The sequence below is a fragment of the Massilia sp. LXY-5 genome, from assembly GCF_059801075.1.
In genome coordinates this window covers 173,015-401,464 of sequence record NZ_JBNNEH010000002.1, presented here as the reverse complement: position 1 = coordinate 401,464, position 228,450 = coordinate 173,015, and the positions used below count along the sequence as shown (strand labels likewise).

The window sequence follows — 228,450 nt, the reverse complement described above, 5'->3', positions numbered from 1 at the left end:
ACACACTACCGATGCGTCTTCCTATACTGGAACCGTGCGGAGGCGCGCATGATGGCAGGATAGTCAGCGTCGGCAGGCACCTGTCTGACGCGCCAGGCCAGCAAAATTTGAAAGGAAAAGACATGGATGCGAATCAACGCAGCGAAATGAACAACCAGACGAATAACGGCGGCAACGAGAAGTGGAACAAGAATGCCAAGGGCAAGACCGCGCCCGACGCGCCGCTCGACCATACCTACCCGCAAGGCGCCGCGCAGCAGCAGGGGCGCCAGGGCGTCGACCAGATGAGCACCCAGCAAAGCGGCATGGGTCCGGGACAATTTGCTGAAGACAGCAGCCGCTGGGATTTGCCGGGCGGCTCGATGCAAACCCAGCAGAGCGGCGGCAGCGGCCCGCAGCAGGGCATCACCGACAGCCACCAGCGCCAGATGGAACAGCACTCCGCCGCCTGGGGCGAACTGGAGCAGCCGGTGGGACGCCGTCCGCTTGATTCCGGCACCTCCCTCCTCCATCACGAAGGCCAGCATGCGGGCAACACCCAGGCAGCCGCACGCATGAATCCGCAGGATCCGCGCCAGCCCGAACTGCAGGGCGGCTCGCTCGGCCACCATCATGGCGTGGGGCAATCGATGCAATCGAGCGGGGGCGGACAGAACAGCCAGCGCGCCTCGGGACAATCCGGCTCGCAGGGAGCACAGCAAAGCACCGACCGCGCCGGCTCGCAAACCGGCGAAAACGGTCGTGAGGCGGGCACCGAAGATCCCACCGGAACGCACCAGTCGAACGACACCATCGGCGGTCTCCCGCGCAGCCCTGGCAACTCGGGGCCGACGAGCGAAAACCCGGGCTGGAAGCCGGGCGGCAGCATGAATCAGGACCCGAACGGCGTGCACGAATCGAACGACGCCGCCGGCGGCTATCCGAAGAGCCCGGCCGGTGCAAACCGCCTGGCGGGCGACCGCAAGATGGACGACGACACCGGTTTCTCGCGCGGCTGAGCGCTTTTGTCGGACTAGTCGAAGCAGTCCCGGCGGTGCGCCACGACCGCCGGGCATTCGCACGCCTGCGCCATGCAGGCATTTTTTTGGGCCGCCCGGCCTGCCGACAGCATCTTCGCCGCCAAGTCGGCTATAAGACCATTCCTACACATACTGAGCAATACTTTGCAACGTTTTCCGGCCGGCGGGAGGACCTGCGTCCTGCCCTCTCATCCTTGGCAGACCGGGGCCACGCCGGGTTCCCAAAAATAACGCGACCGTATTTGACCCATCACAGCAATCCCGCCTGACCCGAATCCTGCCACGCCGGTCCAACACCGGAGGTCTTCGGGGACTGGACGATGGAAGCTGTGGACGACACGACAAGTCAGACGCGAATCGGCGCCGAGCTGTGGCAGGTGCTTGCCCGCCATCGCTGGCGCATCGTCGCCGCCGTCGTCCTGCTGCTGGTGGCCAAGCTGGCCACCGTGGCCGTGCCGCTACTGCTCAAGCGCATCATCGACGCCTTCTCGGGCAGCACCCTGCCGGCGCGCCTGCCGCTTTACCTTCTCATTGGCTACGCCCTGCTGCGCTTTTCCTCGACCCTGTTCAACGAATGGCGCGACCTGCTGTTCGTGCGGGTCACCCTGACGGCGGTCTCGGCCTATGCGCAAAAGACCTTTGCCCATCTGCATGCGCTCGGGCCGCGTTTTCACGCCCAACGAAAACTCGGCAGCCTGTTGCCCGACATCGACCGCGGCACCAGCGGCATCGCCTTCCTGCTGGGGGTCGGCCTGTTCACCATCGTGCCGACCATGGTCGAGATCGGCCTGGTGCTGGCCATCATGCTCAACCGCTACGAGGTGGGGTTTGCCGCCATCATCCTGGTGACCTTCCTCGTCTACGCCGGCTTTACCCTGGTGTTCACCGCGCGTCGCGTGGTCTACCAGCGCCGCGTCAACAAGCTCGACTCGCGCGCCAAGGGCCAGCTGGCCGACAGCCTGATCAACTACGACACCGTCAAGTACTTCACCAACGAAGCCTTCGAGGCGCACCGCTTCTCCATCATCATGGACGACTGGCGCGCGGCCGGCGCGGCCAACCAGCGCGCGCTGTTCACGCTGCACGTCGGCCAGAGCGCCCTCATCGCACTGGGCGTGGCCGCCATCATGGTGTTGGCCGGCCAGGCCGTCATGGCGCGCCGCATGAGCGTGGGCGACCTGGTGCTGATCAATGCCTATGCCCTGCAGGTCTGCCTGCCCCTGAACGCCCTCGGCTTCGTTTACCGCGAGGCGCGCGACGCCTGGGTCAATGCCGAGCGCCTGTTCGCGCTGCTGCGCGAGCGTCCCGAAATCCGCGATCCGCCCGATGCGCCGGCGCTGCGCGTCGGCGCGGGCGACATCGTGTTCGAGCATGTCCACTTCCATTACGACCCCGGGCGGCCGGTGCTCGTCGACGTCAACCTGCATATCGCCGCCGGGACCACGGTGGCCGTGGTCGGGCGCAGCGGCTCGGGCAAGTCGACCCTGGCGCACCTGCTGCTGCGCTATTACGACCCGGGAAGCGGGCGCATCCTCATCGACGGCCAGGATATCGGCCAAGTAGCCGCTGCCAGCGTGCGCGCGGCGATCGGCGTCGTGCCGCAGGACACTGCCCTGTTCAACGACACGATCGGCAGCAATATCGCCTACGGCCGGCTCGGCAGTACCCATGGCGAGGTGGTCGCCGCCTGCCGCGCCGCCCAGCTGCACGAACTGATCGCGGCCCTGCCGCTGAAGTACGAGACGCCGGTGGGCGAACGGGGCGTGAACATCTCCGGCGGCGAGAAGCAGCGCATCGCGATCGCGCGCGCCATCCTCAAGGCTCCGCCGATCCTGATTTTCGACGAAGCAACGTCGGCCCTTGATTCAGATTCAGAGCACGCCATCACGCAGGAACTCGACCGTTTGTCGCGCAATCGAACCACTCTCATCATCGCGCACCGCCTCTCGACGGTCGTCAACGCCCACCTGATCGTGGTCATGGACCGGGGCCGCATCGTCGAGCAGGGCAGCCACGCGGAGCTGTTGCGGCGGCGGGGCATGTATGCGCGGCTGTGGCTGTTGCAGCAGCGGATGGACAAGGAAACGCCTCATTAATATTGGAACCGAGACTGGAACCGAGCGGAACTGAGCGGAGCGGATCATGCCAGGAAGGGAGTCAACGACAGCCAGCAGCGCGATCCTCATCTCGGTCGTGGTGCCCACCTGCGGGCGCATGGACTTGCTCGACCGCTGCCTCGACGCGCTCACCCGCCAGAGCCTGCCCGGCAGCGCCTTCGAGGTCATCGTCGTCGACGACGAGCCCAGCCACAATACCCTGCACCTGGTGGCCGGCTGGCGCGCACGCACCCTCGAGCGCGGCCCGCGGCTGGTCTACCTGCCCAATTCCAACACGCACGGCCCGGCCGCCGCACGCAATCTCGGCTGGCGCAGCGCCCGGGCGCCGATCATCGCCTTTACCGGCGAGGACACCGTACCCTCGTGCTCCTGGCTGGCGCAGGGCCTGGCCGCCTTCGGCGACGAGGTCGACGTGCTGTGCGGCCGGCTGGACTTTTCCCCACGTGCGCCCCTGCCCGGGCGCGAGACCGAGGCCCAGCGCGCCGCGCGCCACGCCGCCATCGACGCCTTCTGCGTCGCCAACTGCTTTTGCCGCAAACAGCTGCTCGAGTCGCTCGACGGCTTCGACGAACGCTTCGAGCAGGCCGGCCATTGCGGCGCCGACCTCCACTTCCGCCTGCTGGCGCTGGGCGCGCGCATCGTCAGCGTGCCCGAGGCGCTGGTGGTGCAGCCGGTGCTCCAGGCGCCCTGGGGCGCCAGCCTGGGCCGCACACGCGAGGCCGTGTTCGACGCCCTGCTCTACAAGAAGCACCCGCGGCTGTACCGCGAACGCATCGCCGCCGCGCCGCCCTGGGACCATTATTTCGCCGTGGCCGCGCTCGTCGTCGCGTTCGGCGCCCTGCTCGCCGGCGCGGGCACCCTCGCACTCCTTGCCGGCCTGGCCTGGCTGGCGCTCACGACGCGGCTGTGCCTGCAGCGCCTGCGCGGCACGGCCCACACCGCGTCGCACATCGCCGACGTCGTCCTCACCTCGGCCCTGATACCGCCCTTGTCCGTGTTCTGGCGCCTGGCCGGGGCCATCCGCTACCGCGTCCGTTTCACCTGAGGCTCACATGCGCCGACTCAAGATCCTGACCTGGCATACCCACGGCAGCTACCTGTACTACCTGTCGCAGGTGCCGCACGACTTCTTCGTCCTCTCCAAGCCCGGCCGCCCGCCCGGCTATGGCGGGCGGGCCGGCCACTTTCCCTGGGGCGACAACGTGCACGACCTGCCGGTCGAGGCGGCGCACGCGCAGGAATTCGACTGCATCCTGTTCCAGGACGACCATCAATGGGAAGAAGACCAGTTCCTCTTCCTCACGGCCGCCCAGCGCGCCCTGCCGCGCATCTACCTCGAGCACGATCCGCCGCGCGCCCACCCCACCGATACGCCCCACCTGGTCGACGATCCGAACGTGCTGCTGGTGCACGTCACGCCCTTCAACGCGCTGATGTGGGACAACCGACGCACGCCCACGCGCGTGATCGAGCACGGCGTGCTGGTCCCCGAGTCGGTGCGCTACCTCGGCGCCCTCGAACGCGGCCTGGTCATCAGCAACCACCTCGGCCGGCGCGGCCGGCGCATGGGGCCCGACCTGTTCCTGCAGGCGCGCAGCCAGCTGCCGCTCGACCTGGTCGGCATGGCGGCCGAAGAGCTGGACGGCATCGGCGAAGTGCAGCATGCGCGGCTACCGGGATTTGCCGCGCGCTACCGCTTCCTGTTCAGTCCGATCCGTTACTCCAGCCTGGGCCTCGCCGTCATCGAAGCGATGATGGTCGGCATGTCGGTGGTGGCGCTCTCCACGGCCGAGATGGCAACCGTGATCGACGATGGCGCCAACGGTTTCATCGACACCCGCGTCGAGCGCCTGTTCGACTGCATGCGCGAGCTGCTGCGCAGCCCCTCGCTGGCGCGCGACCTGGGCCAGGCCGCGCGGCGCCGTGCCCAGGAGCGCTTTTCGATCGAGCGCTTCAGCGCCGACTGGGACGCCGCCTTCCGCCACGTTACCGGTACCGCGGGCGGCGGGAGCGTCCCATGAAGTTGAACGAACAGCCCGCAGGCACAAACGTCAGCACCCCGGCCGGCCCCCCGCCGGGACGCATCGCCCTCATCAGCGAGCACGCTTCGCCGCTCGCCGCGCCGGGCAGCGTCGACTGCGGCGGCCAGAACGTCTATGTGGCCAATCTGGCGCGCGAACTGGCGCTGGCAGGCGCCCGCGTCGACGTGTTCACGCGGCGCGACGCGCCCGGCCAGAGTCAGGCGGTGGCACTGTGCGACAAGGTCCGCGTCATCCACGTGCCGGCCGGTCCCGCGCACTATGTGCCGAAGGAGCAGCTGCTGCGCTACATGCCCCATTTCGCCCGCTTCGTGACCCGCTTCGCGCGGCGCCAACCGCAAGCCTACGACATCGCCCACGCGAACTTTTTCATGTCGGGCATGGTCGCCCAGCAGCTCAAGCTGGCGCTCGGCATTCCGTATGTGATCACCTTCCATGCGCTGGGACAGGTGCGCCGCCTGGCCCAGGGCGCGCTCGATGCCTTCCCGCCCGAGCGTACCCGGATCGAGACGGCCCTGATGCGCCAGGCCGACCGCATCATTGCCGAATGCGCACAGGACCGGCTCGACATGGAACAGCTCTACGGGGCCGCGCCCGGCCGGATCACGGTCGCGCCCTGCGGCTTCGATCCCGGCGAGCTGTGGCGGATCCCGCGCGCGGCGGCACGGGCACGCCTTGACCTGGCACCAGGGCGGTTCATCGTGCTCCAGCTCGGGCGCATGGTGCCGCGCAAAGGCGTCGACACCGTGATCCAGGGCCTCGCATTGCTGCGCGAACGGCATGCGGTCGATGCCGAATTGCTCGTCGTCGGCGGCGGCCAGGCGGGCCCCGAGGGCGGCGAAGACCCGGAGCTTGGCCGGCTGCGTGCGCTTGCGCACCAGCTCGGCGTCAGGGACCACGTGCGCTTCGTCGGCCAGCAGCCGCGCGCGGCCCTGCGCCTGTGGTACGGCGCCGCCGACGTCTTCGTCACCACCCCCTGGTATGAGCCCTTCGGCATCACCCCGGTCGAAGCAATGGCCTGCACCCGTCCCGTGATCGGTTCCGAAGTGGGCGGCATCAAGAGCACCGTGGTCGACGGCCTGACCGGCTTCCTGGTTCCCTCGCGCGACCCGCGGGCGCTGGCCGAGCGCCTGGCCATGCTGCACGCCGATCCGGAACGGGCGACGCGCATGGGCGAGGCGGGCCTGCAGCGTGCGTATCGCCACTACACCTGGCGCGCCGTCGCGCAGCAGGCCGCCGCCGTGTATGCGGCAGTACTCGACGAAGTCCGGAGCAACACCGCGTCCGGCATCACCTCTCTCCAGGAGCGAACATGAACCCGTCGCACGATCCACAGCAGAAGGCGCAGCAGAAGGCTCAGCAAGAAGCACAGCAGGCGCAGGGAGCGCCGCAGGTGCGGACAGCGCAGGACGGCAGCACCGGCCTGCGCGGCAAGACCGTCTTCATCACGGGCGCCGCCAGCGGGCTCGGTGCCGCGCTGGCCGAGGTGCTCGCACATGCCGGGGCCGACATCGTCGCCACCGACATCCGCACGGGCGCGCTCGAACCGGCCGCCGCGCGGCTGCGCGCCGGCGGTACGCGCGTGCACACCATCGGCTTCGACGTCGCCGATCCGGATCAGGCGCGGCATGCCGTCGCCGAGGCGGTCGAGGCCATGGGCCGGCTCGATGTCCTGATCAACAACGCCGGTACCGACGTCACCGCGCCGATCGACGAGCTGCGCGAGGAAGACTGGCTGCGCGTCATCGGCACCAACCTGAACGGCCCCTTCCTGCTGTCCAGGCAGGCGGCCGCGCACATGCGCCAGGCGGGCGGCGGCCACATCGTGAACGTGACCTCGACAGCGGCCAAGCGCGCCTGGCCGAACGCGGCGGCCTACCACGCCAGCAAATGGGGCCTGCTCGGCCTGTCGCATGCGCTGCATGCGGAACTGCGCGCGCACGGCATCCGGGTCACCGCCGTGGTGGCCGGCGGCATGCGCACGCCCTTCCTGCTCGACCGTTTTCCCGAACTCGATCCGTCCGCCCTGCAGGACCCGCTGACCGTGGCCGAGGCCATCCGCTCGGTGCTGCTCATGCCGCGCGAGACCGTCATCGCCGAACTGACCGTGCTGCCGATGCGCGAAACGTCCTGGCCCTGACATGAAAGCGATCTTTCTCGACAAGGACGGCACGCTGGTCGACAACGTGCCCTACAACGTGGAACCGCGCCGCATCCGGCTCAGCAGCGGAGCCGGCCCTGCCCTGCGCCTGCTCGCCCGGCTCGACTATCGCTTTTTCGTCGTCAGCAACCAGGGAGGCATTGCCCTGGGGCGCTTCCCGGAAGACGCAATGGGTCTGGTGTCCGACCGCCTGGCCGACCTGCTGTTTCGCGAAAACCTCAGCCTCGACGGCTTTTATTACTGCCCACACGATCCGCGCGGCACGGTCGCGCCCTATTCCATCGCCTGCCATTGCCGCAAGCCCCTCCCCGGCCTGCTGCTCAAGGCGGCCGCCGAGCACGGCATCGACCTGCGCGCTTCCTGGATGATCGGCGACATCCTGCACGATGTCGAGGCGGGCAACCGCGCCGGCTGCCGCACCGTCCTGCTCGACAACGGCAACGAAACCGAATGGCCGCTCGGACCGCGCCGCATCCCCACCCGCATGGCACTCGACCTGTACGCGGCCGCCGTCCTGATCGCCGGCCACGACGACCATGCTTAGGTCCAACACTAAACATTGGAACGACGCGGCCCACCTGCTGTGCGTGCGGCTCGATTCGCTCGGCGACGTGCTGATGTGCACGCCGGCGATGCGCGCCCTGCGCGCGCAATGCCCCGAGCGGCGGCTGACCCTGCTGACTTCGCCGGCCGGTGCCGCGCTTGGCCCGCACCTGCCGGACGTCGACGCCGTGCTCGCCTATGAAGCGCCTTGGATGAAGAGCAGCGCGGCCGATCCGCCGGCGCTGCACCTCGACTGGATCGCCCGGCTGGCCGCGCACCGCTTCGACGGCGCCGTCATTTTTACCTGCTACAGCCAGAGCGCCCTGCCCGCGGCCCTGCTGTGCCAGCTGGCCGGGATTCCCCTGCGCGCGGCCTATTGCCGCGAAAAGCCCTACCAGCTGCTGACCGACTGGATCGCCGACCCCGAACCGGGCGCCATGATGCGCCATGAGGTGCAGCGCCAGCTCGACCTGGTGCGCCACCTCGGCGCCGAGATCGCGGACGAACGGCTGTCCTTCCTTCCCACTGCGCAGGACACGGCTGCCGTGCGTGAGCGCCTGCGCCTGGCCGGCATCGATCCGGGAGAGCGCTGGCTGGCGCTGCATCCCGGCGCCAGCGCCCCGGCAAGGCGCTATCCGCAGCGTCACTGGAAGACCCTGATCCAGAACTTAAGCGAGCGCATCGGCTGTCCGCTGGTGCTGACCGGCGGCGCCCATGAAATGGCGCTGATCGACGCCATCGGCGTCCCGCCCGGCGCCCGCGTCCTGTCGCTGGCGGGCCAGCTCGGCATCGGCGAACTGGGCGCCCTGCTGGCGCAGGCTTCGCTCGTGGTCAGCAACAACACGGGCCCTGCTCACATCGCGGCCGCGGTCGGCACGCCGGTGGTCGACCTGTATGCGCTGACCAATTTGCAGCACACACCCTGGCGCGTGCCCAGCCGCGTGCTGAACCACGACGTCGCCTGCCGCAACTGCCACCGCAGCGTCTGTCCCGAAGGGCATCACGATTGCATGGAAAAACTGGCGCCGAGCGAGGTGGCCGATGCGGTCTGCAGCCTGCTCAGGCAGACCGAGAAATACAGGAACAGGGAGCTGGCGCCAGGGTAACCAAAACGAAAAAGGCCAGTCCGAAGACTGGCCTTTCCGATTGATTCTCTTGGTCGGGGCGAGAGGATTCGAACCTCCGACCCCGTGCACCCCATGCACGTACGCTACCAGGCTGCGCTACGCCCCGACTTAGCCCGCAATTATACCCGAGCCAGAAATTTTGTCAGGTTTTTGTGATGCCAATAGCAAGTTTCCGGCCTGCGCAGGATCCGGATCAAATGGTCCCTATTTCCACTCCCCGCGCAGCACCCGGACCTGCTCGTACAGGTATTCCGGCGTCGCTTCCTGCGGCGCCACCGGCACGCCGACAGCCAGGGCCAGTTTCGAACGCCAGCCGCGCGCGAAGGAGCGCTCGAACAGGTTGCCCGGATCGCGGGTGAACACGCTGCCCCAGAGTCCGCGCAGGGCCATCGGAATCACCGGCACCTTGCTGCGCTCGACGATTTTCGCGACGCCGCCGCGGAATTCGTTGATCTCGCCGGTCGAGGTCAGCTTACCTTCGGGGAAGATGCAGACCAGGTCGCCCTGGTGCAGGGCCTCGGCGATGTCGATGAAGGCGCGCTCCATCAGGAAGGGATCTTCCTTGGCCGGGGCAATCGGGATCGCCTTCGCGGTACGGAAGATCCAGCCCAGCAGCGGCATGTTAAAGATGCGGTGGTCCATCACGAAGCGGATCGGGCGCGGGCTGGCGGCGCCGATGACGATGGCGTCGACATAGCTGACATGGTTGCAGACCAGCACCGCCGGCCCCTCGTCGGGGATGCGCTCGACGTCGACGGTGGCCACGCGGTGGATCGTGTGGATCAGGAGCCAGGCCAGGAAGCGCATCAGGAATTCAGGCACCAGCGAGAAGATGTAGATGGCGACCAGCGCGTTCAGCAGGGCCGTGACGAGGAACATTTGCGGAATCGAGAAGCCCTGCCCCAGCAGGACGATCGCCACCCCGGCGGCCGCGACCATGAACAGCGCGTTCAGGATGTTCATGCCGGCAATCGTGCGCGAAACGTGTTTCGGGTCGCAGCGGGTCTGGATCAGCGCAAACAGCGGCACGATGAAAAAGCCGCCGAACACGCCGATCAGCACCAGGTCGGCCAGGATGCGCAGGCTGCCGGGCAGCGCCAGCAGCGCAAAGGCGTCGACCGTCGCCGTATTCGTGTAGGCCAGGCTGGCGAAATACAGGTCGATGCCGAACAGCGACAGGCCGATCGAACCGAAGGGCACGAGGCCGATCTCGACCTTGCGTCCGGAGAGCTTTTCGCACAGCAGCGAACCGATGCCGATGCCCAGCGAAAACACGGTCAGCAGCAGCACGAAGACGCTGTGGTCGCCGTGCAGGTAATCCTTGGCATACACGGGAAACTGCGACAGCACCAGGGCGCCGTAGAACCAGAACCAGGAATTGCCGAGCATCGACAGGAATACCGTGCGGTTCTGGCTCGAGAAGCGCAGGTTGCGCACCGATTCGGTAAGGAAATTATGGTTGATCTTCAGTTCCGGCGCGGGCGCCTGGGACGCCGGGATGCGCCAGCTGGCCGCCAGGCCCAGCAGCGCCATCAGCAGGCTGGCGCCCGCGACAAGTTCGATGCCGAAGGGTTTGTGGGCGACCAGCAGGGCGCCGGCCACCTCTCCCAGCAGGATGCCCACGAACGTACCCATCTCGATCACGCCATTGCCGCCGACCAGTTCCTCCGGTTTCAGGTGCTGCGGCAGGTAGGCGTATTTCACCGGCCCGAACAGGGTCGAATGCACGCCCATGCCGACCACGGCCGCGATCAGCAGCCACAGGGTATGCGTCATCCAGCCGAGGCAGGCGACCAGCATGATGCCGACCTCGAGCAGCTTGACGAAGCGCGCCAGTTTCCCCTTCTCGACCTTGTCTGCGATCTGGCCGGCGGTGGCGGAAAACAGCACATAGGGCAGGATGAACAGGCCGGGAATCAGGTTGTTCAGCAGGCCCGGAGCAATGGTGGTCCAGGACAGCGCGTCATAGGTCAGGGCCACCAGCAAGGCGGTCTTGAACAGGTTGTCGTTGAAGGCGCCGAGGAACTGGGTCCAGAAAAAAGGCGCGAACCGGCGTTGCGACAACAGGGAAAATTGGCTCGATTGGCTCATGCAAGGTCTCGTTAAGCAGGCGGTGGTGCCAGGCGGTATGTAATCTACAACACCCGGCCGGGCTTGGATATAGCTATTTACCGAGAAGCAATACAGTAGCGATACTAGCCTTCCAGGTATCGCCAGGCGATGCCGTCAGGCCAGCGTATCGATTCTTTTTGATGTCGAGCAAGTGCTTAGCGCAGGCGGTCAAACAGGCGGAACAAGGGCCCGATCGCCAGCACCACCGTCACCATGCGCGTGACGTGGAAGGCGGTAACGATCGGCACGCCCAGGTGCAGCACGCGCGCGGTAAGCGACATCTCGGCGATCCCGCCCGGGGAAGACGCGAGGATGGCGGTACCGGGATGGATGCCGGCCATCTGTGCCAGCGCCAGCGCGAAGCCCGCCGCCAGCAGCAGCATGACGACGGTACAGGCGGCGACGCTGGCCAGGTAGCGCGGCGCGGTGTGGACGAAGGTCCGGGTGAAGCGGGTGCCGAGCGACACGCCGATCAGCAGCTGGCCGCCACGGACCATCCATTCGGGAAGGCGCGACAACTGGATGCCGGAGGCGGTCAACATCATCGCCAGCATCAACGGGCCGATCACCCAGGCGTTCGGTATGCCGAGGCGTTTCAGCAGCAGCGCGCCGATGCTGGTCAGCAGCACCAGCACGGCCAGCCCAGGATAGCTGACCACACTCGCAAGGGGCACGAACAGGTCGTGGCCAGGAGCGTTGCCATGAGTGCTCCACCAGCGCAGCGCGAAGGGAATGGTAACGACCACCATCATGATGCGCAGGCTGTGCGCGGCGGCGACGCGGTCGACCAGTGCGCCGTGGCGTTCGCCCTGCACCGCCATTTCGGACGCGCCGCCGACGGCCATCGCGAAGAAGGCCGTGGTGCCGTCGGTGCCGGAGAGGCGCCGCAGCATCCAGCCGCCGGCCACGCCGAGCAGGATGGCAAAGGCCACGGCGAGCACGATCCAGCCCGCGTAACGGGCCAGCACCGCCAGCACCGGCGCGCTGAAATACAGGCCGAGCGTGGTGCCGATCGCCCACTGCCCGGCTTCGCGCGCCTGCACCGGGGCACCGAGGCGCGCGCCGAGCATGCAGGCACAAGCTGTCGAGAGCAGCGGCCCGATCATCCACGGCAGCGGCGTGTCGAGCCAGAGGCACAACTGCGCAGCCGCCAGCGCCAGCAGCAATGCCGGGCCGAAGCTGCGCCACACCTTCAAGGTCAGAATACCCAGAGCTTCTCCGGCGGCATCTCGAGCCAGTAGGCACCCGGATCGACGCGCTGGCGCGAGTAGGCGCGCACGCTGGTGTCGCCGGCCTTGAACAGGCATTCCCAGCGGTCGCCCAGGTACATGCTCGTCACCAGCGGCAGCTGCACGCCGTTGCCGACGCGCTCGCGGCTGATCTTGACGTCTTCCACCCGGATCAGGGTCGACACGTCGGTGCTCACGTTGGCGCCGCGCGCGCTGCCGTGCAGGTCGATGCCCTCGATCTTGAGCTCCACGCTCCCGCCGTTGCGCTTGATGACCTTGGCCGGCAGGCGGTTGTTACTGCCCATGAATTCGGCGGTGAACAGGGTGTCCGGCGTTTCGTACATGCTCTGCGGCGTGCCTTCCTGCTCGATCCTGCCGTTATTCAGAAGCAGGATGCGGTCGGCAATCGCCATCGCCTCGTTCTGGTCGTGGGTCACCATCAGCGCCGACAGGTTCAGGCGCAGGATCAGCTCGCGCAGGAAGACGCGCGCTTCCTCGCGCAGCTTGGCGTCCAGGTTCGAGAGCGGCTCGTCGAGCAGGATCACCGGCGGGTTGTAGACCAGGGCCCTGGCGATCGCCACGCGCTGCTGCTGGCCGCCCGACAGTTCGTGCGGATAGCGCTTGCCGAGGTGGCCGAGGCCGAGCTGGGTCAGCACTTCGTTCACCTTGGCCTCGATCTCGGCCTTGCCGGTCTTGCGCAGCTTGAGGCCGTAGGCGACGTTGTCGAACACGGTCTTGTGCGGCCACAGCGCATAGGACTGGAACACCAGGCCCAGGTTGCGCTCTTCGGCCGGCTGCTCGTGGTTGCGGGCACCGTCGAACACGCGCCGTTCGCCGATGTCGATCGTGCCCTGGCGCGGGCTTTCCAGGCCGGCGACGGCGCGCAGCAGCGTGGTCTTGCCGCTGCCCGAAGGGCCCAGCAGGGCCACCACTTCGCCGCGTTTCAGGTGCATCGACACCCCCTTCAGGATCGGGTTCGCGCTGGCGCCGCTGCCGTAGTCGAGGTGCAGGTCGTTGACGGTCAAAACGTTCATGGTCATGTCTCGTATATAGTTAATTTTACAACTTAATTGTGCAGCTTGACGCCGAAGCGCAGCGCAATGCCCAGGCCGATCGCGACCAGCGTGATGTTGATGAACGAGAGCGCCGCCACCAGGTCGGTCGAACCGCCGGCCCACAGCGACACCAGCATCGCGCCGATCACTTCGGTGCCCGGCGAGAGCAGGTACACGCCAGTCGAGTATTCGCGTTCGAAGATCAGGAACACCATCAGCCAGCCGCCCAGCACGCCGTACTTGATCAGCGGGAGCGTGACGTCGCGGGTGACGCGGCCGCGGCTGGCGCCGACGGCGCGCGCCGCTTCTTCCAGTTCCGGTCCGACCTGCAGCAGCGCGGTCGAGATCAGGCGCATGCCGTAGGCCAGCCAGACCACCGAGTAGGCCAGCCACAGCGCGAAGATCGTCGAGCGCAATGCGCGCAGTTGCGGAATCAGGTGTTCCGACAGCCAGGCGGCCACCGGGTTGTCCATCATGTGCAGCAGGCCGTCGAGCCAGCTCGGCACGAACAGGAAGACCCACAGGAAGGAGAGGCCGGCCAGCAGGCCCGGAATCGCACGCGGCACCAGCACGCTGTAGTCGAGCAGGCGGGTGATGCCGTCGGGCTTCCTGTGCATGGCCAGCGCGATGGCGGTGTAGCAGACCACGGCCAGCGCGCCGCCGATCACGCCGATCAGCACCGTATTCAGGATGCCGCGCATCAGCGAAGGCTGTTCCCAGATGTCGCGGAAGTGCTGCAGGGTCAGCACATCGGCCAGGTGCACGCCCTCGCCCCAGTACTGGACAAACGAGCGCAGCACGATGCCGGTCAGCGGCAGCACGACCGTGATCGCCACCCAGCTGGCCAGCAGCGCCAGCGCCAGCCACTTCCAGCGGCCCAGGGCCATCGGCTTCTGGCGTGCGCCCTTGCCCTTGATCGAGACGTATTTGTTGGCGGATTTGAGCAGGCGGCGCTGCAGCATCACCAGCGGCATCGTCACCGCCACCAGGCAGACGGCGACGGCGGCCATCAGGTGGTAGGAAGGCGTACCGAGTTTGTTGGTCAGCTTGTACAGGTAGGTCGGCAGCACCAGGTGGCCTTCCGGATCGCCCAGCACCAGCACCAGGCCGAATACTTCGAAGCCGAGGAAGAACACCAGCACGCCGGCATAGGCCAGGGCCGGCATGATCATCGGCAGCGAGACGTTGATCATCACCTGCAGCGGCGAGGCGCCCGAGACGCGCGCCGCTTCCTCGACGTCGGAACCCAGGCTCTTCAGGGCCGAGGAGGCGTAGAGATACACATGCGGCACGTGGGTCAGGCCGGCGATGACGACGATGCTGGCGAAGGAATACACGTTCCAGGGCACGAAGCCGATGAGGTTTTTCATCCAGACCGAATAGAAGCCCACCGGTCCCATCGAGACCACGTAGCCGAAGCCCATCACCATCGGCGAGACGAAGATCGGCACCAGCAGCACGGGCGCGATCCAGCCGCGGCCCGGCAGGTCGGTGCGCACCATCAGGAAGGCGAGGATGCCGCCGAGGGGAACCGCGATCGCGGCCAGGCCGGCAGCCAGGATCAGGCCGTTGCGGAAGGCGACGACGAAGTCGGGATCGTCGAAGATGAAGCGGAACGCGTCCAGGCCCAGCGCTTTATCCGGCATGAAGAAAGGCGCGGTCAGGACGCTCTGGTAGAAAATGAGGAACAGCGGGACGAAGACGGCGATGACGGTCAGCGCGACGACCAGGCCGCGCGGCCAGTTCAGGCGCTTGCCGCGCGCGGCCGGCAATGCGGCGGCGCCGTCCGGGGTCGCTTGGGCGCCGGGCAGGGAGACAGTAGACATGGGAAGATCCGATCAGAGAAGAAACAGGCAAAGCAGAGAATCGGGGAGAAGACGGGCCTCGCGGCCCGCCCTCCCCTTGTATCACTTCTTGCCGGCGGTGTCCTTCCAGTTCTTCAGGAAGGCCATGCGCTTGGCAGGCTCCAGGTATTGCAACACCTGTGGACCGACCGGGATCGGCTTGATGTTCTTCTCGCCAACCTGTTCGATCAGTTCGGTCGAGGTGGTCTCGCCCTTGACGTCGCTGCGGATCGCGAACAGTTTCGAGTCGTTGGCGATGATGGTCTGGCCGCGCTGCGACAGCAGGTAATCCATCCACAGCTTGGCGGCGTTGACGTTCTTCGCGGTCTTGTTGATGAACTGGACGCGCGACATGATCAGCGTGTAGTCCTTCGGCAGCACCACGCCCAGCGACGGGTCGGTCTTGGCGCGCACCAGGGCGTAGGAGCCGAGCACGTTGTAGCCGATCAGGTTTTCACCCGACGAGATCCGCTCGAGCATGGTGCCGGTCGAGGACTGCACGCGCAGTTTCGCGGTGCCGAAGGCCTGCTGCAGGGCCGCGAAGTCCTTGTAGTCCTGTGCGTCCTGGGTCATGAACATGAAGCCGACGCCCGACTTCTCGATGTCGTAGCTGGTGACCTTGTCCTGGAACTTCGGCTGCACGATCAGCTTGGCGAATTCGGCGTGCGTCTTCGGCACTTCAGCCTCGCTCACCAGGCGCTTGTTGTAGACGATCGCGGCCGGCTCGAAGGTGGTGCCGTAGGCCATGTCCTTCCACACCGCCCAGCCCGGGATCTTGCCTGCTTCGACCGAGTGGTAAGGCAGCGCATAGCCGCCGGCGGCCAGCTTGATCTGCAGGTCCATCGCCGAGGACCACAGGACGTCGGCGGTACCGCCGCCGGCCGCCACTTCCGAGATGAAGCGGTTGTAGACTTCGGTCGAGTTCATGTCGTTGTACTCGACGGTGATGCCCGGGTACAGCGCGTTGAAGTCCTTGATCAGGGGCTGCGCAGCCTTGCTGTCGGTCGCGCCGTAGATCACCAGCTTGCCTTCTTTCTTGGCCGCGTCGACGATCTGCTTGTAGGCCGCCGGGTAGCCGGCCGGCATCTGGGCCAGCGCCGGGATGGCGAAGCTGACGGTGGTTGCGGCGATGGCGGCGGCGATCAGGGTTTTCGTGGTTTTCATGTGTGTCTCCTTGGTGGTCTGGTCCGGCTAGCGCACGAGGTGGAATTGCTCGGCTTGCCGGTTATAGTCGGTTACTGCCTGTTTGATGTGTCGTGTCAGGGCGTCGCCGGTCATCGAGAACGGATACAGGCCAGCCTCGGCCCGCAGGCGCGCAAAATCGGGCGCGGCTTCCATGCGTTCGAAAGCGGCCACCCAGCGGCGGTAGTCGGCGTCCGATACGGCCGGCCCCATCCATACGCCGCGGATCAGGGGCCAGACGACGTCGATGCCCTGCTCGCGCGCGGTCGGCACGTCCTTCAGTACGCCGGGCAGGCGCTTCTCGGCCAGCACCGCGAGGATGCGCACGTTCCCGCCTGCGTACAGCCCGGCCTCGGAGGCGTCGCCCGAGACCACCTGCACGAAGCCCGCGCCCATGGCGGTGAAGCTTTCGCCGCCGCCCTCGAGGGCCACGAAGCGCAGCCGCTTCGGGTCGATACCGGCATGCTGCGCCAGCAGCGCCATCTTGACCCAGTCCTGGCTGCCGATGGTGCCCGAAACGGCGATCACCACTTTCTGCGGATCGCTCCGGATGGCGTCGAACAGTTCGCGCAGGGTGTGGTACGGCGAGTCGGCGCGCACGGCGATCATGCCGTAGTCGGCGCCGATGGCGGCGACCCAGCGCACGTCGCCCGCCTTGGCCTTGCCGAACTTGCCCTGCGCGAGATTGAGCAGCGAGCCGCCGGAAAAGGCGACCAGCGTGTCCGGCTCCGCGCGCCGCTGCGACACCAGCGTGTGCCAGGCGACGGCGCCGATTCCGCCCGGCATGTAGCTCAGCCTGACGCGCGGGCCGCCCGCCGTGGCGAGGGCCTTTTGCGCCAGCTTGCAGGTCAGGTCCATCGCCCCGCCCGGTTTCGACGGAACGATGCACTCGGCCTCGAACGCCTGCACCGGGAGGGCACAGGCGGCAAGGATCAGCGTCACGAACGTACGCATCATGGCTGCCTCGGGGCGGCTGGAGGTTTAGAAGCGGTGCTGGATGCCTGCGGTGACGCCGGTCTGCGAGGTGCCGAAACCGGCGTCGTCGCGCGACAGGCCCACCAGCTGGTTGTGCTTGCCGTTCACGTGGGCCGCCGCCAGGTACAGGTCGGTACGCTTGGACAGCGCATACATGCCGCGGGCGACATACATGGTCGGATCGGCGTCGGCATTGGCCGCCACGTTCTTGACGTTGACGTGGTAGACGGCGCCGGTCAGGGTGACCTTGCCGATGGTGTCGACGATGCCGCCCCAGTAGGTGTCGGCGCGCACGTCCGCGGTCGCTGCGCGGCCGGCTTCCAGCTTGTAGCCGCGCATGGCGGCGAAGTACTGGAAGTTGCCTGCCTTGTAGGTGCCGGCGACGTGGAAGACGCGGTTTTCGTCGCGGCGGCCGGTGGCGGCGACCGTGGTGCCGTTGACCTGCTCGAAGGCAGCCATCAGGCCCAGTCCACCGTGGTTCCAGGCCGTTGCGACGGCATATTTGCGCGCGTCGGCGCTGCTGCCCGGCTGTTCGCCCAGGCCGATGGTGGCGCCGTAGCTGAATTCGCCGGTGGTGCCGGAGTATTTGATGAGGTTATCGAAGGCGGTGGTCATGCCGTATTTCGACGGGCCGGTGGCGGCGCCCGAGGTGGCCCACGAGTAGTTCGGTGCAAAGCCCATCGGGTCGTACTTGATGACGAAGTCGTAGACCGTGGTGAACGAACGGCCGATGACGGCGCGGCCGTAGGCGCCTTCGAGGCCGACATAGGCCTGGCGCTTGAACAGCGCGCCGTCGGCGGCGCCGGTGTCCATCAGGATGCCGCCTTCGAGGCCGAAGACGGCCTTGGTGCCGTTACCCAGGTCTTCGCTGCCGCGGAATCCCCAGCGCGAGGTGTTCTTCCCGCCCGAGACCACTTTCACGACGCTGTCGCCGGCGGCGTTGGCGTGGTTCAGGTACTCGACGCCCGCGTCGATCAGGCCATAGACCTGGACGCTGGTTTGGGCGTGGGCGGTGCCACCGAGGGAAAGCGCTGCCAGGACGGCGAGCGAAAGCGCGGATTTTTTCATGCTATCTCCAAGATTGTCGTTATGTTTTTGACCTGCATGTTCACTATATGTGCGCTTTCCTTTCATTTCGCTTTCAACCGGCACCAGCCTGGTGCAATGCGTGGTGCATGTGCGGCGGGATGAGCGAGATGCTGGCCGCCGCGCGCGCTTTGCGCTTACACTTGGCGCCATGCGAATACTGTTAGTTGAAGACCATGTCGAGCTGTCGCACTGGGTATCGAAAGCCCTGCGCGACGCCAACCTCACCGTCGAATGCGCCGCCAACGGCGCCGATGCCGACGCCCTCCTGCACACCCAGGACTATGCGCTGGTGATCCTCGACCTGACCCTGCCGAAGATGGACGGGCTGGACGTGCTGCGCCGCCTGCGCGCACGCGGCGGCGCGCGCGGCAAGACGCCGGTGCTGATCCTGACCGCGCGCGGCGGGCTGGAGGAAAAGGTGCAGGGACTGAACCTGGGCGCGGACGACTACCTGCCCAAGCCCTTCGAACTGGCTGAGCTGGAAGCGCGCGTCAAGGCGCTGCTGCGGCGCAGCGTCGGCAACGAGGCGCTGGTGCACCAGTGCGGTGCGCTCAGCTTCGACACGGTGACGCGCATGTTCACCTATTGCGGCGAGCCGCTGGCGCTGACGCCGCGCGAACACGCGGTGCTGGAAACCCTGATCGCACGCCAGGGTCGCGCGGTGTCGAAGGAAAAGCTGTTCGACGAGGTGTTCGCGCTCGACGACGACGCCAACATCGACGCCATCGAGCTCTACATCCACCGGGTGCGCAAGAAGCTCGACAAGCGGCCGGAGGGCGGCGCCGCGATCGCCACGCTGCGCGGCATCGGCTACCTGCTGCAGCCGAAGAACGCGTCCTGACCCGATGCCGGCGTTCGCGGGTTTGAAACGCTTCGCCGGCGGCCACGCGCCGCTCGGCAGCCTGCGCGGCCAGCTGCTGCGCTGGCTGCTGGTGCCGCTGCTGGCGCTGGTCGCGGTCAACTCGGTCTCGCTCTACCGCGATGCGCTGGAGGCGGCCGACATCGCCTACGACCGCTCACTGCTGGCGTCCACGCGCGCGCTTGCCGAGCGGGTCTCGGTCCGCGACGGCAAGGTGGTGGCCGACGTGCCGTATGTGGCGCTCGACAGCTTCGAGACCGACACCCTGGGCCGCATCTTCTACCGCGTGACGGGCCTGCGCGGCGAGACCGTGTCGGGCTATGCCGATTTGCCGCCGGTGCCGGCGAATGTTCCCCGCTCCGAGCTGTATCCGGCGCTGGTGCGCTTCTACCAGGCCGATTACAACGGCGAGCCGGTGCGCATCGCCGCCCTGCTGCAGCCGGTCTACGACGATTCGATGCGCGGCATCGCGCTGATCCAGGTCGGCGAGACGCTCGACGCGCGGCGCGCGCTGTCGCGCCGCATCCTGCTGAACACCCTGGCGCGCCAGGCGGTGCTGGTGCTGGCGGTGGCGACCCTGGTCTGGTTTGCCGTGCGCCTGGTGCTGCAGCCGCTGATGCGCCTGAAGAACGAGGTCGAGACGCGGCCGCTGTCGGACCTGTCGAACGTCGACCAGGCGCTGGTGCACCGCGAGGTGCGGCCCCTGGTGGACGCGATGAACGGCGCGATGGGACGGCTGCAGCAGCTGATCGCCGGCCAGCGCCGCTTCATCGCCGACGCCTCGCACCAGCTGCGCACCCCGCTCACCGTCCTGAAAACCCAGGCCGAACTGGCGCTGCGCGAGAACGACCCGGTGGCGATGCGCGAGATCGTGCGCTCGATCGCCGCCACCACCGACTCCACCGTGCACCTGGCGAACCGCCTCCTGAGCGTGGCGCGCATCGAGCACGGCGGCGACAGCGCGGCGATGATGCCGGTCGCGCTGCCCGACGTGGTGCGCCAGGTCGGGCTGGAACTGGCCCTGCCGGCGGTGCAGAAATCGATCGACCTCTCGCTCGACGCGCCCGACGAGGCCTGGGTCAAGGGCCAGGCGCTGCTGCTGCACGAACTGGTGAGCAACCTGGTCGACAACGCGATCCGCTACACGCCGGTCGGCGGCACGGTGCTGCTGCGGGTGGCGCCGCAGGAGGATCAGGTGGTGCTGGAAGTGGCCGACAGCGGCCCCGGGGTCCCGGAGGCCGAGCGCGACAAGGTGTTCGCGCCCTTCTACCGCGCTGCGGCGGCGCTGGAAATCAATCCCGGCGGCACCGGACTGGGGCTGGCGATCGTGCGCGACATCGTGGCCCTGCACCGGGGCACGGTCAGCCTGGAGACGGCGGACGGTGGCGGCCTGAAAGTGCTGGTGGCGCTGCCGGCGGCACGTCCCTCGGCGGCCTGAGACGAGCCAGTGTAGCCCGTGAAAAAACTTTTACTCGTCGCCTGCGTAAGTCATTGATTCGTTAAGATTTGGAATCGGGGAAGCCGCTCCTAGTCGCACGAATTCAGGTCCCGGGTCGCGATGGCCAGATGCGTGGCGTCGATAAACTGGACCCCGGAAACCCAGTTCCCTGGCATTCCCTTACTTGGCTTGACGAGGGCTACATACGCGGCCTTCGATTTGAACAGCGCCGTCAGTTCCTGATGGACCGGCATCTTGGCGAAACGGCCGGGGTAATCGGCGGGCGCGATCTCCTCGTAGTCCTTGCGCAGCAGTGCCAACAGGCGGGCATGCGACTCGGGCGTATAGTCCAGCAAATACAGGGCGCTGATCAGGTGATCGTCCGCCGCCAGGGCCTGAAAGCCGAGGGCGGCCGCAGGCAGCTCTCCGGCAAACAGGCACAGCGGGGCGCTCAGCGCGACATGACTGATTGCCTTGGGCTTGCAGCTGTCTTCCTTCGTCTGTTCGAGGACCAGGGGCTGAAAGGACTTGATCAAGGCCAGGGTAGCCGCCCCGTTTTGAAGCTGAAGCAGGTCCTGCGGACAGCTTGGCGCAGCATGGGCACACAGGGCGAATGAAGAGATACTCAAGGTGAGCAGGAAGTGGCGCATCGAACTAGTTTCCTCGTGGAAAGTGACGAGTGTATAGCACCACTTATGCTGCGTCTATTGCAGGATAGCAACGCCATTACGCTACCGGATCAGCTTGACATAGGATCTGCTCCTCTATGGACCGGAAACCTTGCCGATCATCACGGTTGAGACACCGCAAGCGGCCTTGACGCCACACTCCTTGTGCGGCGCAGCGTGAGTAGAATGCCCGGATGAATTCGCCCAAGCTCTCCTCCATCCTGCGCGGCGCACCCGATGCGCTCTACGACGACGTCGAGCACGAGCTGCTCGCCCTCACCACCGCTTCGCTCGACGACGAGGACCGCGTGCCGCCCACCGTCGACGAATTCGCCACCGACTTCCTGCTCGAATGCAGGCAGCCGCCCTGTGCGGGCGGCCCTACCGTTTAACTCAGGGTCTCGAGCCTGATCCGGATCACCTTCCCGACCACCGAAGACAGTGCTTCGATGCGCTCGATGGCCGCATCGACCTTCTTCTCGCGCGTCTGGTGGGTGATCATGATGATGTCGGTGCGTTCGTCGCCGCGGTTACCCTTTTGCAGCACGGCATCGATCGAGATGCCGGCGTCGGCCAGGATGCGGGTCAGGTCGGCCATCACGCCGAGCTGGTCGTTCACATACACGCGCAGGTAGTAGCTGGTCGTGATGTCGGCCATCGGCAGGATGGACACGTCGGTCATCTCGTTCGGCTGGAAGGCCAGGTGCGGCACGCGGCAGTAGGGGTCGACCGTGGCCAGGCGGGTGACGTCGACCAGGTCGGCGATCACCGCGGATGCGGTCGGCTCGGAACCGGCGCCCTTGCCATAGTAGAGGGTCGAGCCGACGGCGTCGGCTTCGACCAGCACCGCGTTCATCGCGCCTTCGACGTTGGCGATCAGGCGGCTGGTCGGAATCAGGGTCGGGTGCACGCGCAGTTCGATGCCTTCGACGCCGTCGACCGTCGAGCGGCGCGTGATGCCGAGCAGCTTGATGCGGTAGCCGAGCTCCTCGGCGTAGCGGATGTCGTCGGCCTGCAGCGCGCTGATCCCCTCGACGTACGCCTTGTCGAACTGCACCGGGATGCCGAAGGCAATCGCCGACATGATCATGAGTTTATGCGCCGCATCCACGCCTTCGATGTCGAAGGTCGGGTCGGCCTCGGCGTAACCGAGTTCCTGCGCCTTTTTCAGCACCTCGGCGAAACCGAGGCCCTTGTCGCGCATCTCGGACAGGATGAAATTGGTGGTGCCGTTGATGATGCCGGCCACCGACTCGATGCGGTTCGCGGTCAGTCCTTCGCGCAGCGCCTTGATGATCGGGACGCCGCCGGCGACGGCCGCCTCGAAGGCCACCATCACGCCCTTGTCCTGGGCGGCGGCGAAAATCTCGTTGCCGTGCAGGGCCAGCAAGGCCTTGTTGGCCGTGACCACGTGCTTGCCGTTGGCAATCGCGCGCAGCACCAGTTCGCGCGGCAAGTCATAGCCGCCGATGAGTTCGACGACGATGTCGACATCCGGGCTGTCGACGACCAGGAAGGGATCGTCGACGATCTGGCAGGCGCCGTTGGTCACACGCGCCGCACGTTCAACGTTGCGGGCGGCAACCATGGTGATTTCGATGCCGCGGCCGGCGCGGCGCCGAATGTCTTCCTGGTTGCGTTGCAGCACGTTGAAGGTGCCGGCACCAACGGTGCCGATGCCGAGGAGGCCAACTTTGATGGGTTTCATGGTCAATCGATGTAAAGGGTTGTCAGCGCGCGTGGCGTCGTCGGTAACCGTCGAGGAAGCGGGCGATACGGCCACAGGCGTCCGTCAGGTCGTCGGAATTGGGCAGGAACACCAGCCGGAAGTGATCCGGCGAATGCCAGTTAAAGCCGGTGCCCTGCACCAGCAAAACCTTTTCCTCGCCCAGCAGTTCGCAAATGAACTGCTGGTCGTCGGCGATCGGATACATCGCCGGGTCCAGGCGCGGGAACATGTACAGCGCCGCTTTTGGCTTGACGCAGGACACCCCCGGAATATCGGTGAGCAGTTTATACGCGAGGTCGCGTTGTTTGAGCAGGCGCCCGCCCGGCCGCACCAGGTCGTCGATGCTCTGGTAGCCGCCGAGCGCGGTCTGGATCGCGAACTGGCCGGGGGCGTTCGCGCACAGGCGCATCGAGGCCAGCATGTTCAGGCCCTCGATATAGTCCTTCGCATGGCGCTTCTCGCCCGAGATCACCATCCAGCCGGCACGGTAGCCGCAGGAACGGTAGTTCTTCGACAGGCCGTTCAGGGTCACGAACAAAACATCATCAGCCAGCGCGGCGATCGAATCGTGCTGGTGGCCGTCGTACAGCACCTTGTCGTAGATTTCGTCGGCGTAGATGATCAGGCTGTGCTGGCGCGCCAGCTCGACGATCTCGAGCAGGATCTCGCGCGGGTACAGGGCGCCGGTCGGGTTGTTCGGGTTGATGACGACGATCGCGCGCGTGTTCGGCGTGATCTTCCTGCGCATGTCGGCGATGTCGGGCATCCAGTCGGCCTGCTCGTCGCAGACGTAGTGCACGGGCGCGCCGCCGGCCAGGCTGACGGCCGCCGTCCACAGCGGATAGTCAGGCGCCGGCACCAGCACTTCGTCGCCATTGTTCAGCAGGCCCTGCATCGCCATCACGATCAGTTCCGAGGCGCCGTTGCCGAGATAGATGTCGTCGATCTTGACGCCGGCAATCTTCTTCTGCTGGGTGTAGTGCATGACCGCCTTGCGCGGCGCGAACATGCCCTTCGAATCGGTATAGCCGGCCGCGCCGTGCATGTTGCGGATCATGTCCTGCATGATCTCGTCCGGCGGATCGAAACCGAACACGGCGAGGTTGCCGATGTTGAGCTTGATGATCTTGTGGCCGTCGTCTTCCATCTGGCGCGCCTGTTCCAGCGCCGGGCCGCGGATTTCGTAGCAGACGTCGTCGAGCTTGTTCGATTTCAGAATCGGTCGCAAATTGTCACCTTTTTTTCAACTACGTTTGCCCGCATGTTGCAGTGCGAAAAATACCATTCTGCCGAAAGCCACCGATTTAAGCAACCTTGGGGCCGCCCGGCAGGCCCTGAGCGCGCGCTCTACTGAATACCGGACGAAAAGCTTACAATGGCAAGCCGTCCCGCCAACAGTCACCGAACGATGAAACTCCATTCCGACAGCACCCAACAATACCAGACCGTCACCGGCTACGATGCCTCGGGCGTGGAAATCAATGCCCAGCGCTTCAACTACAGCCTGCTGGTGATGCCGGAGACCCCGCCCCGCCCGTGGGAAGTCACCCGTTTCGAGGACCTGCAGGCGGCCCATTTCGAGCAGATTGCTGCGGATGCACCGGACGTCGTCATCCTCGGCACCGGCGAGCGCCAGCGCTTCGTGCATCCGCGCCTGATCGCGGCCCTGTCCGCGCGCCACATCGGCGTCGAGTCGATGGACAGCCAGGCCGCCTGCCGCACCTATAACGTGCTGATGGGCGAAGGCCGCAAGGTCACGCTGGCCCTGATCATCGAAGGCGGCACCGCCGCATAATTTCCAAGCGGAAAAGTTTGCTCTATTGAATGGTTGCCTTTCGGCCCCATATTGGTGCAACTATTAACATATCGGCATGGCAGGGTGGCATCCGCCTCGATGGCCGATTATGATGAGAGAGTTGCAGGATGGTGAGTCCGATCCTGCCCTTACCTGTCCAGGAGAATCCCGTGGCCGTCAGCCCCAGCGCAGCAACTGTAGAGAACTTTTCCGCCGCTATGACCGGCGGCCAGACCTTCCAGCTCGGCGGGCGTCCGGCCAGATATACGGTGCTGTATTTCTACCCGAAGGACAATACGCCGGGCTGCACCACCGAGAGCATGGCCTTTCGCGACCATCACGATGCATTCCTGGCCGCCGGCACCGAAGTCTATGGCATCAGCCGCGATTCGCTGCGCTCGCACGAAGGCTTCAAATCCAAGCTGGGCCTGCCTTTCGAACTGATCTCCGATCCCGACGAACTGGTGTGCAACCAGTTCGGCGTCATGAAAAATAAGATGATGTATGGCAAACAAGTGCGGGGAGTCGAGCGCAGTACGTTTGTCGTTGACGCTTCCGGCCGATTGGTGAAAGAATGGCGTGGCGTGAAGGTCAATGATCACGTCGATGAAGTGCTGGAATTTGTGAAGAGCCAGCCTTGAAAAGGGTGGCTCCAGTTAACTAACTTTGCTGGACGAACCCCGTTATTTTGAGTCAACCGTTTTCACCTCAGCATCATTCCAATCCGGCTGCCTGCCACGCCACTACGGCCCTGGCCCCGCAGTTCAATGTAGCTCCCTGTATTCCACTTTATTTCCAAGTTGCATCTCCCGCCCGCCAGCGTGTCCACGACACCTGGCGCAAGGCGTCCTCCACTTTTTTAGATTGAGAACCTGATGCCACTACCAAAAATGCCCACTAAACCGGCCACCCTGCTGCCGGTAAACGAATACCCCAAAGCCCAACCCGGCAAGTCTCCCGTGCGCGCCGTTGCCGCAGCGCCGGTCGAAGCCGATCCCGTCGAAGACCTGATCAGCGGCAAAGCCGTCCCTGCCGCCAAGTCCACCCGCGCCCGCAAGGGCAAGGCCGCGCCGCTGGCCGCGGTGCCCACCCCGCAAGGCGAAACGGCAACCTGGCCGGCGCGCGCCGAGACCGGCACCGTCGCGAAGCTCAAGGAAACCGATATCGCCGAGCCGCATCCAGCCAAGCACAAGCCGGTCGAAGTCAACGTCAAGTCCTCGACCAGCCGCCGCGCCGACAAATCCGGCAGCACCAAGGTGTTCGTGCTCGACACCAACGTCCTGATGCACGACCCGACCAGCCTGTTCCGCTTCGAGGAACACGACGTCTACCTGCCGATGATGACGCTCGAGGAACTCGACGACCATAAAAAAGGCATGTCGGAAGTCGCGCGCAATGCCCGCCAGGTCTCGCGCACCCTGGACGCCCTGATCGCCAACGTCGACGACGACGCGATCGAGACCGGCATCGAACTGGCCAAGCTCGGCAACAAGGATGCAAAAGGCCGCCTGTTCTTCCAGACCAGGCTGCAGAATGGTCCCCTGCTGCCGGAAGGCCTGCCGGTCGGGAAAGCCGACAACCAGATCCTGGGCGTGGTGAAAGCGCTGGCGGCCGAGCAGCCGGAGCGCGCCATCGTGCTGGTGTCGAAAGACATCAACATGCGCATCAAGGCGCGCGCACTGGGCCTGCCGGCCGAGGACTATTTCAACGACCACGTGCTGGAAGACACCGATTTGCTGTACTCGGGCATCGTCCAGCTGCCGGACGATTTCTGGGACAAGCACAGCAAGAACGTGGAATCCTGGCAGGAAAACAAGAACGGCAATTCGACCACGTTCTACCGCGTCAACGGCCCGTTCGTCCCGAGCCTGCTGGTGAACCAGTTCGTCTACCTCGAGCCGACCGGCGCCGGCGAAACCTCGTTCTACGCGCAGGTCAAGGAAATCAACGGCAAGACCGCGGTATTGCAGGTGCTGCGCGATTTCAGCCATGCGAAGAACAGCGTCTGGGGCATCACCGCGCGCAACCGCGAGCAGAACTTCGCGCTGAACCTCCTCATGAATCCGGAGTGCGATTTCGTCACCCTGCTGGGCCAGGCCGGTACCGGTAAAACCCTGCTGGCCCTGGCGGCGGGCCTGGCGCAAGTGCTGGAAACCAAGCTCTACAACGAGATCATCGTCACCCGCGTGACGGTGCCGGTCGGCGAAGACATCGGCTTCCTGCCGGGTACCGAGGAAGAGAAGATGTCGCCGTGGATGGGCGCCTTCGACGACAACCTCGAAGTGCTGAACAAGTCCGACACCGACGCCGGCGACTGGGGCCGTGCGGCGACCCAGGACCTGATCCGCTCGCGCATCAAGATCAAGTCGCTCAACTTCATGCGCGGCCGCACCTTCGTGAACAAGTTCCTGATCATCGACGAGGCGCAGAACCTGACGCCGAAGCAGGTCAAGACCCTGGTCACGCGCGCCGGTCCGGGCACAAAGATCCTGTGTCTGGGTAATATCGCGCAGATCGATACGCCCTACCTGACCGAGGGATCCAGTGGCCTGACCTATGTGGTGGACCGCTTCAAGGGCTGGTCGCATAGCGGTCACGTGACCCTGGCGCGCGGCGAGCGTTCGCGCCTGGCGGATCACGCGAGCGACGTGCTTTAATTTTTTTCGCTTCCTCAAAACCTGCGCGCCGAAAGGCCCGCAGGTTTTTTTACGCCCGCTCGATTCATCGCTGCCCTGGTTTCGACTTGGGACCCCGACGTTACGCATCGGCCAACGATATGAATCCGGTTTCAGGATTTCGGCGCAATCGCCGGCTGGAACTCGCGCTCGCCCACCGGCTGGCGCGCCCCGGCAGGTACCGGCCGCGAAAAGAAGTATCCCTGCCCTTCGTCGCATCCCAGCGTCCTGAGCATCTGCATCTGCCTGCGGTTCTCGACACCCTCCGCCACCACACGCATGCCCAGCGCGTGCGCCATCGCGATCATCGAGGCGATCAGGGTGTCGCCCTCCGGATGCTCGATGCGCAGCACGAAGGCGCGGTCGATCTTGAGGACGTCGAAACGCAGCTTCTGCAGCTGGGACAGCGAGGAGTAGCCGGTGCCGAAGTCGTCGATGCAGAGCTTGATCCCCAGTTCGCGCAGCTGGCGGAACACCGCCACGGAGCCGATCCCCTCCTGCATCATCGACGACTCGGTCACCTCGATTTCCAGCAGGGCCGGGTCGATGCCATGGCGGGCGCTGGCGCTGCGGAACAGCGCCAGGATGTCGGACTGGCTGAACTGGAGCGGCGAGACGTTGACCGATACCGGCACCAGCGCCACCCCCTCGCGCGCCCAGGTTGCCAGCTGGGCGCAGACGCTGTCGAGCACCTGTTCGCCCAGCCGCACGATCAGGCCGGTTTCCTCGGCCAGCCCGATGAAGCGGTCGGGCCCGGTCAGCCCCTTGCCCGGCCGCTCCCAGCGCACCAGCGCCTCCATGCTCGAGGCCGTGCCCTCGGCCAGGTTCACGCGCGGCTGGTAATGCACCACGAACTGGTGCTGGTCGAGCGCGCGGCGCAGTTCCATTTCCGTTTCCAGGCGAGTGCGGATTGCCTCGAAAAAGCGCGATTCGAAGAAGCGGAAACTGCCCTTCCCTTCGGTCTTGACGGAGTACATCGCGATGTCCGCATGCTTGAGCAGGGTTTCGGCATCGTCGCCATGCTCCGGAAACAGGGCGATCCCGATCGAGGCGTTCAGTACATGGGTCGCGTGCTGCAGGTGGAAGCCGTCGCGGAACGATGCGAGCAGCCGGCCGGCGACGTGTTCGACGTCGTCGACGCCGCCCACGTGTTCCAGCACGACCACGAATTCGTCGCCGCCCAGGCGCACCACGTGGTCGCGCGGGCGCACCGCGATTTTCAGGCGCTTGCTGACGGTGCGCAGCAGCTCGTCGCCGGCCGCGTGGCCGAGCGCATCGTTGACGGTTTTAAAACCGTCGAGGTCGATGAACAGCACGGCCAGCCCGCGGGACTCCACCCGGGCCCGCTCGATCGCCTGCGGCAGGTATTGCTGGATCCAGTAGCGGTTCGGCAGGCCGGTCAGCTCGTCCGAATTGCTCCTGCGCTCGAGCTCGGTCATATGGGCCTTGGCCTGGCTGGTGTCGCGCAGGGTGAGCGCAACGTCTTCGCCGGCGCGCACCGCCTTGTGACGGATCCATTGCGCTTGCAGTTGCCGGTCCGGCCCCTGCCTGACCTCGATCTCGCTTTCCTGGCGGCCCGTCTCGAGTGCCTCGCACAGGCGCGCGCAGGCCTCCTCGAAGAGCTCGCCCTGGTAGAACTCCGATAAACGGTGGCCGATCAGTTGGCGCGACGCCTTGCCGAACATGTCGGCCCCGTGCTGGTTGCAGTCGACGATCTGGAAATCACGGACCCTGCCCTGCGGGTCGCGCAGCGGACGGTTGATGAAAAAGCCTTCGCCCGCGTCTTCGGTCGCCAGGCGGTAGCTGGAGCGGATGGTTTCGATCTGGTGCTGCTTCCACTTCGCGTGGGTGTAGAAGCTGGTGCCCAGCAGTGCGGCCAGCATCAGCCAGGCGGTGTTCCACCAGGCACCCAGCAGCTCCTCCTCGCGGTCGTGCCGGAACGCCTCCATGGCCGAGTACTCGTCCACGCCGACGAGTGCGATCAGCCCCAGGTCGGGCATCCGCTCCCAGCCGACGACGCGCGTGCGCCCGTCGGCGAACCAGCGCCGGCCCTCTAGCCGCGCCACGCCGCGCGCGGTATCGGAAGGCACAGGCGCCAGCAGGAAGGGCTTGTGGAAGGAGTGGACGACGCTGCCGCTACGGCTGGCCCGCATCACGCCATCATTGCCGAGCAGGCCGACGAAGCCGTAGCCGCGCAGGATGGGCTCGGCGTAGTGCTGGGTGAAGAAGGACGGCAGCACCGAGAGGAGCACGATGCCGTCGAAGCGTCCGTCAGGCGCGAGCAGCCGGCGCGAGAACGCGATGACCTCCTGCGGCGCGAGCCGGCTGTCGATCGGTGGGCCGACGTACAGGCGATCGGTGGTTGCGTGCTGCTGCGTGGTGAAATACGGCCTGTCGCCCACATAGGTGCCTGGCGCAGCCGGGTCCGAGCTGGTCAGTACAATCCCGTCGCGGACGATCAGTCCGACCGCGCCGATATATTGCTTCGAAAAGATGCCGGCCTCGATCGTGCCGGCCAGGTCGACACGATAGCCCGAGACGGCCCAGTCGTGGCGCAGCAGCAACAAGACGCGGTCGGTGTCGCCGATCGAGCGCCGCGTGCGGATCGCATAGCTGCGCGTGTAGGCGTCGACCTGCTGCGCCAGCTCGGCCTGGCGGTCACGCCGCTCGCCCTCGAGGTCGGACAGCACCCAGGCCCACAACGCGGCGCCGGCCGCGAGCGCGATCGCGGGCCACAACAGCACCAGCAAGAGCCGCCCGCGCAGGAAGGCGAGAAAGGGGCGCAGCGAGCCGAGCGCACCCGAACCGGCCGGGGTGGAGGACGGCGATGCCTTGTCGATACGCGATTCGATCCGAGCCATGTACGCTCCAGCGCGGCGTGTCGGCCGCGGACAGGATCAAAGAGTATCAGAGACGCGGCCGCCCATGCAGCGTGCATGAAAAAAGCCCGGCAGTGCCGGGCTTCGTCGCAAGCGAATGCGCAATTACATGATCTTGGTACCGATCCACCAGGCGACTGCGGACATGAAGGCGGCCGCCGGAATCGTGAACACCCAGGCCCAGACGATGCTGCCGGCCACGCCCCAGCGCACGGCCGAGGCCTTTTGCGCGGAACCCACGCCGACGATGGCGCCGGTGATGGTGTGCGTGGTCGAGACCGGGACGCCCCAGAAGCTCGCCATCAGCAGCGTCATCGCGCCGCCGGTTTCGGCGCAGAAGCCGCCGACCGGTTTCAGCTTGGTGATCTTCTGGCCCATGGTTTTCACGATGCGCCAGCCGCCGAACAGCGTTCCGAAGCTGATCGCCGCATAGCAGGAGATGATGACCCAGGCCGGCGGATGGGCGTCGTTGACGCTGACGTAGCCGGCGGCGATCAGCAGCATCCAGATGATGCCCATCGTCTTTTGCGCGTCATTGCCGCCGTGGCCGAGCGAGTAGCCGGCGGCGGAAATCAGCTGCAGGCGGCGGAACCAGACGTCGACTTTGCGCGGCGTCGATTTCACGAAGATCCACGAGACCAGCAGCATCATGATCGAGCCGAGGATGAAGCCGAGCAGCGGTGCGACGACGATGAACACCACGGTCTTGATCAGGCCCGCCGAGACCAGCGCGCCGGTGCCGGTCTTGGCCACCGCGGCGCCGACCAGGCCGCCGATCAGGGCGTGCGAGGAGGAGGACGGGATACCGTAATACCAGGTGATGACGTTCCAGACGATGGCCCCGACGAGTGCGCCGAAGATCACGTAATGGTCGACGATGCTGGGGTCGATGATGCCCTTGCCGATGGTTTGCGCCACCTTCATGTTGACGACGAAAATCGCCACGAAGTTGAAGAAGGCTGCCATCGCCACGGCCGACTGCGGTTTCAGCACGCCGGTCGACACGACGGTCGCGATCGCGTTCGCCGAATCGTGGAAACCGTTCATGAAGTCGAAAACCAGTGCGAGCAGCACCAGCAAACCCAGCACGTAAATGCTGATGTGAAGAGAATTCATAGTTATTCTTCTTGTACGAGCGCGTTACGCGTTTTCGACGATGATGCCTTCGATGATGTTCGCCACGTCTTCGCAGCGGTCGGTGACGGTCTCGAGGATCTCGTAGATCGCCTTCATCTTGATCAGGTTGCGCACGTCCGGCTCGTCGCGGAACAGTTTGCTCATGGCGGCGCGCATCACGTGGTCGGCGTCCGATTCGAGACGGTCGATCTCTTCGCAGATGGCGACGATCTTCTGGGCATTGCCCATGTCGTGCAGCAGGCCGACGGCTTGCTGGACCTTCTCGCAGCAGGCCAGGCACAGCTCGGCCAGGCGCTTCGCTTCCGGGGTGACGGCGTGCAGGTCGTACAGGGAGACGGTCTGGGCCGCGTCTTCCATCATGTCGAGGATGTCATCCATGCGCGTGATGAGCTTGTGGATGTCGTCGCGGTCGATCGGGGTGATGAAGGTCTTGTGCAGCAGGTCGACGGTGGCGTAGGTAACTTTGTCCGCCTGCTTTTCGATGCTCTCGACGGCATGCGTGCGGTTTTCCAGGTCGTCGAAGTTGGCCATCAGGCCGACCATCTCGTGCGCACCCTTCACGCACAGCGCAGCGTGCTGGTTAAACAAATCAAAAAACTTGCCCTCGGTGGGCATGAGGCGTCCAAACATTAAAGGTTCTCCGTGTAAAAACTCTTGGGACTGCGAGGAACCGCCGCGGGCCTATTCGCACGCGCCGGCAACGCAATATCGGCTTAATCGCCCTGGTAGACGGCGAGGTTACCGCTGTAGTTACCAAACTTGGTGTACTGGCCGATCCAGGTCAGGCGGATCGCGCCGATCGGACCGTTACGCTGCTTGCCGATGATGATCTCGGCGGTACCTTTATCGGGCGAGTCGGGATTGTAGACCTCGTCGCGATACAGGAAGATGATCACGTCCGCATCCTGCTCGATTGCGCCCGATTCGCGCAAGTCGGACATCACGGGACGCTTGTTGGGGCGCTGTTCCAGCGAGCGGTTCAGCTGCGACAGCGCGATGACGGGACAATGCAGTTCTTTCGCCAGGCCCTTCAGGGAACGCGAGATCTCCGAGATCTCGGCCGCCCGGTTGTCGCCCGGCTGGCTGCCCTGCATCAGCTGCAGGTAGTCGACGATGATCAGGCCGAGCTTGCCACACTGACGGGCAAGGCGGCGCGCGCGTGCGCGCATCTCGATCGGGTTCAGCGCCGGCGTCTCGTCGATATACAGCTGGGCGTCGTTCATCTTCTGGATGGCGTGCGTCAGGCGCGGCCAATCCTCGTCGTTCAGGCGGCCGGTACGCAGGCGGTGCTGGTCGAGCTGGCCGACCGAACCGAGCATACGCATGGCCAGCTGGGCGCCGCCCATTTCCATCGAGAACACGGCCACCGGCAGGCCCGCTTCGATCGCGACGTTCTCGCCGATGTTCACGGAGAAGGCGGTCTTGCCCATCGATGGACGGCCGGCCACGATGACGAGGTCGCCCGGCTGCAGGCCCGAGGTCATGCGGTCGAGGTCGATGAAGCCGGTCGGCACGCCGGTGATCTCGCCCTGGTTTTCGCGCGAATACAGTTCGTCGATGCGCTCGACCACCTGGGTCAGCAGCGGCTGGATCGGATTCCAGCCCTGGGCCCCCCGGGCGCCGGACTCGGCAATGGCGAAAATCTTCGATTCCGCCTCGTCAAGCATCTGCTTGACTTCCTTGCCTTGCGGATTGAACGCATTGCCGGAAATTTCGTCGGCGACCGTGATCAGTTTGCGCAGGATGCCGCGGTCGCGCACGATCTCGGCGTAGCGGCGGATGTTGGCGGCGGAGGGCGTGTTCTGCGCCATCGCATTCAGGTATTGCAGGCCGCCCACGTCCTCGGCCTTGCCGAGCGAGACCATGGCCTCGTAGACGGTGATCACGTCGGCCGGCTTGCCGCTGTTAATCAGGCGCACCATCTGTTCGAAGATGATGCGGTGGTCATAGCGGTAAAAGTCGTCCGCGTGCATGAAGTCGGCAATGCGGTCCCAGGCCGCATTGTCGCGCAGCAGGCCGCCGATGACGGACTGCTCTGCTTCGATGGAATGCGGGGGAATGCGCAGCGATTCGATCTGCGGATCTGCGGGGGTATTCATGGCGGGCATTATACCTCCTCCGTCATACCGCTGAAATAATTGGGGAGAATCTGGCAATAAAAAAGCCGGGCAAGCCCGGCTTTTTCTTTTAAACAACAGCGTGCTGCGTGCTGTGCTTAGGCAGCTTCGCCCACGACAGCGATCGTGATTTCCACGACGACGTCGGTGTGCAGCGCGACGGCAACCGGGTGCTCGCCGGTGGTCTTCAGCGGGCCGGTCGGCAGGCGCACTTGCGCCTTTTCGACTGCGAAACCTTGCTTGCTCAGGGCTTCGGCGATGTCGAAGTTGGTGACCGAACCGAACAGACGACCGTCGACGCCGGCTTTCTGGGCGATGCTGATGGTCATGCCGTTCAGCTTTTCGCCTTGGGCTTGCGAAGCGTTCAGCTTTTCAGCAGCAGCTTTTTCCAGCTCGGCGCGCTTGGCTTCGAACTCGGCCTTGGCCGATTCGGTGGCGCGGCGGGCCATCTTTTGCGGGATCAGGAAGTTACGTGCGTAACCGTCCTTGACCTTGACCACGTCGCCCAGGTTGCCGACGTTAACAACTTTTTCCAAAAGGATAACTTGCATATTTTTCTCCAGGATATTCTGATCTGTACGACGGGATTAACCGTGGTGCAGGTCGGTGTACGGCAGCAGCGCGAGGTAGCGTGCGCGCTTGATCGCGGTGTCGACCTGGCGCTGGTAGTGCGCCTTGGTGCCGGTCAGACGTGCAGGCATGATCTTGCCGTTTTCCTGGACGAAGTCCTTCAGGGTGTCGACGTCTTTGTAATCGACCTGTTCCACGTTTGCAGCGGTGAAGCGGCAGAACTTCTTGCGCTTGAACAGCGGGTTCTGCTGTTTGCGCTTGAGTTTTTCTTTGGCTTTGTTTTTGTCGAACTTTTTACCGAATGCCATTTGAGGCTCCTGTATCTAAATGGTGGCCGCTAGTCTTAAGCGGCGGCACTAAAATCAATGATGTGAAACACCAGGGCTTTACTGTTGCGATTCTTCCTGGCCAAAAATCCCGTGAACTGGTGTGCGGCGCCCAGTTCTGCGCTGGCGAAGCGGCCCGAAATTTCTCCCGCGGCGAACGCGGCAATTTCGAACTCGACCAGCCTGTCCACCCCTGCCTCGACCTGCTGCGAACTGTGCATCAGGATTGCCGAGACGACCGGCACGCCGGCGGGGGTATAGCGCAGTACGTCGCGTTCAGCAATCGTCGCGACGACTTGTAACTGGTTCACTGCGAGTTCACGATTCCTGGCAAGAAAAATTTAGGCAGCAGCTGGGGCCGGGGCTGCAGCGGCCGCTGGGGCTTCTGCGCGGTGGCTCTTGGCTGCGTCTTCGCGCTGGACCGACTTCATCATTGGCGATGGAGCGGTTTCAGCTTTCTTCATCTTCACGGTCAGGTGACGCAGCACGGCATCATTGAACTTGAATGCGGTTTCCAGCTCGACCAGGGTCTCGTTGTCGCACTCGATGTTCATGCAGATGTAGTGTGCCTTCGGCAGCTTCTGGATCTGGTAAGCCATCTGACGACGGCCCCAGTCTTCGACGCGATGGATGTTACCGCCGCGTGCGGTGACGCTGGCCTTGTAACGCTCGATCATCGCCGGGACTTGCTCGCTTTGGTCCGGGTGGACGATAAAAACGATTTCATAATGACGCATGCAACACTCCTTGAGGACGTTTAAACAAATGCCCACCTCGGCGTCAAGACGAGTGTGGGAAGGGAAAGCCGGCAATTATAACGCGGATGGCATGAAGGCGCAATCTCCCGCCGGCGTCGCCCCGGCGCGACACCTTGCTCGACAGGAAATGTTAAAAAATGAGGATTTCCCTTGCATTCGCCGAAATACTGTACAAAAATACAGTCTGAATCATTAACCTGTGGCAGATCCATGCTCAAGCTCACTGCAAGGCAACAACAGATCCTTGAACTGATCAAGGAAGCGATCGACAACACCGGCTTCCCGCCGACCCGTGCCGAGATCGCGAAAGAATTGGGCTTCAAATCGGCCAACGCCGCTGAAGAACACCTGCAGGCCCTGGCCCGCAAAGGCGCGATCGAGATCGTCTCGGGCACCTCGCGCGGCATCCGCCTGATCGGCGCTTCCCTGCCCGATCCGGTGCCGACCGTACCGGCCGCCCTGCTGATGTCGCTGCCGCTGGTCGGCCGCGTCGCTGCGGGCTCGCCGATCCTGGCACAGGAACACGTCGAAGCCACTTACAACGTCGACCCCGCCATGTTCGGCGCGCGTCCCGATTTCCTGCTGAAGGTGCGCGGCTGGTCGATGCGCGACGCCGGCATCATGGATGGCGATTTCCTCGCCGTCAAAAAGATCGACAGCGCCAAGAACGGCCAGATCGTCGTGGCCCGCATCGGCGAAGACGTCACCGTCAAGCGCTACCGCAAGACCGGCGAGACCATCGAACTGCTGCCGGAAAATCCGGACTTCAAGGTCATCCGCGTGGAGCCGGGCGACGATTTCGCGCTCGAGGGCCTGGCGGTGGGATTGATGCGCAGCTGGCATTAAGCGCGGCTGGGTATGAAAAAGCCGCTGACGCGGCTTTTTTAACGTCGGCGTTATTTGTTGGCCTGGCTATAGTTGTGCTTTCGCGCCTCGATGTCGCGCGCGCGCTCGGCCGAAGGACCGCCCTCGATGATGGCGTTGTGCTCCTTCACATAGGCCCCTGTCGCGCTGCGCCAGGCTGCGACATCGGCCAGCACCAGCTTGGCCGCGACTTTCGCCTCTTCCGACAGGTTCTCCTGCACCTGGGTAAGATGGGTTTGCGCGCGCTCCGTCTCGGCGGCATTCATCAGCTTCACGATGTCTGCCGGAATGCGCTTTACCAGCGGCGAGGCTGCATTCAGGTTTTCCACGAAACCGTTGTAGCAGCTCTGCCAGCTTGCAATGGCTGCCGATACGCGATCGATCTCGTCGCTCTGCTTCGATATCGCGGGAATGCGCGGTGCGGGACAAGCATATTTCCCGGTTTTCAAGTCGCTACCGTCGTAGCCGCTTAACCAATAATCGATGTCGGCCCGCCGTTCCGTGCGCTGTTGCATGACGACGAGCGAGCTGGCCGCCACCGCATTGCCTTTCGCAGCGGCTTTACGGAACCATGCCTGGGCCTTGGCCTCATCCACGACGCCGGCTTCGCCGTACCAGTACATCTGGCCCAGGTGTTGCTGTGCATCGGCATTGCCGGCATTTGCCAGCCTGGTGTACAAGGTCAGGGCTTCCGTATAGCGCTTCTGCTCGAACAGCGTGTTGGCGGAAGCGAGATCGTTGGCGGCAGCAGCGGGAAGGCTGACAAACAGGAAGGCAGCGTACAGAAGTTTTTTCATGGCGGTAACGAAATGAGCAGGGCCCATCATACTGCGAGAAGGGCCGCCACTCAAAGGATCACTTGCCGGTCGTGATGCGCGTGTTCGTGCTTCCATGCAAACGCATCTCGTTGTCGCGCACGTTCCGAATCGTGTCCAGTTCCAGCTGACGCTTGCGCCGCAGGTTCTCCTCTTTCACGAATGCCTGGGTCGACTTCTCCCAGGCGTCGCGCTGGGCTAACGTCGCGTCGGCTTGTGTTTGGGCATCGAGGATGATCTTGCGGTAGGTCGGCTCGATATGGGCACGCACGCGCTCGAACTCCGCGGGGCTCATCATGTCGAGGACGTCTTGCGGGATCACTTTGCCCGGTGGCATCGCGGAATTGAAGTTACTGACGAAGCCGTTGTAGCAGGTCTGCCATGTTGCAACAGCTGCGCGGGTGGCCTCGATCTCCTCATTGGTCTTCGACAGGACGGGAATCGCCGGCGCTGGGCAGGCGAATTTTCCCGAGCGTAGCTCTTCACCACGATATTCGCTCATCCAGTAAGCGATTTCCTTCTCGCGGGTCTTGCGCCGTTCGAGGATAGCCAGCGATTCCTTTGCGTCGGGGACGCCTGCCGCCGCGGCTTTGCCGATCCATTCGCGGGCAGCGTTCAGATCTTGCGCCGTACCGTCGCCATACCAGTACATCTCGCCAAGGCGGAATTGGGCTTCGGAATTACCGGCGCGCGCGGCCTTGGTAAACAGCGGCAGGGCCTTCGCATAATCCTTGGCTGCCAGCAGGCGATTCGCGTCAGCGAGATCGTCTGCGCTTGCACTAAGGCACACGAAAAGTAAGGAGAGTACATAACGGCGCATGGAATCGTCCTGTCGGAAATATTGTAGGCCGATCATAAAACCGTAATGTTTTAAAGGCAACGCATTCTGCGTGCACATGCGTTGCATTTTTACATCATACGTCCAGTGCGACGCGGAAATCCTCCAGCAAATCGTCGGCATCCTCGATGCCCACCGATACCCGGATCAGCGACTCGGCAATGCCCATGCTGGCACGGCGCTCGGCACCCATCTCGAAGAAAATCGTGTGCGCGACCGGAATCACCAGCGTGCGCGTGTCGCCGAGGTTGCTTGCGGGGATCGCCAGGTTCAGGCGGTTCAGGTAATCGAAAGGATCGATATCCGCGCGCAGCTCGAAGCTGAGCAGCGATCCGGCGGCGCGGAACAGCTCGGTGCTGAGGCCGTGTTGCGGATGCGAGGGCAGGCCCGGATAGTGGACGGCCGAGACCCGTTCATCGGCTTCGAGCATCTGCGCCAGCGCCAGCGCATTCGCGCAGGTGCGCTCCATGCGCAAGGCCAGCGTTTCCGCGCCGACCGCGATGTGGTGCGCCGCTTCCGGCCCGAGGGCGGCGCCGAAATCGCGCAGGGCCTTCGCGCGCAGCTGGGCCATGCCCTGGGCGGCGGGCGGCTGCTTGCGGAAATTCGCCGCGATATTCGGGAAGGCGCTCCAGTCGAACAGGCCGGTGTCGGTCAGCGCGCCGCCGAGCGCGATGCCATGGCCGGCGATCGACTTGGTCAGCGAATTGACGACCAGCCCCGCCCCCACCGCTTTCGGGCGGAACAAATACGGCGTGGTCATGGTGTTGTCGACCACGTACAGGATGCCGCGCGCGCGGCACAGCTCGCCGATACGGGCCAGGTCCGCCACCTGGGTACGCGGATTGGCGATGGTCTCGACGAACACCAGGCGCGTATTTTCCTTCAGCACCGCCTCGACATTGGCCACATCGGTCGCGTCGACGAAATCGACCGCGACGCCCTGCCCCGCGACCGTCTGCCACAGGCTGTTGGTGTTCCCGAACAGGAAGCTCGACGAGACGATGTGGTCGCCTTCTTTCAGCAGCGCCTGGAACAGCGCGCCGATGGCCGCCATGCCGGTGCCGAAGCACAGCGACGACACCCCGTCTTCCATCTTCGTGATCTTGTCTTCCAGCGCGGACACCGTCGGGTTGCCCTGGCGACCGTAGCGGAAGCCCGGCTCCTTGCCCTGGAATACGGACGCCAGCTGGCGCGCATCGTTATAGCCGAATGCGACCGAGGTGTGGATGGGTTTGTGCAGCGAGCCCTGCTCGATCGCCTTGCGGCGGTCGTTGTGCAGGATCGTGGTCGTGAAACCGTAGTGTTTTTTTTCGCTCATGGCAGTGCAGGTGAATTATTCGGCGGGGACCGCTGGATTCAGGTTCAGCTGGGTACGCACCACGTCTTCCTGCGAGACACCCTTGCCGCCGTTATGGCGCGCAGTCTCCAGGTTGTCGAGGTAGGCCGGGGTCACGTCGCCGGTCACGTAGACGCCGTCGAAGCACGAGGCCTCGAAATTGGTCAGCGCCGGATTCACGTCCGAGATCGACCGCTTCAGGGCATCGATATCCTGGTAGACCAGGCGGTCGGCGGTGATCTCCTCGCACACTTCCTCGACGGTGCGGCCGTAGGCGATCAGCTCGTCGCGGGTCGGCATGTCGATGCCGTAGACGTTCGGGAACAGCACCGGCGGCGCGGCCGAAGCGAAGAACACTTTGCGGGCGCCCGCTTCGCGCGCCATCTGCACGATCTCGCGGCTGGTGGTGCCGCGCACGATCGAGTCGTCGACCAGCAGCACGTTCTTGCCCTTGAACTCGGAGCCGATGGCGTTCAGTTTCTGGCGCACGGATTTCTTGCGCATCCCTTGCCCAGGCATGATGAAGGTACGGCCGATGTAGCGGTTTTTAATGAAACCTTCGCGGTATTCGACGCCGAGCTTCAGGGCCAGCTGGATCGCCGCCGGACGCGAGGAATCGGGAATCGGCATCACGACGTCGATGTCCTCGACCGGGATCTCCTTGCGGATCTTGTCGGCCAGGTATTCGCCCATCTTCAGGCGGGTGGCGTAGACCGAGGCACCGTCGATCACCGAATCCGGACGTGCCAGGTAGACGTACTCGAAGGCGCAGGGATTGAGCGACGGGTTTTCGGCGCACTGGCGCTCATGCAACAAGCCATCCTCGCCGATGAACACGGCTTCACCCGGGGCGATGTCGCGAACGAAGCGGAAACCGATGCCCTCCAGCGCCACCGATTCGCTGGCAACCATGTATTCGGTGCCGTTCTCGCCCTCGTTCATGCCCAGGCACAGCGGACGGATGCCGTACGGGTCGCGGAAGGCGAGCATGCCGTGGCCGGCGATCTGGGCCACGACGGCATAAGCGCCGCGCACGCGGCGGTGCACAACCCCCACCGCCTTGAACACGGCTTCGGCGTCGAGCGAATAGCCGTTGGCCGCTTCCTGGATCTCGTGGGCCAGCACGTTGAGCAGCACTTCCGAGTCGGAATTGGTATTGATGTGGCGGCGGTCGTTGCGGAACAGCGCCTCCTTCAGCTCGGCCTGGTTGGTCAGGTTGCCGTTGTGGGCCAGGGTGATGCCGAAGGGCGCGTTCACGTAGAAGGGCTGGGCTTCTTCCTCGCTCGACGAGCCGGCGGTCGGGTAGCGGCAGTGGCCGATACCGGTATTGCCCTGCAGCGAACGCATGTTACGGGTGCGGAACACGTCGCGCACGAGGCCATTCGCCTTGTACATCGAGAACATGCTGCTGTGATTGGTTGCAATGCCCGCCGCGTCCTGGCCGCGGTGCTGCAACAGCAGCAATGCGTCATACAACAACTGGTTGACGGGGGTTTGCGAGACGACGCCGACGATGCCACACATGGTGCGCTCCTAAGAACTGAATGCTGTTACGGAAGAATGCAAAACGAAGATTTCAAAACGACTGTTCAAAAATTCAGGTGCTGCGCCAGCGCAGCGGGGAGAAAGGGCTTGACGGTGCGCGCGCCGGCTTCGGCCAGGGGGGACAACAGCGCGTCTTTCCAGAATGTTTGTTGGGGAATGGCGGTCATGGAACACAATATGACGGCGGCCAGCACGATTACAATCCCGCGCGCCAGGCCGAACAGGCCGCCGAGGCCGCGGTCCGCCAGGCTCAGGCCGGCGGCGTCGATCAGCGCGCCGATGGCCAGGGACAGCAGGCCCATCAGGATGCGCACGCCCAGGAACAGGGCCACGAAGGCCACGATGAGGCGCGCCGTATCGCCCGGTATCATACCCGGCAACAGCGTCGCGAGGCGCGCGCCATACGCATTGGCCACGACAAAGGCGACGATCCAGCCCGTCAGGGACAGGATTTCTTTCACTAGACCACGCATGGTGCTGATCACGACCGAGGCTAGCAGCACGAACAAGACCAGGTAATCGAAAATCGTCACAGTCGGCAAGTGCGGGCCACGCGCATCAGATCGGTACCAGGAAACCGCCCAGGCCCAGCGAGCCCAGCTTTGCCTTGGTCCTGTCGGCCTCTTCGCGGCTGCCGAATGGACCGACTTGCACCTTGATCAGGGCGCCGGACTTTTTGGTAAACGAGCTGATGCCGCCGGAACGCAGGCGGGCCTGCAGTTCGTCGACCTTTTCCTGGGTCCCCAGGGCCGCCACCTGCACCACGAAGCGCTCGGATTTCTCCTCGGCCTTCTCATGTTTCTCGACGGGTTTCGAAGCTGGCTTGCCTTCGAGCAGCGCCAGCGCACGGGCCGCTTCGCTGTCTTTCGGTTTCGGGGTGGCCGGCTTCTCTTCCAGCTTTTTCACGGCCGGTTTTTCCACCGGCTTTTCAATCGCTTTTTCGGCGACCTTGCGTTCGGCCGCCTTCGGCTCCGGCTTGTGTTCGACCGGCTTCGGTTCGCTCTTGTGCTCGACGACCTTTGGCTCGGGCTTGACCGGCTTGGGCTCGGGTTCGCTACGCGCGCGCGTCGTTTCCTTATCGGTCGACACCGTTTTCACGGCAGGCGGCTCGACGGCGGCAGGACGGGGCTTCGATGGCGCAAGCGGCGGCGGCGCGATGATTTCCTCGTCCTTGTCGACGCTGTCGGCGGCCGGCACCGGCGACGCCGGCATCGGCAGCGCGGGCGCTTTTTCTTTCGAAGGAATCTGGATGGCGATGTCGCCGCCCAAGGGGCGCGGCTCGGAATCAAGCAGCATCGGCAAGCCGACGGCGGCGGCCAGCGCCAGGGCGACTGCGCCTACCAGGCGGCGCCGCGCGCGCTTTTTTTCCGGCAACATCGGATCGCCACCGCTGCGGCTGCGGCGCGAACCGCCCTGCCCGCTTTCGTTCGCGGTGTTGGCGTGACTCGCGCGCTTGGCGCGGGCGCGCTCGGCGAAATCGTCATCGTCGCGGGAAAAACGGCCACTGTCCTGGGCGGCGCTTTCTTGCTTGTTTTTACCAAAAATCGAGAACAAGCCCATGCGTCTGTATGTCAGTGAAGAGAGTTTTTTCGAGCCGCCATCACGCCGGCGACGGTGTAGAACGAGCCAAAGACCACAATTCTATCATTCTCTTCGGCACGGCTCACCGCATTAGCAAATGCTGCGGCCGGGTCGGCGAAAGTCGTTACCGAAAAATCGGCGTCTTTCGCCCCGGCGGGACGCAGCGCTGCGACTTTTTCGGCCAGTTCAGCAGCCTTCGCCGAACGCGCCGACGGCAGGTCGGCCAGGCACCAGTGGTCGATCAGGCCGGCCATCGGCGCCAGCACGCCGTCGATGTCCTTGTCTTCCATGATGCCGAAGACGGCATAGGTGTAGCGGTGAAAGCCCATGTTGCCCAGGTTCTGGGCCAGGGTCGCCGAGGCGTGTGGATTGTGGGCCACGTCCAGCACCGTGGTCGGACGGCCGGCCAGCACCTGGAAGCGGCCCGGCAGCTCGACCAGCGCAAGGCCGGTGCGCACTTCCTGGGCGCCGCAGGGCAGCTGCATGCGCAGCGCCTCGAGTGCCGCCAGCGCCGCCGCGGCGTTGAGCAATTGATTGGCGCCGCGCAGGGCCGGATAGGCCAGCGAGTTGCGGCGCTGGGTGCGTCCGCCATAGCTCCACTGCTGCTGGTCGCCCTGGTAGTTGAAATCGCGCCCGATCAGCCACAGGTCGGCGCCGATGTCGGCCGCGTGCTGGATCAGCGACTGCGGCGCCAGCGGGTCGCTGCAGATCGCCGTCTTGCCGGCGCGGAAAATACCGGCCTTCTCGAAACCGATTTCCTCGCGCGTGTCGCCCAGCCAGGCCGCGTGGTCGATGTCGATGCTGGTGACGATGGAGACGTCGGCGTCGATCACGTTCACGGCGTCCAGGCGCCCGCCCAGGCCTACTTCAAGGATTGCCACGTCCACGCCGGCTTTCGAGATCAGGTGCATGATCGCCAGGGTCGTGAATTCGAAATAGGTCAGGTCGATGTCGCCGCGCGCGTCTTCCACGAAGCCGAAGGCCTCGACCAGCACGGCGTCGCTCGCCATCTCGCCATTGATGCGGGCGCGCTCGTTAAAGTCCAGGAAGTGCGGCTTGATGTAGAGGCCGACGCGGTAGCCGGCATGCAGCAGGACCGATTCCAGCATCGCGCAGGTGGAACCCTTGCCGTTGGTGCCGGCCACCATGATGACGGGGCAGCTGAACTGGAGATTCATGCGCTCCTTGACGGCGCGGACGCGGTCCAGGCCCATGTCGATATGGGTTTCGGCGTGGCGCGTTTCGAGGAGCGCCAGCCACGCGGGCAAGGTGGTGGGAAGCATGGACATGAAAAAAATTCAGTACGTTGAAACGAAAACCGGCGACCTGAATCAGATCGCCGGTAGGAAACCTTATGCGGCGCGCTGGCCGGTCAAGCGACGACGTCGGCCGGCTGGTTCTGCAGCAAGGCCAGCAGGCGGGCGATTTCTTCGCGCATCTTGCGGCGGTCGACGATCATGTCGACGGCGCCCTTTTGCACCAGGAATTCGGCGCGCTGGAAACCTTCCGGCAGCTTTTCGCGCACGGTGTTCTCGATCACGCGCGGGCCGGCAAAACCGATCAGCGCTTTCGGCTCGGCGATCACGACGTCGCCCATGAAGGCGAAGGAAGCGGACACGCCGCCCATGGTCGGATCGGTCAGCACGCTGATGAACGGCAGTTTCTTTTCCGACAGCTTGGTCAGCATGGCGGTGGTCTTGGCCATCTGCAGCAGCGACAGCAGGCCTTCCTGCATGCGGGCGCCGCCGGTGGCGGTGATGCAGATGAACGGCACTTTCTGTTCGAGGGCGATCTGGGCGCCGCGGACGAAACGCTCGCCGACGACGGAACCCATCGAGCCGCCCATGAATTCGAATTCGAAGCAGGCCACGACGACCGGCAAACTCATGATCGAGCCGCCCTGCACGATCAGCGCATCGGTTTCCCCGGTGGCTTCCATCGCTTGCTTGAGTCGGTCAGGATACTTCTTGCTGTCCTTGAACTTCAGGGTATCGACCGGCAGGGCTTCCTGGCCGATCTCGTAGCGGCCGCCTTCGTCGAGCAGGCCGTCAAGGCGCTCGCGCGCACGGATGCGCATGTGGTGGTCGCACTTCGGGCAGACGTGCAGGTTCGACTCGAGGTCGGCGCGGTACAGCACCGCTTCGCACGACGGGCACTTGACCCACAGGCCCTCGGGCATGGTTTTGCGATTGGCGGCATCGGAGCGCTGGATTCGGGGGGGCAGCAGTTTTTCCAACCAACTCATGTTCTCTCCTTTGCGGCAATTCTTGAATGGGGCGTAGTGTAGCCGCTAGCGCCGGGCTTGTCACCGCTTGCCTGTCTGTCAATTCTTGGCAACCGATTCCGGCGCGCGTGGCATGTTATACACCATGCGTCGAACAGGGTGAGCACGAATCCCGGCAGAACTGGAGCCCCGGCATCACGGCCCACCCTGCCGGCATCAACTGTCGAGCGCGGTGCGGATCCCGGCCACGAAGGCCTGTACCGCCGGCACGGCAGCCTCGGGACCCACGTTTTCGATCTCCTGGATGATGCGGCTGCCGATCACGACCGCGTCCGCCACCGAGGCCACCGCCTTCGCCGTCTGCGCGTCGCGGATGCCGAAACCGACGCCGATCGGCAGGCTGACGTGCTCGCGGATCGCGGCCACGCGGCGCGCCACGTCCTCGGTATCGATGCTGCCGGCGCCGGTGACGCCCTTCAGGGACACGTAATAGCTGAAGCCGCTGCCGTAGCGCGCCACCTGCCTGATGCGCTCCTGCGTGGACGTCGGCGCCAGCAGGAAGATCAGGTCGAGGTCGTTGGCGCGCATGGCGTCGGCAAAGGCTTCGCACTCTTCCGGCGGGTAGTCGACGACGATGGCGCCGTCGGCACCCGCTTCTTTCGCCTTGAGGATGAAGTTATCCGGGCCGATGCGTTCGATCGGATTGGCGTAGCCCATCAGCACCACCGGGGTGCTTGGATCGCTTTCGCGGAACTGGCGCACGTAATTGAAGACGTCGTTCAGGCCGATGCCGAATTTCAGGGCGCGCTCGCAGGCGCGCTGGATGACCGGGCCTTCGGCCATCGGGTCGGAAAACGGCACGCCCAGTTCCAGGATGTCGGCCCCGCCCGCCACTAGGGCGTGCATCAGCGGGACGGTGAGGTCGGGGCCGGGGTCGCCGGCGGTGATGAAGGTGACGAGGCCGGTCTTGTTTTGTTCGCGCAGGGCGGCGAAGGTACTTTCAATTCGGGACATGCTTTTACTTTCTTTGAAGTTTTCGGGTGGAATGCAGGGGCTCTGGCCGGATCAGCCGAAATCGAGCCCCATGCGTTGCGCCACCGTGTGCATGTCCTTGTCGCCCCGTCCCGACAGATTCACCAGGATCAGCTTGTCCTTCGGCAGCGTCGCCGCCAGCTTGAACGCGTAGGCGATCGCGTGCGAGGATTCCAGGGCCGGAATGATGCCCTCGATGCGGCAGCAGTCGTGGAAGGCCGCCAGCGCCTCGTCGTCCGTGATCGACACGTATTCGGCGCGCGCCGAATCCTTCAGCCAGGCGTGTTCCGGACCGACGCCCGGATAATCCAGGCCGGCCGAGACCGAGTGGGTCTCGATGATCTGGCCGTTGGCATCCTGCAGCAGATAAGTGCGGTTGCCGTGCAGCACGCCCGGGAAGCCGGCCGTCAGCGAGGCCGAGTGCTTGCCCGAATCGAGCCCCTCGCCCGCCGCCTCGACGCCGACCAGTTTCACATTGGTTTCGTCGATGTAAGGATAGAAAATGCCCATCGCATTCGAGCCGCCGCCGATGCAGGCGACCACGTAGTCCGGCTGGCGGCCCGTCATTTCCGGCATCTGGATGCGGCATTCCTCGCCGATTACCGACTGGAAATCGCGCACCATCATCGGATACGGGTGCGGGCCGGCCACGGTGCCGATGATGTAGAAGGTATTTTCGATGTTGGTGACCCAGTCGCGCATCGCTTCGTTGAGCGCGTCCTTCAGGGTCTTGCTGCCGGACTCGACCGGAACGACGGTCGCGCCCAGCAGCTTCATCCGATATACGTTCTGGGCCTGGCGCTTGACGTCCTCGGCGCCCATGTAGACCACGCATTCGAGGCCGAAGCGGGCGCAGATGGTGGCGGTTGCGACGCCGTGCTGGCCGGCGCCGGTCTCGGCGATGATGCGCGGCTTGCCCATCCGGCGCGCCAGCAGGGCCTGGCCGATCACGTTGTTGATTTTATGGGCGCCGGTGTGGTTCAGGTCTTCGCGCTTGAAGAAGACCTGCGCGCCGCCGGCCAGTTCCGACCAGCGCCTGGCGTGATAGACGGGCGAAGGACGGCCGACGAAGTGGGCCAGCTCGTAGCGGAATTCTTCGAGGAATTCGGGGTCCTGCGAATAACGGGCGTAGGCCTCGTTCAGTTCGGCCAATGCGTGGGTCAGCGTCTCGGCGACGAAACTGCCGCCGTAGGGGCCGAAATGGCCCTTGGCATCGGGGAATTGGTAGTCGGTGGTCTGGAACAGGGCGTTGACCGACCGTTCAAGGGTGGCTTCCTGGCTCTCCAGGGCTGCTTCCTGTACTGCTTTCATGGGGGTGCTCGCTTTCAATGGTGGCATCGGCTGCCCGCACCGCGGCGATGAAATCCGCGATCTTGCGGGCGTCCTTGATCCCCTTGGATGCCTCGACACCACTGCTGATGTCGACGGCCCAGGGGCGTACGCGTGCGACTGCGTCAGTCGCGTTTTGCACGCTCAAGCCACCACTCAAAACGACCCGAGGCGCGAGCTCTTTTGGGATAAGAGACCAATCGAAGACCTTTCCAGCACCGCCGTAGGCATCCACATAGGTATCGAGCAGAAGGCCCGAGAACCAGGGACTGGCGGCGCGGTATGCGAGTTCGCATTCTAGCAAATCGGCAGGGGCCGTGTCCGGCCTGACGCGGTAGGCGTGGACGAAAGGCCGCTTCACCGCGTCGGCGACGCGCGCACACTCTTCCATTGTTTCGTCGCCGTGGAACTGCAGCAGCGCCACCGGTGCCGCGTCCACGACCGCCCGCACCTCCTCCAGGCCGGCGTTCACGAACAGCGCGACCGAGCTGACATAGGGCGGCAACCCGGCGGCAAGCGCGGCGAACCGTTCGGGCGTGACGTAGCGCGGGCTCTTCGGGTAGAAGACGAAGCCGAGGGCGTCGGCGCCGCTGGCAACGGCAGCGCGCAGGTCTTCCTCGCGGGTGATGCCGCAGATCTTGATTCGGGTACGGTGCATGTGCGTAAAACCTTAGAGCCAGGGGAGCGGAGAGAGCTGCTCCTGCGGCAATCCCCACTTCGGATCGTAATCGATTTTCGCGAAATACAGGCCGTCGGGCATGAAGGTCGGCGCCGCGGCGTCGCGGTTGCGGGCGGCCAGCACCTCGGCTATCCAGTCCGGCTCGTTGCGGCCGATGCCGACATAGATCAGCGCACCCACCAGGTTGCGCACCATGTGGTGCAGGAAGGCACTGGCGCGCACGGTGAAGACGATGATGTCGCCGCGCCGCTCGATCCGGATTTCCTGCATGTCCTTGACCGGCGTATTCGCCTGGCAGCCGGAAGCGCGGAAAGACGAAAAATCGTGCAGGCCGATCAGGTGGCGCGCGGCGGCCTGCATGCGCTCGACGTCGATCGGGCGAAACACCCAGCCGGCGCGGCCGGCCAGCAGCGAGGACGGATTCGGGTTGTTGTACAGGACGTAATGATAGGTGCGCGAGCGTGCCGAATAGCGCGCGTGGAACTCCTGGCCATCTGGGCCAGGCGCGACTTCGGAGGCCCAGCGTACGGACACCGAATCGGGCAGGAAGGTATTCGTGCCGCGCACCCAGCTTTGCATCGGTCGGTCGAGTTCGGTGTCGAAGTGCACGACCTGCTCGACCGCGTGGACGCCGGCGTCGGTGCGGCCGGCGCAGGTGGTGGACAGCTTGGTGCGGGCAAACTTCTCCAGGGCGATCTCGAGCGCATCCTGGATGGTGTCACGGCTCGGCTGTTTCTGGTATCCATTCCAGCCGGTGCCGACGTACTGGAGTCCGAGTGCGATGCGCCTCACGCCAACTGTGCGCGCATCGTGCTGGCGCGGCTGGACTGTTCGACGTTGCCGCCCTTGATGACTTCGTCGAGCAATTCGCGCGCACCTTCCTTGTCGCCGATCTCCTGGTAGGCGATCGCGAGGTCCAGCTTGGTTTCCATTTCCATTTGCGCGGCGGTCAGTTCCATCGGGGCATGATCGACCGGGCTTGCGGCCGGCGCTTCAGGCTCGGTCAGGGTGAAATCGTTGGCCGGCAGGTCGAGGTCGAGGCCCGACATGTCGAAGCGCGGCACCGGGGTGCCCGGGTTCGGGATCGCCGGCACGTCGGTCATGGCGAACGGATCGTCCTGCGGCGCTGCCGGAGCGGCGGGCTGGCCGAAGTCCATCATGTCGAGGTCGAACAGCGGGTCCTTGGCCGCTTCGGGCGCGGCGGCAAACTCCTGCGCTGCCGGCGCGGCCGGCGGCGTCAGGTCGAGGTCGGTCGAGCCGAAATCGAAGACCGGCTCCTGGCGCTCGCCTACCGGGGTCACCGGGGCGGACGGGTTGGCATCGAGCATGCCGAAGTCCATGGCGTCGAGGTCGAACAAGGGATCCTTCAGGTCCGAGGCCGGTGGCGTGCCTGGCGCTTCCGGCAGCGGCGGCAATTCAAACTCGCGTGCCAGCTGCGCCATGTCGATGTCGGTGTTGGGGCCGTTCTTGCTGAGGTCGAGCACGAAGGCGTCGTCCTCGTCCACGGTGGCCGTAGCAGTCTGTGCAGTGGCCGGGGCGTCGAAGTCCATGTCGAAGGCCAGGTCGTCCAGGCTCTCGCCCGTCACGGCCGGGGTGCCCGCTGGGGGATCGAGCGGCGCGAACGGTTCCATGTCGAACTGCAGGTCGGGCACGGCGGTAGCGTCGTCGTGCACCGCATTGTCGGTGCCGGTGGCGGCGACCGGCTCGAAACTCAGGCCGCCGAGGTCGAAGTCGAGCAAATTGTCTTCCGCCTTGGCGTCCGCCCTGGCGGCAGCTGGGGACGTCTCGGCCAGTTGCGGCAGCGCGGTGGCATCGTTGTCGAGGCCGAAGCTGTCGAGGTTGAAGCCGGTGTCGAGCGGCGCGCCGGTGACGGCGTCCACGGTCGCGTCCGGTTCGATGATCTCGGAGGCGTCGCCGCGGTTGCGGAAGGCTTGCTCGAGCTGCTGGGACAGCATGGTCTGCGGACCGGCGTCGTCGGCAAGGATTGTGGAGCTCGAGCCTGCGGCTGCCAGGCCTGCGCCGGCCACGGCGGCACCGGCGCCGACCACGGCGGCGGCGGCCGCGCCCTGGGCGTACATCGGGTTGTTCGGATCGAGCGTATGGCCGAGCGCGGCGGCTTGCGCCCACTCGTCGCCCTTGCCGCCCGTCAGGCTGTAGAGCTCGGTTGCCTGGGTCTCGAAGGCGCGCACGTCCTTGCGTGCCGCGTAGATCTCGAGCAGCTTCAGGCGCACCGGATGGCGGTACGGATCGTTGCGCAGCGCTTCCTTGAGGATGTCCTCGGCCTGGGTGTCGAAGTTATAGGCCAGATACAGCTCGGCTTCGGCCAATGGGTCCACTTCATTCGTGTCGAGCTGGCTGGCCGAGGGCGCGAAGCTGGAATTGAAGACGCTGTCGTGGGTATCGACGCTCTGCCCGCCCGTCTGCGCGAACATCGCCTGCGCCGGCTGGGCCGCGCTGCCGAGGATGGTCGGCGTGTCGGACACGGTCTGGGCGACCACCTTCTGCTTGCGGCGCTGCGAGATGCCGAGCGCGGCCAGCAGCAGCACGGCGGCGCCCGCACCCAGGTACAGGATGTTGTCCATCAGCGTGTCGGCGAGGCTGGTCTCGGCCGGTGCCGGCGGGGTCACCGCTTTCGGCGCAGTCCTGATCTTCGGTGCCGGCTTCGGCGGGGCATCGGCCTGGGCCACGACGGTCGGCGCCGCCGGGACGATCGGCTTCGACACCGGCGCATCGGCCGCGCGCTGGGTGGCGGCGGCGCCGGTCTGGTTCTTGACCGTGATCAGCTTCTCGAGGTCGTTGACGTTCTTTTCCAGCTCCTTGACGCGGGTCTGCGCCTCCGCCAGTTCCTTTTCCTTGGCCACCACGTCTTCAGCGGTGGCAGCGCCCGTGGCGGATTTTGGCGGCAGCGCCTTCGACAGGCGCAGCTGGTCTTGCGATTCGTTGGCGGCGGTCGGGCGTTCCTCGACCTTGGCCGTGATGCGGCCGGTCGCGCTCTGCCCTGCCCCTGCCTCGCGCGCCGGGGCGCTGGTAGCGACCTGGCCGGCCAGCTTGCTGCGGTAGGAATTGAAATCGGCCGCATGCGCGACGACCGTGCCGTGCGCTTCGCCGGCGTCGAGGCCGCGCAGGCTCTCGGCGCCCGGCACCGACAGGATCTGGCCCGACTTCAGGCGGTTCATGTTGTTGCCGATGAAGGCGTCGGGATTGGCGCGGTACAGGGCGACCAGCATCATGTCGAGCGAGACGTCGACCGGTTTCAGCTTGCCGGCGATGCGGCCGAGCGTGTCGCCGGCCTTGACGCGGTAGCGTGAATCGGCCGCTGCTCCCCGTGCCGACGGCTCGCCGGCCGTCTCTTCGGCGCGCGCGCTGCGCTGCGGACGGGCGCCCGGGGCGGCGTTGTCGACGTTCGCCATGCCGGTAACGCGGCCGGGACGCGCGCCTGGCGCCGGCGCACTCGGTGCGACCTGGGCCGACTGGGTGGCGCGCAGTTCGGCCGGATCGAGCAGGAAGGTGTATTCGCGCACCAGGCGTCCATTATTCCAGGACAGCTCCAGCAGCAGGTCGACGAAGGGTTCGTTCAGCGGCTGCGGCGAGGTGATGCGCACGAACTGGCGCCCGCCGCGCTGCTCGACGGCGAAACGCAGCGACAGCAGGGCCGGATTGAATTCGACGTTGGCGGCGCGGTAGGCGTCGGGCGTCGCGAGTTTCGCGACCAGGCCGGCAGCTTCGTCGTTCGAGACGGCGGTCAGTTCGATCTCGGCGCGCAGCGGCTGGCCCAGCGCCGAAAGGACGGTCAGCTTGCCCAGTCCCGCCGCATTTGCCACCGAAGACAGAAGCACTGCACTGGCGACCGCGGCGGTAAGCGTTTTCAACGCGGACGACATGATCTGAGGGCGGCGGTTCAGTGGCATAGAGTTGGATGCGAGAGGGTTGGCAGGAGGGAAAGGACGGTTTCCCGGAAGTCTCAACATATCATCATGCACTAGAGCATGCAAGCTCTGCGGGGCGTAGGCTTGCGATTCTGTGGGATGGATGCGTGATCGATAATGTTTCGATATCGACTGTTGCGATGCTTGATTATCGGGGCGTTAACGAGTCTGGTCGAATCACCAAGAACTGTAGGGTGGGCTCCGCCCACGCGGTGGTACGTACCGGCTCCGATTTCGTGCCCGACGATCTCGCCGCCGCGTATCACCGCGTGGGCGAAGCCCGGTGAAACCGTCCTTGATGCCATCGGCATCAATGCCCCCTACAAAAACGCCGCGAAGATCGCGGCGTTCGTTCTTACTTGTCCAGCACGATCCGCAGCATCCTGCGCAGCGGCTCAGCCGCGCCCCACAGCAGCTGGTCGCCGACCGTGAAGGCCGACAGGTAATCCGGCCCCATCGACATCTTGCGCAGGCGGCCGACCGGAATCGTCAGGCTGCCGGTGACGGCTGCCGGCGACAGGTCGCGCATCGATGCTTCGCGCGTGTTCGGCACCACCTTCACCCACTGGTTGTGCGAGGCGATGATGTCGTTGATTTCGTCGAGCGGCACGTCCTTCGTCATCTTGATGGTCAGCGCCTGCGAGTGGCAGCGCATCGCGCCGACGCGCACGCACAGGCCGTCCACAGGAATCGCCGAGCTACCGAAACCTTCGCCGCGGCCCAGGATCTTGTTGGTCTCGGCGCCGGCCTTCCACTCTTCCTTCGACTGGCCGTTGCCCAGGTCCTTGTCGATCCACGGGATCAGGTTGCCGGCCAGCGGCACGCCGAACTGCTTCGTCTCCTCAGCCGTCAAGCCATGCTGGGTCGCCAGCACGGTGCGGTCGATCTCGAGGATGGCCGATGCCGGATCGTCGAGCAGCGGTTTCACCGCGCCGTTGATGGTGCCGAACTGGGTCAGCAGTTCGCGCATGTGCTGGGCGCCGCCGCCGGACGCTGCCTGGTAGGTCATGGAGGTCATCCACTCGACCAGGCCCTGCTCGAACAGGCCGCCCAGGCCCATCAGCATGCAGGAGACGGTGCAGTTGCCGCCGACGTAGTTCTTCACGCCGCGCGAGAGCGCGTTCTTGATCACGTCCTTGTTGACAGGGTCGAGCACGATGACGGCGTCGTCGTTCATGCGCAGCGTCGAGGCGGCGTCGATCCAGTAGCCGTTCCAGCCGCTGGCGCGCAGCTGCGGGAAGATGTCGCTGGTGTAGTCGCCGCCCTGGCAGGAGATGATGATCTCGCATTTCGACAGCTCGGCGATGTCGTGCGCGCTCTTCAGCGTGGTTTCGTTCTTCGCCATCTTCGGCGCTGCGCCACCCGCGTTCGAGGTGGTGAAGAACACCGGCTCGATGTGGTCGAAATCGCCCTCATCCTGCATGCGCTGCATCAGGACCGAACCCACCATGCCGCGCCAACCTACCAGGCCTACCAATTTCATTTTATTCCCCGTCGTTTTGTCAAAATTACCGGAGCGCCCGCACCACGGCGTCGCCCATTTGTTCCGTACTTACACGCTGCGTGCCATCCTCGAATATATCCGCTGTGCGCAATCCTTGCTTGAGGACCGTCTTGACGGCGGTCTCGATGCGCTCGGCCTGTTCAAGCTTGCCGAGCGAGAAACGCAGCATCATCGCAGCCGAGAGGATCGTCGCCAGCGGGTTCGCGATGCCCTTGCCCGCGATGTCCGGCGCCGAACCGTGCGAAGGCTCGTACAGTCCTTTGTTGTTGGCGTCGAGCGAAGCCGACGGCAGCATGCCGATCGAGCCGGTCAGCATCGCCGCCGCATCGGACAGGATGTCGCCGAACATGTTGCCGGTGACGATGACGTCGAATTTCTTCGGCGCGCGCACCAGCTGCATCGCCGCGTTATCGACATACATGTGTTCGAGGGCGACGTCCTGGTATTCCTTGTGCACGTCGGTCACGATGTCGCGCCAGAACTGGAAGGTTTCCAGCACGTTGGCCTTGTCGACGCTGGTGACGCGCTTGTCACGCTTGCGCGCAGCCTGGAAGGCGACGTGCGCGATGCGGCGGATCTCGCCTTCGGCATAGCGCATCGTATCGAAACCTTCGCGCTGGCCCTTGAAGGGACCGTCCGGGCATTCGCGCACGCCGCGCGGCTTGCCGAAATAGATGTCGCCGGTCAGTTCGCGGATGATCAGGATGTCGAGGCCGGAAACCACTTCGGGCTTGAGGGTGGAGGCGCCGGCCAGTTCCGGATACAGGATCGCGGGACGCAGGTTGGCGAACAGGCCGAGTTCCTTGCGCAATCCGAGGATCGCCTGCTCCGGGCGCAGCGCGCGCTCGAGCGTGTCGTACTGGTAGTCGCCGACCGCGCCGAACAGCACGGCGTCGGCCTGCTTCGCCAGTTTCAGGGTCGATTCCGGCAGCGGATGGCCGTGCGCGGCATAGCCGGCGCCGCCGACTTCCGCTTGCTCCATCTCGAAGGATTCGCCGAGGGCGTCCAGCACGCGCACGGCTTGCGCCGTGATTTCGGGACCGATGCCGTCGCCCGGCAGGATTGCAATTTTCGACATGTGCGTTTTCTTTTTCTTAGATGGTGTTGGCCAGCCAGGGCTGGCGCGCCAGGTGGCGCTCTTCGAAGGCGCGGATCTCGTCGGCGTGGCGCAGGGTCAGGCCGATGTCGTCCAGGCCGTTCAACAGGCAGTACTTGCGGAAGTCGTCGATCGCGAATTCGAAACCGATGCGTCCATCCGGCGTGCGCAGCACCTGGTTCTCGAGGTCGACCACGAGTTTGAATCCGGTGGTCGCCTTGACCTCGTTGAAGAGCTGGTCGACCTGCGCTTCGGTGAGGACGATCGGCAGCAGGCCGCTCTTGTAGCAGTTATTGAAGAAGATGTCGGCGAAGCTCGGCGCGACGATGGCGCGGAAGCCGTACTGCTGCAGGGCCCAGGGCGCGTGTTCGCGCGAGGAGCCGCAGCCGAAGTTCTTGCGGGTCAGCAGGATCGATGCACCCTGGTAGCGCGGCTGGTTCAGCACGAAGTCCGGGTTGAGCGGACGGTTCGTGCAGTCCTGGCCCGGCTCGCCGTGGTCGAGATAGCGCCACTCGTCGAACAGGTTCGGGCCGAAGCCCGTGCGCCGGATCGATTTCAGGAACTGCTTCGGGATGATGGCGTCGGTGTCGACGTTGGCGCGGTCGAGCGGCGCCACCAGTCCTTCGTGTACGGTGAATTTATCCATGTCCTGTCCCGGTTCGCGATTGGGTAATTACTTGCCGCCGGCGCCGGTGACGACCTGGCCGACCTTCTGCACGTCGCGGCCGATGCCGGAGATCGTGTTGCAGCCTGCGAGAACGATGGCGATCAGGGAGAGGGCGAATGCTTTTTTCATGTTGAATCCGTGGTTCGGTTGTTGATTTAGAGTGCGCGCACGTCGACGAAGTGGCCCGCGATACCGGCCGCGGCGGCCATGGCCGGCGACACCAGGTGGGTGCGTCCGCCCTGCCCTTGCCGGCCTTCGAAATTGCGGTTCGAGGTCGAGGCGCATCGTTCGCCCGGCTCCAGCCGGTCGGCGTTCATCGCCAGGCACATCGAGCAGCCCGGCTCGCGCCATTCGAAGCCGGCGGCCTTGAAGATCTTGTCCAGGCCTTCGCGCTCGGCCTGCTCCTTGACCAGGCCGGAACCCGGCACGACCATCGCCAGCTTCACGTTCGAGGCGCGCTGGCGGCCGCGCACGACGCTGGCCGCTTCGCGCAGGTCTTCGATGCGCGAGTTGGTGCAGGAGCCGATGAAGACCTTGTCGATGCGGATGTTCTCGATCGGGGTGTTCGGGGTCAGGGCCATGTAGACCAGCGCCTTTTCCATCGCGTCGCGGCGCACTGCATCCTTTTCCTGGTCCGGATCGGGCACGCGGCCGTCGATCGAGGTGACCATCTCGGGCGAGGTGCCCCAGGTGACCTGCGGGCGGATCTGCGTCGCGTCGAGGGTGACGACCATGTCGAATTTCGCGCCCGGATCGGTGTGCAGCGTGCGCCAGTAGGACACCGCCTGCTCCCAGTGCGGACCGCTAGGGGAGAACGGACGGCCCTTGACGTAATCGATCGTGGTGTCGTCCACGGCGACCATGCCGGCGCGCGCGCCCGCTTCGATCGCCATGTTACAGACCGTCATGCGTCCTTCCATCGACAGCGAGCGGATCGTCGAGCCGCCGAATTCGATGGCGTAGCCCGTACCGCCGGCGGTGCCGATCTTGCCGATCACGGCCAGCACGATGTCCTTCGCGGTGACGCCGGCAGGCAATGCGCCGTCGACCTGCACCAGCATCGCTTTCGATTTCTTGGCCAGCAGGGTCTGCGTCGCCAGCACGTGCTCGACTTCGGACGTGCCGATGCCGTGCGCCAGGCAGCCGAAGGCGCCGTGGGTGGAAGTATGCGAGTCGCCGCAGACCACGGTCATGCCGGGGAGCGTCGCGCCCTGCTCCGGCCCGATCACGTGGACGATGCCCTGGCGCTTGTCGTTCATGTTGAAGTAGGTAAGCCCGAAGCTCTTCGCGTTGGCGTCGAGGGTCTCGACCTGCAGGCGCGAGGTCGGGTCGGCGATGCCTTCGCGGCGGTCGGTGGTCGGCACGTTGTGGTCGGCCACGGCCAGATTGGCGGCGTTGCGCCACAGGCCGCGATGGGCTTCGCGCAGGCCCTCGAAGGCTTGCGGGCTGGTCACCTCGTGCACCAGGTGGCGGTCGATATACAGCACGGTCGTGCCGTCGGCATCGGCACGCACGACGTGCGATTCCCAGAGTTTGTCGTAGAGCGTTTTTAACATGCTAGTGTCCTGTCGAACCGACCCGCTTGGGTGGGGGATTTTGATTATGCCATATTTGTGCACTGCGGCAGTAATGGGGTCGTTTTGCATCATTCTGCCAATACCAACCGCCTCAAACAAACAAGATTTGCCCTTCGCGCCGAATGTCTGAATAAAAAAAGCCTGCACATCGGATGCGCAGGCTTTTATTGCAAGGGCAGACTCCGCCCTTTTTCACTTGTTCAGTGCACTTTATGCTGCCATGCGCACCGTGTTGCGGCAACCGTCCATCAGGAAGGACAGGCCCACGACCAGCACCAGCTCGCCCTCGGCCGAACGCGCGGTGCCGGTGATGCCTTCCACCGTCAGCGCCGTCATCGGCTTGATGACCAGGTCGGCCGTGCCGTCGACCGCTTCCACCGCCAGGATATACGGCTGTGGCGCATTGATGACGATGCCGACGCGCTCGACGGCTTCCTCGTAGCCGAGCGAGCCGGCCAGCGAGCGCACCGGCAGCGGACGGCCCTGGTCCTTCAGCACCGGGGCGCCGCCGACCATCGAGAAGGTCTCCGGCAGCTCGACCACACGCTCGACCACCGCCATCGGCAGCGCCAGCGAGGCGCCCGAGGTGGAGACCAGCATGGTCGGCACGATCGACAGTTCGATCGGCAGGCGGATCGCGAACTTGGTGCCGTGGCCGAGCGAGGAATCGATCCGGATCGCGCCCCGGTTCTTTTCCACCGCCGTTTTGACGACGTCCATGCCCACGCCGCGGCCCGAGACGGACGATGCCACTTCCTTCGTCGAGAAGCCCGGCAGGAACACGAGTTGATACGCATCCTCGTCGGTCTGGGCGCCGTTCTCGCCGATCAGGCCCTTGTCGATGGCTTTGCGGCGCAGCTTGATCGGGTCCATGCCCTTGCCGTCGTCCTGCAGCACGATCATGACGCTGTTGGCTTCCTGCCAGGCTTTCAGCAGGATGAAAGCCTTGGCCGGCTTGCCGGCGGCGACACGCTCCTGCGGCGACTCGACGCCGTGGTCGAGTGCGTTGCGCAGCATGTGCACCAGCGGATCGTACAGGCTGTCCACGACGACGCGGTCGACTTCGGTCTCGGCGCCTTCGATGGTCAGCTCGACGTCCTTGCCGAGGTCTTTCGCCAGTTCGCGCACCAGGCGCGGGAACTTCTGGAACAGGCGGCCCACAGGCTGCATGCGGGTCGCCAGCGTGGCGCGCTGCAGTTCGGCCGAATAGCGGGAAGCGCGTTCCAGCGTTTCGGTGAGCGTGGCCATCAGGGTGGCGGCCTGCCCTTCGAACTTGAACTGGGCCAGGCGCTCGAGCAGCACGGCGGCCTGGTTGGCGGCCTGCACCGATTCGCCGGCCACTTCCAGCAGCGCGTCGAGTTTCACGGCATCGATACGGATGCTTTCGTCCTTGGCCGGCGCGGCTGCGGCGGCCTTGGCATCGCTGCGGCGGTCGACGCCGTCCCAGCCCGCCTTGGCGGCCGGTGCGGCGACGGTCTCGGCTTGCGCGGCGGGCGCGGAGACCGGCTGGACGGCGGCGGCTGCATTGTCCGACACGGCGGTGGCGGGCCCGGCCGCGATGGCGAAGCCGGCAGGCACGACGGCGTTGTACATCGCAGGCCAGTCGAGGCCGTCTTCACCGACGGCCGGGGCGGCGGCAGGCGCTGCAACTTCAGCCACCGGTGCGGCCGCCGGCGCCGGCGCTGCAACCGGCGCCGCTTGCGTCTTGCCTTCGATCGCATCGGTGAGGATGCGTTCGAGGTCCTGCGGCATCGGCGCCAGCTGTTCCGGCGTCGCGCCGTTGTTCAGGTCGTTCAACTGGTCGGCGACGAAGCCCGAGGCCTGCAGCGCGGCCTCGATCGACAGCGGCGTGACCGGCGCGGCGCCGGTGCGCAGCGCGTCGAACAGGTTTTCGGTCAGGTGGCAGGCCGCGACCAGCGCGGGCAGGCCCATGAAGCCGGCACCGCCCTTGATCGTGTGGAACGAACGAAACACCGCATTCAGCGTTTCCTTGTTCTCCGGATCGCGTTCGAGGCGCAGCAGGTGCTCTTCAACATTGACTGCCAGATCCATCGCCTCGACGACGAAGTCCTTGAGCATATCGTCCATTAGAATCCCAGATCGGCAAGAAGGTCGTCGACGTTATCCTGGTCCAGCGCCGCGGATGGCACGGACGGGCCGGACATGAGCTGCACTGGTGCAGTTTCCTTTTCGGCCAGCTTGGCGCGCGTTTCCGGCGGTGCGTTGTCGCGCAGCAGTTGGGCCAGTTCGTTCTCGACCGTCTTGGTGATCATGACGACTTTCTTGATCAGCTGACCGGTGATGTCCTGGAAGTCCTGGGCCATCATGATTTCCAGCAGGCGGGCTTTCTCGGCCTCGGTCGCGTCAAGCACGGCTTGCGCGAACTGGCGCGAGTCGCCGGCCAGGGCCTTGAACTCGTCCAGGCTCAGCTTGCCTGCGAACAGGGCCGTCCAGCGGCCTTCCATGTCCTGGGCCTGCTTCGACAGTTTGTCTTGCGCCGGCATGCCTTCGTCCAGGGTGTTCAACACCTTGTTCGCGGCTTGCTCGGTCAGCGTGGCGACGTATTCCAGGCGGTCCTGGGCATCGTTGATCTGCGAGGACGCCTCGGTCAGCGCGCGGTCATAGCCGAGTTCGCGCAGCGAGTCGTGCAGCAGGCGCACGATGCCGCCCAGGCGCTCGTACATGTTCTTGTCGGTCTCGCCTTCGCCGCCGGCAGCCGGTGCCATGGCGACGCTGGCCACGGCAGGCGCGGCGACGGCGGCGGTGGATGCGCTGGCTGGAGCGGCCGGCTGGCTGGAGGCGACCTGGTCGAACAGGGCTTCCAGGTCGTCCTCATCGGCGGCGGCAGGTGCCGGCGCGGCGGCGGCAACCGGAGCCGAGGCGGCGGCTGGCGCGCTGGCGCGCTGGGCTGCCACTTCCTCGAATAATGCGTCGAAATCGTCGGCGGCGTCGGTCATAATTCCTGCTTCTCCATGATATGAATGTGTCGCAATCTGCTTGCTTCGGTCCGGTGGTTGCGGACTTCCGCGCGCGTCATGCGGTCGCTGGAAGCCCCAAAATTCAGTGAACCAGTTTAGCAGCGTAGTTGCCGTAGGTAAATCTCGGAAAAAGCAATACGACGAAATGGACAAGGAATCTTAATTCCGCGACAATAAAACCGTGCGGTTCCTGAATATTTTCACAAGTCAGGTGTTGTTTTGTGGTCGCGTCGATTGTGCATCGTTTTTCGAGGCGTTCCGGCTGAGGTGAACCCGTGTTTGAGCAAGGTCAACAGGTTGCGCTATCGCAAGCCCGGAACACGAAGTAGCAGCCACAATACCGTGGCGTATGGAGGGGGCTCATCATGTACCGGAAAATCCTGATCACCACCGACGGCTCGGCCGTGTCCCAGCACACGGCCTGTGCCGGCGTCAAGTTCGCGCACCAGATGGGGGCCGAGGTGCTGGCCCTGTTCGTCGCACCGGAATACCAGTACCCCGTGTATGTCGAGATCATTCCGCCCTCCTATCCCAGCGAGGACGAATACATCGCCCAGATGCGGCGCACCGGCGAAGACTACATGGGCAGGATCATGCGCTCATGCGCGGACGCCGGGCTGAAACACAGCTGCATGACCGCTTTTTCCGATGCCACGGCCCTGAAAATCGTCGACATCGCCGAACAGGAGGGCTGCGACCTGATCTTCATGGGGTCGCACGGACGCAGCGGCTGGGGCCAGATCCTGCTGGGCAGCGTCACGAATAAAGTGTTGTCGCATACGACCAAGCCGGTGCTGGTGCACCGGCTGATCCACGAGCCTGCAGCGACCTGATGCGGGCGCCGGCACGCCGCCTGCGCGGCGTGCACTATACAGAGCAGCCACGGTTCGCCCGTGGCGCGGGGGGATTTCATGATAAGAATCGTCATTGCAGATGATCATACGATCATGCGCGAGGGGCTCAAGCGCATCCTCGACGGCGCGCTCGATGTCGAGATCGTCGGCGAGGCCACCAACGGCTTCGAGGTGTTGTCGCTGGTGCGCCAGGGCGGCTTCGACCTGCTGCTGCTCGACCTGTCGATGCCCGGACGCAGCGGCGTCGACCTGATCCGCCAGGTGCGCAGCGAGGCGCCCAAGCTCGCGATCCTGATCCTCACGATGCACGAGGAAGAGCAATATGCGGTGCGGGCGATCCGTGCCGGCGCCCAGGGGTATCTGACCAAGGAGAGCGCGGGCACCCAGCTGGTGGGCGCGATCCGCAAGGTGGCCTCGGGGCGTCCGTATATCAGTACCGAGGTGGCCGAGCAGCTGGCCCTGAACATCATGGCGCCGAACGAGCAGTTGCTGCACAAGCAGCTGTCGGACCGCGAATTCGAGGTGTTTTCGCTGCTGGTCGGCGGCAAATCGATCACCGAGATCGCCAACAACCTGCACCTGTCGGTGAAGACCGTCAGCACCCATAAAACGCGCATCATGCAGAAGATGGGGATGACCTCGCTGTCCGAAATGGTGCAGTACGCCGTGGCGCACCGCCTGCTGGCGCCGCTGAAGGCCTGAGGCCCGGCCCGGCGCGCTCGCTCCGGGCCAAAGACTTTTGACAGCGTCATGCCCCAATTTGTGCCATGTGCGCCACGCACTTCCTCTGCCCTACCGGCACTGGCGCAAACGCAGTCCCGGGGCTCCCACTCGCTGACGCCCCGTATCAGTAAGAATATTCCTACAGTCCTAGCCCCACTCCTACCTACACATTCAGCCATTGCTGATACCAATGCCGAACTCGTGTTGGCATACTGAATTCAGCGTATCGACTTGCTTGCGATCTAATTTTTCTCCGTAAGCCAAGCCTGCCGCTTGATGAATCCTATTGAAGCACCCGGTAGCGGCACCCCACCACCAGCCGCTCCAGCTCGAATTCTTCACTGGAGAAAAGCATGCAGTCCCAGCAAACGCCAGAACAACGCAACGCCTCGTCGACCATGCATTCCACTCCAATGGAAGCAGGCCGCCAGCGCCAGGGCCGCCTGTGGTCCAACCTCAAGGAAGTCTGCGACCTGCTCCACATCCCGGCCGCCGTCTCCATCAATTCCGAAGAGTTACTGTTCCAGCACGTACAATTCAAGACCGGCCAGCGCGTCCACACCATCGGCCAGGCCTTCGACACCCTCTACATCGTCAACTCCGGCTTCCTGAAAACCGTCCTCATCGACGAGTTCGGCAACGAACAGGTGCTGAGCTTCCCGATGAAGGGCGACATGCTCGGCGTCGACGGCATCCACACCCGCCACTACGCTTCCGAGGCCGTGGCCCTGTCCGACTGCGACCTGATCCTGCTGCCGTTCAAGAAACTCACCGCCCTGGGCCGCGTGCACATGGAGCTGGAAAACCTGATGTACGGCGTGATGAGCCGCGAGCTGGTGCGTGAGCAGGCCATGATCGGCATGCTCGGCGCCCTCTCCGCCGAGGCACGCGTGGCGCGCTTCCTGGTCTCGCTGGCCGACCGCTTCGCCGCCATGGGCTACTCGAGCAAGCTGTTCAACTTGCGCATGACGCGCCACGAGATCGGCAGCTACCTGGGCCTGACGCTGGAAACGGTGAGCCGCACCCTGTCCGCCTTTAACGAAATCGGCCTGATCACGGTCGACCAGCGCACCATCGGCATCAAGGATCCGGAAGCCCTGAAAACCCTGCGCCGCCTGCCACCCTCGCGCTCGCGCACCAAGGCTGCCGGCGCCAAGCAAAAGGCCGAGCTCGATGCCGCCGGGGACGACCAGGTGCTGGCGACGGCCTGATGCTTTGAATGCCGGTTGAGCCGGCGAATGAAAAACGGCTCCGACGTGCAATCGCATGTCGGAGCCGTTTGTCCTTGCTTTATTGATCCCGCGACAACACCCCATTGTTGACCCGCACCGCGTCGCCCTGGCGGAAGCCCGGATCGTTCTCGTACTGCAGCGTCTGGGTCGCGCCGTTGCCCGCATAGCGCACCACCACTTCATAACGCTGGGTACGGCGCTGGTTTCGTTCGACGTTGCGTCCCACCATGGCGCCACCGACGGCGCCGGCCACGGTGGCGAGCTTGCGGCCGTCGCCGCCGCCGACCTGGTTGCCGAGCAGGCCGCCGACCACGGCGCCGACCCCGGTGCCGAGGTAATTGCCCTCACCGCTGACTTCAACCACGTTCACCGCTTCCACCGTCGCGCAATTGGTGCAGTAACGTGCGGTACGGGGTGCGGGCGCCACCGGCGCGCTGGCGGCGGCAACCTGGCGCGGCGCGGCGGACAGCAGCGGACGGCCCAGCACCTGCGAGGTGTAGCGGCCGTTGGAGCGGATGGTTGCCGTTACACGGCTGTCAGGAGCGATGCGGTCGTCGCGGCGAATCGTATAGTCGTCCGCATATTCGCCAGGGCGCACTTCCGGCAGGAAGAACACGCCGCGCGCGCCGGCGATGGAGAGCTCGACACGTGAACCCGGGGTACCGAACACGACAAAGCCGATGTCATTGCCCGGAGTCAGGTCCTCGCTGCCGCGCACTTCGAAACGCTCGATGCGCGGCATGGCGGCCAGGTCGCCACGGCGGTTCGGACGCGGCGCGCCATTGCGCACCACCGATTCGGCCAGCACGTCGGTCGCCACGCGGTTGCCCACGCGCAGGTTGGCGGTCACGCTGCTGTTGTTCGTGATGCGGTCGCGCGTGCCGATCGTGTAGGTACCGACATACTGGCCCGGTTCGGTTTCCGTCATGTGCAGATTGCGCGTGGCGCCGTCGATGCGCAGCACGGCATTGCCGCCGGGCGTGCCGTACATGTCGAAATGCAGCTCGACGCCGGGCGCCAGGCGCCGCACTTCCTCGACATTGAAGCCGCGGATGACCGGACCCGAGCGATCCTGCCGCTCATACTGCTGGGCATGGGCCACGGTCGGCGCCAGCGTGAGGGAGCACAGCGGCAACAGCGCGGTGAGCGTGGCACACAGGGTGTGGCGAAGTTTCATGGTATGTCTCCTCTTGATGGGTCAGACTATTCGGTCGTACATACACGGTACGCCAATGCCCATGAGAAAACAGTGCGCTAACGAACGCTGTGCACGGCCTCGCCTGAGGTGACGAAAATCGCGTCGCCGGGTTCACGCGTGACGACGTGGCCGCCCGTAAACGAACCGAAGGACGGCAGGATCATCCGCTCGGTGCCGACGACGAAGCACGGCAGGCGCAGCGCATCGAAGCGGGTCGCCAGCACCCAGGCCGGGTGCACGTGGCCGGCCAGCGCATAGCATCCACTGCCGCTGCCGCTGCCCAGGCCGAGATCGAGGTCCGGATGGTGGCAGAACGCGAACGGCCCGACCGCATGCGGTTCGTCGACCAGTTCGATGCCGAGCGCCGCTGCCGGGTCGCCCGCATGCTTGTCGTGGTTGCCGCGCACCAGGGTCAGGCGCAGAGCGTGCCGCCGCCGGCGCCAGGCTAGCATCGCCTGCTGGGTGCTCGATGCATGGGCGGCGCGCGCATGCAGGAAGTCGCCGAGAAAGACGACGTGGCGCGCGCCATGGGCATCGATCAGGGCGTCGAGGGCCATCAGGTTTTCAGTGGTGGTGCCGCGCGGCACCGGGATGCCTTGTGCGCGGAAGGAAGCGGCCTTGCCGAAATGGATATCGGCAATGATCAACATGTCCTGCGCAGGCCAGTAAACGGCCTTTTCGGGCAAGAGCAGCAAGCGCTCACCCGCAACTTCAACAACCGAACTCGTCATACAGAAGCAGCTTTCTCCAGTTCACGCAACATGCGCGCCACGCGATCGTTCAGCTTCTCGGTACTGACCTTTTCGCGGAAGCGCTCGACCATCAGCGCAAAACCGAAGGGCGTCGCGCGTTTCACGACACGATACGCTACTTTACGCGCATGGAGTTCGGCCAGCGTGTCACGCAGGCGGGTCAATTCCAGTTCCTGCTCCAGCACCTCGCGCTGGGCCTGCGTCAGCAGCAGGTTGCCGGCGTCATGCTTGCGGAAGACCTCGAAGAACAGCGAAGACGAAGCCTGCACCTGCCGGTTCGATTTCGGCTGGCCCGGATAGCCCTGGAACACCAGTCCGGCAATGCGCGCCACTTCGCGGAAGCGCTGCTGCGACAATTGCGTCGCATTCAGGCTGTCGAGCACGTCTTCCAGCAGGTGCTCGGTGTCGAACAAGCCCACCTCGCGCCCGGTTGCGCCCGCGAATTCCCGCTCCCAGTCGACCGGCTCCGGCGCCATCAGCTCGAAGCCGTAATCGTTGACCGCAATCGAAAAGGTGATCGGCTGGCGCCGCCCGATGCGGTAGGCGAACAGCGAAGCCAGTCCCATGTGCACCGAACGTCCCGCGAACGGATAGACGAACAGGTGATAACCTTCGCGGCTCTTCATCGATTCCAGTACCAGGGTGTCGAGCGTCGGCAGGGCCGACCATTTTTCCTGGATTTCCAATAGCGGCTTGATCGCCTGCATTTCCGGCCCCTCGAAGCGCCCTGCGGCCGCCTGGCGCAGCTGCTCGAGCGCGGCGTGGGCGAGTTCCGACGACATCGGCATCTTCGCGCCCATCCAGCGCGCAATGGCGCCGCGACTTCCCGTGGCGCGTTTCACGAATGCCGTCATCTCGTGCAAGCGGACGAATTCGAGGATGCGCCCGCCGAACAGGAAATGGTCGCCCTGCTTCAGGCGCGAAATGAACGACTCTTCCATGCTGCCGATCCGGCCGCCGCTCATGTACTTGATCTGGATGGTGGCGTCCGAGACGATGGTGCCGATGCCCATCCGGTGGCGCCTGCCGATCGCGGTATCGGGCACGCGATAGACGCCCTCCTCGTCCGGCAGCACGCGCCGGTATTCCGGATACACGGTCAGGCTCTGGCCGCCGCGCGCGACGAAATCGAGGGCCCATTGCCATTCTTCCTCGGTCAGGTGACGGTAGGACCAGGCCTGCCGCACCTCCTGATAAAACTGCTCCGAGCGGAAACCGCCGCCGAGGGCCACCGTCACCATGTGCTGCACCAGCACGTCGAAAGGCTTGTTGGGCACATACCGCCCTTCGATCTTGCGCGCGGCCACCGCGACTTTGGCGCCGGCCGCTTCCAGGATTTCCATGCTGTTGGTCGGCACCAGGGTCACGCGCGAGACCCGCCCCGGCGCGTGGCCGCTGCGCCCGGCGCGCTGCAGCAGGCGCGCGATGCCCTTGGCGCTGCCGATCTGCAGCACGCGCTCGACCGGCAGAAAATCCACGCCCAGGTCGAGGCTGGCGGTACAGATCACCGCCTTCAGTTCTCCTTTTTTCAGGCCCATCTCGACCCAGTCGCGCACCTCGCGCGCCAGCGAACCGTGGTGCAGCGCGATCACGCCGGCCCAGTCGGGCCGCGCTTCGAGGATGTTCTGGTACCAGATCTCCGACTGCGAGCGGGTATTGGTAAACACGAGGGTCGCATCGTAATGCTCGATCTCGTCGATCACGGGCTTGAGCATCTGCAGGCCCAGGTGCCCGCCCCAGGGGAAACGCGAGACGTCCTTCGGGATCAGCGAATCGACGACGATCTGTTTTTTCGTGTCGCCTTCGACCAGCACGCCCTCATTGCCTCCCTCCTTGTCTCCCAGCAACACCCGCCGCGCCAGGTCGAGGTCGCCCATCGTCGCCGACACGCCCCAGATGACCAGTTCCGGCCGCCAGTGCCGCAGCCGCGCCAGCGCCAGCTGCACCTGCACCCCGCGCTTGCTGCCCATCAGTTCGTGCCACTCGTCGATGATGATCATGTCGAGGTGCCTGAACTGTTCCTCCGCCGCCGCGTGGCTCAGCAGCAGCGAGAGGCTTTCCGGTGTGGTGATCAGGCTGGTCGGCCACTTGCGCGACTGGCGCGCACGCTCGGCCGAGCCGGTGTCGCCGGTGCGCGCGCCGACCGTCCACTCGGGCGCCAGCACTGCAGCCGACTCCTCCAGCGCGCGCTGGGTATCGGCCGCGAGCGCGCGCATCGGCGTGATCCACAGCACGCGCAGGCCGCGCGGTGGTCCACCCTTGCGGCCTTGACCCAAGGCCCCACGCTGCAGCGCGGCCAGCCACACGGCATAGGTTTTACCGGCGCCCGTATTCGCATGCAGCAGCCCGGACTGGCCCGCGAGCGCCGCCTTCCACACCTCCTTCTGGAACGGGAAGGCCTTCCAGCCGCGCGACGCGAACCAGTCCTTGACGATCGCCGCCGTCGGCCCGCTCATGCACCCACATCCGTCTTGCCGGGGGCACGGCAGCACAGCAGCCGCAGCAAGAGCGGGATATTGCCGGATTCATCGCAGTTCAATATGCATGCCTCGTCGTTAAGCTGGATCGAAACGGAGCGCCTTGCGGGCAGCACCGGCCTGTCTTGCGCCTGCCAAGTCTAGCAAAGGCCGGCGCCAACCGGCGCCAGCAACCGCGCCCTGCCGGGGCCAGCAACCGCGCCCGGCCGGGGCCGCCGCTTGCCTGCGGCAGGCGAAGGCGGCGCGAAAAGTGTTAGGCGAAGTCGCGGCACGGGTGTATCGTCAATCGGCAGATCGCACGACCTGATAAGGCGATCACTGCCCTGGACGAGATGAAGGAAATGAGCGAACGTCAAAAACGAAGCGATATCGATACCGCAAAGGTGGTGACGCGCGGCATTAATATTCTGGCAGTACGGAATCGGTTCCTGGCGCAGAATTACATGCGCATCAACCATGTTCCGCAAGGCGTCATCGAACGCGTGCTCGACCGCCCCTGCGCACGGCGCGCTACTAGTGCAGAGCAATTGATTTCGGAAGCCATCGTCCCCTCATCCTCTGGTACCAGGCGCGATTAGCGTGGCGCGGCTGCGCCGGCGGCCCGGATGGTCATCGATGCAAGGGAGGAGGAAGCGCTTTCCTCTGTGTTACTGCTCAGTGTTACCGCTCTGCTGCGAGGACATCATGGACACTCTCAACGCACTGCCGCCCGCCGCGTCGGCGCTCGGCGTTTCCTTCGATGGCCGCGCCTGGCACTATCGCCAATTCACCTACGACCACCTCGACGACGCATTCCGTTATGCAAGCGTGGAGGCCGGCCGCCCCGGTATCCGCGAAGAAGCGGCGCCGGTCCACTGGCGCCAATGGACCGGCCCGACCGCCCAGGACCAGTTGCGGATGACGGCCCACGGCATCGCGTACGAGCAGGGCTACTACCGCTACGGTCCGTATCGCTACGAACTGCTCGATGCGGCCGTGGCCTACGCGCAGCGCCAGCCGGGGCTCGGTGCCGGCGCCCAGGCAACGGCACGGGACCATGAAAGATGAAGGCGCAGTCCGGCCACGCGCACCAGCTCGATGCGGCACAACTGCGCAGGCTGCTGACGCTGTCGCGCGAACTGCTGCAGACCGATGAAGCCGGCGTCTCGCTCGGGCTGATCGGGCAGGCGCTGTCCGAACTCATCCAGCCGGATGCGAGCCTGCTCCTGCTGCGCGCGGGCGGACTCGATATCGTCGAGTTCGACAACCAGGGGCGCGTCCGGGCGGCCGGCAAGGATCATCCGCTCTTTGAAACCGGCATGCTCCTGTTGCCCGACATCGATGCCGGCGCCAGGAGAGCCCCGCCCGCACCACAACAGTGCCAGCGCGTCGGGCTGCGCACCCTCGCCCTCGCGATACCGGCCTACGCCGCCGTCGCCATCCTCGTCGCCAGCTGGAACCGCGACCTTGCCAGCGCCGAGCTGGAGCGCTACGAAAGCACCATCGTCGCCCTTCTGGAACTGGGCGCCGCCGCACTGGGCAAGATCGAGGCGCGCAGCTCGCTGGAACGGCTGGTGGATCACCAGCGCCGACAGATGGCAACGACCTCGGCCTCGCACGCCGCGGAACTGGCGCGGCGCGACGACGTGGCGGTCGCCCTGAACACGCTGTCCCTTACCGACGTGCTGACCGGCTTGTACAACCGGCGCGGTTTCTTCGTCCAGGCCGAACACCTGCACAAGGTGTCGCGGCGCCGGCGCGCGAAAAGCGCCGTCATCTTTGCCGACATCGATGGCCTGAAACGCGTCAACGACGAACTCGGCCATGACCGCGGCGATGCCGCGATCCGCGACGCGGCCTTCGTGTTTCGCCAGTCGTTCCGGCAGGCCGACGTGGTCTCGCGCCTGGGCGGCGACGAATTCGTCGCCTATACCCTCGATGACGAACAGCCCGGCGTCGTCCTCGAGCGCATCCAGGCCAACCTCGACGCCTTCAACCTGACGCAGGAACGGCCGTACGTCCTGTCGCTGAGCGCCGGGATCGTGCAGTGCGATCCCGCCAGCGACGAGACGCTGTCGGACTACCTGCTGCGGGCGGACGAGCGGATGTATGCCCACAAGCGCAGCAGACTACTTAAGTAGCGTTCAGGCGCCCGCGGCGGCCAGCAGGCCTTTCAGGGTATCGAGGGTATCGGCATCCTCGACGGTCTTATCGTCGCGCCGGCGCAGGATGCGCGGGAAGCGCACGGCGATCCCCGCCTTGTGGCGCGAGGACAGCGCAATGCCCTCGAAGCCGATCTCGAACACCATGGTCGGCTTCACCGAACGCACCGGGCCGAATTTCTCGATGGTCGTCTTGCGGATCGCATTGTCGACCTGGGCGATCTCGGCGTCCGTCAGGCCGGAATAGGCTTTCGCAAAGGGCACCAGGCGGCGCTCGCCATGCCCTTCGTCGTCGTCCCAGACGGCGAAGGTATAGTCGGTATACAGCGAAGCGCGCCGCCCATGCCCGGCCTGGGCATAGATCAGCACCGCGTCGATCGAATACGGGTCGACCTTCCACTTCCACCAGGTGCCGACATCCTTCGTCCGTCCCACGCCGTACTGGGCGCTTTTCGCCTTGACCATCATGCCCTCGACGCCGCGGTTGCGCGACTCCGCGCGCAGGGTCGCCAGCGCTTCCCAGCTCTCGGCATGAATCAGCGGCGAAATCTTCAGCTGCGGCTGGTCACAGGCGGCCACCTGCGTTTCCAGCAGCGCCCGCCGCTCGTGCTGGGGCAGCGCGCGCAGGTCGACGCCGTCGAGTTCCAATAAATCGTAGCAGACCAGCACCGCCGGCAGCTCGGCCAGCAGCTTGGCGGACAAGGTTTTACGCCCGATGCGGCGCTGCAGTTCCGCGAACGGGGCCGGCACATCGTTCGCATGATCCCAGACCAGCACCTCGCCATCGACCACGGTCCCTTCGGCCAGGCGCAGGCTGCACAGTTCCGGGAAGCGTTCGCTGATCAGGTCTTCGCCGCGCGACCACAGGTAATTGAGCGCGCCGCGCCGCACCAGCTGGGCGCGGATGCCGTCGTATTTCCACTCGACCTGCCAATCGGTCAGCTCGCCGAGCGCGGCCGGGTCACCCTGCAACTGATGCGCGAGGAAGAAGGGGTAAGGTTGGCCTCCGCGCAGCTTGTGTTCCTCATCCGATTGCGCCGCGATCAGTTGCAGGAACTTGGCGGCCGTCGGGCGCACGCTGCCGTCGGTCCAGCCCATCAGGCGCTGGGCGATCAGTTTGCTGTCGACGGCTGCGATCGCGGCCAGCGCCCGCGTGACCAGCAGTTTCGAGACGCCCACCCGGAAGCCGCCGCCGATCAGTTTGCAGAACAGGAAGCGCTCGGGGGTGTTCAGCTCGTTCCAGTAGCTGAACAGGGCTTCGCGGATGACGGCGGGATCGGCGCCGCGCAGGGGCCCGATCCGTTCCGTCATCCATTCCGCGAGTCCCACGTCGCTGCGTTTTTCCGGCGGCGGCAGGATGTGGGCGATGGTTTCGGCCAGGTCGCCGACGGCTTGGTATGACTCCTCGAACAGCCACTCGTCGAGCACCGCGTATTCGATCGCGAACTGGCGCAGCAGCTTGGTCGGCACCGCCTGTTTCGGCTTGCCGCCGGCCAGGAAGTACACGGCCCAGGCGGCGTTTTCGGGCGCGGCGGTCGAGAAATACTGCTGCAGGGCTTCGAGCTTGCGGTTGGTGGCGGTGGTCTCGTCGAGTTCGGCGAACAGTGCGGCGAATTCACGCATCGTTTGTCTCCTGCTTCTCCACCGCCTGCTCCGCCTCCGTGGCCGGTTGCGGGGCGATGCCGACATCGTCATCGTCGTCGCCGTATTCGGTGTCGAAGCCGGCCGCGTCCAGCCCTTGCTGGCAGAGCCATTTCACCATCACCGGAATCGAGCCGTGCGTGACGATGATGCGCTGGGCGCCGGTGGCGGCGATGGCGCTCATCAGGCCCGGCCAGTCGGCATGATCCGAGAGCACGAAGCCGCGGTCGACGCCGCGCCGGCGGCGCGCGCCGCGCAGCTGCATCCAGCCGCTGGCAAAGGCATCGCTGTAGTCGCCGAAGCGCTTCATCCAGGGCGAACCGGAGGCGGACGGCGGCGCGACGATAATGGATTGCTTGAGTGCCGCCTTGTCGACATCGCTCACCATCAGGGTCGGCGGCAGCATGACGCCGCCTTCGCGGTACACGCGGTTGAGCGGCTCGACCGCGCCATGGCAAACGATCGGCCCAATGGACGGATCGAGCCCGGACAGGATGCGCTGGGCCTTGCCGAAGGAATAGCCGAAGATCACGCTGGGGCGCCCCTCGTCGGCATTCTTTTTCCACCAGCGGTTGATGTCGTCGAAAATGGACTGCTCCGGTTCCCAGCGGTAGATCGGCAGGCCGAAGGTCGATTCGGTAATGAAGGTGTCGCAGCGCACGGGCTCGAAGGGCGCGCAGGTTTTGTCCGGCTCGATCTTGTAGTCGCCCGACGCCACCCAGACTTCGCCCTGGTATTCCATGCGCACCTGGGCCGAGCCCAGCACGTGGCCGGCCGGGTGCAGCGAGACCGTGACGCCGTTGTGGACCACGGTCTCGCCATATTGAAGCCCGTCGACCTGGATGTCGCCCAGGCGCGAGCGCAGCACGTGGACGCCGCTGGCGGCGGTGAGGTACTTGCCATGGCCGTAGCGCGCGTGGTCGCCGTGTGCGTGCGTGATCACGGCGCGCTCGACCGGCCGCCAGGGGTCGATATAGAACCCGCCAGGGACGCAATACAGTCCCTCCTTGCGCACAACCACCATATCTGCCATGCGGTCCTTTATTGGAATCAAACCGGTTCCACGAAGTCTGCCATAAACGATTTGTGCTCGCCGTCCGGGAAGTCGATACCGATCTGGTCTCCCGCCACCGATACCACCACGCCCTCCCCGTACTTCGGCACTTTGACGCGCATGCCCGCTTCGAAATGCGGGCCGGCCGGTTCCGGCTCGGGGGTATGGTCGAACTCGTCGTCGCGGATCTCGATGTCTTCCAGCGCCAGCGCGGGGGGATTCTTGCAGTTGTCGCAGCGGCAGCACTTTTCGAAGCCCTCGACCTCGTCCCCGAAATAGTCGAGCATCAGCTTCCAGCGGCAGAAGCCGCTCACCGCATACCCCACCATTTTTTCCAGCGACTCGCGGTCGTGGTCCTGTTTCTGTACATAGACCTCGGCCAGCTGTTCGAAATTCACCGCCTTCGGCTCGTTCGCCGTGATGACGAACTCGAGCTTGCGATTCTGGCGCACGAACTTGCCATCTTTCAATAACTTGAGGCAGACCTTGATCTTCGCTTCGTTCAGGTCGCCGAGCTTTTCCTCGATGCGCTCGGTCGTGACCGGGCCATCTTCCGCCAGTTCGCAGGCGGCATCGTAGACCGAACGGATCTCGGCGGCGTCCGGGTAATGCTTCACCAGGAAGAATTGCTGCAGGCGCTTGTCGTCCTGCAGGAAGAGCAGCGTGCACTGCGCATCCTTGCCGTCGCGCCCGGCCCGTCCCGATTCCTGGTAATAGGACTCCAGGTTGGCCGGAATCTGCAGGTGGATCACGAAACGCGTGTCGCTCTTGTCGATGCCCATGCCGAAGGCATTGGTCGCGACCATGATGCGCCGCTCGTCGTTCATGAACAGGTCCTGGTTGGCTTTGCGCTCGGCGCTGGGCAGCTTGCCGTGGTAGATCGTCACCGATTCGCCGGCTTCTTCCAGGATGCGGTGCATTTCCTCGGCCGCCTTGACGGTCGCCGCGTAGACGATGCCGACGCCTTCGGTTTGCGCCACCAGGCGCCGCGCCTCGGCAAACTTCTGGTCGGGATTGGTCACCTGCACCACGCTGTAGTGCAGGTTGGGCCGGTAGATACCGGTATTGATGACCTTCATGCGCGGCCGGTTCAGCTGGCGGCCGATGTCTTCCATCACCTCGTCGGTGGCGGTGGCGGTGAGCGCCAGCACGGTCGGATGTCCGAGCGCGGCAATTGCGGCCGCCATCTCGATATAGGCCGGGCGGAAATCGTGCCCCCATTGGGAAATGCAATGGGCTTCGTCGATCGCGACCAGGGCCACCGTCGTTTGTTTCAGCACTTCCAGGAATTCCGGCGAGGCCAGGCGCTCCGGGGTACAGAAGACGATCTCGCACTGGCCCTTCGCAATCGCGTCGAGCGCCGCATGTTCTTCCTCGGCGTTCAGGCTGCTGTTGACCTGGCAGGCACGCACGCCCAGCTCCTCGAGCTTACCCAGCTGGTCCTTCATCAGCGAGATCAGGGGCGAGACGACCACTGTCAATCCTGTTAACAGGTGGGCCGGGATCTGGTAGCACAGCGACTTGCCGCCGCCGGTAGGCATGATCGCCAGCGTGTCCTTGCCGTCGAGGACGCTGTCGATGACGCGTTGCTGGCCGTCGCGCAGGCGTTCGATGCCGAACACGGAACGGAGCAGTTTTTTGATGGAATGGCGGCGCACTGCGAGCAGGCCGTTATGCAGGAGTTGGGGGTCGTGTCGGGTCATGGAGCCGACTTTAAATCGCACGCGCGAGCACGGCTATAGGACGCGAGCCAAAGGCCGCGTAGGAGCGGCTCTCTGGGGACCTTCCCCTTGCTGAGACAGGGTCGCAAGGTCGATTCCTACAGAACGGCGGATTCCCCGCCGATGCCGCGCAACATCGCCCGGCCTCAGAATGGCACCATACCAAGCGAAAACACACAGACGAAACCCGGAGAACCCATCATGATGCGCTCGATCCCAACTACCCTGACCGCACTCCAACTTGCCCTCGCCGGCGCCGCAGCCTGGCTGGTATATGAAACGAACACCCTGCAGAGCGCAGCCGTGCTGATGTTCCACTGATTTCTTGTAAGGTGCGGCAGGATCGGCCGACTGATGTCTGGCTGAAATCAATTGTCGCAAAACATTGCCGCATCTGGCGCACGATAGCGGCAAGCAAGCAAGCACCAGGCAACCAGTTATAGACCGGTACAGCGTGCGTACCGGCAGTTATCCAAATGAAAACGCCATCCCGACTCGCATCGGGATGGCGTTTTTACGTCGGCTGCGGGAACTCAGGCGGCCTTGGCTTCCATATCCACCGCGTCCGTCTCTTCCGTCGGCAAACGCATCAGGTAATCGAAGGCTGCCAGCGAGGCCTTGGCGCCCTCGCCCACCGCAATCACGATCTGCTTGAACGGCACCGTGGTCACGTCGCCGGCCGCGAACACGCCCGGGATCGAGGTTTCACCGCGTGCGTCCACTTCGATCTCCCCATGCGGCGTCAGCTCGAGCGTCCCTTTCAGCCATTCGGCATTCGGAATCAGACCGATCTGCACGAACACACCCGCCAGTTCCACGGTATGGAGCTCGCCGCTGGCGCGGTCCTTGTAGACCAGGCCGGTGACTTTCTTGCCGTCGCCCAGGACTTCGGTCGTCTGCGCACCCTTGATCACATCCACGTTCTTCAGGCTGTACAGTTTGCGCTGCAGGACCGCATCGGCGCGCAGTTCGTTGCCGAATTCGATCAGCGTCACGTGCTCGACGATACCGGCCAGGTCGATCGCCGCTTCGACGCCCGAGTTACCGCCGCCGATCACCGACACGCGCTTGCCCTTGAACAGCGGGCCGTCGCAGTGCGGGCAGTAGGCCACGCCGTGGTTCTTGTACTCTTTTTCGCCCGGCACGTTGATTTCGCGCCAGCGGGCACCGGTCGAGAGAATGACCGATTTCGATTTCAGCACGGCCCCGTCTTCGGTCGTCACTTCGAACAGCTGGCCGCTCTTTTCGAGCTTCGAAGCACGCTGCAAATTCATGATGTCGACGTCGTAGTGCTTGACGTGTTCTTCGAGCGACACCGCGAACTTCGGACCCTCGGTTTCCTTGACCGAGACAAAGTTCTCGATCGCCAGGGTATCGAGTACCTGGCCGCCGAAGCGGTCGGCAACGACGCCGGTACGAATGCCTTTGCGGGCGGCGTAGATCGCCGCGGCCGCGCCGGCAGGACCGCCGCCGACGATCAGCACGTCGAAAGCTTCTTTCTTGCTCAGTTCAGCAGCTTTGCGCTTGCCGGCGCCGGTGTCGAGCTTGGCGAGGATTTCCTCGGCGCTCATGCGGCCCTGGCCGAAATGCTCGCCGTTCAGGAACATCATCGGCACGGCCAGGATCTGGCGCGACTCGACTTCATCCTTGAACAGGCCGCCGTCGATGGTCGTGACCTTGATGCGCGGATTAATGATCGACATCGAGTTCAGCGACTGCACCACTTCCGGGCAGTTATGGCAGGACAGCGAAATAAAGGCTTCGAAGACATAGTCGCCGTCGAGATTTTTAATCTGTTCGATCACGGCCTCGTCGAACTTGATCGGGTGGCCGCCCACTTGCAGCAGGGCCAGCACCAGCGAGGTGAACTCATGGCCCAGCGGGATCGCGGCGAATTCGATGCCGATGTCGGTGCCGACACGGTTGATGGCGAAAGATGGCTTGCGCGTCGCATTGCCGTCTTCGCGGTAAGAAATCTTGGCGCTCAGGGAAGTGATTTCCTTGAGCAGTTCTTCCATTTCGCGCGCTTTCGGCGACGCGTCCAGCGATGCAACGATCTCAATCGGCTGCACCACTTTTTCCAAATAGGCTTGTAACTGCTTCTTGAGGGTTGCTTCGAGCATGGTTTTTCCTTGTATTCGGTGAAGAATGGATGCCGGCGGTCTTCCCTGCCCGGCATCCCGGTACTACTGACTACTGACTACTTAGATCTTGCCGACCAGGTCGAGGGACGGGGTCAGGGTTTCAGCGCCTTCGGTCCACTTGGCCGGGCAGACTTCGCCTGGGTGCGAAGCGACGTACTGGGCAGCCTTGACTTTGCGCATCAGTTCCGACGCGTCGCGGCCGATGCCGTTGTCGTGCACTTCCATGATCTTGATCTGGCCTTCTGGATTGATGACGAAGGTGCCGCGCAGCGCCATGCCTTCTTCTTCGATCATGACCTGGAAGTTGCGTGCCAGGGCGCCGGTCGGGTCGCCGATCAGCGGGTAGTTGACCTTCTTGATCGCGTCCGAGGTGTCGTGCCATGCCTTGTGGGCGAAGTGGCTGTCGGTCGACACGCCGTAGACCTTGACGCCCAGTTTTTCGAATTCAGGCTGGAAATCAGCCAGGTCTTCCAGTTCGGTCGGGCAGACGAAGGTGAAGTCGGCCGGGTAGAACATCAGGACGGACCAGGTGCCTTTGAACTGCTCTTCGGTCAGGTCGATGAACTTGCCTGCGTGGTAAGCGGTTGCTTTGAATGGCTTGATCTCGGTATTGATAAGGGACATGGAAGCTCCTGTTGTGTTGTGAATCAAAGTTGATGAATGCAAGTGTAAAGCGCTTGCGATCGCTTGTAAAATTAATTGATCAGATAAGATCGATTGATTTCTACTATCGCGAGGAGGAAGCACCGCCTGCCATGTCAGGCAGGCAAGGCTGTCAATCTCGCAAGAGGCCCGTCAGTGTGCGTGAAAGGCGCGGTCTTTGCAACCGCGGGCCCGTTTGCCTGTTTTACCGGCTTATGTCAGGGCCATGTGTTTCGTGCCACATATTTTGTGACAAAACCCGCAATCGATGTGACAATTGACGCAAGCTGAACAGATTCAGCAAGTGAATTTTTATTACTGCGGCAAGGCGAGCATGCAAGCGAGCGAAAAAAAGATTCTTGTCGTCGATGACAACGCGGATGCCGCCGATATGACTGCACAGATTTTGCAGATGTATGGCTTGCAGGTGCAGGTCGCCTACGGCGGCCCGGAAGGCCTGGCCCTTGCGCGCGCCAACCGTCCGGACCTGATTTTCCTCGACATCGGCATGCCGCTGATGGATGGTTACCAGGTAGCGCAGGCAGTCCGTGCCGATGCTACGCTGAGCAAGGTCATGCTGGTCGCGCTGACGGCATGGGGCGATGAAGCGTCGCGCAACAAGGCGCGTGCCGCCGGCTTCGACATGCATCTCACCAAGCCTGCAAACATCGTCGAACTGCTCGACATAGCGGGCGGCAAGTGTTGACTGGACGCCCGATCCGGCTCAGGCAGGCGGCACCGTCGCCAGTATCGAAGCGAGCACGCCTGTATCGATCGGCTTGACGAGGTGATGGTCGAACCCGGCCGCCGCCGTCTGTTCGCGATCCTTTTCCTGTCCATAACCGGTCACCGCGACCATGACCGATGCGGCGGTTCCCGGGCAGGTGCGCAAGCGCCGCGCCAGCTCGTTGCCATCCATTTCAGGCAAGCCGATATCGAGCAGGCAGACCTGGAACGCTTCCTTCTTCGCCCGTGCCAGCGCCAGGCGCGCATCGTGTTCCACCGTTACCTGGTGCCCCGATGCTTCCAGCAGCATGGCCAGCAGCGCCGCGGCATCCGCGTTGTCGTCCACGACCAGGATGCGCAGGCCGCCCGCCTGCGTGGCTGAATCGCCGCCGGCGGATGCATGGGCCGCGTCACTGTCCTCCCCTGCCGGCAGGCGCGGCAGGCAGATGGTAAAAGTGCTGCCCTGGCCGAGCCCTGCGCTTTCGCAGCGCGCCGTGCCGTGATGCAGCTCGACCAGGCTGCGCACCAGCGCCAGCCCAAGGCCCAGCCCGCCCGAGGAGCGATCCGGCGAGCGCTCGGCCTGCGCGAACAGGTCGAAGGCGCGCGCCACCAGTTCCGGCGCCATGCCGATGCCGTCATCCGATACTTCGATGAGGACATGCGCATCGCGCACATCGGTGCGCACCCGGATGTTGCCGCCTTCATGCGTGTACTTGGCGGCGTTGTTGAGGAGGTTGGCCAGCACCTGCACCAGCCGTTTGCTGTCTCCCTGCACCAGTGTCGCGTGCGGCGTCAGGCGCAGTTCCAGCTGATGGCGGCGTGCCCGGATCGCCGGCGTGACCTGCTCCACGGCGTCGGCAATGACGTGGTTGACGTCCACCGGCAGCTTCTCGAGCTCCACCAGGCCACGGGTCACGCGCGACACGTCCAGCAGGTCGTCCACCAGCCCTGTCATGTGCCTGACCTGGCGGCCGATGATCCGGCTGGTGCGCTGCACGCGTTCCTCGTCCAGCCGGCCCGTTTGCAGCAGTTCGGCGGCCGCGCTGATGGGCGCAAGGGGATTGCGCAATTCATGGGCCAGCATGGCGAGGAACTCGTCCTTCCGGCGGTCGGCCTGGCGCAGGCGGTCTTCGCTTTCGCGCAAGGCCTCGTCGTTCGCCTTGCGTTCGGTAATATCGATGGCCGTGCCGATGACGCGTACGCATTCTCCCGCGTCGTTGAAAAGACCCCGGCCTTTGGCGGCGACCCAGCGTATGCGCCCGTCTTCCTTGCCGACCGTCCGGTATTCGGCGGCGTACTGGAGGCGCAGCTGCGGATTGGCGGCCGCCTCGAATGAGGCAAAGGTGTGTTCCCGGTCCTCGGGATGCACGCCCTCATAAAAATCCGCCAGCACGACAGGACGGTCGGGCGATATGCCGAACATGGCTTTTACCCGCCGCGGCCAGTACATGGTCTGGCTCACCACATCGACATCCCATTCGCCGACGTCGGCGGCATCGATGGCAAGCCGCAGCTGTTCTTCGCGCGCGCCGAGCGCAGCCTCGGCCATCTTCCGGTCATGGACGTCGGTGGAGGTGCCGAACCACATCAGGATCTGCCCCGACTGAGGGTCGCGCCAGGACTCCGCGCGCACGAGGAACCAGCGATAGCAGCCGGCGGCGGACCGGATCCGGTGCTCGACGCTGAAATGCCCCCCACTCTTGCGGGCAGCTTCCCATGCCTGCATCGTGGCTGCGTGATCGTCGGGATGCACGAATTTTTCCGAGACTTCGTAGGGCGAGGTCGGGTCCAGGTCGACACCGGTATACGCGGACCACTGCTTGTTGAAGTACACGCCGCGGCCGCTGTCGTCGATGATCCAGACGATTTGCGGAATCGAGTCGGCCATCAGGCGGAAGCGAAGTTCGCTGGCACGCAGTTTTTCTTCCGTCTGCCGTTGTGCTTCGGTGCGCGTGGCCACCCGTTGCTCGAGCGTCTCGTTCGCTTCGCGCAGCCGCCTGTTTGCAATTTCGATCTCGATCGCCTGGTCGTCGATGGTCGACGCCATCCGGGCCGTATGGTCCTTCGTCCTGACAAACTCGGTCACGTCTTCCACGCGATGGATGATGTGCGTGACGGTGCCTTCGGCATTCAGTACCGGCGTATTCACCGGACTCCAGAAGCGCTCCTCGAAACGGATCCCATCCGCAGTTGGAATCCGTATGTCGTATTTCTGGATCGCCATCGTGTCGGGGCGCCCGGTGGACAAGGCGCGCTGCAGCGAGGCATGCAGATTGGCCACGCCGCTTGCAGATGCATCGTCGGGGTTATCCGGAAACACCTCGAACATGCCGCGGCCGACGATATCCTCGCGCCGCGTACTGGTCGCGTTCAGGTACGCCTGATTGACCGAAACGATATGCAGGTCGTGCGACAGCACCAGGTAGGGCGATGGCGCAGCGTCGAACAATGCGCTGAAATCCAGCGGGTAGCGGGATGCCGGATCGAAGGTCGGTTCCATGGGCATGGCAGGCAAGCGTCCGGTGTCGCCAGCTCAGGCGGACACCGCCGCGCACGGAACCAGTACGTCGCAAGGCAGCGCCAGGCTGAAGGTCGAGCCCTGCCCCGGCGTACTGGTCACGCTCAGTTCGCCCCCGTGCGCCGTCGCCAGCTGGCGCGAAATGTACAGGCCCAGGCCCAGGCCTTTGGGCTCGCCATTGCGGGCACCGCGTTCGAAGGGCTGGAAGATGCGCTCGACGTCTTCCGGCGAAATTCCTTTCCCCTTGTCGATGACGTCGATGCGGGCGCACTTGCCCTCGACTTCGACCCGCACCTCGACATTGCAGCCGCCGCCGTAGCGCAGCGCATTCGTCAACAGGTTCACCACCACCTGCTCGATGCGGAACTCGTCCCAGCAACCGGTGACCGGCGGGTGCGGCGTGAGGCTGATCGCGCAGCCGCTGGCGGCGGCCTGCAGCGACAGGTCGCTCACCACGCGCTCGAGCATGCCCATCAGTTCAACCTGGGCCGGGCGCACCGACAGCGTGCCGTTGCGCATGCGGGTAACGTCGAGCATGTCGTCGATCAGGCGGATCATGGCCTTGATCTGGCGCTCGTCGCGCTTGATCATGGCGCCCATCTGTTCGCCGGAAAAGGCCTGCAGATTGCCGCGTTTGAGGTGCAGCGTGCGCATCTGGGTCTCTAAAAACAGCGTGTTCAGGGGCGTGCGCAGCTCGTGGGCGACGAGGGACATGAAATCGTCGCGCATGCGCAGCGAGCGCTGCAGCTCGGCCTGGGTCGCATTCAGCTCCTGCAGCAGGACTTCCTGCTCGCGCCGGCTCTTTTCCAGCGCATCCATCTGGCGCCGCGTCTCGCGCCGCTGCTGGTCGAGCGCGACGAACACGTTGACCTTGCCGCGCACCGCGTCCGGGTCGAGCGGCTTGTAGAGAAAGTCGACCGCGCCGGTCTCGTAACCCTTGAAGGCGTAGTTCAGTTCGCGCCCGGCGGCCGAGACGAAGACGATCGGGATGTTGCGGGTGCGCTCGGTGCCGCGCATCAGCTCGGCCAATTCGAAGCCGTCCATGCCCGGCATCTGGACGTCGAGGATGGCGAGGGCGAACTCGTGTTCGAGCAGGAGCGCGAGCGCTTCGTCGCCGGAATGGGCATGGAACACGAGCCGCTGCTCGTCGCGGATCAGGGCGTCGAGGGCGCGCAGGTTGTCGGGAAGGTCGTCGACGATGAGTAATTTGCTTGGTTCTTGTAGGCTCATGTTGTCTCCAGCTGTGGCAGCAATGCCCGGATCTCGGACAGCGGCAGGACCAGGTGCGGGGCGCACAGCCGGATGGCCCCTTCCGGCATGGCCGAGGCCTGCGCGCCCGCCGGGTCCTGGACGATGGTCAGGCCGCCGCGCTGCCTGATCCTCTGCATGCCCTCGGCGCCGTCGATGTTGGCGCCGGTAAGCAGTATGCCGGCCAAAGCCGCCCCATAGGCGTCGGCGGCCGACTCCATCAGCACATCGATGGCCGGACGTGCATAATGCACCGGCGGCTCGCAGCTGAGGGAAAAAACGCGATCCTGTTCGATCGACAGATGGTACCCCGCGCCGGCAAAATAGACAGTGCCCGGCTCCACCGGCGCTTTATCGACCGCTTCGCGCACCGGCAGCGCCAGGCGCGCCGCGAACAGCTCGGCCAGGCGGCTTTCGCGGTCGGCCGGCACATGCAGGATGCAGACCGTGGCCGGGCCGAAGTCGGGCGGCAGCGCCGGCAGCAGCTCGACCAGTGCGTCCACGCCGCCTGCCGAGGCGCCGATCACGACGGCCTCGATCCTGCGGCCGGCAAGCGCAGCGCCGACGGCTTCCCGGGTCGCCGTCATTGCCCCGCCTTGCGGAAGATGCGTTCGCGCCGCGCCACGGATTCGAAGCGGTTGGCGTAGGTCGAAAAGTCGATGCTTTCCTTGCTGCCCAGCGCCATGAAGCCGCGGTGGCAGAGCGAATCGTGGAACAGTCCCAGCACGCGGTTCTGCAGGCGCCGGTTAAAGTAGATCATCACGTTGCGGCAGCTGATGAAATGCGTCTCCGAGAACACGGTGTCGGTCGCCAGGCTGTGGTCGGCGAAGGTCACGTTCTCCACCAGGTACCGCTCGAACAGCGCCCCGCCATAGGCCGCCGTGTAATAGTCCGAAAACGCGCGCTTGCCGCCCGCCTTCTGGTAGTTCTCGGTGTACAGGCGCATGCGGTCGAGCGGAAACACGCCGCGCCGCGCCGCCTCCAGCGATTCCGGATTGATGTCGGTCGCGTAGATGATGCTGCGCTCGAGCAGGCCTTCCTCGTGCAGCAGGATCGCCAGCGAATACACTTCCTCGCCCGTCGAGCAGCCGGCCACCCACAGTTTCAGCGACGGGTAGGTCGACAGGTGCGGCACGACCTGGCTGCGCAGCGCCGCGTGGTATTCCGGGTCGCGGAACATTTCGGTGACGGGAATGGTCAGGTATTGCAGCAGCCGCGCAAACGCTTCCGGCTGGTGCAGCACTTTCGCCTGCAGTTCGGAGACGGTCGCGCACTCCATCTCGCGCAGGGCGACCAGCACCCGCCGCTTCTGCGAAGCGCCGGTGTAGTCGCGGAAGTCGTAGTTGTACTTCAGGTAGACCGCCTCGACCAGCATCCGCAATTCGATGTCGATGTCGTCCGGAGGGTGCTTCATCAGGCGATTCGCTCCATCGTCGGCATCCATACCCGCAGCAGCGAATACAGGCGGCCCAGGTCGATCGGTTTCGCCAGGTAGTCGTTGGCGCCGGCGGCCAGGCACTGTTCCTGATCGTCCTTCATCGCTTTCGCCGTGATCGCGATGATCGGCAGCCGGTTGAAGCGGCCGTCGGCGCGGATGCGGCGCGTCGCTTCCAGGCCGTCCATGCCCGGCATCATGATGTCCATCAGCACCAGGTCGACGCCCGGCACTTCGTCCAGTTTGGCCAGCGCTTCGAAGCCGTTCCTGCCGACTTCGACATTCGCGCCGCGCTGTTCGAGCGCCGCCGTCAGGGCGAACACATTGCGCACGTCGTCGTCGACCAGCAGGATGGTGCGGCCTTCGAACACGCGGTCGCGGCCACGCACGGTTTTGAGCATGTGCTGGCGCTCGGTCGACAGCTGCGATTCCACTTTATGCAGGAACAGCGTCACCTCGTCAAGCAGGCGCTCGGGCGAGCGTGCGCCCTTGATGATGATCGAGCGCGAATACTTCATCAGTTCGGCTTCTTCGTCGCGCGTCAGGTTGCGGCCCGTGTAGACGATGACCGGCGGGAAGGACACCAGGTCTTCGTGCGACATGTTCTCGAGCAACTCCTTGCCCTGCATGTCCGGCAGCTTCAGGTCGATGATCATGCAATCGAAAATCTCGCTGCGCAACAGGGCCAGCGCTTCTTCGCCCGAACCGACGGCGTCGATCCTGACGTCCTCGTCGGCGATCAGCTGCACCACGCTGTCGCGCTGGCGCTCGTCGTCCTCGACCAGCAGCACGCGCTTGATCTGTTGCGAACTCTTTTCCTGCAGCTTGCGGAACACGGCTTCGAGCTGTTCGCGGCTGGTCGGTTTCAGGGCGTAGCCGATCGCGCCCAGATGCAGGGCTTCGCCGCCGTTTTCCATGCTCGAGACGACGTGGACCGGGATGTGGCGCGTGGCCGGGTTGTCCTTCAGCTGCTGCAGCACCGACAGGCCCGAGCTGTCCGGCAGGCGGATGTCGAGCAGGATCGCGTCCGGGCTTTCGCTGGCGGCCAGTTCCAGGCCTTCTCCCGCGGTGAGCCCCACCAGGCAGCGGTAGTCGAGGTCGTGCGCCAGGTCGAACAGGATGCGCGCGAAGTCGGGTTCATCCTCGATCACGAGCACGGTGCGGGTTCCCTGCGCCGGCTTCGCGCGGTCGTCGGGGAAGGACGCCCTGGCCGGCGCTTCCTCGACGGCCTCCACCGGTTCCGGCGCAGGCGGCGGCAGCGGACGCGCCGGACGCGGCGCCGGCGCTGCCGCGCGCGGGGCCGGCGGTGCGGCCGAGACCATGCCGTTGCGCGGCATGCTCAGGGTAAAGGTGCTGCCCTGCCCAGGCGTGCTGGAGACGACCAGGGTGCCGCCCAGCAGGCCCGTCAGGTCGCGCGAGATCGACAGGCCGAGACCGGTGCCGCCGAAACGGCGGTTGGCCGTGCCATCGGCCTGGTGGAAGGCCTCGAAGATGCGTTCGTGCTGGTCTTGCGCGATGCCGATGCCGGAATCGACGACCGTGAACTGGATCCAGCCCTCGCTTGTCGCGCTGACCGTCATGCTGACTTCGCCCTGCTCGGTAAACTTCACGGCGTTCGACAGCAGGTTCTTCAATACCTGTTCCAGGCGCTGGCGGTCGGTGTGCAGGGTCGGCGGCACGTTCGGCTCGACCGTGACGGAGAAGCGCAGGGCCTTCTGCTTGGCCAGCGGTTCGAAGGTGCGGCCCAGGCCCTCGACGGTGCGGCGGATCGGCAGGTCTTCCGGCAGCAGTTCGAGTTTGCCGGCCTCGACCTTGGAGATGTCGAGGATGTCGTTGATCAGGTGCAGCAGGTCGTTACCGGCCGAATAAATCGTCTGGGCAAAACGTACCTGCTCCTCGTTCAGGTTGCCCGGCACATTGTCCGCCAGCAGCTTCGCCAGGATCAGCGAGCTGTTCAGCGGCGTGCGCAGTTCGTGCGACATGTTCGCCAGGAATTCGGATTTGTAGCGGCTGGCACGCTCCAGGTCGAGTGCGCGTGCGCGCAGCTGTTCCTGGGCTTCGGTCAGGGCCGCGTTCTTCATGTCCAGGTTCAGCGCCTGCTCGGCCAGCTGGTCGTTGGTCTGCTCCAGTTCGGCCTGCTGGTTTTCCAGGCTGCTCTGCGACTCTTCCAGCGCGCGCGACTGTTCTTCGAGTTCCTCGTTTGCCGTGCGCAGTTCTTCCTGCTGCACCTGCAGTTCCTCGTTCAGGGCCTGGCTTTCCGACAGCGCATCCTGCAGGCGCTGGCGGTAGACCACCGCGCCGACCGAGGCGCCGACGGCGTCGCCGACCAGCTTCAGGAATTCGATGTCGCGCTCGCGCACCGGGTGCAGGAAGCCGATCTCGATCACGCCTTTGACTTTGCCGAAGTTGTTGAAGGGCGCGATCACGATTTCGCGCGGCGCCGTTTCGCCCAGGCTCGAGGCGACCTTGATGTAATCTTCCGGCAGTTCCTTGACGCGCACCAGGCGGTTTTCGTTGGCGGCCTGGCTAGCCAGCGAGCTGCCAGGCTCGATGATTTTCGCGCGTTCGTCCTCGTTCGAGAAGCCATAGGCGCCGATGCGGCGCAGCACGCCGTCTTCGTTACGGAAATACATGGCCGCCACCGAGCCGCCGAGGTAGCGCACCACATGATGCAGCACGGCGTCGGCCAGGGCTTCCAGGGAATTCAGGCCGATGCTTTTCGCGGCCAGTTCGGTCTGGCCGCTGCGCAGCCAGCTCAGGTGGCGCAATTCGGCATTGTGTTCGTTCTCGTGCTTGAGCACCTCGTCGTAGGTGCTCGACAGGCGCACCAGTTCGCGCCGGCCGAAGCCGGCCAGCAGGCCGCCGACGATCAGCGTAAACAGCAGGAAGGAGCCGACCGACCAGGCGATGGTCGCGCGCGCATCCTGGCCGCGCGTCACCAGCAGCGCGTTTTCGTTGTTGACGAAGGCGGCGAACTGGCTGCGCATGTCGTCGGTCAGGCTCTTGCCGCGGCCGCTCATGATCGACTGCACCACGTCCTGGCTGGCGCGGCGCTTGTCGATGATCTCGTTGGCAAACTTGAGCCACTCGGCGTGGGCGCCAAGCACGCGCTGCAGGCGGTCGGCCTGGGCCCGGTTGTCGCCGACCAGGCGCAGCAAGCCGTCCATCTCGACATCGACCTTCGGCTTGGCCACCGTATAAGGCGCCAGGAAACTTTCGTCGCCGGTGATCGCGTAGCCGCGCAAGCCCGCTTCCATGTCGGAGACGAGTTTATTCACCTCGTTGGCCTTGCCGATGACTTCCTGGGAATGTTCGACCCAGTTCAGGACGCTCACCAGATAAGCAATGACGGCCACGAAAACGATGGCGCTCAGCACGGACAGGCCGAGCGGGAGAGCGACATTGCGCGCCAGTATGCGGCGGAACTGGGTGTTATCGAGCGAGGTGCCGGTCATGTCTTGCGTTTATTTTAAGAAAAAAGTTCTTAAGTGTAACGCAAATGACACTAATCCGGCGGTTCAACCGTGCGCTGCCCCGCGACTATCTAGGAGGGCAGACAGGGCCGTAAATAGGGCGCGGTACGGCTTTTCGCAGCGCCCGCCACGGTTTCCGGCGGACCGGCCGCCACCACCGTGCCGCCTTCGTCGCCAGCGCCCGGGCCGATGTCGATCACCCAGTCGCAGGCGGCAACCACGCGCATCGTGTGTTCGACCACGACGACCGTGTTGCCGGCATCGACCAGCCGCTCGAGCTGCAGGACCAGGCGGTCGACGTCGGACGGGTGCAGGCCGGTGGTCGGCTCGTCCAGCACATATAAAGTATTGCCGCGGCCGGTGCGCTGGAGTTCGGTCGCCAGCTTGATGCGCTGGGCCTCGCCACCGGACAGCTCGGTCGCCGGCTGGCCCAGGCGCAGGTAACCGAGGCCGACTTCGCGCAGGACTTCCAGCGAACGCTCGACGAGGGCTTCGCCTTTAAAAAATTCGGCGGCGGCATCGACCGTCATGCCGAGCACCTCGGCGATGTTCCTGTCCTTGTACTTCACTTCCAGCGTCTGGGCGTTGTAGCGCGCGCCCTCGCAGACCGGGCATGGCGCGTACACGCTCGGCAGGAACAGCAGCTCGACCATGACGGAACCCTCCCCGGCGCAGTTCTCGCAGCGGCCCTTGGCGACGTTGAAGGAAAAGCGGCCGGCGTCATACCGGCGCGCTTTCGCCATTTTCGTCGTGGCGAACAGTTTGCGCACCTGGTCGAACAGGCCGGTATAGGTGGCGAGGTTCGAGCGCGGCGTGCGTCCGATCGGCTTCTGGTCGACCCGCACCATGCGCCGGATCGATTCCATGCCGCCGACGATATGTCCCTCCAGGGGCAGCGCGGCTTCCTGTTCGAGGTCGTCGGTTTCCTCCATCTCGAGCGCCGTCGTGCCCTGCCCCAGCTCGCGCGCGACCAGGTCGACCAGTACCTGGCTGACCAGGCTCGACTTGCCGGAGCCGGACACGCCGCAGACGGCGGTCAGCACGCCGAGCGGGAACTGGACTTTCAGCTTGTTCAGGTTGTTGCGGGTGACGCCTTCCAGGCGCAGCCAGCCGGCGGGCTCGCGCCGTTCGCGTGCCTGCAGGGGCGCCTCGTCGAACAGGTAGCGCCGGGTCTGCGACGCCTCGACCTGTTTCAGGCCCTCGGGCGCGCCGCTGTAGAGCACCTCGCCGCCCTTTTCTCCGGCGGCCGGGCCGACGTCGACGATCCAGTCGGCGCAGCGGATCACGTCCAGCGCGTGCTCGACCACGAACAAGGAATTGCCCGAGGCTTTCAACTGGTCGAGCGCGGTGAGCAGGGCTTCGGTATCGGCCGGGTGCAGGCCGGCCGAGGGTTCGTCCAGCACATACACGACGCCGAACAGGTTCGAGCGCACCTGGGTCGCCAGGCGCAGGCGCTGGAGTTCGCCGGGCGAGAGCGTCGGCGTGCTGCGTTCGAGCGCGAGATAACCGAGGCCCAGCGCCAGCAGCACGTCGAGGCGCGCGACCAGGTCTTCGGCGATGCGCTGGGTGACGATCAGCTGCTCGGGGTGCAGTCTGGCGCGGCGCTTGTCCGCGATGCCCTTGCCGCTCGCATAGGGCTGCAGCATGGCGTGCAAGCGCGCCAGCGGCATGCGCGAGATGTCGGCGATATCCACGCCGCCGAAGGTGACGGACAGCGCTTCCTGGCGCAGGCGCTTGCCGCGGCAGAGCGGGCACTCGGTGCTGACCATGTAGCGCGCCACGCGTTTTTTCATCGAGGCGCTCTCCGTCGTGGCGAAGGTCTGCAGCACATAGCGCCGCGCGCCCGTGAAGGTGCCCTGGTAGCTCGGCGTTTCCTTGCGCTTCAGGGCGACCTTGGTTTCCGCCGGCGTCAGGCCGGCGTAGACGGGCACGGTCGGCGTCTCGTCGGTATATAAAATCCAGTCGCGGTCCTTTTTCGGCAAGTCGCGCCAGGGCGTGTCGACGTCGTAGCCCATCGTTACCAGGATGTCGCGCAGGTTCTGGCCGTGCCAGGCGGGCGGCCAGGCCGCCACCGCGCGCTCACGGATGGTGAGCGTATCGTCCGGCACCATCGACTGTTCGGTCACTTCATACACGCGGCCCAGGCCCGAGCACTGCGGGCAGGCGCCTTCCGGGGTATTCGGGGAAAACGATTCGGCATACAGCAGTTCCTGGCCGGGCGGATAGTCGCCGGCGCGCGAATACAGCATGCGCAGGGAGTTCGACAAGGTGCTCACGCTGCCGACCGAGGAGCGCGTGGTGGGCGAGCCGCGCTGCTGCTGCAGGGCGACCGCCGGCGGCAGGCCGTCGATCTCGTCGACTTCCGGCACCGGCATCTGGTGGAACAGGCGGCGCGCATAGGGCGAGACCGATTCCAGGTAGCGCCGCTGCGCTTCCGCGTACAGGGTGCCGAAGGCGAGCGAAGACTTGCCCGAGCCGGACACGCCCGTGAACACGACCAGCGCGTCGCGCGGGATGTCGAGGCTGACGTTTTTCAGGTTGTGCTCGCGCGCGCCGCGCACACGCACATAGCCGGGGCGGCCCTGGCCTCCTGTTGGCGTGCCTGTTTCCTTGCCTGCAGTCACGTTCCCGTCCGCTTTGCGTCGCATCGTCGTGTTCCGTCCTGTTGATGCCTTCATTTAATCGTGCTCAGGAGAGGCTGACGGTGCGGTGACACACCGAGGCGGCGTTGCCACCCTACGTCTATATCATCGATACGTCGTATGCACCATTTCTTCGAGCGCTTTTACCACCTCCCCTACCCCTGCATCGCCGCCGAAATTGCCTGCCACCGCCCGGCAGCGCCCATGCAAGCCATCGTCGTCGAGCAGCGCCTCCAGCCCCGCCACCAGGCGCCGCGTATTCAGCCGCGTGGCCGGCAGCGACAGCCCGACGCCGAGCGCTTCGACCCGCACGCCGTTGTCGAACTGGTCGTGCGCGAGCGGCACCACCAGCTGGGCCGTGCCGGCGTGCAGGGCCTCGGCCGTGGTGCCGATGCCGCCGTGATGGACCAGCACCGCCACTCGCGGCAACAGCGCGCGCAGCGGCACGTATTCCTGCCATAGCACGTGATGCGGCAGCTCGGCGGGCAGCTGGTCGCGGTGCGGTGTCAGGATGACGGCCCGCTCGCCCAGCAGGCGCGCCGCTTCGATGGCGTGCTCGAAATACGCCCGCGCCTGGCGGTTGCCGGTACCGGGAGTAAAGACCAGCGGACGCCCGCCCTGCCCGAGGAAATGCTGCAGTTCGCTCGACAGCGCCGCCTGCGGATTCGGGTCGAACAAGGGAAATCCGGACCTTACGAGCGGGCGCGGCCAATCGGGCGGCGTCGGCGCGAACCATGTGGGGAACAGGGCGATCGACAGGTCGGCGATCGAGGTAACCGTATCGATCAGGGATCTTACCGGTACCAGCCCGGCGCGCCTGCGCGCGGCGTTCAGGTCGGGCAAGGCCACCGGATCGACGAAGCGCGCGGCAAGCGAACGCCACAGGCGCCGGCGCACCCCGTGCGGCACCCAGCGCGGCACGCGCCAGGGTCCCAACATCAGCGGATCGTGGACGGTCGGTAAATTCGATGGCGCCAGGAAGGCGGCGGCGATGCGCAGTTCGGGACGCGCCGCGCGGCACAGGTCGGCTTCCGGCAAGGCCAGCGGATGAACCAGCATGACGTAATGGGCGTCGGCCGGCAGCGCCGCCATGAAGGCCGGCACGGCGGCCATCGCCGGCCGCGTCGCCTCCCAGACGACGCTGAATCCCCGGGTCGGATGCCACAGGTCGGGATGGTCGAGCACGGCCGGGTCGGCCGGCAAACCGTGGAAGGGCAGCTCCGCGGCGTGTACGAAGGGTTCGTGCTGGACCGGGCCAAGGAAGCTGACGCGGTGGCCCGCGTCGCGCAGCGCCAGCCCGATGCGCAGGAAGGGAAACAGGTCGCCCGCCGAGCCGATCGTGACCAGCACGACGTGGAGCGGCTTGCGTTCCACCTCCATGGCTCAGCCGCTCAGGGAATCAGGCGCTCGGCGCGCAGGCGTTCGAACAGGTCGAAGAACGAGGCGTCGGTGGCCTGGTAAGCGGCAAAGCCGAGGCGGCGGCTGTTGGCCATGTCGGTCATCACCTCCAGCGGACGGCCGAGGTCGAGGTCCGTGTGCCAGGCCGAAGCCAGGCGGTCCAGGTCCGGTTCGACCAGGCCGTGGCGCGTTGCAATCTCGCGCCAGAGCGGTGCGTCCTGCGCCATCGCCGCTTCCAGCGGCTGGATTTTCCCGCTGTAGCCGGCCGCCTCGACGCCGAACCAGCTTGCCAGTTTCGGCCACAGCCAGCTCCAGCGGAACACGTCGCCATTGACGATATTGAAGGCTTCATTCTTCGCCGCGTCGGTGTCCGCGGCCCAGACCAGCTGTTTGGCCAGCATGCGCGCGTCGGTCACGTCGGATAAACCCTTCCACTGCGCTTCCGAGCCGGGGAACTGGAACGGGCGCCCGGTTTCCTTGCAGATGGTGGCGTAGACGGCCAGCGTCGTGCCCAGGTTCATCGCATTGCCGACGGCCAGGCCGATGATGGTATGCGGACGGTGCACGCTCCACGTAAAACGGTCGCGCTCGGCGGCGGCATAGACTTCGTCTTCCTGGGCGTAATAAAAATTGTCCAGAGGCAGGCGCGGCTGGCTTTCGCGCAGCGGCGTGTCGGGCAGCGTGCCCGAGCTGGCATAGGCCTCGAAGGGGCCGAGGTAATGCTTCAGGCCCGTCACCAGCGCAACGTGGCGCACGCTCTTTTTCAACGACAGCGCGTCGAGCAGGTTGCGCACCAGCGCGGCATTGACGCGAATGTTTTCCTGTTCGGTGTCCTGGCGCATCCAGGTGGTGATGAAGACGTGGGTCGGTGCCGTGTCGGCAAGCGCGCTCTTGAGTCCCGCCGGATCCATCAGGTCGGCCGCCACGTGGCGCACGCCCGGCAAGTCCTTCGGCGCGCGGCGCGACAGGCCGACGACATTCCACCCATTGGCCAGCAATTCGCGCGCGACGTGGTTGCCGCCGATCCCCGTGATGCCCACTACCAAAGCCGTTCTTTGCATGTGTTTCCCCTGCATGGTCGATGAAACCCATTTTAACTGTGGGTCAAAAACGGCGTGCACGAGGGTTGAAAAACGGTCAATCGTGCGCGGGGTGCAGGTTCAGCCGGGCCGGCGGGCGTAGCTCTTCGTCAGGATCTCCCAGCGGTGCTTGTCCGGCTCGTCCCAGTAGATATTGCGCCCGCCGTGGGCCGTGCCGACCTTGCCGTCGTTGCGGCCGCGCACGTCGCCGCGCCAGCCGATGCCGGCATCCTCGAGGCGTTTCAGGATGGCATCGAACTCGGCATCGCTGACGCGAAAACAGAAGTGCTCGACCGGAAAGTCCTCGTCGGTCGTGATGAAGTCGAGCGTCAGTCCCGGGTTGACGTAGACGGCCGAAAAAATGCCGAGCGCCGTCTCGTCCCAGGGCACGTCGAGCAGGGAAGCGAGCAGCCGGGCCGACGCCACCCGGTCGCGCGCGTTGACGATTACATGGTCGAGCTCGATCATTGCCCCTCCTTCGCCCTCAGCTCAGGGCATCAGCTTGCCCTCGATCGAATCGTCGAGCGTCTTGCCGATTGCCGCGCCGACCAGCATCTTGGCGCCGGCCACGGCCTGTCCGTGCTTGTTGTCCCAGTAATAGCCGCCTTTCGGCACGACCTGGATGACCGTGATGCGCGGGTCGTCCTCGCCTTCGGTGAACCAGGTCTTGAGGACGAAGCTCCACAATTCCTTGATTTTGGCGCGGTCCTGCGAGACGGTGGCGATGCCGTCGAGTTCCATGAAGCCGGCATGCTTACTGCGCTGGAAATAGAGTTTCACTTCCGGATCGGCGGCGATTTCCGCATCCGTGTGGCTGTCGATGGCGCTCAGGAACCACAGGTTGCCGGCCTCGTCGGCTTGCAATACGCTCATCGGGCGCGCCCCCCGGTTCGGGCCCGTGCCGCCGCTGGTGCAGAAGAAGCAGGTCTCGGCATCCTTGGCCATCTCGCGGATGCGCTTGCGGGCTTCGTCGCCGCTCAGGTCGCGGTGGTTCATTTCAGGCTGGTTACGGTTGATCGAATCCATGTCGGTACTCCTCGTAGGTGGCGATAGAACGACAATAGGGATGCAGCGATCACCCGTCTGTGAACGGTTTCACGCTCGTCCTGTCGAGACCGGGTCAAAGCCGGTTCAGGCGCCCTCCTTGCGAGTGCCGGGATAGGCCGGCAAGCCGTCGTCGATGCGCATCCAGCTCAGCCGTTGCGCGGCAAAGGTATGGTCGCGCGGCGGTACGGCTTCCGGGTCGTCGAGGCTGGCCGTGGCGATGTCGATCTCGTCGGGGGTGCGGTCGTCCTGGTAGGTCAGCGTGGTGCTGCAAATGGCGCAAAAGCCGCGCAGCACGTGTTCGCTCGAGCGGACGGTGGCCGGATTGCCCTGCGAAAAGCGCATGTGTTCCACGCGCGTGCTGAACCAGGCCACGGCGGGCGCGCCGGCAATGCGGCGGCAGTCGACGCAATGGCAGAGCGTGGCATGGAAGACGTCGCCGTCGACGACGTAGCGGATTGCGCCGCAATAGCAGCCACCCAGCAGCATGTTGGCCTCCGAGGACGATGGATTGTCACCAGCATAAGCCAGGCCGGATGGGGCTTCAAGCGCAGCGCGAACCAGGAATTGTCCGGCCTTTGTAGGGTGGGCACTTGTGCCCACGCGGTACAGCGCTTGAGCGGCCGATAACGATGTTTCGACACGCAACCGTGGTACCGCGTGGGCGGAGCCCACCCTACAAAATCAAGGTTACAGGAACCGGTCCAGGATCTTCCGGCTGTGCTTATCGATTTTAAACATATCCCGCACCAGGAAATTAATCCCGTGGTTATCCGCAATCAGCAGCGAGGCCTCGCCCACGCGGCGGATGTCTTCATCGACTTTCAATACGAACGAGGTTTCGCCGCGGTCGGTTTTGACGGTCCAGGTGCAGGGCGTGGCAAAACTCGACACACTGGCGATGTGCTGGATCTCGGGAATGAATTCGCGGCCTTCCAGCTCTTCGGTGACGAGCTCGCGCACCTGCTCGGGCGCAGTAGCGAGATCGTCGATCCAGGCGACTTCCTTGCCGCCGTCGCGCACCAGCGAGATGCCGCGCGTCGGCGCCTGGATCGGAAAGGCGCGCACGGGAATCACGCCCTGGATGTCGACGCCGTCCTCGCCGGTGAACACGAGTTTACCGAAGCTGTCGCGGCGCAGGGTGAAGGGAGTGCTCATATCAGTCGTCCTTGTCCGTATCGTCCATATCCTGGTCCACGTTGCGCGCCTGCGCTTCGTAGAGGCGGTGGTAGGCGCCTTCGCGCGCCATCAGCTCGTCGTGGCTGCCCTCTTCCACCACCACGCCGCGGTCGAGCACCACCAGGCGGTCGGCGCGGTGCAGCGTCGACAGGCGGTGCGCGATCGCAATCGTGGTACGGCCCTGCACCAGGTTGTCGAGCGCCTTCTGGATTTCCTTTTCGGTTTCCGAGTCCACCGACGAAGTCGCTTCGTCCATGATCAGGATCGGCGGGTCGATCAGCAGCGCGCGCGCAATCGAAATACGCTGGCGCTCGCCGCCCGACAGGCCCTGGCCGCGCTCGCCGACCATCGAATCGTAGCCCTGCGGCAGGCGCAGGATGAATTCGTGGGCGTGCGCGGCGCGGGCGGCGGCGATGATTTCTTCGCGCGTCGCGTCGGGCTTGCCGTAGGCGATGTTCTCGGCGATCGTGCCGAAGAACAGGAAAGGCTCTTGCAACACGAGGCCAATGTTGCGGCGGTAGTCGGCGACCGCGAAGGTACGGATGTCGACGCCGTCGAGCAAAATCGCGCCTTCGGCCACGTCGTAGAAGCGGCAGATCAGGTTGACCAGCGTGCTTTTACCCGAGCCGCTGTGGCCCACCAGGCCAACCATCTCGCCGGCCTTGATGTTCAGGGAAATGCCGCGGTTCACGGCGCGGTTACCGTAGCGGAAACCGACTTCGCGCAGTTCGATATTGCCGGCTACTGTCGGCACTTTGACTGGATTGACCGGGTCCGGCACGCTCGAGACGTGGTCGAGGATGTCGAAGATGCGCTTGGCGGCCGAGGCCGACTTTTGCGTGACCGAGACGATGCGGCTCATCGAATCGAGGCGCACATAAAAGCGGCCGCTGTAGGCGATGAAGGCCGACAAGGTGCCGACCGTGATGTCGCCGCGCGACACCTGCCAGATGCCGAAGCACCAGATCACGAGCAGGCCCAGTTCGGTCAGGAAGGAGACCGTCGGCGAGAACAGCGACCAGACCTTGTTCAATTTGTCGTTGACGGCCAGGTTGTGCTTGTTCGCTTCGCGGAAGCGCACGGCCTCCCTCTTTTCCTGGGCAAAAGCCTTGACCACGCGGATGCCGGGAATCGTATCGGCCAGAACGTTGGTGACTTCGCCCCAGACGCGGTCGATCTTCTCGAAGCCGGTGCGCAGCTTGTCGCGCACGACGTGGATCATCCAGGCGATGAAAGGCAGCGGCACCAGGGTGATGAAGGCCAGCCACGGGTTAATCGAGAACAGGATCACGCCGGTCATGATGATCATGAGCACGTCGGACAGGAAGTCGAGCAGGTGCAGCGACAGGAAGACGCAGATGCGGTCCGAGCCGCTGCCGATACGCGACATCAGGTCACCGGTGCGCTTGCCGCCGAAGAATTCCAGCGACAGTTTCAGCAGGTGTTCGTAGGTGGTCGAGCGCAGGTCGGCGCCCATCCGTTCGGACACCAGCGCCAGCACATAGGTCTTGCCCCAGCCCAGGGCCCAGGCCAGTACGGCCGAGGCCAGCAAGCCGCCCATGTACATGTACACAAGACTTTCGTCGATCTTCTGGCCGTTCTGATACGGAATCAGGACATTGTCCATCAGCGGCATGGTCAGGTAAGGCGGGATCATGTGCGCGGCGGTGCTCGCCAGCATCAGCAGGAAACCGAGCAGCAGCTGGCTGCGGTAGGGCACGGCGAAGCGCCACAGGCGGAACAGGGTCCAGGTCGAGGGCGGCGTGTGCACGACCTTGGCGCAGATCGGGCACTCTTCCTGGTCCGGCTCGAGCGGCGCCTTGCAGCTCGGGCAGGTGTGCTGCTCGGGCGCCAGCACCGGTTTGCCGGTCTCGACACTGGTCACCTGCTCGGCGAAGGCGTCGGCGACGCGGATCGCGTGCAGATTCTGGCCCAGCGTAAACCGCCAGGCGGCCAGGCGGCCCTGCTGGTCGACCAGTTCCAGGTGGCCGACGCCGGCGTGGTCATGGTGGCGCAGGGCCAGTCCCGGGCGGAAGCCCCAGTCGCGCCAGACGGTTTCACCCGGCGCGCGCGACAGCAGGCGGCGGGTGGTGACCACGAGGATACCCTTCGTGAAACGTAATTTCGTGTCGAGGTCAACCTCCACGCCAGTTAAAACGTTTTCCCCTGGTGCAAGCTGTTTCCGAACGTCATTGTCCCAACCGTCAGGCAGGAAGCCGGCGGCGGCCGCCAGCGATGTCGGAGAAACGAGTTGTTGAGTTGTCATTAGTGGTGCCGCCCGTGACAGGCATGTTCTGGATAGAGGGGTAACGCGGTGACCGGCTCGGCGGTTTACATGGAGCAAAGGAAAAAATTCCAATGCTGGGCGAAGTGGCCAGACCGGAACCGCCTATTTGGCATAAATCGGTAGGGCACTGTAAGCTTCGGTCCGGCAAGTATACATCACATGTGCGCTGCATGACCGCGTTTGGGTGCGGTAGCGCACAGGCAGGCAAACATAGGCAACGCCATCATGGTGACAAGCGGACACCGTGGGCAAGACATCATTACATGACAAAGAAGAAAGACATCAAGTTTCTCCGTGTAACTCACCTGCGCGGCCCGAACATCTGGACTTATCGTCCGGTGATCGAGGTCTGGCTCGACATTGGCGAGCTGGAAGACTTCCCTTCGAATAAACTGCCCGGATTTAACGAGCGACTCACCGGCTGGTTGCCTGGCCTGATCGAGCACCGTTGCGGCGTCGGCGAGCGCGGCGGCTTCCTGGAACGCCTGGAAACCGGCACCTGGGCCGGCCACATCCTCGAACACATCGTGCTCGAGCTGCAGAACATGGCCGGCATGAAGACCGGCTTCGGCAAGACCCGCTCGACCGGCGACACCGGCGTGTACAAAATGGCTTTCCGCACGCGCGACGTCGTCGTCGGCCGCGCCGCCCTCGAAGCCGGGCACCGCCTGCTGATGGCCGCCGTCAACGATGAATCCTTCGACATGGCCGGCACCGTTGCCGCGCTGACCGAACTGGTCGACCGCTACTGCCTGGGCCCGTCGACCGCGAACATCGTCGATGCCGCCACCGACCGCCGCATTCCCTCGATCCGCCTGACCGAAGGCAACCTCGTGCAGCTCGGCCATGGCGCCGCCCAGCGCCGCATCTGGACCGCCGAAACCGACCGCACCAGCGCCATCGGAGAGAGCATCGCCAGCGACAAGGACCTGACCAAAACCCTGCTCGCCTCGTGCGGCGTGCCGGTGCCGGAAGGCGCCCTGGTGAGAAGCGCCGACGCCGCCTGGGACGAAGCCCAGGACATCGGCCTGCCGGTGGTCGTGAAACCCGTCGACGGCAACCATGGCCGCGGCGTGACGCTGAACCTGATGAGCGAATCGGAAGTGCGCACGGCCTACGCGATCGCCTCCGAAGCGGGCGACAGCTCGGCCGTGCTGGTCGAGCGTTTTATTCCCGGCAACGAGCACCGCCTGCTGGTCGTCGGCCGCCAGGTCGTGGCCGTGGCGCGCGGCGAGTCGCTGTGGGTGACCGGCGACGGCAAATCCACCGTCAGCGCGCTCGTGGCGAGCCAGATCAACACCGACCCGCGCCGCGGCAACAGCGAAGAACATCCGCTCGGCCTCGTCAATCCGCAGGACGGCGAAATCCTGCTCGACTTGAAGCGCCAGGGCTTGAGCCCCGACTCGATCCCGCAGGCCGGCCAGAAAGTCCTGATCCAGCCGAACGGCAACGTCTCCGACGATGTCACCGACCTGATCCACCCGGAAGTGGCGCACATGGCGGCGCTGGCGGCACGCGTCGTCGGCCTCGACATCGCCGGCATCGACCTGGTCTGCGAAGACATCTCGCGCCCGCTCGACGCGCAGCGCGGCGCCATCATCGAAGTCAATTCCAGCCCGGGCCTGCTGGCCCACATCAAGCCGGCCTCGGGCACGCCGCGCAACGTCGGCAAGGCCATCGTCGCGCACCTGTTCGCGGACGGCGAGAGCGGCCGCATCCCGCTGGTCGGCGTCACCGGCACCCTCGGCACCAGCCTGATCACGCGCCTGCTCGGCTGCCTGCTGCATGCCGGCGGCAAGCATGCGGGCGTGGCCAACGGCGAAGGCCTGTATCTCGACGGCCGCCAGGTCCAGAAAGGCGATTGCACCGGCTTCGCGCTTGGCGAGCGCCTGCTCATCAACCGGAATATCGAAGCGGCCGTGTTCGAATCGAACGCGCGCAGCATCCTGGCCGAGGGCCTGCCCTACGACCGCTGCACGGTGGGCGTCGTCACCGACATGGGCAAGCTGGACTCGGTCGCCGAATACCATATCGCCGACGGGGAAGCGCTGGCCAACGTGGTGCGCAGCCAGGTCGACGTGATCCTCTCCGATGGCGCGGCCGTGCTGAACGCCGCCGACCCCGAAGTGGTGAAACTGGCCGAACTGTCGGACGGGCGCGTGATCTTCTATGCGATGGACGAGCACAATCCGGTGATGGTCCAGCACCGCGCGAGCGGCGAGCGCATCGTCTTTGCGCGCGACAACCACATCGTGCTGGTCGAGGGCGGGGTCGAGACCAAGCTGCTCGACCTCGGCAAGATCCAGCCGGCGACCGTCAAGCATCCGGCCAGCGTGCTGGCGGCGACCGCCGCCGCCTGGGCGCTGGGCCTGCCGCACGACCTGATCTGCGGCGGCTTGCGCGCGTTCGACGCCACGAAAAAAACGACTTATTGAGCAGCAGTATCCGGTTCGCCGGAGCCAGGGAGTCCGCCGCGCTTCCATCAAGCAGGCGGGCCAGTCCCAACTTAAAGGAATGAAGGTTTATGGAAGTATCTCGCGTACGGGCCTTGCGCGGCCCTAACCTCTGGAGCCACCACACCTCGGTCGAGGCGATCGTCGCCTGCACCCCGGAGGAAGAATCGATCGCCAGCCTGCCCGGCTTCGAGACGCGCCTGCGTTCGCGCTTTCCCCAGCTCGGCCAGCTGCAGCCCTTCGGCCACGAAGAAGACGTGCTTGACCCGGTGCCGATGGCCGAAGTACTGGAAATCGTCGCCCTCACCCTGCAGGCCGAAGCCGGCTGCCCCGTGACCTTCAGCCGCACCACCGCCACCGTCGAGACGGGCATCTACCAGGTCGTGGTCGAATACACCGAGGAAGACGTCGGCCGCCTGGCGATGGTGCTGGCCGAGCAGCTGATCGCCGCGGCCCGTGAAGACCAGCCCTTCGACCTCGAAGCGGCCCTCACCCAGCTGCGCGACCTCGACGAAGACGTGCGCCTCGGTCCCTCGACCGGTTCGATCGTGCAGGCCGCGATCAATCGCAACATCCCCTTCCGCCGCCTGACCGAGGGCAGCCTCGTGATGTTCGGCTGGGGCAGCAAGCAGCGCCGCATCCAGGCCGCCGAGATCGACGCCACCGGCGCGATCGCCGAGACCATCGCCCAGGACAAGGAACTGACCAAGAAGCTGCTCGACGCCGCCGGCGTGCCGGTGCCGCTGGGCCGCGTGGTGGTCGATCCCGATGACGCCTGGGCCGCGGCCCAGGAGATCGGCCTGCCGGTCGTGGTCAAGCCGAAGGACGGCAACCAGGGCAAGGGCGTGACGGTCAACATCACGACCAAGGAACAGATCACCGCCGGCTTCCATGCGGCCGCGGAGTTCCGCGACGACGTCATGGTCGAGCGCTACCTGCCGGGCCACGACTACCGCCTGCTCGTCATCGGCGACAAGCTGGTCGCCGCCGCGCGCCGCGAGCCGCCGATCGTGGTCGGCGACGGCGTGCACACGGTGCGCCAGCTGGTCGACCAGGTCAACCTCGACCCGCGCCGCGGCAACGGCCACTCGACTTCGCTGACCAAGATCCGCTTCGACGACATCGCCCTGGGCAGCCTGGCGAAACAGGGCATGGACGCCGAGTCCGTGCCGAAAAAAGGCCAGCGCGTCGTCCTGCGCAATAACGCGAACCTCTCGACCGGCGGCACCGCCACCGACGTCACCGACGACGTCCATCCGGAAGTCGCGGCGCGCGCCATCGCGGCAGCGCACATGGTGGGCCTCGACATCTGCGGCGTCGACCTGGTCTGCGATTCGGTCCTGAAACCGATCGAGGAACAGCACGGCGGCATCGTCGAAGTCAATGCCGCGCCGGGCCTGCGCATGCACCTGTCGCCCTCGTTCGGCAAGGGCCGCGACGTCGGCGAAGCGATCATCGACACCATCTTCAAGGATGGCGACGACGGCCGCATCCCGGTGGTCGCCGTCACCGGCACCAACGGCAAGACGACCACGGTGCGCCTGATCGCGCACCTGCTCACTGCCTCCGGACTGCGTACCGGCATGACCAATACCGACGGCGTCTACATCGAAGGCCGCCGCATCGACAGCGGCGACTGCAGCGGTCCGCGCAGCGCGCGCAACGTGCTGCTGCATCCGGACGTCGACGCGGCCGTGTTCGAGACCGCGCGCGGCGGCCTGCTGCGCGAGGGCCTGGCCTTTGATCGCTGCGAAGTGGCGGTGGTGACCAACATCGGCGCCGGCGACCACCTCGGCCTGAACTACATCACCACGCTGGAAGACCTGGCCGTGCTGAAGCGCGTGATCGTCCAGAACGTGAAGCCAGGCGGCATGGCGGTGCTGAACGCGGCCGATCCGGTGGTGGCCGAGATGGCCGAGCACACGAAAGGCGACGTCACCTTCTTCGCCCAGGACGGCAGCCACCCGCTGATGGCGATGCACCGTGCCCAGGGCAAGCGCGTCGTCTATGTCGACAACGGCTTCCTCGTCTGCGCCCAGGGCAGGAACGAGACCCGCATCGCGCTGGCCGAAGTGCCGATCACCCGCGGCGGCGTCATCGGCTTCCAGGTCGAGAACGTGATGGCCTCGGTGGCGGCGGCATGGGCCGTGAACCTGGACTGGGACAAGATCCGCCTCGGCCTGAAGACCTTTGTCGGCGAGAGCGACAATGCGCCGGGCCGTTTCAACGTCTTCGACTACAAAGGCGCGACCCTGATCGCCGACTACGGCCACAACCCGGACGCGATCGCGGCCCTGGTGTCGGCGGTCGAGAACATGCCGGCCAGGCGCCGTTCGGTCGTGATCAGCGGCGCCGGCGACCGCCGCGACCAGGACATCACCCAGCAGACGCAAATCCTGGGCAGCGCATTCGATGAGGTGCTGCTGTACCAGGACCAGTGCCAGCGCGGCCGCGCAGACGGCGAAGTCGTACGCCTGCTGCGCGAGGGGCTGAACGGCGCCACGCGCACCGGGCACGTGGAAGAGATCAACGGCGAGTTCGTTGCGATCGACCGCGCGCTGGAACGCGTGTCCGAGGGTGATTTGTGCCTGATCCTGATCGACCAGGTCGATGCGGCACTGGCGCATATCGGCAAGCGGGTCGCCGAAGCAAAATAATTCGTACCCAGGGTGGGCGGCTTTGCCGCCCACGCGTTCAACCGGCGGCGATGTCATCCGAACGGGTCCATCATCCTGCTGCCGAACGCGTGGGCGGGAGACCGCCCACCCTACGTTTACTTAACAATCAATCAGCCATGCTCGCACCCGAACAATTCTTCGGCTTCCTGCTCGCCGCCCTCCTCCTCACCGCCTCCCCCGGCCCCGACAACCTGATGGTTCTCGGCCTGGGCATGTCGAAGGGAAGAAAACAGGGCATGGTCTTCGGCCTGGGCTGCGCGCTCGGCTGCCTGAGCCACACTTTTCTCGCCGTGATCGGCGTCAGCGCCATCATCGCGGCCTCGCCCACGGCATTTACGGCGCTGCGCATCGGCGGCGGCCTGTACCTGGTGTGGCTGGGAATCGGTGCCTTGCGCAGCCAGGGTGGCCAGGCCGCCAGCAAGACGAGCGCGCCGCAGTCGCTGCGCAGCCTGTTCATGAAGGGTTTATTCGCGAACGCCATCAACCCGAAGGTGGTGCTGTTCTTCCTGTCGCTGCTGCCGCAGTTCGTGATCGCGGCGCATGGCAATGTGCCGGGCCAGATGCTGGCGCTCGGCGTGACCTTTACGGTGCAGGCGGCGATCCTGTTCGGGCTGCTGGGTTATTTCGCCGGCGCCGTCGGCGCCTGGCTGGAATGCAAGCCGGGCGCCGGCAAATGGCTCGACCGGCTTGCAGGGACCGTGTTCATCGCCCTGGGCGCGAAGCTGATCCTGTCGCGCTGACTGCGACCCCGATTCAACGCTTGCGCGCCGACCGCATTCCGATCAAGCCTAGGCCGAGGCCCAGCATTGCCAGCGTGGCCGGCTCCGGTACGGGTGCGGGATCGTAGGTGATGCCCAGCCGCGCGGAGAAAAATTCGAGCGGATCGCCGGGAGCGAAATCCTGCAAATACAGGGTCCAGCTGCCGAAGGTGTTCATGCCGTCGAAGGCCGACAGGGCCTGCGCCGGACGGAAGCTGCCACCCGCGATGCGTGGGCCTGCGGCTTGCAATGCTTCATCGTCGAAGGTCACGATGACGCGTCCTGCACCGCGTCCGCTGCCGTCGTAGGTCGAATACGCCTGGACCAGGTCGACAGCGGTGCCGTTCGGCCCGATCAGCCTCAGCATGAATTCTTCCTCGAACGGATCGCCGGAGCCCAGGCAGCGGGTGCCGTTCGGGCCGATCGGCGGATCGTCGCATTTCGAAAATTCGACCGTGATGTTCACGTCCCTGACCGTGCCGCGCGCGTCGACCCGCAGTGCGCGTGTCCCTTCCGAACCGTCGAAGACGCCGTAGGTGGTGTTGGTGGTGTTCAGGACCGCCGCGCTGGCGCCGGCGGACAGGAGGAGGCTGAAAACGAAACCGGCAAGACGGTGCATGTGGCGCATGAATTCTCCTTATGGTGGTGCGTACACAAAAGCAAGTTTCATTCCAGCCACTAAAACTGGCGCGATATCAGGCGCTTACCGAAAACGGCTGGCCGCTGCGGCTCCTCACTGTAAATCCAGCCGACATCCGCCGTAGATAAAGCATGCCGGACGCATGCCGTCCTGTCCCGAATCTCAGCGCGTTTCGTGCTCGAGCTGGGTCCGCCAGGCGCAGCAGCGCGCAGGTTCTCGCCGGTGTCAACCTTGTCGTCGGCCACCGGCACGCGCAGCGGGCGCGTCGTCGAGACGGCGGCAGGCACCACGCCGGCCGCGCCGCAGGATGCAGGCGAGGAGAACGCGGGCAGGTCCGAGATGGAATCGTTTCGGTGATATGTGCAGCGAAAATGTTGCGCAGCTCGAACGATAGCATCTCACCTCCGCTTTGTACGCGAGGGACGCCGCCGCCGGCCGGGGCCAACCGGCCGGCGCCGTGGAATCAGCGGACGACGTACACGTAGTCAACCGTTTCCCTGTCCCCTCAGTCGGCACAATGGCCTTTGCCAACCACCAGCCGACGGTTTCGGCGGTGCCGCTACGCTATTTCAGTTGCCGAAATAGCGCAATTCGAAATCGAGCGCCCATTGCACCCGCGAGGACGACAGCGGCGCCTGGATGGTCGCGTCGCATTCGCCCATCCAGGCCTCGTTGGCCGCGTCCAGGCCCTGCCCGTGGATGCCGACCACGGCGCTGCCCGGCGCCACCGCGCGCAAGTCCTGCAGGAAGCTTTGCCCACTGTCCGACTGCACGCCGCCGATGCTGGTGAAGATGACGTCGAAGCGCATGGTACCGAGCGCTTTCAGGGCGGCGCGCGGCCCTTCGGCGGTAATGGCGATATGCCCCATGGTGCCGAGCAGACGGCGGATGGCTGCCGGATCGGGGGCCGAGGGGTGAATGACGAGAATCGTTTTGCGAGGGCTTGGCATACTTAAGGGGTTATGCCTGTTTCACCGAATTCAAGGGTGAGCACGCGCTTTATTTTCGTAACGTGCCGCAGGGCACGGCCGTGGAAAATGCCAATGCACGCAGCATACATTTAGTATTGGTGGCTCGAGGAACTGCTTTATAATCGTTATTTTATTGATAGCAACTTATGGAGTGCAGGATGTCGATCGTGAACGGTATGCAATCGTTCGCGCCGCCTTTTCGAATTCCTGCATACTTTCTGCCATGGGTAGAGCGATTTAAAAAAATCGTCAGGGCAAGGCGCATCGTCGAAGACAGTACGCTTGTACGGCAAGACGATGCAACGCCGCCATGGCGATTTTTTCACACGCTCGTAGCGCACGATTTTTCTGAGGAGTGATTGTGTACGGCACGTCGAATCTCCGCTGGCTGTCTTCGAAGTATGTCCCGCCCGGTGCGGGAGGCCGGAGCGAGCCCGCGCAGGAGGAGTTCCCGCACCCGGGCGGCCTGGTCCGCAAGGTGCTGGTAGTCGACGATGAAGCCGACCTGGCCGACCTGGCCGAGGCATTGCTCCGCAGCCGCGGGCTCGACGTCGTGGTCGCCAACTCGGCCATGGAAGCGCTGCAAATCCTGGCGCGCGACGGCGACATCGATGCCGTCTTTTCCGATGTCATGATGCCCGGCATGAACGGACTGCAACTGGCCGATGCCCTCTCCGAGTTCTACCCGCGCCTGAAAATCATCCTCACCTCCGGCTATACCGTGCCCTCGATGCTGGAAGACCGGGAGCGCCGCTATCTGTTCACGACCAAGCCCTATCGGATCGATACGATCATGAAGCTGCTGCGCAGCTGAACGATTCGAACCTGCGGCCTCTCCTCGCATGCAGGCAGCCGGCGCCGGCATCGGCAGCGCATTGCCACACCCGCATCCTCGTGCCCAGCCGATGGTTGTAAAATGTCGGTCCTGGCTCGGCAACAGCCCTGCCTTACCGAATACCTGAGAAATGACCACCGTTCCCACTGAAATCAACGCCGCCGCGGCCCGCGCAACCTCGGAAAAAGTAACCCCGATGATGGCCCAGTACCTGGGCATCAAGGCCGATTACCCGACCATGCTGGTCTTCTACCGCATGGGCGACTTCTACGAGCTGTTCCATGAAGACGCCGAGAAGGCCGCGCGCATCCTCGGCATCACGCTGACCGCACGCGGCTCGTCCGGCGGCAATCCGATCAAGATGTGCGGCGTGCCCTTCCACTCGCTCGACGGCTATCTCGCCAAGCTCGTCAAACTCGGCGAATCCTGCGCGATCTGCGAGCAGATCGGCGACCCGGCCACCAGCAAGGGCCCGGTCGAGCGCAAGGTGGTGCGCGTCGTCACGCCCGGCACGCTGACGGATTCCGACCTGCTGCCGGAAAAGGCCGAGCGCTCGCTGCTGGCGCTCTGCACGCTGAGCGCACGCAAGTCGACCACCGTCGGCCTGGCCTGGCTGTCCCTGGCGAGCGGCGCGCTGCGCCTGATGGAGTTTTCGGGCGATGAACGCACGGTTGCAGCGCGGCTGGCGCAGGAACTGGAACGCATCGCACCGGCCGAGATCCTGCGCGCCGACGACGGCGACATGTTTGAAGAGAACCCTTTCGCGCACACCCAGCGCGTCCCGGAATGGCATTTCGACGTGGTCAAGGGCCACAAGGCACTGGTCGAGCAACTGGGCGTGGCCACCCTCACCGGCTTCGGTGCCGATGGCCTGGGCGCGGCATTTGGCGCGGCCGGCGCGCTGCTGCGCTATGCCCAGTCGACCCAGGGCCGCGGGCTGCAGCACGTGAAGAGCCTGGCCGTCGAGAGCGAAAACGAATTCATCGGGCTGGACGCCGCCACGCGCCGCAACCTGGAGCTGACGGAAACCATCCGCGGCCAGGAAGCGCCGACGCTGTTCTCGCTGCTGGACGGCTGCCGCACCGCGATGGGTTCGCGCCTGCTGCGCCACTGGCTGCACCATGCACGGCGCGACCAGTCGGTGGCCCGCGCGCGCCATGAAGCGATCGCGGCGCTGGCCGAGGCCGATGCGGCCGCCACACTGTCCGCCACGCTCAACGAAGTGCCCGACATCGAGCGCATCACGACCCGCATCGCCCTGCTGTCAGTGCGTCCGCGCGACCTGGCCAGCCTGCGCGACGGCTTGAAACAACTGCCGGCACTACGCCAGCAGATTGCGCGCTGCTTCATCCCGGGCGACTCCTGCCTGCTGCGCGCCCTGCACGACGCCATCGACACCCCGATTCCCTGCCTCGACCTGCTCACGCGCGCGGTGGCCGAGGAGCCGGCCGCGATGGTGCGCGACGGCGGCGTCTTCGCCACCGGCTTCGATTCGGAACTCGACGAACTGCGCGCGCTGTCGCAGAACGCCGGCCAGTTCCTGGTCGACCTCGAAACCCGCGAGCGCGCCCGCACGGGGATCGCCAACCTGCGCGTCGAGTACAACAAGGTGCACGGTTTCTATATCGAGGTCACCAACGGCCAGGCCGATAAAGTGCCGGACGATTACCGCCGCCGCCAGACCCTGAAGAACTGCGAGCGCTACATCACGCCGGAACTGAAGGCCTTCGAGGACAAGGCGCTGTCGGCCCAGGACAAGGCCCTGGTGCGCGAAAAGGCGCTCTACGAAGAACTGCTCACCTGCCTGGCGCCGCACATCGGCGACCTGCAGCGGGTCGCGCAGGGCCTGGCCCAGATCGACACGCTGGTCGCGCTCACCAGCCACGCGCTGCGCCACAACTGGTGCGCACCAACCCTGGTCGATGCGCCCTGCCTGAGCATCGTCGAGGGCCGCCACCCGGTCGTCGAGCGCCAGATCGAGCGCTTCATCGCCAACGACTGCAAGCTCTCGAACGAACGGCGCCTGCTGCTGATCACGGGCCCGAACATGGGCGGTAAATCGACCTTCATGCGCCAGACCGCCCTGATCGTGCTGCTGGCCTATGTCGGCAGCTATGTGCCGGCGACGAGCGCGACGATCGGCCCGATCGACCGCATCTTCACCCGCATCGGCGCCAACGACGACCTGGCCGGCGGACGCTCGACCTTCATGGTCGAGATGACCGAATCGGCCGCGATCCTGAACGGCGCCACCGAGCACTCGCTGGTGCTGATGGACGAAGTCGGGCGCGGCACGTCGACCTTCGACGGCCTGGCGCTGGCCTGGGCGATCGCGCGCCACCTGATCGACAACAGCCGCAGCTTCACCCTGTTCGCGACCCATTATTTCGAACTGACCCAGCTGCCCGAAAGCCACCCGAGCGCGGCCAACGTGCACCTGTCGGCGGTCGAGCACAAGGACACGATCGTGTTCCTGCACGCGGTGCAGGACGGGCCGGCCTCGCAAAGCTACGGCTTGCAGGTCGCCCAGCTGGCGGGCGTGCCGCCGGCCGTGATCAAGGCCGCACGCAAGCACCTGGCGCGCCTCGAATCGCAGGCGCTCGACACGACGCCTCAGCTCGACCTGTTCGCGCTGCCCTGCGACGACCCTGAGGAGGCGGCGCCGGTCGCGGACGCACCGGCCGTGCCGCCGGCGCTGCTGGCCGCGCTCGAGGAACTCGATCCGGACGCCCTCACGCCACGCGAAGCGCTCGAGCGGCTGTACGAGTTGAAGCGCCTGGCTGCCTGATGCCGCGCCCTGGTCCCGTTCTCCTCGCTGCCGCGCTCCTGTCGGTCCTGGTCGCGCCCGTGCACGCGGCGCGCGACGGCGGACACGAGGCGCGCGAGGCGCACCGCTTCGGCGTCATCGGCCACAGCTTCGACAAGCCGGGCGAGGAGCGCCTGAAGAAAGCGCTGGCGCAGACGAGCGAGAAATCGCTCGCCTTCGTCGTCGTCACCGGCATCAAGGCCGCCAGCGAACCTTGCGGCGACAAGCTGTACCAGGAGCGGCGCGACCTGGTCGACAAGGCAAAACGTCCGGTCATCGTGCTGCCGGCTGGCAGCGACTGGACCGATTGCCGCAACTCGGCCGGACGCACGAATGCGATCGAGCGCTTGAACCGGATACGCGAGCTATTCCACGGCGAGCCGGCCTCGCTGGGCGCGAAAAAGCTGCCGCTCGCCCGCCTGTCGAGCAGCCCGCGCTTTCGCAGCTATGCCGAGAACGCCCACTGGACCGTGGACTCGGTCCTGTACGCCACCATCAATCTCCCGGCCAACAACAACCACTACCTGGCTGCGGCCGGCCGCAACAGCGAATATGAAGACCGGCTGGTCGCGACCCGATTCTGGCTCAACCGCCTGTTCACGCTGGCGCGCGGCGACAAGGTCGATGCGATCGTCCTGTTTACCGAGGGCGATTTAAAACCGCTGGCCGAGCCGACCGGGCTGCGTTCGCTGCTGCGGCGCGCGCCGGTGGGGCAGGACGGCTTCGCGGCCGCGCGCAAACAGGTGCAGGCACTGGCGCAGAAATTCGACGGCAAGGTGCTGCTGGTGGACAGCGCGGCGCTGCCGAAGAAAGGCAAGCCGGCGATCGAGTGGCGCGACAATGTCGGGCACGTGTCGGTCGGTACGGAGGCGGTCGAAGTGAAGGTGACGCCGGGAGAGAAGACCTTGTTCACCCTGCAGGATGCGGGGGAATAAGGCCAACATTGCGATGCATTCCGCGTGGGCACGGAGTGCCCACCCTACGGTACACCGCCGTTGTAGGGTGGGCACTCCGTGCCCACGCGGACGTCCTAACGATTAATGCAGCGGCTGGCTACGGAAGTGGTCGCCCTCTTCGCTGTCGCCTTCGTCTTCACCGTGGTGATGGCCGTGGGCGCCGTGCACGTGGCCGTGGGCGATTTCTTCTTCGGTCGCGGCGCGCACGTCGATGACCGACAGCTCGAAGCGCAGGGCCATGCCGGCCAGCGGGTGGTTACCGTCGAGGACGACCTTGTCGTCGGCGATTTCGGTGACGGTGAAGATCATCGGCTCGTCGTCGCCGCCATCGGCCATGCCTTCGAACTGCATGCCCACTTCCAGCGGCTCCGGCAGGCGCGAACGCTCTTCGACCTTGACCAGCTCGGCATCGTAGTCGCCGAACGCGTCTTCCGGTTCGACCTGCAGGGTCGCGTTGTAGCCGGCTTCCTTGCCGTCGAGTTCTTCTTCGATCTTCGGCAGGGTGTTCTCGTAACCGCCGTGCAGGTAGACCATCGGCTGCGCGCCTTCTTCGATCAGGTTGTTCTGTGCATCCGACAGTTTGTAGTTGACCGTCACGACCGTATTCTTGGCAATCTTCATCGCACTATCCTTTCGTTGTAAGGAGCGGATTATACCCTCCCTCCGCTGCCGCCCGTGCTGTTGCTCCGTCCTGGGCTGGTTATAATGAATACATGAAAAAACTACAGCTATTAGGGAACATTACACCCGCCCAGTTCCTGCGCGATTACTGGCACAAGAAGCCCCTCCTGATCCGCAACGCCATCCCCGGCTTCAAGCCCCTGCTCAAATTCGACAAGCTCGTCGAGGCCGCCGCCAGAAACCACGTCGAGTCGCGCCTGGTCACCATGGTCGACGGCCAGTGGGACATGCAGCACGGCCCGCTCACCGAACTGCCGCCACGCACCCAGCGCGAATGGACCATGCTGGTGCAGGGCGTGAACCTGCTCGACGAACGTGCCGACGCCCTCCTGCGCGAATTCCGCTTCCTGCCCGATGCGCGCCTGGACGACCTGATGGTCAGCTACGCGACGGACGGCGGCGGCGTCGGTCCGCACTTCGATTCCTACGACGTATTCCTGCTGCAGGCCCAGGGCAAGCGGCGCTGGAAGATCAGTGCCCAGCAGGACCTGTCGCTGGTCGAGGGCATGCCGCTGAAGATCCTGTCGAACTTTACCCCGGAAGAAGAATTTGTGCTGGAACCGGGCGACATGCTGTACCTGCCCCCGCACTACGCCCACGACGGCATCGCCGAAGGCGAATGCATGACCTATTCGATCGGCTTCCGCTCGCCCTCCTTCCAGGAACTGGGCGAAGCCTTCCTGCAGTTCATGGCCGACTCGATCGACCTGCCCGGCCGCTATGCCGACCCGGAGCTGCAGCCGGCGAAGAACCCGGCCGAGATCCCGCGCGAGATGCTGGCCTCGGTGACCGAGGAACTGAACAAGGTGCGCTGGGACGAGGAAGACGTGACGGTCTTCTTCGGCGAATACATGTCCGAGCCGAAGCACAACGTGTTCTTCACCCCACCCGCGAAGCCGCTTACCGTCGGCCGCTTCATGGAGACGGCGGCAAAACGCGGCCTGAAACTGTCGGCGAAATCGCTGATGCTCTACCGCGGCAAGCACGTCTTCATCAACGGCGAGTCGTTCGCCGTGAGCCGTGCGGACAAGATTGTCCTCGACGTGCTGGCCAACGAACGGCGCCTGACGGGCGAGCAGCTGGCGCAGGCGTCGGACGACGTACTCGAGGCGCTCTATACCTGGTACGGCGACGGCTGGGTCGAACTCGGATAAACGATGGACGCGCCGCTGATTGCCCGCTTCGACACGCGCCGCGAGCTCGAGGCGCAGTGGCGCGCCCTGCTGGAGCGGGCGCAGGGCCGGCTCGACCTGTTCGATCCCGATTTCGCGGTCTATCCGCTGGGTGCGCCGGATGTGGAGACAAGGCTGCGCGCTTTTCTCCAGGCCGGCGGCATGCTGCGCCTGGCCTTGCACGACCCGGCGCATGTCGAACGTTCCTGCCCGCGTTTCCTGCGCGTGCTGCGCGATTACGGCCATCAGGTCGAATGCCGCCAAAGCCCGCGCTCGCTGCGCCACCTGAGCGATTCGTTCGCACTGGCCGACGGCCTGCATGTGGTGCGCCGCTTCCACTGCGACCACATGCGCGGCGAGGCTGCCTTCGATGCGCCGGTTTCCGTGGAGCTGCCCGCGCAGCGCTTCGACGCCCTATGGGAGGAATCGCGTTCGACCCTCGCACCGAACGTCACCGGACTGTGAATTATGCTTAAATCAACACCTCAAGTCTTTTCTTGAAGTTTGTAGCATCTTGTAACAAAATGAAGCTTATTAATTCACAAAATACTTCCATTTTGGCATGTGTTTTCTATTGCGAAGCAGTAAATTTGGCTATAATATCGGGTTAGGAAGGTTCCGTTGTCTATCAAGCACTGTTACCAGTATGAAAGCCACGAGAATTCCAACGAGCGATAATTACCGGTAATTATTCATCGCAACAAAAGTACTCACTTAATTAAGGAAAAACCATGAAAAAATCCCTGCTGATCGTTTCCCTGATGGCTGTTGCCCTGGCTGCTTGCTCGAAGAAAGAAGAAGCTGCAACCACCACCCCAGCTGCTGTTGAAGCACCTGCTGCAACGACCACCACCACCACCACCACCGACGCAGCTGCTCCAGCCGCCGGCACCACCACCACCACCGACGCTGCTGCTACCACCCCAGCCGCTGACGCTGCTGCTGCTGCCGCCAACGCTTCGGCTGCTGCTTCGCAAGCCGCTTCGGCCGCTTCGACCGCTGCTGACGTCGCTGCTGACGCTGCCAAGAAGTAATCAGCTTTCTCTGATTTTGAAAACCGGCCTGCGGGCCGGTTTTTTTTCGCCCATAAATTTGCTGAAACCTGACGAAGCTGGCGCACCGTAGGGTGGGCTCTCGAGCCCACGCGTTCCGGCATATGCATAACGTGACCTGTGCGACAGCCCATGACGCGTGCTTACCGCTGCTGCGAATTGTGCGTTGCGCGACGCTACCACGCGTGGGCTCGGGAGCCCACCCTACGGTACACACCCAATACCGTCCCCGGCCACCTCCCGGCTGCACTGGCGTAAAAAAGCCGGCCACATGGGCCGGCTTTTCTGAAGCTGAAAACGATTACTTCAGCTCGTTATTCAGCAGCGTCAGGATCTTCGTCCCCGTCGCCGACGTATCCGCCTTGCCGGTATTGTCCTGCACCGTCACGGTGGAGACGCTCGCGTTCGGCTCGGCCTTGACGCTCACGCGGTAGCGCTGTGCTTCCTTGGCCTTGTCCGACTCGCCGAAGGTGAACAGGCGCTTGAAGAAACCATCCTTGTTCGAACCATCCGGATCGACATAGCGCACGAAGTAGATGCCCTGCACGCGGTCGCGGTCTTCGACCGTGAAGCCGACGCGGTCGAGCGCCAGGCCGACGCGGCGCCAGGCGCGGTCGAAGCCTTCGTCGACTTCGACGCGGTCGCCAACCAGCCTGGCGTGCTGCGGCGCGACAGCCGCGTTCGCAACCGTCGTCTCGGCAGCCTTCACCGCGGCCGGCTCGGTGGCGCCGGTCAGGCGTGCGACCAGGCGCGCCAGGAACTGGGCTTCGAGGGCCGGATCGTTCGGACGCACGGTCCAGGTCGTCGTTTCCTTCTGGGCGCCGGTCAGCACTTCTTCGGCGCCGCGGTGGCTGATGTAGATCTCGGTCGAGCCGTCCGGCAGGCGCTCGAGGCGGGTGCGGAACTTGTCGCGCTCGCCGGTCGAATAGGCGCGGTCGAACACGCGGCCGAGGGTGTTGCGCAGGAAGTCCTGCGGGATCTTCGAGCGATTCTCGTTCCAGTCGGTTTCCATGACGCCGGTGGCCTGCGACTCGGTCGCCAGCGTGAAGCCGGCATCCTGCCAGAACTGCTCCACCTGCGGCCACAGCTGCTCGGGGGTCTGCTTGACCACCAGCCAGCGCTGGTTGCCGGCGCGCTCGACGCGCACGGCATCGGTCGCGATCGGGCCGACGGTGCCGCCGCCGGCGACCGGCATGGCGGCTTGCGCCGGGGTTGCGGCGCTGCCCGCACTGCCCTGCTGCATGCCGGATGCGGTGGCGATGCCGCGGCCGTCCGGCACGGCGTAACGATTGTCCTTTTGAAGCTGGGTCAGGTCCGGCGGCACGTCCAGCGGCGCCGCTTTCTTGGACGACTTGTAGTCCACCTTGTCGGATTCGAACACGGTGGTGCATGCCGCCATCGAGAGCGCCATCGCGCCTACGGCCAGCACGCGTACAGGCGTGGAAAGGTCCGCAAGCGGGCGAGTCTTCTTGTTGCTTTTAGTCATATCGTTACGATGTCAGATCGGTGAACCGGGACCCTTGCGGGCCTCAGGATTGCGAGGATTGCGGAACGAGTCCGGCGGCGCGCAAGGCGGCGCGGACGGTATCGTGGAAAGAGTCCGAGAGAGGCGCGAGCGGCAGGCGCAGGCCGGACGGCATCTTGCCCATCTCGGCCAGGGCCCACTTGACCGGCACCGGGTTCGGCTCGACGAACAGCTTGGCGTGCAGGTCGAGCACGCCGTTGTTGATCTCGATGGCACGCTTGACGTCGCCTGCCATGGCGGCGACGCACAGTTCGTGCATGGCGCGCGGCGCCACATTGGCCGTCACCGAGATATTGCCGGCGCCGCCGCAGAACATCAGGGTCATCGCGGTCGGATCGTCGCCCGAGTACACGGCGAACGATTTGTCGACCATGCGCAGCAGTTCGATGCCGCGACCGATATTGCCGGTCGCATCCTTGACGCCGACGATGTTGTCGATCGTCGAGAGGCGGGCGATGGTCTCGTTGCTCATGTCGGCAACCGTACGGCCCGGCACGTTGTAGAGGATGACCGGCAGGTCGACCGCTTCGGCGATCGCCTTGAAGTGGCGGTACATGCCCTCTTGCGTCGGACGGTTGTAGTACGGCACCACCTGCAGCGAGGCGTCGGCGCCGACTTCCTTCGCGGCGCGCGTCAGCGAAATCGCTTCGGCGGTCGAATTGCCGCCGCTGCCGGCGATCACGGGGATGCGGCCGCCGACGTGGTCGACGGTCAGCTTGATCAGTTCGACGTGCTCTTCCGGGGTGACGGTGGCGGATTCGCCTGTGGTGCCGACGATCACGATGCCGTCGGTGCCTTCGTCCACGTGCCAGTCGATCAATTTGCGCAGGCCATCCTTGTCGAGGCTGCCGTCTTCGAACATCGGCGTGACGATTGCTACAATGCTGCCCTTAATCATAATCAGTGGAACGTGCCGAAAAATAAAAATCTGATTGTAGCGGATCGTCCGCCAATATGGTTATTCCCGACCAACTAAATGGTCGAGCTTTACCTCGGTTTGCGGGAAGGCGAGCCCAGCCGCGCAGAGTCTCTGAACGCGCGCCGGCTTGGGTTCGTTGACGACGCCGTCCTCGAAGGCCAGCACCGCCAGGCGGTTTTCCTGCGCCAGCGCGAGCAATTCGCCCGGACGCAGCAGGAAGGCCGGATTCGACGGCTTGCCGAAGGCCTCATTGCCGAGCGCGAAGGTTTCATAGATCAGCACGCCGCCCGGCGCGAGGCTGTTCACCAGGTCCGCCATCAAAGGCCGGTGCAGGTAATTCGTGACGACGATGCCGGCGAAATGCCCGGCTTCGAAAGGCCACTGTGCGCCCTCCTGTTCCAGATCGACCTGCAGCGTCGCGATGCCGGGACCGGCGCTGGCCGCCAGCGCCTGCGGGTCGCGGTCGACCGCGATAACCGGGTGCCCCAGCGACGCGAACAGGCGCGCGTGGCGGCCGCTGCCGCAGGCCAGGTCGAGCACCTCGCCGGCCGGCACACTCCCTGCGAAGCGGCGCACCCAGGTGGACGGCTTGTCGGTCGGCGCGTGCATCAGGTCAGCAGCATGGTGATGGGCGAAGCGATCAGCTTCACGGCCTGGCCGCCGAGCCACATCACCGGCTGCACCCAGAAGGACAGCACGTTGAAGTACAGCAGCGCCAGCAGGATGAAGAAGCCATAGGGCTCGAGCTTCGCGAATTTGAAGGCGAGGCGGTGCGGCAGCATGCTGGTGAGCACGCGGCCGCCGTCGAGCGGGGGCAGCGGGAACAGGTTGAAGGCGAAGATCAGCAGATTCGTCACGATGCCGGCCTGCGCCACCTTGTGCGGGAATTCCTCGCCCACGTTGGTCGCCACCAGCACGACGGCCAGGATCAGCCACAACAGCGCCATGATGAAGTTGGCCAGGGGACCGGCCAGCGCCACCCAGGCCATGTCGCGCTTCGGATTGCGCAGGTTGCCGAACTGGACCGGCACCGGCTTGGCATAGCCGAACACGAAGCCCGAGGTCAGATACAGCGCAATCGGGATGATGATGGTGCCGAACAGGTCGACGTGCGACAGGGGATTGAGGGTCATGCGGCCCTGCGCATAGGCCGTGTTGTCGCCGAAATAGCGGGCGGCATAGGCGTGGGCGGCTTCGTGCAGGGTAATCGCGAAAAGAACGGGCAGCGCAAAGACTGCGATGTTGCGAATGATTTCATCCATAGGGGAAGGATTCTAGCAGAGCCGGGCGCGACGGGCCGGCTCCGCGGGACGGGCCTGCTTTGATTTGTTTATAGGCCGAAAGCGGCGGGGTCGCCCCTGCCCTGGCGTACGAGTTCGGGTTCGGAACCGGTGAGGTCGATGATCGTCGTCGGTTCCAGCGTACCGGCCCCGCCGTCGATCACCAGGTCGATCTGCTTTTCCAGGCGCTCGCGCACCTCGTCCGGATCGGACAGCATGTGCTCGTCGCCCGGCAGTTGCAAGGTGGTGCCGATCAGCGGCTCGCCCAGTTCCTCGAGCAGGGCCAGCGTAATCAGGTTTTCCGGCACGCGCAGGCCGATCGTCTTGCGCGAAGGGTGAGACAGGCGGCGCGGCACTTCGCGCGTCGCTTCCAGGATGACGGTGTAGGGGCCGGGCATGGTGGCCTTCAGCAGCCGGTACTGGACATTGTCGACGCGCGCGTACTGGGCGATTTCCGACAGGTCGCGGCAGAGCATCGTCAGGTGGTGCTTGTCGTCGATGCCGCGCACGCGGCGCAGCTTTTCGACGGCCGCCTTGTCGTCGAGCTGGCAGACCAGCGCATAGGCCGAATCGGTCGGCAGCGCGACCACGCCGCCGGAACGGATGATCTGCGCCGCCTGTGCGATCAGGCGCTTCTGGGGATTCTCGGGATGGATCTGAAAGAACTGGCTCATCGCGCACCGCCCTGGCGCAGCGCCTGCAGGGCCGCGATCCGTTCTTCCATCGGCGGGTGGGTCGAGAACAGCGCACCCCAGCCGCCACCGCCGCCGGAAATGCCGGAAGCGCTCATCGACGAAGGCAAGGCCCCCGGATGCAGGCCGCCCAGGCGGGCCAGCGCGTTCTGCATCGGCACCGCGCTGCCCAGCAGGTTCGCCGAACCCGCGTCGGCGCGGAATTCGCGCTGGCGCGAGAACCAGGCCACGATGATGGACGCCACCAGGCCGAACACGATTTCGCAGACGAAGACGGTGACCATGTAGCCGATGCCGGGACCGCGGTCGTCGTTCCCGCGCAGCAGCACCTTGTCAACGAAGAAGCCGACCACGCGCGCCAGGAACACGACGAAGGTGTTCACCACGCCCTGGATCAGGGTGAGTGTCACCATGTCGCCGTTGGCGATGTGCGCCACCTCATGGCCGAGCACCGCTTCGACTTCGTCGCGGTTCATGCCTTGCAGCAGGCCGGTGGAGACAGCCACCAAAGCCGAATTCTTGAAGGCGCCCGTGGCAAACGCGTTCGGCTCGCCCTCATACACGGCCACCTCCGGCATGCCGATGCCTGCGCGCTCGGCCAGCTGGCGCACGGTGTTCACGAGCCAGAGCTCGGTCGAATTGGCCGGCTGGTCGATGACGCGCGCGCCGGTCGACCACTTGGCCATCGGCTTGCTCATCAGGAGCGAAATGATCGAGCCGGTAAAGCCCACGACCAGCGAGAACACGGCGAGCGCGCCGACATTGATTCCTTCCGCGCTCACCGCACGTCCAACCCCCAGCAGGTTCAGGACGACCGTCAGCACCAGCACAACCGCGAGGTTGGTGGCGAGGAATAAAACAATGCGCTTCATTGGGGGTGCCTCCCGGGCAGGAATACATTAACAGGCTGCCAAGATAAGGCTGCGCCAGGGAAAATTCAAGGGCAGAGGCTTATGGCTGGCTTAAAGGCCGTAGGGTGGGCGGCTGTGCCGCCCACGCGCTGATCGTCATCGGCTCCGATTTCGGGCGCGATGATCTCGCTGCCAACAATCACCGCGTGGGCGGAAGACCCGCCCACCCTACGCACATTCAGAACCAGTCGTGCCACACGGGTGTCACGCTGGACGGCAGCGGCGGCAGCGCATCGAACTCCACCCGCGCCTCGCCCGGCGCATGAAAATCTGTCCCGCGCGATGCGAGAAAACCATACCGCCGCGCCACTTCGGCATAGGTCGCATACTGGTCCGGCGTATGGCTGCCGGTGACCACCTCGATCGCATTCCCGCCGAGCTGACGGAATTCGTCGAACAGCGCGTCCTCGCCCGTCTGCGTGAACTTGTAGCGCCCGGGATGCGCAATCACGGGAATGCCGCCCGCGCTGCGAATCCAGCCCATCGCCTCGGGCAAGGAAGCCCAGCGGTGCGGCACATAGCCGGGCTTGCCTTCGGTGAGGAAACGCTTGAACACCTCGGTCGTCGTCGCGCACTTGCCGCATTCGACCAGGTAGCGCGCGAAATGGGTGCGCGAGAGCAGGTCCGGGTTGCCGACGAATTTCAGGGCGCCCTCCCAGGCATCGGGAATGCCGGCCTCCTCCAGCTGGGCGGCAATTTCTCGTCCGCGCGCGTCGCGCCCGCTGCGGGTCTTCATGAGGCCCGCCAGCAGGTCCGGATTGTCCTCGTCGATCTGCAGGCCGACCACGTGGATGGTCTGGTTGGCCCAGGTCACGGAAATTTCGACGCCCGGCACGAAGCGCATGCCCTGCTCGCCCGCGGCGGCGCGCGCGAGCTTGATGCCGCCGACCTCATCGTGGTCGGTCAGCGCCCAGGCATCGACCCCGCCCTTGCGTGCATAGGCGGCCACGGCGCCAGGGGCGAGGACGCCGTCGGAGACATTCGAATGGCAGTGGAGATCGACTTTCAACATGATGCGGACCGCTTTTCTGGACGAGCAAACATTGTACGCCGCATTGCGCGACCGGGCGGCGCGGTCCGTTTGCAGGGCCGGCAATGGTAGAGTTGGCGTTTGTTCAGGAGACGAAAAAATGAAGACTGTCCACGGCAGCTGCCACTGCGGCGCGGTACGTTACGAAGCCGATCTCGACATCAAAGCCGGCACCATCAAATGCAATTGCTCGATCTGCACGAAGATGCGCTTCTGGGGGGTGCAGGTGCCGAGCGCGGCGTTCAGGCTGCTGGCAGGGGCCGATGCCCTGAGCGAATACCGTTTTCATTTGAAACGGGACGGCCACTGTTTTTGCCGGCACTGCGGGATCAACGTGTTCTCGACCGGGCACTCGCCACGGCTGGGCGCCTTCCACGCGGTGACGGTGGCGAGCCTGGACGATGTGCCGGTGGAGGAGTTGCTCGCTGCGCCGGTGCGGTATGTCGACGGGCGCAATGACGAGTGGGAGAGTCCGCCAAAAGAAATCCGCCATTTGTAAGCGAACGCCCGCCCACCCTGCGTCACTTGTTCAAAAACGCCTCGATCAGCTCCGCCAATACCGCCGGCTGATCGTGGTGCACCATATGCCCGGCATCGGCCACGATATGCGGCTCGACCGAGGCCATATGGGCCAGGCGCCGGTCCACTTCGGCGCGCATCTCGTGCTCCGGCCCCATCCAGCGCCACATCTCCGTCTGCGCCGCCTCGATCCACAGCACCGGCGCCGCGATCCGCTTCCACATCGCGATCATTTCGTCGAGGTGATACAGCAGCGGCCCGCTCATCTTGTGCGCCGGGTCGCCCAGGATGGCGTACTCCCCCGCATCGTTCGGCGCCGACCAGTGTTCGGCCAGGAAAGCGGCGCGCTCATGCGGCAGGCGCGGATTGGTCTTCTGCAGGCGCCCCGCCACCTCGGCCAGGCTGGCATACGCGCGCATCACGGGCGGATTGCGCAATTCGTCCAGCCATTTCGCCATTCGCTTGGGCGCCTGTTCCGGCTTCGCGCCCATCAGGCCGATGCCTTCCAGGTTGATCAGCTTCTTCACGCGCTCGGGCCGCACGCCGGCATACATGCTGACGACATTACCGCCCATGCTGTGTCCCAGCAGGTTGACCGGCTCGTCTGGCGAGTAGTGCTCGAGCAGGGCATCGAGGTCGGCCACGTAATCGGGGAACCAGTAGGTGTCCGAATGCGAACGCTCGGACAGGCCGAAGCCGCGCCAGTCGTTGGCAATCACGTGCCAGTCTTCTTTCAAATGGTCGACCACGAACTGGAAGGAGGCCGACATATCCATCCAGCCATGCGACATGAACAGTTTCGGCGCGCCCTCGCGGCCCCAGTGGCGCACATGGGTGCGCAGGCCGCGGATGGTCAGGAATTCGGAACGGGATGGCTGCATTGGAAATTCTCGAAAGAAAAAAGTACGGTCGTGCAGATTATACGCATGCCGTTGAATTCCTGCCCGTCATCCCCATTTGCCCGTGATCGGCGAAAAACGCGGCAGCGTGAAGCGGACAGGAGGGCGTAAAATAGCGTCATTTCAACCCTTCCGCGAGCACATCCATGGCGATTTACCAGCTGGGCGAGCAGTCGCCCGAGATCGATGCGTCGGCCTTCGTGGCCGATTCGGCCAACCTGATCGGCAAAGTGACCCTGGAGGCGAATGCCTCGGTATGGTTCGGCGTCACGATTCGCGGCGACAACGAGCGCATCACGATCGGTGAAAACAGCAATGTCCAGGAAGGCACGGTGATGCACACCGACATGGGCTACCCGCTCGTGATCGGCAAGGGCGTCACCATCGGCCACCAGGCGATGCTGCATGGCTGCACGGTGGGCGACGGTTCGCTCATCGGCATCCAGGCCGTGATCCTGAACGGCGCCAAGATCGGCAAAGGCTGCCTGGTCGGCGCCGGTGCCCTGGTTACCGAAGGAAAAGAGTTCCCGGATAACTCGCTGATATTGGGTTCGCCTGCGAAAGTGGTGCGGACGCTCACGGAAGAAGACCTGCTGCGCCTGCAAGCCAACGCCGCCAGTTACGTGGCGCGCGGCCAGTTGTTCAAGGCGCAGCTCAAGCACATCGGATAGACAATGACGACAACGGACACCAAGGACACCCTGCAGAAATTCATCTTCGACAACGCCGCCGTGCGCGGCGAGCTGGTCGAGATTTCCGACACCTGGCGCGAGATCCAGGCGCGCCACGGCTACCCGAAAGCCGTGCGCTCGATGCTGGGCGAGATGGTGGCCGCCGCCGCCCTGCTGTCGGCCAACCTGAAATTCAACGGCTCGATCGTGATGCAGATCCACGGCGACGGTCCGGTGCGCCTGCTGGTGGTCGAGTGCGATGCCGATCTGCGTATCCGCGCCACGGCCAAGCTGGCGCCGGAGGCCGACATCGCCGACGAAGCCACCTTGAGCGACCTGCTCAACGTGAACCGCCGCGGCCGTTTCGTCATCACCCTCGACCCGCTCGAGAAGATGCCGGGCCAGCAGCCCTACCAGGGCATCGTGCCGCTCGACGGCGAAAGCGTCGCGACCGTCATCGAAAACTACATGCTGCGCTCGGAACAGATGGACACGAAATTGTGGCTGGCGGCCGACGACAAGGTCTCGCGCGGCTTGCTGCTGCAGAAGCTGCCGCGCCACAGCGGCAAGGACGACCAGACCAAGCAGGCGACCGAAGAGGAAGACCTCGAGACCTGGAACCGCGCCGTGGTACTGGGCAGCACGCTGAAGCAGGAAGAACTGCTGAGCACCGATATCGAGACCCTGCTCAACCGCCTGTTCTGGGAAGAGACGATCCGCGTGTTCGATCCGCAGCACCCGCAGTTCCACTGCAGCTGCACCCGCGAGAAGGTCGGCAACATGCTGAAAATGCTGGGCCAGCCGGAAGTCGAATCGGCGCTGGCCGACCTGGGCGAGCTCGGTATCAACTGCGATTTCTGCGGCAAGCACTACGCCTTCGACAAGGTCGATTGCGCCCAGCTGTTCGCTACTGCCACCACGGCGGACGCCCTGGTGCCGCCTGGTGAAATCAAGCACTAAGAGGATCCCTGACGATGCGCGACACGCCCCGCTCCGCCTTCCCCCACCTGCTCGCGCTACCGACGCGCTGGATGGACAATGACAGCTATGGGCATGTCAACAATGTCAACTACTACAGCTTCTTCGACACCGCGGTCAATCGTTACCTGATCGACCGCGGCGTGCTCGACATCCACAGCGACGACATCGTCGGCTTCGTGGTCGAGACCAGCTGCTCCTACTTCAGTTCGATCTCCTTCCCCGACCTGATCCACGTCGGCGTGCGCGTGGCCAAGCTCGGCAATTCGAGCGTGCGCTACGAACTGGCCCTGTTCCGCAACGACGAGGCCTTGCCCTCGGCGGCCGGGCATTTCGTGCATGTGTATGTGGACCGGCGCAGCAATACATCGGTGCCGATTCCGGCGCAGGTGCGCGAAGTGCTGGCGCGCCTGGCTGCTTAGGTTCGCAAGTGCGCGATTTCCACTGAGCCCTTCTCGTCGAAAATCGGAGAAGACTGCGCCAGCCGGACCGCCGCGTCGAAGTCAGCGGCCGCGATGATGCAATAGCCGGACAAGGCGCTGCTGCTCAGCTTGGGGCCGACCAGCCGGGTCGCCACCTCCACACTGCCATGGCTGAGCGCGCCCCGGTCGACCAGGGCCGCACCCAGTTCGCTGAACCAGGCGTCCCAGCGTGCGGGCACGTGCTGCGGCCCTTCCGCTTCCCCGATGGTCGCCCCTCGAAACACGATCAGAAATCTGTCCATGCCGTCTCCCCTGCGCTCCAGTAGTGTGCCTGCACCCGACCGTAACACAGGCCATCTGATGGTGACGCACGGAGCGATGTCCCGGGATTGAAACGGGGCAGCCGGTCAACCGATCCTCCGTCCGGTGCTAAGCTTGTTGCATTGTTAGCAGTGTTGCAGTTTCCGCAAACGCTGCCCCACCACAGGAGAACCGCAATGCATATGGATACCGGAATCAACACCGAAGACCGCGCCAAGATCGTCGAGTCGCTCTCGACCGTCCTGGGGGATGCCTTCATGCTCTACCTGAAAACGCACAACTTCCACTGGAACGTGACGGGGCCGATGTTCTCGACCCTGCACGTGATGTTCGAGGAGCAGTACACCGAGCAGTGGAACGCCCTCGACGACATCGCCGAGCGCATCCGCGCGCTGGGCCACTTCGCGCCGGCCACCTCGCGGCGCTATACCGAGCTGTCGAGTATCAAGGAAGAGCCGGACGTGCTGTCGGCCAAGGAAATGATCCGCCAGCTAGTCGACGGCAACGAAATCCTGGTCCGCACCTTGCGCGCGGGCGTGAAGGTGGCCGACGAGCTCGACGACTTCCCGACCGCCGACATGCTTACCACCCGCATGGAAGTGCATGAGAAGAACGCATGGATGCTGCGCTCCTTCCTGGAGCAGGGTGCGGGATCGATGCAGGGAGATGCGTCGTCGGAGTAAGCGGCTGCCGTCCGCATTGAACGACAACGCCAACCCGCGCCGGTTGGCGTTGCCGTGTGCGCCCTCAGCGCTGTGCCATCCTTGAAGAGATCACCACCACCTGGGCCAGGCGGCGGTCGGGCACATAGCTCATCGTCATGTCGTCCCCGTACTCGCCCTGGTTGAACTGCATGGTGACGCTGCCGTCGCGCGAGACGAATTTGTCCCCGGAGACGGCGCGCAGGCGCATCGGCTTCTGGTCGTCGATGCGCGCGTCGATGTAGCGCGAAGACGTCTGCACTTTCATGTGCCAGCCGTTCGACATCGCATACGACCCGCTGATCTGGCTGGCCTTGTCTTCCGTGATGAAGGCGGCCGGACCGGGGGCGCTCACCTGCACGCTCGGTCCCGACTCGGCGTCGGGCTGTGGATAGGGCATGGTCCGGGCCGAAGCGCTACAGGCCAGCACGAACAGGGTTGCAGGAAACAGGAAAGAGATGGGACGCATGATTGTTCCTTTACGAAGCGGAATAGGCGTTCGGGAAGGACTGCGCGCCTTGCGTACATCCCCTCCCTCGGAATACCGCGATACGGTCTGAACGGATCGCGGATAGCCCAGTCTAGAGCAGCGCTTGCTGACAAAAAAGCACTACACGCTCGGTATCACGAAACAATCTCACTTCGTTTGAAGCCAGATTCTGACGAAATGAATCGCAAATTGGCATACATATTTCAATTTTCGAATCATGAGGGGTCGAATCTGCCCCCCATCCCTACCTCAGGCGGTTGCGGCGGAGGCGTGCGCCAGGGCCTGGCGCCCGCGCGGCGCCGGCCGGGTGCCGGAGTGCCGTGCGCCCTGCTGCGCAGGCTGAGCCGCGAGGCGGAAGTGCGACACCAGCTGTTCCAGGTGCGCCGACTGGTCCTGCATGCTGGCCGCCGCCGCGGCGGCTTCTTCGACCAGGGCCGCGTTCTGCTGGGTGGTCTGGTCCATCTGCAGGATCGCTTCGTTGACCTGGTCGATGCCGATGCTCTGCTCGCGGCTGGCGGCCGTGATCTCGGCCATGATTGCGGTCACGCGGGCCACGCTGGCCACGACCTCGCCGATGGTGGCGCCGGCCTGTTGCACCAGCGACGTCCCGGTGTTGACCTGGGCGACCGAGTCGCCGATCAGCCCCTTGATTTCCTTGGCGGCGGTGGCCGAGCGCTGCGCCAGGTTGCGCACTTCGCTGGCAACCACGGCAAAGCCGCGGCCCTGCTCGCCGGCCCGCGCCGCTTCCACGGCGGCATTCAGCGCCAGGATATTGGTCTGGAAGGCGATGCCGTCGATGACGCCGATGATGTCGACGATCTTGCGCGAAGCGGTATCGATCGCGCCCATCGTGTCGACCACCTGGCCGACGATCTGGCCGCCGCGCACGGCGACGGTCGAGGCATCCTGGGCCAGCCGGTTCGCCTGCGTGGCGCTCTCGGCGTTCTGGCGCACGGTCGAGGTCAGTTCTTCCATCGAGGACGCGGTTTCCTCGAGCGCGCCCGCCTGCTGCTCGGTGCGGGCGGACAAGTCGAGGTTGCCGCTGGCGATCTCGGTCGAGGCGCCGGCGATCGCGCGGGTCCCGTGCTGCACTTCGGACACGACCTTGGCCAGGCCGTCGTTCATCGTGTGCAGGGCGCCCATCAGGTCGCCGACTTCATCGCGGCGCCGGCTGTCGAACTCGCCGCTCAGGTCGCCGCCGGCGACGGCTTCGGCGACCCGCACGGCATCCTTCAGCGGACGGGTAATCGAGCGCGTGATGGCCACGGCGGCCAGGGCGCCGAGTACCAGCATCAGGCCGTTGAGCAGCAGCGACAGGCGCGCGCGGTGTTCGAAGTCGGCGCGGATCGCGACCGTCATGCGGTCGATCGTCTGCCGCTGCAAGGCCAGCAGGTCCTGCAGCGCGGCCGAATAGGCCTGGGCGGCAGGATCGAAGCCCTCCGTGTACAGGCGCTCGGCGGCGGCGGCGTCGCCCGCTTTCTTCGCGTCCATCACCTGCACTTTCAAGGCCTGGTATTTGGCGCGCAGCGACTTGACCGTCGCCAGCTTCGCCTTTTCTTCCTCGGAAGTCAGCAGCGGCTCGATCTGCTTGATCAGTTCAGTGGAGGTGGTCACGCTGTCGGCAATGGTCTTGGCGAACACGGTGCTCAGGGTGGTGTCGGTACTGCGCGCGATCAGCGAAGTGCGGGCGATCGCAGAATATGTCATCGTGTTCCAGCTCGAGACCAGGCGCTCCTTGGTCAGCGGCACGGCCATCATCTCTTCGGTAGCCTGGGCGCCGGCACGCGCTGCGAACAGGGCGGACGCGGTGGCAATCGTGGCGAGTATCAGGATCAGTGCGAACGCAAGGGTAAGCCGGGTGCCGATACGCATGTTATTGAAAAAGTGATTCATGGGTCAGTCGTCTCTTTCTTGATTTCTTATAAAAACTTGCCATTGATTACCGCTGTAGGACTGGTCTTACGCAAATAAATATACCTCGGGGTGGAAGGAGAAGTCGATCAAATATCGTTTCTGAAAGGAAATTGTTACATGAAGTTGCTCGCTTGCAACAGAGCGCCCGAGGTTTTATGCGATGCGCATGTTCTTGCGCTCCGCATCAAATCATGCAACCATCCGGTTGCATTACTACCCAAATCAACAGGAGACCCGTGATGGACACGACCAGCCCCACCGACCGCATCGAACGCAGCATTGTGATCAAGGCGCCGCGCGCGCGCGTCTGGCGCGCCCTCGCCGACGCCGCCGAATTCGGCAGCTGGTTCGGCGTGAAGCTGGAAGAGCAGGCCTTCGTGGCCGGCCGGCCGGTGCGCGGGTACATCACCCACCCCGGCTATGAGCACCTGCGTTTCGAAGCCCGGGTCGAGCGCGTCGAGCCGGAGCAGTTGCTGTCGTTTTACTGGCACCCGTATGCGATCGATCCCGCGGCCGACTACACGCAGGAAGAGCCGACGCTGGTGAGCTTCACCCTGGAGGACGGTCCGGAGAACGGCACCCGGCTCACCGTCGTCGAATCCGGTTTCGACAAGCTGCCGCCGCAACGCCGCGACGAGGCCTTCCGCATGAACGGCGCGGGCTGGGATGCGCAGGTGATCAACATCGCGCGCCATGTTGCCGGCTGAGAGGGAGCAAAAGGGCCTGGCCGAGGTGTTCGCGGCGCTGGGCGATCCGACCCGGCTGCAGCTTGTTTCCCTGCTCTGTGCCGGCGGCCTGCTGTCGATCGCCCAACTCAGCGCCGGTACGGCCATCACCCGCCAGGGCGTGACCAAGCACCTTCAGGTGCTGGCCGAGGCTGGCCTGGTGCGCGACCAGAAATGCGGACGCGAGCGGCGCTGGCAGCTGGCCCCCGAGCGTATCGACGAGGCGCGGCGCAGCCTGGACGCCATCGGCCGCCAGTGGGAGCGCGCGCTCGGACGGCTCAAGGCCTTCGTCGAAGCGGACGGCCCGGACGGGTCCGCCTGACGCGTGTCAGGCTTGCGGCAGGACGTAATCGAATTCGTAGAAATGCTTGCGTTCCTCGATCCGGATGCGCATGGTGCCGGCGATGCCGGCCAGTTCGCCGGTGCCGGAGTCGGGCACGACCGTGATCGACAGCGCCTGCGCGCCGCGCGCCATCGTGCCGGTATGCTGGACGACGAAGCTGCCGCTGCGTCCCTGCAGCTTGCCGCTCACGCGCTCGATGGCGACATAGCCGGCCGAGCCTTCGGTGGTCGTCATCGCCGACAGCATCTCGCCGACGCCCTGCCCTTCGAGTTCGCCATGGTAGTGCTTGTCGATCGCCATGCGGCCGGTCGTGACCCCGTCGCGCACCTCGGGCTGGCCCTGTGGGGTGACGGTCACGTCGAACGGTCCTGCGGCGTGTTGCTGGCTCATGGTGGGCTTCCTTCTCGTTGGTGAAGAGATAGCGAACATTCTAGGCCAATCCGGGCGCTTTGCGGCCTTGAATCGACAAGGTGCTGATCGGACCAGTGCAGGGCCGCTGGCTGATCCCGCTGAAGTTGAACGCGTGGGCGGCCGAGCCGCCCACGCGTTCAACGCACAGTGGAGCGGCCGCGAAATTTTCAGTGCGCCGCGCCCGGCATATGCAAATCGATCACCTTCATGATCGCCAGGGTGACGGACATGCTCATTTCACCGCTGGCGAAAGCATGGCGCAGATCGGCCTGGGGAATGCCGGCGGCAGCGGCAAGGTGGGCCGTGCCTTCGGCGCGCGCGGCGACGGCGAAGGCGTCGAGCAGGACGGCCGGATCGCCGCTCTCGAAGGCGGCCGCCAGGAAGGCCGACAAGGCCTCGAGCGTCGCCAGTTGCGCTGCAGGATCGGTATTCATGGGTTCAATGCGTCGCGGCGGAATCGTGCCCACCCTTGCCCGCCTTCGGCTCCGGCGGTGGCGGCGGGACGGTCATCGATTCGGTCGGCTTTTCGTCCTTGCGCAGCACCTGCACGAAGATTTCGTTCTGCTTGATCATGCCCAGTTCCAGGCGCGCGCGTTCCTCGACGGCGCCGGTCCCTTCGCGCAGGTCGCGCACTTCGGATTCGAGCTTGGCGTTGCGTGCCTTGAGCTTGTCGGTGTGGATTTGCGCCAGTGTGACCTGGTCGGTCATATCGGCGACGGCCAGCATGCCGCCCTTCCCCAGCCACAGGGGATACTGGATCAGCACGAGCAGTGCGGCGAGAACGAGCGTAATGATGCGCATGGAGACAGATCAGGAACGCGGGCCGCGCCACGATGGCCGGCCCGCGGAGTACGACAGATTACTTCAGATTATAGAAAGCGTCACGGCCAGGATAGCTGGCGACGTCGCCGAGGTCTTCCTCGATACGCAGCAGCTGGTTGTACTTGGCCATGCGGTCCGAACGCGACATCGAACCGGTCTTGATCTGCAGGGCGTTCAGGCCGACTGCGATATCGGCGATGGTCGAGTCCTCGGTCTCGCCCGAACGGTGCGAGATGACGGCCGTGTAGCCGGCGCGCTTGGCCATTTCGATGGCGGCGAAGGTCTCGGTCAGGGTGCCGATCTGGTTGATCTTGATGAGGATCGAGTTGGCGATGCCCTTCTGGATGCCTTCCTTCAGGATCTTGGTGTTGGTGACGAACAGGTCGTCGCCGACCAGCTGCACGCGCTTGCCCAGGGCTGCCGTCAGGGTCGCCCAGCCTTCCCAGTCGCCTTCGTGCATCGCGTCCTCGATCGAGATGATCGGGTACTTGTCGCACCAGGTGGCGAGCATGTTGGTGAAGTCGGTGGCCGTCAGCTGCAGGCCTTCGCCTTCCAGGTGGTACTTGCCGTCCTTGTAGAACTCGCTGGCGGCGCAATCGAGGCCGATGGCGATCTGGGTGCCGGCTTCATAGCCTGCCTGCTCGATCGCCTGCATGATCAGCTTGATCGCTTCTTCGTGGCTCGAGACCGAAGGCGCGAAACCGCCTTCGTCGCCGACCGCGGTCGACAGGCCCTTCGCGTGCAGGATTTTTTTGAGCGTGTGGAAAACTTCCGCGCCGTAGCGGATCGCTTCCTTGAAGCTTGGCGCGCCGACCGGGATGATCATGAATTCCTGGATGTCCAGGTTGTTGTCGGCGTGTGCGCCGCCGTTGATGACGTTCATCATCGGCACCGGCATCTGCATCGCGCCCGAACCGCCGAAGTAGCGGTACAGCGGCAGGCCCGCTTCTTCAGCGGCAGCCTTGGCCACGGCCATCGACACGGCCAGCATCGCGTTGGCGCCCAGGCGGCTCTTGTTCTCGGTACCGTCCAGGTCGATCAGGGTGCGGTCGAGGAAGGCCTGTTCGTTGGCGTCCAGGCCCATGATGGCTTCGCTGATCTCGGTGTTGATGTTCTCGCAGGCCTGCAGCACGCCCTTGCCGAAATAACGCTTCGGGTCGCCGTCGCGCAGTTCGATCGCTTCGCGCGAACCGGTCGACGCGCCCGACGGCACGGCCGCACGGCCCATCACGCCGGATTCGAGCAGGACGTCGCATTCGACGGTCGGATTGCCGCGCGAGTCAATGATCTCGCGGCCGATAATATCAACGATAGCACTCATGGTTTTTACACTCCAAAAAAGAAAATCGTCTCGCACATGAAAGTCGAGGCGCCTATCAGGCGCCTCGACTCGTAGCAAATGAATTACATCAGATCTTGAAGCTGTTCTCGAGGAAGCCAGCTCGCTTGACCACGCGGTCGATGTCGACCAGGGTCGTCAGCAGCTCCTTCATGCGGGCCAGCGGCACCGCGTTCGGGCCGTCGGACAGGGCATTCGCAGGGTCCGGGTGGGTTTCCATGAACAGGCCCGCGATGCCCGCTGCGACTGCCGCGCGCGACAGCACCGGGATGTGTTCGCGCTGGCCGCCCGAGGACGTGCCCTGCCCGCCCGGCAGCTGCACCGAGTGGGTCGCATCGAACACCACCGGGCAGTTCGATTCGCGCATGATGGCGAGCGAACGCATGTCCGAGACCAGGTTGTTGTAGCCGAAGGAGGCGCCGCGTTCGCAGGCCATGAAGTTGTCTTCGTTCAGGCCGGCCGCGCGTGCCGCATTCCTTGCCTTGTCGATCACGTTCTTCATGTCGCCCGGGGCCAGGAACTGGCCCTTCTTGATGTTCACCGGCAGGCCCGAACGGGCGCAGGCGTTGATGAAATCGGTCTGGCGGCACAGGAAGGCCGGGGTTTGCAGCACGTCGACGACGCTCGACACTTCCGGAATCTCTTCCTCGGTGTGGACGTCGGTCAGCACCGGCACGCCGATGGTCTTCTTGACGTCGGCGAGGATCTCCAGGCCCTTCTCGCGGCCGGGGCCGCGGAACGAGGTGCCCGACGAACGGTTCGCCTTGTCGAAGGACGATTTATAGATGAACGGGATGCCGAGTGCCGAGGTGATTTCCTTCAGCGTGCCAGCGGTGTCCATCGCCATCTGGCGCGATTCGATCACGCAGGTACCGGCGATCAGGAAGATCGGATGGTCCTGGCCTACTTCAAAGCCGCAAAGCTTCATGCTGCGTCTCCTTGCAAAGCGGATGGGGCGTTGGCCGCAGTGGCGGTGTTCGCCGACTGGTGCGCCAATGCCGCCTGGATGAACGACGTGAACAGCGGGTGGCCGCTGCGCGGGGTCGACTTGAATTCAGGGTGGAACTGCACGCCCATGTACCACGGGTGCGCGTTCGGACCGGTGCGCGGGAGTTCCATGATTTCGCACAGGTCTTCGTTCGGGGTGCGCGCCGCGACGACGAGGCCGGCCGCTTCGACCTTCGGCAGGTAGAAGTTGTTGGCTTCGTAGCGGTGGCGGTGACGCTCGGTGACGACGCTGCCGTAGATCTCGGCGGCCAGCGTGCCCGGGTTCACCGCGCAGGTCTGGGCGCCCAGGCGCATGGTGCCGCCCAGGTCCGAGTTCTCGTCGCGCTGCTCGACCTTGCCGTCGTGGTTCTGCCACTCGTTGATCAGGGCGACGACCGGCTGGTCGGTCTCGAGATCGAATTCGGTGGAGTTCGCGTTCGGCAGGCCGGCCATGTGGCGCGCATATTCGATCAGCGCGACCTGCATGCCCAGGCAGATGCCGAGATACGGGATCTTGTTTTCGCGGGCATAGCGCGCGGCCATGATCTTGCCTTCCACGCCGCGCTTGCCGAAGCCGCCTGGCACCAGGATGGCGTCGTACTTGCCCAGCTGCTCGCAACCGGTCGTCTCGATTTCTTCCGAGTCGAGGTATTCGATGTTGACGCGGCTTTCGGTATGGATACCGGCGTGGCGCAGCGCTTCGGTCAGCGACTTGTACGATTCGGTCAGGTCGACATACTTGCCGACCATGCCGATGGTGACTTCGCGCTTCGGGTTTTCCAGCGTGTAGATCAGTTTGGTCCACATCGACAGGTCGGCCGGCGGCGCCTCGATGCCGAGCGCCTCGAGGATGATGTCGTCCAGGCCCTGGTCGTGCAGCACCTGCGGCACCTTGTAAATGGTGTCGACGTCCCAGACCGAGATCACGGCCTGCTCTTCGACGTTGGCGAACAGCGAAATCTTGGCGCGCTCGTCGTCGGGGATGCGGCGGTCGGCACGGCACAGCAGCGCGTTCGGCGAAATGCCGATCTCGCGCAGCTTCTGCACGCTGTGCTGGGTCGGCTTGGTTTTCAGTTCGCCGGCCGATGCGATGTACGGGACGAGCGTCAGGTGCACGAAGGCGGTCGACTTGCGGCCGGCGCGCAGCGACAGCTGGCGCGCGGCTTCGAGGAAGGGCAGCGACTCGATGTCGCCGACGGTGCCGCCGATTTCGACCAGCGCGACGTCGACGCCTTCGGCGCCGCGGCGGATGTAGTCCTGGATTTCGTTGGTGATGTGCGGGATCACCTGCACGGTCTTGCCGAGGTACTCGCCACGGCGTTCCTTGCGGATCACCGATTCATAGATCTGGCCGGTGGTGAAGTTGTTCACCTTCTTCATCCGGGTGCTGATGAAACGCTCGTAGTGGCCGAGGTCGAGGTCGGTCTCGGCGCCGTCGTCGGTGACGAAGACTTCGCCGTGCTGCATCGGGCTCATCGTGCCCGGATCCACGTTAATGTAGGGATCGAGCTTGAGCATCGTGACTTTGAGGCCACGCGATTCGAGGATCGCGGCAAGGGAAGCGGCCGCAATCCCTTTGCCCAGGGAAGACACGACGCCGCCAGTGACGAATACAAATTTGGTCATTGTGCTGAAGGTGCCGAATGGCACGCGCGGGAAATAGAAATTATACCTTAAACGGGCGCAAACATTGTCATGACAAGCCTGCTGCCGGGCTGGTGCGGCCGTTTCGACGCCCCGTAGCGCGTTTTGGGCGCGCCATTTGTTTCGTAAAGACAACACCGCCTGGCCTGAACGAGGGGCGGCTTCGATATATATCCCACATGCAATTGCAATTGCAGTACGTCAAGGTTACATTCCTCGTTCTCTCATTTGTACAGGCAGGAGCGTCATGGGCTTTTTCAATAACCTCAACATCGGCAAGCGCCTCGCGATCGGCTTCGCGCTGACCCTGGCCATGGCCGTCCTGATCGCCGCAGTCGGCATCGCGCGCGTCAACAGCGGCGCGGCCAGCACGGCCCAGGTACTGGCCGAACCGCTGGCCAAGGAACGGATGATCACCGAGTGGTACATGCAGGTGTACGCCGCCGTGCGCCGCACGGCCGCCATCGTCAAGAGCAGCGATGCCGCGCTCGGTCCTTATTTCAAGGAAGACGCGGCCCAGACCGGCAAGCGCTCGGCCGAGCTGGTCAAGCAGATCGAACCCCTGATCACGGCCGGCGAAGAAAAAGCCCTGTTCGACAAGATTACCGAGCAGCGCAAGGCGTATTCGAGCGCACGCGACGAAGCCGTCAAGGCCAAGGCCGCCGGCGACGAGGCCCTGGCTGCCCGCATCCTCGACGAACGCTTCACCCCGACCGCGAAGGCCTACCAGGAATCGATGCAGCAACTGGTCGCCATGCAGGCTGCCAACATCGCCGCGGCCGCAGGCGCCATCGGCGAGCGCGCCGACAGCAGCGAAACCGTGATCGGCCTGCTGGCCGCGTTCTCGGTGCTGCTCGGCGCCCTCTTTTCCTGGATGCTCACGCGCGGCATCGTGCGTCCGATCCGCGAAGCGGTGGAACTGGCCGAGACGGTCGCCAGCGGCGACCTGACGCGCCGCATCGACGCCACCTCGAAAGACGAAACCGGCGCCCTGCTGCGCGCCCTGCGCCACATGAACGACAGCCTGGTGAAAATCGTCACCGAAGTGCGCGGCGGTACCGACACCATCAGCGGCGCTTCCAGCGAAATCGCGGCCGGCAACATGGACCTGTCCTCGCGCACCGAACAGCAGGCGGCCTCGCTCGAAGAAACGGCAGCGTCGATGGAGCAGATTACCGGCACCGTGCGCCAGAACGCGGACAACGCACGCCAGGCCAACCAGCTGGCGATTACCGCCTCGAACGTCGCCGTCGAAGGCGGCTCCGTGGTCGGCCAGGTCATCACGACCATGGGTTCGATCAACGAGTCCTCGCGCAAGATCGTCGACATCATCGGCGTCATCGACGGCATCGCCTTCCAGACCAACATCCTGGCGCTGAACGCGGCAGTCGAAGCGGCACGTGCCGGAGAACAGGGCCGCGGCTTCGCGGTCGTCGCCTCCGAGGTGCGCACCCTGGCCCAGCGTTCGGCCGCGGCGGCAAAAGAGATCAAGGGCCTGATCGGCGACTCGGTCGAGAAGGTCGACGCCGGCGCCAGGCTGGTCGACCAGGCCGGCGCCACGATGGAGCAGGTGGTCGAATCGATCCGCCGCGTTACCGACATCATGGCCGAGATCACGCATGCGACCCAGGAGCAGACCGGCGGTATCGAACAGGTGAATATCGCCATCGGCCAGATGGATGAAGCGACCCAGCAGAATGCGGCCCTGGTCGAGGAATCGGCCGCGGCAGCGGGCGCCATGCAGGAGCAGGCAGCCAAGCTGGCACAGGTGGTAGGCGTGTTCAAGCTCGATGCGCAGGCGGCGATCGTGGCACCGGCTGCACGGGCGGCGTCCACCCCGGCGCCGGCGCGTGCGATCGCGGTGCGTGCGAAACCGGCGGCGCGTGCAGCGAAAGCGCCGGTCAAGGTGGCAGCCAAGCCGGCGGCGCGTGCAACCGCGACGGCCGACGAGTGGGAAGAATTCTGACCCGCTGCTTGCCTGACTTGACCGACAAAACCGCCCGCATCCCGGGCGGTTTCTTTTTGCGCCTGCATTGGGCAAGTGTTGCTTTTGAGAATACGTAGTTTCCGTATCAATCAAAAAATTACCATATAGAAATGTACAATCTTCGAATTAAGCATAACCGAAGGTTTTAAGATGAATACATTTACTAATATGAATATCGGAAAACGCCTCGGTGCCGTCTTCACGCTGGTGCTTGCATTGACCATCGTGATTGCCGTGGCCGGCATCTGGCGACTGAATACGATTGCCGATGCCACCAGCGCCATGATGGCGGCGCCCCTGGCCAAGGAGCGCCTGTTGAGCGAGTGGCATACCCAAACCTTCGCCGCGGTGCGCCGTACCGCCGCCATTGTCAAAAGCAACGACACCAGCCTGGCCGAGTTCTTCAAGGCCGACGGCGCCAAGACCTCGGGCCGTTCGTCGGCGCTGATCAAGGAAATTGAACCGCTCCTGGAAGGCAAGGAAGAGCGCGCCCTGTTCGACCGCATCGGCGAACTGCGCAAGGCCTATACCAAGGCCAAGGACAAGGCGGTCAAGGCACGCACCGACGGCGATCCCGACGGCGCCGCCCGCATCCTGACCGAAGAATACATGCCGGCCGCCGATGTCTACGAGGGCACGCTGGCCGAGCTGGTCAAGATGCAGCAGGACCGCATCGACGCCATCGCCGCCGGCATCAAAGCCGACAATAACGCCAGCGCACGCATGATCGGCATCCTGGCCGCGGTTGCGGTGGCGCTCGGAGCGCTGTGCTCCTGGATGCTCACGCGCGGCATCGTGCGTCCGATCCGCGAAGCCGTGGAACTGGCCGAGACGGTTGCCAGCGGCGACCTGACGCGCCGCATCGACGCCACCTCGAAAGACGAAACCGGCGCCCTGCTGCGCGCCCTGCGCCACATGAACGACAGCCTGGTGAAAATCGTCACCGAAGTACGCGGCGGCACCGACACCATCAGCGGCGCCTCCAGCGAAATCGCCGCCGGCAACATGGACCTGTCCTCGCGCACCGAACAGCAGGCGGCCTCACTCGAAGAAACGGCGGCGTCGATGGAGCAGATCACCGGCACCGTGCGCCAGAACGCGGACAACGCGCGCCAGGCCAACCAGCTGGCGATTACCGCCTCGAACGTCGCCGTCGAAGGCGGCTCCGTGGTCGGCCAGGTCATCACGACCATGGGTTCGATCAACGAGTCCTCGCGCAAGATCGTCGACATCATCGGCGTCATCGACGGCATCGCCTTCCAGACCAACATCCTGGCGCTGAACGCTGCCGTCGAAGCGGCGCGTGCCGGCGAACAGGGCCGCGGCTTTGCAGTCGTCGCCTCCGAGGTGCGCACCCTGGCCCAGCGTTCGGCCGCGGCGGCAAAAGAGATCAAGGGCCTGATCGGCGACTCGGTCGAGAAGGTCGACGCCGGCGCCAGGCTGGTCGACCAGGCCGGCGCCACGATGGAGCAGGTGGTCGAATCGATCCGCCGCGTTACCGACATCATGGCCGAGATCACGCATGCGACCCAGGAGCAGACCGGCGGTATCGAACAGGTGAATATCGCCATCGGCCAGATGGATGAAGCGACCCAGCAGAATGCGGCCCTGGTCGAGGAATCGGCCGCGGCAGCGGGCGCCATGCAGGAGCAGGCAACCAAGCTGGCACAGGTGGTGGGCGTGTTCAAGCTCGATGCGCAGGCAGTGGCGGCACCGGCGGCGGCACGTGCGATCGCGGTGCGTCCGAAGCAGCTTGCACGTACGGCGAAGGCGCCGGTTGCAGCAGCCGTCAAGCCCTCGGCGCGTGCCGCCGCGATGGCGGACGAGTGGGAAACGTTTTGATCGCCCTTCAATAGCGAAACCGAGAAAGCCGCCCGCATGCCGGGCGGTTTTTTTTGGACGCCGCAGGCATGCAAACGTGTACCGCGTGGGCTCGAGAGCCCACCCTACAAGGGCGAACACACCGAAACGCATCGCACAAACAAAAACGCCGGCATCGAGCCGGCGTTCTCGTTCCTGCATGTCGAGCTTACTTGTTCTGGCCCGGCTTGAGCAGGTCCAGCAGAATCGCCGTCTCCGCCTGAATGAAGGAACGCACGGTCGGCTTGAACTCCGGCGCCCACTGCGGCGAATGGGTGCCCGGCGGGTACTTGCCGGCCTTGCGCGCGGCCGCCAGCTTGCCCGGTTCGACCGCGCCCACGTGCAGCAGCACGGCTTTCACGCCGGCCTGGCCGTAGTTGGCAAAATCTTCCGAGGTCATCTTGGCCGGCATTTCGACCACGTTCTGGGCGCCGAGCGCGCCCGTCACCGCGCTGACGGCGCGTGCGGTCAGCTCCGGATCGTTGTAGACCGAGTCGGCGCCGGGCACGATGTCGATCTGCGGCTTCTTCGGCGCGCCCGCGGCTTGCGCTTCGCCCTCGACTTCACGCACGATGCTGGCCAGTACGCGCTGGCGCACTTCCGGCTTGAAGGTGCGGACCGTCAGCTGCAGCTTGACCTGGTCCGGCACGATGTTGGCCTGGGTGCCGCCGTGGATGCTGCCGACGGTGATGACGACCGGGTCAGCCGGGTTGTTCTCGCGCGAAATCAGGGTCTGCAGCGCCATCACGATGCGGGCCGACATGACGACCGGGTCGCGCGTTTCCTGCGGCGTGGCGCCGTGGCCGCCCTGGCCGTGGATGGTGATCGTGACCGTGTCGGCCGAGGCGCGGAAGTGGGCGGCATGCCAGCCGACCTGGCCCGCCGGCAGCGTGCCCTCGTCGTGCATCGAGATCGCGTAGTCAGGCTTCGGGAAGCGCTTGAACAGGCCGTCCTTGAGCATCGCCTCGGAACCCTTCAGCGGCTCTTCGGCCGGCTGGCCGACCAGCATCAGGGTGCCGCTCCAGGCCTTGCGGTTTTCCGCCATCAGCTTGGCGGTGGCATACCAGGCCGACATGTGGACGTCGTGGCCGCAGGCGTGCATGACCGGCACGGTCTCGCCGGCCGCGTTCCTGGTGGTGACAGTGCTGGCAAACGCGAAGCCTGTCTTTTCCTGCACCGGCAGCGCATCGAGTTCCGTACGCAGCATGGCGATCGGGCCGGGACCGTTCTTCAGGATCGCGACGATGCCGGTGCCGCCGACGCCGGTGGTCACCTCGAAGCCCAGCGCTTTCACGCGCTCGGCCAGCTTCTTCGCCGTCTGGACTTCGTTGAAGGCCAGCTCGGGATTGCGGTGCAGATCCTGGTACAGCGCTTCGATGGTCGGGTAATCCTTGTCCAGCTGGGCCGTGAATTCCGGCGGCAGGGCAGCGTGGGCGGCACCGGCGGCGGTCGCGCCGGCCAGCAGGAGGTGTTTCAGGAGGCGGGAAGATGGTTTCATGGTCTCGGGGGATGGGAGCGCCACCGGGGCGCGGGCAGAACGAAATCTATTTCAGAGTTCAAAGGTTCAGCAGCGTAACAAAATCAGTTCCTCAAAGCAATATTTAACAATTAACGTGGCAATAGTGGCAGTAAAAAGTGTCGTAAAAATTTCCCTACATCACTTTTTTTATGGCATTCCCTACGGAAACAATCGTAGAATCCGCCTCCTCCAAGCATTTGATTATGCTATTTCGTGGCTGCCAGTGTCGCGCGACCGCCACGTTTCTACTACCTACGACAAGGAATGCTGTAATGGGCTTCATCTCGAATATCAAGATCGGCAAGCGCCTGGGAATCGGCTTTGCGCTGATCCTCGCCATGACGGTGCTGATCGCTGTTGCCGGCGTCTGGCGCCTGAACGAAGTGGCCGACTCCACCCGCGCCATGATGGCCGCGCCGCTGACCAAGGAGCGCGCGATCACCGACTGGTACAGCCTGAACTTCGCATCGATCCGCCGCACCGCCGCCATCGTCAAGAGCACCGACCCGGCCCTCGGCCCCTATTTCAAGGAAGACTCGGCCGCCTCGGTCAAGAAGGCCGCCGAGCTGCTCAAGGAGATCGAGCCGCTGATCGAAGGCGAAGCCGAAAAAGCGCTGTTCGCGAAGATCCTCGAACAGCGCAAACTCTACAGCGCCTCGCGCGACGGCGCCGTCAAGGCCAAGGCCGCCGGCAACGAAGAAGAAGCGGCGCGCCTGCTGGACGAGAAGTTCACCCCCGCCTCCAAGCTGTACCAGGAACTGCTGCAGGAGCTGGTCGTCATGCAGCGTTCCAGCATCGACGCCACCGCCAAGGCGATCGACGCCACCGCCACCCGCAGCACCACCATCATCGCCGTGCTGACCGCCGGCGCCGTGCTGCTCGGCGCGATCCTGTCCTGGCTGCTCACCACCGGCATCACCCGTCCGATCCGCGCCGCGGTGGAACTGGCCGAAACCGTGGCCGGCGGCGACCTGACCCGCACCATCGATACCGATACCAAGGACGAAACCGGCGCCCTGCTGCGCGCCCTGCGCCACATGAACGACAGCCTGGTGAAGATCGTCACCCAGGTGCGCAACGGTACCGATACCATCGCCACCGGCTCGGCCGAAATCTCGGCCGGCAACCTCGACCTCTCGGCCCGTACCGAACAGCAGGCAGGCGCACTCGAAGAAACCGCCGCCTCGATGGAAGAACTGACCACCACCGTGCGCCAGAACGCCGACAACGCCCGCCAGGCCAACCAGCTGTCGATCGCCGCCTCGGAAGTCGCGGCGCAAGGCGGCGCGGTGGTCGGCCAGGTCATCACGACCATGGGCTCGATCAACGAATCCTCGCGCAAGATCGTCGACATCATCGGCGTCATCGACGGCATCGCCTTCCAGACCAACATCCTGGCGCTGAACGCGGCCGTCGAGGCGGCGCGTGCCGGCGAGCAGGGCCGCGGCTTCGCGGTCGTCGCTTCCGAAGTGCGTAACCTGGCCCAGCGCTCGGCAGCGGCGGCGAAGGAAATCAAGGTCCTGATCGGCGATTCGGTCGACAAGGTCGACGTCGGCGCCAAGCTGGTCGACCAGGCCGGCGCCACGATGGAACAAGTCGTCTCGTCGATCCGCCGCGTCACCGACATCATGGCCGAGATCACCCACGCCAGCCAGGAACAGACCGGCGGCATCGAGCAGGTGAACCAGGCCATCGGCCAGATGGACCAGGTCACCCAGCAGAACGCCGCGCTGGTCGAGGAAGCCGCCGCCGCCGCCGGCTCGATGCAGGACCAGGCTGCGCAACTGGCGCAAGTCGTGGGCGTGTTCAAGCTGAACGGTCCTGCGCTGGCCGCTCCGGCAGCCGCAGCCTCCCCGGCCCGCGCCCTGCCCCGCCCGGCGCCTGCCCTGCGCGTCACCAGGCCAGCCCCGGTAAAAGCGTCGGCGAAAGCGCCGGCACGCGTCAGCGCGGATGAGTGGGAAACCTTCTGAACTGTTTTTACCTGCCGTACCCGCAGTAACAGGCCGCCCGCATTGCCGGGCGGCTTTTTTTTGCCCCATTCGCGGGCAGCGTGGCAGTCCAACAAAATCCCTGATCACCTTGGTCACGCTTTGAAGCCAGCACGCGACACCTTTGCCGATCGCGGCTCGCTCTCCTTGACGCCTCCCCCTTGCTGGGGCAAAGTTGCGCCATGGCACCATGCTGCCCGGCCCTTTACTCCGTTTCCATGCCCATCGACTTCCAGCTACCCCCGACCGCCCAGGTACAAACCGCCAGCCCGGCCTCCTTCGACGAACAGTACGAGAAAGCGCGCAGCCTCGCGAATGCCGGCCAGCCGGCGCTTGCCCTGGCCGCCTACAACGCGCTGCTGGCTCAGTCGCCCGGCAATGTCGACGTGCTGCTCGGACGCGGCATCGTCTACACGCGCATGGAACGCTGGAGCGAAGCCCAGCTTGATCTCGAAGCGGCGGCGAAGGCTTCTCCCGCTTACGCCGACGTCTGGCTCGCGCTCGCCAACCTGCACAGGGGGCAGGGCCGCCCCGACGCAGCCCGCCTCGACCTCGAGAAGGCGCGCGCGCTGGGCGCGAACGGCGCCGAAATCGATGCGGCCCTCGCGGCACTGGAACCGCGCCCGGCGCCGCAAACCCGCGCCGGCAATCCGGAAGCGGTGCTGGCCGCCGGCTACACCTGGGCCGCCAGCCTGTCCGGCAGCTGGACCGATGTGGGCAGCGGCCCGCGCTGGAACGACCAGACCGCGAGCGTGCGCCACTACATGAAGGGCGGCTCGATCGGCTTCGAGACCCTGCGCGCGCAGCGCTTCGACCAGACCGGCCACGCCTGGGCGCTCGATGCCTATGCCGACCTCTGGACCGGGGCGTATGCCAACATCCGCTACCAGCGTTCGCCCGCCGCGCGCCTGTTCCCGGCCAATTCCGGCCGGGTCGAGGTCTACCAGTCGCTCGGCCAGGGCTGGGAGGCTTCCGTCGCCGACGACGTGCTCGGCTTCGACGCGCGCGTCAACATCTACGGCGTCGGCCTGGGCAAATATGCCGGCAACTGGTATGTCCAGCTGCGCCACCAGAACATCGTCTCGCAAGGCTCGCACAGCAATGGCCAGCGCCTGCTGGCGCGCTACTACTATGCCGGCGACGCCGACAGCTACCTGGAAGCGACCGCCAACAGCGGGCGCAGCGACGATCCCCTGTCTCTCTCTGGCGGGCGCGCCCGCTCCGGCGGCGGCAGCGTCACCTGGGTGCGCTACTGGTCGGACAACTGGGGCAGCAAGGTGGGCGCCAGCTTCTCGCGCGGCGCCAATGATGCACGCGAACGCGGGCTGTCGGTCGGGCTGTATCGCCGCTGGTAATGCGGGGGCGTTTCAGAGCGCTTCAGGCTGAAGGGACTCGCCAGCAGCCGCGGCACGGCCGTGAAACCGCCGCATGATCTGTTCGACCGCCTCGGCAACGCCGTTTTCTTCCCGCATCGCGGCGCCGATCGCTTCAGCCTTCGCCGTCATCTCCGGCGCGTCGAGTACCTGCCTGATGCGTTTCGCGAGTCCCGCGGCGCTCACGCTGCGCCGTTTGGCCAACTTGGCGGCGATGCCCAGGTGGCGCAGTTCGCCGCCCCAGTGTTCCTGTTCGCTGATGTTGGCGACGATGACGGACGGTTTTCCGGCCAGCGTCACCGCTTGCGTCGTGCCGGCGCCGCCGTGATGCACCACGGCGCGGCAGCGCGGGAAGATCGCCTGGTGCGGCGCCGTCGCGATGTACAGGATGTCGCGGGTCGAGGCAAAGCCGCAAGCGCCGGCGGCGTGGCTCTGGATGATGGCGCGGCAGCCGGCGCGCCGGGCCGCCTGCGTCAGCAGCTGCAGGGCCCGCGTCTGCCCGGCGATATCCTTCGGCATCCAGCTGCCGAAGCTCATGTAGACCGGCGCATCGCCCGCGTCGAGGAAGGCGGTCAGCGCGGCGGGAATGGCGCCGTCGATCGCGAGGCCGGGCATATCGAGGAAACCGCACACCTGCAGCGAGGCCGGCCAGTCGGGCTGCCTGCGGCAGAGCCGGGGGCTGACGGCGGCCAATGTCAGGTGTTGCGACAGCCAGACCTCGGTCACGATGTCGCGCGCCGGGGGCAGGCCGACCTGGGCGCGCAGCCGGTTTGGATAGTGCAGCAGCACGCCGTTGAGCAGGCGGCGCATCAGCCGCCACAACAGGCGGTGCGCTGTTTTCCCGAGCGCGGCTTTACCTAAAGGATGGTTGAAGTCGCTGGGAATGGCCGCGTGCGACAACAGGACGCTGACATAAGGCCGGCCGGCCTTTTCGGCGGCAACCTGCAAGGGATGCATGAAATAATGGCCGATCACCAGGTCGGACTCGGCGCACAGGCGCTGCGCCGCTTCGAACATCAGGTCTTCGACCGGTGCAAAGCACATGCGCAGGATGGTCGCCATCTGTTTCAGGGGATTGCGGATGCCGTAGGCGATGCGGCCGATTTGCTCTTCCTGCTCGGGAACGAGGACGGGCGACGCGACCACGCTGATGCGCAGGCCCGGTGTCGACTCCAGGCCGTGATACGCACCGCTGTCGACGCTGGTAATCACCAGATGTACTTCGTTGCCGGCCGCCCGCAATCCTTCCGCCAATGCCAGTAAAGGACGAATATCGCCGTGGCTGCCCCAGGTCTGGATCCCGATTTTCATGCCGCTCATGGCGCGGGGCTTTCGGCCCGTTTCAGCAATAACCCGATCTCGTCGATCACCAGCCAGGGATCCTGTTCGTCGAACAGGTGCGCCGCGTAGCGCATGCGCACATGCCGTGCATTGCCGGAGATTTTGGCGAGCTCGAATTGCGAGGTGTCCCAGGTGCTGTTGAAGGCGTCGACGTCCTCGTAACGCATTTTCGCCTGGCGGATCGTCGTGTGCGGCAACCCACGGCTGAGGACCGTCACCGGCATGGCGAGCGAGGTCCCGCGTGTGCTCATGGACTGCACGGCCTCGGCGAAATCTTCGTGGGAATTCTTGTCCTTTTCCCAGTTGATGATCATTTCCATGATGCGCCAGCCGTCCGGCGACAGCGCCTTCTTCAATCCCGGATACCAGGACTCGTGCACGCTGTCGACAAAGACGATGCCCCTGACCTGTTCCGGATGGGCCTGCGCATAAGCGCGCGCGACCAGGCCGCCGAAGGAATGCGCGACCAGGACGAGGTCGTGCCAGTGGCGTTCCCTGATCAGGCCATCGAGCTCGTCCGCCAGGACGTTCAGGGGGCGCACCCCGCCTTGCGAGGTACTTTTTCCGACGCCGGCCCGGTCATACAGGCAGATCTGGTAGCCGGGCGCCGAAAAATGGCGGAAGGTGTTCTTGTAGGTGGCATGCGCATCGAGGCCCATGCCGGCGATCAGCAATACGGTCTTGTCGCCCGCACCGCGGCATTCCCAAGCCAGGGTATTGCTGCCGACACGGGAGAATTGTTCGCCGGGCGCGGATTGCGCCAGGCCTTGAAGCGAGAATATCGACAGAAAACCGGCCAGCAACCATTTATTCATCCTGCGCTCCTGATTGATCGAAAAGGCACGCCATCCAGGTTCGGGCAATCGCCCTGGAGGCGCAATGCAAGCCGCACCGATGCGCGAGCCTGGTTGAAACGAATTAGCGAGGGCGCTACCGTGCCGGGCCGTGCGCCAGGCGCCGTCGTATTATTTGTACTATTCCAGCATCAGGCCGATGACGCGATCGCGTGGCCGCTTTTGATTTGCCGGAAGGAGTGCAGACCCCATGTTAAGACCAGGAACCGACGACGCCCTGATCGACAAACTCGGCGCCCTCGCCGCCCACGTGGTCGAGGAGGCGCTGGCCTCCGGCCTGAGCTGGGACCAGGCCATCACCGCCTTCGGCATCGCCAGCAAGGCGATTGCCGCGCAGGCCGCCAGCCAGGGCAACGGCACGCTCGAACAATGTACGGCGCACGCCCAGGCGCGCCTGGCGTTCGGGATGGAGCAGGGCAGCGACGTGCTCAAGGCCTGGCTGCGCTGACCGCGCCAGGCCCTGGAGGGGTCTTCAGTCGGCTACCACGTGCCACATATCCTTCATCTTGTCGCCCTTGCGCTCGCCCGGCTTGGTGTCCTTCGCGAACAGATATAAAGGCTTGCCCTTGTAGGCCAGCTGCTTCGTGCCATCTTCGCGCGTCACCGTCGAATAGGGCGAGGCGACGCGTTCTCCGGTCACCGGCACCGGCGGCCACATCTTCGCGCAGCCTTCGTTGCAGGCACTCTTGCCGGAGCCGGCGGTGTCCTTGTCGAAGGTGTAGACCGTCATGCCCTTGGCGTCGGCCAGCACGCCGTCGGCCTTTTTCATGCCGGTTTGCGCGAGCGCGCTGCCGGTCGAGAACACGAGTACAGTGCCCAGCGCTGCGAGTACGGGGTGAATCGCTTTCATGGCTGTCTCCTGGTTGTGGTTGTAAAGACAAATAGAGTATAGCGCCGTGTATTGACGACAAACCGGGGCGATGCCGAAAATTCTCCATCCTGGGGCGCTGAGGCAGCTGGTGAGATTTTGTGTATTTTCATCAACATTAATCCATTACACTACTGCCGGAAGATTCAATTACCCGAGGAGGCTGGATGAATTTCAGGTTGAACGCGCGCCGCACATGGATGGCGGCCACGGTGGCGGTACTGGCCGCCCTCCCCTTGACGAGCGTGCTCGCCGCGTCCTTCGCGTCGGACCGGATCACGGTGCGCACCGAGGGTGCGGGACCGGATGTGGTGCTGATCCCCGGCCTGAATTCCTCGCCGCGCGCCTGGGCCTCGACCGTGGCGGCGCTGCCGGGCTACCGCTACCACCTGGTGCAGGTTGCGGGCTTCGCCGGCCAGCCGGCCGGCGGCAACAAGGAGGGAACCGTGGCCGCGCCCGTCGCGGACGAAATCGTCCGCTACATCCGGGAGTCGCACCTGAGGCAGCCCGCCGTCATCGGCCATTCGATGGGCGGCACCATCGGCATGATGCTGGCGAGCCGCCATCCGGACGCACTGTCGCGCCTGATGGTGGTCGACATGTATCCCTTCCTCGGCACCTTCTTCGCCGGCCCGGGCGCCACCCCGGCCAAGGTGGAGGCGGTCGCCGACGGTATCGCCGCCGGCATGCGCGCCGCCACACCGGAGCAGCGCAGCACGCGCGCCAGCGAGACCATCGTGAGCATGGTCAACACCGAAGCGATGCGTCCCGGCGCGCTCGAAGATTCGATGCGGAGCGACCCCGATGTCGGCACCCGCGCCTTCCGCGAGCTGATCGTCACCAACCTGATTCCCGAGCTGCAGAAGATCAGCGTCCCGGTAACGGTCCTGTACGTCCAGCCGAAGAGCGTGCCGCTGCCGGCGGAGCAGTTCGATGCCGTCTACAGGAGCGCGTATGCGCCGGTCACGAACCTGACCCTGAAGCGAATTCCGGACAGCGCGCACTTCATCATGTGGGACCAGCCGCAGCGGTTCCAGGCGGAAGTGAAGGCGTTTCTGCCGGCACGCTGAGCCGATCCGTCAGGAGCACGCCATGCGGATACTCGCTGCCGTCCAGGCCATCTTCGCCCTGGCTTTCCTGGCCTTCGGCGCGGTGGCGCTGTTCGGTATCGGCATCACCGGTCTGCTGTTCCTGGTGCCGGGCGCGATTTTCGCGGTGACCGCTTCGCTCGCGCAGGAGGGTTCGCGCGGCGCAGTGATGCTGGCTTTCGGGGTCGACGCCGTTCTTGCAACGATGTCGGCTCACACGCTCGAGCGAGCCCTGGGCACATCGGGAAGTGCGAGGCTGTTCGACTGGCTGCCGGCTGCCGCCGCATTGGCGCTTGTCGGTATCGGCGTCCTCGCCGTGCTGATGGACTGGCGCGCGCTGCGGAAGGCTCCGTGGTTCTAGTGTTGCTATCATCATGCACGGACAACCTGAGGAAAGCGCCGCCATGAAATCACGACGTACTTACAGCGCACTCTTCCTGTCCAGCGCGCTGCTGACGGGCAGCGCCCACGCAGCGCAAGCGCAACATGAGCGCAGCGCCACGGCGGAAAGCGAGGTCCGCGCCAGCCTGCTGCTGCTCGAGCGGCAACGCGCCAGCGCGATCGTCCGGCAGGATATCCCCGCGCTGCAGAATTTGATGGACCGCTACTACCGCCATGTCGAAAGCCGCGGCCGGGTACGCAGCAAGACCGAGCTGCTGACTGCCCTCGAACGGGGCGACTTCCGCTTCCTGACGTATGAAAACGAATCGACCGAGATCCAGCTGCTCAAGGGCGGCGAAGCGGCCGTCGTCGCGGGTGTGTTCCGCAGCCAGCAGGCAGGCGCGGGCGCGAAGCCGTTTCGCGGCCGGTATGTGCGGGTCTGGGTGCATGAAGCGGACGGCTGGAAGAACACCTTTCACCAGACCACCGAAATCCGGCCGGCCCAGGACAAGTGCGACTGCAAATAAGCGTAGTCAACACCACGCTTTCAGCAAAAATCGCGGCTACTCGTTGTCTGCTCCACCAGCAAATGCGACATGCTCACCAGCCGCTCGGCACCAGGTGTCGCCGCCATCATTACGGCAGGTGTTGTAAAGATACCTTTCATTGACCATGCATGGGCTAGCAAGGATACTAGGCCATGCTTCATGGATTGAGCTCGCAATAAATTTAATTGCGGATTGCCATCGCACCGATGGTGGGCAGGATGTATTTTTGATGGCGACACGAAATGGCCAACAGTCGTGTTTTTTCTAGCCTGATCTGGTCAATCGCCAAGAACTGGGGCGGGCGCCTGACGTCCCTGGTGATGTTTGCGCTCCTCACACGGTTGCTCGATGCAGGCGACATCGGTGCAGTAGCCTTCGTGAGCGCGATCATTGCGATACTGGGCGCCTTGGCCGAAATGGGACTGGCGGAGTACCTGATCTATAAGGAAGATACCCCAGCCGCACGTAATCAAATTTTCTGGTTTCAGGTTTACATGGCAGGCGGCGCCTGCGCGCTGGCCATGCTCGCCGGCCCGCCTCTTCTGTACCATCTTGGACAGCACGACGCGGCGCGCATGATGCCCTGGCTGGGCCTGGTGCTGCCCTTGGTTGCCTTCGGAGCGGTACAGGATGCGATTCAACGCAAGGCGCTCCAGTTCAAGACGATTGCGTTGCGCTCCCTGAGCGGCACCCTCTCCGGTGCAGTCGTCGGCCTGGTACTGGCGTTCTCCGGCGCCGGCATGTGGAGCCTGGTCTTCAAGCAGTTGACCGAGACCCTGGTCATGACAGTACTGATGTGGTGCCTGAGCGAATGGCGCCCGCAGCGGCGCTGCGACTGGAGTGGGTTCCGGAATATTTTCCATTACGGCCGTTACATGGCGGGCGGCCGGCTGCTCGATGTGTTCACGCTCTATATCGACGACATGATCGTCGGGCTTGCCATGGGCCAGCAGCAGTTGGGCTTCTATTCGGTGGGCAAAAAACTGTACATGATCAGTATCGACCTGCTTGGGGGCGTGACCCAGCAGATCGCCGGTCCCCTGTTTGCCAGCGCGGACGGTGACCGCACACAGCTGTGGAATATGTTCGTGCAGGCTTTTGGCTACTGCACCTGGCTCATCCTCCCCCTCTTCTTGTCCCTGTATTTCTTTGCCCCGACCATCGTTCCACTGTTGTTTGGGCAGCAGTGGTCGGGATCCGTATGGGTCTTGCAGTGCTTCTGCGTGGTAGGGATGCTCTATCCCTTCCACCAGTTCAACTGGTCGCTGATCATGGCAGGGGGCCGCGCAGCGCACAGTTTTCAATATTCCCTTTTACGCAACGCGAGTGGCATCGCCATCCTCTTCGCAGCAGGATTTTGGGGCTGGCAAACGTTTGTGATGGCGCAAATTGCCCGAATCGTGTTCAATATCCTTGTCGGATGGCTGTTCCTGCGCGCCGTGATCGCCTTTCGGTATGCTCAGCTGGGGCAGGCACTGCTGCCGTCGCTCTTCACGGCGGCGGCCAGCGCGGCGACGTATTACTTGTTGAGGTGGCAGGTCGGCGACGTGTTCGTCGTTCAGGCGGCCGGGGTCGCGCTGGTATTGTCCATTGCGGGCATGCTCATGCTGAAGAAATTCAAACAGGGGCGGGAATAACATGGAACAGCTGAAACTGATTTCTCGTTTGCAGAAAGACGCATGTTCTGTTCTTGACCGTTATATCGCGCCGGGCCAACGGGTAGCCCTTCTTGACTTCCCTCAATATGCGAATGCGGGTGACTCGTATATCTGGCTCGGCCAGATGGCCTACCTGCGGCAGCGTGGCGCGGCGGTTGAATACGTCTGCTGGCACGATGCATTCGACGCCGAACTCATCAAGCATACCATCGGAAGCGACGGCGTGATCCTGTTCCAGGGCGGCGGAAACTTTGGCGACCGCTGGCCCGAGTCGCATCGCTTGCGCTTGCTTGTCTTGCGCGAACTGAGGGGCTACCGTGTCATCCAGTTTCCACAGACCGTGCATTTCGATAATGCCGTCAACGTGGCCGAAACCCGGCAAGCCATCCGCGACCACCGCAACTTCGTGCTTCTTACCCGCGACGAGGCCTCGCGCAAGGCAGCGCTCGACTACTTCGGCGGACTCTGTACTGTCGAGTACTCGCCCGACATGGCCTTTTTTATCGGCGCACTCGGGGGACACCGGGCCGTGGCCGACGGATTTGTGCTGGCGCGGGGGGATATCGAGGCGGCCGGCCCGCGCGCCGTCCGTCATCTCGCGCTCGAGCGCCTGCCAGGCCGCTGGCTGCGCGACGACTGGCTGCTGTCCGACTGGCTCGAGCAAAAACTGACGAACCAGTTCTGCAGATTCAACAGGCACGGCAACCGCAACGTCCTCGGCCGCCGGTTGATGGTCCGTCTCGCCGACCTGGTTGCGCGCTCCCGCCTGAACCGCGGCGTTCGGCTCCTGTCGCAGGGAAAAGTTGTACTGACCGATCGCTTGCACGCCCACATCCTGTGCCTGTTGCTCAACAAGCGGCACATTGTTCTCGATAACGACTACGGCAAGATTTCCGCTTTCCACAAGGCCTGGACCACTCCCTCTGAAATTGCCCTCTTCGCCAGGGACTTCGACGACGCTGTCGCGAAGGCCGGCCGGCTCGCAACGGGCACCGCAGCGTAATGGACAAGGCCCGGCACATCGTCATTGCGACCTGGTTTTACGAAGACCAGCCGGGTTACCTGGATTTCAGGTACCGCATCAAACTCCTGTGCGAGCGCTGCCGGGTGACGCTCTTGTTACGCAAGGCCTTTTTTGAAAAGGAGTTCGCCGACCTGCCGCTGGATATCGAGGTCATCGGCACCGCCGGCACGAGCGTGATGGAACAGCTGCGCTTCATGCGTGAGTGCGCGCGCTTTTGCCATCGCATCCGGCCCGATCTGGTGTTGTTGCTGGGTTCGCAGCTGGCGCTCACGGCGTGGCTGCTGAGAAGCCTGCCGACACTGTTGTACTGGAACGAGCACCCTTCGCACTTCTTTTATCCGGACTTCCGCCATCCGCTGAGGAAGATCAGGTCGAGCGTTTTGACCAGGCTCAGCTACCTGGCCGCAAACCGCGTCAACAAGGTGATGCCAATCGGCGAAGCCCACGAGGAAGACCTGATCATGCACGGCGTCGATCGGGGCCGCATTCGGCTGGTCTACATGGGTGTGGAAGACCGCTTCGGCTACCTGGCGCAAGTGAACCGCGCAGCCCCTGTCAGGCTCGTGTATACCGGAACCGTGATGCGCGAGCGCGGCCGCGACATCATGCTGGAGGGGCTGGCACTGGCGCGCCGGCGAGGCAGCAACGCGACCCTGACGATTGTCGGCGCGGCCGAGGATCAGCTGGCGTACTGCCGGCAGCGCGCCTCCGATCTGGGCATCGCCGACGAAGTACAGGTCGTAGGCCGCGTGCCCGGAAGCGACATCCCCGCCTACCTGGCCGCGGCCGACGTCGGCATTTGCATCTGGGAAGACCGTCTCTGGTGGCGCTTCAATCCGCCCACGAAGCTGTTCGAGTACCTGGTGGCCGGGCTTCCGGTGCTGGGCAGCCGCATCCGCACGCATTCCGATTACGTGGCCGACGGCCAGAACGGCTGGATTTTCGACTATGACGCGCAGGCCTTCGCCGACGTCATCGACACCGTCGTCAGCGGGCGCCAGCAACTGCAGGCGGTGTCGCGGGCAGCGCACGAATCGGGAAAGAAATATCTGTGGTCGGCAATCGCACCGCAATTCCTGGACGTGGTAGAGCGCACGCTGGCCAGGTGAACGGTCGCACGCAGCAGCGGGCAGGGTTGGGTCGGAAAGCGTGCTCTGGGCATGCGCCTGCCAGAGCGCCGGCCCGGTCCTGACAGGCCTGGCCGCATAGGGAACGCGTGGCAGCCAGGGCAGCGCGGGTGACGGGCACTTGGCGCAGTCTCGCCAAAATGAAACCGGGGGCCATCAGGCCCCCGGTTCAGTTCACTCCGCCAATTAGTTCAATGGAGGCGGGTTCCTGCGGATTTCGTCGAAGGTGGCGCCAACGGCCTTGTTCGGCACAAGCAGCGTGGCAGTGCGCCATGCGGATGTCGCCAGCAGGTACCTGCCGCTACCGATGCCCGGCGCGTAGTCCACGCCCCAGGTCTGGCCTTTGCCAGGCCAGTAGTCGGCACCGCTGTTCACCACATAACGCGCTTTCGCACGGTCGTCCGGTTTCGCAGGGTTGTCCACGACCAGGCGGAAGTCCATCGCGACAAACGCGGCACGCACGTCGCTCGGGTCGGGCAGCGAATAGCTGACGCCATAGCCGTGGTGGAACTGCGGGTAGACAGGCTTGACCGAATAGCCGCCGGTGGTCTCCTTGCGCGCCCCGGATGCCTTGAAATCGCCGGCATATTGGAAAGGATACTTCCAGAGCTCGGTGTAAGGCGCATCGACGACGTTGGTCAGCTGCCACTTACCGGTTTTAGCGGAAAGGTAATACATCCGCAGGCGGTTGATCTGAACGCGCGTATTGGTCGCGGCATTTCCCTGCGCCTCGAATGCAGTAAACCAGGTCAAGGAGGTGTAGCACCATTGCGGGCGAGTGCCGGTCCACCACAAGGGCAATGCAGCGCCGCTTGGTTCGTACTGAACAATTTGCGGCGTATATTGCCACTGGTATCTCGGATTAATTGGAATCGCTTCGTTAGCAAGCGACATGTCCTTGATAGCAGTGTCGATACTCGACAGTGACGAACTGGCTTGTGCCGTCATGGATGAAAAAATCCCGCAAGCAATCAGCGGCAAAAACGTGTGCGTCAATTTCATAATTTCCTCTTTTTTCGGCTAAAGCAAAAGCAATGGCCAAAGCCTCAGCATTACGGCATCTCTGCCGTTCATGGTCGTTACATGTGGAGACCCATCGATTGCGCCCATCGGCGCGGGACAGCGATGACAAGCTCAGCTAGTCGCTAGGCTCGCTTCGCCGCACGGAAACTTAAGTATAGGGACGAGATTCTGAACGTCAACATTCCGAACGGAATTTTTGCCTGATGCGTTGCACAGATGAGATAACGCTGTTTCGAATACATCAAAACGATGTACTGAGGCAACACAACAACGATATGCTGCCTGTTTAATCATTGCAATTATTGCTAGTGCATTAGAGAAATATAGATTTTTCGCAAGTCGATTCTCCCCATTCCGATTTGGCAAGGTCGGGCAGCGCGTTCCGAGGACGTACGCAGTCATCCAGGGCTGCAGTCCGGGCTGTTCTCGGCCTTATTCAATTATTAATTGCTTCGAATTAAGCTGGGTCATGAAATAAAGCAATTCCTCAAAATACCTGAGCGCATTTAAATATTTCCGCAACGGCTGCATTAAAGCCAAAACAAAATGATAACAATCAAGAATGTTAAATCCATAAGAAATATTCCAAAATAGCTCTTCAATATATATTTCGATTTTTAACGAAACATCCGCCATTTATTTTATATTTAACTATTATTACCAAATTATCTTCATTTGTCCTACAAAAACTCTACAATAATAGGTAAATACTTATCAGACCTCTCCTACATCCGGCAACCGAAAGAAGCATAAATAATTTCACATGTTGTATTTATGCTAGCGGCATATTCTGAGGTTGACACGGGTCATATGCCCTCTAGAATGTCCTCATGCAATACAGCTTTATTTTTTGAAAACAAAATTCCCGCGCATTTTTCGAAAAGAACATTACTGTTGAGCTTGGCATGGACAACAAAATTTCGATAATGGTGCTTGGCCTGCGGGGTTTTCCACAAGTACAAGGTGGAATAGAGAAACACGCGGAACATCTGTATCCAGAACTCGTCCATATAGGCTGTAATGTCGAGGTATTGGTGCGCGCCGGCTATCAGCCGCCCGAGAATTCGCTTATCTGGAAAGAAATTCGCTTCACGCGCTTATGGGTGCCACGCAAAAAATGTATCGAGGCAATTCTGCACACGTTTATCGGCATAATTGTCGCGGCATTCAAACGGCCCGATATATTGCATATTCACGCGGTTGGCCCTGCCCTGTTAACGCCAGTGGCCCGCCTGTTCGGCTTGCGTGTCGTCGTGACGCATCACGGTCCGGATTACGACCGCCAGAAATGGGGACGCGGTGCGCGCGCGGTGCTGCGCCTCGGTGAGCGACTGGGCATGGTTTTTTCGAACGACCGCATCGTGATTTCCGACGTCATCCGTTCGCTCGTGCGCGACAAGTACAAGCTCGACAGTGCGCTGATCCCCAACGGCGTCGTGTCGCCCGAGATCCCGGCGTCGACCGGCGCTCTGCAGGCGTTCGGCTTCGAGCCCGCCAGGTATGTGCTGCTGGTGAGCCGCCTGGTCCCGGAGAAGCGGCACCTGGACCTGATACGGGCTTTTGCGCAAGCCGGTCTGGGCGGGTGGAAGCTTGCCCTCGTGGGCGCAGCCGACCATCCCGACGATTACACGCGCGCCATCTCCCGGGCGGCAGCCGATACGCCTGGTGTAGTGTGCACCGGTTTCCAGTCGGGATTGGCCTTGCGTGAACTCTATGCGCACGCAGGCCTGTTCGCCTTGCCCTCCTCGCACGAAGGCTTGCCGATCGCCCTGCTCGAAGCACTCAGCTATGGACTTCCGGTGATTGCCAGCGATATTCCCGCCAATCTCGAAGTGCGCAATCTCGGCATTGATTTCTACCCGATGGGCGACGTCGACAGCCTGGCCGCCTGCCTGCGCAGGGCTGCCGGCGCAGCGCGAAGCCCGGTTCAGCGAGCTTTGGTCAAGCAGCACATTGCCGAATCACATTGTTGGCGAACGATTGCGCAGGCGACCCGCGAGGTGTACGCGCGAACACTGGACGAAAACGTCCGCAGGAAGCATCGGCCTGCAGGCAGGTCATGGACGCAACCGGGCACGCCTGGGCGCGCGCGGGAAAAGCTGGGCGAACCGGGCCGGTAGGCCAGATGTCGATGCACCTGCCGGCCTGTGCGCCATGCCTGCGATCGCCCGGCGTGTGCGCGGCCCGAAGGACACTGTCGTTGAACGAATCAAGCGGATTAAGCGGATTAAGCGGATTAAGGCGGGGATGTCCCGCTTCTGGCAAGCGTCCATCGCTGCTTTATAGATGCGTCATCCCTGGCGCTTTTTTTACCTTGTCTAGGAGTACTGCAATGAGATACGCAAGAGAGCTGATTGCTGCATGTACGCTGGCGGTGTCGGCCGCCACGGCAAATGCGGCGGACTTTGAAAACCTGTTCGTTGTCGATCTTCCCGAGACGACCGATTTCGGCAACAAGTTCGAAGGCAGTATGTATTTCGGGAAGACCTTCCTCGATACCTACACCTTCGCCTTCCTGTCGCAGTCCGATTTCGATTCGGCGGTGACCTCGATCGCGACCAAGCAGAAGCTGGACCTGAACATCACCTCGTTCGACCTCTATCAGGGTACGGCGCTGGTGGCGAACGGTGTACAGAACATGACCGGGGTCGTCGACCTGTGGACCCTGGCCGGACTCGATATCACCGGCGGCGCCTATGAGCTGAAAGTCGGCGGAACGATCCTCGGGACCAAGGGCGGTTCGTATGGCGGCAACATCAATGTCTCCACAGTCCCGGAACCAGAAACCTGGGGCATGGTGGGCATCGGTATCGCAGCCGTTGGCTTCATGGCCCGCCGCCGCAGGTACTCTCCTCCACCTTCAACCGGCTTTGCGGCCGCATAGCAGTCCGTAGCGCCAGGCCCACAGCAGAATTGGCCTATTCATATGCAGCGCGTTGGGACCGGTCGCGTGCGAGCCCGCACCGGCCCAACTTTTATAGCCGACTTTATTCAGGCAGGCGTCCGCAAACCGGCAATGGCCAGGCCACATGTCCCGTCACAGGGATCAGCCAGTACGGCACATGGTCCGGATCAGCAGACAGGTTTATTCACACCAATCCTACCGAGTGGATGTGCCAACATGAATAACTCGTACAAGCATGCCGTCGACGTGGCTCGGGAAGAGCACGCGTACCCTCCCTACTCGGTGGGCACCGGGTACGCGCAGGCAAAACATCGACACGCGGAGCAGTCGGGCCGGCACCGCCTCACTGCATTGACGAACGCGCTCAGGCTCGCGGATGCCTGCGCCCTGCTGCTTGCAGGCTTTGGCGGCTACTTCCTGCGGTTCGGGGTCCGCACCCCTTTGTCGCCCGACAGCCACCTGTTCATTTACCTGAGTACCCTGGTGACCGTGGTCTCGCTCGATCTGGCACAGGCCTATCGTGCACGGACGCTCACCTCCCTGCATATCCTGTTCAATTCGCTCCTGGTCGGTAGCGCCTGCGCCCTGGTCCTGGTCCTGGTATGCGGTTATCTGTCCGGCACCCTGCCCGCGTATTCGCGGATGTGGATCGCCGCGAGCATCCTGCTATCGGCCATCCTGCTCCTGATGAACCGCTTTGTCATGGCGAGGATCGTACACGCCGCGGCCCATTCGGACAGGCTGGCCGAATCGATCGTCGTGGTGGGCGCAAACGAACATGCCGTGAAAATGCTCGAGACCATCCGCAACCGGCCACGCGGTGCGTCATCGCATGACAACGTGAAAATCCTTGGCGTGTTCGATGACCGCGTCGAGCGCGAACTCCCGGAATCCCTGCGCCCGCGGATACTGGGTTCAACCGATGAGATGCTGCATTTCATCCGCCGCAATCACGTGGACCGTGTCGTCGTCACCCTCCCCTGGGTCGCCTCGAACCGCATCGACACCTTGCTGCGCAAACTGCGCACGGTGCCCGTCCAGATTGATCTAGTCCCCTGCGACATCGTCTGGCATTTTGCCGCAATGAACATGGAGCGCCTCGGCAGCGTTCCGACGCTGACGATTGCCAATGGCCGCGTGGGCGAACAGATGGGCCGGATCAAACGGGTCGAAGATCTGGTCATTTCCAGCCTCATCCTGCTGCTGGTCCTGCCTCTGCTCCTGCTGATTGCCGTGGCCATCAAAATCGACAGTAAAGGCTCCGTCGTCTTCAGGCAGCGCCGCCACGGTTTCAACAACGAAGTCTTCGAAGTGTTCAAGTTCCGCTCGATGGCGGCCTCCGCGTCCACGAGCGCAGGCCTGGCCCAGGCCACCCGCGACGACCCGCGCGTGACGCGCGTCGGCCGCATTCTGCGGCGTACCAGTCTCGACGAGCTCCCGCAACTGTTCAATGTGCTTGCCGGCCAGATGTCGATCGTGGGACCGCGCCCCCACGCCGTGCAGCACAACCTCGAGTACGGCTCGATCATCTCCGAATACTTTGCGCGCCATAACGTCAAGCCGGGCATTACCGGCTGGGCGCAAGTGAGCGGACTGCGTGGCGAGACCGACACCGTGGAGAAGATGAACCGCCGTGTTCAGTACGACCTGCATTACATCGAAAACTGGTCCCTTGCCTTCGATTTGAAAATCGTTTTCATGACGGCGGTGGCTGTCTGGTTTGACCCAAATGCATATTGAACACGGCGCCACGTTCAGTCAGCGGCAACCGGGGTCCGGCACCGGGAAACAGCATCGTGCGCGACGGGCCTGGCATGTGTCGCAGATTGCACTGGCCTGTCATCTGGCATGGAGCAGCGCCGCGATAGCGCAGGACAAGATCAAGCCTTACCTGGCCTACTCGGTCGGTTACGACGACAACGTCTTCGGATTGGCCCGCGAGGCCGAGTACAGGTTCCTGGGAGGACGAGGAAATGGAGCAGATATGATTCGTACAGCGCATGCCGGCGTCAAAATCGACTATACGGTATCGAGACAGGAATTCAACATGCAGGCCGATTTTTCCAGGAACCGGTATGCGGAATTCCGCGCCCTCGATCATGACGGGCGGGACCTGAGCGCAAGCTGGCGCTGGGTCGCCGGCCGCGCTTTCTCGGGAACGCTGGGCACGAGCAGTGTCCGCTCGCTGAGCCAGTTCTCCAGTGTCGACCAACTGGCGCCGAACCTGCGCGTGGCACGGCAAACGCAGGCCAGCGGCAACTGGCGACTGACGCCGAGCTGGCAGCTGCGGGCGGCTGCGTCTTCCTATCGGCACCGCTACGACCTTCCTTCCCAGCGCTTCGGCAACGTGAACGAGAAGCGCATGGAAACGGGGGTCGATTATCTCCGGCCCTCGGGCAACAGCATCGGCCTGGTGTTCGCGCTGCTCGACGGCGAGTATCCGGATCGCTCGCCATCGACGGCCGCAACCAACCGTTACCGGCAGAAGGAGGCCAAGCTGCGGATCGACAGGACGGTGTCCGGGAAAACGCATCTGCAGATGCTGCTGGGGTGGACAGCGCGTGACACGGGCGGCAAGCGCGCAAGCAATTTCAACGGCGCCAATGCGCGCCTGCAGGCGGATTGGGCCGTTTCCGGAAAGACCAGCCTCAACGCAACCGTCTGGCGCGAGCTGGCCGCGGCCGAGGACGTGCTCGCCTCTTATTCGGTCAACTCCGGACTGGCGCTCTCGCCGACCTGGAACGCAACGGAAAAACTGGCGCTAAGCGCCGCCGTGCGCTACGAAAAGCGCGATTTCAAGGGAGGCAGCCTGCCGCTCTCCGATACGAGCCGCACCGCCTCGCTTTCCCTGTCCTATACGCCGCGCCCGGCACTGCGCATCCGGCTGTCGGCCTTCGCCCTGCGGCGCGACAGTAACAGCAGCGATAACCGCTATGCGAGGCAGGGTGCATCGATCAGCACGCGGTACGAGTTCTGACGCTGGCGCGATGCAGGCAAGCCTGTTCGCTTTTCGGATCAACCATCCGGCCCTCTCATCGGGAGGCCGTTTTTCAGAAGCAGACCAACATGATGAACAAGTCCTCTTTGAATCTCGTGAAACTCCCGCTGACGCTGCTTGGCTGCGCCCTTGCATTGGTAGCCTGCGGACAAAAACCGGCGCCCCCCACCGGCAACGCCCAGTGGGTAGCCAAGGTCGACGGCCGTGAAATCACCGTCCACCAGGTCAATGCCGAACTGGGCGGAGTGGCGGCCGCCGGCGCGGCGCTGACGCCGGAAGCGGCCCAGCACCGCGCGATCGAAACGCTGATCGATCGCCGCCTGCTGACCGACGCCGCAAAAAAAGCCGAGCAGGACCGCGATCCGGAAGTCATGCAGGCGGTGGAAAAGGCGAAAGAACAAGCCATCGCCCAGGCTTATCTTCGCAAAACGCTCGGCTCGCAAGCCAGGCCGACACAAGAAGAAGTGACTGCGTATTTCACCAATCACCCTGAGCTCTTCTCCGCTCGCAAGCAGTACGAGATGCAGCAGATCGTGGTGGATGCCGCATCCTTGACCGATCAGGTAAAAAAGCTGATCGATGGCGCCCGCTCGCTCGAGGAGGCGGAGAATATTTTCACGGCAAACAACGTGCAGTTCACGAAGGAGCGGTCGACCCCGACGAGCGACGAGCTGCCGCCTCCGATCCTGAAAAACGTCAACGCGCTCGGGGGCAGCAAGCCCTTCGTGGTGCGCACCGCCTCGAGCGCGATCGTGGCAACGCTGTCGGTCGTCAAGGAGGCACCGCTGAGCCTGCAAGAGGCCGCGCCACAGATCGAACGTTATCTGGCCAACGTGCGCATCCAGGAGGCGATCGCCGCCGAGATCGCGCGCCTGCGCAAGCTGGCGCAAGTCGAGTACAAAAGTGGCCAGGGCTCTGCGCCGGCGGGCGCCGCCGGCGCAGCAAACAGCGTCGCCGAACGCCATGTGGCGCAAGGCGCGGCTGGCCTGCGCTGATCCTGCGCCGCCACATTCAACCCCGGAGATTTCAGGCCATGAAGAAACTGATCAGACTTGTATTACTGCTCGCATTCGTCTTGTCGGCAGCGCCGTCGCAGGCGGCGGACGTTCCGCTGGGCCGCGGCGACGTCATCAAAATCACGGTATTCGGCAGTCCGGAGCTGAGTCTTGAAACGAAGATCGGCGAGTCCGGCAAGATCACCTATCCGCTGGTAGGAGAATTGGCGCTCGAAGGCATGGCGACGGCGGAAGCCGAACGCAGGATTGCCAGGGCGCTCGAAGCCGGCGGCTTCGTGCGCCGGCCACAAGTGAATGTTTTCGTGACCTCGTTTCAAAGCCAGCAGGTATCGGTACTCGGCCTCGTGAACCGGCCGGGGCGATATCCGATAGAGAGCAAACGTACGCTGGTGGACATGCTGGCCCTGGCAGGCGGGATCAGCCCGGATGGCGCGGACACGGCAATGCTGATCCGCACGCGCGATGGCAAAACCAGCAAGCAAGTGGTGGACCTGCCCGGCATGCTGCGCTCGGCCGACCTGGGCGTGAACCTCGAGCTCCAGGGGGGCGACATCATTTACGTCGAGCGTGCGCCGAAATTCTATATCTACGGGGAAGTGCAGCGCCCGGGCGCCTATCGCCTTGAAAAAAACATGACGGTCGTCCAGGCCCTGTCGGCCGGCGGCGGTCTCAATGTCCGCGGGACCGAACGCGGCATCCGCATCAAACGAGTCGATCCGAATGGCCATCTCGATGTCATCAAGGCAAACCATGGCGACATCGTGCATCCCGACGACGTCGTGTTCGTGCAGGAGTCGCTGTTCTGACCCGCCTGCGGTGCGCCGCGCCGGGTTCGGCGTGGTTCCTCTTACCCAACGGTCCGTATCATGAATCCAAGCCAGCTCTTAGCAATTCTTTTCGCCAGACGCAGGATCGCGCTCGGCACCCTCGTGGTGACCTTGCTGACGACCTTTGCCATCACGCTCGCGCTGCCCAAGTCTTACGACGCGACGACGACGCTCGTCATGAACGTCAAGGGTAACGACCCTGTCACCGGCCTCAGCATGCCGGCCCTGATGATGCCCGGCTATATGGCGACCCAGCTCGACATCATCCAGAGCCGGAAAGTCGCCATGGCGGTGGTCGAAGCGCTCAACATGCATCGTTCTCCCGCCATCCAGGAGATGTTTCATGAGGAACGGAACGGCAAGGGCGACCTCAAGGACTGGCTCGGAGCCATTTTGCTGAAAAACCTGACCGTGGCGCCCTCGCGCGAAAGCAGCGTGATCAATGTCAGCTACCGCGGCAGCGATCCGGATTTTGCCGCGGCGGTGGCGAACGCATTCGCGAGCGAGTACAAGCGCATCGCCATCCAGCTGCGCATGCAACCGCTGCAGGAGGCGTCGGCCTACTTCAACGTCCGGCTGCAGACGCTGCGCGACAATCTGGAGCGGGCGCAGGCGCGCCTGTCGAAGTTTCAGCAGGAAAAGCGGCTGGTGTCGGTTGATACCCGGCTGGATGTGGAAAGTGCGCGCCTCAACGAGCTGTCCAGTCAACTTGTCGCGGTACAAGGACAGCTGGCCGACGCCCAGTCCCGGCAGCGCCAGGTCGTGCGCGGCAACCCGGCGGAGGCCCCCGACGTCATCGGTAATTCCCTGGTCCAGAACCTTGGATCGCAGCTGGTGCAGGCCGAGGCGCGTTTGTCCGAGATCAATTCCAAACTTGGCGTCAACAATCCCATGCATCAAGCCGTATCGGCAGAAGTACAGAAGATCCGCGCTTCCCTGGCGGCGCAGGTACGGCTGACCTCGAATAGCGTGGCGTCCTCCGCGGCCATACTCCAGAACCGCGAAGCCGAGATTGCCGCGTCGCTCGAAAAACAGAAGACGAAGGTATTGGAACTGAACCGCACCCGCGACGACCTTGCGGTGCTGACGCGCGATCTGGACAGCGCGCAACGTGCCTACGATGGCTTACTGACGCGCTCCAACCAGACCACCCTGGAAGGGCAATCGAACCAGGCCGAAGTGGCGGTGTTGAGCCCGGCGCTCGCACCGGTCGCGCCGTCGAGCCCGAAGCTCTGGCTGAACATGGCGCTCTCGGTAATGCTGGGTCTGCTGCTTGGCTGCGGCGGGGCGATTGTCCTCGAGATGGTCGACTGCAGGGTGCGTTCGCAAGCCGACCTCGAGATGGACGACGTCCCATTCCTCGGTCCGTTCACCTTGGGATCGGGCCGGCCCACCCTGACGGGCCGCCTGCGTCTTTCCGCGGTTCGAAGACTGACTTCAGGAGCATGACGATGAATGTGATCAAAGAAAACGTTCGCAGGCACACCGCCGACCCCATCAAGCCGATGGCGCAACGCAGCATCGGTATGCTCCTGCTCGAAGCAGGCAAGATCACGGCGGAAGACGCAGAACGTGTCATCCTCCAGCAGAAGGCGCGCGGGGTCCGCTTTGGCGAAGCAGCGATCGAGTTGGGCGTCGTCGACGAGGAGGACATCCGCGAAGTCCTGTCCAAGCAATTCCAGTACCCCTACCTGCGCGGCGGCGGGGGCGAGTTCTCCGTGCAACTGATCGCCGCCTACCAGCCTTTCAGCCGTGAAGTCGAGGATTTGCGCGCCCTGCGCAGCCAGTTGATGCTGCGCTGGTTCGGTCCCAGGCGGCGTGCGCTCGCCGTGATCAACGTCGGTGCGGACGGCCGGGCGGCAAGCCTGTTGAGCGCGAACCTGGCGATCGTATTCTCGCAACTGGGCGAGCAGACGCTGCTCATGGACTGCAACCTACGTTCGCCAACGCAGCACGACACGTTCAGGATACGGGGGCGCCAGGGCATCTCCGACATCCTTGCACAACGCAGCAACGGCGAAATGGTCTGCGACATTCCGCACTTCGCCGGGCTGTCGGTGCTGCCGGCCGGTACCGAGGCCCCCAATCCGCTGGAGCTGCTCAACCGCGACGCGTTTCCGGACCTGTGCGAGTATCTGAGCACCCGTTTCGATGTGGTGCTGTGCGATACCCCGCCCACAGGCGCCGGGACCGACTATTTCACGATCGCCTCCCGTCTCGGCGGCGCATTGCTGGTCGCGACGAAAAACGTCACGCGCCAGAGCGACCTGCGCAACGCTGCCGCCCAGCTCAAGGACAACGGCGTCACGCTCGTGGGCAGTGTTCTCGCGGAGGCCTGATGCGTACGATGACCGTTGTGGTACCGAACGCATGGATCTCGACAGTACGGTCGAGTGTCCCCACATGGCTGCCGGTATGGATCGGTTTCGCCGTCATCTATTGTCCTACCTTGCTCGACCTGAGCCGGGGCCACTGGTCGAACAACGACCAGGCGCACGGACCGATGATGCTGGGACTGGCCTTGTGGATGCTGTGGCGGAATTGGCCCGCGGGAGCAAGCAAGGCGGTCGGCAACCCGGCCTGGGGATGGCCGATGGTGGCCGTCGGCCTGCTGGCCTATATCGTCGGCCGTTCCCAATCCATCCTGATCCTGGAAATCGGTTCCGCCATCTGGCTGCTGGCCGGGATGATCAGCATCGAGTGCGGCCTGCGGACGCTGCGCAAGGTGTGGTTTTCGCTCTTCCTGTTGTGCTTCCTGCTGCCGATGCCCGGGAGCCTGGTGGCATTCGTGACCCTGCCGATGAAACTACTGGTGTCGTTTCTCACGGAGCACATGTTGTATGCAGCCGGTTACCCGATTTCCCGGAATGGCGTCCTGCTCCAGATCGGCTACTACCAGCTGCTGGTGGCCGATGCCTGCGCAGGGCTGCAGACGGTCCTCACGCTCGAGGCGATGGGTCTGCTGTACATGAACGTCGTGCGCTACGCGTCGCCCTTGCGAAACCTCGTGCTTGCTGCATGCATCGTGCCGATTTCGATTACCGCCAACGTGATCCGCGTCGTCGCGCTGACGCTCATCACCTATCATCTGGGCGACGAAGCGGGGCAAGGATTTCTTCACGCCTTCGCGGGCCTCGTGCTGTTCGCTTCGGCGCTTGCACTGATCATCGGCCTGGACAGCGCGCTGCGTTTGCTCACGCCCCGCGGGGCGCATTCATCCAGCGGGGCGGCGCCATGAGAGAGCGGTTCAAACAGAGCAGCGTGCTGGCAATGATGCTGATGGGACTATCGGCCTGGCTCGCGGTGCTGGCCGCACCGACCGCGATGCTGGCCGACAGCCGTGAAACCATCGTCCTCGGGACAGTCGTGCCCGAGTCGTTCGGGACCTGGCGAACCGACAACTCGACACGCAACGTGCTTGTCGAGCCGGCGCTCCAGCGCGCCATCGACGCCGTCTATGCGCAGACCATTTCCAGGGTCTACGTGAATGCCCGGGGCGACCGGATCATGCTCGCCGTCGCCTATGGCCGCGACCAGTCCGACAACTTCCAGGTGCATCTTCCCGAGGGCTGTTACCAGGGACAGGGATTCGCCGTGAACGGCTCCCGGCGCGTGGCGTTCGCGACCCGCTTCGGCACCATTCCGATCCAGCGCATGGTGGCCGAACGCCAGGCCCGCCGCGAGGCCGTCAGCTACTGGGTGGTCGTGGGCGACCATTTTGCTACCGACGAATGGGAACGCAAGAAAATCAAACTATCGTACGCGCTGGAGCGTACCGTACCGGATGGAATGCTGGTGCGCGTGTCGAGCATCTCTCCGAACGCGCAGGCTGCCTTCGACACGCAACAGCAGTTCATCGAGGCCATGCTCGCCAGCATTCCGCTGGAGGGCCGGCGCCTGCTGCTCGGTACATCGCATGAATGACGATCGCCCACCCGGAGCCTGGACATGAAGACCCTGAAACGGGCGGCAGACGGGCCGCCCCTGCTGGTCAGCGCCTGCATGCTGGCGGTGCTGGCTGCGGGATCCGTGCTGGCAGGCGTGCTGGCGACCACGGCGAATGGCTTGTTCGTTGCGCTGGGCCTGGGCGCCATCCTTGGCGCACTGCTCTTGTTGGTCCCCAAGGTGAACCTGTGGCTGGCGATCGTGCTGGGCCTCACCTCAGGCAGCGTCCTGTCCTTGGCCGGCGGGGCGGCGAGCAAAATGCAGTGGGGTATCGTGCTGCTTTCCCTGATGCTCTTTGTACCGGTCATCCTGAATATGCTGTCGCGACCGCGGCTGCCCTTGTTCATGTGGCTGTACCTGCTGTTCGTCGCCCTGTCGCTGTCGAGCTCATTGATCCACTGGGACGGGGCCACTCTCTTTGTCGCGGGCGCGAAGCGTTACTACCAGGCGCTCGGCGTCATGCTGGCCCTGGCCGTCCTTCCCCTGACACACGGGGACGACCGCCGGCTGCGCATCAGCTTCCTGTGGATCGGCCTGCTCCAGGTCCCCTTCGTGCTGTACGAGGCATTCGTGCTGGTGCCGATACGCGTGGCGATGCGCTCCGAATACGGGAGCGAGGTCACCGACGTGGTGGCCGGCACGTTCGGTGCCAACCTCAGGGGCGGCAGCCCCGGCGCCGAGATGGTGGCATTCGTGCTCATCCTGCTCGGGTTCGCCTGGGCGCGCTGGCGTACGGGCTTGCTGCCGACGTCCAGGTTGTGTTTGTTCCTGGTCCTCATGCTGCCTTGCGTGACGCTCGGCGAAGTCAAATACGTGGCAGTCCTCTTTCCGTTGATGGCACTGGTGCTCTACAAGGACGATATTGTCGCGAGGCCTGGACGCTACCTGCCCGTCATGGGCATTGCCGCCCTGTTGACGCTCACCCTTGCCTATCTCTACTTCGGCTATTTTTCGGGAGGTGCGGTCGGCACCGGCTTTGACAGCATGCTGCGCTATAACGTCGAAAACCAGGGCTATGGACAGTTCTTCCTGAACCGGACGACCGTCATGCGGTTCTGGTGGGACCGCCAGGGCTTGCATGACCCTGTCGGATTCATGATCGGCAACGGCCTCAGTAGTTCTTACTGGACAACCGACCCCAATGTTCCCGCTGGCGCCATCGGTGCCCGCTATCCCTGGTATGGCGTCGGCCTGACGGCAGCCTCTGCCTTGCTGTGGGATGTCGGTGTGCTGGGCACGCTCCTGTATATCGCAGTGTTCGTGACTGCATTCGTCCAGGCAGGACGTCTGTCGGCCAAAACCAGGGAGCCCCGGCTGCGCAGCACCCTGCTGGGCATCCAGGCCGCGCTGGCCGTGTTCCTCGCCTACATTCCTTACAAGGATTCGATGCTGACGATCCTTCCGTTCCAGATTGTCGTGGCGGTCGTGCTGGGCTACCTGGCGCAGATCATGACGAATCCGGAGCTCCTGAACACGCCCGACCAAACCCGATGACGGAGAACGGACAGCCGCATGCGTATTCTCTTCATCACTTACGAACCGTGGCCGACGCATCGCGCGGATGTCGTTGCGCTGTTCGGCAAGTACCTGCGCCGCCATGGGATTGCAACGGACCTGGTGGCCGAGGCTGCCGAGTGCGGCAAGGCTCCCGTGCAGGTCTGGGATGGCGGCCAGGTACTGGGCTGTGAACGTCCGCGCGGCCGGGCGGCGCAACACCTGGGCAAGCTATGGCTGAACGTGAGGAGCGCGTTCGGCGCGGACAAGCGTCGCTATGCGTGCATCCAGGTGCGCGACATGTCCTTGTCCGCGCTGGCTGCGCTCGTCGCGGCCAGGATCGAGGGCATTCCCTTCGTGTACTGGCTCTCCTATCTGCAGTCGGAAGGGCACATTCTCCGGGCGCGTTCGCGCGGCCCGCGCGCGGGCATGAAATACTGGTACCCGCTCATCGACGGCATGCTCGGCCGCTTCATCGTCTACAACATCGTGATGCCCCGCGCCGATCATGTGTTCGTCCAGTCCGACGCGATGAAAGCCCGGCTCGAAAGCATGGGTATTCCCGGATGCAGGATGAGCGCCGTGCCGATGGGCGTCGATCTCGAGGACATCCCCGCACGGCGGGACGCTCCGGCAAACAGCCAGCTGACAGCCGGGAGGCGTGCGATCGTCTATCTCGGCCTGCAGGATCGCGAGCGCCACGTCGAGCTCCTGCTTGACATGCTGGCACTGGTCAAGCCTCTGGTGCCGGGGGTCATCCTGGTGATGGCCGGCGATACGCATGACGTGCACCACCGCGCCTGGCTGAGGAGCGAGGCGGCGCGCCTTGGCGTGGAGCACGACGTGCTGTGGACCGGATGGGTGTCCAGGGCAGCGGCATGGCAATACGTGCGTTCCGCCGAAATCGGCCTGTCGCCCATTCCCAGAAGCGAGATTTTCGATACCTCGTCGCCGACCAAGGCCGTCGAGTACATGGCGCTGGCCGTACCGGTGGTCGGCAACGACAGTCCGGACCAGAAAACCGTCATCGAAGCGAGCGGCGCGGGACTCTGCGTACCGCTGCAGGCCGAGCGTTTCGCTGCCGCGGTGATTTCGCTCATGCACGACGAAGCGCGCCGCAAGGAAATGGCGCAGCGTGGACCGGCCTACGTGCAAAGGTCGCGCTCGTATGCCCAACTGGCCGGCAAGGTGGCGGCAGTGTACGACGAACTGTGCGGTCCAAAGCCTTCCGACGTGCCGAACACCGATGCCAAGTCGCGCCGATGATGACCAGGTCTCTTGTTCTGGCCTTGGCCGAAGCGCTGGCGATCGCGAGTGCGGACGGCCACACCCAGGCCTTGACGATCGATACCGTGATCAGCGACATGTCGCTGTCGAGCGAAGCCATGGTCATCGATCCGAAATTCGACTGGCAACGCAGCCCGAAGATCGTCCAGTACGCACCACGCGGCGCGATCCTGCCAGGCTGGTGGACCGGGGCCCGCCCGGACTGGTGCTATGCCGCGCTCAGCTGGTACACGGCATACGAAGCCAAGGGGAACACGGCGGTCAACACGCGGCTCCAGATCCGGCGCCTGCGCATGTATTTTCTTTCCGATGAAACGCGGCGGTGGACGCTGGCGGACTGGGTCGATGCACCCTCCACGGACATCTGGAAATATCCCTTCAGCCCGGTCGGCAAGGCGCACCCGGCCGACCGGCCCGAGCAGCCTGGCGGCGGGCGCTCGCTTACCCCAAGCTATCCGTATTTCCACCACGGCTATGGCAATACCTTCGTCATGCGCGAGCCGTCGGATGTGCGGGCGGTGTTCGTCGCCATCGACTTCCGTCTCGTCGTTGACGATCCCGCCAAACCGGATGACCGTTCCGCAGCACGCTATGTCGTCAATGCGGGCGCCGATTACTATCCGGGCAATGGAAAGAGCTGGGGCAAGGACTATGCCCCCGGCATCGGCAGCGGAAGGTACCTGCTGGCCACGACCGCCTGGCGCACCGCAAGCCTGCTTGTTCCGAACAGAAGCATGAGCGCGACATTCGAAGAGTTCCGCCAGAACCAGCCACCGCTGAACCTGGCGAACCAATAAACCCATCAACAACGCCGTTGCGCACGTCCGGCCTTCGTCCATGCGACTACTCTCCATCAATAATTATTTTTACCGCCGTGGCGGCGCCGAAGTCGTCTTTCTGGAACAAAACAGGCTGTTCGAGGAAATCGGATGGGAAGTCATTCCGTTCGCGATGCGTCATCCGGAGAACGATGAGACGCCATGGAACCAGTATTTCGTCGAGGAGATCGAGTTCGGAAACACGTATTCGATCGGCAAAAAAATCAGCATGGCAGGCAAGGTGATTTTTTCGGCGGAGGCGAGGAACAAGATCGAAGCCCTGGTGTCGCGCGTGCCGCCGCAAATCGCGCATGCACACAACGTGTACCATCATATTTCGCCGTCGATCTTCGGTACGCTCAAGGCGCACGGCATTCCGACCGTACTGACGCTGCACGACCTGAAGATTGCCTGCCCTGCCTACAAGATGCTTACCCACGACGGGATTTGCGAGCGCTGCAAGGGCGGGAAGATATGGAATGTGCTGTCCAACCGCTGCGTGCAGGGTTCGGCCGCGATCAGTGCGGTGGTGCTGGCCGAATCGGTGGTCAATCGCCTTCTGGGCAGCTACACGCGATGCGTGGACCGTTTTGTGGTTCCCAGCCGGTTTTTCATCGATAAATTCGTCGAGTGGGGATATCCGAGAGAGCGCTTCATTCACATCCCCAATTTCGTGAACGCCGCCGCACTCGTACCGCGCGGGGACCCTGGCACTGTGTTCACCTTTTTCGGGCGCCTCAGTCGCGACAAGGGACTCGCCACCTTTATCCGGGGAGTAGCGAAAGCAGGCGTCCAGGGGCGGATCATCGGCACGGGACCGGAAGAAGCGTCGCTGAAGGCACTGGCACGATCGTCGGGAGCGGACATCGAATTTCTCGGGTACCGTAGTGGCGAGGCGCTCTTCGATGCGATCAGGAATTCCCGCGCCGTCGTCTTGCCTTCCGAACTGTATGAGAATGCGCCGATGAGCGTGATGGAATCCTATGCGCTGGAGCGGCCGGTGATTGGAGCGGCCATCGGCGGTATTCCGGAGCTGATGCGCCGCGGCGAAACGGGCGACCTGTTTGAAAGCGGAAATGCAGACGAGCTTGCGCAAGTGCTGCGCAGCTTTTCCGCCAGAAGTACGGCCGAGATTGCCGCCATGGGCAGGGCAGCTCGTGCATGGATGCTGGAGGACTTCACCGATACGCGATATCGCGAGCGCCTGCTGCAACTGTACGCCAGCCTGGGCGTGGCCGGTTGCTGAATTCGCGCCGGCCCCTTCGGCCGCGGCCAGTCCGGGGCGGCGGCGGGGCAAGGCGCCGCTCAACAAAAATCCCGGCTCCCCGTCGTCAGCCTGCCCAGCAGATGCGACATATCCACCAGCCGCTTTGCCACCAGGTGTTTCACTTGTCCCTGGCTCTGCCATATCCCGTACACCCCCAGCAGGTTCGCGCCCAGCACCTCGCGGCGCTGGTGTTCGACCAGGTCCGGCCAGACGATCACGTTGACGTTGCCCGTCTCGTCTTCCAGCGTCAGGAACAGCACGCCCTTCGCCGTCCCGGGCCGCTGGCGCACGGTCACCAGGCCGCAGCCGCGCGCGAGCTGGCCGTCGGCGTATTCGTTCAGCACCGATGAAGGCATGAAGCGCTGCGCCAGCAGCTGTTTTCTCAGCAGCGCGACCGGGTGGCGTCCCAACGTGAGCCCTTGCGCGCGGTAGTCGCCGACGATCTCGTCGCCCTCCGAGGGCGCGGCGAGTTGCGGCATCTCTTCCTCCGGCGTGGTCGGGCGCAATAAATCCTTGTCGGGCACGGCGCCGACCGCCTGCCACAAGGCCTCCCGCCGATGGCCGGCGAGCGATCGTAAGGCGTTGGCGCCGGCCAGCACCTGCAGGTCGCCGCGATCCAGCCCTGCCCTCCGCGCCAGGTCGGACACGCTCTCGAAAGGCCGGATCGCGCGCGCGTCCTCGATGCGGGCCGCCGCCTCGCGGCTCATGCCGCGCTGGAGCGAGAGGCCCAGGCGCACGGCGGGCTGGCGCGTCGTATCGTGGAGTTCTTCCAGCGTCGATTCCCAGCCGCTGATGGCGATGTCGACCGGGCGCACTTCGATGCCGTGGCGCTGGGCGTCCTGCACCAGCTGCGAGGGCGAGTAAAAACCCATCGGCTGGCTGTTCAGGAGCGCGCATAAAAACGCCGCCGGCTCATGGCATTTCAGCCAGGAGCTGGCGTAGGCGAGCAAGGCAAAACTGGCCGCGTGCGACTCGGGAAAGCCGTATTCGCCGAAGCCCTGGATCTGGCTGAAAATCGCTTCGGCGAATTCGAGCTCGTAGCCGCGTTCGAGCATGCCGCGCACGATGCGGTCGTAATACTGTTCGAGTCCGCCCTTTCTCTTCCAGGCCGCCATCGCGCGCCGCAGCTGGTCCGCTTCGCCGGGCGAGAAGCCGGCGCCGAGGATCGCGACCTGCATCACCTGCTCCTGGAAGATAGGCACGCCCAGCGTGCGCCCGAGCGCGAGCTTCATCTCCTCGCTCGGATAACGCACCGGTTCCAGGCCCTGGCGCCGGCGCAGATACGGGTGCACCATGCCGCCCTGGATCGGGCCGGGCCGCACCACCGCCACCTCGATCACGAGGTCATAAAAAACGCGCGGCTTCATCCGCGGCAGCATGCTCATTTGCGCGCGCGATTCGATCTGGAAGACGCCGACCGTGTCGGCCGCGCAGATCATGTCGTAAGTCGCCTTGTCGTCGGGCGGGATGTCCTGCATCTCGAACAGGCTCCCGTGGCGCAGGCTGACCAGCTCCAGCGCCCGCCGCAGCATCGACAGCATGCCGAGCGCCAGCACGTCGACCTTCATCAGGCCGAGTTCTTCGAGGTCGTTCTTGTCCCACTGGATGACGCTGCGGTCGGCCATGGCCGCGTTCTCGATCGGCACCAGCCGGGAGAGCTTGCCCTGCGCGATGACGAAACCGCCCGGGTGCTGCGACAGGTGGCGCGGGAAGTTCAGCAACTGCGTGGCCAGGGTCGCCCACTGGCGCGACAGCGGCGCTTCCGGATCGAGGCCGGATTCGGCCAGGCGATTGAGCAGGTCGGCCTTGTTGTCGAACCAGCGGTGGCTTTTACAGACCTTTTCGATGATGCCGAGATCGACCCCGAGCGCGCGGCCGCTGTCGCGCAGCGCGCTTTTCGGGCGGTAGCTGATCACGACCGCCGCCAGCGCGGCGCGGGTGCGTCCGTACTTGTTGTAGATGTACTGGATCACCTCCTCGCGGCGCTGGTGCTCGAAGTCGACGTCGATATCCGGCGGTTCGTTACGCTCCTTCGAAATGAACCTTTCAAATAAGAGATTCGCGCGCGCCGGATCGACCTCGGTGATGCCGAGGCAGTAGCAGACGGCCGAATTGGCGGCCGAGCCGCGCCCCTGGCACAGGATGTTGTTCGAGCGCGCGAAGTGGACGATGTCGTAGACGGTGAGGAAGTAGTGTTCGTAGCCCATCTCGCCGATCAAACCCAGCTCGTGCTCGATCTGGGCCTGCACCCTGGCCGGGATCCCTTCCCTGAAACGCCGGTGGGCACCGATATAGGTTTCGGCGCGCAGGAAGCTCGATGCCGTGTGCCCTGTCGGCACCACTTCGTTCGGGTATTCGTAGCGCAGTTCGTCGAGCGAGAAAGTACACAGGGAAGCGATACGCAGTGTCTCATCGAGCGCTTCGCGCGAATAGATGTTCGCCAGGCGCAGGCGCGCGCGCAGGTGCTGCTCGGCGTTCTGCGCCAGGCCATAGCCGCATTCGGCCACGGGCTTGTTCAGGCGCGTGGCGGTGAGCGTGTCCTGCAGCGGCTTGCGCGAACGGACGTGCATGACGACGTGGCCCAGCGCCACGATCGGCAACCGGTGCTGCCAGCCGACTTCCTCGATCGTGACCCGGTGCGCATCGTCGAAGGCGCGGTGCAGCAGCACCAGGCCGAGCCAGGCGCGATTGGGGAAGTGTTTTGCCACCCACGCGGCCTGCCCGTGCAGGCGGTCGACGTCCTTGGGCTCGTGGCCGGGATAGTGCGGCAGCAGGATCGCCAGGCAGTCCGGCATGCCTTTCAGGTGCGCGAATTCCGGTGGCGGATCGGCGATGTCGTCGGGCGTGAGGAAATAGGTCCCCTTCTCGCTGCGCGTACGTCCCAGCGTGATGAACTCGGACAGGTTGCCGTAACCGTTGCGGTTCTGGGCCAGCAGGATCAGCGACAGGGCCGGGTCGCCCCCTGGGTGGCGCAGGTGAAAATGGGCGCCGACGATGAAGGGCATGCCCGCCTTCTTCGCCTCGGCATGCGCCCGCACCACGCCGGCCAGCGAACATTCGTCGGTCAGCGCCAGCGCCGCATAGCCGAGGCGCACAGCCCGCTCCACCAGTTCCTCGGCGTGCGAGGCGCCTTGCAGGAAGCTGAAATTCGACAGGCAAAACAGCTCGGCGTAGTCGGGTAGATGAGCGGGCGGCGCAGATGACATCGGCAAGTCGGATTCTTGTGAGTTCACAAACTACTGTATAAAAACACAGTATAACCGACGAGGTCAACTTGGCAATAATTTCCGTGCGAATACTAAAAGGTCCTTGCACGGTGTTCAACTGGGACATTTTGCCCCAATGCACGGCGATTGCTTTTGAGTAAAATGATCAGCACCTGCGGCGACGCCACCTTGCATGGCAGTCGCCGAGGTTCTCTCCTCTCATCTGCATCAGGCTCACACCATGGATTGGTTCCCTATCGTCGCCGGTACGTTCAAGGTCATCGTGCCATGCACGGGCATGTTCTTTGCCATCAAGTGGCCTTACGAACAAGGGAAGAAGGGGAAGGAGATGGACAAGCGTGCGGTGCTGTGCGCGGCCGGCAAGGTTGCCGCAGTCTTCGCGCTGGCGCTCCCTGGCGTGGGCTCGTCACCGTCTTCCTCGTCAGGAAGTTCGGTTTGGTCATGACTTGAGTGATTCCTCGGCGGGCCATTCAAGGCAAGCGCCCCTGCAGGCGGCGTGGCGCTCCGGATTTTTGCGTACAACGGCCTTGCTTAAATCCAACTTCAGCCCTATCTGGCCTCGATGAACAACCCCATACCCGCAACGCGGCACCCCGACGTCCTGTACGGCCCCCACCAGCCCGAGTTGCTGCGCAACGAAATCCTGGCTGACCTGCTGGAAGCCAGCGCGCGGCGCGCGCCGCACCAGTGGGCCTTCGTCTCCGGCGCACGCCGGCTCAGCTACCGCGAACTCGACGAGCAGGCCAGCCTGGCCGCGTCGCGCCTGATCGACTCAGGCATCGGGCCGGGCGATATCGTCGGCCTGTGGATGCCGCGAGGGATCGAACTGTTGATCATGCAGGCCGCAATCGCCAAAACCGGGGCCGCCTGGCTACCGGTCGACGAAGACACGCCGGCCGAGCGCCTGCTGGTATGCATGCTTGATGCCGGTTCGCCGGCGCTGGTTACGAGCGAACAGATGCGCGAGCGGGTCGGCAGCGGCCTCGGCTGTGATTCCCAAGCCATCCACATGGCCGAGGACCTGTTGCTGCCCGCAGCGGACGGATACGTGTTGAAGCGCCGCGGCGTGGTCCCGGGAAGCGCCCCGGCCTATGTGATCTACACGTCGGGCTCGACGGGCAAGCCGAAAGGCATCCTGATCGACCAGCGCAGCATCTGCCACTTTCTGCGCAGCGAGAACGAAGTGCTGGGCGTGCGTGCCGACGACTGCGTCTACCAGGGCTTCTCGGTCGCCTTCGACATGTCCTTCGAAGAGATCTGGATTTCCTACCTGGCCGGCGCCACGCTCTGGCTCGGGCCCAAGGAAACCGCAGGCGATCCGGAAGCGCTACCGCGCCTGCTGGCGGAAAACGGCGTCACCGTGCTGCATGCGGTGCCGACCTTGCTGTCCCTGTTCGCCGACGACGTGCCCGGCCTGCGCATCATTAACCTGGGCGGCGAGATGTGCCCGGAAGCGGTGGTGGAGCGTTTCTCGAAGCCCGGCCGCATCATGTTCAATACCTATGGCCCGACCGAAGCGACGGTCTCGGCCAGCCTGGCGCGCATGGAACCGGGGCGCTCGATCACCATCGGCGAACCGCTGCCGAACTACGGCCTGCTGGTGATCTCGACCGAGACCGACAAGGGCCTGCGGATCCTGCCGCGCGGCGAAACCGGGGAACTGTGCATCACCGGTCCCGGCCTGTCCGCAGGCTACCTGGGGCGCCCCGACCTCACTGCCGAAAAATTCCTGCCCAACCCATGGGCCTCCGGCAGCCACGACGATCGCCTGTACCGCACCGGCGACCTGGCGCGCATCGAGCCGGACGGCCAGGTGGTATGCCTGGGCCGTACCGACGACCAGGTCAAGATCCGCGGTTTTCGCGTCGAACTGGGCGAGATCGAAGCCGTGCTGGCCCAGCAGGAAGGCGTCGGCACGACCGCCGTATTGCTGCGCAAGGACGAGGGCATCGACCGCCTCGTCGCCTATCTGGTGCCGGCCCAGGGGGCGACCGGCGAGCAGCTGGCGTCCGCCACGCTGCGCAAGGCACTGTCCGGCCGCCTGCCGCCGTATATGGTGCCGAGCCAATTCGAAGTCCTGGCTGTCATGCCGCGCCTGACCTCGGGCAAAATCGACCGCAAGGCCCTCAAGGCCATGGCCCTGAGCACGCCGCTGCCGGGCGACCCGGCCGGATCGGACACGCCGGAAACACCGGGAGAGCAAGCCTTGTTCGCGGCCCTGGCCCAGCTGTTCCCGGGCCAGACGATCCGGCGCGAGCAGGACTTCTTCTCCGACCTGGGCGGCCACTCCTTTTTTGCCGCACGCCTGGCAACCGCCCTGCGCCGGGACCCGCGCTTTGCCCACCTGACGGTGCGCGACATCTACGAGCAGCGCCGGATTGGCGCGATCGCGTCGAGCCTCGATCAGGGCGCGGGAACGGCGGCGGAGGAACCCGACTGGACCCCGCCGCCGGCGGCGCGCCGCTGGCTGTGCGGCCTGGCCCAGCTGGCGACCGTGCCGGTGCTCGTGACGCTGCGGATGGCGCAGTGGCTGGCGCCCTTCTTCACTTACCACTACATGACCGGCGACGCGGGCGACAGGATCCCGCGCGCGATCGCGGCGGCGATCGGCGTGTTCCTCCTAGCGACGATCATGGAGTTCGCGTTTGCGATCGGCGGCAAATGGCTGGTTGCCGGCCGCCTCAAGCCGGGTTCGTATCCGCTGTGGGGCAGGACCTACTTCCGCTGGTGGCTGGGCGACCGCCTGATCGAGGCGGCACCGACTTACCTGCTGGCAGGGTCCTCACTGTATACATGGTGGCTGCGCCTGCTGGGCGCGAAGATCGGCCGCGACGCCGTGATCGGCTCGATGACGGTGCGCGTGCCGGAACTGCTGCATGTCGGCGACAATGTCAGCATCGGCAATGCCGTCAATGTCGAGAACGCGCGCGTCGAGCGCGGCCGCCTGCTGCTGGGCACTGTCGTGCTCGAGGACGACGCCTTCGTCTCGTCGTACGCCCTCCTGGAGGGAAACACGCGCGTGGAGCGGCGCGGCCACCTCGAGGGCCAGTCGGCGCTGCAGGACGGGGCGGTGGTGCCCGCGAACCGCGTCTGGAACGGCTCGCCCGCACGCGACGCCGGCGCCTTCGACCCATCGGCGCTGCCGCCGCGTCCGCACACGAGCCGGCTGCGCCTGGCCGGAGAAGCGCTGTTCTTCATATTCGGCATCCTGCTGGTGGCGACGCTGTTCTTCATGCCGGTGTTCCCGAGCTTCGTGCTGATCGACTGGTTCGACGAGCGCGGCACCCTGGCCTGGCTGCCGGCGAATTCAATCCAGGCGCAGTTGGTGCGCTATTTCGTGCTGGCCCTGCCGGCCAGCGCGGTGCTGATTTTGATGACCGTGCTGGTGTCGGCTGCAATCCGCTGGGGCTTCCTGCCGCGCATCCAGCCGGGCCGCTTCGCCGTTCACTCGAACGCCTACTGCAAGAAGTGGCTGGTCAGCCACATCCAGGAGTCGAGCCTGAACGTCCTTCACGGCATCTACGCCACGGTGTATGCGCCCTTCTGGTACCGCCTGCTGGGCGCCAAGGTCGGACGCGATGCCGAGATCTCTACCGCGCTGGGCGTGGTTCCGGACATGCTGACACTGGGCGACGAGACCTTCATCGCCGACGCCGTGATGCTCGGTGACGAACATATCGACGGCGGCTGGATGACGATGGAACCGACCGTGGTGTCGAATCGTTCGTTCGTCGGCAACGGCAGCTACATCCCGGACGGCACCATCCTGCCGGAGGGCGTGCTGGTGGGCGTGCACACCCACGCTCCGGCCAACGAGCGCATGAAGGACGGCGACACCTGGCTCGGCTCGCCGCCGATCCACCTCCCGGCGCGCGAACAGGTGAGCGGCTATCCGGAACACCTGACTTACCGGCCGTCGCCGCTGCGCCGCCTCGGCCGCGCACTGGTGGAAGCCTTCCGCATCGTGGCGCCGCACGCCCTGGTGATCGCCGTCGGCTACACGGTGGTGCTGGACCTGATGCCGGTCGCCGGCGCCGGGCACTGGGCCGAAGTCATTTCCTACCTGGCGCTGATCGGTCTCGCCTACGGCATCGGCAACTACCTGTTCGTGCTGGCCTTCAAGTGGGTGCTGGTGGGACGCTACCAGAAACGCGCGGAGCCGATGTGGACGCCCTTCGTATGGGTGTCCGAAGGCGTAACGAATATGTACGAAGGCATCGCCGTGCCGAACTTCATGCGTTATCTGCGCGGTACCCCATGGCTGCCGATCGCCTTCCGTTTGCTCGGCTGCCGTATCGGCAAAGGCGTGTACCTGGATACCACCGACATCACGGAGTTCGACTGCGTGCACATCGGCGACCACAGCGAACTGAATGCGCTGTCCTGTCCGCAGACCCACCTGTTCGAAGACCGGGTAATGAAGATAGACCACGTCGACATCGGCAGCAAGGTCTATGTCGGCCCGCGCAGCGCGGTGCTGTACAGCGCCCGCGTGGGGGATAACGCACGTCTGGGACCACTCACGCTGGTGATGAAAGGCGAGCACATTCCTGCCGCAAGCAGCTGGATCGGCTTGCCGGCGGCGCCCTTGCGGGCGGCGCAGTGAGCGTGGACACGCCCTTGGCCATCCACTGGGGTGGGGACGCCAGCTTTGCCAGGCTCGCCGGACCATCCGGCGTGGCCATCATCGGGATACGCGGGCAGCCGGACCGCGAAACGGCCCGGCTGCGCATTCGCGCCGCCCTGGTGGCGGCGTTGGCTGCGCATTACGGCATCGATGCCGGCCGCATCGAACTGCATTCGCCCCAGGGCGCCGCGCCCTGGGCGGCCGTGGCGCTGGACTCGGGGCATCATCGGATTGCGCTGTCGATCAGCCATGATGGCGACATCTCGGTGGCGGCCTGTTCCCTCAACGGCGCGGTCGGCATCGACGTCACGTCCATCTTGCCGGTGCCGGACTGGCGACCGGTGGCGCGCGATTACCTGGGGCGCGCCACCGCCGATGCGCTGGCAACCCTGCCCCACGGCGAGCGCGACACCGCGTTTGCGCAGGCCTGGAGCGAACATGAGGCGCGCCTGAAATGCCTCGGCTTGCAACTAAGCGAGTGGCGCGACGACCTGGCCCTTGCGCTCCGGACCTGCCGCAACTTCTCCCTGGCGCTTCCGGAAGGCCATGTGGGCTATCTGGCGCTGACGGGGGTATCAGGGGCTTGATACCGCCTGGCTTCTGCAGCTCCCCCTGGGGCCGGAGAGGTGCCCTTGCTGCGCAGCCGGTGCTGGAAGCGCCCGGCTATGGCAGACTCGGGCTTTCGACTTGCGAACATGACCATGAATACACGGCTTTTTGCCTGCTTCGGCACGGCCCACGGCGGCGGCAATCCGGCTCTGGTGGTCGAGGATGGACCGCCTGATCCCGCGCAGCGTTCCCTGTTCGCCCGCGAACAGGCGCTCACTTGCGTCTTCATCGACGCAGCCACGGACCCCGATCTCGCCGCGACCCTCGACTTCGTCTACCCCCACATGCGCAGCCCGCTTTGCCTGCACGCGACGCTGGCGGCGGCGCAGGTGCTGTTCGAGCGGCATGGGAGCAAGGCGCCGCTGGCTGTGACGACGGCGATGCGTGGCCAGCGCCTGCTGCTGTCGCGCACCGGCGAGGATGTGTTCGTGCAGCTGGCGCGGCAGGAGGCGCCCCAGGTCGTGCTCGAGGCGGCGCTGGCTACGCGCCTGCTGGACGCGCCCGGCCTGCAATTGGCAAGCGCGCCCCTCATCGCCTCGGTCGGCAGTCCGAAGCTGCTGCTGGAAGTGGCGGACCGCGCTGCCTTGTACGAATTGAGGCCGGACCTGGAAGCGATCGCCGCCTGGGGCCGCGCGACCGGCATCAGCGGCTGCTATGCCTGGTGCCGCAGCGGCGCAGGCGACTATGAGGGCCGCAACTTCAACCACCTCGATCCGAAGCTGGAGGATGCCGCGACCGGCGTCGCGGCCGGCGCCTTGACGGTCGCCCTCGGGCATGGCCTGACCCTGCACCAGGGCCATGCGACAGGACGCGACTGCCTGATCCGCACGATGATCGACGGCGAGGCGGTACTGGTCGGCGGACGTGTCGAAGCGTGTTAAATTAGCTAAAAACACAACACCTGGAGACCGCATGACTTTCTCGACCCTCACCCGGCGCGCTTTCTGCGCCCTCGCCTTTGCCGCGCCTGTCCTGGCCTTTGCCTTTCCGAACGGCCCCGTCGAATGGGTCGTGCCCTATGCCGCGGGTGGCGGTTCCGACGTCGTCGCGCGCGTGATCGCCTCGGAAATGACGAAGACCCTCGGCCAGCCTATCATCATCAACAACAAGCCGGGTGCCGGCACGAATATCGGCGCCGCCTATGCCGCCAAGGCCAAGGCCGATGGACAGGTCGTGCTGACCGCCGATACGGCCACCCTCTCCACCAACCAGTTTTTATATACGAAGCCCGGCTACAACGCGGAACAGGACTTCGCCCCGGTCGGCCTGATCGCACGCTTTCCGATGATCCTGGTGGTCAATCCCCAGGTCCCTGCAAAAAACCTGCAGGAGTTCCTGGCCTGGGCCAAGGGGCAAAGTTCTCCGGCCGCCTACGCCAGCCCGGGCGCCGGCAGCCCGCACCATCTCGCCACCGAACTGTTTGCCGACGGCGCCAAACTGAACCTGCTGCATGCGCCCTATAAAGGCGCGGCGCCGGCGGTGCAGGACGTCATCAGCGGCCAGGTGCCCTTCATGTTCGTCGACACCGCCGCCGGCGGCTCGCATATCCGGGCCGGCAAGCTGCGCGCCATCGGTGTCGCCAGCCTGAAGCGGGTGCAGGGCTTCGACAGCATCCCGACCCTGAACGAGCAAGGCATGGCGGGCTTCGAAGCCTATGCATGGCAGGGCATGGCGGCGCCGGCCAAGACGCCGCCGGCCGTCATCGACACGCTGAACAAGGACCTGAACAAGGCGATCGGTACCGAGGCGGTCAAGGCGCGTTTCCAGGCGTTGGGACTGGAAGCCATCCCCGGCAGCCCGGCCGACATGGCCGCTTACGCGAAAACCGAGCGCGAAAAATGGGGAAAGCTGATCAAGGCGAAAGCGATCAGCCTGGACTGAATCACAGCAGCCTGATCCCCGGCAGCGCCAGCAGCGAAGTCTCGCGCATCACCTGCACGAAGTCGGCCAGGTAGGCGCTGCCTGCCAGCCGCTTCGGCACCACCGCATACAGGCGCGCCGTCAGGCCGTCGGGGCCGATGCGCTGGCGCGCCACATAGCCGCGCTCCAGGTAGCCGTTCACCGCCCACAGCGGCAGCGCAGCGAAACCGCGTCCGCTCGCCACCAGTTGCAGCATCCCCACCGTCAGCTCGGTCGTCCTGCGCGGCGGCTCGACACCGGCCGGGCGCAGCACCTGGCGCACCAGGTCCAGCATCTCGTCCGGCACCGGGTAGGTGATCAGGGCCTGGCCCGCGAAATCGTCGGCCACCAGGTAAGGCTTGCCGAGATAAGGATGGCCGAGCGGCAGGATTGCCACCATCTCGAATTCGAACAGCGGATGAAACACCATCTCCGTTTCGCTCTCGTCGAGCTCCGAGACGATCGCCACTTCCGCGCGGTCCTGGTGCAGCAGGCCCACCGGATCGGCCTGGAAGCCCGACACGATGTCCTGCTCCACTTCCGGCCAGCGTTCGCGCAGCGCATCCATCGAGGGCATCAGCCAGTCGAAGCAGGTATGGCATTCGACCGCGATGCGCAGCTTGCCGCTGGCGTCGGTGCTCATGCGCGCCAGGTCGCGCTCGGCCGAACCGACCAGCGGCAGCACCTGCGCCGCCAGTTCCAGCAGGCGCTGGCCCGCCGCCGTGAACGCGACCGGCGTCGACTTGCGCTCGAACAGGCTGGCGTCGTACTGGCGTTCCAGCGCCAGCACCTGGTGCGACAGGGCCGACTGCGTCACGTTCAGCAACTGCGCCGCGCGCGAAATAGTGCCCGCCTCTTTTAAAGCCAGCAGGGTGCGCAGGTGGCGCAGTTCGAGGATAGACGAGGCCATCAAAACTCCATGAATATTTTTCAGGTGATTAGCAAAATTTGTCGTTTGAATTATGCACCAGCTCTGCCGATAATCGATAGCATCATTCATACAGATTTCGATAATCATGATCAAAACTCATACTCTCGGCTATCCCCGCATTGGCCTGCAACGTGAACTGAAGTTCGCCCTGGAGCGCCACTGGCGCGGAGAAATCGATGCCGCCGCGCTGGAAGAAACCGGCGCGGCGCTGCGCGAACGCCATTGGGCCGAACAGGCCGATGCCGGTCTCGACTTCGTCACCGTCGGCGACTTCGCCTTCTATGACCATGTCGCGAACCACATCCAGCTGTTCGGCTGCGAGCCGGCGCGCTTCGGCTTCGATGGCCGCGAAACTGCGCTGGCGCGTTATTTCACGCTGGCGCGCGGCGTGGCCCATGAGCATGCCGACGGCATCTGCTGCGGCAGCACGCACCATACCGGCACGGCTGCGCTGGAGATGACCAAGTGGTTCGACACCAACTACCACTACCTGATGCCGGAGTTCGATGCCGCCACCCGCTTCGCGCTGGCCTCCGAACGCCTGCTGGGCGAGGTGGCGCAGGCGCGAGCGCTTGGCCACCGCGTGAAAGTGGCGCTGATCGGTCCCCTGAGCTTCCTCTGGCTGGGCAAGGCGCGCGACGCCGGTTTCGACAAACTGGAGCTGCTCGACGCCCTGCTGCCGGCCTATGTGCAGCTGCTGGCGCAACTGAAGGCCGCCGGCGCCGAATGGGCGCAGGTCGACGAGCCGATCCTCGGCCTGAACCTGCCGGGCGCCTGGATCCTCGCCTTCGAGCGCACCTACCAGACCCTCAATACTGCGCAGCTGCCGCTGCTGCTGGCCACCTATTTTTCGCCGCTCGAGGAGAACCTCAGCATGGCCTGCAAGCTGCCGGTCGCCGGCCTGCACGTCGATGCGGTGCGCGCCGGGCACGAGCTGCAATCGATCGCCGACTGGCTGCCCGCGCACAAGGTCCTTTCGGTCGGCATCGTCGACGGCCGCAACATCTGGCGCACCGACCTCGATGCGGCGCTGGCGCGGCTGCTGCCGCTGGCGCAGCGCCGCGGCGGAGATCTCTGGCTGGCGCCTTCCTGCTCGCTCCTGCACGTGCCCCTGAGCCTGCGCGAGGATGGCGCCATGGACCTCGAACTGCGCAGCTGGCTGGCCGGCGCCCGCGAAAAGCTGGACGAGCTGCAGGTCTTGCGGCGCGCCCTGGCCGAGGGCGAAGGCAGCGTCTGGCTCGAATTGCGCGAAGCGCGCGCCGCCTGCGAGGCGCGCCGCACCAGCACGCGTGTGCGCCGGCCTGAGGTCGCCGCGCGCCTGGTCGCGCTGGCGCCCGATGCCGACCGCCGCGCCAGTCCCTATCCGGAGCGCAGGGCAGCGCAGCAGGAACGCTTCAATTTGCCGCTGTATCCGACCACGACCATCGGCTCCTTCCCGCAGACGGCGGCGATCCGCGCCGCGCGCGCGGCCCATAAACGCGGCGAGCTGGCGCAGCCGGAATATGAAGCGGCCATGCGGCGCGAGATCGACCATGCGGTGGCCGAGCAGGAAGCGCTCGGCATCGACGTCCCGGTGCACGGCGAGGCCGAGCGCAACGACATGGTCGAATACTTCGGCGAACAACTGGACGGCTTTGCCTTCAGCGCCAACGGCTGGGTGCAATCCTATGGCTCGCGCTGCGTGAAGCCGCCCGTGCTGTTCGGCGACGTCGCCCGCCCCGCCCCGATGACGGTCGCCTGGAGCGCCTATGCCCAGAGCCGCACGGCGCGTCCGATGAAGGGCATGCTGAGCGGACCGGTCACGATCCTGCAATGGTCATTCGTGCGCGACGACCAGCCTCGATCCGCCACCGCGCTGCAGATCGCGCTGGCGATCCGCGACGAGGCAATCGACCTGGAAGCAGCGGGCATCGGCATCATCCAGATCGACGAGCCGGCGCTGCGCGAAGGCCTGCCGCTGCGGCGCGCGGCCTGGGACGGCTACCTGGACTGGGCCACGCGCGCCTTCCGCATCGCCGCCTGCGGCGTGAAGGACAGGACCCAGCTGCACACCCACATGTGCTACGCCGAGTTCAACGACATCCTGCCGCAGATCGCCGCGCTCGACGCCGACGTCATCACCATCGAGACCAGCCGCTCGGACATGGAACTGCTGCGCGGCTTCGGCAGCTTCGCCTACCCGAACGCCATCGGGCCGGGCGTCTACGACATCCACTCGCCGCGCGTGCCTTCCGCCGACGACATCCTGCGCCTGATGCGCAAGGCGGCCGAGGTCATCGCGCCGGAGCAGCTGTGGGTCAATCCCGACTGCGGCCTCAAGACGCGGGCCTGGCCGGAGACCCGCGCGGCGCTGGCGAACATGGTGCAGGCGGCACGCCTGCTGCGCCGGGAAAGTGCACTCGGCGGACAGGCGGCATGATGGAATGGGCGCGTTCTTGCGCTGAACGCGCTCTATTTCGGTGCAAGCGTTGTGTTTACGTCACACGCAGTGGTTGAGATTGTTGAGATTGTTTAGGATGCAATTTTCACCTTTGGAGAAGTTGCGTGTTCCAACAAAAACAATTGCACCGCGCCGTGCTGCTGGCCCTGTACGGCAGTGCTGCCCTGGCCATCTCCCCGTCGGCGCTGGCCCAGACCGCGACCCCTGACGCCGCCCAGGCCGACGCCGTGCAGAGCGTGCACGTGGTCGGCACCCGCCGCACCGGCGCCGCCTCCTCCACCGACACCCCGGTCCCGGTCGACATCATCCCGATGACGCGCCTGGCCGAGCAAGGCAGCCAGTTCGACCTGGCGCAGACCTTGACCAACATCTCGCCTTCGTTCAACTCGACGCGCCAGAGCGGTGCCGACGGCGCCGACCTGGTCGATTCGGCCGCGCTGCGCGGCCTCGGTTCCGACCAGACCCTGGTGCTGGTGAACGGCAAGCGCCGCCACACGACGGCCCTGGTCAACCTGTTCGGCGCGCGCAACCGCGGCAATACCGGCACCGACATGAATGCGATCCCGCTGCTGGCGATCCGCAACGTGCAGGTGCTGCGCGACGGCGCCGCCGCCCAGTACGGGTCGGATGCGATCGCCGGCGTGATGAACATCGAACTCAAGAAAAGCCTGGGCTGCGAAGCCGTGGCCGGCTACGGCCAGTACTCGAAAGGCGATGGCGAGAACTACCTGGCCTCGGCCTACTGCGGCATCCCGGTGGCCGGCGGCACCTTCGGCGTGACCGCCGAATACCTGTTCCGCGACCGCTCGAACCGCGCCGAAGCCGATAACCCGCGCATCATCGGCGACAGCAAGACCGAGAACCAGACCATCTATATCAACGGCGAGATCCCGCTCGGCGCGGGCCGCCTGTACACGACGCTCGGCGTGCAGCGCCGTGACGCCTCCTCGGCCGCGTTCGCGCGCGGCGGCCTCGGTTCCGACGACATCCCGTCGCGCAATTCGGCGGCCATGTACCCGAACGGCTTCGTTCCCTTCATCAACGGCGACCTCGACGACCGCTACGGCATCCTCGGCTACCGCCTGAAGTTCGGCGAGTGGAATGCGGACTTCTCGCAGACCTACGGCTACAACCGCCTCGACTACACGATCGCCAACACGCTGAACGCCTCGATCGCGAACCTGGACCTCGTACGCGGCGGCCCGGGCAAAAGCGCCAGTTCCTTCGGCGCCGGCGGCTTCTCGTTCCGCCAGCTGACCACCAACGCCGACTTCAGCCGCTTCTACGGCGGCGTCTTCCAGGGCCTGAACGCGGCCTTCGGTCTTGAGTACCGCAAGGAGAACTACAAGATCTTCGCCGGCGAACCGGGTTCCTACATCGACGCCGACGGCGTGGGCGTGGGCGGCAATGCCGGCAGCCAGGGCTTCCCCGGCTTCCAGCCGGCCGACGCCACCGACCGCAGCCGCCACAGCACCGCCGCCTACGTCGACCTCGAAGCGGACATCACCGACCGCCTGAAACTGCAGGCCGCGCTGCGCCACGAGCGCTTCTCGGACTTCGGCTCGACCACCGACGGCAAGCTCGCCGCCGCCTTCAAGCTGGGCGGCGACGTGCTGCTGCGCGGCTCGGTCAGCACCGGCTTCCGCGCGCCGTCGCTGCAGCAGGTCTACTTCTCCTCGACCTTCACCGACTTCGTCAACGGCCAGCCGCTCGACGTCGTGCTGGCGCCGAACGGCGGCGCGGTGGCGAACGCCGCCGGCATCCCCAAGCTGAAGGAAGAAAAGTCGAAGAGCGCCACCTTCGGTGCGACCTGGACGCCGACCCAGTCGACCTCGGTCACGGCCGACCTGTACCGCATCGACATCGACGACCGCATCGTGCTGTCGGGCCGCTTCGACGCCGACAACTACCCGGCGCTGGGCGCCACGCTGCAGTCGCTGGGCGTGGGCCAGGCCCAGTTCTTCGTCAATTCGGTCGACACGCAAACGAAGGGCCTGGACATCACGGCGTCGCAGCGCATGCCGCTCGGCGCCGGCCGCCTGAACACCTTCCTCGCGCTGAACTTCAGCAAGACCGAAGTGACGGGCGTGCACGCACCGAGCGCCCTCGCCGGCTTCGAAGACGTGCTGCTGTCCGAGCGCGAGCGCCTGTTCATCGAACAGGGCGGCCCGCGCCGCAAGGCCACGCTGGGCTTCGAGTACACGCAAGGTAAATTCGGTTCCGACTTCCGCATCATCCACTTCGGCCCGCAGACGCTCGGCACCTTCTCCGGTCCACCGGTGCCGAACGCCCGCTACGAAGCGAAGACCTCGGCCGACCTGTCATTCAGCTGGTCGTTCAGCGAGAAGACCCGCCTGACGGTGGGCGGCACCAACATCTTCAACGTCACGCCGACCCCCCAGGATGCGAACGAGACCGACAACGGCTTCAAGTACGAGAGCGTGCAGTTCGGCCTGAACGGCGCGGCTTACTTCGCGCGCCTGTGGCACAAGTTCTGATGCTGGTTTGATTGCAAACGGCGCCGCGAGGCGCGTCTTGAAGCTGGCAGGATGAACGACGGGGCACGCGAGTGCCCCGTCTTTTTTTCTGGTGCAGGAAGTCAGCGATGGCGGCGGAACCAGGATCAGTCGATCCCGGTGACGAACTGCCCGAGCGGGCGGCGCACCTTCGGCAGGTCGACCAGCCAATCCTGCTCGGCCTTGCGGTAGCCCAGCGGCAGCATGACCGCGCTGCGCAGGCCGCGCTCGCCCAGGTTCAGGATGCGGTCGACGGCGGCCGGATCGAAGCCTTCCATCGGCGTGCAATCGACTTCCTCGAAGGCGGCCGCGATGACCGCCGCACCGAAGCCGATGTAGGCCTGACGCGCAGCGTGCTCGAAGTTCACCTGCGCGCCACGGCCCGGGTAGGTCGACAGCAGTTGCTGGCGGTAGGCTTCCCAGCCTTCGTTGCGGAAACCGCGCACCTCGTTGGTCAGGTCGAACATGTGGTTGATGCGCTCGGGCGTGTAGTCGTCCCAGGCAGCGAACACCAGCAGGTGCGAGGCGTCGACCACCTGCGCCTGGTTCCAGGCGACTTCACGGATCTGGGCGCGCAGTGCCGGATTGTTCACGATCAGGATTTCATAGGGCTGCAGGCCGGACGATGTCGGCGCCAGGCGCGCGGCTTCGATGATGCGGTCGAGCTTATCCTGCGGCACCTTGCGCGTCGGATCCATCGCCTTGGTGGCATAGCGCCATTTCAGTTTGTCGAGCAATTCCATGTGAGGTCCTTTCGAATTAAAGATGCGTTATTGTATTTTTTCACGACAGATAGATAAACTACGATTCTGGCAAATGATTTGTTCTTGAGGAAGCAAGATGGGGCGGAAATTCGATCACCTGGCCGATGTCGAGGTGTTTCTCAACGTCGTCGAGCACGGTTCGTTCAGCGCGGCGGCGGTCGTGCTGTCGACCACGCCTTCGGTGCTGAGCCGGGCCGTGTCGCGGCTCGAAGCGCGGCTCGGCACACAATTATTGCGCCGGACCACGCGCAGCCTCAGCCTCACCGACGCCGGCCAACGCTACGCCGACGAGGCACGCGACGCGTTCGCCCGGCTCGGGCAGGCCGAGCAGGCAATGCGCAGTACGACGGCGCAACTGAGCGGCAAGGTACGCATGAGTGTGTCCACCGGGTATGGCCTGCAGCGCCTGCCGCCGGTGCTGGCCGCCTACAAGCGCGCCTATCCGCTGGTCGAACTGGACGTCGACATCACCAACCGCAACGTCGATCTGGTGGCCGAGGGCTTCGACCTGGCGATCCGCTCCGGTCCGCTGCCGAGCAGCACGATGGCGGCGCGCCACCTGGAAGCGTCGCCGCTGTGCCTGCTGGCCGCCCCTGCCTACCTGGAGACGGCCGGACCGCTCGCGACGCTCGACGACCTGGCGCGCCAGCATTGCATCGCCTTCGTCCGGCCAAACACCGGACGGGTATTTCCCTGGCACCTGCGCGATGGAGAGCGCGACATCGACTGGATTCCGCCGGCGTCGGTGACGGTGTCGACCGACGCGATGGGCGTCATCTGGCTGGCCGAGCAGGGCATGGGGATCGCGCTGTGTCCGCGCCTGTTTGCGGAAGCGAGCCTGGCGGCGGGACGGCTGGTGGAGGTGTTGCCGCAGCTGGGTGGACGGACGCGCGCGTTCTCGGTCGTCTATCCGGCCCACCGTGGCCTGTCGGCGGCGTCGCGCGCGCTGATCGACATGCTGGTGGCGGCGCGGGACGGTTCAGGCGGGATATAGCACGCCCGCGGCCGCGCCGGTCACGGCCGGCAGTTTCCCGGCTGGCGCCGCATGGACAGTGGCATTTTCAGTTGCAACACTCCTCTTTTTCCTTCTGCAGATGGTGGGTCACCGTACTGAACCTTTCTAACGGAAGGATTACGGTAACGCTCTCAAGGAGATAGCGTGCTTGACGACCTTAAGAGGACAATATGACCATTACCGATCACGAAATGCATGAAGCCAGAACGCGCGCAGCTGCCGCCGAGTTGGGAACGGATGAGCAATTCACCCTGTTGAAATCGAAGGCGACAGAGGTACTTTCCTCTCGCTATGTGCGTGGCGCTGCTGTATTGGGAATCGCGGCAGCAGGCTATGCGCTCGTCAGGCGCAAAAAAAAACCTGAACCTGTCATGGCACCGGAACGCAGGGAAGACACCGGCGATTTCCTGAAGGTGGGCACTTATCTCGTCTCCCTGATAGCGTCTTTTGCCTCGGCCATGAACAGTGCCAGCGTCGACGCATCGACCCCAGCCCGGAAAGAAACGGAATATGTTCCGGCGTATCCAGAGGAAGGTCAGCCTGACGCGAAGGACGCGGAACCGGCACCAAGCACGCCCGCGCGCCCAAGGTTCGAGCAAACCTCGGGGAGCTGGATTGGCAGGCAGTGGCAGATATTCATGGCGGCAGCAAACGCATGGATGGATGATTACGCGCCGAGTATGGGGGCGGCGCTGTCGTATTACACGCTGTTTTCCCTGGCACCGCTACTGGTCCTCATCATCGCGATTGCCGGGATGGTATTTGGACAGGACGCCGCGCAAGGAGCAATTATCGCGCAGCTTCAAAGCATCATGGGCAAGGAAGGAGCGACGGCTGTGGAGGGCTTGCTGAAAGCTGCGCGTGAACCGTCCACCGGGATTGTCGCCAGTATCGTTGGCGGTTTTCTTTTGCTGCTGGGCGCAACTGCGATTTTCGCCGAACTGCAAACTGACCTGGACCGCATCTGGCAGGTGCCGGCGAAAGAGAAACCGTCGGGCCTCTGGGGCTGGCTGCGCAGCCGCGTATTATCCTTCGGACTGGTTCTCGGACTGGCTTTCATGCTGATGATTTCACTCGTCGTCAGCGCTGCGCTCGCAGCGTCAAGCGAATGGTTGAGCGGGGGAGCAGCGGAAACCGTTTTGGCAAATGGTTTGAATTTCATCGCGTCGCTCGCCCTTTTCACAGTTCTGTTTGCGATGATCTACAAGATCATGCCGACCGCGAAGATTTCCTGGCACGATGTCTGGATGGGGGCCGCAGTAACAGCCTTGCTCTTCAACGTAGGCAAATCATTGATCGGCTTGTACCTTGCAAAATCGAGCGTGGCCTCGGGCTTCGGCGCAGCCGGCTCGTTTGTGATTCTCGTCGCGTGGTTCTACTACTCTGCGCAGATTTTCCTGTTTGGCGCTGAATACACGTGGGTGTACGCAAACAGCAAGGTACGGAAGGAATAGTCCGGGCCGCCGCTGGTTCATGCCGAAGGCCGAACTGAAGATCAGTTGCACGACGCCCGGCAGGCGCTCGGGCTTCATCAGGACGAGGTTGCCGGGATGTACTGCGCAGCGAGGGCTTCGTGTAAAATCCGCGTAGTCAGATGGACAATCAACCAAAGGATGTCGGATATGAAGCTACTTTCCAAATCGCTTGCTTTCGCTTTTGCTGCCTCGGTCGTATCGCTGAGCGCCCTGGCCCAGAACTGGCCTGACAAGACGGTCACCGTCGTCGTGCCATGGCCACCGGGCGGTCCGTCCGACATCGCTGCCCGTCCATGGGCCAAGCACATGACCGAAACGCTGGGCAAGCCCTTCGTTATCGATAACCGCGCCGGTGGCGGCGGCAATATCGGCACGGCGGCGGTGACGCGTTCGGCAGCCGACGGCTATACCCTGCTGATCACCTCGAGCGCGCCGATCGTCATCAATCCGAGCGTCTACAAGGGCATGACCTTCGATCCGCTGAAGGACCTGGCGCCGATCAGCAACCTGCTGCGCGTGCCGCTGGTGCTGGTCGCGAATCCTTCGGTGCCGGCCAAGAACCTCAAGGAACTGATGGCCTACATCCACTCGAAAAAGGGCCAGTTCTCCTTTGGTTCCTCGGGCAACGGCACGCCGCAGCACCTGACCGGCGAACTGTTCAACAGCGTCGAGAAGCTCGACATGGCGCACATTCCCTACAAGGGTTCGGCGCCGGCGATTTCGGACCTGCTGGGCGGCCACATCCCGATCATGTTCGACAGCACGATCGCCATCATGCCGCACATTAAGAGCGGTAAAGTCAAACCGATCGCCATCACCAGCGCCAAGCGCTCGCCGCTGCTGCCGGACGTGCCGACCTTCGCCGAACTGGGTATCCCGCAGCTCGAGTCCTACGCCTGGTACGGCCTGTTCGCACCGGCCAAGACGCCGAAGGCCGTGATCGACAAGATCAACGCCGAGACCGTCAAGTTCATCAAGTCGCCGGAGTTCGCCAAGGTGCGCGCCGAAACCGGTTCGGAAATGCTGGCCGATACGCCTGAAAACTTCACCAAGTTCGTGCACGCCGAATCGGCCAAGTGGTCGAAGGTGGCGAAGGACAGCGGCGCGACGGTGGATTAAACGCTTGCGGTGTTCCGCAAACAAGAAAGGGACTGGAGCCATCCAGTCCCTTTTTTTATGACCTGTAGGGTGGGCGGCTCCACCCTGGCGTTCGCTCATATGTACCGTGTGCGCCGCCCACGCGTTCAACGCACGGTAGAAAACCATGGTGCGGCTTTGCACCCGCTGGTTGAACGCGTGGGCGGCGGTCACGCAGCGTGAGCACAAGCGCTCGGGCGGAGCCGCCCACCCTACGGGTCACACGGCCTTCGCCAGCGGGAAGCTGACATTGGCGGCCAAGCCGCCCAGGCGCTCCGATTTATCGAGTGTCAGCGTCGCCCCGTGCCGGTCGGCGATCGCCTTGATGATCGCCAGCCCCAGCCCGCTGCCGGCCGCTTCGCTGCCGGCCACCCGATAGAAACGGTCGAACACGCGTTCGCGCTCCTCGGGCGGGATGCCGGGGCCGCTGTCTTCGACGCTGATGGTGGCGCGCTCCTTGTCGGCGCGCACGGCAATATCGACCGTGCCGCCCTGCGGGGTGTACTTCACCGCATTTTCGACCAGGTTGCGCAACAGGATGTGCAGCGCGTCCGGCTGGCCGTCGATCGACACCGGGTCGGCATGCTGCAGGCCGAGGTCCACTTCCTTGGCCTGCGCCAGGCCCACCAGGTCGCCCACCGTGCGCCGCGCCAGCTCGGCCAGGTCGACCGGGCGGGTGGCGGCGCCGTTCGCGGCCGAGGCTTCCTGGCGCGCCAGCACCAGCAGCTGCTCGACCAGGCGGGTGGCGCGGTCGATGCCGGCGGTAAGGCGGCCGACGGCGACTTTTCTCGCTTCCGGATCGACGGCGCGGTCCAGGCTTTGCGCCTGCAGGCGCAGCGCGGCCAGCGGCGTGCGCAATTCGTGGGCGGCATCGGCGACGAAATGCTGCTGGGCGTCGAAGGCGGTGCGCACGCGGCCGAACAGCAGATTCAATTCGTGCACCAGCGGCCGCACCTCGTCCGGCAGGCCGGCTTCGGAGACCGGCGACAAGTCATCCGCCTGGCGCCGCGCCACCTGCGACTGCACGCGCGCCACCGGTTCCAGCGAGCCGCTGACCACCCACCAGACCACCAGCATCAGGATCGGCATCATGACCGCGATCGGCCCCAGCGTGCGCAGGGCCAGGTTGCCGGCCATGTTGCGGCGTACGGCCAGGTCCTGCGCGACCTGCACGGTCTGGTTGTTGGTCTGGATCGAGAACAGGCGGTAAGTGGTGCCGTTGGCCTTCACGTTGGAAAAGCCGAGCACGGCGCGCTGCGGCAGGCGGGCGCGCGAGACGCTATGAAAAACCTGCACACCGTCCGGGGACCACATCTGCACCACGAGGTCGTCGTTGCCGGGCCCCGCCGGGCCGGACTCGGCGCGTTCGCGCGCCTCGGTGTTCGACAGGGGCGTACTGGAACGCAGCGACAGCGCCATCTGCTGCATGTGGTAGTCGAAGATCTGGTCGGCGTCGTCGAGCGCCGTGCGGTAGGCGATCGAGGCTTGCGCCAGTGCCGCCAGGGTGATGGCCGCCAGCAGGAACCAGAGCAGGCGCCCGCGCAGCGAGTGGGTAACCTTCATGCTTTCGGGACCATGTAGCCGACGCCGCGCACGTTCTGAATGAGGTCGCTGCCGAGCTTCTTGCGCAGGCCGTGGATATACACCTCCACTGCGTTGCTGCTCACTTCATCGCGCCAGCTGTAGAGTTTCTCCTCGAGCTGGGCGCGCGACAGCACGGCGCCCGGGCGCGAGACCAGCGCTTCCAGCACGGCCCATTCGCGCGCCGACAGCGAGACCGGCTCGCCGTCGACCAGGGTTTCGCGGGTGGCGGGGTTGATCGAGATGTTCTTGTATTCGAAGACGGGTTCGGCGCGCCCGGCGGCACGCCGCAAGAGCGCCCGGATGCGCGCCAGCAGTTCGTCGAGGTCGTAGGGTTTTAAAACGTAGTCGTCGGCGCCGGCGTCCAGCCCTGCGATGCGCTGGGCGACCGAATCGCGCGCGGTGGCGACCAGCACCGGGGTACGGTCCTTGCGGGTGCGCATGGCGCGCAGCACATCGAGACCGTCTTTTCTCGGCAGGCCGAGGTCGAGCAGCACCAGGTCGTAATTCTGGTTCTGCACCAGGGCGGTGTCGGCCATTTCGCCGTCCTTCACCCAATCGACGGCGTAGTGCTCGGCCCTCAGCAGGTCGAGCACCACTTCGCCGATCATCGTATCGTCTTCCACCAGCAGCAGCCGCATCTTGTACCTCTATTCGTTTGATCCGGCCGCGCTGGCGAAGGCGTCTTTAGCCAATCCGCACCGGAATGAAGATTCTGTCATCCCCGCGCTGGATCAGCAAGGCCACCGACTTGGTGGATTTGTTGACCATCTCGCGCACCTGGGCAACGGTCGAGACCGGTTTGCCGTTCACCGACAGCAGCACGTCGCCCGGCATCACGCCGGCGGCAATTGCCGGGCCGCCCGCATCCTCGATCACCAGGCCGGAACTGATGCCGCTCTGGCGCTGCTCGTTCGGGTCGAGCGGACGCAGGGCCAGGCCCAGCTTGGCACCCTTGTCGATGTTCGACACCTGTACGCGCTCGACCGGGTCCGCCTTGTCGCTGGCGTTGCCGAGGGTCGCGTTCAGGCGCACGATCTTCCCGTCGCGCCAGACGTCGAGCGCGACCTTGTCGCCCGGCTTCGAGACCGCCAGCATGCCCGGCAAATCGCCCGAGCCGATGATCGGCTGGCCGTTCACCTTGCGCACCACGTCGCCCGCCTTCAGGCCTGCACGATCGGCGGCGCTGCCGCGCTCCACATTGGCGACCAGCGCGCCTTCCGGCGAGGCCAGGTTGAACGAGTCGGCGAAGCCCTGGTTCACGTCCTGGATCGAGACGCCGAGTTTCGCGTGCTGCACCTTGCCGGTGGCGACGATCTGGTCCTTGATGCGCGCCGCGACGTCGATCGGGATCGCGAACGACAGGCCCTGGTAGCCGCCGGTCTGGCTGTAGATTTGCGAATTGATGCCGACCACTTCGCCGCGTGTATTGAACAGCGGGCCGCCCGAGTTACCGGGGTTGACGGCCACGTCGGTCTGGATGAACTGCACGTTGCCGTCGCTCGGCAGCGAACGGCCGGTGGCGCTGACCACGCCGGCGGTCACGGTGGACTCGAGGCCGTAGGGCGAACCGATCGCCAGCACCCACTCGCCGGTCTGCAGGTTGCGCGAGTTACCGATCGGGACGACCGGCAGGTTTTTCGCGTCGATCTTCAGCACCGCCACGTCGGTCGCGGTATCGGAGCCGAGGACCTTGGCGCGGTATTCGCGGCGGTCGGCCAGCTTGACCGTGACTTCGTTGGCGTCGCGCACCACGTGCGCATTCGTCAGGATGACGCCGTCCGGGCTTACGATGAAGCCCGATCCGGCGCCGAAAACGGGAACGTCGCCACCGCCGCGCGGAGATTGCGGGCCCTGGAAGCGACGGAAAAATTCATAGAACGGATCGTTCGGATCGATCTGCGGGCCGCCGCGCATGCTGGCCTTGGTGCTGCCGACGACGCGGATGTTCACGACCGCCTTGCCGTGCTGCGAGGCGATGCGGGTGAAGTCGGGCAGCGTCACGGTGGCGGCGGGTGCGCCGGCGACGGCCGGCGGCGCCTGCACGGGCGCTGGCGCAGGCGCCATGACAGCCGGCGCGCTCTGGGCGACGGCATTGTTATGATTGACGGTAATCGCTCCGACCGCGCCGCCGATAACGCCCGCCGCGCACAGCGCCAGCGTGAGACGTTTTGCGGTGATGGCGGTGACTGCACCTTCGGTTTGCATGGACGTGCTCCTGGATAAAGAGGGTTGGCCGATAACGTGTATCGATGATGATTAGTGTCGCTGATCTGTCTTAGAACATGCTTAAGTTCAACCTTAAGGGAGGCTGAAGCGGGGGGGCTTTACGTTCTTTCGTCGACGCGTCCATTCGACCTGTGAACGCGTGGGCACGAGTGCCCACCCTACGTTACGCGACTGCCAACAACGTATTGTTGGCCGCTGTGTAACGTAGGGTGGGCTCTCCGAGCCCACGCGCTCACACGTCGCGTAATCGAAACGTGTCGATGAACGGACAAAACTGTCCGCGACAAGACGTAAAAAAGGGCACCCCAACTGTGGGCGCCCTCTTTCGCTACTGCCTGTACTGCTGATGCCCGAGGGCTGCTTTATGCAGCCTGACGCTGTTCGATCTGCTGAACATTGTCGACGGTGCCGTTGGCGTCGCCGATCTGGATCTTGCGCGGCTTGAGTGCTTCAGGCACTTCGCGCACCAGGTCGATGGTCAGCATGCCGTTGTCGAAGGACGCGGTGGTGACCTTCACGTGGTTCGCCAGCTGGAAGCGCTGTTCGAAGTCGCGGGCGGCGATACCGCGGTGCAGGTAGGTGCGCTCGGTGGCGTCCTTCTGCTTGCGGCCGGTCACGTGCAGGGTGTCGCGCTCGGAGACGATTTCCACTTCATCGCGCGAGAAGCCGGCAAGGGCCATCACGATGCGGTATTTGTCTTCAGCGAGCAGCTCGACGTTGTACGGCGGATAGCTCGGCTGCGATTCGGCGCGTTGCTCGAGCAGGCTGGCCAGGCGGTCGAAGCCGATGGCGGAACGGTACAGGGGTGCGAGATCAAAAGTACGCATGATAAATATCCTCGTAAAAGTTAAGCGATAAGTTGACGGACCTCATCGTGAGCATCCGTTGGGACCAATCTAATGCCATCCCATGCACTTTTCAAGACATACGAAATACGGATTTTTAGCCGTTATTTCAAATTTTATTTGAAGTATTGTTTCAGAGTATGTAGCGATTTATAAGGCAATTTCTGCGTGCTACACTCGTCCGGTTTTGTCCTCCACACCCCTACAAGATGACCGCTCACGCACCTGTTTCGTTCGCTGCCAAATCGGCCTCGGCCCTCGCCCTGGCCATCGCATTGATCTTCCCGGCGCAAGCCGCCGTGCCGGCTCCGGTCGACCAGCCCTACCCCGGCACCATCGTGCTGAAGGTCGATGCGACCAACCTCTCGCAGCAGATCTTCCGCATGCACATGACGGTGCCGGTCAAGCCGGGCCCGATGACCTTCCTGTATCCGCAATGGCTGCCGGCGAACCACGGCCCGAGCGGTCCGCTGACGCAGCTCGCGGGCCTGAAATTCACGGCCGGCGGCAAGCCGGTGGAATGGACGCGCGACCCGGTCGAGGTCTTTGCTTTCCACCTGACGGTGCCCGAAGGCGTGACGACGCTGGAAGCCGAATACCAGTTCCTCTCTCCGCTCGATCCGGGCCAGGGCCGCATCGTCATGACCGACGATATCCTCGGGCTGCAATGGCCGTCGGTGACGCTGTATCCGGCAGGTTACGTGGCGCGCCGCATCACGGTGCAGCCGTCCTTGACGCTGCCCGCGGGCTGGCAGTACGGCACCGCGCTGGAAACGGCCGAACGCAAGGGCGACGAGGTCCAGTTCAAGGCGCACGACCTGGAAACGCTGATCGACTCGCCGCTGTTCGCGGGCCGTTATTTCAAAAAGATCGACCTCGATCCGAACGCCAGAGTGCGCGTCACGCTGAACGTCGTCGCCGACAACGCCGAGAGCCTGGAAGCGAAGCCCGAGCAGATCGCCGCCCACCGCGCGATGGTGCAGCAGGCCGCCAAACTCTTCGGCTCGCACCACTACGCCCACTACGACTTCCTGCTGGCGCTGTCGGACGACTTCGGCGGCATCGGCCGCGAGCACCACCAGTCGAGCGAGAACGGCGTCAAGCCGGGCTATTTCACCGAGTGGGCGCGTGGCGAAGCGGGCCGCGACCTGTTGCCGCACGAGTACACCCACTCGTGGAACGGCAAGTTCCGCCGCCCCGCCGGCCAGGACGTCCCGAACTTCAACACCCCGCTCCAGAACGAGCTGCTCTGGGTGTATGAGGGCCAGACCCAGTACTGGGGCGGCGTGCTGGGCGCCCGTTCCGGCCTGGTCTCGCAAGCCGGCGCACGCGACGCGCTGGCCGCCACCGCCGCCCGCTACGACAACGTGCGGGGACGCGCCTGGCGCGCGATGCAGGACACCGTGAATGACCCGATCATCATCGCCCGCCGTGCCCTCGGCTGGAGCAACTGGCAGCGCGGCGAGGACTATTATTCGGAAGGCGCGCTGATCTGGCTCGACGTCGACACGAAGATCCGCGAACTGTCCGGCGACAAGCGTTCGCTCGACGATTTCGCACGTGCCTTCTACGGCATCGAGAATGGCCGCGTGCAGCCGGTCTTCTACACCTTCGAGGACGTGGTCGCGGCCTTGAACCGCGTGCAGAAATTCGACTGGGCGCCCTTCCTGCGTACGCGCCTGGACGGCCACGGCCCCGGCGCCCCGCTCGACGGCCTGGCGCGCGCCGGCTGGAAGCTGGTCTACACCGAGACCCCGACCGATACCATCAAGAGCGCCGAAGAACGCAGCAAGTCGACCGACTTCAGCTACTCGCTGGGCTTCGCCGTGCGCGCCGACGGCGGCGTGAGCAACGTGCAGTGGGACGGCGTCGGTTTCCGCGCCGGCCTGGCCGGTAACTCGACCATCGTCGCGGTCAACAACAAGGTGTTCAAGCCGGAGGTGCTGAAGGCGGCCGTGAAGGCGTCGAAGGACAACAAGGCGCCGATCGAACTGCTGGTCAAAAAGGGCAATAACCTGCGTACGATTTCGCTGGATTATCACGGCGGCCTGCGCTATCCGCGCCTGGAACGCATCCCGGGCACGCCGGACCGGCTGGAGGCGATTTACAAGGCGCTGAAGTAAAGTCGCCGAATTCGGGTCGGTGGTATGCTCGCACCATGACTACCGATACCGACATTGAACTGTCCGGCCCGTTCAAGGCCAGCGACAGCACCGGCCGTTCCCACGACGTCAAGGCGATCCGCATTTTCGACGAGGGCTACGGGATCATCGACGTGTACGTCGACTTCAGCGCGCCCCTCGATCCCGGCATGCACCAGGACAGCGTCCTGGTAAAAGCCATCATCGAGCGCCTGCGTGCGCTCGGCTACAAGGGACCGGACTTCGGCCTCAGCGATACGGGCTTGCAGGAGCGCAAGCTGCTCGTGCTCGAGGCGCCGGAAGAGTTTGCGCCGTTTGCCAAGAGCCGCGGGTGGAAGAACCTGGCTGAGGAATTCGACGAGTAAGCCGCTATCCGCCGCGGGTGGAAGCGGCATGGTGGCCCGTCTTTACCGCGCCTGTCGAATACAGGCGCTCCCGCAGTCGCATGAATGGCGCCTCTACCAGCCGATACAAGATCCATCCGCCCAGGATGCCGGCCGCCATGACGGCAGCAATGGTCAGGGGAGCGCCAGGATCGATGCTCCTGCGTTCCAGTTCCGGACGCAGCGCCATGAACACCGGTTTGTGTACCAGGTAGACCGCGTAGGACCACAGCGCCAGGCTGGCGGCGCCGGGAATGCGCACGCGGTTCAGCAGCGCGCCGGGACTGAGCGCGGAGACGGTCAGCAGAGCGAAGCTGGCAGAGACCAGCGAAAACCCGAAGGTGGATGCGATCAAGGCGGTCGGCGCCTCGTTCATCACGCCATGGAGAATGGCCGCCGTTGCCGCCAGGCCAGCCGCCAGCAGCGCGTTCGCGTGACGCAGGAGGCGTGCGAAGGCAGCGGGGTGAAAGTTCTTCAACATGGCGATGACCACACCCGGCAGCAATTCATCGAAGCGGCAGAAGCTTGAATAGTAGACAGGCGCCGCGAAGACGTCCTTGCCGTCCATGAAGGCCATGCCGCGCGCCATCATGCCGGCGCCGATGGCGGCAACCAGGGCGCACCAGAGCAGGCGCGGCGAACGCCGACGGCCGGCGAGCGCCAGCACCGCCAGCGGCAACACCAGGTAGAACTGCTCCTCGATGCACAGCGACCACGAGTGCGTGAAGCTTTCTCCATAGTGCAAGCCAAAGTTCTGCGTGAAGGTGAGGAAACGCCAGGACGGGGCCATGCTCTTGCCGGCGATAGGACTATCCGGCAGCAGCAGATACACGGCCAGCACCGCATAGTAGTTCGGAAGCGTGCGCAGCAGGCGGCGCGCGAAAAAGGTTTTCAGGTCCAGGCTGTCGCCGCGCGCGGCTGGCGCCAGCAGCTGGTTGCCGATCAGGTAGCCGCTCAGGACGAAGAACAGGTCGACGCCGGCCCAGCCGATGCTGCCGATGATGCCGAAGGTCGGCGCCTGGCTCACAAAGCCGCGGTAGTGGGACATCAGGACCAGCGCGATGGCGAGCGCGCGCAGGGTGTCCAGCCCGGCAAGCCGAGCGGGTTTCGATTCGAGTTGCATGATGTGATTCGCTATTGCAGATAGAAATTGGACCTTGGCACATCGCCGTGCATGCGCGTCAGTGTTCCAGCCTGGCGGTGTGTGCAGCAGCTGCGTCATCGACGAGCGTTCTTGCAAGCCGCGCCCGGGCTTTCAACCCGTAGTTGCGGCACGCGTCCTTATCGATAAAGGCGGCATTGCCGAGTACTGGCTGCTTCGCCTTTCGCTCCCACATGCCGCTCAGTTCCGGGTGGGCAGCCACGAGTACGTCACACTTGAATGACTCGACCGCGGCAATGGATCTCTCCACAGCAGCTTTCGCATCGGGATAAGCCGGGTTATCGCTGAAGCGGACCCCGGGGCCGGACATGGCGAACAGGCTGTCCGCATACACCATATTGGCGACCCGTCCGTTTTCCGTCGATTGCCAGGTCCAGCTGGTTCCGCCCTTGGTGTGTCCGGGTGTGAAGCGGGCGGTCAGCGCGAGCGGTCCCAGCTTGACCACCTCGCCGTCGTGGATGACGCCTATCTTCCCGACAGGGGGCATCGGAACCAGATCGGCCAATTGCGGGTCGGTTTTGTCCGGCTGGCCGCTCGAGATCAGCTCCGCCGAGGCTGGGCTCGCCAATACCGTGGCACCGCTCAGCCTCTGTAGTTCGGCCAGGCCGCCCGCATGGTCGTGGTGCGCATGCGAATTGAGCAGGTAGCGAATGTCTTCGACCTTGAACCCGAGCCGACGGATGTTTTCCACGATCCGGGGTGGCGACATTGGAGCGCCGACATCGATAAGAATATGAGCGGCCGGAGAAGTGACCAGTACCGCGCTGATGCCACCCGTACCGACGTAATAGGTATTGCCATAGACAGCAAAGGGTTCCTGTGGGGCGTACCAGTCTGCTGCCCTGGCGGTAACCAGGGAGGCAGCCAATACGATGGCGGACAAGCAAACATGTTTCTTTTTCATTTTTAAGCCTCGATGCGTCATTGGTGAAACCTTGCCTATGGATACCGCCGGGGCCGGGCGACGGCGTGCTCCGCGTTACCCGATCTTCTTGACGAAGCCCATGTAGATACGCCGGACGACGAAATGATCGAATCCGGTCTGGCGAAATGTGCTCGTGTCCGTCCGATGGCTGCGCTTGCTGCCATCGAACATATCGTTGACGTTGACCGTCAGGCTGAGCGTCCTGGTCAACTGGTGTTTCCACGCCAGGTTCAGGCTGCTGGTCGCTCCGGATTGGCCGAGCGGCGTGATTCCCGCCGCCTGGACATGCGCATCGAGGGACAGGTCGTCGTGCCCAAGGCTGTACGCTGCCCGGAGGTTGATATAGCCTGAAAGACCGTCCTGGCGTACAAGACCCTGGAGATCGGGCGTGTCAAGCATCACGCGATAGATGCCACCGTCCATGCCCAGGCGCAGCGTCGCATCGGGCGTCCAGTCGAGAGAGCCGGTCATGCCAGCCGAGCGGGCCCGCTCTCCATTCTGCCTGGAAGTGACAAGTACGTTGTCGGGGGTAAAACTGCGCGCATCGGTGACCGTGTCCGTGCTGCCACGGTAGAAGGCACTCAGGTCGCCACTCAAATACGGCCCCTGCGCATTGGCGCCGAGCTCCCATGAGGTGAGACGCTGCGGCTTCAAGCCGGCATTGCCACGGCTCAGGTTTTGCGCATCGACATAGCTCGTAGACGGATTGAGATCGCGCGGATCGGGCATCTGGAGACTGCGACGATAGCTGAGCGTCAGGTCGGTCTTGTCGCTGACGGCATAGCTCAGGTGCAGACTGGGATTGAATGCCTGCCAATGTTCTGTCGGCATGAAGCCCTGCGTCGGGCGCACCCGAAGCGCCATGTGCTCGGCCCGTCCGCCCAGCAGCACTTCCCATTTTCCATGCCTGATCTTGTCGGTCAGATAGGCGGCGGTGACCGTCGTCGTCACGGCATAGGCGTTGGTCGTCACAGGATCGGGCCTCTCGGCCCCTGTCACCCGGTCGACGGACGCCTGATAGTTGTAGAGGTCGTCGATCTTGTCCTGGGTATCCAGGCCCATGCCCCACTGGCCGTGTTCGGACAAGTGAGTCCAGTCGAGGGTCGCCTGGGTCAGGCGGCGTGCCGACCTGGTGGCGCCGCGGCTGTAGCCTGTGGGGAGCGCCGGGTCGACGAACACGTCCCGATAAGATTTGTCGATCAGGCCGATCGTAGCGCTGCGCTGAACCATTGCCTTGAGCGCCGTACCATTGTCCTGGCGGCTGTAACCCAGGCTGGTGCTGTCGTCGGATTGCTCGTTGGGTCCGCTGGAAATACGATGAAAAATTGTATCGGTAACGCCTTGGCGGTTCTCGTTGAGCACGTCGAACGCCGGATGCGACCGGCGGCTGTTGTATCGCGCCGAAAGGCTGAGGATGTCGAGGCCGCTCAAGGCGTAGTCCACGCCCAGTGCCGCACTGTCGACGACGCGGTGGACGAATACCCGCGAAGCCTGCCGCGTTTGTCCCGCCAGGCTGGTGCGAGGATTATTCCAGTCGGTTTCTACACGGCGGAATTTCTCTGTGCCGTCATGGCGGAACGCCAGGCTGCCATGCACGCTGATATCGCCTCTGGCCAGGTCGCCCGACGCACCGGTATTCCACAGACCCTGGTTCGAGGCGCTCCCCTGTAGTTGCGCGCGCGCGCCAGGCCTGCGGTTTCGCTTCAGGACGATATTGAGGATCGCACCGCCATTGGCATTGTGGCCAGCGGACGGATTCGTGATGACTTCGATGCTCGCAATGTCGGCGCCGCTCATGGCCTGTAGCGCCACCGCCCGCTCCTCCCCCGCCCCGGACATCATCGCCATCGGCTTGCCGTCGACCAGCACCGTGACCTGCGGATTTCCCTTGACCGCGATGTTTCCGTCGGCCGTCACCGATACATTGGGTAGCGATTGCAAGATATCCTGGGCAGTACCGTTTGCCGCCTTTGGCGTGTCGGAAACGGCATACACGGTCTTGTCGAGCTTTTTGACGACTTGCTCTTTCCTGGCGGTGACCATTACCGTCGCGCTTTCCTGATCTCCGGCCTGCGCTTTCACCGGCAGCGCGGCGAGCCCGAGCAAGATGATCGGGAATGTCGCTCCCAGCGAGCGTTTTCCTGGAAAGTGCGGCACCTGAATCGGGCTGCGAGGCGACAGGGCGTCAACGGATAGGGACAGGCGCATGGCTTTTCGGCAGCGTGCAGGCTTTGTGACTGATGACGCAATCATGCGACACCCGTCACAATACGTCAAGCAGCGTTGCCGATGCCCGGCCAAAAACCGGATTGCTTGACTATATGTGACGCTTGTCACATGATGGTTATATTAGTCGCATGAGAGAACCCACCATGTCCGTTCCCCTGATTACCGAACTCAGCCTGTTGAAGGCCTTATGGCGCGAACATCCTTTGAGTGCGCGCGAAATCCACGACCGCGTCCAGGACGAGCTCGGCTGGTCGTACTCGTCGACACGCAAGACACTCGAGCGCATGCTCGACAAGGGCATGGTTGCCCAGCACCTGCGTCATGGCGTGCAGGTGTATGAAGCGGTCCTGGAAAAAGTCGATACGCTGGCCGCCTTCGCTCACGATTTCGGCAAGCGCGTGATGGAAATCGACACTCCGCTGCCGGTGTCGATGTTCACCGGCAGTAAGCTGGTCGACGAGCAGGAGCTGGCCCAGCTCGAGCAATTGCTGCAGCAGTGGCCGGACGACGCGGGCGAGACCCGATGACGCCGTTCGACGTCGCGCTGGCGCGCCTGCTGCTCGCTGCCGCCGGCTCGCTGGTGGCCGGGGGCGCGGTCTGGGGCGCGGCGCTGCTGTGCCGCAGGTATTTCCCCGCGCTTGCCCAGCAGCGCTCGCTGTGGTTGCTGGGACAGGCGGCGGTGGCGCTGGTGTTCGTCGCGATGCTGATGCCGGCGGCCGAGCGCCTGCGCGTGGCGCCTGTGATCGAGATTGGAGAGGCTGCCGCGCCGCAGCCTGCCGCGCCGGCCACGTCGCCATCGGCAAGTGCGGCGCTGCCCGCCGCGCCGGGGGCAGTCGCCTCCTCATCCCCGCATGCATGGGTGCGCGATGGGGCGCGGGCCTGGCTCCTGCTATACCTGCTCGGCCTCGGTCATGCACTGTACCGCTGGCGGCGCGCCCAGCGCTTGCTCGATGGGCTGGGCGCCAGCGGCGACCCGCTTGTAGCGCTCGACGGGCACGCCGGCTTCATGGGGCAGGCGCATGCGCCGCTGCCGGCCGTGATCGAAGTCGAGGCCCCCATTTCTCCAATGCTGCAAGGTTTGTTTACGCCGCGCCTGCTGCTGCCGCGCCACCTGCGCAGTTTCGATCCGCTGCAACAGCAGCTGATCGTCGAACACGAATTGACGCACTGGCGCCGCCACGACCTGCTCTGGAGCGCGGCCGCCATCGCACTGCAGAGTTTATTCTGGTTCAATCCCTTCATGCATATGCTGCGCGCGCGCCTGGGCTGGGCGCAGGAATTCGGCTGCGACCGCGATGTGTTGCACCTCCGGCCGCAGGGCGAGCGCAAGGCCTATGCGGCGGCGCTGGTCGCACAACTGAAGCTGCAACGGTACCCGGCCGGGATGGCGCTGGCATTCGGCGCCGGCGGCGAACCAAGCTTGATCGCACGCATCGACCTGATACGCACCCCGACAGCGGCCCGCGGCACCTGGCCCCGCTGTGCTGCGCTCGGCAGCCTGGCGGCGGTGGTATGCGCCAACCTGGCGCTGCAGCCGGCGCTCGGCCGGGATGGCGCGGGCGTACCGGAAGGCCGCGGGCAGCTGCTGGCGCATGCCTGGCCGGAGACGGCTTCCGGACCGTCGGCATCGCTCGATTGCACGATCATGGCCGATGCCGCGAGCGGCGCCGTCCTGGTCCGCGAAGGCGGCTGCGACGAACGGGTGACGCCGGCCTCGACTTTCAAGATCGCGCTCAGCCTGATGGGCTTCGACAGCGGCGTACTGCGCGACGAGCGCACGCCCTACCTGCCCTACAAGCCGAGCTATGCGGCCAGCAACCCGTCCTGGCGCCACGGCACCGATCCGGCCCGCTGGCTGCGCGAATCGGTCGTCTGGTATTCGCAACAGGTGACGTCGCGGCTTGGCGCCGCACGCGTGCGCAGCTATGTACAGGAGTTCGACTACGGCAACCGCGAGCTCTCCAGTGTCGCCGGCGTGGACGATGCGGTCGCGGTCTCGGAGCTCAGCCCCACGCTCAGGATTTCGCCGTTTGAAGAGACCGTGTTCCTGCGCAAGGTGGTCAACCGCAGCCTGCCGGTGTCTGCCCACGCCTACGACATGACCGCGCGCCTGCTCAAGCGGGAAACGCTGACGAACGGCTGGGAAGTCTACGGCAAGACCGGGACGGCGCCCGCACGGCTGCCGGACGGCAGCGCGGACGAAACGCAGCATATCGGCTGGTTCGTCGGCTGGATCAACAAGGGGGGCCGCACGCTGGTGTTCGCGCGGCTGTTGCAACACCGGGTGGACGCGGGCTACTTCGGGGGCGTGCAGACCCGCGATGCCTTCCTGGGCGAACTGGCGCGGCGCGCGCTCTGACCCGGTCGCCCAACTGCCTGCCCGCCCGCGTAGCCTGACTCGAACCTGGACTGACGGCGCGCCCGGCACAGGACGACAGGTTGCCCTGCCGGACCTAATACACGTCAAGAACCATTAACGTATGAACGTCATGATGCCGGATGAGACACCCTGGATGAACGTCGCTGGCGGGGAATGCGGCGTGCGCCGTTTCCCCGCTGGTCAGACCAACCTGCGGATCGTCGAGTACAACTCCTGCACTAATTTGCGCGGCTATGACGACAAGGTTTCATGGTGTTCGTCATTCGTAAACTGGTGTCTCGTCCAATCCGGCATCGCAGGTACCGGCTCGGCGTTGGCGCGCTCCTGGCTGGAATGGGGTATGCCGCTGGAAAACCCCGTCCCTGGGTGTATCGCTGTGTTGACAAGGGATGATCCGAATAGCTGGAAAGGGCATGTCGGGTTTTTCCTGCGCATGGAGGACGACTTCATTGTTCTGCTTGGAGGAAATCAGCTGGAAGAAGTCCGGGAACATTGCTACCCCGTGACAAGTGTGTTGAGCTATCGGTGGCCGGTCCGTGAACGTCAGGCCGTCGTAGGGATTGGAAGCTGAATTGTACGAAGCAACGCTAATTCGGCATCGCGATTCAAAGGAAGTGCAAGCAGGCTCTTTTTCTTTTCCGCATAGACCCGGACATCAACGATTTCCGAAATCGATTCGTGACAGTCTCAAGCTGCATCGATATACCGCCCACTCCACGCCGCGATCATCGCGGCCACCTGCGCCGCATCCTCCCTGCCCGTCACCAGGTGATCGATCCCGTCGAGCGACACGAAGCTCTTCGGATAACTGGCCAGTTCGAAAATGCGCAAGGCGTTGGCGACATCGACCGTGTCGTCGGTCGGCGCATGCATCACCAATAGCGCGCGGCCCAAGTGCGCGATCTTGTCGGCCAGCTTGTGCTGGGTCGCATCCTCCACGAACTGCTGGCGGATATTGAAATCGCGCCCCGCCAGTTTGACGCGCGCCTCGCCCAGCTCGGCGATCGTGTCGAGATGCTCCGACAGTAAGGCGTTCACCACGTAATGCGGATCGCTCGGCGAGGCGATCGTCACCACGGCCTTCGACTCGGGAATCAGGTGCGCCGCGGCCAGCACGGCGGTACCGCCCATGCTGTGCCCGACCAGCAGGCGCGGTGCGGCGAACTTTTCGCGAAGAAAAGCAGCGGCGGTCACCAGGTCTTCCACGTTCGACGAAAAATTCGTGTCCGCGAAATCGCCGTGGCTGGCGCCAAGCCCGGCGAAATCGAAGCGCAGCATGGCCACGCCGCGCTCGGCCAGGCCTTGCGAGATACGGTTCGCCGCCAGCACATCCTTGCTGCAGGTGAAGCAGTGGGCAAAGACGCCATAGGCGCGCGGGGCACCGTCCGGCATATCGAGCTTAGCCGAAATTTTGCCGTGCGGCCCCTGAAACTCAACGCGTTCTGTCGACATGCGTTCTTTCTGTTGCGATGAAAGGCGCTACTCTGCACCGGATCGAAGCGGTGTGCAAGGCGCGCCATGCTCAACCAAACAAGCCATGCAGATACCACCTCGGATCCGCATCCTCACCCGCCCCGACGATCCGCTCGCGATACACCCAGTACAGCGTGTGATCCTGCCCTTCTGCAATGAAATAATCGCGCGTCTGCGACTCGCTCCACCAGCCCGCTTCGATGCGTTCCGGCGTTGACGCCATTTTTAACGGCGACCCATAGAAAGGCCGATGATTACGCATCAATAAGGCAATCGGTTTCGCCAGGATCCAGGTCGGGCGCGGCAGGCTGTGCACGTCCGCCGGCATCTGCGCGGAACGGACCGATTCGCGGACTTTCTGCTGCACCGGCACCCAGGCGTTGGCGACCTCCGGCCGGTAGTCGGCCTGGGGCAGCGCCTGTAAAACGTTGTCGGGGCCGAGGCGCGCCACCAGCAGTTCCAGCATGCGCACCCGGTCTTCTTCGCTGCCGCCGGGCTCCGGAAACAGCGACTCGCTCGGCGGCGCCATCGGCTGCAGTTGGGCGGCGTCGAGCGCGAGGCCGATGACGGGCGCCTCTAGGACGGTTTTCGCCAGGCGCTCGCGCAGCAGGCGCACCAGGTGCTCGTCGCGCCAGGTCGGTTCGCCCAGGGCGATCTCGACCGCAGTGGGCGGGCGTGCCACCCTGCCCCGCTCGTGGTCGAGCAGCAGGGTGATGCGCTCGACGGCCAGCTGGTGCGCGCACAGCCAGCCGGTCAGTTGCTGCACCAGGCGCTCGGCGCCTTGCAGGCATTCCTCGGCGTTCTCGATGCGGTCGAAGAGTTCGATCTTCGCGTGGAAGACGGTCGGTGCCTCGATCCATTCGAACAGCTCGGGCGTCATGCCGTAGGCGGCGTCGAGCACGTCGAGCAGCACGCGGCCGCAGCGCCGCTGCAGGCCGGGCCGCGGCAGGCGCCGCATGGCGCCGATGTCGAAGCAGCCGATGCCCTCGAACCAGCTGGCAAAAGGCCGCGCCGGCGGCGGCAATGTGCTCGGCAGGCGGTCGAGGCGGCGAGTAAGCGAAGCGATGGTGAGGACCCGGCCGGCGCGCTGGCGGGCCAGCATCCAGCTGCCGCGCGCGGTGGGCGCGCAGCTGAGGTAGCTTGAAAAGCCGAGCGCGCGCAGGCTGGCGCGCACGCGCCGGCACAGGGCGCGGATGCCGCCGAACAGGCGCAGGCTGGCGCCGATGTCGATCAACAGCGTCGATTCCTCGGCCTGCGTCACCTGCGGCGTGTACTGCAAGAGCGCCATCGCCACCGCGTGCAGGGCCTCGGCCTCGCGCTCGGGGGAACGCTCGACGATGCGCGCCTCGGGCATGAGCATCAGCACGCCGCCGCGGCGCATGCCGATCTGGACGCCGGCGGCGCGCGCCAGGGGCGAGGCTGCCAGCACCCGCTCCTGCTCGAGCACGACGCAGCCGGCGTCAGTTGACCAGTTCGGGCTGAAAACCTCGAGCGGTAACCGGGGCAGGTACAGGCCGATCCACAGTCGCATGGCGTTGGAGCAAGGAAGGAGTGAGGGGCAGGAACAGCGGCGCATCGCGCTGCGGTCCCCGGCGTTTGATGAAACCGATGTCGAGCCCGCCCGCGGCGGGCCGCAAGGACAGGCGCAGCGGCGCCGGCGAGGAATCCTGGGCGCTCGCCAGCGGGCGCATCATGAAGAACAGGGTTTCTCCGCACTGGGCCGCCAGATGCAGGCGGCGCAGGCTTTCGCCGCGCGCGTGGTTGGTCCAGAACAGCAGCGCCCCGCAACTGCCGCTGCGCAGCACCTGCTCGGCCGCCCACAGCGCATCGGCCCCGCGCGTCGCGCGCAGCCAGATCAGCTGGGACGGCGGCACGCCGAGCGCGGCCAGCGCCAGCGCCTGCGGCGGATGGGGTGGCTGCAGGAGCACGATGCGGCGCGATGCGGCCGCCGCCAGCGCCGGGCGCAGCAGGCGCATTTCGCCGATGCCGGGCTGTTGCAGCAGCAAATCGATCAGGGTGCCGGTCGGCCAGCCGCCGCCCGGCAACTGCTTCGACAAGGCCGGATGGCCGGTGTCGACACAGCGGGTATGGGCATGCGCCAGCTGCGAGGCACGCCACAGTGAAGGGTGCAATTCTTCTGGCGCGGCAAGAGTTTGTGAAGAAGGCATGATTGGGGGTAATGCAAAAGCACTGGATGGATATACAGTACTCGGTCATTCATGTTTTGGCAAGATGTGTATAGTTCGCAAACACCCGATTTAACCTTGTGCTTGTGTAGGCGCAAACGGACAAGCTCGCCCGGCAGGCCATCCAATCCGCATCAAAAGGTGAAATAATGGGCCTTCATTCATTATTTGCCTGACAATGACCGCCATTGCATTCCACCCGGGACAGCGCGCATGACCACGATGCAGCTGGTCGGCGCCACCCTCTTCGCCTGCGCCCTTGTCCACACCTTCGCCGCCAAGGGCTTCGAGATGCTGGCCGACCGCCATCCGCGCCATGAAGGCCTGTTCCACCTGCTCGGCGAAGTCGAGGTCGTGTTCGGTTTCTGGGCATTCATCCTGGTGCTGGCGATGGCCCTCATTTCCGGTCCCGGCGCGGCCATCGACTACGCCGAATCGCGCCAGTACACCGAGCCGCTGTTCGTGTTCGTGGTCATGGTGATCGCCGCGTCGCGCCCGGTCCTGGACGCCATGCGCTCGCTGCTGCGCACGCTCGCGCGGCTGGCGCCGGTCCGCACGGAAGTCGCGCTGGCCTGGCTCGGACTGGCCCTGGTGCCGCTGGGCGGCTCCCTGATCACGGAACCGGCCGCGATGACGCTCGCCGCCCTGATGCTCGCGCCCCAGGTGTTCCGCCCCGGCATTCCCGAACCGCTGAAATACGGTGCGCTGGGCGTACTGTTCGTCAACGTGTCGATCGGCGGTACGCTGACCGCCTATGCCGCGCCGCCGGTGCTGATGGTGGCTGGCACCTGGGGCTGGGACAGCGCCACCATGCTGGCGCAATTCGGCTGGCGCGCGGCCCTGGCCGTGCTCATCAATGCTACGGTGGTCACCCTGCTGCTGCGCCAGCACCTGGCGCCCGCCGCCCTCGACGAGGCGCCGCCGGTACCGGTCAAGGTCTCGGCGATCCACCTGCTGTTTCTCGCCGCGGTGGTGCTGCTGGCGCACCATCCGGTGCTGTTCCTCGGCCTGTTTTTATTGTTCCTCGGCTTTACCCAGGCTTACCAGCGCCACCAGGATCCCCTGATCCTGAAGGAAGGGTTGCTGGTCGGATTTTTCCTCGCCGGCCTCGTGGTGCTGGGCGGCATGCAGCAATGGTGGCTGCAGCCGATCGTGTCCAGCCTGGCGCCCACCGCCCTGTTCTTCGGTGCGCTCGGCCTCACCGCAATCACCGACAATGCGGCACTGACCTATCTCGGTTCGCTGATCGCCGGGCTGTCCGAGCAGGCCAAGTACATGCTGGTGGCGGGCGCGGTGGCCGGCGGCGGCCTGACCGTGATCGCCAACGCCCCGAATCCCGCCGGCGCCGCGCTGCTGCGGCGCGGCTTCAACGACGAATCGATCGGCGCCCTCGGCCTGCTGGCAGGCGCCCTGGGACCGACGATCGTTGCCGCAATCCTGTTCCTGATCTAGAGGAGACCCCATGGACGACACCGTATTGATCGGCAAGACCGCCATCATCGAACGCTGCTGCCGCCGCGCCCGCGAAGAGTACGAAAAGGACCCGACCACCTTCGTCGGCGACCTCACGCGCCAGGACGCGGCCACCCTGAACGTGATCCGCGCCTGGGAAGCGGCGGTCGAGATGGGCGATTACGTGATCGCCATGGCCGACCTGGGCGAACCTTTCAACGAGCGCGAGGTCATCAGTATATTGGCCGACAACGGCTGGATCGGCGCCACCCTGGCCGAGGACCTGAAACGCACCGGCGAATTCTGCCGCGCCGAATGGGATTACCAGGCCGCACCGCTGCCGGCCCTGGTCACGATCATCAAGCGTGGGCTGGACGATTTCGGGGCCTATAACCAGGCGCTGCTGGCGGGGGCGGCGACGCTGCCGGATACGCCGCGAGCGGACTGAGATCCGCGTGGCGTACATCATAAAAACGACATGGAGACCTCATGCACCAACACCTGAGCTATGTACACGGCGCCCACGACATTCCCCTCATCGGTGAAACGATCGGCCCGTTTTTATCGAACATCGCCGCGCAATACGGCGACAACGAAGCGCTCGTCGTACCGCACCAGGACGTGCGGTGGACCTATAAGGAATTCAATGAACGCGTGAGCCGCCTGGCGGCGGGCCTGCTGGCGCTGGGCCTGCATCCGGGCGACCGGATCGGCATCTGGTCGCAGAATTGCGCGGAATGGGTACTGGTCCAATTCGCCACCGCGCGCGCCGGCCTGGTGATGGTGAATATCAATCCGGCCTATCGCCGCTCCGAACTCGAATACGTGCTCGACAAGGTGCAATGCGCCGCCCTGATTTTATCGCCCGCTTTCAAATCGAGCGATTACCTGGAGATCCTGGCCGATGTCGTGCCGGAGATGCGCCTGAGCAAACCGGGCAAGCTGCAATCGGCGCGTTTGCCGCACCTGCGCCATATCATCCGCCTAGGCACGGATACAACGCCGGGCATGTTCAATTTCAACGAGGTGCTGCTGCCTCCCGGCGATGCGCGACTGGAAGAGCTGGCGCAGATCGAGGCCGGCCTGCAATTCGACGAGCCCGTGAATATCCAGTTCACCTCGGGCACGACGGGCGCGCCGAAAGGGGCGACGCTCACCCATCACAATATCCTGAATAACGGCTTTTTCGTCGGCGAAGCGATGAAGCTCACCAGCATCGATAAGCTCTGCATCCCGGTGCCGCTGTACCACTGCTTCGGCATGGTGCTCGGTAACCTTGCCTGCGTGACGCATGGCGCGACGATGGTCTTTCCGGGCGAAAGTTTCGAGCCGAAGGCGGTGCTGGAAACCGTGCAGGCCGAACGCTGCACCGGCCTGCACGGCGTGCCGACCATGTTCATCACGTTATTGGACCATCCCGATTTCGCCGCATACGACCTGTCGACGCTGCGCACCGGCATCATGGCCGGCTCGCCCTGCCCGGCCGAAGTGATGAGCCGTGTGATCAGCAAGATGCACCTGGGAGAGATCACGATTGCCTACGGCATGACGGAAACCTCGCCGGTGAGCTTCCAGAGTTCGACCGACGATCCGGTGCCCCTGCGCGTGGCCACGATCGGGCGGGTGCATCCCCACCTGGAAGTGAAAATCGTCGATGCCGACGGCAAGATCGTGCCGCGCGGCGTGAAAGGCGAACTGCTCACGCGCGGCTATTCGGTGATGCTCGGGTATTGGGGCGACGAAGAAAAAACACGCGAGACGATCGACGCCGCGCGCTGGATGCATACCGGAGATTTGGCCGTGATCGACGAACAGGGTTTCGCCACCATCGTCGGCCGCGCGAAAGACATGGTGATTCGCGGCGGCGAAAATATTTATCCGCGCGAAATCGAGGAATTTCTATATAAACATCCAAAAATCCTCGACGTCCAGTGCGTGGGCGTGCCGGATGCGAAATACGGCGAGGAGCTATGCGCCTGCATCATCCTGCGGCCCGGAATGGAAGCGAATGAGGACGAGATCCGGGATTTCTGCAAAGGGCAGATCGCGCATTACAAGGTGCCGCGCCATATCCGTTTCGTCAGCGGTTTTCCGATGACGGTGACCGGGAAAATCCAGAAGTATCTGCTGCGGCAGCAGGTGACGACAGAGCTGGGCCTGGCCTAACCGAAGTGCCCGTATAAGCCCAGGCACAGCTCGACAAAAATGAGCAGGAAAATCGCCATTTCGAGCCTGTGCGAGCTGTGGTAGCGCATGGTCTCGACCAGGGTCTCCGAAGTATGCGACAAGGTAGTCAGCTTGCGGTCGAGCGCGGCAGCGCGGTCGTGCAGTTCGTACTCGCCCTCGAGCCGCGCATACAGACCCGACAGGCCCGGGTTATCCCACAGCAGGTCGGGCCGGTCGAGCACGCCTGCGCGGCCGTTCAGGCGGTTCTCGGCCAGCAGCATGTTGCCGACCGCCTTGAGCAGTTCGGCCGGCTTGGCGGAAAAGCGCCCATCCTCGGCCAAGTCGCGCGCCAGCGGTTCGCTGCGGTCGAAGTCGCGCGCCGCGCGCCGTTCCTGGAACGAGAGCATGGTCGCCTTCGCCATGACCTCGGCAATGAGCTGCAAGCGCAGGCGGTCCGCGTTCTTGATCTTGATAAATTGGCCCGACGGACCTTCCTCGTCGTCCGGCCCTACGTGGATCATCGCCACTTCTTCGGCGGCGATATCGCCCGATCCCGACGAATGCGTTGCGATCGTGCCCAGCAGGCGCGCCTTTTCGTCGTCCGAGGCATTGAACAGGACCACCGCCCCGTAGCGGAACAGCGCGGCAATACCGCCCTCGCCCAGCTTCACCATGAAAGGCGATTTGGCGATGATCTCGAAGCCCGACAGCGCCCGCACGTCCATGCGCTCGGCCACCATGATGGCGCTCGCGGTGAACTGAAGCTGGGCAATGACCGGCCGTTGATACGGCAGCCTCTCGGTTTTTAAATGCAGGCCGGCGCGGGTACGGGGGCGCGGATTCCAGCGGATCTGCTTTCTGTCGACGTGGCTGTCCATGGATATTCTTGTGCTTCGCAGGTGTCGGGGAGCGCTGCTGAGCCAGCGGCGCAGGCGTCATCATATCGGAATGCGCTGAAATCACCGGCACGAAAGCGGCCGTGCGCGAGCCCGGCCGAAGACTGTGCAAGAATCGCGTACCTCTTTTTATCCAGCCTGCCATGACCACCAATTCGCCAACGTCCCTGCGCCACGTCGTCCTGTTCGCATTCAAGGACGATGCCAGCTTCGAACAGATCGATGCCATCGTCACCGGTTTTGCCGCCCTCCCCGGCGCCATTCCCGGCATCGTGTCTTATGAATGGGGCACCAACGTCAGCCCCGAAGGCCTGAACGACGGTTTTACGCATTGCTTCACGCTGACTTTTGCCAGCAACGAAGACCGCGACATCTACCTCGACCATCCCGCGCATACGGCGTTCGTCGCCACCCTGAAAACCTGTCTCGAACGCTCGCTGGTCGTCGATTACTGGACGCGCTAGCCGCATCGATCGAGCGCTGGCCGGCCGCGGCAAAGCTGCGAACTGGTTGCCCGTGTGATAAATTTCTTAAGATCACATCAACAGCCATCCGCTCGCCATGAAAAGAACCGCCCTCGCCAGCCTCCCCTTCCTGCTGGCGGCCTGCGCCCAGGCGCCGCTGACGCCCTACACCGTCAACAGCGGCGCCGAGCGCAGCACCGAGCAGCAGGCGCTCGACTTCGACAAGGCCGACATCCAGCTGCGCATCGAACCGGCCAGCCACAGCATCCGCGGCGACGTGCTGCTGACCTTCGGCACCCGCGTGCCGCTGCGGCGCATCGAGCTGGACCTGGACCGCAACCTCCCCATCGACGCCATCGAGGTCGACAACCAGGTTCTTCCCGCCGCCGACTGGAGCAATCCCGAAGGCAAGCTGACCATCGCCCTGCCGCGCCAGCTCGAGCCTGGCCAGCAAGTTGCCGTGCGGGTGCGCTACCACGGCCGGCCGCACGTGGCCAAACGCGCACCCTGGGATGGCGGCTTCGTCTGGTCGCAGACGTCCGACGGCCAGCCCTGGGTGGCCAGCGCCGTGCAGGGCGAAGGCTGCGACCTGTTCTGGCCCTGCATCGACCACCCGACCGGCAAGGCGCGGATAGTCGAGCAGCACATCAGCGTGCCGGCCCCGCTGGTCGTCGCGGGCAATGGCGTTGCCATGGGCATGGAGGAGGCCGATGGCTGGCGCACCTATCACTGGCGGGCCAACAACCCGAGCACCTACGGCATCTCGGTCAATGTCGGCCCGTACAAGGAAATGACAGCTGCCTACCGCAGCCGCTACGGCAACGCGATCCCCCTGCGCCTGTGGTATCTGCCGCAGAGCGAACAGGGCGCAAAGGAACTGTTTGCCGAATTCCCACGGATGCTGGACTTTTTCGAGACCGTGATCGGCCCCTACCCCTTCGGCGACGAAAAGATGGGCGTGGTCGAGACCCCGCACAAGGGCATGGAGCACCAGACCGTCAACGCCTACGGCAACAAGTACGCCAAGACGGCCTATGGCTACGACGAACTGCTGCAGCACGAATTCGCCCACGAATGGTTCGGCAACCAGCTCACGAATGCCAACTGGGACGACATGTGGCTGCACGAGGGCTTCGGCACCTACATGCAGCCGCTGTACATGCAATACCTGCGCGGCGACCAGGAATATTTTGCGTCGCTGATGCAGCTACGCGCTGGCATCGAGAACAAGGCGCCGGTCGTGTCGGGCAAGCCGAAGCTGGAAGAAGACGTGTACGACACCAAGCGCGGCGGTCCGGGCCAGGACATCTACAGCAAGGGCGCGCTGATCCTGCACACCCTGCGCGGCCTGATCGGCGACGAGGCCTTCTTCCGCTCGGTGCGCGAGATCGTCTACGGCACCGACACGCCGCGCCCGGGCGCCTTTGCGCCGCGCTACGGCAGCACCCCGGAATTCATCGCCATCGCCAAGCGCGCCAGCGGCCGCGACCTGGACTGGTTCTTCCAGGCCTACCTGTACCAGGCGGCGCTGCCGGAGCTGCAAACGACAAGGAGCGGCAACACCCTGCAGCTGGCCTGGAAAACAGAAAAGAACACGCCTTTCCCGATGCCGGTCGAGGTGCGGGTCGGAAGCCGCATTGTGAGCGTCCCGATGGCGGACGGGCGCGGCAGCGTCGACCTGCCGGCGGATGCGGCCGAGGGCGCGGACTATACCCTGGACCCGCGTTCGAAGATCCTGCGCCGCGAGATGCGGATCGAGCGCTTCCAGCAGTACAAGGAAGAGCAGAAGAAGGCGCGGACGCAAGCGGGCGCCTGAGCGGTGCGGCACCTGTCGCGCCTGCCATGGACACGCATCGAACGGATCGTTGCCGCCGTAACGCTCGTGAACGCTGCGCTGGGTCTCGCCATGTGGGCGTTGCTTCCGCTGCCGGGCGGCGCCAGCGGGACCCTTCTGCTTGCACTCCTTGGCCTGCTGTCGGGCATCCTCGCATGGCGCGGCCGGGTGGGCGGACACAGCGCCGGGCTCGCCTTCTATGGCTTGCAGCTCGCGGCCTATTATGCGTATGACGCCACCCACGCCTGGCACCTGCGCGGAGCATTCAGCCTGGCCTTCGTCATGCATTTACGGTCGGGTGTGCTGATCGTGAACATGTTCGCCCTTGCGATGCTGGCGGCCAGCGCGGCGCTGCTGTGGCGGCGCCTGCGCATGCGGCAGGCTTGCGCATAGGGCTGCAAAAAAATTCATCCTTGCTGTCGATTCCCGTCGATCCCGTTCGTCGTACCATCAGAGGGCCGTCCTCTGCCTTTCAAACAAGGAAAACGATCATGTCCACGAACACCGTCGAACTGCACCGTGTATTGAAATCCACGCCCGACCGCGTCTACCGCGCCTTTACCACGCCGGCCGCCTTTCCCAAGTGGCTGCCGCCGCACGGCTTCGTCGGCACCGTGCACGAGATGGACGCCCGCGTCGGCGGCCGCTACCGGATGTCGTTCACGAATTTCACCACGGGCCACAGCCATGCCTTCGGCGGCGAATACCTGGAACTGGAACCGGGCAAGCGTCTCGCCTACACGGCCGAGTTCGACGATCCGAACCTGCCGGGACGGATGCAGACCACGGTGACGCTGCGTGAGGTGTTCTGCGGGGTCGAAGTAAAAATCAAGCAGGAAGGCATCCCGTCGATGATTCCAACGGAGGCCTGCTATCTCGGCTGGCAGGAATCGCTGGAATTGCTCGCAAAACTGGTCGAAGCAGAAATCAAGGATTAAAACTCGTCATCAACCAAGGGAGAACAACATGGTCAGCAAGAACACGATTTGCCTCTGGTTCAACGGCACCGCACAGGAAGCCGCGCAGTTCTATGCGGAGACCTTTCCCGACAGCGCAGTCAAAGCCGTCCATCGCGCACCGGGCGACTTCCCGTCCGGCAAACAGGGCGACGTCCTGACGGTCGAGTTCACGGTGATGGGCATCCCCTGCCTCGGCCTGAACGGCGGCCCGGCCTTTAAGCACAGCGAGGCCTTTTCCTTCCAGGTGGCAACGGACGACCAGGAAGAAACCGACCGCCTGTGGAATGCCATCGTCGGCAATGGCGGCCAGGAAAGCGCCTGCGGCTGGTGCAAGGACAAGTGGGGCCTCTCCTGGCAGATCTCGCCGCGCGTGCTCACCGACGCCGTCGCCAATCCCGACCCGGCGGTGGCCAAACGCGCTTTCGAGGCGATGATGACGATGAAAAAGATCGACATTGCCGCCATCGAAGCGGCCGTGCGCGGTTGAGGCAGCCGCATCGCTGATGGCGCCCCGTGCTTACGTACGGGTGTGGACGAAATGGATCTTGTTGTATTTACTTCCTCGCTGCGGCACCCGGTTTGTTATATCCTTTTTAACATCAGTTCAACAATGCCGTTTGCCGTCGAACCCATACAAGGAAGCCCATGATCTCGCCAGCCCGCCTGTCCCGCCTCGTTTCCAGCGCCTGCCGCATCGGTACGCTTGCTCTTGCCCTGTGCGCCACCCAGGCGGCCCAGGCGGAAAAGCCCTACAAGTATTACGCAGTCGGCGACACCGCCGATGTCGTCCTGCCGCGGCCTGCCCATTCGTCCCTGGTGCTGATGGGCGGCGGCCCGGATGTCGACGATGCATTCAAATGGATGATCCGCAAAGGCGGCAACGGCAACTTCGTCGTCATCCGGGCCACCGGTACCGAAGCCTACAATCCCTATATCTTCGCGATGGGCGGCGTGCGTTCGGTCGAAACCTTCGTGCTGCCGAGCCGCGCCGCCGCCAGCGACCCGTTCGTGCTGCAGCGCATCCGCGGTGCCGAAGCCGTCTTCATCGCCGGCGGCGACCAGAGCGATTACCTGCGCTACTGGAAGGGCACCCCGCTCGCAGCCGCGCTGCAGGAGCTGGCCAACCGCAACGTTCCGATTGGCGGTACCAGCGCCGGCCTCGCCGTACTGGGGCAGTTCATCTATTCCGGCATGAACCAGTCGGTGACCTCCCCCGAGGCGCTGGCCGATCCCTACGGCAAGAACGTCACGCTCGACCGTGATTTCCTCGCATTGCCTCAGCTGAGCAATGCCATTACCGATTCCCACCTCGACGCCCGCGACCGGATGGGCCGCCTCGTCACCTTCCTGGGACGCATCGTCAACGACGGCTGGACCAGCAGCGCGCGCGGCATCGGTGTCGACGTCGAGACGGCGCTGCTGGTCGAAAATGGGCAAGCCCAGCGCGTCGGCCTGGGTGCGGTGTATTTCCTGCAGACGGTCGGCCTGCCCCAGGTGTGCAAACCGAAGACACCGCTGACCTACGAAAACATCGGTGTCCAGCGCCTGTCGGGAACGGGTAGCTTCGACCTGAACAACTGGGCCGGTTACGGTTCGACGGTCAACTACACGCTCTCGGCCGTCAAGGGTGCGCTCGTGTCGAAGCAGCCGGGCGGCGCCGTGTACTGATTCGTGGCGGCTAGCCGGCGCATTCTTGCGCCGGCGCAGCGATTCCTTCCAAAACGCCGCCTCCCTCTCTCCAGTGGCGCGTGCGCGACTCATGGTCGAACTGGTATCATTCGCGTTTGTCCGGACCGAGACCCCGACGCTGTCCGACAGCGCGCCGGTCCTTCACCCTACAGAACATCAAGAATGAGCACACCGACCCAACTGCCCTCTTTCTGGAGCCGGCTCTCCCTTGCCTTCGGCACCTTTTTCAAGACCATAGGCGATGCCGAATTTGCCGCGCGCGTGCGCGATGACCAGGTCGGACCGGTAGCGGCGCCTGCCCCTGCGCCCGCCCCTGCCCCTGCGCCCGTCCCTGCCGCCGCGCCTGCGCCGGTCCCCGTCCAGCTACGCGAAGCCACGCCGGACGCCGCCCTGCAACTGCTGACCCTGCTGCAGCGCGAGGCGCGCCTGATCGACTTCGCCCACGAGAACCTGGCCGCCTACGCCGACGCCGACATCGGCGCCGCCGCCCGCGTCGTCCACGAAGGCTGCGCGCGCGTGCTGAAAGACCACTTCACGATCCAACCCGTGCGCAGCGAAGCCGAGGGTGCCCGCGTCACGCTCGACGAAGGTTTTGACGCAGCCAGCGTCCGCCTGACCGGCAACGTGGTCGGCAAGGCGCCGTTCAAGGGCACGCTGTCGCACCGCGGCTGGAAGGCGACGGACGTCCGCCTGCCCCAGCTCGCGAAAGAGCATGACGCCAGAATCCTGGCCCCGGCCGAGGTGGAACTGTGAGCGCGCGCTACGCCATCGGCATCGACCTCGGCACCACGCACAGCGCGCTGTCGTATGTCGACCTGGAAGCGAGCGACGGAGAAAACACCGCGCAGGGCGTGCTGCCGGTGCCGCAGCTGAGCGCACCCGGCACCGTCGAGGCGCTGCCGCTGCTGCCCTCCTTCCTCTACCTGCCGCACCCGGACGAGCTGGCGCCGGGCGAACTGGCCCTGCCCTGGAATACCGATGGGGAGACTGCTGTCGCCGGCGAAATGGCGCGCAGCCGCGGCGCCACCACGCCGATCCGCCTCGTCTCCTCGGCCAAGAGCTGGCTCTCGCACCCGAGCGTGGACCGCCGCGCCGCCATCCTGCCGAGCGATGCGCCGGAAGAAGTCACGCGCGTCTCGCCGCTGGAAGCATCGACGCGTTACCTGCAGCACCTGCGCCATGCCTGGGACAACGCGCATCCGGAAGCGCCCTTCGACCAGCAGCAGGTCACCGTCACGATTCCCGCCTCCTTCGATCCGGGCGCGCGCGAACTGACCGCGGAAGCGGCGAGGAATGCAGGCTATGCCTCGGCCACCCTGCTCGAGGAACCGCAGGCGGCCCTGTACAGCTGGATCCAGGGCAGCAACGGCACCTGGCGCAAGCAAGTGAAAGCCGGCGACATCGTGCTGGTGGTGGACGTGGGCGGCGGCACCAGCGACTTCTCGCTGATCGCCATCCTCGAACGCGACGGCAAGCTGGAACCGCACCGCGTCGCCGTCGGCGACCATATCCTGCTCGGCGGCGACAACATGGATCTGGCCCTGGCCCATCTGGTTGCGCGCAAGCTGGCAAGCAATGGCACCCAGCTCGACGCCTGGCAGATGCGCGCCCTGACCTACGCCTGCCGCGGCGCCAAGGAACACCTGCTGGCCGACGCGAACGCCACTACCTGGCCGATCGTGGTGCCGAGCCGCGGTTCGAAACTGATCGGCGGTTCGATCCGCACCGAACTGACGCGCGACGAAGTCACGACGTTTATTACCGACGGCTTCTTCCCGCGCGTGGATGCCTCGGCACGTCCGGCCACGCGCGCCCGCGCCGGCCTGACGCAGCTCGGTCTGCCCTACGCGCAGGACGCGGCCGTCACCCGCCACCTGGCCGCCTTCCTGGCGCGCCAGGCCGGCGCCACCGCCGAACTCGAAGGTTTCGAGGGCCGCGTGAAGGAAGAACACAGCTTCCTCCATCCGAGCGCGGTGCTGTTCAACGGCGGCGTGTTCAAGTCGAACATCCTGGCCCAGCGCGTGATGGACACCATCAACGACTGGCTCTACATGGAAGGCGCGGAACCGGCGCGCATGCTGGAAGGCGCGGACCTCGACCTCGCCGTTGCGCGCGGCGCGGCCTATTACAGCTATGCGCGGCGCGGCGGCGGCGTGCGCATCCGCGGCGGCACGGCGCGTTCCTACTACGTCGGCGTCGAATCGTCGATGCCGGCCATCCCCGGCATGGAGCCGCCAATCCAGGCCCTGTGCGTGGCGCCTTTCGGCATGGAAGAAGGCACCGAGCTCGAACTGCCGGGCCAGGAATTCGGCCTGGTGGTGGGCGAACCCGTCCACTTCCGCTTCTTCGGTTCGACCACGCGCCGCCAGGATCAGATTGGCGACGTGCTCGACTTCTGGGGACCGGACGAGCTGCAGGAGCAGAACGAAATCCAGGCGACCTTGCCGGCCGATGGCCGCACCCCGGGCGACGTGGTGCAGGTAACGCTGCACGCCCTCGCGACCGAAGCCGGAACGCTGGAACTGGTTGCCGTGGCGCGTGACGGCCAGCGCTGGAAGGTCGAATTCGACGTTCGCACAGCACCGTGACACCCTGGCTGGTCAGTATCGATCTCGGCACCACGAATACGGTGCTGGCCTACGCGTCACCCGGGGCCGCCGAGGTCGAGCTGTTTGCGATCGACCAGCTGGTCGCGCCGGGCGAAGTGGCCGGCGCGCCGCTGCTGCCCTCGAACCGGTATCACCCTGCTCCTGAAGAACTGGGAGCGGGCCAGCTGCAGTTGCCCTGGGACTTGCCCGATGTCGCCGGCGTCGAACGCGTCGCCATCGGCCGTCTCGCGCGCAGCCTCGGCGCGGCGACGCCGGGCCGGCTGGTGGCGAGCGCCAAGAGCTGGCTGTCGCATCCGGGCGTCGACCGCATGGCGGCCATCCTGCCCTGGGGCGCCGAGCCCGAGGTGCCGAAGGTATCGCCGGTGGCGGCCAGCGCCAGCTATCTCGCCCACCTGCGCGCCAACTGGAATATCCGCTTTCCCCAACACCCGCTGGAACGGCAGCAGGTCGTGCTCACCGTGCCGGCCTCCTTCGACGAAGGCGCGCGTGCGCTGACGCTGGAGGCGGCCAGACTCGCCGGCCTGCCCGGCCTGCGCCTGCTCGAAGAACCGCAGGCCGCGCTCTACGACTGGCTGTACCGCCATCGCGCCACGCTGGTCGACGATTTAAACGGTGCGCGCCTGGTGCTGGTGGCCGACGTCGGCGGCGGCACCACTGACTTCAGTCTGGTCAAGGTCGAACTCGAGGCGGGCGAGCCGAAGTTGACCCGCATCGGTGTCGGCAACCATTTGATCCTCGGCGGCGACAACATGGACCTGGCGCTGGCCCACCTGATCGAGGCGCGCATGGCCGGGCAGGATGGGCTTGAGGCGCCGCGCGCACGCCTGTCCGCGGCACGCCTGGCCCAGCTGACGGAACGCTGCCGCGCGGCCAAGGAACAGCTGCTCGCGCCCGACGCGCCCGAGGCGGTCACCGTTACCCTGCTCGGTGCGGGTTCGCGCCTGATCGGCGCCAGCCGCAAGGCGGACTTGCGCCGCGAGGACATCGAGCGCGTCGTGCTCGATGGCTTCTTCCCTCTCAACGAACAACAAGAGCCGGCACGCCGCGCGCGCGCCGGCATCGTCGAATTCAGCCTGCCGTATGCGAGCGATCCGGCGGTCACGCGCCACTTGGCAAGCTTCCTGCATCAGCATGCCGTTGCGGCGCGCGAGGCGCTCGGATTGCCGCTCGAGGACGCGTCGCTGCCGGTGCCGGATACCCTGCTGCTGAACGGTGGCGTGTTCCGCGGCGCGGCCCTGGCCGAGCGCCTGGCCGACACGCTGGCGCGCTGGCGCGGCAGGCCCTTGCGCATCCTGCACAACGTCGACCCGGACGTGGCCGTGGCGCGCGGCGGCGTGGCCTATTCTCTGGCGCGCCAGGGCGCCGCGCCCGCCATCGAGAGCGGTGCGGCGCGCAGCTATTACCTGCTGCTGGAGGGCGAACGCGCGGGCAGCGGCCTGCGCGCGGTCTGCCTGCTCCCGCGCGGCACGCCCGCGGCCACCGAGGTGCGGCTTGCCGAGCGCAGCTTCGCATTGCGCCTGGGGCGTCCGGTGCGCTTCCACCTGGCCTCGACGGTGGCCGACGCGGGCGCGGCACCGCTTCCCGGTCAACTGGTGGACCTGGCGCCGGAGGATGTCGTGCGCCTGCCGCCGATCGCCACCGTGCTGCGCGCCACGCCAGGGGCCGCGCCGCGCAGCGAGATCGCGGTGCAGCTGGTGGCCTCGCTGAGCGAAGTCGGTTCCCTGGAAGTGCATTGCGTGGCCGAAGACGGCAGCGGACGCTGGCAGCTCGCGTTTCAATTGCGCGAAGCCGAGGGTAGTGAGGAAATCGTCGAGACCGAGGTCCTGCCGCCGCAGCTGGACGCCGCGATCGAGAAGATCGAGCGCGTCTTCGGCACCCGTTCGAAGGCGGTCGATACGAAGGAAGTACGCCAGCTGCGCGCCAGCCTGGAGCACCTGCTGGGCCGCCGCGAAGGATGGGCCACGCCGCTGCTGCGGCGCCTGTTCGACGCGTTGATGGAGCGCTCGAAAGGCCGGCGCAGGTCGAGCGAGCACGAACGCGCCTGGCTCAATCTTGCCGGCTTCTGCCTGCGTCCCGGCTTCGGCCATCCGCTCGACGGCTGGCGCATCGAACAGCTGTGGGCGATGTTCGAGCCCGGGGTGCAGTACCACAAGGACACGCAGGTGCGCGCCGAATGGTGGACGCTGTGGCGCCGCGTGGCCGGCGGCCTCGATACCGAAGCCCAGCTGCGCCTGCTCGACGATTTCGCCTTCAATTTGCAGGCCGATGCCTCCGAGCGCGGCAAGCGCCCCATCACCCTGGTCGACGGCAGCGAGGACGACATGCTGCGCCTCGGTGCCTCGCTCGAGCGGATCCCCTCGGCCTACAAGGCGGAGATCGGCAACTGGATGATGGAACAGATCCTGGCGCTTCCCGCGGGTACCAGGCTCGATGCAAAGACGGCGGCCACCTATGCGCGCTACCTGTGGGCGCTGGGCCGGGTCGGGGCGCGCCAGTCCTTCCACGCGAGCGCGCACGAAGTGGCGCCGCGCGAAGTGGCCGAGGAATGGCTGGGCAAGCTCCTGATGCTGGATTGGAAGAAGATCGAACCGGCCGGCTTCGCCGCCACCCACATCGCGCGCATGACGGGCGACCGTTCGCGCGACATCGGCGACGCGGTGCGCGGCGAGGTGCTGCGCCGCTTGTCGGCGACCGGCGCTCCCGCCGCCTGGACGGCGATGGTACGCGAGGTGGTGGAGCTGGACCAGGCGAGCGAGACGCGGATGCTGGGCGAGGCGTTGCCGCCGGGGTTGAAGCTGCTGCGCTAATTGGCTTCGTTCCGTTGCGCGTGGATGCGTGCTCGGGTCGAACGCGTGGGCGGGAGACCCGCCCACCCTACGGGTCTGACCATCAGTGACGACGAGTGACGCATGCAGCAGGATGTAGGGTGGGCGGGTCCCCCGCCCACGCGTTCAACCTGCTCCAGAAACCTCGCGCCTGCCTACTCCACCCTGATCGCCAGATCCCGCCCCTCGACCGCCACCTGCCCCGCAAAATCGGCCGCATAAATGCGCAGGATGTAATCCCCTGGCGCGAGCGCCCCCACACGCCAGGTACCTGGCGCCACGCGCCCGTCCTGCAGCGTGTTGTTGACCGCATACGCGAAACGTGTCTCCTTGCTGCCGTAGACCGTGATGCCGCTATTGGCCGCATACAGCAATTTCACCGCTTCCCGCTCGCGCGGCAGGCGGTCATAGACCTGGGTGATCAGGGGCTGCTCGAAGCCCGGCAGCGCGCTGCCGTCGGGCCGCAGCAGCTGGTAGCCCAGTTTGTACAAGCCAAGCCGGCGGCGCGCGAGATTGCCGTCCATCTGGTCGTAGCCCTCGGCCACGATCGCCACCTCTCCCAGCGTGCGTTCGATGCGTACCGGCTGGCCCTTCTTCGCCGTGAGGCGGCGGCCGATGCTGTCGTACAGCGCCACGCTCTGCAGGCGCGGCGCGACGGTGTCCGTCACGCCCGGGAACGGCAGCGTCAATGGATTGACGAGCGAGCCGCCGGGATAATAGTCGAGGTGGACGTGGGACATGCTGTTGATGGTCCCGAGCGCATCGCCTACCGCGAACCGGGTTCCGCGCGGCACGCGCACGCGATCAGGCTTGCCGCGTGCATCCTTCACCAGTTCGAAACGCGCATCGAGCGGCTTGTCGCGGCTGTCGCGTCCGACGCGCATGTGGATGTACGACAGCGGCCCGACGGCCAAGCCTTCGCTGAGCGAACCAAAACCCCAGTTGGCGAAGGGATCGCTGATTTTCGCCGCTGCGATCGCCAGCACGCGGGTGCCGATGTCGGCGCGCACGTCGAGACCGGCGTGGAAGTGGTCGCGGCTTTCGCCGTCGTAGCTGCCGCGCACTTCTCCCATCAGGCCGACGACTTCATGCGGCATGTCCTGCGGCCCCACCGGCCAGGGCATCGGCGCGGTGCGTGCCGTGCGTGCCGGGGGCGCGATGACGGCAGCGCTCTCCCCCTGCTTCGGGGGCGCCAGGCGCAGCACGCGCAGGGCCAGCGCGTCGGCGACGACCAGGCTGCCGTCGCGTGCGAGGCCGATGCCGTGCGGCGCGTACAGGTGCACCTTGCCGTCGGCACCGAAGGTCGATTCGGGCGGATGGTCGGCATCGTCGAGCGCGCGCAGTTCTCCGCCCGGGGCCAGCTGCAGGATGCGTCCGCCGCCGCCGGCGACGTAGAGATAGCCGTCATGGGTGAGCGCGAGGCCCGTCGGGCGGCGCAGGAGCGGCTGGCGCTCGCCCTCCGGCGGCGCGGCCAGGGTCGAGACCACGCCGTCAGGGCCGATGCGGCGGATCGCGTTGTTACCGGTATCGGCCACGAACAGGCTGCCGTCCTTGCCGACCGCGATCGCGCTCGGGGTGTCGAACGCGGCGTCGATCGCGGGGCCGTCGGCATTGCCGGGCCGCGCGCCGCCGGCGATCGTGGTCACGAGACCCTCGGGCGTGATGCGGCGAATGCGGTCGTTATAGGTGTCGGCGACATAGACGTTGCCGTGCTTGTCCACGGCCAGCCCGACCGGTGCATGGAAGCGCGCCGCTGCTCCTTTGCCGTCGGCGTCGCCCGGCTGGCCGTCGCCGGCCAGGGTGGTGACGCTGCCGTCGGGCGCGATTCTCCGGATCGCGTGGTTGCCGGTATCGGCCACGTACAGGTTGCCGAAGCGGTCCAGCGCCAGCGCGGAGGGAGTATGGAAGGCGGCGGCAGTAGCGGCGCCGTCGGCGAAGCCTTCACGGCCGCCGGCAAAGGTCGAGACGGTGCCGTCGCGGTCGATGCGGCGGATGCGGTTGCTGTCGCCGCCGTCGGCGACGAATACGGTGCCGCGCGGATCGACGGCGACGCCGAAGGGATCGCTGAAGCGGCTCTGCGCCGCCGCGCCATCGAGCACGCCGTCCTGCCCGTCACCCGCCAGCGGCGTGACGCGCGCGGCCCAGAACGGTTTCGTCGGCGTCGGGGCCGGCAGCAGCATGGCGGCCTGGCCCGGCACGACGGCGTCGCGCTGGCCTGCGATGAAATATCCGGCCAGGGCGGCCGCCAGCACACCGGCGCCCGCCAGGGATGCGATCTTCGTTTTTCGATTCACTGCTGCTGCCCGCCTGTTGCACAAGCAGCGAGTTTAACCGAACAGTTCGCTTTGCACGGATGGCGCTGCCGGGCAACTCAGCTGTAAGCGTCAGCGGCGGTTCAGCGTTTGCGCAGCAGGCGTGCCAGCAGCGAGGTAACCGACACGGTCGGAATCAGTTTGGCCAGCGGGCCTGGATGGTTGCAGCGCGATGTGATGGTCATGTTGTAGTCTCCGAAACACTGCTTGTCAGGATAGTCACATTGTCGAGCTCGCTCTGTGCGGCAGTTCGCATAGTGTGGGCTTGTCGCGTGACACGCGCGTGACAAGCGCGCGCACCCCTGCACGTTTGAGTCATATCATGGGCGCTGCAAGGCCTCGGCCTAGCCTTGGGACTGGCTTTGCAGGCAGGTGAAACACAGACCAGAGGGAGAACGAGATGAGCTATGCAGATCGTGACAAATACGGGATGTACAAGCGCAGCGGCAGCGCCGGTCCGGGCCCCGCACTGATGGGTGCCGACACGCTGATCGGCGACAGCGTCGTCAACGGCGTCGAGGAAGACCTCGGCGACATCAAGGAAATCATGCTCGACATGAACACCGGCCAGGTGGCCTATGCCGTGCTCGCCTTTGGCGGCTTCCTCGGCATGGGCGAGAAACTGTTCGCCGTGCCCTGGCAGGCGCTGCACCTCGACACCGTCAACCATCGCTTCGTGCTCAATGTCGAGAAAGAGCGCCTGAAAACCGCGCCTGGCTTCAACAAGGACGCCTGGCCCGACATGAGCGACGTCTCCTGGGCCAACCAGATCCACGCCTTCTACGGCACCGATCCTAACCGCAGCGGCGCCCCGACCATGGGGCCGGGCTCCTCGGGGGGCAGCATGAGCGGCATGGCGGGCGGCGCGGGACGCGGCGCCGGCAGCGGCATGGGCGCGATGGGCGGCGGCATGGGCGCAGGCTCAGCCGGTAGCAGCGAGCTCGGCACCGGCGCGGGCAGTGGCACGGCCGGGACCGGCGCCGGCGCCGGGTCCACGGGACTGGGCAAGAGCGGCAGCCTCGACCCAAGTCCGGGAACCGGCGGCGACGACAAGAGCCTGAGCCATATCCGCGGCAGTAATATCGGCTAGGACGGCCTCGGCCACACAGCTTGAAAGGAGGAGAACGCGGCGCACGGGACCAGGGGGGCTTGCTGTATCATCCCGTTCCTGAAAACGAAAGCCGCACATGCTCATCATCACCATCAAACAAGGCAAGGAAAAAAGCATCCTCGCCGGCGACCCGTGGATTTACGTCTCCGCCATCGACAAGGTCGAGGGCAAGCCGCAGGAGCGCAACAAGCCGGGCGCGACGGCGATCGTGCAATCCTCGTCGCGCCAGTTCCTGGCCCGGGCGGCCTATAACGCCAAGTCGCAGATCGCCGCCCGGGTCTGGAGCTTGCGTGAGGACGAGCCGGTCGACCATGCGCTGATCAAGCGGCGCGTTGGGGCCGCCGTCGCGCGCCGCGCCACGGCGCTCGCCATCGCCGATCCGCAGGAACTGGTGCAGGTAATCGATGGCGAAAAGGACGGCTTGCCGGGCCTGCTGGTGCACAGCTACGGCGGCACCGATGGCTACCTGATCTGCCAGTTCAATGCCGGCGGCGTCGACATGTGGAAGGTGCCGGTCGTGCAGGCGCTGCTCAAGGAGACGGGCTGTCCGAATGTCTACGAACGTTGCGACCTGCTGCTGCGCAAGGGCGAAGGCTTGCCCGTTGCGCCGCGCGCGCTGGCGGGCGACGAGCCGCCCCAGAAGCTGATGGTGCGCGAGGGAAAGCGCCTGGTGCCGATGGATATCCGCACCGGATTCACTTATCCGCGCTAAGCGCCGGAAATGGGCGCGCGGCCCTTCCGGAGCGTGCTGGGGCGCAGGTACTTAAAGCGCCGCCCCGGACGGTCCTCCATGCTCCTTCACGTACCTGGCCGCATCGGTATGTTTCGGATCGAGCGCAAGTACGCGGCGATAGGTGCCGAGCGCCTCCTTCGTCTGCCCTGAGGCCGCCTGCATTTCGGCTAGTCCATCGATCATGAAGACGGCGTCCGGATTGAGGTGCGTTCCAAGCCGGAAGATCTCGCGCGCTTGCGCCGGGCGGTTCTGCCTCGCCAGTTGCACGCCCCATCCGTAGATCTCCTTCGGCCCCAGCTTGAAAGCGGGGTCCTGGGCTGCGAACTTCGCGTACAGGGGGATGGCTTGATCGAAGCCCTCCGCAGCCAGCGCGGCGACGAAATTCTCCAGTGTCGGCGGTATTTGCCCCGACCCGTGACGAGCACTGGCGAGCATCATGTGCGGGGGCGCCTTGTTCGCGGCCGGCGAATTGTCGAGGAACGCAAGGCCCGCCGGGTCTTTCTTCAGGTAGGCATCGAGGAAGTGGCGTGCGTAACGCATGGCCCAGCTATGCGCCAGCGCGATGTCGTCGCGCGTATAGTCTCCGAACCAGCCGTCCTGCGACATTCGCAGGGAATAGGACGAAAAGTCCATGTGCTTCATCGGCAGCAGCGTGACGATGTGGACGTCCGCGTACTTCATTTCGTTCATGAAGGAATAGCGGCTATCGACTTCGGCGCGGTTCAGCTCTTCCACGGTCATTGGCCGGCGGCCCACGAACAGCATCGGAATGGCGACGCGTGCCGGCGTGACGTATTTCGCCGCGTCCTTGCCGCCGTCGACGAATTCGCGCGTGCCGCGCACCGAGCCATCCAGGCTGACGATCGCCTGGATACGGTCGTCCTTGGCCGCCGCCAGCACATTCGCCAGGCCGCCCCAGCTGAAGCCGACAACGGCCACCCTGGCCGTGTCGGCCTGCGGGAGCGAACTCGCGTAGCCGATCAGGTAGGCGATGTCGGCGGCCTGCGCTTCCAGTCCTTCGAGGTCCGTCGTCATCGCGCGTGTGCGCGGACCCAGCGATGCACTCGACAGCACTACATACCCCTGGCTGGCAAGGTATTCGCACAGGTCCGCGTTCTCCATGGCGGATTCAGACAAACTCGGCGCGTAAATCACAACCGGGAAGCTGCCGCTTTCCGCACGGGCATTGCGCACAGCCAGCATCGGTCGCGCGACCTCGCGCAGCAGCGCGTCGCGTCGCGCGCCGGCGTACCCGTCGATCGCGCGTTGCGTCGCGCGCCCGACCTCGGCCGGGCTGCGCCCGAACTCGTCCTCGGTCGGGATCGTATCCATGTAATCGCGATAGACGACCGGCCGGCCGCCGCGCGCGGCGGGATACCAGAGCAGCATCTGCATGGGTCGCGTGCGCTTCCCGGTCGCCGGTTCGCCGGTGGTCATGTCGACGCGCGTCTTGTACATGCGCGACTGGTCGTACTGCTGGACGACCTGCAGGCCCACCGCATGCGGGCCGGGCGGATTCGAGAACGTGAAGGTGTCGGCGGCTTGCGCCGCAGTCGCGAAGCAAAACAGGAGGGAAATCAACAGGCGTGTCATTGAACGGGTCCGATGAGAGAGCCGACCAGTATAACGACGTGGACTTGCTCAATTCTCAACAATTGTCACCAACTTTCCGCAGGTGCGGCGGGACACCGGCATCGGCGTACACGGTTTCCGGACGCACATACGTTATAAGGACTGTACGACATGTCCTACAGCGACCTTGGAAGCCATCTTATGTTCGTAAGGTGGCGACCCATCCATGATGGTCACACCTACCCCCAAGGAGATGATCATGAAACGGTTTCAAGGCATTCTCATCGGTAGCATGGCAGCACTGTCCCTGGCAGCATGTAGTCCCATGGAAAAGAGCAGCACTGATACGAGCGGCAGCTCGGCGACGGGATCGACATCAAGCGGCTCGGCCGTCAGCGGCACGACGAACAGCAGCTCGATGGGTACGACCGGCGATGTCCAGAGCGGCGCCGGCAGCCCGGGCACGACCGGTGCTTCGGGCCAGGGTGCGGGGGCAACCTCGACGACTCCCCCAACCACGGGTACACCGCCGACAGACAAGCGTTAAGTTTCTTCTGCGCCGCGTTTGTCGGGCCGACATTCCCGGGCGACCGATCAGGCGGGGATGACGTGGACGAACGCATTGCCGGCCAGGCGAGCAGTCGCCAGCAGGCGCTCCAGGCCTTGCCCATCGCGGGCGCTTGCCGACAGTCCGGCCATCGTGGTGCACACGTAATCAGCCAGCCGACCCGCCTCCTCCGGATAACGCTCGGCGATGGCGTTGCGAATAAGCTCTTGCGCAGCGATATGGAAGCCGCGGGCAGCGTCGCGCGCTTCCGCGTCGTTACAACGTATTCCCTCCAGCACCATGCAACCGGTAGCGGCTGCATCGGCGGCGTAACAACGTGCCGCCTCCTCAAGCACCTCCGCCAGCGATTCAGCCAGGGGCCGGTCCGGTCCCAGAATCTTCTTTAAAGGAATCGCACCGGTTACCGCGTAGCGATCGAGGATCCGTGTGTACAGCCCCGCCTTGCTGCCAAAGGCGGCGTAGAAGCTGGGCGGGTTGATGCCCAGCGCTTTGGTCAGGTCCGCAACGCTCACGGCGTCATAGCCTTTTTCGTGGAACAGGCGCTGCGCGGTGACGACCGCCTCGTCCGGATCGAACCGGCGCGGGCGGCCACGGCCGGCAGATATTTTTGTAGTCATGATTAAAAAATTCCTTGACAGCTGCGATGACGATTATTGTATCATGCGTTACATTAATCAAAAAGGAGTTGGTCATGACGGATTTCACGAACAAGTCGGTCCTGGTACTTGGCGGCAGCCGGGGCATCGGTGCGGCGATCGTCCGGCGCTTTGCCGCGGACGGCGCGCAGGTGGCGTTCACCTATTCGGGCTCGCCGGAAGCGGCCCAGCTCGTCGCCGCGGAAACAGGGAGCACGGCATTCCTGACGGACAGCGCCGACCGGGATGCGGTCATCGCCCGGGTCCGTGACAGCGGTCCGTTGGACATCCTGGTGGTCAATTCCGGCATTGCCATCTTCGGCGATGCGCTGGAGCAGGACCCGGATGCAGTCGATCGCCTGTTCCGTATCAATGTGCAGGCGCCCTACCACGCTTCGGTGGAAGCCGCGCGGCAAATGCCGACAGGCGGCCGCATCATCGTGATCGGCTCGGTGAACGGCGACCGCATGCCCTTGCCCGGCATGGCCTCCTATGCCCTGAGCAAATCCGCATTGCAAGGTCTGGCGCGCGGGCTGGCACGTGATTTCGGTCCGCGCGGTATCACGATCAACGTCGTGCAGCCGGGACCGATCGACACCGACGCCAACCCGGAAGACGGCCCGATGCGGGATCTGATGCACAGCTTCATGGCGATCAAGCGCCACGGCCGCCCTGAAGAGGTAGCAGGAATGGTGGCCTGGCTGGCGGGGCCGGAGGCGGGCTTCGTGACCGGGGCGATGCACACGATCGATGGGGCGTTTGGCGCGTGACCGGTTCCGCTCAGCCAGCACTGGCCCATTCGGCGCGGTTGCGTGGGTCGGGGATGGCGGCATATCCAACGACCGCACGGCGGCATTCGGAAAGGCGCTGTTCGCGTTAAGTGTGGAATCTTCCTGAACGGCTGAGGTCCGACCCGGACTTCACCAGTGAGGAGGTTTGCATGCAAGCACGCCAGTTCGAGCACTTCCTGAAGAATCACAGCCGCCTGCGCGCCTGGCTGCAGCCGTTTCGCGGGATTGCCAGCCCTTACCTCGGCGACTATCTCGGCTGGCGCTGGGCGCTCGACGGCGCTCGCGTCAAGTCGCCGGAGGCCTTGCTGCGAGCGGCAATCGGCATATTCCACACTTAACGCGAACAGCGCCATCATCTTTACCTTCGAGCCGCCGGCAGTTGCACTAATTTGATAGCGTCAAGCAGCTGCGCCAGTTGCCGGTGCCGCAGCATGTACATCGTGTTGCCCATTGTCGATGCGAACGCGTCAGGAACGGATTGAACGAGAACCAGGGTGTCCCCAAGCTGTTCCCTCAGCGTCTCAGGTGACAACGCATAGACGCGTTCGTGGCGCCGTCCTGCGTGGGCCGTGTGAAATTTGCGTTCGTACCGATAGTCTTCCAGCAAATCTCCCATCATGACCGCGGCCCATAATGCATATACGTCGAAGTCGCAGGAGTGGTTCATCATGTCGGTGGTGTAGCCGCCTGGCGGGCGCACGTTCATCTCCAGCGCGAGGTAGGACCCGTCGGGACGCCAGAAGAATTCAAGGTGGAAGAAGCGCCGGCGCAGGCCGAACCCCGTCAACGCACGCCGACCGACGTCCTCGAGCGCCGGGGGAATACTGCGCATCGAATAATAATACCCATCGAGTGTGCCGGTTCTCACTTCCATGATGCCGCTATCGTAGACATGCGAGGTGCAGAAGACCACGCCGCCTTCGCGGTTGACCAGGCCATCAAAGGTGACGATGACGCCTTCGACAAAGGGCTGGACGATGTGATTATCGAGCGGCAGAAGCAGCGCGGCGTCGAGTTCGGCCGGTGTCGATACGCGAAAGGTGGACGTTGCGCCGGAGCCGCTATCGGGCTTGAATACGAGCGGCAGGCCATGCGTTGCAGCAAAGTCTCTGACGACCTCGGGAGACACGCAGCGGATGCCAGGCGGGTGGGGCACGCCCGCTGTCTCAAAAACCTGCGCCATGGCCAGCTTGCTGCGCAGGCGCCTGACGTCTTGCGCCGAGAGGCCTTCGATGCAGAGGTCGTCGCGCAGGCGGCCCTCCACTTCGAGCCAGTGCTCGCCGTTCGATTCAACAAAGTCGATGGGACCGTACAGCGCGACCAGGGACTGCACGACGCCGAGCAAGCGTTCGTACTCTCCCATACGCGGTTCAAACACGTACGCTTCGAATGCCTGGCGCGCTTCCGGCGGCAGATCTTGCTCTGGGATATCGCCTACGGCAAGGACGTTCGCGCCGCGCGCGCGCGCAGCGACGCAGAACAGATGCGAATTCGGCGGAAAACCTGGCGACAGGTAAAGAATTCTCACGCTAGGCTTTCCTCAGCTGCCAGCCGACGCCATTCCAGATGTTAAATGGCGATACATCGGCACGGATGACCTGCAATTGCGCCTGCTGCGCCAAGCCGAGCACCTCGCCATTGACCTCCTCGCGTGAGCGACCGTAAGCGTAATTGAACAGGACAAAATCGCCCCCGGGGCGCAACACGCGCCGCACCTCTTCAAAATGGCGCTCGACCAAGGCCCGCCCGGAAAGCACGACGTAAGGGAAGGTATCGACGCTGTAGACGAGATCGACCGAAGCCGCCTCCCACGACGACAGGTCTTTGCCGTCAGTCAGCAGGACAGACGTATTCGAACAAGCGGCGAGCCGGCGCGTGGCCGCCGCGATCATGCCAGGGGAGACATCGGTGCCGCTCACGGACCGCAGGCGCGAGGACAGGGGCGCCATTAAGCGCCCGATGCCGCAGCCGATCTCGATGGCATCCCGATCTGGCTTCAAGACGCCCCAGTCGTCCATCACGCCAATGACCTCGTCCGTCGCCGCAGCCAGCAACTCGGGGTTTCCCAGTGAGTAAAGCGCCACACTCGACTCCTCGCTCTGCGCCACAGACGCATCGAACAGCCGTCGGCATCGCTCGATGCCCTCTTCCGTGTCGCTGGCAGGTTCCGGAGAATCGAGGCGCTGGCGGATCATGCTGACGATGGTCCTGCAGCCCGCCGCATTGTCGGCGAGGTGCTGCGCCAGCGCGCGAAGCTTCGCCGGGTCGCCGGTGAGCGTGGGCAGGATGCGGGCCAGTGCCGACGTATCCTCCGTGTGCTGCACGAGTTCCATCACGATCATGGACACCGAAGCCTCGGCGCGCAGATAGCGGTCGACAATTTGCTGGATGCTGGCGGCTCGATGGTCCATCGCAGCCCGTTCAGGTCGCCCGGCAATGCTGGCTGGCGATCCGCATCGCGCTTCGCGCATGCTCCAGCGTCGTATCGATGTCATCCCGCTGATGGGCATGGCTGATGAACCACATGTGACGGGGATGCAGCAGGACGCCGCGCTCGAGCATCGCCTCGTAGAACACTGTCCGCATTGCATCGTTAACTTGGGAGTCCGGATGATCAAAGCGTAGGAAGGGCATCGGCGGGAAAGGCTCGCCGTAGCTCAGCGCGGGCACATCGAACTCGCGCACAATGGCGTTCAGGCCGTCGATCAGCCGCTGGCCCAGCGCCCATACATGGCCGGCAACGTCGCGTTCCCGAACGATACGCAAGGTTGTCAAGGCGGCGGCCATGGCCGCAGTATCGCCGTGGAAGGTGCCCGACAGATGCATTCCGGCGGCGCTGTTCATGACATCGCGCCGCCCCACCACCGCCGCGATCGG

199 protein-coding genes, 1 tRNA gene and 1 pseudogene (1 of these 201 running past the window's edge) are annotated in these 228,450 nt (G+C 64.8%); 96 read left to right on the top strand and 105 right to left on the bottom strand.

The genetic code is table 11. The features are described from left to right. The first annotated feature begins 122 nt into the window (after positions 1-122). The 8 genes from ACI48I_RS05265 (at position 123) to ACI48I_RS05230 (ending at position 8,985) form a co-directional block, all read left to right on the top strand. A complete protein-coding gene (locus tag ACI48I_RS05265) occupies positions 123-998 on the top strand; it encodes a hypothetical protein (RefSeq protein ID WP_498573540.1) in 876 nt (291 codons plus the stop codon). A 341-nt stretch (positions 999-1,339) separates the two neighbouring features. Further along, positions 1,340-3,115 carry an ABCB family ABC transporter ATP-binding protein/permease gene (locus tag ACI48I_RS05260; protein ID WP_498573539.1) on the top strand — a complete coding sequence of 592 codons (1,776 nt, stop codon included), beginning with the start codon at positions 1,340-1,342 and terminating at the stop codon, positions 3,113-3,115. A 46-nt stretch (positions 3,116-3,161) separates the two neighbouring features. Continuing rightward, positions 3,162-4,181, top strand: coding sequence for a glycosyltransferase family 2 protein (locus tag ACI48I_RS05255; RefSeq protein WP_498573538.1), 1,020 nt, complete (start codon positions 3,162-3,164; stop codon positions 4,179-4,181). 7 nt (positions 4,182-4,188) lie between these two features. Next, positions 4,189-5,157, top strand: coding sequence for a glycosyltransferase family 4 protein (locus ACI48I_RS05250; RefSeq protein ID WP_498573537.1), 969 nt, complete (start codon positions 4,189-4,191; stop codon positions 5,155-5,157). Beyond that, positions 5,154-6,491 (top strand): glycosyltransferase, encoded by a 1,338-nt coding sequence (locus tag ACI48I_RS05245; protein WP_498573536.1) that lies wholly within the window; start codon positions 5,154-5,156, stop codon positions 6,489-6,491. Before ACI48I_RS05250 ends, ACI48I_RS05245 begins: the two co-directional genes overlap by 4 nt. Next, positions 6,488-7,315, top strand: coding sequence for an SDR family oxidoreductase (locus ACI48I_RS05240; protein WP_193684891.1), 828 nt, complete (start codon positions 6,488-6,490; stop codon positions 7,313-7,315). Before ACI48I_RS05245 ends, ACI48I_RS05240 begins: the two co-directional genes overlap by 4 nt. Position 7,316: 1 nt before the next feature. Further along, a complete protein-coding gene (locus tag ACI48I_RS05235; RefSeq protein ID WP_498573535.1) occupies positions 7,317-7,880 on the top strand; it encodes a D-glycero-alpha-D-manno-heptose-1,7-bisphosphate 7-phosphatase in 564 nt (187 codons plus the stop codon). Continuing rightward, positions 7,873-8,985, top strand: a complete 1,113-nt coding sequence (locus ACI48I_RS05230; protein ID WP_193684889.1) for a glycosyltransferase family 9 protein — start codon at positions 7,873-7,875, stop codon at positions 8,983-8,985. The genes ACI48I_RS05235 and ACI48I_RS05230 overlap by 8 nt, the downstream gene beginning before the upstream one ends. Before the next feature lie 50 nt (positions 8,986-9,035). On the opposite strand, the gene ACI48I_RS05225 is transcribed toward ACI48I_RS05230, so the two are convergent. The 8 genes from ACI48I_RS05225 to ACI48I_RS05190 all read right to left on the bottom strand — a co-directional run bounded on the left by ACI48I_RS05225 (position 9,036) and on the right by ACI48I_RS05190 (position 18,471). After that, positions 9,036-9,112, bottom strand: a tRNA-Pro gene (locus ACI48I_RS05225). A 98-nt stretch (positions 9,113-9,210) separates the two neighbouring features. After that, entirely contained in the window at positions 9,211-11,097 is a 1,887-nt protein-coding gene (locus ACI48I_RS05220; protein ID WP_498573534.1) for an MFS transporter, read from the bottom strand. Between the two features lie 176 nt (positions 11,098-11,273). Further along, positions 11,274-12,314: an AbrB family transcriptional regulator gene (locus tag ACI48I_RS05215; RefSeq protein ID WP_498573533.1), complete on the bottom strand. Its 1,041-nt coding sequence runs from the start codon at positions 12,312-12,314 to the stop codon at positions 11,274-11,276. Positions 12,315-12,316: 2 nt separating this feature from the next. Beyond that, positions 12,317-13,381: an ABC transporter ATP-binding protein gene (locus tag ACI48I_RS05210; protein ID WP_498573532.1), complete on the bottom strand. Its 1,065-nt coding sequence runs from the start codon at positions 13,379-13,381 to the stop codon at positions 12,317-12,319. Positions 13,382-13,413: 32 nt separating this feature from the next. Then, a complete protein-coding gene (locus tag ACI48I_RS05205) occupies positions 13,414-15,228 on the bottom strand; it encodes an ABC transporter permease (protein ID WP_193684885.1) in 1,815 nt (604 codons plus the stop codon). A gap of 81 nt (positions 15,229-15,309) precedes the next feature. Then, positions 15,310-16,410 carry an ABC transporter substrate-binding protein gene (locus tag ACI48I_RS05200; RefSeq protein WP_193684884.1) on the bottom strand — a complete coding sequence of 367 codons (1,101 nt, stop codon included), beginning with the start codon at positions 16,408-16,410 and terminating at the stop codon, positions 15,310-15,312. A 27-nt stretch (positions 16,411-16,437) separates the two neighbouring features. Further along, positions 16,438-17,385, bottom strand: coding sequence for a Bug family tripartite tricarboxylate transporter substrate binding protein (locus ACI48I_RS05195; protein ID WP_193684883.1), 948 nt, complete (start codon positions 17,383-17,385; stop codon positions 16,438-16,440). A 24-nt stretch (positions 17,386-17,409) separates the two neighbouring features. Then, on the bottom strand, positions 17,410-18,471 hold the full coding sequence (locus ACI48I_RS05190; RefSeq protein WP_193684882.1) for a porin: 1,062 nt from the start codon (positions 18,469-18,471) through the stop codon (positions 17,410-17,412). A gap of 169 nt (positions 18,472-18,640) precedes the next feature. On the opposite strand from ACI48I_RS05190, the gene ACI48I_RS05185 reads away from it, so the two are divergent. Both ACI48I_RS05185 and ACI48I_RS05180 read left to right on the top strand, forming a co-directional pair. Continuing rightward, on the top strand, positions 18,641-19,333 hold the full coding sequence (locus ACI48I_RS05185; RefSeq protein ID WP_193684881.1) for a response regulator: 693 nt from the start codon (positions 18,641-18,643) through the stop codon (positions 19,331-19,333). Between the two features lie 4 nt (positions 19,334-19,337). Continuing rightward, a complete protein-coding gene (locus ACI48I_RS05180; protein ID WP_193684880.1) occupies positions 19,338-20,789 on the top strand; it encodes a sensor histidine kinase in 1,452 nt (483 codons plus the stop codon). An 89-nt stretch (positions 20,790-20,878) separates the two neighbouring features. Here the strand turns inward: ACI48I_RS05180 and ACI48I_RS05175 are convergent, their stop codons facing one another. After that, on the bottom strand, positions 20,879-21,439 hold the full coding sequence (locus tag ACI48I_RS05175; RefSeq protein WP_193684879.1) for a hypothetical protein: 561 nt from the start codon (positions 21,437-21,439) through the stop codon (positions 20,879-20,881). Positions 21,440-21,651: 212 nt separating this feature from the next. Between ACI48I_RS05175 and ACI48I_RS05170 the strand changes: the two genes are divergently transcribed. Next, a complete protein-coding gene (locus ACI48I_RS05170; protein ID WP_498573531.1) occupies positions 21,652-21,849 on the top strand; it encodes a hypothetical protein in 198 nt (65 codons plus the stop codon). On the opposite strand, the gene ACI48I_RS05165 is transcribed toward ACI48I_RS05170, so the two are convergent. Both ACI48I_RS05165 and ACI48I_RS05160 read right to left on the bottom strand, forming a co-directional pair. Next, on the bottom strand, positions 21,846-23,165 hold the full coding sequence (locus tag ACI48I_RS05165) for a homoserine dehydrogenase (protein WP_498573530.1): 1,320 nt from the start codon (positions 23,163-23,165) through the stop codon (positions 21,846-21,848). The genes ACI48I_RS05170 and ACI48I_RS05165 overlap by 4 nt on opposite strands. Before the next feature lie 22 nt (positions 23,166-23,187). After that, positions 23,188-24,414 carry a pyridoxal phosphate-dependent aminotransferase gene (locus tag ACI48I_RS05160; protein ID WP_193684876.1) on the bottom strand — a complete coding sequence of 409 codons (1,227 nt, stop codon included), beginning with the start codon at positions 24,412-24,414 and terminating at the stop codon, positions 23,188-23,190. Between the two features lie 180 nt (positions 24,415-24,594). On the opposite strand from ACI48I_RS05160, the gene ACI48I_RS05155 reads away from it, so the two are divergent. From ACI48I_RS05155 to ACI48I_RS05145, 3 genes are all read left to right on the top strand, one after another. After that, positions 24,595-24,981, top strand: coding sequence for an Mth938-like domain-containing protein (locus tag ACI48I_RS05155; protein ID WP_193684875.1), 387 nt, complete (start codon positions 24,595-24,597; stop codon positions 24,979-24,981). 170 nt (positions 24,982-25,151) lie between these two features. Next, on the top strand, positions 25,152-25,622 hold the full coding sequence (locus ACI48I_RS05150) for a peroxiredoxin (RefSeq protein ID WP_498573529.1): 471 nt from the start codon (positions 25,152-25,154) through the stop codon (positions 25,620-25,622). A 234-nt stretch (positions 25,623-25,856) separates the two neighbouring features. Then, complete coding sequence (locus tag ACI48I_RS05145) at positions 25,857-27,638, top strand: PhoH family protein (RefSeq protein ID WP_193684873.1); 1,782 nt, start codon at positions 25,857-25,859, stop codon at positions 27,636-27,638. Between the two features lie 131 nt (positions 27,639-27,769). On the opposite strand, the gene ACI48I_RS05140 is transcribed toward ACI48I_RS05145, so the two are convergent. The 8 genes from ACI48I_RS05140 to rpsF all read right to left on the bottom strand — a co-directional run bounded on the left by ACI48I_RS05140 (position 27,770) and on the right by rpsF (position 35,422). Continuing rightward, positions 27,770-30,517: a bifunctional diguanylate cyclase/phosphodiesterase gene (locus ACI48I_RS05140; protein ID WP_498573528.1), complete on the bottom strand. Its 2,748-nt coding sequence runs from the start codon at positions 30,515-30,517 to the stop codon at positions 27,770-27,772. A 123-nt stretch (positions 30,518-30,640) separates the two neighbouring features. Further along, positions 30,641-31,651, bottom strand: coding sequence for an inorganic phosphate transporter (locus ACI48I_RS05135; RefSeq protein WP_193684871.1), 1,011 nt, complete (start codon positions 31,649-31,651; stop codon positions 30,641-30,643). 24 nt (positions 31,652-31,675) lie between these two features. Further along, on the bottom strand, positions 31,676-32,302 hold the full coding sequence (locus tag ACI48I_RS05130) for a DUF47 domain-containing protein (protein ID WP_193684870.1): 627 nt from the start codon (positions 32,300-32,302) through the stop codon (positions 31,676-31,678). Positions 32,303-32,385: 83 nt separating this feature from the next. Next, positions 32,386-33,771, bottom strand: coding sequence for a replicative DNA helicase (locus ACI48I_RS05125; RefSeq protein ID WP_056336142.1), 1,386 nt, complete (start codon positions 33,769-33,771; stop codon positions 32,386-32,388). A gap of 116 nt (positions 33,772-33,887) precedes the next feature. After that, complete coding sequence (gene rplI / locus ACI48I_RS05120; RefSeq protein ID WP_193684869.1) at positions 33,888-34,340, bottom strand: 50S ribosomal protein L9; 453 nt, start codon at positions 34,338-34,340, stop codon at positions 33,888-33,890. Positions 34,341-34,376: 36 nt separating this feature from the next. Continuing rightward, positions 34,377-34,667, bottom strand: a complete 291-nt coding sequence (rpsR, locus tag ACI48I_RS05115; protein WP_091874943.1) for a 30S ribosomal protein S18 — start codon at positions 34,665-34,667, stop codon at positions 34,377-34,379. A 35-nt stretch (positions 34,668-34,702) separates the two neighbouring features. Continuing rightward, a complete protein-coding gene (priB, locus tag ACI48I_RS05110) occupies positions 34,703-34,996 on the bottom strand; it encodes a primosomal replication protein N (RefSeq protein WP_193684868.1) in 294 nt (97 codons plus the stop codon). Positions 34,997-35,026: 30 nt separating this feature from the next. Further along, positions 35,027-35,422, bottom strand: coding sequence for a 30S ribosomal protein S6 (rpsF, locus tag ACI48I_RS05105; RefSeq protein ID WP_193684867.1), 396 nt, complete (start codon positions 35,420-35,422; stop codon positions 35,027-35,029). A 231-nt stretch (positions 35,423-35,653) separates the two neighbouring features. Here rpsF and lexA point away from each other — a divergent pair, with 231 nt between their 5' ends. Continuing rightward, positions 35,654-36,289, top strand: coding sequence for a transcriptional repressor LexA (gene lexA, locus ACI48I_RS05100; RefSeq protein ID WP_498573527.1), 636 nt, complete (start codon positions 35,654-35,656; stop codon positions 36,287-36,289). A 50-nt stretch (positions 36,290-36,339) separates the two neighbouring features. Here the strand turns inward: lexA and ACI48I_RS05095 are convergent, their stop codons facing one another. From ACI48I_RS05095 to ACI48I_RS05000, 20 genes are all read right to left on the bottom strand, one after another. Beyond that, positions 36,340-37,200 carry a sel1 repeat family protein gene (locus tag ACI48I_RS05095; RefSeq protein ID WP_498573526.1) on the bottom strand — a complete coding sequence of 287 codons (861 nt, stop codon included), beginning with the start codon at positions 37,198-37,200 and terminating at the stop codon, positions 36,340-36,342. Next, a complete protein-coding gene (locus ACI48I_RS05090; protein ID WP_227496387.1) occupies positions 37,163-38,029 on the bottom strand; it encodes a tetratricopeptide repeat protein in 867 nt (288 codons plus the stop codon). The genes ACI48I_RS05095 and ACI48I_RS05090 overlap by 38 nt, the downstream gene beginning before the upstream one ends. Before the next feature lie 7 nt (positions 38,030-38,036). After that, positions 38,037-39,278, bottom strand: a complete 1,242-nt coding sequence (locus tag ACI48I_RS05085) for a cystathionine gamma-synthase family protein (protein WP_498573525.1) — start codon at positions 39,276-39,278, stop codon at positions 38,037-38,039. Between the two features lie 15 nt (positions 39,279-39,293). Continuing rightward, positions 39,294-40,820, bottom strand: a complete 1,527-nt coding sequence (gene purF, locus ACI48I_RS05080; protein ID WP_498573524.1) for an amidophosphoribosyltransferase — start codon at positions 40,818-40,820, stop codon at positions 39,294-39,296. Between the two features lie 65 nt (positions 40,821-40,885). Beyond that, a complete protein-coding gene (locus ACI48I_RS05075; protein ID WP_498573967.1) occupies positions 40,886-41,374 on the bottom strand; it encodes a CvpA family protein in 489 nt (162 codons plus the stop codon). A gap of 25 nt (positions 41,375-41,399) precedes the next feature. Then, a complete protein-coding gene (locus ACI48I_RS05070) occupies positions 41,400-42,401 on the bottom strand; it encodes an SPOR domain-containing protein (protein ID WP_498573523.1) in 1,002 nt (333 codons plus the stop codon). Between the two features lie 11 nt (positions 42,402-42,412). Then, complete coding sequence (gene folC, locus ACI48I_RS05065) at positions 42,413-43,711, bottom strand: bifunctional tetrahydrofolate synthase/dihydrofolate synthase (protein ID WP_498573522.1); 1,299 nt, start codon at positions 43,709-43,711, stop codon at positions 42,413-42,415. An 83-nt stretch (positions 43,712-43,794) separates the two neighbouring features. Next, on the bottom strand, positions 43,795-44,667 hold the full coding sequence (gene accD, locus ACI48I_RS05060; protein WP_193684860.1) for an acetyl-CoA carboxylase, carboxyltransferase subunit beta: 873 nt from the start codon (positions 44,665-44,667) through the stop codon (positions 43,795-43,797). 195 nt (positions 44,668-44,862) lie between these two features. Then, complete coding sequence (trpA, locus tag ACI48I_RS05055) at positions 44,863-45,660, bottom strand: tryptophan synthase subunit alpha (RefSeq protein ID WP_498573521.1); 798 nt, start codon at positions 45,658-45,660, stop codon at positions 44,863-44,865. Between the two features lie 51 nt (positions 45,661-45,711). After that, on the bottom strand, positions 45,712-46,989 hold the full coding sequence (gene trpB, locus ACI48I_RS05050; protein WP_407943859.1) for a tryptophan synthase subunit beta: 1,278 nt from the start codon (positions 46,987-46,989) through the stop codon (positions 45,712-45,714). Then, on the bottom strand, positions 46,940-47,665 hold the full coding sequence (locus tag ACI48I_RS05045) for a phosphoribosylanthranilate isomerase (RefSeq protein ID WP_193684858.1): 726 nt from the start codon (positions 47,663-47,665) through the stop codon (positions 46,940-46,942). The genes trpB and ACI48I_RS05045 overlap by 50 nt, the downstream gene beginning before the upstream one ends. 12 nt (positions 47,666-47,677) lie before the next feature. Beyond that, positions 47,678-48,478, bottom strand: coding sequence for a tRNA pseudouridine(38-40) synthase TruA (truA, locus tag ACI48I_RS05040; RefSeq protein ID WP_498573520.1), 801 nt, complete (start codon positions 48,476-48,478; stop codon positions 47,678-47,680). Then, positions 48,475-51,555, bottom strand: coding sequence for a motility hub landmark protein FimV (locus ACI48I_RS05035; RefSeq protein WP_498573519.1), 3,081 nt, complete (start codon positions 51,553-51,555; stop codon positions 48,475-48,477). The genes truA and ACI48I_RS05035 overlap by 4 nt, the downstream gene beginning before the upstream one ends. Before the next feature lie 412 nt (positions 51,556-51,967). Then, positions 51,968-53,095, bottom strand: a complete 1,128-nt coding sequence (asd, locus tag ACI48I_RS05030) for an aspartate-semialdehyde dehydrogenase (protein ID WP_498573518.1) — start codon at positions 53,093-53,095, stop codon at positions 51,968-51,970. A 25-nt stretch (positions 53,096-53,120) separates the two neighbouring features. Then, positions 53,121-54,194 (bottom strand): 3-isopropylmalate dehydrogenase, encoded by a 1,074-nt coding sequence (leuB, locus tag ACI48I_RS05025; RefSeq protein ID WP_498573517.1) that lies wholly within the window; start codon positions 54,192-54,194, stop codon positions 53,121-53,123. Between the two features lie 16 nt (positions 54,195-54,210). Then, a complete protein-coding gene (gene leuD, locus ACI48I_RS05020) occupies positions 54,211-54,858 on the bottom strand; it encodes a 3-isopropylmalate dehydratase small subunit (protein WP_193684854.1) in 648 nt (215 codons plus the stop codon). Positions 54,859-54,885: 27 nt separating this feature from the next. After that, positions 54,886-55,008 (bottom strand): hypothetical protein, encoded by a 123-nt coding sequence (locus ACI48I_RS05015; RefSeq protein ID WP_267878188.1) that lies wholly within the window; start codon positions 55,006-55,008, stop codon positions 54,886-54,888. A 26-nt stretch (positions 55,009-55,034) separates the two neighbouring features. Beyond that, entirely contained in the window at positions 55,035-56,435 is a 1,401-nt protein-coding gene (gene leuC / locus ACI48I_RS05010; RefSeq protein WP_193684853.1) for a 3-isopropylmalate dehydratase large subunit, read from the bottom strand. A 231-nt stretch (positions 56,436-56,666) separates the two neighbouring features. Continuing rightward, positions 56,667-58,544, bottom strand: coding sequence for a chemotaxis protein CheA (locus tag ACI48I_RS05005; protein WP_498573516.1), 1,878 nt, complete (start codon positions 58,542-58,544; stop codon positions 56,667-56,669). After that, the gene (locus ACI48I_RS05000) at positions 58,544-59,413 is read right to left on the bottom strand and encodes a protein phosphatase CheZ (protein WP_498573515.1); all 870 of its coding nucleotides are present in this window, start codon (positions 59,411-59,413) and stop codon (positions 58,544-58,546) included. The genes ACI48I_RS05005 and ACI48I_RS05000 overlap by 1 nt, the downstream gene beginning before the upstream one ends. A gap of 386 nt (positions 59,414-59,799) precedes the next feature. Here ACI48I_RS05000 and ACI48I_RS04995 point away from each other — a divergent pair, with 386 nt between their 5' ends. From ACI48I_RS04995 to ACI48I_RS04985, 3 genes are all read left to right on the top strand, one after another. Next, a complete protein-coding gene (locus ACI48I_RS04995) occupies positions 59,800-60,267 on the top strand; it encodes a universal stress protein (protein ID WP_193684850.1) in 468 nt (155 codons plus the stop codon). A gap of 78 nt (positions 60,268-60,345) precedes the next feature. Next, the gene (locus ACI48I_RS04990) at positions 60,346-60,990 is read left to right on the top strand and encodes a response regulator (protein ID WP_056332929.1); all 645 of its coding nucleotides are present in this window, start codon (positions 60,346-60,348) and stop codon (positions 60,988-60,990) included. Between the two features lie 434 nt (positions 60,991-61,424). Further along, positions 61,425-62,222: a Crp/Fnr family transcriptional regulator gene (locus tag ACI48I_RS04985; protein ID WP_056332926.1), complete on the top strand. Its 798-nt coding sequence runs from the start codon at positions 61,425-61,427 to the stop codon at positions 62,220-62,222. Positions 62,223-62,301: 79 nt separating this feature from the next. On the opposite strand, the gene ACI48I_RS04980 is transcribed toward ACI48I_RS04985, so the two are convergent. The 3 genes from ACI48I_RS04980 to ACI48I_RS04970 form a co-directional block, all read right to left on the bottom strand. Next, positions 62,302-63,420, bottom strand: coding sequence for an outer membrane lipoprotein (locus ACI48I_RS04980; RefSeq protein ID WP_498573514.1), 1,119 nt, complete (start codon positions 63,418-63,420; stop codon positions 62,302-62,304). A 77-nt stretch (positions 63,421-63,497) separates the two neighbouring features. Next, positions 63,498-64,172, bottom strand: a complete 675-nt coding sequence (gene pdeM / locus ACI48I_RS04975; RefSeq protein WP_498573513.1) for a ligase-associated DNA damage response endonuclease PdeM — start codon at positions 64,170-64,172, stop codon at positions 63,498-63,500. Then, the gene (locus ACI48I_RS04970) at positions 64,169-66,649 is read right to left on the bottom strand and encodes a ligase-associated DNA damage response DEXH box helicase (protein WP_498573512.1); all 2,481 of its coding nucleotides are present in this window, start codon (positions 66,647-66,649) and stop codon (positions 64,169-64,171) included. The genes pdeM and ACI48I_RS04970 overlap by 4 nt, the downstream gene beginning before the upstream one ends. 353 nt (positions 66,650-67,002) lie before the next feature. On the opposite strand from ACI48I_RS04970, the gene ACI48I_RS04965 reads away from it, so the two are divergent. The 3 genes from ACI48I_RS04965 to ACI48I_RS04955 all read left to right on the top strand — a co-directional run bounded on the left by ACI48I_RS04965 (position 67,003) and on the right by ACI48I_RS04955 (position 68,790). After that, on the top strand, positions 67,003-67,248 hold the full coding sequence (locus tag ACI48I_RS04965) for a hypothetical protein (RefSeq protein ID WP_498573511.1): 246 nt from the start codon (positions 67,003-67,005) through the stop codon (positions 67,246-67,248). Positions 67,249-67,354: 106 nt separating this feature from the next. Then, entirely contained in the window at positions 67,355-67,717 is a 363-nt protein-coding gene (locus ACI48I_RS04960; RefSeq protein WP_498573510.1) for a hypothetical protein, read from the top strand. After that, positions 67,714-68,790: a GGDEF domain-containing protein gene (locus ACI48I_RS04955; protein ID WP_498573509.1), complete on the top strand. Its 1,077-nt coding sequence runs from the start codon at positions 67,714-67,716 to the stop codon at positions 68,788-68,790. The genes ACI48I_RS04960 and ACI48I_RS04955 overlap by 4 nt, the downstream gene beginning before the upstream one ends. Positions 68,791-68,793: 3 nt before the next feature. On the opposite strand, the gene ACI48I_RS04950 is transcribed toward ACI48I_RS04955, so the two are convergent. From ACI48I_RS04950 to ahpC, 5 genes are all read right to left on the bottom strand, one after another. Further along, positions 68,794-70,434 carry an ATP-dependent DNA ligase gene (locus ACI48I_RS04950; RefSeq protein WP_498573508.1) on the bottom strand — a complete coding sequence of 547 codons (1,641 nt, stop codon included), beginning with the start codon at positions 70,432-70,434 and terminating at the stop codon, positions 68,794-68,796. Then, a complete protein-coding gene (locus ACI48I_RS04945; RefSeq protein ID WP_193684842.1) occupies positions 70,427-71,485 on the bottom strand; it encodes a ligase-associated DNA damage response exonuclease in 1,059 nt (352 codons plus the stop codon). Before ACI48I_RS04945 ends, ACI48I_RS04950 begins: the two co-directional genes overlap by 8 nt. Positions 71,486-71,502: 17 nt before the next feature. After that, the gene (locus ACI48I_RS04940; protein WP_498573507.1) at positions 71,503-73,209 is read right to left on the bottom strand and encodes a RecQ family ATP-dependent DNA helicase; all 1,707 of its coding nucleotides are present in this window, start codon (positions 73,207-73,209) and stop codon (positions 71,503-71,505) included. Positions 73,210-73,760: 551 nt separating this feature from the next. Then, entirely contained in the window at positions 73,761-75,350 is a 1,590-nt protein-coding gene (gene ahpF / locus ACI48I_RS04935; RefSeq protein ID WP_193684840.1) for an alkyl hydroperoxide reductase subunit F, read from the bottom strand. A gap of 81 nt (positions 75,351-75,431) precedes the next feature. Further along, positions 75,432-75,995, bottom strand: coding sequence for an alkyl hydroperoxide reductase subunit C (ahpC, locus tag ACI48I_RS04930; protein ID WP_193684839.1), 564 nt, complete (start codon positions 75,993-75,995; stop codon positions 75,432-75,434). 295 nt (positions 75,996-76,290) lie between these two features. Here ahpC and ACI48I_RS04925 point away from each other — a divergent pair, with 295 nt between their 5' ends. Continuing rightward, positions 76,291-76,719 (top strand): response regulator, encoded by a 429-nt coding sequence (locus ACI48I_RS04925; protein WP_227496385.1) that lies wholly within the window; start codon positions 76,291-76,293, stop codon positions 76,717-76,719. Between the two features lie 18 nt (positions 76,720-76,737). On the opposite strand, the gene ACI48I_RS04920 is transcribed toward ACI48I_RS04925, so the two are convergent. The 13 genes from ACI48I_RS04920 to ACI48I_RS04860 form a co-directional block, all read right to left on the bottom strand. After that, on the bottom strand, positions 76,738-79,245 hold the full coding sequence (locus ACI48I_RS04920; RefSeq protein ID WP_498573506.1) for a PAS domain-containing hybrid sensor histidine kinase/response regulator: 2,508 nt from the start codon (positions 79,243-79,245) through the stop codon (positions 76,738-76,740). A 27-nt stretch (positions 79,246-79,272) separates the two neighbouring features. Further along, positions 79,273-80,487 (bottom strand): hybrid sensor histidine kinase/response regulator, encoded by a 1,215-nt coding sequence (locus ACI48I_RS04915; protein WP_498573505.1) that lies wholly within the window; start codon positions 80,485-80,487, stop codon positions 79,273-79,275. Then, complete coding sequence (locus tag ACI48I_RS04910; RefSeq protein ID WP_193684836.1) at positions 80,484-81,092, bottom strand: chemotaxis protein CheB; 609 nt, start codon at positions 81,090-81,092, stop codon at positions 80,484-80,486. The genes ACI48I_RS04915 and ACI48I_RS04910 overlap by 4 nt, the downstream gene beginning before the upstream one ends. Beyond that, positions 81,089-81,919: a CheR family methyltransferase gene (locus tag ACI48I_RS04905; RefSeq protein WP_193684835.1), complete on the bottom strand. Its 831-nt coding sequence runs from the start codon at positions 81,917-81,919 to the stop codon at positions 81,089-81,091. Before ACI48I_RS04905 ends, ACI48I_RS04910 begins: the two co-directional genes overlap by 4 nt. Then, positions 81,919-85,395, bottom strand: coding sequence for a response regulator (locus ACI48I_RS04900; RefSeq protein WP_498573504.1), 3,477 nt, complete (start codon positions 85,393-85,395; stop codon positions 81,919-81,921). The genes ACI48I_RS04905 and ACI48I_RS04900 overlap by 1 nt, the downstream gene beginning before the upstream one ends. Before the next feature lie 89 nt (positions 85,396-85,484). Further along, complete coding sequence (gene uvrA / locus ACI48I_RS04895; protein ID WP_498573503.1) at positions 85,485-88,061, bottom strand: excinuclease ABC subunit UvrA; 2,577 nt, start codon at positions 88,059-88,061, stop codon at positions 85,485-85,487. 99 nt (positions 88,062-88,160) lie between these two features. Beyond that, complete coding sequence (locus ACI48I_RS04890; protein WP_498573502.1) at positions 88,161-89,435, bottom strand: glycosyltransferase; 1,275 nt, start codon at positions 89,433-89,435, stop codon at positions 88,161-88,163. Positions 89,436-89,446: 11 nt separating this feature from the next. After that, positions 89,447-90,514, bottom strand: coding sequence for an SDR family oxidoreductase (locus tag ACI48I_RS04885; protein WP_498573501.1), 1,068 nt, complete (start codon positions 90,512-90,514; stop codon positions 89,447-89,449). A gap of 99 nt (positions 90,515-90,613) precedes the next feature. Continuing rightward, positions 90,614-91,000, bottom strand: coding sequence for a VOC family protein (locus ACI48I_RS04880; protein WP_193684830.1), 387 nt, complete (start codon positions 90,998-91,000; stop codon positions 90,614-90,616). 21 nt (positions 91,001-91,021) lie between these two features. Next, complete coding sequence (locus ACI48I_RS04875) at positions 91,022-91,558, bottom strand: pyridoxamine 5'-phosphate oxidase family protein (RefSeq protein WP_193684829.1); 537 nt, start codon at positions 91,556-91,558, stop codon at positions 91,022-91,024. A 105-nt stretch (positions 91,559-91,663) separates the two neighbouring features. Next, positions 91,664-92,065, bottom strand: coding sequence for a GFA family protein (locus tag ACI48I_RS04870; protein WP_193684828.1), 402 nt, complete (start codon positions 92,063-92,065; stop codon positions 91,664-91,666). Between the two features lie 201 nt (positions 92,066-92,266). After that, the gene (locus tag ACI48I_RS04865; protein WP_498573500.1) at positions 92,267-92,734 is read right to left on the bottom strand and encodes a cyanophycin metabolism-associated DUF1854 family protein; all 468 of its coding nucleotides are present in this window, start codon (positions 92,732-92,734) and stop codon (positions 92,267-92,269) included. Position 92,735: 1 nt separating this feature from the next. Then, a complete protein-coding gene (locus ACI48I_RS04860; protein ID WP_498573499.1) occupies positions 92,736-95,021 on the bottom strand; it encodes a cyanophycin metabolism-associated ABC transporter in 2,286 nt (761 codons plus the stop codon). A gap of 284 nt (positions 95,022-95,305) precedes the next feature. On the opposite strand from ACI48I_RS04860, the gene ACI48I_RS04855 reads away from it, so the two are divergent. The 3 genes from ACI48I_RS04855 (at position 95,306) to ACI48I_RS04845 (ending at position 100,913) form a co-directional block, all read left to right on the top strand. Next, on the top strand, positions 95,306-97,477 hold the full coding sequence (locus ACI48I_RS04855; protein ID WP_498573498.1) for a cyanophycin synthetase: 2,172 nt from the start codon (positions 95,306-95,308) through the stop codon (positions 97,475-97,477). Between the two features lie 89 nt (positions 97,478-97,566). Then, the gene (gene cphA / locus ACI48I_RS04850) at positions 97,567-100,152 is read left to right on the top strand and encodes a cyanophycin synthetase (protein ID WP_498573497.1); all 2,586 of its coding nucleotides are present in this window, start codon (positions 97,567-97,569) and stop codon (positions 100,150-100,152) included. Between the two features lie 137 nt (positions 100,153-100,289). Continuing rightward, positions 100,290-100,913, top strand: coding sequence for a LysE family translocator (locus ACI48I_RS04845; RefSeq protein ID WP_498573496.1), 624 nt, complete (start codon positions 100,290-100,292; stop codon positions 100,911-100,913). A 13-nt stretch (positions 100,914-100,926) separates the two neighbouring features. Here ACI48I_RS04845 and ACI48I_RS04840 read toward each other — a convergent pair whose 3' ends face one another. Further along, positions 100,927-101,559 (bottom strand): PEP-CTERM sorting domain-containing protein, encoded by a 633-nt coding sequence (locus ACI48I_RS04840; protein ID WP_193684823.1) that lies wholly within the window; start codon positions 101,557-101,559, stop codon positions 100,927-100,929. 234 nt (positions 101,560-101,793) lie between these two features. Here ACI48I_RS04840 and ACI48I_RS04835 point away from each other — a divergent pair, with 234 nt between their 5' ends. Beyond that, positions 101,794-101,928, top strand: coding sequence for a hypothetical protein (locus ACI48I_RS04835; protein WP_498573495.1), 135 nt, complete (start codon positions 101,794-101,796; stop codon positions 101,926-101,928). Between the two features lie 212 nt (positions 101,929-102,140). Here ACI48I_RS04835 and ACI48I_RS04830 read toward each other — a convergent pair whose 3' ends face one another. After that, positions 102,141-102,521 (bottom strand): hypothetical protein, encoded by a 381-nt coding sequence (locus tag ACI48I_RS04830; RefSeq protein WP_498573494.1) that lies wholly within the window; start codon positions 102,519-102,521, stop codon positions 102,141-102,143. A 382-nt stretch (positions 102,522-102,903) separates the two neighbouring features. On the opposite strand from ACI48I_RS04830, the gene ACI48I_RS04825 reads away from it, so the two are divergent. From ACI48I_RS04825 to ACI48I_RS04815, 3 genes are all read left to right on the top strand, one after another. Continuing rightward, entirely contained in the window at positions 102,904-103,356 is a 453-nt protein-coding gene (locus ACI48I_RS04825; RefSeq protein WP_227496383.1) for a response regulator, read from the top strand. A gap of 151 nt (positions 103,357-103,507) precedes the next feature. After that, positions 103,508-106,165: a DNA mismatch repair protein MutS gene (mutS, locus tag ACI48I_RS04820; protein WP_498573493.1), complete on the top strand. Its 2,658-nt coding sequence runs from the start codon at positions 103,508-103,510 to the stop codon at positions 106,163-106,165. Then, the gene (locus tag ACI48I_RS04815) at positions 106,165-107,118 is read left to right on the top strand and encodes a hypothetical protein (protein WP_498573492.1); all 954 of its coding nucleotides are present in this window, start codon (positions 106,165-106,167) and stop codon (positions 107,116-107,118) included. Before mutS ends, ACI48I_RS04815 begins: the two co-directional genes overlap by 1 nt. 102 nt (positions 107,119-107,220) lie before the next feature. Here the strand turns inward: ACI48I_RS04815 and ACI48I_RS04810 are convergent, their stop codons facing one another. Continuing rightward, positions 107,221-107,760, bottom strand: a complete 540-nt coding sequence (locus ACI48I_RS04810; RefSeq protein WP_193684818.1) for an FKBP-type peptidyl-prolyl cis-trans isomerase — start codon at positions 107,758-107,760, stop codon at positions 107,221-107,223. A 92-nt stretch (positions 107,761-107,852) separates the two neighbouring features. Between ACI48I_RS04810 and ACI48I_RS04805 the strand changes: the two genes are divergently transcribed. The 3 genes from ACI48I_RS04805 (at position 107,853) to ACI48I_RS04795 (ending at position 110,026) form a co-directional block, all read left to right on the top strand. Continuing rightward, complete coding sequence (locus ACI48I_RS04805) at positions 107,853-108,974, top strand: ribosomal protein uL16 3-hydroxylase (protein WP_498573491.1); 1,122 nt, start codon at positions 107,853-107,855, stop codon at positions 108,972-108,974. 3 nt (positions 108,975-108,977) lie between these two features. Further along, on the top strand, positions 108,978-109,457 hold the full coding sequence (locus ACI48I_RS04800; protein ID WP_498573490.1) for a DUF7931 domain-containing protein: 480 nt from the start codon (positions 108,978-108,980) through the stop codon (positions 109,455-109,457). 266 nt (positions 109,458-109,723) lie between these two features. Beyond that, the gene (locus tag ACI48I_RS04795) at positions 109,724-110,026 is read left to right on the top strand and encodes a hypothetical protein (RefSeq protein WP_193684815.1); all 303 of its coding nucleotides are present in this window, start codon (positions 109,724-109,726) and stop codon (positions 110,024-110,026) included. A gap of 319 nt (positions 110,027-110,345) precedes the next feature. Here the strand turns inward: ACI48I_RS04795 and bamC are convergent, their stop codons facing one another. The 7 genes from bamC to ACI48I_RS04760 form a co-directional block, all read right to left on the bottom strand. Then, positions 110,346-111,530 carry an NlpB/DapX family lipoprotein gene (gene bamC / locus ACI48I_RS04790; RefSeq protein ID WP_498573489.1) on the bottom strand — a complete coding sequence of 395 codons (1,185 nt, stop codon included), beginning with the start codon at positions 111,528-111,530 and terminating at the stop codon, positions 110,346-110,348. A gap of 43 nt (positions 111,531-111,573) precedes the next feature. Continuing rightward, a complete protein-coding gene (gene dapA, locus ACI48I_RS04785) occupies positions 111,574-112,467 on the bottom strand; it encodes a 4-hydroxy-tetrahydrodipicolinate synthase (protein WP_193684813.1) in 894 nt (297 codons plus the stop codon). Between the two features lie 60 nt (positions 112,468-112,527). Next, the gene (locus tag ACI48I_RS04780) at positions 112,528-113,097 is read right to left on the bottom strand and encodes a class I SAM-dependent methyltransferase (RefSeq protein WP_498573488.1); all 570 of its coding nucleotides are present in this window, start codon (positions 113,095-113,097) and stop codon (positions 112,528-112,530) included. Further along, positions 113,097-113,750 carry a site-2 protease family protein gene (locus tag ACI48I_RS04775; RefSeq protein WP_193684811.1) on the bottom strand — a complete coding sequence of 218 codons (654 nt, stop codon included), beginning with the start codon at positions 113,748-113,750 and terminating at the stop codon, positions 113,097-113,099. The genes ACI48I_RS04780 and ACI48I_RS04775 overlap by 1 nt, the downstream gene beginning before the upstream one ends. A gap of 68 nt (positions 113,751-113,818) precedes the next feature. Beyond that, complete coding sequence (locus tag ACI48I_RS04770) at positions 113,819-114,442, bottom strand: L-threonylcarbamoyladenylate synthase (protein ID WP_193684810.1); 624 nt, start codon at positions 114,440-114,442, stop codon at positions 113,819-113,821. Then, positions 114,439-115,332: a protease HtpX gene (gene htpX / locus ACI48I_RS04765; protein WP_193684809.1), complete on the bottom strand. Its 894-nt coding sequence runs from the start codon at positions 115,330-115,332 to the stop codon at positions 114,439-114,441. Before htpX ends, ACI48I_RS04770 begins: the two co-directional genes overlap by 4 nt. A gap of 217 nt (positions 115,333-115,549) precedes the next feature. Further along, on the bottom strand, positions 115,550-116,383 hold the full coding sequence (locus ACI48I_RS04760) for a 3',5'-nucleoside bisphosphate phosphatase (RefSeq protein WP_498573487.1): 834 nt from the start codon (positions 116,381-116,383) through the stop codon (positions 115,550-115,552). Here ACI48I_RS04760 and ACI48I_RS04755 point away from each other — a divergent pair. Beyond that, positions 116,382-116,900: a GFA family protein gene (locus ACI48I_RS04755; RefSeq protein ID WP_307727145.1), complete on the top strand. Its 519-nt coding sequence runs from the start codon at positions 116,382-116,384 to the stop codon at positions 116,898-116,900. The two genes, ACI48I_RS04760 and ACI48I_RS04755, sit on opposite strands and share 2 nt — an antisense overlap. A 22-nt stretch (positions 116,901-116,922) precedes the next feature. On the opposite strand, the gene ACI48I_RS04750 is transcribed toward ACI48I_RS04755, so the two are convergent. Beyond that, a complete protein-coding gene (locus ACI48I_RS04750; protein ID WP_193684807.1) occupies positions 116,923-117,801 on the bottom strand; it encodes an alpha/beta fold hydrolase in 879 nt (292 codons plus the stop codon). 164 nt (positions 117,802-117,965) lie between these two features. Here ACI48I_RS04750 and ACI48I_RS04745 point away from each other — a divergent pair, with 164 nt between their 5' ends. The 3 genes from ACI48I_RS04745 to ACI48I_RS04735 are packed head-to-tail and all read left to right on the top strand — an operon-like array spanning position 117,966 to position 119,890. Then, entirely contained in the window at positions 117,966-118,490 is a 525-nt protein-coding gene (locus ACI48I_RS04745) for a gamma carbonic anhydrase family protein (protein WP_193684806.1), read from the top strand. 3 nt (positions 118,491-118,493) lie between these two features. After that, complete coding sequence (gene hslO / locus ACI48I_RS04740; protein WP_498573486.1) at positions 118,494-119,450, top strand: Hsp33 family molecular chaperone HslO; 957 nt, start codon at positions 118,494-118,496, stop codon at positions 119,448-119,450. Positions 119,451-119,464: 14 nt separating this feature from the next. Then, entirely contained in the window at positions 119,465-119,890 is a 426-nt protein-coding gene (locus tag ACI48I_RS04735; protein ID WP_498573485.1) for an acyl-CoA thioesterase, read from the top strand. Here ACI48I_RS04735 and ACI48I_RS04730 read toward each other — a convergent pair. Next, positions 119,887-120,192: a hypothetical protein gene (locus tag ACI48I_RS04730; protein WP_498573484.1), complete on the bottom strand. Its 306-nt coding sequence runs from the start codon at positions 120,190-120,192 to the stop codon at positions 119,887-119,889. The two genes, ACI48I_RS04735 and ACI48I_RS04730, sit on opposite strands and share 4 nt — an antisense overlap. A gap of 195 nt (positions 120,193-120,387) precedes the next feature. Here ACI48I_RS04730 and ACI48I_RS04725 point away from each other — a divergent pair, with 195 nt between their 5' ends. Further along, positions 120,388-120,894 (top strand): Dps family protein, encoded by a 507-nt coding sequence (locus ACI48I_RS04725; protein ID WP_193684804.1) that lies wholly within the window; start codon positions 120,388-120,390, stop codon positions 120,892-120,894. 64 nt (positions 120,895-120,958) lie between these two features. Here ACI48I_RS04725 and ACI48I_RS04720 read toward each other — a convergent pair whose 3' ends face one another. Beyond that, positions 120,959-121,381, bottom strand: a complete 423-nt coding sequence (locus ACI48I_RS04720; RefSeq protein ID WP_193684803.1) for a hypothetical protein — start codon at positions 121,379-121,381, stop codon at positions 120,959-120,961. 270 nt (positions 121,382-121,651) lie between these two features. Beyond that, complete coding sequence (locus ACI48I_RS04715; protein ID WP_498573483.1) at positions 121,652-123,295, bottom strand: methyl-accepting chemotaxis protein; 1,644 nt, start codon at positions 123,293-123,295, stop codon at positions 121,652-121,654. A gap of 260 nt (positions 123,296-123,555) precedes the next feature. On the opposite strand from ACI48I_RS04715, the gene ACI48I_RS04710 reads away from it, so the two are divergent. Both ACI48I_RS04710 and ACI48I_RS04705 read left to right on the top strand, forming a co-directional pair. Then, on the top strand, positions 123,556-124,023 hold the full coding sequence (locus ACI48I_RS04710; protein ID WP_498573482.1) for an SRPBCC family protein: 468 nt from the start codon (positions 123,556-123,558) through the stop codon (positions 124,021-124,023). Then, a complete protein-coding gene (locus ACI48I_RS04705; RefSeq protein WP_498573481.1) occupies positions 124,010-124,363 on the top strand; it encodes an ArsR/SmtB family transcription factor in 354 nt (117 codons plus the stop codon). Before ACI48I_RS04710 ends, ACI48I_RS04705 begins: the two co-directional genes overlap by 14 nt. A 6-nt stretch (positions 124,364-124,369) precedes the next feature. On the opposite strand, the gene ACI48I_RS04700 is transcribed toward ACI48I_RS04705, so the two are convergent. The 6 genes from ACI48I_RS04700 to pyrG all read right to left on the bottom strand — a co-directional run bounded on the left by ACI48I_RS04700 (position 124,370) and on the right by pyrG (position 129,569). Beyond that, a complete protein-coding gene (locus ACI48I_RS04700) occupies positions 124,370-124,774 on the bottom strand; it encodes a DUF3224 domain-containing protein (RefSeq protein ID WP_498573480.1) in 405 nt (134 codons plus the stop codon). 188 nt (positions 124,775-124,962) lie between these two features. Then, the gene (locus tag ACI48I_RS04695) at positions 124,963-125,229 is read right to left on the bottom strand and encodes a helix-turn-helix domain-containing protein (RefSeq protein ID WP_193684798.1); all 267 of its coding nucleotides are present in this window, start codon (positions 125,227-125,229) and stop codon (positions 124,963-124,965) included. A gap of 4 nt (positions 125,230-125,233) precedes the next feature. Then, the gene (gene ftsB / locus ACI48I_RS04690; RefSeq protein ID WP_193684797.1) at positions 125,234-125,596 is read right to left on the bottom strand and encodes a cell division protein FtsB; all 363 of its coding nucleotides are present in this window, start codon (positions 125,594-125,596) and stop codon (positions 125,234-125,236) included. A gap of 58 nt (positions 125,597-125,654) precedes the next feature. Then, positions 125,655-126,938, bottom strand: a complete 1,284-nt coding sequence (gene eno, locus ACI48I_RS04685) for a phosphopyruvate hydratase (protein ID WP_193684796.1) — start codon at positions 126,936-126,938, stop codon at positions 125,655-125,657. A gap of 88 nt (positions 126,939-127,026) precedes the next feature. Further along, complete coding sequence (kdsA, locus tag ACI48I_RS04680; protein ID WP_193684795.1) at positions 127,027-127,884, bottom strand: 3-deoxy-8-phosphooctulonate synthase; 858 nt, start codon at positions 127,882-127,884, stop codon at positions 127,027-127,029. Further along, entirely contained in the window at positions 127,881-129,569 is a 1,689-nt protein-coding gene (pyrG, locus tag ACI48I_RS04675; RefSeq protein ID WP_193684794.1) for a CTP synthase, read from the bottom strand. Before pyrG ends, kdsA begins: the two co-directional genes overlap by 4 nt. A 265-nt stretch (positions 129,570-129,834) precedes the next feature. On the opposite strand from pyrG, the gene ACI48I_RS04670 reads away from it, so the two are divergent. Together ACI48I_RS04670 and ACI48I_RS04665 are read left to right on the top strand one after the other, a co-directional pair. Next, complete coding sequence (locus ACI48I_RS04670; RefSeq protein WP_193684793.1) at positions 129,835-131,553, top strand: methyl-accepting chemotaxis protein; 1,719 nt, start codon at positions 129,835-129,837, stop codon at positions 131,551-131,553. Positions 131,554-131,724: 171 nt separating this feature from the next. Next, positions 131,725-133,416 (top strand): methyl-accepting chemotaxis protein, encoded by a 1,692-nt coding sequence (locus tag ACI48I_RS04665; protein WP_498573479.1) that lies wholly within the window; start codon positions 131,725-131,727, stop codon positions 133,414-133,416. A gap of 187 nt (positions 133,417-133,603) precedes the next feature. On the opposite strand, the gene ACI48I_RS04660 is transcribed toward ACI48I_RS04665, so the two are convergent. Continuing rightward, positions 133,604-134,932, bottom strand: a complete 1,329-nt coding sequence (locus tag ACI48I_RS04660; RefSeq protein ID WP_193684791.1) for an amidohydrolase — start codon at positions 134,930-134,932, stop codon at positions 133,604-133,606. Positions 134,933-135,225: 293 nt separating this feature from the next. Here ACI48I_RS04660 and ACI48I_RS04655 point away from each other — a divergent pair, with 293 nt between their 5' ends. After that, the gene (locus ACI48I_RS04655; RefSeq protein ID WP_193684790.1) at positions 135,226-136,923 is read left to right on the top strand and encodes a methyl-accepting chemotaxis protein; all 1,698 of its coding nucleotides are present in this window, start codon (positions 135,226-135,228) and stop codon (positions 136,921-136,923) included. 236 nt (positions 136,924-137,159) lie between these two features. Then, the gene (locus tag ACI48I_RS04650) at positions 137,160-138,296 is read left to right on the top strand and encodes a YaiO family outer membrane beta-barrel protein (protein ID WP_193684789.1); all 1,137 of its coding nucleotides are present in this window, start codon (positions 137,160-137,162) and stop codon (positions 138,294-138,296) included. A gap of 12 nt (positions 138,297-138,308) precedes the next feature. On the opposite strand, the gene ACI48I_RS04645 is transcribed toward ACI48I_RS04650, so the two are convergent. Both ACI48I_RS04645 and ACI48I_RS04640 read right to left on the bottom strand, forming a co-directional pair. After that, positions 138,309-139,634, bottom strand: coding sequence for a glycosyltransferase (locus ACI48I_RS04645; protein ID WP_193684788.1), 1,326 nt, complete (start codon positions 139,632-139,634; stop codon positions 138,309-138,311). Then, the gene (locus tag ACI48I_RS04640) at positions 139,631-140,470 is read right to left on the bottom strand and encodes an alpha/beta fold hydrolase (protein WP_498573478.1); all 840 of its coding nucleotides are present in this window, start codon (positions 140,468-140,470) and stop codon (positions 139,631-139,633) included. Before ACI48I_RS04640 ends, ACI48I_RS04645 begins: the two co-directional genes overlap by 4 nt. A gap of 229 nt (positions 140,471-140,699) precedes the next feature. On the opposite strand from ACI48I_RS04640, the gene ACI48I_RS04635 reads away from it, so the two are divergent. Beyond that, positions 140,700-140,957 (top strand): hypothetical protein, encoded by a 258-nt coding sequence (locus ACI48I_RS04635; RefSeq protein WP_193684786.1) that lies wholly within the window; start codon positions 140,700-140,702, stop codon positions 140,955-140,957. 24 nt (positions 140,958-140,981) lie between these two features. Here ACI48I_RS04635 and ACI48I_RS04630 read toward each other — a convergent pair whose 3' ends face one another. Then, positions 140,982-141,359: a COG4315 family predicted lipoprotein gene (locus ACI48I_RS04630; protein WP_193684785.1), complete on the bottom strand. Its 378-nt coding sequence runs from the start codon at positions 141,357-141,359 to the stop codon at positions 140,982-140,984. Positions 141,360-141,544: 185 nt separating this feature from the next. On the opposite strand from ACI48I_RS04630, the gene ACI48I_RS04625 reads away from it, so the two are divergent. From ACI48I_RS04625 to ACI48I_RS04600, 6 genes are all read left to right on the top strand, one after another. Next, positions 141,545-142,447, top strand: coding sequence for an alpha/beta fold hydrolase (locus ACI48I_RS04625; protein ID WP_498573477.1), 903 nt, complete (start codon positions 141,545-141,547; stop codon positions 142,445-142,447). A 22-nt stretch (positions 142,448-142,469) separates the two neighbouring features. Further along, on the top strand, positions 142,470-142,826 hold the full coding sequence (locus ACI48I_RS04620) for a hypothetical protein (RefSeq protein ID WP_193684783.1): 357 nt from the start codon (positions 142,470-142,472) through the stop codon (positions 142,824-142,826). A 43-nt stretch (positions 142,827-142,869) separates the two neighbouring features. Then, positions 142,870-143,373, top strand: coding sequence for a nuclear transport factor 2 family protein (locus tag ACI48I_RS04615; protein WP_193684782.1), 504 nt, complete (start codon positions 142,870-142,872; stop codon positions 143,371-143,373). A 263-nt stretch (positions 143,374-143,636) separates the two neighbouring features. After that, the gene (locus ACI48I_RS04610; protein ID WP_498573476.1) at positions 143,637-145,031 is read left to right on the top strand and encodes a lipopolysaccharide biosynthesis protein; all 1,395 of its coding nucleotides are present in this window, start codon (positions 143,637-143,639) and stop codon (positions 145,029-145,031) included. Between the two features lies 1 nt (position 145,032). After that, positions 145,033-146,055: a polysaccharide pyruvyl transferase family protein gene (locus ACI48I_RS04605; protein ID WP_498573475.1), complete on the top strand. Its 1,023-nt coding sequence runs from the start codon at positions 145,033-145,035 to the stop codon at positions 146,053-146,055. After that, positions 146,055-147,185 carry a glycosyltransferase family 4 protein gene (locus ACI48I_RS04600; protein WP_498573474.1) on the top strand — a complete coding sequence of 377 codons (1,131 nt, stop codon included), beginning with the start codon at positions 146,055-146,057 and terminating at the stop codon, positions 147,183-147,185. The genes ACI48I_RS04605 and ACI48I_RS04600 overlap by 1 nt, the downstream gene beginning before the upstream one ends. Before the next feature lie 204 nt (positions 147,186-147,389). On the opposite strand, the gene ACI48I_RS04595 is transcribed toward ACI48I_RS04600, so the two are convergent. Next, positions 147,390-148,205 (bottom strand): hypothetical protein, encoded by an 816-nt coding sequence (locus tag ACI48I_RS04595; RefSeq protein ID WP_498573473.1) that lies wholly within the window; start codon positions 148,203-148,205, stop codon positions 147,390-147,392. 926 nt (positions 148,206-149,131) lie between these two features. Here ACI48I_RS04595 and ACI48I_RS04590 point away from each other — a divergent pair. The 14 genes from ACI48I_RS04590 (at position 149,132) to ACI48I_RS04525 (ending at position 164,762) form a co-directional block, all read left to right on the top strand. Then, on the top strand, positions 149,132-150,346 hold the full coding sequence (locus ACI48I_RS04590) for a glycosyltransferase family 4 protein (protein ID WP_498573472.1): 1,215 nt from the start codon (positions 149,132-149,134) through the stop codon (positions 150,344-150,346). A gap of 212 nt (positions 150,347-150,558) precedes the next feature. Then, positions 150,559-151,110 carry an FxDxF family PEP-CTERM protein gene (locus ACI48I_RS04585; protein ID WP_498573471.1) on the top strand — a complete coding sequence of 184 codons (552 nt, stop codon included), beginning with the start codon at positions 150,559-150,561 and terminating at the stop codon, positions 151,108-151,110. 237 nt (positions 151,111-151,347) lie between these two features. Further along, positions 151,348-152,871, top strand: a complete 1,524-nt coding sequence (locus ACI48I_RS04580; RefSeq protein WP_498573470.1) for an undecaprenyl-phosphate glucose phosphotransferase — start codon at positions 151,348-151,350, stop codon at positions 152,869-152,871. Then, the gene (gene epsL, locus ACI48I_RS04575) at positions 152,861-154,108 is read left to right on the top strand and encodes an XrtB/PEP-CTERM-associated polysaccharide biosynthesis outer membrane protein EpsL (RefSeq protein ID WP_498573469.1); all 1,248 of its coding nucleotides are present in this window, start codon (positions 152,861-152,863) and stop codon (positions 154,106-154,108) included. Before ACI48I_RS04580 ends, epsL begins: the two co-directional genes overlap by 11 nt. A gap of 89 nt (positions 154,109-154,197) precedes the next feature. Further along, a complete protein-coding gene (locus ACI48I_RS04570) occupies positions 154,198-155,124 on the top strand; it encodes an EpsD family peptidyl-prolyl cis-trans isomerase (RefSeq protein ID WP_498573468.1) in 927 nt (308 codons plus the stop codon). A gap of 38 nt (positions 155,125-155,162) precedes the next feature. Further along, on the top strand, positions 155,163-155,951 hold the full coding sequence (gene epsE, locus ACI48I_RS04565) for a polysaccharide export protein EpsE (RefSeq protein WP_498573467.1): 789 nt from the start codon (positions 155,163-155,165) through the stop codon (positions 155,949-155,951). Between the two features lie 60 nt (positions 155,952-156,011). Further along, positions 156,012-157,421, top strand: coding sequence for a chain length determinant protein EpsF (gene epsF / locus ACI48I_RS04560; RefSeq protein ID WP_498573466.1), 1,410 nt, complete (start codon positions 156,012-156,014; stop codon positions 157,419-157,421). Between the two features lie 2 nt (positions 157,422-157,423). Further along, a complete protein-coding gene (gene epsG / locus ACI48I_RS04555) occupies positions 157,424-158,311 on the top strand; it encodes a chain length determinant protein tyrosine kinase EpsG (RefSeq protein ID WP_498573465.1) in 888 nt (295 codons plus the stop codon). Then, positions 158,311-159,210, top strand: a complete 900-nt coding sequence (gene xrtB, locus ACI48I_RS04550) for an exosortase B (protein WP_498573464.1) — start codon at positions 158,311-158,313, stop codon at positions 159,208-159,210. Before epsG ends, xrtB begins: the two co-directional genes overlap by 1 nt. Beyond that, entirely contained in the window at positions 159,207-159,896 is a 690-nt protein-coding gene (gene epsI, locus ACI48I_RS04545) for an exosortase-associated protein EpsI, B-type (protein ID WP_498573463.1), read from the top strand. Before xrtB ends, epsI begins: the two co-directional genes overlap by 4 nt. 24 nt (positions 159,897-159,920) lie before the next feature. Next, a complete protein-coding gene (locus ACI48I_RS04540) occupies positions 159,921-161,411 on the top strand; it encodes a hypothetical protein (protein WP_498573462.1) in 1,491 nt (496 codons plus the stop codon). Between the two features lie 18 nt (positions 161,412-161,429). Further along, the gene (locus tag ACI48I_RS04535; RefSeq protein ID WP_498573461.1) at positions 161,430-162,677 is read left to right on the top strand and encodes a glycosyltransferase; all 1,248 of its coding nucleotides are present in this window, start codon (positions 161,430-161,432) and stop codon (positions 162,675-162,677) included. Further along, positions 162,674-163,495 (top strand): hypothetical protein, encoded by an 822-nt coding sequence (locus tag ACI48I_RS04530; protein ID WP_498573460.1) that lies wholly within the window; start codon positions 162,674-162,676, stop codon positions 163,493-163,495. The genes ACI48I_RS04535 and ACI48I_RS04530 overlap by 4 nt, the downstream gene beginning before the upstream one ends. A gap of 40 nt (positions 163,496-163,535) precedes the next feature. Further along, complete coding sequence (locus tag ACI48I_RS04525; RefSeq protein WP_498573459.1) at positions 163,536-164,762, top strand: glycosyltransferase family 4 protein; 1,227 nt, start codon at positions 163,536-163,538, stop codon at positions 164,760-164,762. Between the two features lie 59 nt (positions 164,763-164,821). Here the strand turns inward: ACI48I_RS04525 and ACI48I_RS04520 are convergent, their stop codons facing one another. Beyond that, positions 164,822-167,989 (bottom strand): error-prone DNA polymerase, encoded by a 3,168-nt coding sequence (locus ACI48I_RS04520; protein ID WP_498573966.1) that lies wholly within the window; start codon positions 167,987-167,989, stop codon positions 164,822-164,824. 193 nt (positions 167,990-168,182) lie between these two features. On the opposite strand from ACI48I_RS04520, the gene ACI48I_RS04515 reads away from it, so the two are divergent. The 5 genes from ACI48I_RS04515 (at position 168,183) to ACI48I_RS04495 (ending at position 175,127) form a co-directional block, all read left to right on the top strand. After that, positions 168,183-168,455, top strand: a complete 273-nt coding sequence (locus ACI48I_RS04515; protein WP_498573458.1) for a hypothetical protein — start codon at positions 168,183-168,185, stop codon at positions 168,453-168,455. A 117-nt stretch (positions 168,456-168,572) separates the two neighbouring features. Further along, positions 168,573-172,616, top strand: coding sequence for a Pls/PosA family non-ribosomal peptide synthetase (locus ACI48I_RS04510; RefSeq protein WP_498573457.1), 4,044 nt, complete (start codon positions 168,573-168,575; stop codon positions 172,614-172,616). A gap of 14 nt (positions 172,617-172,630) precedes the next feature. After that, the gene (locus ACI48I_RS04505; RefSeq protein ID WP_498573456.1) at positions 172,631-173,224 is read left to right on the top strand and encodes a 4'-phosphopantetheinyl transferase family protein; all 594 of its coding nucleotides are present in this window, start codon (positions 172,631-172,633) and stop codon (positions 173,222-173,224) included. 114 nt (positions 173,225-173,338) lie between these two features. Continuing rightward, a complete protein-coding gene (locus tag ACI48I_RS04500; protein ID WP_498573455.1) occupies positions 173,339-174,127 on the top strand; it encodes a PhzF family phenazine biosynthesis protein in 789 nt (262 codons plus the stop codon). A gap of 31 nt (positions 174,128-174,158) precedes the next feature. Next, a complete protein-coding gene (locus tag ACI48I_RS04495; protein ID WP_498573454.1) occupies positions 174,159-175,127 on the top strand; it encodes a Bug family tripartite tricarboxylate transporter substrate binding protein in 969 nt (322 codons plus the stop codon). Position 175,128: 1 nt separating this feature from the next. Here the strand turns inward: ACI48I_RS04495 and ACI48I_RS04490 are convergent, their stop codons facing one another. Continuing rightward, on the bottom strand, positions 175,129-176,055 hold the full coding sequence (locus ACI48I_RS04490; protein ID WP_193684777.1) for a LysR family transcriptional regulator: 927 nt from the start codon (positions 176,053-176,055) through the stop codon (positions 175,129-175,131). Positions 176,056-176,161: 106 nt separating this feature from the next. On the opposite strand from ACI48I_RS04490, the gene metE reads away from it, so the two are divergent. Both metE and ACI48I_RS04480 read left to right on the top strand, forming a co-directional pair. Further along, the gene (metE, locus tag ACI48I_RS04485) at positions 176,162-178,495 is read left to right on the top strand and encodes a 5-methyltetrahydropteroyltriglutamate--homocysteine S-methyltransferase (RefSeq protein ID WP_498573453.1); all 2,334 of its coding nucleotides are present in this window, start codon (positions 176,162-176,164) and stop codon (positions 178,493-178,495) included. Positions 178,496-178,620: 125 nt separating this feature from the next. Continuing rightward, positions 178,621-181,014, top strand: coding sequence for a TonB-dependent receptor plug domain-containing protein (locus tag ACI48I_RS04480; RefSeq protein WP_193684775.1), 2,394 nt, complete (start codon positions 178,621-178,623; stop codon positions 181,012-181,014). A gap of 125 nt (positions 181,015-181,139) precedes the next feature. Here the strand turns inward: ACI48I_RS04480 and ACI48I_RS04475 are convergent, their stop codons facing one another. After that, positions 181,140-181,775, bottom strand: coding sequence for an NAD(P)H-dependent oxidoreductase (locus tag ACI48I_RS04475; protein WP_193684774.1), 636 nt, complete (start codon positions 181,773-181,775; stop codon positions 181,140-181,142). Positions 181,776-181,872: 97 nt separating this feature from the next. On the opposite strand from ACI48I_RS04475, the gene ACI48I_RS04470 reads away from it, so the two are divergent. From ACI48I_RS04470 to ACI48I_RS04460, 3 genes are all read left to right on the top strand, one after another. Next, positions 181,873-182,790 carry a LysR family transcriptional regulator gene (locus tag ACI48I_RS04470; RefSeq protein WP_193684773.1) on the top strand — a complete coding sequence of 306 codons (918 nt, stop codon included), beginning with the start codon at positions 181,873-181,875 and terminating at the stop codon, positions 182,788-182,790. Between the two features lie 191 nt (positions 182,791-182,981). Further along, positions 182,982-184,265: a YihY/virulence factor BrkB family protein gene (locus tag ACI48I_RS04465; protein WP_227496380.1), complete on the top strand. Its 1,284-nt coding sequence runs from the start codon at positions 182,982-182,984 to the stop codon at positions 184,263-184,265. Between the two features lie 168 nt (positions 184,266-184,433). Next, positions 184,434-185,405: a Bug family tripartite tricarboxylate transporter substrate binding protein gene (locus tag ACI48I_RS04460; RefSeq protein ID WP_193684772.1), complete on the top strand. Its 972-nt coding sequence runs from the start codon at positions 184,434-184,436 to the stop codon at positions 185,403-185,405. 237 nt (positions 185,406-185,642) lie between these two features. Here ACI48I_RS04460 and ACI48I_RS04455 read toward each other — a convergent pair whose 3' ends face one another. From ACI48I_RS04455 to ACI48I_RS04440, 4 genes are all read right to left on the bottom strand, one after another. Continuing rightward, positions 185,643-186,986, bottom strand: a complete 1,344-nt coding sequence (locus tag ACI48I_RS04455) for an ATP-binding protein (protein WP_193684771.1) — start codon at positions 186,984-186,986, stop codon at positions 185,643-185,645. Continuing rightward, positions 186,983-187,645, bottom strand: a complete 663-nt coding sequence (locus ACI48I_RS04450; RefSeq protein WP_193684770.1) for a response regulator — start codon at positions 187,643-187,645, stop codon at positions 186,983-186,985. The genes ACI48I_RS04455 and ACI48I_RS04450 overlap by 4 nt, the downstream gene beginning before the upstream one ends. Before the next feature lie 46 nt (positions 187,646-187,691). Further along, positions 187,692-189,212, bottom strand: a complete 1,521-nt coding sequence (locus ACI48I_RS04445) for a Do family serine endopeptidase (protein WP_498573452.1) — start codon at positions 189,210-189,212, stop codon at positions 187,692-187,694. A 383-nt stretch (positions 189,213-189,595) separates the two neighbouring features. Beyond that, positions 189,596-190,060 (bottom strand): Hsp20 family protein, encoded by a 465-nt coding sequence (locus ACI48I_RS04440; RefSeq protein WP_193684768.1) that lies wholly within the window; start codon positions 190,058-190,060, stop codon positions 189,596-189,598. A gap of 227 nt (positions 190,061-190,287) precedes the next feature. Between ACI48I_RS04440 and ACI48I_RS04435 the strand changes: the two genes are divergently transcribed. Beyond that, positions 190,288-192,201: a M61 family metallopeptidase gene (locus ACI48I_RS04435; protein ID WP_498573451.1), complete on the top strand. Its 1,914-nt coding sequence runs from the start codon at positions 190,288-190,290 to the stop codon at positions 192,199-192,201. 35 nt (positions 192,202-192,236) lie between these two features. Continuing rightward, positions 192,237-192,584, top strand: a complete 348-nt coding sequence (locus ACI48I_RS04430; protein ID WP_498573450.1) for a hypothetical protein — start codon at positions 192,237-192,239, stop codon at positions 192,582-192,584. Between the two features lie 4 nt (positions 192,585-192,588). Here the strand turns inward: ACI48I_RS04430 and ACI48I_RS04425 are convergent, their stop codons facing one another. The 3 genes from ACI48I_RS04425 to ACI48I_RS04415 all read right to left on the bottom strand — a co-directional run bounded on the left by ACI48I_RS04425 (position 192,589) and on the right by ACI48I_RS04415 (position 196,897). Then, positions 192,589-193,725, bottom strand: coding sequence for an acyltransferase family protein (locus tag ACI48I_RS04425; RefSeq protein WP_498573449.1), 1,137 nt, complete (start codon positions 193,723-193,725; stop codon positions 192,589-192,591). Positions 193,726-193,783: 58 nt separating this feature from the next. Further along, complete coding sequence (gene bla, locus ACI48I_RS04420; protein ID WP_498573448.1) at positions 193,784-194,668, bottom strand: subclass B3 metallo-beta-lactamase; 885 nt, start codon at positions 194,666-194,668, stop codon at positions 193,784-193,786. A gap of 75 nt (positions 194,669-194,743) precedes the next feature. Next, positions 194,744-196,897 carry a TonB-dependent receptor plug domain-containing protein gene (locus tag ACI48I_RS04415; RefSeq protein WP_498573447.1) on the bottom strand — a complete coding sequence of 718 codons (2,154 nt, stop codon included), beginning with the start codon at positions 196,895-196,897 and terminating at the stop codon, positions 194,744-194,746. A 164-nt stretch (positions 196,898-197,061) separates the two neighbouring features. On the opposite strand from ACI48I_RS04415, the gene ACI48I_RS04410 reads away from it, so the two are divergent. The 3 genes from ACI48I_RS04410 (at position 197,062) to ACI48I_RS04400 (ending at position 199,869) form a co-directional block, all read left to right on the top strand. After that, on the top strand, positions 197,062-197,445 hold the full coding sequence (locus tag ACI48I_RS04410; protein ID WP_498573446.1) for a BlaI/MecI/CopY family transcriptional regulator: 384 nt from the start codon (positions 197,062-197,064) through the stop codon (positions 197,443-197,445). Beyond that, positions 197,442-199,277 (top strand): class D beta-lactamase, encoded by a 1,836-nt coding sequence (gene blaOXA / locus ACI48I_RS04405; RefSeq protein WP_498573445.1) that lies wholly within the window; start codon positions 197,442-197,444, stop codon positions 199,275-199,277. The genes ACI48I_RS04410 and blaOXA overlap by 4 nt, the downstream gene beginning before the upstream one ends. 130 nt (positions 199,278-199,407) lie before the next feature. Continuing rightward, positions 199,408-199,869, top strand: coding sequence for a TIGR02594 family protein (locus ACI48I_RS04400; protein WP_498573965.1), 462 nt, complete (start codon positions 199,408-199,410; stop codon positions 199,867-199,869). A gap of 116 nt (positions 199,870-199,985) precedes the next feature. Here ACI48I_RS04400 and ACI48I_RS04395 read toward each other — a convergent pair whose 3' ends face one another. The 3 genes from ACI48I_RS04395 to imuA form a co-directional block, all read right to left on the bottom strand. Continuing rightward, positions 199,986-200,750 carry an alpha/beta hydrolase family protein gene (locus ACI48I_RS04395; protein ID WP_498573444.1) on the bottom strand — a complete coding sequence of 255 codons (765 nt, stop codon included), beginning with the start codon at positions 200,748-200,750 and terminating at the stop codon, positions 199,986-199,988. Between the two features lie 70 nt (positions 200,751-200,820). Further along, the gene (locus ACI48I_RS04390) at positions 200,821-202,302 is read right to left on the bottom strand and encodes a Y-family DNA polymerase (RefSeq protein WP_498573443.1); all 1,482 of its coding nucleotides are present in this window, start codon (positions 202,300-202,302) and stop codon (positions 200,821-200,823) included. Further along, positions 202,232-202,939 carry a translesion DNA synthesis-associated protein ImuA gene (gene imuA / locus ACI48I_RS04385; RefSeq protein ID WP_193684759.1) on the bottom strand — a complete coding sequence of 236 codons (708 nt, stop codon included), beginning with the start codon at positions 202,937-202,939 and terminating at the stop codon, positions 202,232-202,234. The genes ACI48I_RS04390 and imuA overlap by 71 nt, the downstream gene beginning before the upstream one ends. Before the next feature lie 231 nt (positions 202,940-203,170). On the opposite strand from imuA, the gene ACI48I_RS04380 reads away from it, so the two are divergent. Genes ACI48I_RS04380 through ACI48I_RS04370 form a run of 3 tightly spaced genes read left to right on the top strand, consistent with a single transcriptional unit; the run spans position 203,171 to position 206,575 of the window. Beyond that, on the top strand, positions 203,171-204,409 hold the full coding sequence (locus ACI48I_RS04380; RefSeq protein WP_498573442.1) for a putative Na+/H+ antiporter: 1,239 nt from the start codon (positions 203,171-203,173) through the stop codon (positions 204,407-204,409). Positions 204,410-204,419: 10 nt separating this feature from the next. Then, entirely contained in the window at positions 204,420-204,857 is a 438-nt protein-coding gene (hepT, locus tag ACI48I_RS04375; protein WP_498573441.1) for a type VII toxin-antitoxin system HepT family RNase toxin, read from the top strand. A 41-nt stretch (positions 204,858-204,898) separates the two neighbouring features. Then, the gene (locus tag ACI48I_RS04370) at positions 204,899-206,575 is read left to right on the top strand and encodes an AMP-binding protein (protein ID WP_498573440.1); all 1,677 of its coding nucleotides are present in this window, start codon (positions 204,899-204,901) and stop codon (positions 206,573-206,575) included. On the opposite strand, the gene ACI48I_RS04365 is transcribed toward ACI48I_RS04370, so the two are convergent. After that, on the bottom strand, positions 206,572-207,453 hold the full coding sequence (locus tag ACI48I_RS04365) for an RMD1 family protein (RefSeq protein ID WP_498573439.1): 882 nt from the start codon (positions 207,451-207,453) through the stop codon (positions 206,572-206,574). The genes ACI48I_RS04370 and ACI48I_RS04365 overlap by 4 nt on opposite strands. Before the next feature lie 161 nt (positions 207,454-207,614). On the opposite strand from ACI48I_RS04365, the gene ACI48I_RS04360 reads away from it, so the two are divergent. The 9 genes from ACI48I_RS04360 to ACI48I_RS04320 all read left to right on the top strand — a co-directional run bounded on the left by ACI48I_RS04360 (position 207,615) and on the right by ACI48I_RS04320 (position 217,833). Beyond that, entirely contained in the window at positions 207,615-207,935 is a 321-nt protein-coding gene (locus ACI48I_RS04360) for a Dabb family protein (RefSeq protein WP_498573438.1), read from the top strand. A gap of 97 nt (positions 207,936-208,032) precedes the next feature. Beyond that, positions 208,033-209,751, top strand: coding sequence for a M1 family metallopeptidase (locus tag ACI48I_RS04355; RefSeq protein ID WP_498573437.1), 1,719 nt, complete (start codon positions 208,033-208,035; stop codon positions 209,749-209,751). Between the two features lie 90 nt (positions 209,752-209,841). After that, complete coding sequence (locus tag ACI48I_RS04350; RefSeq protein ID WP_498573436.1) at positions 209,842-210,162, top strand: hypothetical protein; 321 nt, start codon at positions 209,842-209,844, stop codon at positions 210,160-210,162. A 98-nt stretch (positions 210,163-210,260) separates the two neighbouring features. After that, entirely contained in the window at positions 210,261-210,707 is a 447-nt protein-coding gene (locus ACI48I_RS04345; RefSeq protein ID WP_498573435.1) for an SRPBCC family protein, read from the top strand. Positions 210,708-210,735: 28 nt separating this feature from the next. Further along, on the top strand, positions 210,736-211,215 hold the full coding sequence (locus ACI48I_RS04340) for a VOC family protein (RefSeq protein WP_498573434.1): 480 nt from the start codon (positions 210,736-210,738) through the stop codon (positions 211,213-211,215). Between the two features lie 158 nt (positions 211,216-211,373). Further along, entirely contained in the window at positions 211,374-212,396 is a 1,023-nt protein-coding gene (locus ACI48I_RS04335) for a cyanophycinase (protein ID WP_498573433.1), read from the top strand. Between the two features lie 183 nt (positions 212,397-212,579). Then, the gene (locus ACI48I_RS04330; protein ID WP_498573432.1) at positions 212,580-213,170 is read left to right on the top strand and encodes a DUF2760 domain-containing protein; all 591 of its coding nucleotides are present in this window, start codon (positions 212,580-212,582) and stop codon (positions 213,168-213,170) included. Then, positions 213,167-215,005, top strand: a complete 1,839-nt coding sequence (locus ACI48I_RS04325) for an Hsp70 family protein (protein WP_498573431.1) — start codon at positions 213,167-213,169, stop codon at positions 215,003-215,005. Before ACI48I_RS04330 ends, ACI48I_RS04325 begins: the two co-directional genes overlap by 4 nt. Continuing rightward, on the top strand, positions 215,002-217,833 hold the full coding sequence (locus ACI48I_RS04320) for an Hsp70 family protein (protein WP_193684744.1): 2,832 nt from the start codon (positions 215,002-215,004) through the stop codon (positions 217,831-217,833). Before ACI48I_RS04325 ends, ACI48I_RS04320 begins: the two co-directional genes overlap by 4 nt. 173 nt (positions 217,834-218,006) lie before the next feature. Here ACI48I_RS04320 and ACI48I_RS04315 read toward each other — a convergent pair whose 3' ends face one another. Further along, positions 218,007-220,145 carry an NHL repeat-containing protein gene (locus tag ACI48I_RS04315; RefSeq protein WP_193684743.1) on the bottom strand — a complete coding sequence of 713 codons (2,139 nt, stop codon included), beginning with the start codon at positions 220,143-220,145 and terminating at the stop codon, positions 218,007-218,009. Positions 220,146-220,563: 418 nt separating this feature from the next. Between ACI48I_RS04315 and ACI48I_RS04310 the strand changes: the two genes are divergently transcribed. Both ACI48I_RS04310 and ACI48I_RS04305 read left to right on the top strand, forming a co-directional pair. Next, on the top strand, positions 220,564-221,253 hold the full coding sequence (locus ACI48I_RS04310; RefSeq protein ID WP_193684742.1) for a PRC-barrel domain-containing protein: 690 nt from the start codon (positions 220,564-220,566) through the stop codon (positions 221,251-221,253). 97 nt (positions 221,254-221,350) lie between these two features. Continuing rightward, entirely contained in the window at positions 221,351-221,986 is a 636-nt protein-coding gene (locus tag ACI48I_RS04305; RefSeq protein WP_498573430.1) for a class I SAM-dependent rRNA methyltransferase, read from the top strand. A gap of 51 nt (positions 221,987-222,037) precedes the next feature. Here ACI48I_RS04305 and ACI48I_RS04300 read toward each other — a convergent pair whose 3' ends face one another. Further along, positions 222,038-223,600 (bottom strand): dienelactone hydrolase family protein, encoded by a 1,563-nt coding sequence (locus tag ACI48I_RS04300; RefSeq protein WP_498573429.1) that lies wholly within the window; start codon positions 223,598-223,600, stop codon positions 222,038-222,040. A 238-nt stretch (positions 223,601-223,838) separates the two neighbouring features. On the opposite strand from ACI48I_RS04300, the gene ACI48I_RS04295 reads away from it, so the two are divergent. Next, positions 223,839-224,126 (top strand): hypothetical protein, encoded by a 288-nt coding sequence (locus tag ACI48I_RS04295; protein ID WP_498573428.1) that lies wholly within the window; start codon positions 223,839-223,841, stop codon positions 224,124-224,126. Positions 224,127-224,173: 47 nt separating this feature from the next. Here the strand turns inward: ACI48I_RS04295 and ACI48I_RS04290 are convergent, their stop codons facing one another. Continuing rightward, positions 224,174-224,764, bottom strand: a complete 591-nt coding sequence (locus tag ACI48I_RS04290) for a TetR/AcrR family transcriptional regulator (protein WP_498573427.1) — start codon at positions 224,762-224,764, stop codon at positions 224,174-224,176. Between the two features lie 74 nt (positions 224,765-224,838). On the opposite strand from ACI48I_RS04290, the gene bdcA reads away from it, so the two are divergent. Both bdcA and ACI48I_RS04280 read left to right on the top strand, forming a co-directional pair. Next, positions 224,839-225,552 (top strand): SDR family oxidoreductase, encoded by a 714-nt coding sequence (gene bdcA, locus ACI48I_RS04285; RefSeq protein ID WP_498573426.1) that lies wholly within the window; start codon positions 224,839-224,841, stop codon positions 225,550-225,552. Positions 225,553-225,758: 206 nt separating this feature from the next. Then, positions 225,759-225,911 (top strand): annotated as a pseudogene (locus ACI48I_RS04280) (IS1595 family transposase); the annotation flags it as partial. Positions 225,912-225,931: 20 nt separating this feature from the next. Here ACI48I_RS04280 and ACI48I_RS04275 read toward each other — a convergent pair. The 3 genes in view from ACI48I_RS04275 to ACI48I_RS04265 are tightly spaced (at most 10 nt apart) and all read right to left on the bottom strand, a layout consistent with a single transcriptional unit that may run on beyond the window. Beyond that, positions 225,932-227,101: an ATP-grasp domain-containing protein gene (locus ACI48I_RS04275; protein ID WP_498573425.1), complete on the bottom strand. Its 1,170-nt coding sequence runs from the start codon at positions 227,099-227,101 to the stop codon at positions 225,932-225,934. Between the two features lies 1 nt (position 227,102). Further along, complete coding sequence (locus tag ACI48I_RS04270; RefSeq protein ID WP_498573424.1) at positions 227,103-227,984, bottom strand: class I SAM-dependent methyltransferase; 882 nt, start codon at positions 227,982-227,984, stop codon at positions 227,103-227,105. A gap of 10 nt (positions 227,985-227,994) precedes the next feature. Beyond that, on the bottom strand, positions 227,995-228,450 hold the final stretch of the coding sequence (locus ACI48I_RS04265; protein ID WP_193688791.1) for an aminotransferase class III-fold pyridoxal phosphate-dependent enzyme. The gene runs 774 nt beyond the window's last position; 456 of the gene's 1,230 nt are visible here — the last part of the coding sequence; its start codon lies beyond the right edge, outside the window — the gene reads right to left on this strand; the stop codon is at positions 227,995-227,997.

Coding starts and splice junctions, on each gene's coding strand:
- ACI48I_RS05265 (WP_498573540.1), top strand. CDS start 123: ATGGATGCGAATCAACGCAGCGAAATGAACAACCAGACGAATAACGGC.
- ACI48I_RS05260 (WP_498573539.1), top strand. CDS start 1,340: ATGGAAGCTGTGGACGACACGACAAGTCAGACGCGAATCGGCGCCGAG.
- ACI48I_RS05255 (WP_498573538.1), top strand. CDS start 3,162: ATGCCAGGAAGGGAGTCAACGACAGCCAGCAGCGCGATCCTCATCTCG.
- ACI48I_RS05250 (WP_498573537.1), top strand. CDS start 4,189: ATGCGCCGACTCAAGATCCTGACCTGGCATACCCACGGCAGCTACCTG.
- ACI48I_RS05245 (WP_498573536.1), top strand. CDS start 5,154: ATGAAGTTGAACGAACAGCCCGCAGGCACAAACGTCAGCACCCCGGCC.
- ACI48I_RS05240 (WP_193684891.1), top strand. CDS start 6,488: ATGAACCCGTCGCACGATCCACAGCAGAAGGCGCAGCAGAAGGCTCAG.
- ACI48I_RS05235 (WP_498573535.1), top strand. CDS start 7,317: ATGAAAGCGATCTTTCTCGACAAGGACGGCACGCTGGTCGACAACGTG.
- ACI48I_RS05230 (WP_193684889.1), top strand. CDS start 7,873: ATGCTTAGGTCCAACACTAAACATTGGAACGACGCGGCCCACCTGCTG.
- ACI48I_RS05220 (WP_498573534.1), bottom strand. CDS start 11,097: ATGAGCCAATCGAGCCAATTTTCCCTGTTGTCGCAACGCCGGTTCGCG.
- ACI48I_RS05210 (WP_498573532.1), bottom strand. CDS start 13,381: ATGAACGTTTTGACCGTCAACGACCTGCACCTCGACTACGGCAGCGGC.
- ACI48I_RS05205 (WP_193684885.1), bottom strand. CDS start 15,228: ATGTCTACTGTCTCCCTGCCCGGCGCCCAAGCGACCCCGGACGGCGCC.
- ACI48I_RS05200 (WP_193684884.1), bottom strand. CDS start 16,410: ATGAAAACCACGAAAACCCTGATCGCCGCCGCCATCGCCGCAACCACC.
- ACI48I_RS05195 (WP_193684883.1), bottom strand. CDS start 17,385: ATGATGCGTACGTTCGTGACGCTGATCCTTGCCGCCTGTGCCCTCCCG.
- ACI48I_RS05190 (WP_193684882.1), bottom strand. CDS start 18,471: ATGAAAAAATCCGCGCTTTCGCTCGCCGTCCTGGCAGCGCTTTCCCTC.
- ACI48I_RS05185 (WP_193684881.1), top strand. CDS start 18,641: ATGCGAATACTGTTAGTTGAAGACCATGTCGAGCTGTCGCACTGGGTA.
- ACI48I_RS05180 (WP_193684880.1), top strand. CDS start 19,338: ATGCCGGCGTTCGCGGGTTTGAAACGCTTCGCCGGCGGCCACGCGCCG.
- ACI48I_RS05175 (WP_193684879.1), bottom strand. CDS start 21,439: ATGCGCCACTTCCTGCTCACCTTGAGTATCTCTTCATTCGCCCTGTGT.
- ACI48I_RS05170 (WP_498573531.1), top strand. CDS start 21,652: ATGAATTCGCCCAAGCTCTCCTCCATCCTGCGCGGCGCACCCGATGCG.
- ACI48I_RS05165 (WP_498573530.1), bottom strand. CDS start 23,165: ATGAAACCCATCAAAGTTGGCCTCCTCGGCATCGGCACCGTTGGTGCC.
- ACI48I_RS05155 (WP_193684875.1), top strand. CDS start 24,595: ATGAAACTCCATTCCGACAGCACCCAACAATACCAGACCGTCACCGGC.
- ACI48I_RS05145 (WP_193684873.1), top strand. CDS start 25,857: ATGCCACTACCAAAAATGCCCACTAAACCGGCCACCCTGCTGCCGGTA.
- ACI48I_RS05140 (WP_498573528.1), bottom strand. CDS start 30,517: ATGGCTCGGATCGAATCGCGTATCGACAAGGCATCGCCGTCCTCCACC.
- ACI48I_RS05135 (WP_193684871.1), bottom strand. CDS start 31,651: ATGAATTCTCTTCACATCAGCATTTACGTGCTGGGTTTGCTGGTGCTG.
- ACI48I_RS05130 (WP_193684870.1), bottom strand. CDS start 32,302: ATGTTTGGACGCCTCATGCCCACCGAGGGCAAGTTTTTTGATTTGTTT.
- ACI48I_RS05125 (WP_056336142.1), bottom strand. CDS start 33,771: ATGAATACCCCCGCAGATCCGCAGATCGAATCGCTGCGCATTCCCCCG.
- rplI (WP_193684869.1), bottom strand. CDS start 34,340: ATGCAAGTTATCCTTTTGGAAAAAGTTGTTAACGTCGGCAACCTGGGC.
- rpsR (WP_091874943.1), bottom strand. CDS start 34,667: ATGGCATTCGGTAAAAAGTTCGACAAAAACAAAGCCAAAGAAAAACTC.
- rpsF (WP_193684867.1), bottom strand. CDS start 35,422: ATGCGTCATTATGAAATCGTTTTTATCGTCCACCCGGACCAAAGCGAG.
- lexA (WP_498573527.1), top strand. CDS start 35,654: ATGCTCAAGCTCACTGCAAGGCAACAACAGATCCTTGAACTGATCAAG.
- ACI48I_RS05095 (WP_498573526.1), bottom strand. CDS start 37,200: ATGGAAGCACGAACACGCGCATCACGACCGGCAAGTGATCCTTTGAGT.
- ACI48I_RS05090 (WP_227496387.1), bottom strand. CDS start 38,029: ATGCAACGCATGTGCACGCAGAATGCGTTGCCTTTAAAACATTACGGT.
- ACI48I_RS05085 (WP_498573525.1), bottom strand. CDS start 39,278: ATGAGCGAAAAAAAACACTACGGTTTCACGACCACGATCCTGCACAAC.
- purF (WP_498573524.1), bottom strand. CDS start 40,820: ATGTGTGGCATCGTCGGCGTCGTCTCGCAAACCCCCGTCAACCAGTTG.
- ACI48I_RS05070 (WP_498573523.1), bottom strand. CDS start 42,401: ATGGGCTTGTTCTCGATTTTTGGTAAAAACAAGCAAGAAAGCGCCGCC.
- folC (WP_498573522.1), bottom strand. CDS start 43,711: ATGTCCATGCTTCCCACCACCTTGCCCGCGTGGCTGGCGCTCCTCGAA.
- accD (WP_193684860.1), bottom strand. CDS start 44,667: ATGAGTTGGTTGGAAAAACTGCTGCCCCCCCGAATCCAGCGCTCCGAT.
- trpA (WP_498573521.1), bottom strand. CDS start 45,660: ATGTCCCGAATTGAAAGTACCTTCGCCGCCCTGCGCGAACAAAACAAG.
- trpB (WP_407943859.1), bottom strand. CDS start 46,989: ATGAAAGCAGTACAGGAAGCAGCCCTGGAGAGCCAGGAAGCCACCCTT.
- ACI48I_RS05045 (WP_193684858.1), bottom strand. CDS start 47,665: ATGCACCGTACCCGAATCAAGATCTGCGGCATCACCCGCGAGGAAGAC.
- asd (WP_498573518.1), bottom strand. CDS start 53,095: ATGAAATTGGTAGGCCTGGTAGGTTGGCGCGGCATGGTGGGTTCGGTC.
- leuB (WP_498573517.1), bottom strand. CDS start 54,194: ATGTCGAAAATTGCAATCCTGCCGGGCGACGGCATCGGTCCCGAAATC.
- leuD (WP_193684854.1), bottom strand. CDS start 54,858: ATGGATAAATTCACCGTACACGAAGGACTGGTGGCGCCGCTCGACCGC.
- ACI48I_RS05015 (WP_267878188.1), bottom strand. CDS start 55,008: ATGAAAAAAGCATTCGCCCTCTCCCTGATCGCCATCGTTCTCGCAGGC.
- leuC (WP_193684853.1), bottom strand. CDS start 56,435: ATGTTAAAAACGCTCTACGACAAACTCTGGGAATCGCACGTCGTGCGT.
- ACI48I_RS05005 (WP_498573516.1), bottom strand. CDS start 58,544: ATGGACGATATGCTCAAGGACTTCGTCGTCGAGGCGATGGATCTGGCA.
- ACI48I_RS05000 (WP_498573515.1), bottom strand. CDS start 59,413: ATGACCGACGCCGCCGACGATTTCGACGCATTATTCGAGGAAGTGGCA.
- ACI48I_RS04995 (WP_193684850.1), top strand. CDS start 59,800: ATGTACCGGAAAATCCTGATCACCACCGACGGCTCGGCCGTGTCCCAG.
- ACI48I_RS04990 (WP_056332929.1), top strand. CDS start 60,346: ATGATAAGAATCGTCATTGCAGATGATCATACGATCATGCGCGAGGGG.
- ACI48I_RS04985 (WP_056332926.1), top strand. CDS start 61,425: ATGGAAGCAGGCCGCCAGCGCCAGGGCCGCCTGTGGTCCAACCTCAAG.
- ACI48I_RS04980 (WP_498573514.1), bottom strand. CDS start 63,420: ATGAAACTTCGCCACACCCTGTGTGCCACGCTCACCGCGCTGTTGCCG.
- pdeM (WP_498573513.1), bottom strand. CDS start 64,172: ATGACGAGTTCGGTTGTTGAAGTTGCGGGTGAGCGCTTGCTGCTCTTG.
- ACI48I_RS04970 (WP_498573512.1), bottom strand. CDS start 66,649: ATGAGCGGGCCGACGGCGGCGATCGTCAAGGACTGGTTCGCGTCGCGC.
- ACI48I_RS04965 (WP_498573511.1), top strand. CDS start 67,003: ATGAAGGAAATGAGCGAACGTCAAAAACGAAGCGATATCGATACCGCA.
- ACI48I_RS04960 (WP_498573510.1), top strand. CDS start 67,355: ATGGACACTCTCAACGCACTGCCGCCCGCCGCGTCGGCGCTCGGCGTT.
- ACI48I_RS04955 (WP_498573509.1), top strand. CDS start 67,714: ATGAAGGCGCAGTCCGGCCACGCGCACCAGCTCGATGCGGCACAACTG.
- ACI48I_RS04950 (WP_498573508.1), bottom strand. CDS start 70,434: ATGCGTGAATTCGCCGCACTGTTCGCCGAACTCGACGAGACCACCGCC.
- ACI48I_RS04945 (WP_193684842.1), bottom strand. CDS start 71,485: ATGGCAGATATGGTGGTTGTGCGCAAGGAGGGACTGTATTGCGTCCCT.
- ACI48I_RS04940 (WP_498573507.1), bottom strand. CDS start 73,209: ATGACCCGACACGACCCCCAACTCCTGCATAACGGCCTGCTCGCAGTG.
- ahpF (WP_193684840.1), bottom strand. CDS start 75,350: ATGCTCGAAGCAACCCTCAAGAAGCAGTTACAAGCCTATTTGGAAAAA.
- ahpC (WP_193684839.1), bottom strand. CDS start 75,995: ATGTCCCTTATCAATACCGAGATCAAGCCATTCAAAGCAACCGCTTAC.
- ACI48I_RS04920 (WP_498573506.1), bottom strand. CDS start 79,245: ATGCCCATGGAACCGACCTTCGATCCGGCATCCCGCTACCCGCTGGAT.
- ACI48I_RS04915 (WP_498573505.1), bottom strand. CDS start 80,487: ATGAGCCTACAAGAACCAAGCAAATTACTCATCGTCGACGACCTTCCC.
- ACI48I_RS04910 (WP_193684836.1), bottom strand. CDS start 81,092: ATGACGGCGACCCGGGAAGCCGTCGGCGCTGCGCTTGCCGGCCGCAGG.
- ACI48I_RS04905 (WP_193684835.1), bottom strand. CDS start 81,919: ATGAAGCACCCTCCGGACGACATCGACATCGAATTGCGGATGCTGGTC.
- ACI48I_RS04900 (WP_498573504.1), bottom strand. CDS start 85,395: ATGACCGGCACCTCGCTCGATAACACCCAGTTCCGCCGCATACTGGCG.
- uvrA (WP_498573503.1), bottom strand. CDS start 88,061: ATGCGACGCAAAGCGGACGGGAACGTGACTGCAGGCAAGGAAACAGGC.
- ACI48I_RS04890 (WP_498573502.1), bottom strand. CDS start 89,435: ATGGAGGTGGAACGCAAGCCGCTCCACGTCGTGCTGGTCACGATCGGC.
- ACI48I_RS04885 (WP_498573501.1), bottom strand. CDS start 90,514: ATGCAAAGAACGGCTTTGGTAGTGGGCATCACGGGGATCGGCGGCAAC.
- ACI48I_RS04880 (WP_193684830.1), bottom strand. CDS start 91,000: ATGATCGAGCTCGACCATGTAATCGTCAACGCGCGCGACCGGGTGGCG.
- ACI48I_RS04875 (WP_193684829.1), bottom strand. CDS start 91,558: ATGGATTCGATCAACCGTAACCAGCCTGAAATGAACCACCGCGACCTG.
- ACI48I_RS04870 (WP_193684828.1), bottom strand. CDS start 92,065: ATGCTGCTGGGTGGCTGCTATTGCGGCGCAATCCGCTACGTCGTCGAC.
- ACI48I_RS04865 (WP_498573500.1), bottom strand. CDS start 92,734: ATGAGCACTCCCTTCACCCTGCGCCGCGACAGCTTCGGTAAACTCGTG.
- ACI48I_RS04860 (WP_498573499.1), bottom strand. CDS start 95,021: ATGACAACTCAACAACTCGTTTCTCCGACATCGCTGGCGGCCGCCGCC.
- ACI48I_RS04855 (WP_498573498.1), top strand. CDS start 95,306: ATGACAAAGAAGAAAGACATCAAGTTTCTCCGTGTAACTCACCTGCGC.
- cphA (WP_498573497.1), top strand. CDS start 97,567: ATGGAAGTATCTCGCGTACGGGCCTTGCGCGGCCCTAACCTCTGGAGC.
- ACI48I_RS04845 (WP_498573496.1), top strand. CDS start 100,290: ATGCTCGCACCCGAACAATTCTTCGGCTTCCTGCTCGCCGCCCTCCTC.
- ACI48I_RS04840 (WP_193684823.1), bottom strand. CDS start 101,559: ATGCGCCACATGCACCGTCTTGCCGGTTTCGTTTTCAGCCTCCTCCTG.
- ACI48I_RS04830 (WP_498573494.1), bottom strand. CDS start 102,521: ATGCCAAGCCCTCGCAAAACGATTCTCGTCATTCACCCCTCGGCCCCC.
- mutS (WP_498573493.1), top strand. CDS start 103,508: ATGACCACCGTTCCCACTGAAATCAACGCCGCCGCGGCCCGCGCAACC.
- ACI48I_RS04815 (WP_498573492.1), top strand. CDS start 106,165: ATGCCGCGCCCTGGTCCCGTTCTCCTCGCTGCCGCGCTCCTGTCGGTC.
- ACI48I_RS04810 (WP_193684818.1), bottom strand. CDS start 107,760: ATGAAGATTGCCAAGAATACGGTCGTGACGGTCAACTACAAACTGTCG.
- ACI48I_RS04805 (WP_498573491.1), top strand. CDS start 107,853: ATGAAAAAACTACAGCTATTAGGGAACATTACACCCGCCCAGTTCCTG.
- ACI48I_RS04800 (WP_498573490.1), top strand. CDS start 108,978: ATGGACGCGCCGCTGATTGCCCGCTTCGACACGCGCCGCGAGCTCGAG.
- ACI48I_RS04795 (WP_193684815.1), top strand. CDS start 109,724: ATGAAAAAATCCCTGCTGATCGTTTCCCTGATGGCTGTTGCCCTGGCT.
- bamC (WP_498573489.1), bottom strand. CDS start 111,530: ATGACTAAAAGCAACAAGAAGACTCGCCCGCTTGCGGACCTTTCCACG.
- dapA (WP_193684813.1), bottom strand. CDS start 112,467: ATGATTAAGGGCAGCATTGTAGCAATCGTCACGCCGATGTTCGAAGAC.
- ACI48I_RS04780 (WP_498573488.1), bottom strand. CDS start 113,097: ATGCACGCGCCGACCGACAAGCCGTCCACCTGGGTGCGCCGCTTCGCA.
- ACI48I_RS04775 (WP_193684811.1), bottom strand. CDS start 113,750: ATGGATGAAATCATTCGCAACATCGCAGTCTTTGCGCTGCCCGTTCTT.
- ACI48I_RS04770 (WP_193684810.1), bottom strand. CDS start 114,442: ATGAGCCAGTTCTTTCAGATCCATCCCGAGAATCCCCAGAAGCGCCTG.
- htpX (WP_193684809.1), bottom strand. CDS start 115,332: ATGAAGCGCATTGTTTTATTCCTCGCCACCAACCTCGCGGTTGTGCTG.
- ACI48I_RS04755 (WP_307727145.1), top strand. CDS start 116,382: ATGATGCGGACCGCTTTTCTGGACGAGCAAACATTGTACGCCGCATTG.
- ACI48I_RS04760 (WP_498573487.1), bottom strand. CDS start 116,383: ATGTTGAAAGTCGATCTCCACTGCCATTCGAATGTCTCCGACGGCGTC.
- ACI48I_RS04750 (WP_193684807.1), bottom strand. CDS start 117,801: ATGCAGCCATCCCGTTCCGAATTCCTGACCATCCGCGGCCTGCGCACC.
- ACI48I_RS04745 (WP_193684806.1), top strand. CDS start 117,966: ATGGCGATTTACCAGCTGGGCGAGCAGTCGCCCGAGATCGATGCGTCG.
- hslO (WP_498573486.1), top strand. CDS start 118,494: ATGACGACAACGGACACCAAGGACACCCTGCAGAAATTCATCTTCGAC.
- ACI48I_RS04735 (WP_498573485.1), top strand. CDS start 119,465: ATGCGCGACACGCCCCGCTCCGCCTTCCCCCACCTGCTCGCGCTACCG.
- ACI48I_RS04730 (WP_498573484.1), bottom strand. CDS start 120,192: ATGGACAGATTTCTGATCGTGTTTCGAGGGGCGACCATCGGGGAAGCG.
- ACI48I_RS04725 (WP_193684804.1), top strand. CDS start 120,388: ATGCATATGGATACCGGAATCAACACCGAAGACCGCGCCAAGATCGTC.
- ACI48I_RS04720 (WP_193684803.1), bottom strand. CDS start 121,381: ATGCGTCCCATCTCTTTCCTGTTTCCTGCAACCCTGTTCGTGCTGGCC.
- ACI48I_RS04715 (WP_498573483.1), bottom strand. CDS start 123,295: ATGAATCACTTTTTCAATAACATGCGTATCGGCACCCGGCTTACCCTT.
- ACI48I_RS04710 (WP_498573482.1), top strand. CDS start 123,556: ATGGACACGACCAGCCCCACCGACCGCATCGAACGCAGCATTGTGATC.
- ACI48I_RS04705 (WP_498573481.1), top strand. CDS start 124,010: ATGTTGCCGGCTGAGAGGGAGCAAAAGGGCCTGGCCGAGGTGTTCGCG.
- ACI48I_RS04700 (WP_498573480.1), bottom strand. CDS start 124,774: ATGAGCCAGCAACACGCCGCAGGACCGTTCGACGTGACCGTCACCCCA.
- ACI48I_RS04695 (WP_193684798.1), bottom strand. CDS start 125,229: ATGAATACCGATCCTGCAGCGCAACTGGCGACGCTCGAGGCCTTGTCG.
- ftsB (WP_193684797.1), bottom strand. CDS start 125,596: ATGCGCATCATTACGCTCGTTCTCGCCGCACTGCTCGTGCTGATCCAG.
- eno (WP_193684796.1), bottom strand. CDS start 126,938: ATGAGTGCTATCGTTGATATTATCGGCCGCGAGATCATTGACTCGCGC.
- kdsA (WP_193684795.1), bottom strand. CDS start 127,884: ATGAAGCTTTGCGGCTTTGAAGTAGGCCAGGACCATCCGATCTTCCTG.
- pyrG (WP_193684794.1), bottom strand. CDS start 129,569: ATGACCAAATTTGTATTCGTCACTGGCGGCGTCGTGTCTTCCCTGGGC.
- ACI48I_RS04670 (WP_193684793.1), top strand. CDS start 129,835: ATGGGCTTTTTCAATAACCTCAACATCGGCAAGCGCCTCGCGATCGGC.
- ACI48I_RS04665 (WP_498573479.1), top strand. CDS start 131,725: ATGAATACATTTACTAATATGAATATCGGAAAACGCCTCGGTGCCGTC.
- ACI48I_RS04660 (WP_193684791.1), bottom strand. CDS start 134,932: ATGAAACCATCTTCCCGCCTCCTGAAACACCTCCTGCTGGCCGGCGCG.
- ACI48I_RS04655 (WP_193684790.1), top strand. CDS start 135,226: ATGGGCTTCATCTCGAATATCAAGATCGGCAAGCGCCTGGGAATCGGC.
- ACI48I_RS04650 (WP_193684789.1), top strand. CDS start 137,160: ATGCCCATCGACTTCCAGCTACCCCCGACCGCCCAGGTACAAACCGCC.
- ACI48I_RS04645 (WP_193684788.1), bottom strand. CDS start 139,634: ATGAGCGGCATGAAAATCGGGATCCAGACCTGGGGCAGCCACGGCGAT.
- ACI48I_RS04640 (WP_498573478.1), bottom strand. CDS start 140,470: ATGAATAAATGGTTGCTGGCCGGTTTTCTGTCGATATTCTCGCTTCAA.
- ACI48I_RS04635 (WP_193684786.1), top strand. CDS start 140,700: ATGTTAAGACCAGGAACCGACGACGCCCTGATCGACAAACTCGGCGCC.
- ACI48I_RS04630 (WP_193684785.1), bottom strand. CDS start 141,359: ATGAAAGCGATTCACCCCGTACTCGCAGCGCTGGGCACTGTACTCGTG.
- ACI48I_RS04625 (WP_498573477.1), top strand. CDS start 141,545: ATGAATTTCAGGTTGAACGCGCGCCGCACATGGATGGCGGCCACGGTG.
- ACI48I_RS04620 (WP_193684783.1), top strand. CDS start 142,470: ATGCGGATACTCGCTGCCGTCCAGGCCATCTTCGCCCTGGCTTTCCTG.
- ACI48I_RS04615 (WP_193684782.1), top strand. CDS start 142,870: ATGAAATCACGACGTACTTACAGCGCACTCTTCCTGTCCAGCGCGCTG.
- ACI48I_RS04610 (WP_498573476.1), top strand. CDS start 143,637: ATGGCCAACAGTCGTGTTTTTTCTAGCCTGATCTGGTCAATCGCCAAG.
- ACI48I_RS04605 (WP_498573475.1), top strand. CDS start 145,033: ATGGAACAGCTGAAACTGATTTCTCGTTTGCAGAAAGACGCATGTTCT.
- ACI48I_RS04600 (WP_498573474.1), top strand. CDS start 146,055: ATGGACAAGGCCCGGCACATCGTCATTGCGACCTGGTTTTACGAAGAC.
- ACI48I_RS04595 (WP_498573473.1), bottom strand. CDS start 148,205: ATGAAATTGACGCACACGTTTTTGCCGCTGATTGCTTGCGGGATTTTT.
- ACI48I_RS04590 (WP_498573472.1), top strand. CDS start 149,132: ATGGACAACAAAATTTCGATAATGGTGCTTGGCCTGCGGGGTTTTCCA.
- ACI48I_RS04585 (WP_498573471.1), top strand. CDS start 150,559: ATGAGATACGCAAGAGAGCTGATTGCTGCATGTACGCTGGCGGTGTCG.
- ACI48I_RS04580 (WP_498573470.1), top strand. CDS start 151,348: ATGAATAACTCGTACAAGCATGCCGTCGACGTGGCTCGGGAAGAGCAC.
- epsL (WP_498573469.1), top strand. CDS start 152,861: ATGCATATTGAACACGGCGCCACGTTCAGTCAGCGGCAACCGGGGTCC.
- ACI48I_RS04570 (WP_498573468.1), top strand. CDS start 154,198: ATGATGAACAAGTCCTCTTTGAATCTCGTGAAACTCCCGCTGACGCTG.
- epsE (WP_498573467.1), top strand. CDS start 155,163: ATGAAGAAACTGATCAGACTTGTATTACTGCTCGCATTCGTCTTGTCG.
- epsF (WP_498573466.1), top strand. CDS start 156,012: ATGAATCCAAGCCAGCTCTTAGCAATTCTTTTCGCCAGACGCAGGATC.
- epsG (WP_498573465.1), top strand. CDS start 157,424: ATGAATGTGATCAAAGAAAACGTTCGCAGGCACACCGCCGACCCCATC.
- xrtB (WP_498573464.1), top strand. CDS start 158,311: ATGCGTACGATGACCGTTGTGGTACCGAACGCATGGATCTCGACAGTA.
- epsI (WP_498573463.1), top strand. CDS start 159,207: ATGAGAGAGCGGTTCAAACAGAGCAGCGTGCTGGCAATGATGCTGATG.
- ACI48I_RS04540 (WP_498573462.1), top strand. CDS start 159,921: ATGAAGACCCTGAAACGGGCGGCAGACGGGCCGCCCCTGCTGGTCAGC.
- ACI48I_RS04535 (WP_498573461.1), top strand. CDS start 161,430: ATGCGTATTCTCTTCATCACTTACGAACCGTGGCCGACGCATCGCGCG.
- ACI48I_RS04530 (WP_498573460.1), top strand. CDS start 162,674: ATGATGACCAGGTCTCTTGTTCTGGCCTTGGCCGAAGCGCTGGCGATC.
- ACI48I_RS04525 (WP_498573459.1), top strand. CDS start 163,536: ATGCGACTACTCTCCATCAATAATTATTTTTACCGCCGTGGCGGCGCC.
- ACI48I_RS04520 (WP_498573966.1), bottom strand. CDS start 167,989: ATGTCATCTGCGCCGCCCGCTCATCTACCCGACTACGCCGAGCTGTTT.
- ACI48I_RS04515 (WP_498573458.1), top strand. CDS start 168,183: ATGGCAGTCGCCGAGGTTCTCTCCTCTCATCTGCATCAGGCTCACACC.
- ACI48I_RS04510 (WP_498573457.1), top strand. CDS start 168,573: ATGAACAACCCCATACCCGCAACGCGGCACCCCGACGTCCTGTACGGC.
- ACI48I_RS04500 (WP_498573455.1), top strand. CDS start 173,339: ATGAATACACGGCTTTTTGCCTGCTTCGGCACGGCCCACGGCGGCGGC.
- ACI48I_RS04495 (WP_498573454.1), top strand. CDS start 174,159: ATGACTTTCTCGACCCTCACCCGGCGCGCTTTCTGCGCCCTCGCCTTT.
- ACI48I_RS04490 (WP_193684777.1), bottom strand. CDS start 176,055: ATGGCCTCGTCTATCCTCGAACTGCGCCACCTGCGCACCCTGCTGGCT.
- metE (WP_498573453.1), top strand. CDS start 176,162: ATGATCAAAACTCATACTCTCGGCTATCCCCGCATTGGCCTGCAACGT.
- ACI48I_RS04475 (WP_193684774.1), bottom strand. CDS start 181,775: ATGGAATTGCTCGACAAACTGAAATGGCGCTATGCCACCAAGGCGATG.
- ACI48I_RS04470 (WP_193684773.1), top strand. CDS start 181,873: ATGGGGCGGAAATTCGATCACCTGGCCGATGTCGAGGTGTTTCTCAAC.
- ACI48I_RS04465 (WP_227496380.1), top strand. CDS start 182,982: ATGACCATTACCGATCACGAAATGCATGAAGCCAGAACGCGCGCAGCT.
- ACI48I_RS04460 (WP_193684772.1), top strand. CDS start 184,434: ATGAAGCTACTTTCCAAATCGCTTGCTTTCGCTTTTGCTGCCTCGGTC.
- ACI48I_RS04455 (WP_193684771.1), bottom strand. CDS start 186,986: ATGAAGGTTACCCACTCGCTGCGCGGGCGCCTGCTCTGGTTCCTGCTG.
- ACI48I_RS04450 (WP_193684770.1), bottom strand. CDS start 187,645: ATGCGGCTGCTGCTGGTGGAAGACGATACGATGATCGGCGAAGTGGTG.
- ACI48I_RS04445 (WP_498573452.1), bottom strand. CDS start 189,212: ATGCAAACCGAAGGTGCAGTCACCGCCATCACCGCAAAACGTCTCACG.
- ACI48I_RS04440 (WP_193684768.1), bottom strand. CDS start 190,060: ATGCGTACTTTTGATCTCGCACCCCTGTACCGTTCCGCCATCGGCTTC.
- ACI48I_RS04435 (WP_498573451.1), top strand. CDS start 190,288: ATGACCGCTCACGCACCTGTTTCGTTCGCTGCCAAATCGGCCTCGGCC.
- ACI48I_RS04430 (WP_498573450.1), top strand. CDS start 192,237: ATGACTACCGATACCGACATTGAACTGTCCGGCCCGTTCAAGGCCAGC.
- ACI48I_RS04425 (WP_498573449.1), bottom strand. CDS start 193,725: ATGCAACTCGAATCGAAACCCGCTCGGCTTGCCGGGCTGGACACCCTG.
- bla (WP_498573448.1), bottom strand. CDS start 194,668: ATGAAAAAGAAACATGTTTGCTTGTCCGCCATCGTATTGGCTGCCTCC.
- ACI48I_RS04415 (WP_498573447.1), bottom strand. CDS start 196,897: ATGCGCCTGTCCCTATCCGTTGACGCCCTGTCGCCTCGCAGCCCGATT.
- ACI48I_RS04410 (WP_498573446.1), top strand. CDS start 197,062: ATGTCCGTTCCCCTGATTACCGAACTCAGCCTGTTGAAGGCCTTATGG.
- blaOXA (WP_498573445.1), top strand. CDS start 197,442: ATGACGCCGTTCGACGTCGCGCTGGCGCGCCTGCTGCTCGCTGCCGCC.
- ACI48I_RS04400 (WP_498573965.1), top strand. CDS start 199,408: ATGATGCCGGATGAGACACCCTGGATGAACGTCGCTGGCGGGGAATGC.
- ACI48I_RS04395 (WP_498573444.1), bottom strand. CDS start 200,750: ATGTCGACAGAACGCGTTGAGTTTCAGGGGCCGCACGGCAAAATTTCG.
- ACI48I_RS04390 (WP_498573443.1), bottom strand. CDS start 202,302: ATGCGACTGTGGATCGGCCTGTACCTGCCCCGGTTACCGCTCGAGGTT.
- imuA (WP_193684759.1), bottom strand. CDS start 202,939: ATGCCTTCTTCACAAACTCTTGCCGCGCCAGAAGAATTGCACCCTTCA.
- ACI48I_RS04380 (WP_498573442.1), top strand. CDS start 203,171: ATGACCACGATGCAGCTGGTCGGCGCCACCCTCTTCGCCTGCGCCCTT.
- hepT (WP_498573441.1), top strand. CDS start 204,420: ATGGACGACACCGTATTGATCGGCAAGACCGCCATCATCGAACGCTGC.
- ACI48I_RS04370 (WP_498573440.1), top strand. CDS start 204,899: ATGCACCAACACCTGAGCTATGTACACGGCGCCCACGACATTCCCCTC.
- ACI48I_RS04365 (WP_498573439.1), bottom strand. CDS start 207,453: ATGGACAGCCACGTCGACAGAAAGCAGATCCGCTGGAATCCGCGCCCC.
- ACI48I_RS04360 (WP_498573438.1), top strand. CDS start 207,615: ATGACCACCAATTCGCCAACGTCCCTGCGCCACGTCGTCCTGTTCGCA.
- ACI48I_RS04355 (WP_498573437.1), top strand. CDS start 208,033: ATGAAAAGAACCGCCCTCGCCAGCCTCCCCTTCCTGCTGGCGGCCTGC.
- ACI48I_RS04350 (WP_498573436.1), top strand. CDS start 209,842: ATGTGGGCGTTGCTTCCGCTGCCGGGCGGCGCCAGCGGGACCCTTCTG.
- ACI48I_RS04345 (WP_498573435.1), top strand. CDS start 210,261: ATGTCCACGAACACCGTCGAACTGCACCGTGTATTGAAATCCACGCCC.
- ACI48I_RS04340 (WP_498573434.1), top strand. CDS start 210,736: ATGGTCAGCAAGAACACGATTTGCCTCTGGTTCAACGGCACCGCACAG.
- ACI48I_RS04335 (WP_498573433.1), top strand. CDS start 211,374: ATGATCTCGCCAGCCCGCCTGTCCCGCCTCGTTTCCAGCGCCTGCCGC.
- ACI48I_RS04330 (WP_498573432.1), top strand. CDS start 212,580: ATGAGCACACCGACCCAACTGCCCTCTTTCTGGAGCCGGCTCTCCCTT.
- ACI48I_RS04310 (WP_193684742.1), top strand. CDS start 220,564: ATGAGCTATGCAGATCGTGACAAATACGGGATGTACAAGCGCAGCGGC.
- ACI48I_RS04305 (WP_498573430.1), top strand. CDS start 221,351: ATGCTCATCATCACCATCAAACAAGGCAAGGAAAAAAGCATCCTCGCC.
- ACI48I_RS04300 (WP_498573429.1), bottom strand. CDS start 223,600: ATGACACGCCTGTTGATTTCCCTCCTGTTTTGCTTCGCGACTGCGGCG.
- ACI48I_RS04295 (WP_498573428.1), top strand. CDS start 223,839: ATGAAACGGTTTCAAGGCATTCTCATCGGTAGCATGGCAGCACTGTCC.
- ACI48I_RS04290 (WP_498573427.1), bottom strand. CDS start 224,764: ATGACTACAAAAATATCTGCCGGCCGTGGCCGCCCGCGCCGGTTCGAT.
- bdcA (WP_498573426.1), top strand. CDS start 224,839: ATGACGGATTTCACGAACAAGTCGGTCCTGGTACTTGGCGGCAGCCGG.
- ACI48I_RS04270 (WP_498573424.1), bottom strand. CDS start 227,984: ATGGACCATCGAGCCGCCAGCATCCAGCAAATTGTCGACCGCTATCTG.